Origin of the sequence: Sphingomonas faeni, assembly GCF_040407565.1 — a bacterium.
In the GTDB taxonomy this organism is placed as follows: Bacteria; Pseudomonadota; Alphaproteobacteria; order Sphingomonadales; family Sphingomonadaceae; genus Sphingomonas; species Sphingomonas faeni_F.
The window spans coordinates 1-228,465 of sequence record NZ_JAPZPR010000002.1 but is presented as its reverse complement, the minus strand read 5'-3'; the positions used below and the strand labels follow the sequence as shown (position 1 = coordinate 228,465).

Here is a 228,465-nt window from a genome sequence, read left to right as displayed (position 1 = left end):
CTCGAACTTCACCTTGTCTGCAACGCCGGCCTCCTCGGCCCGTCGCCGCGCGACCTTCAGCTGTTCCTCGCTCAGCGTCACGCCGAGCACTTCGGCACCGGTCTTGGCGTGCAGGTACAGCGCCATGCCACCCCAGCCGCAGCCGATGTCGAGCACGCGCATGCCCGGCTGGATCGCCAGCTTGGCGGCGATGTGCGCCTTCTTGTCGGACTGCGCCTGCTCCAGGCTGTTGCCCGGATCGGTAAAGTACGCGCACGAATATTGCCGGTCCGCGTCGAGGAACAGGTCGTACAGCCGGTCCGACAAATCATAGTGATGCGCCACGTTCTTCTTCGACCGCCGCGCCATGTTCACGCGGTCGACACGGTGGACGACCTTGTCGAGCAACTTGATCGGCAGCGACGGATTGAGCCCACCACCACGCTCCCACGGGCTGTTGCCCTTGAGCAGATTGACCAGATCGCGAATGTCGCCGCGCTCGATCACCAGGCGCCCGTCCATGAACGCCTCCGCCGCGCCGAGCGCCGGGTGGCGGACGATCGCCCCCGCGACGCCGGGCTGGGTCAGCCGGATCGTGACGGGATTATACGCGGCATCGGGCTTGCCGAAATGCTTGGTCGTGCCGTCCGCATGGATGAGCGTGAGTTCGCCGGTTTTAACCTGCCGCGCCAGGAAACGATCGAATAAGGCCATGTCGCGTTAGCTAATGACTGGTACGGAAGTGCGCCAGTCCGGTTCGATCAGATTCCGGCATACCAGTCGTAATCAACGTTATCTTCCCAATAGCCGCCCTTGCCCTTGCCGATTCCGTCGAGGCTGGCGACCGCGTCGATCGCTGTGACGTACTTCGCGTGCTTGTAGCCCAATTGCCGCTCGACGCGCAGCCGCACCGGCGCGCCGTGCGCGACATCAAGGACCTGATCGTTGAGCGCCCAGGCGAGGATGGTCTGCGGGTGGAATGCGTCGACCAGATCGACCGACTCGTAATAGTTCGCGCCGCGGTACAGGTCGGCGCAGGTGAACACGATGTAGCGCGCGGTGCTTTTCAGGCCGGCGGCGTCGAGCAGCGTGCCAAGCTTCGGTCCCTGCCATTTGCCGATCGCGCTCCAGCCCTCGACGCAGTCGTGCCGCGTGATCTGCGCGCGCGCGGGCATCTGGCGGAGTTGCGGGAGAGAGACCGACAACGGCCGATCGACCAGCCCGCCGACCTTCAGCCGGTAATCCGCGAAATTGTTGGCGACCATCGCGGTATAGTCCGCCGTCCCCGGGTTGCTCGTGCCGTTCGACCGGAAGATCGGCGACATCTGCGCGGGGCTGAACTCGGGCGCGAGTGCGTTGCGGTTGGTCAGCGCGCGTTGCAGCCCGCGGTTCATGTCCTCGCCCATGAACAGGATCTTCCGCGCTTCCGGGTTCGCGGCGATCTTGTCGCAACCGGTCAGCAGCGCGCCTGCACCGATGGTCGCGCCTACGACCAGCGAGCGGCGGGTAATCAGCGAACTCATGCGACGTCCTCCGACGTGTGGGCGGGTACCTTCCAGCGCCCGGTAATCATCGACCGCACCTCGTTCCACGTCCCCGCGAGGATCACCAGCGCCAGATGCGCGATGATGAACAGCACCAGCCCGGTGGCGGCGATAAAGTGGATCGAGCGCGCCGACTGCCGCCCGCCGAACACCTCGAGCAGCCACGGCCACGCCGCGTCCATCCCCGGCGACATCGTCAGTCCGGTCAGGATCATCACCGGGATCAGCACGAAGATCGTCGCCACGTAGGACAGCTTCTGGAGGATATTGTACGCGCCCGGCCGCTTCGGATCGTGGAAGCGAAACGCCAGATGCTCCTTCACGTCGTGCGCGACCTCGCGCGGCGACAGTTCGGCGGCGCGGACGCGGAGATCGCGCTGGAAATGCTTGTTGACCAGGCTGACGATCATGAACCCGAGCAGCGCGAACGCGAGCACCAGCGCGAACAACAGGTGCCAGCGGCGCGAGATCGCCAGATTGTAGCTCGCCGGGATCGTCAGCAGATTGAGCAGCGACACCAGCCAGCTTGGCCACTGGTCGAGCGTCGTCCAGGCGGTATCGAAATTCGCGCCGTACCGGCCCCAGTACAGCCGCGGATGCGCCTTGAGGATGCCGATCCCGCTGCCGATCATGATGAACATCGTCACCACCGTTACCCAGTGCCATATGCGCGTCGCGAGCCGATGGCGCTTGATGATCGGGGTGCTGATAGTCGGGGCAGTGGGATCGTTCATGCTCGACCTTCGCTATAGGCAGTCGGACCGTGACATAGCAGGAATAAGTGTATGACCGAATGGCATTCTTACGAGCCCGCGGACGGCCATCGCCTGCCGCATGATCCGCTCAACGCGATCGTCGCGCCGCGGCCGATCGGCTGGGTCAGCACGATGTCCGCGGACGGCGTCGCCAACCTCGCGCCCTATTCGTTCTTCAACCTGTTCAACTATAATCCGCCGATCATCGGCTTCTCGTCGATGGGCTGGAAGGACAGCGTCGCCAATATCGAGGCGACCGGCGAGTTCGTCTGGAACCTGGTCTCGCGCGACCTGGGCGAGGCGATGAACACTACCGCCGCGAACGTCGCCGCCGACGTCGACGAATTCGCGCTGGCCAAGCTGGAGATGGCCGCCTCGACGAAGGTAAAGCCGGCCCGGGTCGCGGCATCGCGTGCGCAGTTCGAGTGCAAGCTCACCCAGCTGATCCGCCTCGAAACCAAGGAAGGCTGCGAACTCGATCAGTGGCTGGTGCTCGGCGAAGCGGTCGCCATCCACATCGACGCCGGCATGCTGGAGGACGGCGTATACCAGACGGCGCGCGCGCAACCGATCCTGCGTGGCGGCGGTCCTGCGGATTACTTCGAGATCACCGAGGATGCGCTCTTCAAGATGCGCCGGCCGGGCTGAGCGAAGCAAGCGTGTTCACCCGCGAAGGCGGGTGCCCAGACTGGGTCCCCGCCTTCGCGGGGAAACATCGTGGTTCAGGCGTACGCCCGGTAAAAGAACACCACCGTCGTCGTAGCCGTCACCAGCAGCGTCCACCCGCGGATCACGCCGTCGGGCAGCTTCCGCCCGAACCGCGCGCCGAAATACCCGCCGACGACGCCGCCCGCCATCATCGGCAAGCACAACGTCCATGCCACCATCCCCGTCGCCGCGAACACGATCGTCGCGGCGGCGTTCGCGGTCGCCAGCATCAGCGTGCGCGGCGCGGCGAGCTTGGCGGGTGAGGCGCCGGCCAACAATCCCCATGCCGCCGTCAGCATCATCCCGACGCCGCCTCCGAAATAGCCGCCATAGATCCCCAGCAACGTCTGCGCGGCGATCAGCGAGCGCGACCCGATCGCGACGCGTGCGTGGAGCCAGGTCGACGCAGGCTTGCCGAACGCGATCGCGAGCGTCGCCATCAGCAGCAGCCACGGTACGATGACGTCGAACGCGGTCGCCGGGGTGAAGAACAACAGCAGGCTGCCGACCAGCCCGCCGACGAACGTGATCCCCGCCAGCGTCCGGATACCGACGCCGCCGACCGGCCCGAGATCGCTGCGATACGCCCACGCACTCGCCATCGCCGCGGGCTGCACCGCGACGTTGCTGGTCGCATTGGCGATCGGCGAGGGCAGGCCGAGCGCGATCAGCGACGGCATCGTCGCGAAGCTGCCGCCGCCCGCCAGCGCGTTCATCGCGCCGCCCAGCATCCCCGCCCCCGCCGCCAATCCGAGCGAAGCCAGATCAGACAAAGGCGGCATCAGCCTCGGCAGCGGCCTCGCGATCGATCTGCGCGCGGCTCTTCTTCTCCGACGCGGTCTTCAGTTGCCCGCACGCCGCATCGATGTCGCGCCCGCGCGGCGTCCGCACCGGCGCCGAGATCCCCGCGCCGAACACGATGCTCGAGAACGACTTGATCCGCTCGGGCGTCGAGCACTCGTATTGCGCACCCGGCCACGGATTGAACGGAATGAGGTTCACCTTCGCCGGCAGCTCGTACTTCCGCAGCAACCGCACCAGTTCGCGCGCATCGTCGTCGGAGTCGTTCTTGTCCTTCAGCATCACGTACTCGAACGTGATGCGCCGCGCGTTGTTCGTGCCCGGATAGTCCGCACACGCCTGCAACAGCTCCTCGATGCCGTACTTCCGGTTGAGCGGCACGATCTCGTCGCGAACTTCCTTGGTCACCGCGTGCAACGATACGGCGAGGTTCACGCCGATCTCGGCCCCCGCACGCGCCATCATCGGCACCACGCCAGACGTCGACAAAGTGATCCGACGGCGGCTGAGCGCGAGGCCCGCGCCGTCCATCACCAGCTTCAGCGCATCGCGGACGTTCTCGAAATTATACAGCGGCTCGCCCATCCCCATCATTACGATGTTGGTGAGCATCCGCCCCTCGGGCTGGCTCGGCCATTCGCCCAACGAATCGCGCGCGAGCATCACCTGGCCGACGATCTCGGCCGGCGTGAGGTTACGCACCAGCCGCATCGTGCCGGTATGGCAGAAGGTGCAGTTGAGCGTGCAGCCGACCTGGCTCGACACGCACAGCGTGCCGCGATCCGCGTCCGGGATGAACACCATCTCGTAGTCCTGCGCATCGTCCGACCGCAGCAGCCACTTCCGCGTCCCATCTGTCGACACTTGAGCCTCGACCACGTTCGGCCGGCTGATCACGAAGCGCTGCTCCAGCCACGGGTGCATCGTCTTCGAGATATCGGTCATCGCCGAGAACTCGGTCGCGCCGCGATTATAGATCCAGTGCCACAGCTGTTTCGCGCGCAGCTTGGCCTGCTTCTCCTCGAGCTGCGACGTCTCCAGCGCCATCCGCAGGTCGGCAAGCGACAGCCCGAGCAGGTCGATCCGCCCATCGCTGCGCGGCACGAAGCTGCGGGGAACGGGCACGGGATCGATGTGCCCGGGGATGGGCATGAGGTTCGCGGCGGTCTGCATGCGCGAGCCCGTAGCGGAATTTTCGTGATTTTTCTACTGGCTGCTGGACGCATGCCAGAATTGCTTCGCAGTCACTCGCAGTTACTCGAGAAAGAGCTACCACCCCGGCGAAGGCCGGGGCCCAGTTGGGAGGCCAAGGTAATGAAGCGTCGTCAGCCGTTACGACCACCTTTCCAACTGGGCCCCGGCCTTCGCCGGGGTGGTGCCGGTGGGCGGGGCTCGCCCGAAGTTTCACCCCCCGCTACACGCCAACACAGCCGCATCGACCGCCGTCGCCGCGCCCGGTAGCGCGTACACATCCGCAAACGGCCGCCCCCCCACACCGACCGCCTCGACGCTCATGCTCCGCCCCGACCGCAGCGCGGCGACGATCGCGCGGTCGCTCGGCGCGTCGCTCGCCCAAGCGTCCAGCCCGTTCGCCACCAGCGTAAATCGCCGCTCGCCGACCGTAAGCGTCACCCCCGCCGACCGATCCCTCTCGCGACTGAGCCGCACATATAAGGACGCGCGCAAACCCCGTTTCGGCCACGTCGCGACGCTGGCAAACCCCGAAGCACGCCCCCCCGCCATCACCGGCCGCGCAATCGCGTAACACCGCGCCGGGCTCGCATCGCGAAACGCTCCCCATCCCTGGTAGATGCCGATCGTGTCACGCGCCGCCGCCGGAGCAGCGATCGCCAACGCCAGCAGGACCGCGAATTTCACGTCGGAGCGAACCCCGTACCCAGATGCGGCACCGTCGCGCGGCCATTCTCGACCAGCGTGACCGACCCTTGTGGCAACCCCTTCGCAACCGGCGCGCCCAGCAGCGGATCGACCGCCGCACCTGTCATCACGCCCAGCATAACCCGACTCGAAATCCCGTGCATGATCACCAGCCGGTCGCCCGGATCCTCCGCGGTATCCGCCTGCCACCCGCCGACTCGTGCCGCGATCTCCGCATAGGTCTCGCCATCTGGCGAAGGTTTCAACGCCCCCCCCGGCAGCATCACCGGGCCGACCTCGTCGACCACGTCCGCGTAATAGCGCCCGCCCCACGATCCCATGTCGATCTCGACCAACCGCGGATCGGTCCGCGCATCATGCCAGTCCAGCTCCAGATGCTCGCAGATCACCGCCAGCGTCTGCAAAGCCCGCCCGGTCGGTGATGCCCACAAAGTCATGGCCGGCTTCACCCCCAGCAACGCCCGCAACGCCCGCCCAAGCTCGTCCGCCTGCGCGAACCCCGCCCGCGTCAACGGCGTATGCGCCGCATCCCCCTGCAACCGATGCGCCGCGTTGAACACGGTTTCGCCGTGCCGCGCGACGAAATCGCGACCTTTCCGCAGGGCCGGAATGTCGGTTGATCGGGCGTCGGCTTCACCCTGCCGTTGGCTTGGAATCATGGCCCGCGTTTCAACCCCCTGTGGCGCAAAAGCAACGGATTTCCGCGTTTATCTGGGGTTCATGCAACGCCTGCGCGGTTGGTCCATTGGAGCGGTCCGCCCCGCGTAATGGGGCGCCGGTTCAGTAAAGGAGTAACCCAATGCGTACGCTCATCGCCGTCTCGCTGCTCGCCACCACCGCAGTGGCCGCACCAGCCCTCGCGCAGACCAACCCGATCTTCACCGGCCCCCGCGTCGAGGCCACGCTCGGCTACGACCACACCGGCGCCGGCAGCAGCGTGTCCAACAACAACGGGCGCGACGACCAGAAGATCGACGGCCTGCTGTACGGCGGCGGCATCGGCTACGATATCGCGACCTCGGACAACATCGTGCTCGGCGCCGAAGCCGAACTGACGGGCTCGACCGCGAAGAGCGACCGCAACGATTACACCAGCGACTTCGGCTATGGCCGCGTCAAGCAGGGCCGCGACATCTATGTCGGCGCGCGCGCGGGCTATGTCGTCGCACCGGCGACGATGCTGTACGTCAAGGGCGGCTACACCAACTCGAAGCTCAAGGTGCTCGCGGGCGATACCAGCCAGACCACCGACACCAACTTCAAGCTCGGCGGCTGGCGCGTTGGTGCTGGCGCCGAGCACGCGATGGGCCCGAACAGCTATGCCAAGCTCGAATACCGCTATTCGAACTACGAGCGCGGCAACATCGACTATGCGACCGGCGGCACCAGCAGCCGCTTCGACGTCGATACCGACCGCCATCAGGTCGTGGCGAGCTACGGCTTCCGCTTCTGATCGCTTTAACGCGACGTTTACCGTGATCAAAGAAGGGTCGGGGCGCTTGCTCCGACCCTTTGTTGTTGGGTAAGCCATTTGCGGATTGCCCCCAGCCCCGAGTCCGGCTGTGGCGGCGGGGGGAATTACGATGAAGGCGACGATCGAACGCGCAACGCTCCTCAAGGGGCTGAGCCATGTCCAGTCCGTGGTGGAGCGGCGCAACACCATCCCCATCCTGTCGAACGTGCTGATCGAGGCGACCGCCGAGGGCACGCTCAAGCTGATGGCGACCGATCTTGATCTCCAGATCAACGAATCGATCGCAGCAGCCGTCGACCAGCCCGGCGCGACCACCGTGTCCGCGCACACGCTGTTCGACATCGCGCGCAAGCTCCCTGAGGGTAGCCAAGTCCAGCTCGCCGCATCGGAAGGCCGGATGAGCATCGTCGCGGGCCGTGCGCGTTTCTCGCTCGGCACGCTGCCGCGCGACGATTTCCCGGTGATCGCCGAGGGCGAGCTGCCGACCCAGTTCGAGCTGCCCGCCGAGACGCTCAAGCAGATCATCGACAAGACGCGCTTCGCGATCTCGACCGAAGAGACCCGCTATTACCTCAACGGCATCTTCCTGCACGTGGCGGACGGCGACAGCTCGAACCCGGTGCTGAAGGCCGCCGCGACCGACGGACACCGCCTCGCGCGCGTGACGCTGCCGCGTCCCGAGGGTGCCGAATCGATGCCCGACGTGATCGTGCCGCGCAAATGCATTGGTGAGCTCCGGAAACTGCTCGACGAGGTCGACGGTTCGGTCGGCGTCTCGCTGTCGCCAACCAAGATCCGCTTCGACCTCGGCCAGGCGATCCTGACCTCGAAGCTGATCGACGGTACCTTCCCCGATTACAGCCGCGTGATCCCGACCGGCAACGACAAGATCCTCAAGATCGACCCGAAGAGCTTCATGGAAGGCGTCGATCGCGTCTCCACGATCGCGACGGAAAAGACGCGCGCCGTGAAGATGGCGCTCGACCGCGACAAGATCACGCTGTCGGTCACCTCGCCCGAAAACGGCACCGCCGCGGAGGAAGTCCCCGGCGATTACGTCGCGCTCCCGTTCGAGATCGGCTTCAACAGCCGCTATCTGATGGACATCCTGGCACAGATCGACGGCGACATGGTCGAGGTCCACCTCGCCGACGCCGCCGCCCCAACGCTGATCCGCGAGAACGACAAGTCGCCCGCGCTGTACGTGCTGATGCCGATGCGCGTGTGATTCGGTCTGCCTGTCGCGCCGTGGTATAGCGGCGCGACAGGCAGGAGCCGGATCATGGACTCGATCAACATCGCGGATCTGAAAGACGAACTGGGCACGCTTATCGACCGGCTCGAAGCGGGCGAGGCCGTGCAGATCACACGCAATGGCCAACCCTTCGCCCGCGTGACGCCCGAAGCACCGCCGTTGCCACGCCGCAAGCCCATCGACGTCGACGCGTTAGAGGCGCTGGCGAAGTCTCTACCTTACGATCCGACATCTGCACGTGACCTGGTCCGGCAGATGCGTGACGACTCGCGGTATTGACCCTCTACTGCGACACGGCGGTGATGGTGTCGGCCTTCACAGCCGAGGCGCAAAGCGAGGATGTACGCGCGTGGCTATCGCGACGGGCTGATACTCTGGCGGTCAGCCATTGGGTCGTCACCGAGTTCTCCGGTGCGCTTGCGATGAAACGGCGGTTGGTCGTCATCGACACCGTTGGTTGGAACGGTGTGATGAAGGCGTGGCAACGGTTTTGCGCCGGGGAACTTCACGTGGAGTCAGTCACCGAAACCGATTTTGCGTTGGCGGCAACGTTGCTCGATCGCGGTGATCTGAAGCTGCGCTCCGGAGACGCGCTGCACCTTGCGATCGTCGTCGCGCGCGGTTGGTCCTTAGCGACACTTGATCACGACCTTGCGCAAGCGGCGACGCAGATGCGCGTCGACGTAGATACCGTCCTCGATTGACTCCTCGCCCGCTGCTCAATACTAACAGCAATGTCAGTAAGGAGTCGACTCGATGGCGAAGCTTCCTCCGTTCCCCGGTACGACCGGTCGTCGCGATTGGCGTACGGCGTTCGATGCGATCAAGAAATTGCTCGCGAACGGCGACGACACGACGCAGGTGTTCCGGATCATGCGCGCGCTGAACGTCGGTAATGCGCCGATGAACTACGCGCGGTTGATCGCCACCGAACAGGGCGGGCGGATCGCCTATGACCGGGTCGAACTGGCGCAGCGTTTCTCCGACCCCGCGTTCGTCGCGAGCTTCGCGCCCGGCACGGTCGGGGCGGCGTATCGCAATTTTCTCGAGACGACGGGCTATTCCGCGGACGGTCTGGTCGAGGTCTCGCGGCTCGTGCCGTCAGAGGACGATCTGGCGCATCCCTATGCGTGGTTCGGCCGGCGGGTGCGCGACACGCACGACATCTGGCATGTGCTGACCGGCTACAAGGCGGACGAGAGCATGGGCGAAGCGGCGCTCGTCGCGTTCAGCTACGCGCAGGTCGGCGGGCTCGGCTGGGCGCTGATCGGTTCTGCCGCGGCGCTGAAGAGCATGCGCGTCACCGGCAGCAAGCTGTTCGCCAAGGCGGTCTGGGAAGGCTATCGCAACGGACGCAAAGCGAAATGGGTATCGGGCGAGGATTATCTCGAACTGCTCCACGAGCCACTGGAGGCCGCGCGCGAACGGCTCAGCATCGTCACGCCGGTCGCGTATTTGCGTGCGCAGCGCGAGCTCGGGCCGGCGCTAGCGTCGTATCTCAGCACGCAGAAGGCGGCGACCGCGACGGCCGCACCCGCGATGGCGCCGGAGCGGATCGCCGCCTGACGCGAGGCTTGGTAGTGGACAGGGCGTGTCGCTGGCACAGATTGGTCAGATCGGTCCCTTACTCCGTTTGTGCTGAGCGAAGTCGAAGCACCGGTGCTTGAACCGCGCCTTCGACTTCGCCCGCGGCGAACGGAAAAGGGCGATGCAATCGGTTTAGAAACTGCTCTAAGGCCGGGGCAATGCTCTCGCGCCTCGTCCTCACCGATTTCCGCAACCACGCCGACCTGACGCTGACGCCGGGACCAGGGTTCGTCGTGCTGACCGGCGAGAACGGCGCGGGCAAGACGAATATCCTGGAGGCGGTGTCGCTGCTCGCCCCTGGCCGCGGGCTGCGGAGGGCCGCATTAGGTGAGATGGCGCGACAAGGCGGCGCAGGCGGCTTCGGCGTAGCAGCCACATTGTTTCCCGAGCGCTCGCAGAAGAACGCAGCAGAATTTCCCTCCCGCTTGCGGGAGGGGTTAGGGGAGGGGACGACGTACGTACTGGCGTCTGCCTTCGAGGAAAGCGCGCCCCTCCCCCGACCCAGTTTCGGGTCAGCTGTGCCCCCGGCACAGCTTGAACAGCACGGGGTGCTGCTCCCCCGAAACTCGCAAGCGGAAGGGGAGTTAGAAGCGGAACAGGACGCACCCGCAGTCGGCGAAGTCGACGTCGCCACCGGCACGCTCGCCTCCGCCCCCGAACGCCGCATCGTTCGCATCCAGGGCGCCACCACCACCGCCAACGCACTCGCCGAGTGGCTCACGATCCTGTGGCTCACTCCCGCAATGGACCGCCTCTTCGTCGCCCCCGCGGGCGAGCGCCGCGGCTTCCTCGATCGCCTCACGCTGGCGCTCGCCCCGAGCCACGCGCACCACGCCGCCCGCTACGACGCCGCGATGCGCGCGCGAAACCGCCTGCTTGCCGACGAAGGCCGCCCCGATGGCGACTGGCTTTCCGCACTCGAAGCGCAGATGGCCGAGCACGGCGCCGCCGTAGATGCGGCTCGGCGTGAGACGGTGACGTTGCTCGGAACACGGCTTGCGGAACAAGGCGACAGCCCATTCCCCCGCGCTGGCCTGACGCTCGAAGGCTGGGCCGGCGACACCACGCGCCTGCAAGCCGACCTCGCCCAAGGACGCGCGCGCGATGCCGCTGCCGGACGCACGCTCACCGGCCCCCACCGCGTCGACCTGATCGTCATCCATCTCGACAAGGCGCGCGCCGCGTCGCTCGCTTCGACCGGCGAACAGAAGGCGCTCCTGCTCGGCATCGTCCTCGCGCACGCCGACCTCGTTGCCGAGCGGACCGGCCAGCCCCCCGTCCTGCTCCTCGACGAGGTCGCCGCACATCTCGATCCAGCCCGCCGCGCGGCGCTGTTCGCCCGCCTCTCAGGTCGCGGCCAGGTGTGGATGACCGGCACCGAAGACGCGTTGTTCGATGCGATCGGCGGTCAGGCAACGCGCATCGCGGTCGGGCGTTAGGCTGAACGCGCGCTGTCGAGCAGGCTCACCGCGCGTTCAAGCGGGCGCGGGCAAAGCTCCGTCCATCGAAGACACGGAGAGATCATAATGACCCGGAATTTCACGCGCGCAGCCCTTGGCGTATTGATGGTCGCAGCAACCACCGCCCCCGTTTTCGCGCAAGTCCGAGACGGCGGACGGCCCGAGGGGCGTTACGACATGAGCCGCGCCCCCTGGTTGCGCCCCGGCTACCGCCTCGAAGGCGCCGGCGTGCCGGTGCTCTACCCCGAACTGCGCAATACGCGGCGCGGCATCGCATTCGTGATGCCGAACTTCGACGCGAACGGCGATGGCCGGATCAGCCCGCGCGAGGCCGACGACGCCAACCGCGAATTCGCGCGGATCGCAGGCCCCCGTCGCGACCGGTTCGACTGGGATGCGTATGGCCGTGACCCGGGCGGCTATCGCGGTGACCGCGGCGGCGGCACCACGGTGGTCGAGACCACCACGACGTGGGATCGTGGCGCGATGCGCAATTACGGCTTCCGCCAGACCCCGCGCGGCGCGACGCTGACGCTGCAGGAGGACGTGCTGTTCCGCACCGACAGCGACGTGCTGCGTCCCGGCGCGATCGAGAAGCTGCGGCCGCTCGCCCGCTATCTGCGCGGCAACCCCGGCGTCCGCGTGGCGATCGACGGCTTCACCGACTCGCGCGGGACGGACGCGCACAACCAGGACCTGTCCGAACGTCGCGCAGCGAGCGTCCGCCAGGCGTTCGACGACATGGACGTCGTCCGCGCACGATTCGGCGTCGTCGGCCACGGCGAGCGCGACCCGGTTGCGACCAACGCGACGCCGGCCGGGATGCGCCTCAATCGCCGCGTCGAAGTAACGCTGCTAGGTCAGCGCGCCGACCGCTTCTGAAAAGGGCCTCCCTCGCCCCTCCGGGGAGAGGGAAGGGGCCCGCGGCACTTGCCGTGGGAAGGGAGAGGGGAGTGAGGCTCGCGACGCTGGTCCCAACTCCCCCTCACCCTCCCGTCGCCTACGGCTCCTCCTTCCCTCTCCCCAAGGGGAGAGGGACGTAAGGGCTGCGCGCTTTCAGCCGCCCACCACCCCGGCGAAGGCCGGGGCCCAGTTGGGCGACGTCGCTAACAGAGAGCGGCACGTCGTTATTGAAACCTTTCCACCTGGGCCCCGGCCTGCGCCGGGGAGGTGGCTTCACCGGAGAGGCCGCGAGCGCGCTGTCCTACACAGCCCACCCCTGTCACCATCCCCGCATGGCGATCCCAACCCCTTCGAAACCAGCCCGCCCAACCCTCGAAGTGCACACGCGCCGCAAAACGCTCCCAGCGTCTGCACTTCGTGCACTTCCGGCTCGACACGCCCCAGCCCCTACAGGCCATTTCGCTTCCGTTTCGGCCCTCGAATGCCTATATACTCGGCATGGCATCCAACCCCGAAACCAACAATCCCAACCTCCCGAACATGGGCGACTATGGCGCGGACTCGATCAAGGTCCTGAAGGGCCTCGACGCGGTGCGGAAGCGCCCCGGCATGTATATCGGCGACACCGACGACGGCTCGGGCCTCCACCACATGGTGTTCGAGGTCAGCGACAACGCGATCGACGAAGCGCTCGCCGGGCATTGCGACCGGATCGACATCGTCCTCAACGCCGACGGCTCGGTCAGCGTCACCGACAACGGCCGCGGCATCCCGACCGGCATCCACACCGAGGAAGGCGTGTCCGCAGCCGAGGTCATCATGACCCAGCTCCACGCCGGCGGTAAGTTCGAGAACACCAACGACGAGAACGCGTACAAGGTCTCGGGCGGCCTGCACGGCGTCGGCGTCTCGGTCGTCAACGCGCTCAGCGAATGGCTCGACCTGACGATCTGGCGCAACGGCGAAGAGCATTACATGCGCTTCGCGTTCGGCGACGCCGTCGCGCCGCTCAAGGTCGTCGGCCCCGCCACCGAAGGCCAGAAGGGGACGCGCGTCACGTTCTTCCCGTCGCCTGCCACCTTCAAGATCACCGATTTCGACTTCGACAAGCTCGAACACCGGTATCGCGAGCTCGCGTTCCTCAACTCGGGCGTTCGCTTGTTCCTCTCCGACGCGCGGCACGAGGAGATGAAGACCGTCGAGCTCTATTACGAGGGCGGGATCGCCGCGTTCGTGAAGTATCTCGATCGCGCCAAGGTGCCGTTGATGCCCGAGCCGGTCGCGATCAGCGGCACGCGCGACGACGTCACGATGGACGTCGCGCTGCAGTGGAATGATTCTTATTACGAGAACGTCCTCGCCTTCACGAACAATATTCCGCAGCGCGACGGCGGCACGCACATGGCCGCGTTCCGCGCCGCGCTGACCCGCACGCTCAACAACTATGCCGAGAAATCGGGCATGTTGAAGAAGGAAAAGGTCCAGCTTACCGGCGAGGACATGCGCGAAGGCCTGACCGCGATCGTCTCGGTCAAGCTGCCGGACCCGAAGTTCAGCAGCCAGACCAAGGACAAGCTCGTCTCGTCCGAAGTCCGCCAGCCACTCGAAAGCCTGATGGCCGACAAGATGGCCGAATGGCTGGAAGAAAACCCCGCGCACGGCAAGGCGATCGTCGCCAAGATCATCGACGCCGCCGCCGCCCGCGAAGCCGCCAAGCGCGCGCGCGAACTGACGCGCCGCAAGGGCGTGATGGACATCGCCTCGCTGCCCGGCAAGCTCGCCGACTGCCAGGAACGCGATCCCGCCAAGTCCGAGCTGTTCCTGGTCGAGGGTGACTCGGCAGGCGGGTCGGCAAAGCAGGGCCGCGATCGCCATTTCCAGGCGATCCTCCCGTTGCGCGGCAAGATCCTCAACACCGAGCGTGCGCGCGAGGACCGGATGCTGTCGAGCCGCGAGATCGGCACGCTCATCACCGCGATGGGCACCGGCATCCGCGACGACTTCAACGCGGACAAGCTGCGCTACCACAAGATCGTCATCATGACCGACGCAGACGTCGACGGCGCGCACATCCGCACGCTGCTGCTGACGCTGTTCTATCGGCACATGCCCAAGATCATCGAGGGCGGCTATCTCTACATCGCCCAGCCGCCGCTGTATAAGGCGACCAAGGGCCGGTCCGAGGTGTACCTCAAGGACGACGCGGCGCTCGACGAATATCTGGTCGATGCGGGCGTCAATACGATGGTGCTCGACGGTCCCGGCGGCGGTCGTTCGGGGCGCGACCTGAAGGATCTGGTCGATCACGCGCGCCGGATGCGGACGCTCATGCGCTACGTCCCCAAGCGCTATGATGCCGGGATGATCGAGGCGCTGGCGCTCGGCGGCGTGTTCGATCCCGAGGCTTCGGTCGAGGACCGGACCTCGCGTCTGGAGATCGTCACGCGTCGTCTCGAACTCGACGACGGCGATGCGCGCTGGACCGCGGTGCTGACCGAAGACGGCGGCATCCACTTCCAGCGTGCATGGCGCGGGGTCACCGACCACCACATCATCGAAGCGAGCTTCCTGGTGTCGGCCGAAGCGCGCAAACTTCACGCGCTATCGGGCGAGCACGCAGAGAGCTATGCGCGCACGTCGAATCTCGTGCCCGCCAGCAAGGCGTCGCAGGCCGAGGAGCCCGAGGCCGAAGAGGGTACAGAGCCCGAGGCCGGCGTGATCGGCTCGGTCACGGCGGTCGCCGCACGCGGTTCGACGCAGGTTTCGCGCCCGAGCCATCTGCTCGACGCGATCCTGACCGCGGGGCGCAAAGGTCTCGCGATCCAGCGCTACAAGGGGCTCGGCGAGATGAACGCGGAGCAGCTCTGGGAAACCACGCTCGACCCCTCAGTCCGTTCGATGCTCCGCGTCACCGCGGTCAACGCCGAGAGTGCGAACGAGATCTTCACCCAGCTGATGGGCGAAGTCGTCGAACCCCGCCGCGAGTTCATTCAGGACAACGCGCTGAACGTCGCCAACCTCGACGTCTGAGCCGGCCAGAGAAGGACCGAGTTTGGATGCGTATCCGTTTGCGTGATCGCGGACGGTGGCCGTATCCTCGGTGCTGCGGTCTGCTGCCATAGAGCAATGCGCGCACCGGGGGAGGTCGCGTGTTCGCCTATATCGTCTCCGGCCTGCGCGTATCGAGCGATCTCGCGCTACCGGGGCTGATCGACTGGGTTGGCCGGGCGGACGCATGCGACCCTGATTGTCCGTCGCGGGAGGCTGACGCCGACGTCGTGATCCGCCTCGGTGTGGTTCCGCTCGCGCTCGATAATGCGACCGCGAGCGGACCCAATTGGCAGATCGCCGAGGGACGATTCCTGATCGCGATGCCCGGCATCATCCGCCTGTTGCTGACCGGCGGCGACACGATCGTCTATGCGCTCGATGGCGAGACGGCGATCGAGGACGCCGCGGTTTTCGTCAGCGGAACCGGGTTCGGCATTCTGCTACACCAGCGCGGACGCCTCGTGCTTCACGCCAGCGCGGTGCGGGCGGGCGACAACGCCGTGCTGTTCTGCGGCGCATCGGGGGCGGGCAAATCGACGCTGGCGGCTGCTTTGGTGGCGGCGGGGCATGATCTCCTCGCGGACGATTTCTGCGGAATATCGATCGCGGCCGGGGGCGTGCCGTTCGTGTATCCCGACGGGCGCCAGCTGAAACTCTGGGAAAATGCGATCGCGCGCCTGTCGCTCGACGATCGGCGGCGCGCGCCGGTGCGCGCGCGCCTGCGCAAATATTATGTCGAGCCGCACGCGGCGATCGCGGAGGCGCTGCCGATCGCTGCGGTCTACATGCTGCGCGAGGCAAGACCGCCGCACGTGCCCGGCATCGCTCCCGCGAACCTGGTCGATGGCGCGCTGATGATCCAGCGCAACGCGTATCGGCCGGCGATGATCGCGCGGATGGGGCAGGCGGCACTGTATTTCCAGGGCGCGACCGCGATCGCCCGCCACGCAGGCGTGTTCACGCTCACTCGGGAGATGGACTTTGCCGGACTGGCGGCGGTGGTCGAGGGGCTGGAAAGGCATTGGCGACATCTGGCGACTCGATCGGATCCGGCAGCCGCAGACCCGTCTCCTGGAGACCTGAGGCCGGTCGCGGCCGAGCTTGCCTTGTGAGGCGGACGATCTGGCTCGCCTCCTATCCGAAATCGGGGAATACCTGGTTCCGGATGCTGCTGGCCAATCTCGGACGCGACGTGCCGGTCGATATCAACGACCTGCCCGGGCGCGGCGGGATCGCCAGTGCGCGGCGCTGGTTCGACGAGGTGATGCTGTTTCCCTCCGGGCTGCTCACCCATGACGAATGCGATCGGCTCCGCCCGCGCGTCTACGAGGCGATCGCCGACCATGCGGCGGACGAGGTGGGTGCGATGGCGGCCGGCGGTGGCGATCCGGATCGCGGGCCCGACGCCGATGCCGAGGTTCTTGATGACGTTCGCTTCGTGAAGACGCACGATGCCTGGACCCGCACCTCGGGTGGCGAACCGGTGCTCGGCGGACGGCGCGCAGCCGATGCGGCGATCCTGATCGTGCGTGATCCGCGCGACGTGGTTGCGTCGCTGGCGCGGCACAATCGGCAGAGTATCGACGATGCGGTCGGCTTCATGGGGCGGCGCACCGCGGCGTTCTGCGATCGCGAAGACCGCCAGCCGAACCAGCTTCGCCAGCAACTCTCGGACTGGAGCGCCTTTCATCGGGGCTGGATCGAGCAGACGGACCTCCCCGTGCATCAGGTGCGCTACGAGGATCTGAAGGAGGATGTATGCGGCGTATTCGCCCGAGCGCTAGCTTTCACAGGTAACACGGGCTCGACCGTGCAGATTGCGCAGGCCGCGCGGTTCGCCGATTTTGCGGCGCTGCAGACGCAGGAGCGCGAGCGCGGGTTTCGCGAGGCGCCGCGCTCGCGACCCGGGGCGACCGCGCATGCGTTTTTCCGGCAGGGTATTGCAGGCGGATGGCGCAGCGAACTGAGCGACGATCAGCGGACCGCCATCGAAACCATGCACGGCGCGATGATGATCCGGCTCGGCTATGCACCGGTCGCATCCGCGTGAGCGTGGCGCGTCTCGTGCGCCGCGCGCGGACGTTTGCGACGATCGGTGCGGACCGACAAGGGCTGGTGCTCGAGGCGGTCGTGCGCCTGGCCGTGGCGCGCCTCGTGCTGATCGCGATCCCGTTTCCGCGGCTGGCGGCGAGATGGGGTATGCTCTTGCCACCCGGCGATCCCCGTGCCGCGAGCGCGCCGGCCGACGATCACGCCCGACGGATCGCCCGCCGCGTGCAGTGGGCGATCGAGACGGTGGCGCCGCTGATGCCGTTCCGGGCGGCGTGCGTGCAGCAGGCGGTCGCGGCGCGGGGAATGCTGGCGCGTCGCGGGATCGTCGGCATCGTGCATTTTGGCATCGGCATCGGGACAGGCTCGGTGATGTCGCGAGACGGTATCGGCCAGCGGGTCGCCAGCAACGGGCGTATGACCGGCCGCAGGAGCACGAGTGCGGACGACGCCGTTTCGGGGCGCGCGCAGCTTTCCGCCGGACATGCCTGGGTCGATGCCGGCGGCGTGAAGGTCACCGGCTTCCCGCTCGATGCCGCGCTCGTCGAGCTAGGCTGTTTCGTCCGATGCCCGTAGCAGGTCGAGCAGCCAGGCGTCGGCAATGCAGTCGATGACGAGATGCACCCGATCGCACGGGCCGCGGTTGGCGACGGCGTGTGGATCGGCGAGCCGCAGATACCAGGCACTGCCGGCGGCCATCGTGACCCGAATGTCGTTCAGCATGAACTCGACCTGCGGATTCGTGGTGATCGGAACATGGATGCGAGCGGCACCGGTCTCGGCCGCGAGATCGTGATCGCGGTGCGGCTTGATCTGCGATCCCGGCGTCAGGCGCATGAGACGCACCGTCTGGAGCGGACAGGCGAAGCGCTCCAGCACGGCGCGGATATGCGGCGCGTGTGCGAGCAGAGGGCCGTCCGCGAACGCCGTGGCGGTGGGATCGGCATAGATCATCCGCACCGGATGCGTCGCGCCCGCGACGCCGCGCAGCGGGATCACGCTCCAGCTCCCGTCGTAATTCTGCGGCACGAAATGATCGATCCACGCTGTCGCGTTGCCGCCGGTCTGGATCGCCGCAGCGGCAACGACCCGGTCGAGGTCGTCCGCAAGCGCGACCGGATCGAACACGAACGGCAGGCGAATACGATCGGCCAGTGCGGCGCTATGGACCTGGGTCGCGAGCATCGACGTCACCTTCCGGGATATCTCGCGCCGCACGAAGCGCGTGGTGCATCCTATCGACCGACGCGCCGCATACAAGCTCGGGGGCGACACCGCAGACACGCCCGGGTCGCCGCGCGATGAGCGACAGCCTCGACATCATCCGATCGCAGATCTTCGCCGACGCCGATATGCAGCATCGTCTCGCCGCAATCGAGGATCGCCCGGCATTCGTCGCGGCGGTGCTCGACGTGGCACGGTCGTCCGGCATCGCGCTGGATGCCGAAATGGTGGACCGCGCGCTCGTCCCCGATCCGCTGGGACTGCGGCGTTTCGACCCTGTCACGGCGACGACGATCTCAAACGATTGGCCGTGCATCGGGTGGCTGCCGAGCGCGATCGTACAGTCGTCCGGCACGCCGTTGGTCGAATGGCTCCATTTCGGTGGCGCCCGGTTCGATGCGCCGTTCTTCGAGGACGCCGTCCGCCGGGCGCGACGGCGGCCGCTCAACCGCCTGCTGCAGTGGCACACGCCGCTCGCCCGGCTCGCGGATACCGCGCCCGCGCTTACCCCACCGGACGGGCTGGTCTTCCACATGTCGCGGTGCGGATCGACGCTGGTCGCGCAGACGATCGCCGCAATTGCAGGGACGCGAGTGATTTCCGAGGCGGCGCCGATCGACGGGGTGGTGCAGTTTGCACGGTCGCATCCGGATCTCGCAGACAGCGCTCGCGCGGATTTGCTGCGTGCGATGGTCGGGGCGCTGGGGCGTGGAGGCAATCCGGAGGGCGCGTACGTCGTCAAGCTCGACAGCTGGCACACGCTCGCGCTGCCGCTGTTCAACGCAGCGTTCCCCGACGTACCGTGGATATTCCTGTACCGGGATCCCGTCGAAGTCATGGTCTCGCAGATGCGCGCGCGGGGGCTGCAGACGGTGCCGGGCGCGATCGGCGATCCATACGGCATCGCACCCGGCCTTTCGGTAGAGGCGCATGTCGGACGCGTGCTGGCGCGGATCGCGGATGCCGTGCTCGACCATGATCGATCGAACCGGCTGCTGATTCCCTATGACGATCTGCCCGACGCCATCGCCGCGCGGATCGTGCCGCATTTCGGCATAACCCTCACCGCGGACGATCGCGTCGCGATGGCGGCGGTTGCGACGCGCGATGCCAAACGGCCGGGCACGCCGTTCCTCGCCGACGGCGCCGGCAAGCGTGCCGAAGCGAGCCAGGCGGTCGTCGCGGCCGTCATCACTCATCTCGCCAGCACGCATCGGCGTCTTGCCGCGGCGGCGCGCGCGCAGTTCGGAGAGCATCCATGATCATACGCAAGCAGGGCGACTGGCTTGCCGCCAGGGTGGGCGACGAGATCCTGATGATGAGCGCCGAACAGGGGCTGTACCTCGGCCTCAACGCGGTCGGTGCGCGGATCTGGGATCTGATCGAGACACCGAGCACCGCCGATACGGTGTGCGCGCGGTTGCTGACCGAGTTTGCCGTCGAACCCGACCTGTGCAGGGTCGAGGTCGATGCTTTCCTCGTGCAACTCGCCCGGCATCGCGCGATCGTGCTGGAGCCGCCGACGCGTGGTTGAGGGACGGCCACCGGCGGGGTCGGTACCACCCGTGGCGCCGCGATGAGCGCGATTTTCGGCATCGTTCGTTGCGACGGCGCCGAGGTCTGCGCGCGGACGATCGACCGGATGGCAAACGGCCTGCGGCATCGCGGCCCCGATGGGTGCCGCAGCGTTGTCGAGGGGCGGGCGGGGCTCGGGCACTGCCTGATGCGGGTGACCAGCGAGGACAGCCTTGAGCGCCAGCCGACCACCGATCACGATTCGCTGATCCTCGTGGCGGACCTTCGGCTCGACAATCGCGAAGCGCTGGCCGACGCGCTGGACATCGCCGGGGACGTGCTTGCCGCAATGCCCGACAGTGCGGTCCTGCTCGCAGCCTATCGTTACTGGGGCGCGGGCTGCGTCGATCGGCTGCTCGGCGATTTCGCGTTTGCCCTGTGGGACGCGGCCGCCGGCACCCTGTTGCTGGCGCGCGATCCGATGGGACAGCGCGGGCTCTATTATCATGCAGGCGCCGGCTTCTTCGTGTTCGCGAGCGAAGTGAAGGCGTTGTGGGCGGTCGAGGGCGTCCCGCGGCGGCTGTCCGACGTCGCGATCGGCGCACGTCTGCTGTTCCCGATCGATCCGCGACCGGACGCGACGCTGTTCGAGACGATCGCCTCGCTGCCCGGCGGCACGATGCTGCGGCTCGATGCGGCGGGCGGCATGACGACCGAGCGCTATTGGACGCCGCACGCGGCGCCCGAGCATATCGATCGCGACGAGGCCTATTATGTCGCCACCTATGCCGCGCTGGTGGAGGAGGCGGTGGCGTGTCGGGTACGGCGATTGGCGCGCGCGCCGGGGCTGTTGTTCAGCGGTGGCTTCGACAGCGGCAGTATCGCGGTGCTGGCAGGGCCGATCGTCGCTGCGGCCGGGCGAAGGATCGTCGCGGTCGCCTCGGTGCTGGCGGTGGGGGAGCGGCGCCGGGTTCGCGATGCGCGCGCGGCGGTCGAGGCGTTCGCCGATCGGCCGGAGCTCGATATCCGCAGCTTCGTGCGGTCCGTCGAGACGCCGTTCGCGGATCTGGAGCGGGGCTTTGCCGAAACCAACGATCCCGGCGGCGGGTCGCTGGTGCGGCGTGGGCTGTACCGGGTCGCGGCAGACGCCGGCGTGCGGCTGGTGATGGACGGTCACGGCGGCGACTACACCGTCAATGTCCGCGCCCCGGCAATGCTCGGCCGAATCCTCCGGCGCGGCCAGCTCACGCGGTTCGCCCGCGAATTCGCGGCGCGGCGCCGGGCAACGGGGCGTTCCAGTGTCGCGATCCTGCATGACGACGTGATCGGCGCGCTCCTGCCTTTGCAGCTGATCGCGGCGGTGTATGCGATGCGCCGGCGGTTCGTGCCGCTCTGGCGTACGCGGGTGATCGCCGAAGATTTCGCACGGAGGTTGTTCGCAAGCGGTGCGATCGATCCTGCGCGATTGCGACAATCGACACCGGTGCACAATCGCTGGGGGACGCGGTGGCTGCATCTGTTGCGCCGGGTGTCGGACAGCCCCGCCACCGCGCAGACGCTGGCGGGGTTACACGGCCTGGAGCTGACTCGGCCGTTTCACGATCGCCGGGTGGTCGAATTCGCGTTGGCGATTCCGGAGTCGTTGCAATTCAGGAACGGCGTCGAACGCTATCTGGCGCGAACCGCGTTCGCCGATCGCCTGCCCGCATCGTTGCTGGCGCGTGGGCCCGGCAACGATGCGGAGGAGCCCGACCTGTTCCGATCGGCGGCGGAGGAAGCGCCGGCCGCGCTGGCCGCAGCGCAGGCGCTGGACCGCGACGGGGCCCTGTCGCGCTACGTCGATTTCGCGAAACTGGCAGCGATGATAACCGATCTCGACGAAACGCGCCTGGCGGATCATCGGCGCGTGATCGTGGCCACCCTGGGAATCACGACGGCCCGGTTCGTTGCCTGGTTCGACCGAACCAACGACTAAGCGCCGAGGGGAGGCGGACTTGCGCCGCTACCCTGTCGGCGGCTGGGCCTGGCCGCCCTGTCCTCGGGCTGCCCGATCGTCGGTCGCCGGTGCTCGCCGGGCACAGGTCGTCGCCGACCAATCGCCGGGCTTACGTCGCATAGAGTGGCACGACTGAATTCGAGGCGTGCCACACCGGTCGGATCAGGATCCGTATTGATAGTTCGAGATTGGCGACGTGCCGTCGGAGCCGACCCCCACCTGAGCGCCCGCGTTGCGGAGTTCAGAGACGATCACTTGCGGTGTCGACCAGGTCTTCAGTCCAACCGGTTCGGCGGTATCTGACGGCGTATCGATGGTGGCTTTGGTTGACGGTGCGGTCACGAGCTATCCCCTCCGGTCGTTGATGCCGGTATGGTTCAGGCCTGCCACGTTTTATTTTGCGATACAATAGAGACGATCGTTGACGCATGAGTTGTCGACGGTATCGCCCGTGCTTTCCTGTATCTCTTTTGTAGGTAGGCGGCAGGGCTGACTATTTATCTTGCAGTGCCGGTATTACATCCAAGATAGATCAATCTTTCAATTGATCGAGCATTGCCGGAACCGGGTATGCGCGTAGAACCAGGTCTATCGAATTTCTTCCGTCGCGTTGGCGAGTCGAAACATCATGGGGGAGAGGCTGCATGTCCGAACCGTTTGTCGGCGAGATAAAGGCGTTCGGGTTTCCGTTCGCACCGCGAAATTATGCGCTGTGCAACGGTCAGATGATGCCCGTCTCGCAGAACCAGGCCCTGTTCTCACTGCTCGGCACGCAATTTGGCGGCAACGGACAGAACGTGTTTGCCTTGCCGAACCTGCAAGGCCGTGCACCGACCGGCGCTACGGGTACCCTGCCTCAGGGAGCGGTCCTCGGACAGGAATCGGTGACGCTCAATGTCAACGAGATTCCGTCGCATACGCATGCGCTGAACGGGACGTCGACGGTCGCCGACCGCCGGCCCGCCCGCGGCAACACCTTTGCCAACGATACGTCGCCGGTCACGCAATTCTACGCACCTGCCGGCAATCCGGTGGCGCTGGCGGCGCAGAGCCTGTCACCGACCGGGGGTAACCAGGCCCATGCGAACATGCAGCCGTTCCTGGTCGTGAACTACTGCATCGCGCTGACCGGGGTATTCCCGTCGCGCAACTGATGTCGGCGCGGTGCCGGCCGGCGACACGCTGGCGGGCACCGATGCGACCCAATGCCGCGACCGGTCTGCTTCTGGCCCGTCCGAACGACAGGGGAATTTATGAGCGATGCTTTCTTGGGCGAAATTCGGATGTTCGGCGGCAGCTATGCGCCGGTGAACTGGGCGCTGTGCAACGGGGGGACGTTGCAGATCTCCGATAACGATGCACTCTTCTCGCTGCTGGGAACGACCTATGGCGGCGACGGCGTCTCGACCTTCATGCTGCCCGACCTGCGCGGACGGTTGCCGATCCATCAAGGCGGCGGCCCTGGATTGACGCCGCGTGTGATCGGGACGGTGGGCGGTACCGAAACGGTCACGCTGACGATCCCAACGATCCCGGGGCATATCCACAGCGTGGTGGCTTCGACCAGCCCGGGTACGCTCGACGGGCCCACGCCGACCGCACTACCGGCGACGCCGACGGGCGGCGTTTCGCCTTTTCTCTACGTCGTGCCGGGGTCGAGCACGGTGGTGCCGGGGCCGATGGCGCCCAGCAGCATCGGCGCGATCGGCAGCAACATGCCGCATTCCAACCTGATGCCATCGCAATGCGTGACGTTCATCATCGCGGTCGGCGGTCTCTTTCCCAGTCGTAACTAGCAACGCCGCAATCGGCAGAGTTACAACCACCCTTCGGAGTACCGATCATGGGCGACCCTTTTCTCGGCGAGATCAAGACCGTCGGCTTCAATTTTGCGCCGCGTGGCTTTGCGGTCTGCAACGGGCAGATCATGCAGATCCAGCAGAACACCGCGCTGTTCGCCATCCTTGGCACCTCTTACGGCGGCAACGGCTCTACCACGTACGCGCTGCCGGACCTGCAGGCGACGACTCCGATGCACTGGGGCGCAGGGCCTGGACTGACGCCGCGGACCGTCGGCGAACGCGCTGGCGCAGTACAAACTTCGCTGGGGCTGGCCGAATTGCCCTCTCATGCGCACGTGCTCAACGCCGCCGCGCTCAATCCGCCCAACACTGCCCAGAATGTCCCGGCGCCGACTGCGCAGGCGATGATCGGGCCGTCGAACCCGAACATGGCGTTCAGCGACACGTCCACGCCGTCCGTCTCCCTGTCGCCCAGCGCGATCGGCATGACCGGTGGATCACAGCCGCATGAGAACCGACAACCGCTCCTGGCGCTGACGTTCGTCATCGCGTTGCAGGGGATCTTCCCGTCACGCAATTAGCACCCGCGATGCCATGGCGATCATCGCTGGTGGCGGATGTTCGCGTGGCAGGAAGGCGCATGCGAGCGCTGCGCCGAGCGGGCCGTCGACCGCTCACTTGCTCGGGCGGTGTTCGAAGCCTTCTGCCCGTGGGGCCAACGCTTTCCGCGTCGACCGTCGTGCATCACGAGTGGCTTGCGTTGGACCATGCCGGCCCGGACGATGCCGGCTCGGAACATGCGGGCCCAGATGATGCCGGCTCTGACGATGCCCGCTTGGGCCATACCCGACAGGATCATGCCAACCGCCGTCAGGGTCGCGGCCGATCGCGCGTTCGTCGCCGGCAGTCTCGAAGCGCATTTATTCCCCTCGCCAGTCCGCACGTCGCACCCGGGAGCAGGGGGGGGCGCGTGGAATGTGCAGCCCGGTGATCCCGATGCAAACGTTGATGCTCCCGCGTCTCGCGCGTCGGCAGCGTCGCGTATTCCGTCAAGCCGCGTCGTGACGAACGCGCCCCCGCCGGCTCTGGCCTGTCCCCGCTCGCTGTCGCGGCAAGGCTATGCGTTGCGGGACGAGCGCGATGACGACACGGCGTTCCTGCAGATCCTGTATGCCTCGACCCGTGCGGACGAAATCGTAGCGATCGACGCCTGGACGGCATCGCAGGCCGGCGCGTTCCTGAACCAGCAATATGCAGCGCAACGGCATCATTATCAGACGCAGATCGGGCCGTGCCGGTTCCTGGTGATCGACCGCCACGGCGAGCCGGTCGGCAGGCTGTATCATGCGACGCGGCAGACCCAGTTGCGGGTCGTCGATATCGCGCTGATGCCGGCGGAGCAGGGCATGGGCGTCGGCACCAGCCTGATCGAGGCGGTGATCGAGATGGCGAACGCCGCTGAGAAATGCGTCGGCATCTTCGTCGACAAGGGTAGTCGGGCGCTTGATCTGTACCGGCGCCTCGGTTTCGAACCGATCGGCGAAACCGCAATGCATATCGAGATGGAGCGCGCCGTCGGTCCGCCCGTCAGCCGAACGCAGCCTCGTAGCTGACGCCGCGCATGCTCTTCGCGATGGGGACGAGAAAGATCGCCTGCTCGCCCAGGACCGGGTGGCGCAGGTCATATGTGCGTTGCGGAAGAACGTCGCCGGCGGTGGCGTGGAATATCAGCGAGAATGGCGTGGGAAACCGATCGGCGGTGGTCGCCCCCGTGGTGGTGCCCGTAGCGGTGGCCGTGGCCGCGGCCGGTGCCGCGCGCGCTTCCTCGAGTACCAACTCGATACTGGCGCCGCCATCGTCGATCAGCGTAAACTGCGAGCCGACATGACCGGCAAAATCATCGTAGAGCATGATGCGTGGTTCCGCCCCGCGGTGTCGTCGCTTGCGAGGACCCGATGATGACCGCGCAGGGCGATGCGATCAACGCCAACCGCGCGACGTCGATCGATTCCGATCAGATTGCGGCGGGTGAAGCACCTTCTATGATGCTCGCGGCACGGCCGAGCGGATCGGCGGAGTTTCGGCTGGCGGTTGCCTGCGCCCGGCATCCGGCGTCCAGCGTGCGCGTCGTCGCCGCGGCGCACGAGTCGATCGACTGGGCCTTGTTCGTCCGCGTCGCGAGGCGGCACGGTATCGCCAGCCTCGCGGTCGATGCGTTGCTGCAAGCCGACGTGGCGGTTCCCGAGGCGCTCGAACGGATGGCGCGCCGCCGGGGTCGTGCCGCATTGCGCCAGGCGGGCGAAGCGTTGCGGTTGCAGGATCTGCTTGCCGCGGCAGGCGTCGCCGCATTGTTCCTGAAAGGCCCGTCGCTGGCCCAGCGCGCGTTCGGGACGATCGGCTCGCGCGATGCGGTCGATATCGATGTCGCGGTCGCACCGCATGCGGTCGCGGCGGCGTGGTCGGTATTGTCTACGGCCGGCTATATCGCGGAAAGCCCGCGGCGGCGGCTGTCGGGCGCCGCGCTGCGAACCTTCCTGGCCGTCGCCAAGGACAGTTTTCACCGCCACGCGACCAGCGGCGCGATCGTCGAACTGCATTGGCGACTGTCGGACGATCTGGTCGATCCGGCGATACCGGATCCGACGACATGGCGCGGGGTCGAGGTGGCGCCGGGGCGCGCCTTGGCGACGCTCGGCGACGATACGCTGTTCACCTATCTGTGTGTGCACGGCGCGGCGCATGGCTGGGCGCGGCTCAAATGGCTGGCGGACATCGGTGCGTTGCTGATCGACAGCGACGATGGCGGCGTGCGCTACTGGCGTGCGGCGCAAACCGCCGGTGCTGACAGGGCGGTGGCCTCGGCATTGATGCTCGCCGATCGACTGCTTGCAATCGATCCGCCTCGGGGTTTCGTGGCACCGCACTCATGGCGCTTGCGGGCGTTGCTCGCGCTTTCGTCGCGAACGATGATGGCAGGCGGCGGGGCGCGCGAGCTCGCGTCGACGCCGTATCGCGGCTGGGTCGAGTTCGCCGCGAAGCTGCTGATCGCGCCCACGCTGCGTAGTCTTGTGCCAACGCTGCGGCGGTTGGCGATATCGAGCGAAGACGTCGGCACGCTCGCTTTGCCCGCCGGTTGCATCTGGCTCTACCCGCTGCTGCGCGTGCCGATGCTGGTGGTCCGCCGCCAGCGTCGTGCGCGATTGCGGCTCAGCGCGATCCGAACCCGGTCAGCAGCGTCTTGATCGTCCGCACCACGATCAGCATGTCGATCCAGAAGGTGAAACGGCTGATATAGAAGAAATCGTAGCTGAGCTTCTTCAGCACGTCGCCGATGCCGGTCACGTGCCCCTGGTTGACCTGCGCCCACCCCGAAACGCCCGGTCGCACGACATGCCGGTAGCGATAGAACGGGATTTCGGATTCGTACCAGAGCGAGAGTATCTCGGCTTCGGGGCGCGGGCCGATCCAGCTCATCTCGCCGCGCACCACGTTCAGCCATTGCGGCAATTCGTCGAGCCGAGTGCGGCGCAGCGTCCTGCCGATCCGCGTGACGCGCAGATCGCCATCGAGCGTCATCGCGGCGTGGCGCACCTCGTGCAGTTCCGGCGTGCGCCACTCCGGCGAGGCGCCGATCATCGTCCGGAACTTCCACACCGCGAACGGGCGCCCGCGATAGCCGATCCGGCGCTGGCGAAAGAAGATCGGGCCGTGCGAATCCAGTTTCACCGCCACCGCGACAGCGACCACGACGGGCACGACGAACGGACAGATCACCACCGCGATGACAAGATCCGCGAGGTATTTCACCGACAGGTAGATCGGGTTCGGGACAAGCGATCCGAACGCGTTCTCGGACAACCGTTCCATCTGCACCTGTCCGGTCAGCGACTGGCGAAGCTGTTTGTAATGGACCACCGACACGCTCGCGAGCGCGCATTCGGCGAGGAATCGCTGCCATTCGGGCGGCAGGTCGGTTTCGAAATCTGCCGCCAGGATCGTGCAGTGTCGTGGCAACGCCGGCGTCTCGAGCGGCGTCCAGGCGATGCCGTCGATCGCGTAGAGCGTATCGGTGGCGCCGAACGGGACGACCGCGATATCGAGCAGCCGGCGACGCTGGATCATGAAATAGACGACGTAATACCAGATGACCGCCAGCACGAAGCCGGCGGCGAGCAGCGGCCGGCTATATTGCAGCCGCAGCAAGAACAGCAGGACGAAGGTCGCGGCGAACGTCGAGGAGAACACCGGCAGCACGTAGTAGCTCGCCCGGATGCCGGGGAACGCGATGAGGTTGCGGAACAACCAGAAGCCGATCGCGATCCCGCCGACGCTGGCGAGGCCGGATACCGCGAACAGCGACAGCCGCACCAGTCGAGGCTCGATGAGCGCGGCGATGCACAGCGGCAGGATTGTCGCGATCAGGATCGCACCCCCGAACTGGACGCTGGCGCGCGACCAGAACCGCGCACGCATCGATTGGCGATCCTGCGCCGTCACCTGCGATCCCCTCCAGCGCCGCGATGTTCGTGGCGTCAGTCTGGATCATGCGGGGGGGCGTGCAAACCGTCAGACGGGTCCGTTATCGATCAAAACGTCCAGCGCCGCGCATGCGCGAATGCCGAGGATTGCAGCACGATATTACGGAGATCGCCGAACACGCCGCCGGGGTGCACCAGGGCCGCGATCGTCGAAGGGTCGAGCGCGCGATATTCCGCATGCGCGACCGCCAGCAGGACGATGCCGTAAGGACGCGACGGAAGGTCGGCCAGCAGGGTCAGGCCATATTCGTGGAGCGCTTCGCCCGCGTCGGCGCGGGGATCGTGGACCTCGACGCGGTGACCACGGCGCACCAGGCCGGCGATCACCTCGGCGACCTTGCTGTTGCGCAGATCGGGTACGTCCTCCTTGAAAGTGAGGCCCAGCACCAGCGCGTCGACCGGTGCCGAAACGCCGTCGCACAGCCGATCCGCGACCCAGTCGGCCATCGCGTCGTTGGTGTCGCGGCCGGCGAGCACGATCGCGGGATCGTGGCCGAGCGCCTCCGCGCAATGGCTGAGATAATAGGGATCGACGCCGATGCAGTGACCGCCGACGAGGCCCGGCTGGAAGCGCAGGAAATTCCACTTCGTGCCCGCCGCGGCGAGCACGTCCCACACCGATATGCCGAGCTTTGCCGAGATCTGCGCGACTTCGTTGACGAAGGCGATGTTGACGTCGCGCTGTGCGTTCTCGATCACCTTGGCGGCCTCGGCGACGCGGATCGACGCGGCGGCGAACGTGCCGCCGGTCGTCAGCCGGCCATAGACCTCGCACAGCGTCTGCGTGACCGCCGGGTTTTCACCGGCGACCACCTTGGTGATGCGATCGACGGTGTGTTCACGGTCGCCCGGATTGATGCGCTCGGGCGAGTAGCCGAGGAAGAAATCCTCGCCGCGGGTCAGGCCGGACACGCTTTCGATGATCGGCCCGCAAATGTCTTCGGTCACGCCGGGATACACGGTGCTCTCATAGACGATGATCGGCTTGCGCGTGCGGTCCAGCATGCCTGCGACCATCGTGCTGGCGTCGCGGACCAGCCGCAGGTCGGGCTGGTTGGCCGCGTCGACCGGGGTTGGCACCGTGACGATATACAGATCGGCGCGGTCGCACGCGGCGGGATCGTCGGTCAGCACGATGCTCGATGCGGCGAGCGTCTCGGCAGAAATCTCGCCGGTGCGGTCATGGCCGGCGCGCAGTTCGACGATCCGGCGGGCGCCGATATCGAGCCCTGTCGTCGGATAGAAGGCAGCGAGGCGCACCGCCAGCGGCAGGCCGACATAGCCCAGTCCGACGACGACGATGCGCAACGATTGTGGTTCGGTCATTGGATATGCTTGTCCTGCAAGGCCTTGGCGATCGCCGCCCTATACGCCGTGATGATTAAGGATTCGGCGAACCGGCGTGCGACATCGGCGCGGGCGGCGGCGCCCATCGCGACGCGTGCCGCCGTCGTCATGTCGAGCATCGTCGTCATCTTGGCGGCCAGATCACCCGCATCGCGGACCCGGCACAGCAGCCCGGTCACGCCGTCGACGATCACGTCGCGACAGCCGGGCACATCGGTGGCGATCGCCGGGCGCGCCATCGCCGCCGCCTCAAGCAGCACGCGCGACGTGCCTTCGCGGTACGACGGCAGGACGATGCAGTCCGCGCGCGCGATCGCGGGGCGGACGTCGTCGGCGGACCCGAGGTAGCGGATCGCGCCGTCGTCGATCCAGCGCTGTAGTGTTGCCGACGCGATCGCGGTGTGGTTGTCCCGGTCGATCGGGCCCAGTATCTCGAAGATCACGCCCGGATGCTGTGACGCGAGGCTGCGCGCGGCGTCGACGAATTCGTGGACGCCCTTGTCCCGGATCAACCGCGCTATCAACAGGAAGCGGAACACATCATCGGTTTTCGGTGGATACGCACTCGGATCGAAGGCCGTGACATCGATCCCCGATCCCGGCAGCACTGCGCAGCGTGCGGGACGGACCAGCCCGAAACCCACGAACAGCGCGCAATCGTCCTCGTTCTGGAAAAACACGAGCGCGGCACGACCGAGCCCGATCCGGTATAGACCTTTGACGAGGATCGTCAGCCAGTTCGATCGGATGAAGGCGGTGCCGAGCCCGGAAATGTTGGCGATCGCCGGGATGCCGAACAGCGCGGCGGCAAACGCGCCGTACACGTTGGGCTTGATCGTCCAACTCAGCACGATGTCGGGTCGCTCGGCCTGGATGATCAAAGCGAACCGCGCGACGAGGATCAGGTCGCCGATCACGGAAACGCCGCCGCGCGCGATCGGCAGGACGATCGTTCGTGCGCCCAGCGCCCGCACCGCCGGCACCGCGTCGTCGTCGGGTATCGCGGCGATCACCGCATGGCCGTCCGCGATCAGCGCACGCACCAGGCCGCTGCGGAAATTGACGATGTTCCAGCCTGCGTTCGCCGAGATCAGCACGCGAGACACAGGCCGTCCTCGAAGAAATAGAAGCGGTAGGGCAGCCAGTAATCGACGTTGACCGCATAGTTCAGCCAGATGAAGAAGGCTGCGGCATACAGCAGCAGGATGGCGACCGTCAGCAGCCGTTCGCCGTTCGCATCCCTGGCGAACGCGGCGGGCATGCGCGCATAGACGAAGCATTGCACCGGGATCAGATAAAGGCCCAGCCGGTCGACGACCGTGGACGAGCGGAACGCGAACAGCAGCGCGAAGGCGGCGATCGCGGCCAGGCTGAGCGCGGTCCACACGCTGCGTTCGGCCCCCTCGACCGCGAACCGATCGCGAAAACCCAGGAAGATCGCAGCCGGCAACGCGGTCATGAACAGCCGCACCGCCGCCCCCGAGGAGGTCATCGCCGAATCGATGTAGTTGGCGACATAGCCGCCATGCGCCGAGACGATCGCATAGCCCAGCATCGCCAGTCCGAGAACCGCGAGACCGACGCGTACGGCAACGTTGCGATTGACCGCCATCACCCCCAGCGGCAGCAGGATGAACGCGGTTGAATGAAACAGCGCGCCGACCACGACCCAGGCCGAATAGCGCAGCACGTGCCCGCGTCGCAGCGTCATCAGCCCCATCAGCAGGAACGAGATCGCCATCCCCTGACGGATATAGCCCATGCCCATGACGACGACGAGATACGGCACCGCCACCGCCATGCAGAGCCAGGGTCGCGGCTGATCGCGACAAAACCGGGTCAGCGCGATGCCCATGACGAGGCCACTCGCCGCGGTGACGAGCAGCAGCCCGATATGCGAGCGCGCGGCAAAGGACAGCAGCAGCGCGAACCCCGGATCGCCGAGCGGCGACAGGTCGACCGGGTTCCACGTGGCCTGTTCGACCATCCGGTCGTAATTCGACCAGTCGCCACCGGTCTGCCAGCGGAAGCCGATCAGCGCGATCGTGGCGATCAGCGCGAACCCCCAGGCGAAACCGAACCGGCGCGCCCGATCCCGCTCGATCAGCGCCATGCTCGACGGGAAACCGAACATCAGCCAGTAGATCAGCATGACGCGGCCCAGGCGCGGTACATCAGCACGCTCCATAGCGATGCGGTCCAGTCGTGCGTGCCGGCCTGGTGTTCCACCCAGCGCGCGCGGATCGGCACCATGTCGAGCAGCGCGTCGTCGGGGGCCATCAGCGTCTCCGCCCAGTCGCGCAGCGGACCCCGTAGCCACAGGCCCAGCGGAATCGCGAACCCTGCCTTGGGACGCTCGACCAGCGCGGGCGGAACGTAGCGATATAGGATTTGCCGCAACGGCCATTTGCCCTGGCCACCGCGCTTCTTGAATGCCAGCGGCGTGCGCCAGGCCTGCTCGACGACGCGGTGATCGAGGAACGGCATGCGCGTTTCGAGCCCGACCGCCATTCCCGCGCGATCGACCTTGGTGAGGATGTCGTCGGGCAGATAGGATGTCGCATCCCACTGCATCATCTGTTCTTCGGGCGCAGTCCTCGCCGGGGCCGGCGCGGTTCGGGCAAGATCGTGGTAGCCGCGTACCGGAATCGCGTCCCCCCATTGCTCGCTCGACGCGCGGTAGATGTCGCGTGTCGCAAGCGGCGTGTGGAGCATCCGCGCGAGCTTGTGCATCTTGTCGCCGAGCATCGGGGTTGACGGGATGCCGGGCAGCGCGGTGAGCCGGTCCCAGCGATGCGGGGCGACGGCGGAGATCGCACTTCCGACTCGGCGACGCAGTGGTGGCGGCAGGCTCGCCGCCATGGTCCATAGCCGGCGCGACACGAGGTAGCGATTATAGCCGCAGAACAGTTCGTCGGCGCCGTCGCCCGACAGCGCCACGGTCACCGACCCGCGCGTCAGCCGGCTCAGCAGGACGGTCGGCAATTGCGATGAATCCGCGAACGGTTCGTCATAGATGACCGGCAGGTCGGGGATCACCGATCGGACCGTCTCGGCATCGACATAGAGTTCGGCATGGTCGGTGCCGAGATGCCGCGCGACGGCGCGGGCGAACGGTGCCTCGTCGAAGCCGCTTTCGGCGAACCCGATCGTGAACGTCTTGACCGGGGCGGTCGCGACGTCGCGCATCAGGGCGACGATCGTCGAGGAATCGATTCCGCCCGACAGGAACGCACCGAGCGCGGTATCCGCGACCATCTGCTGCGACACCGCCTCGCGCAGCACGTCGTGCGTGCGATCGACCGCCTCGCCCGCGGTCATCGCCGGATCGACACCGTCCGCGATCGTCTGCTCGAGCGACCAGAAGCGTGTGCACACCACGCCGGCAGCATCGTCGGCATTGGCCGCGTCAACGTCCGGTGGATCCGAGCGCAGCGTCGACAGGCCAATCTCGTCGATCGTCACGATCGTCCCCGGCTCGACCTTGAACACGCCCGTGAAGATCGACCAGGGCGCCGGCACGCAATTGTGCCGCAGATACAGCGCCAGTACGTCGCGGTCGACGACGCCCGCGAAGCCAGGTGCAGCGCGCAGTGCCTTCAGTTCGGACCCGAACAGGACAGCGCCGTTCGACCAGCCATAATATAGCGGCTTCTCGCCGATCCGGTCGCGCGCGAGCGACAGCGTCCGTGTTTCGCGGTCCCACAATGCCAGCGCGAACATCCCGACGGCACGCCGCAGCGTATCGGCCAGGCCCCAGCGCGCGATGGCGTGGACGAGAGTCTCGGTATCCGAATGGCCACGCCACGCGGTCGTGCTCTCCGCGTCGAGTTCCGCCCGCAAGGCACGGTGATTGTAGATCTCCCCATTGTAGGTGAGGATGTGCCGGCCGGTGGGTGTCGGCATCGGCTGATGCCCGGCGGCGGACAGATCGATGATCGACAGCCTGCGATGCGACAGCGCGATGCCGGCGTCCGGATCGGCCCATACGCCGGCATCGTCGGGACCGCGATGCGCCAGCGCATCCGCCATGCCGCGCGCGACGTTGGTCAACGCGACATCGGTCAGCGCGGCATCGGGTCGGCGCGGTCGCTGCGTCCAGATGCCGGCGATCCCGCACATCGGGTGTTCTCCCCCTTCGCCCCGGCGGATCGCCGGGCGACGGACACCCCCTTGGCCGGCATCGACGGGGAGAAGGCGGTATAAGCGGTACGAAGTCCAGCAATCCGACGGCACGACATGGTTCGTTTCCGATCCAGTTCCGGTGTCGGCGACGCGCTGCGAAGGACCATGATGCAGCCATGCCAAACGCCGTGCCCCTGCTCGTTTCCCGTCGGATGAAGGCGGGCATTCGCGATGCCATCCCGGCCGCATGGCGCGTGCCTGCGAAATACTGGCACGCCCGCGTCACGGGTACGCTGGAGCCCGAGATGCGCTTGCTCGGTCACCTCATCGAACGCGGAGAAAGGGCGATCGACATCGGCGGAAATTTCGGCGCCTATGCCTTTGCACTCGCGCGGCTCGGAACACGTGTGGAGGTGTTCGAGCCAAATGGCATCTGCTTGCGCTCGCTCGATGCGTGGGCGGCAGGACAGCCGGCGGTGACGATCCATCCGTTCGCGCTGTCGGCCACGCCGGGTCTTGCCGCGCTCGTCATTCCAGTCGAGGCGGACGGTACGGAACATGATGCGGCGGGCTCGATCGAGCCGGGCCAAGCCGACAGCGCGCGCAGCGAAACGGTTGCCGTTCGCACGCTCGACAGTTTCGGGTTCGACGACGCCGCCCTGATCAAGATCGACGTCGAGGGGCATGAAGCCGCGACGATCGAGGGTGCGCTGGCGACGATCGCCGCGTCGAGCCCGGCCTTGCTCGTCGAGATCGAGCAGCGCCACCGCGCGGCGCCGATCCAGGCGACGTTCGATCGGATTACAGGGTTCGGCTATCGCGGGTATTTCCTGCGTGACGGCCGCCTCGTCGATCTGGCCGACTTCGATCGTGCCGTACATCAGTCACGCGGGGCGCTCGGGGGATCCGCTTACGTCAACAATTTCCTGTTTCTTGCCGACGCGCGATTGCAGGCCGGCGCGTATCGCGCACTGACTCTCGCCCGGTCGCACGCGTGACTGGCCGCTTGCGGATCGCGGTGATGACGCCACGCTACGCCATATCGGGCGTACCGCTGGCGCAGTGGCGGTTTGCAGCGGCGCTTGCAGCCGATGGCCATGCGGTCGACCTGATCGTCGGTCGCTGCGATCCGGACCTGACGATCCCCGCCGCACCTGGTGTCGCCGTGCACGTCTTGGCAGTCCCGAAGGTTCGCGATCTCACGGTACCGATCTGGCGCTATCTTCGCCGTGAAAAGCCCGATGTCGTGTTCGCGGCGGAGGACCACCTTACCGTGATCGTGTTGCTCGCCGCGATCCTGTCGCGGTCGCGCGCCAAGATCAGCGGTTCGTCGCGCGTCACGCCGTTCGATACCTATTCGAACGTACCGTTCACCAAGCGCTGGGTGCTCAAATGGGCAATGCGGGTGGTCGCACCGCGCGCCGATGCCTTGACCTGCGTCTCGCAGGACATGGTCGCGCAATATCGCCAGGTCTTCGCGAAGGCCCGCCACGTGTGCGTCTACAACATCGTCGACCAGCCCGCCGCCCGCGCGAAGCGTGACGCGCCGTTGGACGATCCGTGGTTCGTGGGGAACGATGTGCCGGTGATCGTCGCGGCCGGGACGCTGGCGCCGTGGAAAGGGTTCGACGACCTGATCCGCGCGATCGCCATCTTGCGCCGGACACACGCGGTGCGGCTGGTGATTCTCGGCGAAGGCGATGCGCGCGGTGCACTCGAGGCGCTCATACTGGCGGAGGGCGTTGCGGACTGCGTTCGCTTGCCGGGTCGCGTCGACAATCCGCTCAAATATTTCGCGCATGCCGACGTTTTCGCGCTGTCGTCCCATGTCGAGGGCCTGCCGAACGTGCTCGTCGAGGCGATGCTGTGCGGCTGCACGCCGGTCGCCACCGACTGCCCGACCGGTCCGCGCGAGGTGTTGCAGGATGGACGCTACGGCTATCTGGTGTCGGTCCGCGACCCGGCTGCACTGGCGGAGGGACTATCCCGCGGCCTGGACCAGCCGATCCCGCCTGCCACCTTGGCCGAGGGGGTGCGGCCGTTCGAAGAGCGGGCCGTGCTCGACCGTCATTTCGCCCTGCTCGGCCTCGGGCTCGGCCTCGGGCTCGGGCTCGGGCTCGGCCTAGACCGCGAGCCCGGGCCGGCGCCGCTCGCACCCGCTGGCTGACCGGTGCGGATCGGGCTCAACGCGACCTGTTTCGACGATCGGCCGTCGGGCGCGAACCAGCGGTTTCGCCTGCTGTACGGGGCGGTGATCCGTCGTAATCCGCAGCACCAGTTCCTGATCTACGAACCCGCCGACCACCGTATCGCCGGCTGGTTTGCGGATTGCAGCAATGTCATCGCGCGGGTCACGCCGGTCCGCGGTGCGGGACGACTGACGCGCCTGGCGACCGGTCTTCGATATTGGCGTACCGCGTTTCGTGCCGATGCGGTGGATGTGTTCGAGACCTTCTGCCTGCCGCTGGTGGCGGCGCCTTGCCCGACGATCCTGACCGTCCACGACCTGCGATCGCTACAGGTGGAAAGTCGGGTCGCGCGTGCGATCGCGCGAATGGTCCTGAGGCATGCCTTCGCCCGAGCCGACCACATCGTCTCGGTGTCGGCCGTGGTGCGAGACGAAATAGCCGCGTTCCGTCCGGGAACGCAGGTGTCGGTCGTCCATAACGGCGTTGCGCGATCGGCCGCGGCGTCGTGCGAAGCGCTGCCCGCCGGGCTGCCCGATCGGTTCGCGCTGGCGGTGGGACATCTCGAAGCGCGCAAGAATCTGCCGCTCCTGATCGACGCGATCGGCCGATTGCGCGATTCCGGCGCGATACGGCCGCTGGTGCTGGCCGGACGCGACGGCGGCGTGCGCGACCAGTTGCGCGGGCACATCGCCGCGCGCGATCTCGGCACGGTCGTCCATATCGTCGAGGACGCGGACGACGCTACGATCCGTGCGCTATATGCCGCGTGCGCCCTGGTCGTCGTGCCGTCCTCCTACGAGGGTTTCGGCATCGCGCTGATCGAGGCGATGGCGGCGGGGAGGCCGCTGGTGACGAGCGACATCGCCGTCTTTCGCGAAGTCACGCAAGATCAGGGCTGCTATTTCGCGGTCGACGATCCCGCCGCAGCGGCCGCGGCGATCGATCGGGTATGGACGGACGATACCGAACGGGCGCGACTGATTGGCTATGGCGACATGCGTGTCGGCGACTTCGCCTTCGACGCGCTCGCCGACCGGATCGCGGCGCTTTACACGCCCAGCGCCACCGCCAGCCGCGCCCGGGCGGCCGCGACGGAATGGAATCGCTCGTAAAGCGCGCGCATCGCCGGATCGAACGCGGGTAGGTCGCGCGCCAGCGCAGCCTCGATGGCGAGGACGAACGCATCCGCGTCGGGCGCAAGCCAGCCTGCCGCGACGATCGCCGGATCATAGCCGGAAAAGGCCTCGGGCGTGCCGATCACGCGCTTGCCGTACATCAGCGCCTCGGCGACCTTGGTCTTCATCCCCGATCCGTCGAAGATCGGCGCCACGACGACGCGCGCGTCGCGGTACCAGGGGCCGACATCGTCGACTGCCCCAACGATGTTGACATGGGCATTGCCGGCGAACGCTGTGGCCAGATCGTCCAGACCGCGACCGACGACGCGCGTCGGGATCGCCAGCCGCGGTGCGACATGGCGCGCGAACCAGCGTATTCCGTCGCGGTTGGCATAGAATCCGCCGCCGACGAACAAGGCGTAGGGGGGAGGCGTGGCGCCCGACTGGATTTCGTCCTGCGCTCGTCGGGGACGGTCGCTGAGCGCGATGGGCAGGACCGCGTCGGCCTTGCGACCGTAAAGCCGTGCCATCGCCGCACTGTCGCGTTCGCTGAGACAGAGCAGCGTGTCGCTGTGGCGCACCGCGGCGCGTTCCGCGACGGTGTTGGCGATCACTACCGCAAGCGCTCTCGGCCCCGGCCGTGCGCGCATCGCCCCGAGGAAGAACCGCGCCTCGACATTGTGCAGGATCGTGACGACCGACACCTGCGGGAAGCGCCGCTTGATCGCGCGGGCCGCCGCCCCCCGGTTCGAACCGTCGAGGATCACGCGCGTCACGCCGCGCGCGTCGATCTCGACGAGCAGCGCGTCGATCGCCTGGCGGTCGAGCCCGTCGATATGCCCCTTGAGAATGCCACCGATCGCCGAGCGTTTGCCGGTCGGCGCGAACACCGACAGGCGGGTGCCGTACAGGTCGGCGAGGATCGCGTGGTTGGTCGCCGACAGCATCGCCCGGCCGCCGTGCGGTGGATCGCCGTATGGCGCCATGACGAGCAGCACGGCGCCCTGCGTCGCATCCCCCCCGTCCGCTGGACCCGCCGCGCTCTGCATCCCGCTGCTATCGCCGATCGCAACGCCGTCGGCAAACGCCGTCTCGGGCAGGGCGCGCGTATCATCGCGTGGCCCGTCGATGGTAGCCACCGCGCCCGGTGTGCGCCATGATCGACGGCATGTCCTCTGCGACTCCCGATATCTCGGTCGTCATCCCGTTGTTCGAGGCGGAGGCGTTCATCGTCGCGACCCTGGACTCGGTTCTCGCGCAAACATTGCCGGCCCGCGAAGTGATCGTGGTCGACGACGGATCGACCGATCGCGGCCCCGCGCTGGTCGAGGCGATCGCCGATCCCCGCGTGCGCCTGATCCGGCAGGCCAATGCCGGTCCAGGTGCGGCGCGCAACACCGGGGCGGGTGCGCCGCGCAACACCGGGATATCCGCCGCCCGCGGCGCGTGGGTGGCGCTGATCGATGCGGACGATCTGTGGCGCTCCGACCATCTCGCCAACCTGGCCGCAGTGATCGCGGCCCATCCGGCGGCGGATGCGGTGGCGGCGGCGTCGGTCACGTTCGAGGCGGGCGCATTCGGGGCGGGCATGTTAGGCTCGGGCCTGCCGCCTCCCGACGACGAGCGCGCGGCCACGACGCGCGAGATCGACCTCTTCCGCGATCATCGCAGCGATCTCTTCAACGCCTCGAGCATCGCGTTTCGCCGCGCAGCCTTCACCGCGACGACGGGCTTCGGCACGTTCGGCGCAGGCGAGGACACGGAGTTCTGGATCCGTTTCGCGCTCGATCACCGCATCGCGATCAGCACGCGGCCGACCGCGCTATACAGGCGAAGCAACGGGGGGATCATGGACCGCGAACAGGCACGGATGGCGCGCGGCGATCCGATGCTGGTCTCGCCGGTGTTCGCGACGCTCGATGCGGCGCTGCTTGCCCCTGCTCATGCCGCGCGACACGCCGCGATCCGCGCCTATGCCGACCGTACGCGGATCGCCTATGCGCGCAGTCGGGTGTATCACGGGCAGGGCATCGCGGCGCGCGCACTGTTGGCGAACGTCACGCATTGGAACGCGGCGCGCGGAGTGCTGACGGCGCTATCGCTGCTGCCGAAGCCCGTCCTCCAGTATCTGTCCCGCAACTATTCGCGGGCAAAGCGCATGCTCCGCTAAAAGCTGTCCGCGTGGACTGGCGAATCGTCGCGCATGTCGGATGCGCGCGCGGGCAATCGTTCAGGGTGCCTTGCGAACCGGGGGCAGGGCCGCGCAAATGTCCGCGCCGCCCGCCGGCACCGTGAAGAACGGTCCCGACCGGTTCTCGCGCGATGCGATCCACGCGACGAACCGCGGATTGTCGGTCGAACGATACTCGAAATGCGGGCGCTGTGCGGCAGGCAGGTCGCTGACGAGGCGGGCGGAGACGATCGGGCTGCGCTCGCCTGCGGTCTTGTAGAAGCCGAGATCGCCGGTTCCGCGCGGCAAGGACGACAGCCATTCGATCCCGTCGATCACCCGCCCGACGACCGCGATGTTGCGGTCGAGCGCGCGCGGTGCATGGCCGATCGCCGTGTAGAGTTCCGCGCCGCTGCCGGTGCTCGGGGCCAGATCGCGCGCGACGCCGACCATGCCATAGCAATGCGGCAGCCACTCGGTCGCGCCAGTGCCCGCCAGCGGCCACCCGTCGCGGCTGTACCCCGCCCATTCGGCATAGGGATCGCGTCGCGCAAGCCGCGCCACCGTCGTCGGCCCGGCATGCGAATATTCCGCGGGGGGATTTGCCACGACGCCCGCGACCAGCGGCTTCTTCTCCGTAGCGTCGCCCCATTGTGCGACGTAATTGTCCTGCAACCGGTAGACGCTCGTCCCGACATCCCACCAGTGCGCGGCTGCCAGCCTGCGGATGTTCGCCACATGGACGGGGGCGTATCGCGCGGCCAGTCGCACCGTGACGTCGTGGCCGTTGGCCAGCGTGAAGACGATCAGTTCGCCGTCCGGCACCGCCACCCAGTCGGACGGCAGCGGATCGGACGGGGACATCGCAGGGGCCGTTGCACGGGCCGTCGCAGGCGCTGGCGCCGGGGCGGCGGTCGGAACGGCGGACCGAGCGGCTGGCCGAACGGGCAGGACCGCCGCCTGCGCAAGGATCGTGGCAAGGAGGATATTCAGCATCCCGACAGTCTGCCCCACCCCGCGACCGCACGCAATCGCTTGCGCCGCGCGGCAACCCGCACTAGCAGACGCCGTTCCAGAGCAATGCGGAGCGGTGGCCGAGTGGTCGAAGGCGCTCGCCTGGAAAGTGAGTATACGTCAAAAGCGTATCGAGGGTTCGAATCCCTCCCGCTCCGCCATAAACCACTGTTATGAAACGATATTTTCCCTCATTGGGGAGGCTGCCCTGTCCGCTGCCCTGTTACGCGACAGCGGACATTCGAATCATCGATCGTCTGTTTCACGGCGCCACTGTTCGCCCAGATGAACTTCATCTGGGCCTTCCCGTCCACGCCGCTGTCGAGACCCTTCAACACGAAATCGCCGGCGGCGATAGCGTTCACAATCGTGATATTCGGCGCTGTACCGCTGCCGCCATCCACTCCACCGTTCGCACGGTGACGCGGATCGCTGCGGGGTGGCCTGCTCACGGTTGCGCTCTGCGTTCGCGGCAGCTTCGCTGGCAGCGGCCTGCTTTTCCAGCGTGGCGAACGTGGCACCGTTGTCGGTTGCAGGGCCTTGGTCCGTGCCGGTTACGCGTGGGATGTTGCGCAGGACGCTGGCGTTACGCTTTGCGGCCCGCAGTCTGGTTGTCCAACGACCGCGCGTAGTCGTTCGCCTCGCCGCTCGCGAACTTGTTATCGACACCTGCTAGGCAATTCTGGTTCTCCAGTTCGGCCATACCCGATGCGGCGCGGGTGTACCCGAACTCCTGCTAAGCAATGGTGCGCTGCAGTTTACCGGCTTCGACTCGAGTCGGCCCCTCTCGATCGTGACTTCGGAGAGTTGCGCCAGCAAAACGTCCGTATCGCCGCGATTAATTCGCGCATCTACTATTGCAACCCGCAGTTGATCTGCCGTTCCGCGCTGCTGGGCTTCCAGCGCCGCGAACTGCCGCTTGTTGTGGGCGATCGCGCGGTTCTGCCGCTCCAGGGCTGCGGCGCCTTTAGGGCGTAAGTGTCATATACGATGTCGATCACCGAATAGTCAGAACACGCCATAAAATATCAACCTGCAGTTGAAATACACGCAACAGTTGACGAGCAATACAAAGCAGCAAAACTTTGGAGCTTGATCTGAAATTCGATTCGAAGTTACAGAGTGTTTACCAAGATTGAGTGTCTTGGAGCGGGCCGAAAGGTTTCGTGTAGTGGACATGCTCGCGATTTCCGGTAAATGGGAGTCGGTCGGGCGATGGTAAGGGCTTCTAGCCAATCGTGTCCGCTACACGATTTTCCGCTTATCGTCGTCCGGCTACCATTCGGAAAATGGAAACCGGGTATAAAATCTAGCGGAGCGTTACCCATGACCAACGAAATCGACGAAAATGTCTTTTCTCGTGATGAAGTACTTAGCTGTGCTCGCCTTCCCGAAACCGGCGATTACGCTACCGACTGCGCCGCCGGACGGACGGCGGCTGACGTACTTATCGTGAGGATGGCGCAAACCGATTATACCCCGGCTCTCAAGGACATCGTCCACGAGATGATAAAGATCGGGAGGTGGGGTGCCGTACACATCGGTTTTTTTCAGCGTTTGGCCGATCGGTCAGTGCAAGCGCTGACATGATACTCGACGAACGATCAGTCGTTCACGCGGAGTTCTGGAGCCTAAAGCGAGTTGTTGAGGTCACTGGCGTTTCTAAGACCGAGGTCTATCGTCAGATGAACCTTGGCCTGTTCCCAAAATCAAACGGCTACCGTGACACGCCGAAGAAGCGCTTCTGGCTGTCGAACGATATTAAGCGCTGGCAGCAGGAACAGTTCGCAAAACGGCGTACCGAGATTGACGCAGAAATTGACAATGACTTTGACGACCTTCTCAACTCATAATTGTATTGGGCCTCCATAATTTCGAGTCTGACTCAATAGCGGCTATGTACGAGTCGTCCTGTACTAAGTGTGGGCTGGCGTTAAACGCACTGGCCCACACGCTTTCGGGACTTTGGACAAACTAGTCAGGACAACGAACATGGCCAACGCCAAACCCAACCTCACCGGGGACCAAACCCGCGAAATCGATCGCAAGCGCCTGCCCGACGGCAAAACCAACTTTTCAGCTAGCGGCGCGTTGCCCGATCCCGTGATCCAGGAAGCCGGCATCGTACCCCTGAAGGCGCTTGTCTCGATCACGTACGGCGCGGGAAAAACTGCGGCGCCAGGTTCGCTCTTTACCCCGACGTCGGCGGCAGAGCGGCAGGAACTGTTGCAGGGTGACTGGAAAAAGAGCGAATATCCCGCGGCTCAAGAGGCTTCGACGGCAGAACTCGCACTGTTCTCGCAAGACGAGGCCGAGTTCGCCTGACCAGTTGACCGCCTGCGGCGTCACTCCACTGCAGGCGGTCATATCTTCACCGGAGTAGGCCGTCGAACCGCTTCACGCCGACCCTTCGCCCATAAAAACTAAAACTCTTTAAACCCGGCGGCGCAGTCGTTGCACCGGGGGAGGTACGACTGTGTCTAATCTCATCGCTTCCCATTTCGACGCTGCCGGCCGGATGAGTTTCGGTGCGGGCGAAGTCCTGCGTGTCGCGTTCATCATGAAGGACAAGCTCGGTTACCCGGTAAGTTTCGCCGGCCGCCAGATCATCCTGCGGTTCGTCAAGGCAAACGCGGTTGTCGCAAACGGTGAGATCGCCGGGCAAATGGCGAATCAAGGCGAGCAGGTGATCTTCGCTGTACCGGGTGCGTTCACCGAGTCGCTGCGCAACCAGGCCGGCGTTCTTTATGAGATTGCGGAAGTGGTGCAGGGTGGCCGGACGCCGCTGCTGTTCAACACGGTGACAGTCTCGAACGATGCTCCGTACGTTGGCGGCGACGTCAGTGCGCCGTATTCGGATGTCGTGACGTCGACCATGGGCGGCGCGACGGTGATTGCTACGGCCATGGGTTCTCCGGGACTTTCGCCGGCGGATCTCGCAGGGATGACGCCGAAGGAGTATCAGGCGTATAATCGGCAACCTGCGGTTGATGCGGCGAGCTTGGCCGCTCTGGAGGTCGAGAAGTCCGTTGCTCAGCGTGCGGCTATTCAGGGCGACCTGGATAGCAAGCTGAGCGCCGGTCCTGTGCTTCTCACGGGCACGCGGTTCCCTATTCCTTTAGAATTTGAGCTGACTGCCCGCACCCACGTCCTACGATTCAGGGCTGCGAACGCTGCGGCGCGCATTTCCGGCACCACTGACGACACTGACGCATTTCTTGCGGCCATCGCCTCCGGGCGTCCGATCATGGTTCCGGCGAAAGACGGTCCGTACCGGGTAAACGGCGCGATGATCGATCCGGGTGGTGTCGACATGCTCGGCATCGGTAAGCCTCGCGTCATCTGCACGAAGTCCACCGCCTATCTCACCTTCACCGGCGAGCGCAGCAAGTGGTCCGGGTTCCAGTTCGAGCCCGTGCAGGCGTCGACCCAGTTTCAGATCATCATGACGACGACCGCGCAGTACAACGAGCTCGACGACATCGAGATCGTGCTGGGCAACTCCGGTATCCGCATCGAAGGCCAGTACAACCGCCTCAACAATATCCGCATGCGCGAGATGCGCGGCACCTGCATGCGCCTCCAGGGTCCGCAGGCGTACCGGAACATCCTGCGTAACATCGACATGCGCAACGGTGCTCTGGCCGGCATTCTCGCGGATGACGGCGCCGCCTACAACACGATCGACGGCGCTTACAAATACGTCCTGCCGCAATATTTCAACGCGTTCCTGCTGGCGCAGCGGGAGGCGGTGAACGGCAAGCTCGGCGGCGACGTCTTCGCCAGCACGATCGAATGCCACCACAATACGATCCGTAACGTCCGGTGCGACAATGCGCGAGACGGGTGCTTCACCTTCTCAGGCGATGACAACGTGCTGGACGGGGCGCTTTTCAACGATGGGTTCGCGAGCGGCCTCAATGTCTCCGGGTCGCGCAACAAGATCTCCAATGTCCAGTCGATCCGGTGCAAAACCGGGTTCTGGATCTTCCCGCAGGCCGGTGGCCTCGGGAAGGACAACACCTACGTCAACTGTTTCGCGCAGGACTGTACGCAATACGGGTTCCGCCACGAAAACCGGCCGTACCGGGTCTGGTCGGCAAATCTGAGTCAGGTGCCGGCAACCCATTTCTGCTGCTTTGGGTCGAACGTCTACCAGTGCTCGCCGGCAGCGGCAGACTTCGGCGACCAGCCGCCTGTTCACACGTCAGGCACGGTTTCTGACGGCCTGGTCGACTGGAAATGGGTCGCCGGCACCCTCGATAATCTCGACGCCGATCGGACGACAGCGGTTGCATGTACGTCGCGTGGCAGTGCGATCGCCGACTGGTATGCCGAGGGAACTGGCAAGCTGACCCGTATCGGCTGCCCTGGCTTCGCGGCTATCAGCGTCGTTCCGACGTACACGTACGACAGCATCGAGCCGACCCAAGTCGTTGATGCGCCGATCCTCATCAACGGCGAGTTCCACTACTGGCCGAACGGCCCGACCGTCGCGATCGGATCGGCCGCAGTGTTCGGGCCGGGCGGGTGGAAGGGCGCGCGCGGTGCGGGGACGGGGTCGCTGCAACAGATCGCAGGCGAGCAATCGCCCTACGCGATCCGGATGCAGCGCACGCCAGGCGACACCTCAGCGACATCGCTCTACCTCTACCAGGTCATTACTGGCGATGCCGCGCGCAAGCTGCGGGGGCAGAAGCTGTCCGCTACGCTCCGGGCGCGCGCCGGTGCGACCTTCTCGCCGAGTTCCGCGTATCTGAACTACGGTATCTACGCCTCCACCTCGACGGCCGCTCCACCCAACTCCGGGGTGCCGTCGGGTTCCACGACGTTGATCAGCGGCGCGTTCGCCTTGAGGCCGGGCTTCAACGAACGCGGAATTCCAGCGAGCGACGTCGTCGTACCAGCAGACGCTGAGATGATCATTCTCCGCTTCAACTTCACCGCGGCCGGGACGGCGGGAGATTCCGATTACGTTGACGTCGAGCTGCCAGCGATGTCGGCCGGCAAGGCGTCTGCAGTGTTCACGCCACAGGCCATTAACGTCACCAAACTGCGACTGAACCTCTATTACATCGGCACGCCGCCCGCGCCGGTCATCGGTCGGACCGGCAACTGGATGTATCCACTGACGATGAAATCCGGGGCGGCGGGGACCGTGGCCACGTCGGCGGGCACGCGGTACTTCTATCCCGTGCAGGCGCCCAACCTGTCGCTGACGTCACTCGGCATCGAGCTTTTGACGGCAGGTGCGGCCGGCTCGAAGGCTCGTCTGGCGCTCTATACGCATGACGATGTGACGGGTGGGCCCGGCGTCCTGCTGGCCGACGGCGGCGAGGCAGACTGTTCCACGGCTGGCGTCAAAAGCTTGGCCATCGGGCCGGTCGCGGCGTCCGGTTCATGGGTCTGGCTAATGGTCCAGACCAACGTGGCTGTGACGTTCCGTACCAGCGACACGGGTCTCGCCGTCATCGGCGGCAATACGTTCGCGGCCTTCATCAAGGGGCTGTCGGAAGCAAGTGGCACCTATGCCGCACCGCCTGCCTCTGCGCCCGCAACGCTGGTGAACAGCGGCGTGGGTCCAATCTGCGGCGTGATGGGAACACGGACATGACCAAACTTACCGACCAGATGATTGAAGCCGGCATCGCAGCCTATCACGATGTTGGCACGAATTACTCGATCGCACCGGAAGTCGCCGCGGCTGTCTATGCAGCGGTCGCAGCGGTAGACGTCGCGTCGGTCACTCACTCGATGGAGCTTTCTGGTATAGAGGCCTACAAGCTCGATCATCGACGCGAGATCGGACCGCCACTCGTGACTGCAATCTACGACGCCATGGAATATCGCAGGATTGCCGACCTCGATATCGGGTGATCGGCTCTGGATAATCGTGGCGCCGCCAATCCACCGAGCGGCGGCGCCATATGTGACCACAACAGGCCTTCTACACATTCCGTAGCCTCGACGGCAGTCCCCATGAGCGGCAGTGACTCGGTGATTTACGACTGCACAATGGCTGGAGCCCGGCGCCCGACGCCCGACGCCCACCAAAACTACTCCTTTCCGTCTTGTTTCCGGTCACGCCGTCGGCGGGGAGAGATAGTGTCCAATAAAACAGTCGCGGCAACGATCGTGACGAATATTGCCACGAGTATGAAGGTTTGGGAGGAGCCCCAATCAAGGCGGATAAAGTTCATAAATGCTAGCTCGCCTCAGCCGCTTGTCTCGTCGCCTACGCTTAGGTCCTGATCTTTCAAAAACGAACACCAATCCCGCCTAGTACGTTCTGCCGCGAGGTGTGGCTGTAGTAATTTGCGTATTTGTACTCCGCGCTTACGTAGAAGTTGTGCACCAACGAATACTCGATACCGCCGCCGACCTGATAGCCATCTGTACGGTATCGATCGTTAAATGCAGTCCCGCCTGCTGGATCCCCGGTGAACGTCTTACGCTGGCTGTCGTTGGCGTAACCGGCCTTGCCGAAGATCAGTAAGGCCGGTGTTGGCAGATACCCGGCCCGCACCGCGATCCCAATTTCTCGTCGTGTCCGAGTGCATACCTGACCTCCCCGGACGCCGCCAGCGCAGCTTTTACCATTGGTATCAAGGTAACTGACTTCGGGTCCGACGACGATCTTTTCGCCAATGATCCCATCCCAACCTGCGGCGCCGCCGTAGGCGAAGCGATCATCATGGTTCCCGTTAGCCTGAAGCCGATCGACACCAGCTTTTGCTTCGACGCGAAACCCGCGGAATGTTGTTTCCTGGGCGAAGGCCGATGATCCGCATAGGAACAGAGCAACCGATCCCAGAACCCACCTGTACTTGACCACCGATCCATCCCCTTAATTATTTCATCAAACCGAATCGGCTCGCTGTTAACGAAGATTTAACGAAAATGGGTTGGTTGCCAAGAGATTATGCATCGCTGAATTAAGGCGGGGTAGTGAGCCGTTCGTTGCGCTTCGGTAGGGCCTTCTCAAGTTTAAGTATGACAACCCGGTCGGGACATACGGCGCTCCACTTTTGTTCTCAGTTGGCGCGGTCGGACGCCGCCGCCGTGATCGCATCGATGGCAACTGAAACTCGACGCCACTCTTCGACAGCTATATCGTCGTCGAGCACATCGCCTAATTGGTCGAATATGTATTCGACAGTCATCGCGCCGTGCTCGGCGAGGATCGTGTTTGCCTTCACCCAAACTTCGCGTTCGGACATTACTCGTCGAAGTTTCATACAATCTCATTAGCGACCAGATCGGCTGGGGCTAAGAGTGAAATTTGCCCCATGCCTTCACGTTCAGATTAGCTTAGCGCCGGCCGTGCCGCACTTCGCGAACTTGCCTCTTGCGCTTTTGCCCCGGGGCATCTTGGCCGATGCCTTCGGACACTTTATGAAGCGATTCTTAGCGTCTTTGCCCGGAGCAGCCATCAAGGTTGACCGACGAGCAAGGGCAGCGAGGCGGCAGCAAACAGCAGTTTACGCAGCTAGCATTCTCCTGTCCGAGGACCGGGCCTGGGAAAGCTGCGTTGCGTTGGCTTCGGCGTTAACAGTTCGCTTGTTTAACGAGCGCTTACGTCAATGACGACTTTCGTTTCGGCGCGTCCTGCCCCTCGGTGCTCGGCGTGCCTTTGTTTAGGGTATCGCTCGGGCGGCGTGCATCACCTTCATTCTGATGCTCAGTCGATAGGTTCGGCCGTTCGGTCGTGGTTGTCGGCTTGATCGGTTCAGACATTCTCGCTCTCCTCGGGAAGGCAACCGACTTGGCAGCTTGTCGTTCCACGCGCGGAACCGGTTCACCTCATATTGCCCTCGACCTGCACATTGCCATTTGGATTGCGTCGGACCAACTATTTCGCTGCGGTCAGGCACCTTAACGTTCGGTCACCCGTTGCAATCACCCACCCCGGGAGACAAGTGTTGACGAAAGATCGTATTGTCGCTGTCGGGCTGTTAACCCAACGCGATCTGGAAGTGCTGGGCACCGGGTTTCATCGCCTATTTTCGGTCAATGCAGACGATGACGATGACGAGGACGATGGATTTGCCGATCTGATTGCTCAACTCGATAAAATCGACGCTATTAGCCCGGATCCCGACGCCCCGAACTCGGTGAAGCGGCACCTGCGTAAACCGATATGATGCGAGACTTCTCGTAACAGTTGCGGTCCCGCAGCAGGACCGGGTAACGGCGGGCATGCTCGATGATTTTGCAGCCGGTGTCGCTCGGGACGGCGATGATGACGGTATACGTCGTATCTTAGACGAAGTTGCTGCTTCGACCGGGATGGGGTTTGTTGCCCTTGCTCGTGTTACCGATACCCGCTGGATAGCCTGCCAAGTGGTTGATCAGATCGACTTTGGGATGTCACCGGGCGAGGAGCTCAGGGTTTCGACCACCATCTGCAACGACATACGCGAGCACGGTAATGTGGTAGTGATCGATGACGTGGCAGGGAATCCGAAGTGGCTGAGCCATCCCGCCCCGTCTCTGTACGGGTTTAAAAGCTATGTCTCGCTTCCGATCGTCCTCGCTGATGGGTCGTTCTATGGCACCCTCTGCGCCATCGACCCGCTTCCGCGGAAACTCGCTCGACCTGACGTTGTCTCAGCACTGAAGAACTTCGCCGACCGACTCGGGGCAATTCTGTCGAAGGGCTAATCCTGCGAGTGCGATGTACCGGCTGGGATCGTCGTTGATATTCAGGGAGCGTCGGAGCAATCCGATGGAGAGTAGGAGATGGTCATGAAGCGGCAGGTGTCGGTTCAGGGGCGGCGCGTAGAAGTGTACGTCGAGGAAATTGAAACGGGGCGGTGGAAGGCGACGGGCGAGTATGCTGGAAAGATTTGGAGTGTAACCAGCACGTCGGCGAACCGGGCGGCATCGAACTGGGGCGTTGCCGTGAGTAAGAAAGATTTTACCTGACTTTTGAAAGCGAGCGCCTGTTCCGGTGATTGAGGAACGCCCTTCATATGGAGCCGTGATGAACCACCCCCGAGAATGGTTTCAGCCCAAAGTCGTGGGCATCGGCTGGACGCCGCGAACCTAGGAGGGCTGGGCTATCATTGTGTCCGTGATCGCGGTCGGCGCGCTTGTCGGTCGGGTGAACCTCTAATGTGTAATCGTGCGCGGTTCGACGGCGAGCCCGAGACCATCACCGAACGGTTCGGTGCGGAATGGCTTGCCGACAAGCCGAGGGACAATCGGTTCGACCCGAAGGAGCTTCGTCCGTTCGGTCGGGCGTACGTCGTGCGGAACGAAGGCGACCGCCGCGGGCTCGACGTGATGGAATGGGACGTCCTGGCTGGGCAGGCGAAACAGGCCGGCCGCAAAGTTGCGCAGACGAACGTGCGCACGCTGCATCTCCCACAATGGCGCTCGCTGGTCACCGATCCGGCTAACCGTTGCCTGATTCCGCTGACGGAGTTCTGCGAGTGGGCTCGCGAGCCGACCGATCTTGGCGATGGCAAAAAGCCGATCAAGGGGGAGATGTGGTTCGGGGTGACCGACCAGCCCGTGTTCGCGATCGCCGGTTTCTGGCGACAGGTCGGGGATCAGCGCTACTTCGCGATGGTCACTTGCGACGCGAACGAGCTGGTGGCGCCCATCCACCCGAAGGCGATGATCACGATTTTGCGTCCTGACGATCACGAGAGATGGTTGACCGGCAGCTATGACGATGTGCTCGCGTTGCAGCGTCCGTATCCGGCGGATCAGATGACCGTGCGGGGGCCGGTGTTCCCGACACGCAACCTCAGCAGCCCTGCCTAGGGCTTGATTGATCCGTTATGCTACAGAAGTAGCTGACTTATCGGGAGCGGAACGATGAACGGGGATGACGAGGCAACCGCGCTGGCACGTAGTATCTTCGAGTTGCGCAGGATGCGGGCGGACCACCTGCCCGAAGGAGTGCTATCCGAAATAGCCTGGAACATCCTTTTGGCGCTGTTTGTGGCAGACGCTGACGGACGTCGGATGACCGGGCACGACGTGCTCGCGGTTGCTGAGGCTCCGGTCTCCACGGGGCGGCGTTGGATCATGGCGCTGCACAGCGAAAGGCTGGTCATCGGGGACGGACAAGGCCACCTCGAGGACGTGATAGGCCTAACCCCGGAGGGGATCTCGGCGGTAGAGGCTTGCATGATCGATGCGCAGAAGTTCCTTCAGACGCGGCTCTCGCGATCCGCTGCTGCTTGATCTTCGATAACCGAGATAGCTTGGGCAAGATATGCAGCCGCGATTGAATACGAGTGCGCGTCCAGCTCATTCAAAACGGCCCGCATTTTCTCAAGTATGTTCTCAGTCACGGATGATGTTCCTGTGGCCATGTTCGCTTCCTGTAATGAGGGAAGCGCCCCAGGGCTTCCTTCGTCGCGGGGCCGTACGGTGGGCGACGATATAAATGGGATGCTAACATTCGGCAGGTCGATGTAAAATGACGAAATGTTCATGAATGGACGGAGCGGCGTAGGGTCTACGTAAGACGCCAACTAATTCGTCGCCCGGACGATCGGCACCTGCGCAATGTCGGTCGTCCATGCCGGAGATCGCATTTCCGACCGCATCTTCCATTCCCGCTTGAACCCCTGCGATGCCGTCACCGCAGTCCACGTCCCGAACCTTCCGTTGATCGCATCGAGCGCGCCCATAAGGCGGTCGCGCTTGGCCGTATCCTCTTCGAACAGCGTGCGCGGTCGCTCGTCCTCGGGAAGCAGATCGTCGAGCATGATGCCCGCCTTCGTATAGGCGTAGCCGTCGCGCCACGCCTTCTCAGCACCACGCCTGGCTGCCGCAATCAGTTCGAGGCTGTCGTTCGTCATCGGGTGCAACGTCACCATCCGCGACCCGCCGTACTGCGGTTGATCAGGCTTGTGCTTATTCGTGTGGAAGAACGCCGTCAGGCGGGCCGCCACCAAACCGTGCGATCGCAGCTTCTCGCCAGCCCGCAGCGCGTATTGCGACAGCGCGCCCATCATCCGTTCGAAGTCGCAGATCGGCGTCCCGAAGGACCGGGTGACGGCCATACCTTTCCGCCGCGGCTCGACCGACTCAACGGCATTGGACGGTACCCCACGTAGCTCGGCCACCAGCCGCTCGAGAACGACTGTCCCGACGGCACGCGCCTGCTTCATAGGCATGTCTCGCAGCGCGCCAGCGGTGTCGATGCCGAGATCAGTGAGCTTGCGCGCAGTCGCACTGCCGACGCCCCACACATCGCCGATGGCGAAGGCGTGCATCACATCGCGCCGCACGTCGTCGTCACGGAGATCCGCCACGCCGGCGAACTTCGGATCTTTCTTGGCCGCGGCGTTCGCCAGCTTCGCCAGCGTCTTGGTTTCCGCGATGCCAACGCAGGTGGGGATCGTCGTCCATAGCTGGACCTGGGCACGCATCGCGTTCGCGTGCGCCACAAGATCGCGTCCCTCGAAGCCGGCGAGATCGAGGAATGTCTCGTCAATCGAGTAAATCTCGAAGTCGCGGGCGAACGATTCGCACGCGGCGATCACCCGGCGCTGCATGTCACCGTACAGCGCATAGTTCGACGACCGAACCTGGATGCCGTGCTGCTTTACCTTGTCGCGCAGGTGGTGGATCGGATCGCCCATCTTGATCCCGAGCGCCTTCGCTTCGGCTGATCGGGCTATTGCGCACCCGTCGTTGTTCGACAGCACGATGACAGGTACGCCGATCAGGCTGGCGTCGAAGGCGCGCTCGCAGGATACGTAGTAGTTGTTGCAGTCGATGAGGGCGATCGGCGCGCTCATGCCATCTTGCGCGCGACGCCGACGACCGTGCCCCAGATCTCGACATGCTCGTCGACCAGAATGTCCGCGAACCCTTCGGCCTCGGGGACAAGCCAGTGGCGGCCGTCGACGAAGCGCAAACGCTTCAGGGTCCGCTCGCCGTGCACAAGTGCGACGACGATGGCACCAGTCCTCGGCGCCTTGGCCCGGTTCACGACGAGTAGATCGCCGTCGATGATTCCGGCACCCGCCATGGACCGCCCCTCTACGCGCATGACATAGCTGGCGGCTGGATGCTCGATGAGCCACGCGCTCAAGTCGATCGGCTCCTGCATGTCGTCCTGCGCAGGCGAGGGGAACCCTGCCGGCGTGTGGACCAGGAAGAAAGGCACCTCACACGGCACCAGTTCGAACGGGACGTCGTGAAGCCGCAGCGCTTCGTCATGACGGTGCAGCGGGACAACGACCGGGCGGACCGGGTTGGCTGAGGGCATGACCTAAAGGACCGCGGCGAAGAGGAGTTGGTCGTGCTGAGCAGCCAGAACAGACCGAGCATCCTGAGCAGCACCAACGGCTTGCCGGTACTCTACGGTCCCGAACCGTTCGGCCTCGTCGAAGCTGAATTTCACCGCATCAACCGGTGGGTAGACGTTGTCGTATATCACGCGGGCAGCCGCTCTCAGCCGCAGATCATGCTGCATTTCGTTGCTCCGTCAGTATCGAGTCGCCGGTCGTGGCCTGCCCCTAGCTAGGCGCGATCCCCGTTGATTCGCAAGAACATTGCAAGAACATCAATCTGATGCGATTGGCAGGCCACTGATTCGAGGGACGCGAGAATGACCGAACATGACGAGCCGAAGCCAGCGTTTGGCCAGTGGCTCATGGCGCAGAAAGACCGAAGTGATCTCGTTGGCCAGTTAGCCGCCGGCGCAGTCGCGGATCGGCGCTTTCCCCGCAACGGAGATCCGGAGGCCGTGCGCAAACACCTCAGCGCCATGCAGGCTGAGGGCGACATGTTCGCTGCGGTCGACGACGCCGAGTCCGACTGGTTGTGGGCTTAATGCAGGACGCGTGGCGGCAGGCCTTCGAGCTGATGGCTGATCATGGCCAGATAGGCGCATGCAAGATCGTGGCGTCTGGCATGGAAAAGACGCCACCTGGGCAGCCGGAGCAGTACCGGCAGTGGGAGGTTTTAGCCGACTGCCTGAACGCTGTAGCAGACGCCAGCCGGACGAAGCACTGATGAGAGGGGTTCGATGATTGACCTCGCGCCAGCGACGACGTTCTCATGCACGGTGACCCGCGTACACGACGGCGACGGACCTTTATGGTGCTCGAACGGCGTCAAGGTTCGGATTGCCGGCGTTCAGGCGCCGGACTTCGAAAGCGCGTCACCGTGCCGAGCCGAAGACCCGCGACGGCTGAACTATCGCTGTGACAACGTCGCCGCGAAGCGCAGCCAGCAGATTGTCGAACGCCTGGTGCTGTGGAAGACGTTGCGATGTGAGTCGACCGGTAAGAGCTACAGCCGCGTTGTGGCTCGGTGCATGCTGCCGGATGGTCGATCGCTGTCGTGCGCCGCGATTGCCGTCGGCGCGGCCGTGCGATGGGATCGGTATTGGCGGCAGTATCGAATGGGGGAATGCCGGTAGTCTGCGGGTTGACGTAGATCGGGTACAAAGTTTCGTGGATTTAGCGGCAACCGCGCTACACGTACGGTAGCGCGGTTGCTCAAACGAGAAGCCAGTCTACTGGTAGCCGCCATTCTCTTCGCGCTCTTTGGCGGCGTCCTCCTGAACTTTTTCCATCTCCTCTGCCTGCTCAGACTCGGTCGTATCTTCGGTTTTGGGATCGTCAATCATGGTTGTCTCCTCGCTTGTTGAACGCATGGCGCAGCTTTCGGGCGCAGTCGTACGTTGGACGGACTAGTTCTAAAGCGACAACAGGAGACAACGATGCGGTTCGTTCAGATTGAGACGCTGCCTGCTGGCAAGGCGTTAGTGGACATCGACAAGCTCACTCATGCCGTGCCGGAGGGGGAGGGCTCTCGCTTGTTTATGGGAGCACAGCATATCGACGTGCCGCATTCGCTATCCGAGCTTGAGAACGTCCTGGCGGGTCGCGATCGGACCGATGATGGCGAGAGCAGCCGGGCGGGGTTCGGTGTTAGGTAGGGGTGTGGGCGCGGCCTCTCATCTCAGCCTCCGTTGCGTTATCGATCGCCATCGCTTGCGCCAGTAGTGATTGAAGCTCCGCTCATTCTCGCGATCGGCGACAGCCTTATTGCAGGCTACGGTCTGGCATCTTCCGAAAGTTTTCCCGCGCAACTGCAGGCATTGCTGCAGCATCAATATCCTGGCGCATCCGTAGTGAATGCGGGGGTATCGGGTAACACTACCGCTGACGTCCTTCGACGCCTTCCACGGCTACTGTCGAGTCTCAATCGTCGCCCCGCGCTCGCGATCGTTCAAGTAGGGCCTAACGACGTCCTCCGGCAGGCCTCGGCGGCTCGCACCCGAGCGCAACTCGAGCAGATTCTGCTAAACTTTTATGATTGCGGAATACCCGTGTTGCTGACGACCGTTGTGCCGCCGGCGTTCATACGCGACCGCGCTGCAGCTTACCTTGGCATTCATTCAGCGGTGGCTGCCGAACACGGTGCAACCCTCTGGCCGTTTTTCCCGCCGCGTGTGCTGGGGCACGCTGACATGGTGCTCGCAGATCGGGTGCATCCGAATGCAAAGGCGATCGGCGCGGTGGTCACTGCGATGCTGCCTGTGATCAGGCGCTTGCTGTAGTGCCGTGCGCTTGTGCGTAACCGCAGGCGATCCAGCGTGAATGGGTATTGAAGGTGAGTGGCGTGACGACAGATCCGAAATGGCTAAAGGCGGCTAGGGCGAAGTTGGGCACCAAGGAGGCTGCCGGATCAAAAAACAGCGCGACCATTCTCGGCTGGGCAAAGCGGCTCGGCACGAAGGTTCTGGGCGTGATTTACAATGCCGACAGCGTACCATGGTGCGGCGTATTTGTTGCCTATTGCCTGCAGGAAGATGGCGTCGAGCCAGTTGCGCTCGCCGTGCGAGCGACGTCTTGGTCGACATGGGGACAGGCACTTCGCGCCGAACGGCTGGCGCCGGGTGCGGTGCTGGTGTTCGAGCGTCCGGGAGGTGGTCATGTCGGCTTCTACGTTGGTGAGGATGCTGCCGCGTACCATGTCGTTGGTGGCAACCAAGGCGATGCAGTCACAATAGCGCGAGTTGCGAAGGCGCGGTGCATTGCACGACGGTGGCCATCTGGTCGCCCTGTCATCGGCAAGCCAGTTCAGTTGTCCGCACGCAAGCCGATCTCGACGAACGAAGCCTGATCCTGTTGGTCTATTCGCGGTTACCGGAGTGGTAACCCTCAATATCCGGAACGATCACCTGTCGGCACTGCTTTTACGGGCATCTGCAACCTGAACCAGCGACAGGAATCATCATGAGTACGAACTTGGTATCCGCCGTTTTCGATAATCACGCCGAAGCTGAGCGCGCCGTATCGGAGCTTCGCGCTGCCGGCGTCAATGACAGTGCAATCTCAGTCGTCGCCCAGCACGACGGCAAGAACACAACAATGGACGGCAACGGCGACACCCAGGAGTTCGTCGGCAAGGTCGCGGCTGGCGCTGGTATCGGGACGCTGCTCGGTATCGCGGCCCTCGCAATCCCCGGCGTCGGTCCTCTCGTCGCAGCTGGAGCTATCGCATCCGCTGCTATCCCAGCTGCGGCAGTCACTGGCGCGGCGATCGGCGGTGCTGTTGGTGGTCTAGAAAAGGTAATGACCGATCACGGTGTCAGTCGCGTCGATGCCAGCTACTATGAGGGCCGGATCAACGAAGGCGGCGTGTTCGTCTCGGTCGACACGAGCGCAGCCGGCATTAGCGCAGAAGACGCCGCCGATGTGCTGTATCGGTCGGGCGGACATACCTCGACGCGCAGTAAGGTGACGATGGCGTAACCGGCGCCTCCCATAAGTTTGCATTTAGAAGGGGCGTTCCGGTGACGGGACGCCCTACTGCGTTCCGAACGCTGGCGTTCTGGTTAAGGGCGGACGCGAAGCTTAGCCGTACCGAGGCGCTCTTCACTTGCCGACAGCAACGTCAGCGGCAAAGGGGATGGCCACGTATCTGTCCATTCGTCGGCCACTGCACCGATCCTGAATAGATAAAATGACCCCCGCCGAAACCTACCGCGCGAACGCAGCCGCCCAGCGCGAAGCTGCTGCGAAAACCACCCTCGCGAACCGCCGCGAGATGCACGAGCGTTCCGCTTCTACTTGGGAGGCTATGGCCGAGGCGATCGAAGATACGGCGGCGCGGGCGGTCGTCAACGCTGCTGCGAAGGCAGAGCGCTGACGCCGAGATTGCCTTGGTCCAGATAGGCTCGTCCGAGCTCCTACGCCGCGAACCGGCCGTCACCCAACTTGCGCAGTCTACCCATGCCAGCCAAAGCTTCTAAAACCGGGCTTATCCCTTTCGCATTTTTGCCGCGGAATGCACGGGCAACATCGTTCGCCGCGATAGGACGCCCAGCGCGTTCCACGACTTGAGCAACAGCCGCCACCTGTTCAGGCAGAGCCGAGGGCCAAGGTATAATGTCAGCAGACTTTTGCACTTCCGGCATAGTAAGCCTTGGCTGTTCGGCTGGGGCACGGTAACCGGGAGCCTGAAGATCAGACCGCAGCCAATGGATTTTGCCGCGCGCCTCCTCCTGCGCTCGCTGCTTATTTAGCGCGACCAAAAGTTCACGAACTTTACTATCGGAAAGATCAGCAGACCAGCCATAAGCGTCCGACACCATTGCATCGATCCTACGGTGATAATCGCGCATCATCGGAATGCAGCCTCGCATGGCTACATCACGGTCATGTTCATTTAGTGAGCCGCCTAACTGCTCAACGCTCTCGAGAACCGCTAAGACATTGTACATCTTAGTTAGCGTCAAATCGTCATGCTTTGACATGACTTCTTTCCGCAATGTATCAAGTGCCTCGGCAGCCTCGGCTATGCCGCTATGGTTCTGATCGCTGAGATCGACGGGAAAAGGAAACTGCCCGAAGCAATCCGAATGATTATAATTGGAATCGTTTCCGACCCCGAGCCGCGCACCAGTTAGCTCTGCCCACAACCGGTGAGGCCGGCTAGACAAGACACCCAAGTGCGCTGCGCTCGACAATGCTATTGCGACAACTTTCGCATCCGGAATTGTAGCGATTGGCTCGAACGCAAACAAACGGTGCTTCGCAGTTCTGCAGGTTACTATGTACCGATCAAGGCCGTCCAAAGCGGCGCGCATATCGCCGCGCGGTTCGGCGTATATCCACCATCGATCTCGGTAAGTCGCACGGTTATTTTGATCCCGGTCCGGTTTCACGAGTTCCTTCAGGGTGTTGTATATCACTGGATGCTCAATGCGCAGCTTTTTCTCGGGATAGCCGTAAGCATCAATGACGTAGCGCTCCTCGCGTCTGCGAACCAAGTCGCGTCCAATTATGTATGGCTTAACTAGCTTCGAACTTTGCAATTCTTGAGCTAAGATTGACAGCCTTTTTTCAGGAGTAAGGCGAAACCCGTCACCAACTAAAGTAACCCCCTGGTGGGAAAGCTTCCGATTAGATGCAAGCTTTCGAATAGTCACCCCGTGACCCAACAGGGTCAAGTTGGAACCAATGAATCCCTTATCGTATTGAATATCATCTTCGCTCACTAGGTGTCCTTCAGCGAAGTTGCTGCGAACCGTTCCTAGTTTACCAACACCGCTTCCTCGTTCAACGACGGTCATACCCACGCGAACCGCCGCGTCGGCTTCGGTGTCGCGCCACGGGTGATCTGGAATAGCGTAAGAAAGATGCATAGGGACCAACCCTTGCAATTCCTGCGTGATCAACTTCCGATTAAAGGGCTGGGTTATGCTGTTGGTTGAAATAAAGCCGAATTTTCGGACAGTACTTATACGGACATAGCCTGCGGCACGGTGCCACCAGTAGGGGCGTGAACGTCCGCAACTGGGTCACCGCAGATGCGCCCTTGGAAGGCGGCTTGTCCGGTTGGTCTCCCGGCTTCGTGCGACTGCGAGCATTTCATCCGCAGTTTCAGTGCCTAGGCTATCAATCCATTATTTTAGGAACCAGTGGTAGAACCCATGCGCTCCGAGCGCTGCCACTGAGGGAACAGCGATGGATGAGTTTGCACGCATGATGAGTATGGAGGGTGTGCGTCCTCTCGACCACGTGAAAGAAAAATCCCGTCGTGTGGTCAAACAGCCGTCGTCCGTCCCCAGCCAGCCCTTGGTACCACCGCCGGAATTGGCGCTAGGTGGCTACGCATGGGTTACAGGAACCCGTGCGCGCACCGCGCTGGAGACGGCCCTGGAGCGCCTTGCCAACGAGATCCGCAATGGCCGGCGTGGCTGGGCAACCGGCATTCTTCAGGATGGCAGGACAGTCACGCTGCCTGCTTCGTCCGGAGCGGCATCACTGCTTGGCACCGCAGACCGCCAGTCGCTGCGCCTTATGATTGTCGGCGGCGACGGCTGGACCTTCGTAATGCATCCCCTGATGGGGGTCGCTACGCTCGATGACGATCCTGCTCAATCCGAGTGAACGAGCGTCTGGAGATGGAATGCGGATGGAACGGCCCGAACGGACAGAATTGGGTCGAAGTTTATAGGAAGTTTGCCAAGCGGTTTAGCACCAATTTTGTTGGGAGTTGACGCGGAGATCGAGGCTTGGCTCGCCGAACGAGTTCCCGCCGGCGGAGGTCGATGATCCGCAGCTCTGGGGGTAGTGTAATGGGTGTCGACGAAAGTTCGCTTCAAGATTAATGCGTTTTACCAGTAAAACGGGGCTTCCAATGAACGGACTCCCGCTCCGCCCACTACTCATTGATTACAAGAAATCCTCGGCAAAATTGGGACTTGCGCGCCCAGCGACGTCCTGAGTTGGGTTTTGCTGTGGGCGGATGTCGACGGACAGCGTCTGATCTACGCGCTGGGCACGCCGTCAACAATATTGCGAAAAATGCAGCCGGTCTTGGGCCACCCAAACCGAACATCGCTCTCAATTCGCAAGAAAGCCGCTGGGCAAATCGGAGGCGGACACGATCGACGATCGTTGCAGAACCAACGCTTGATAAGGTCGTGTATCAGCCCCCAACGTTCCCAGGCGCGCATACTGATGGAGGCGAGGCTTGGCACGCCTACCCGGTACCGGTGCCGATTTGGGAAACTGCCCCTCACCAAAAGCGATATCGATAGTAAATAGTGCATACTGATTTATGTCAGTGAAGGTAGCGATGCGGCAATGAGCACTATCCGTAACGTCTTGTATAGTCCGTGGTTTTATAAATACCGTATAATTTCGTTCGTCTTTTCATCGCGGCCGGATAAAATAAGCGTCTAGCGCTAATGGTTATGGTAGTGCCATCTATATAGCCATCTCAACGATGAGCACGATAAAGATCGGCGGGGGGTAGCTTTTGAATCGGAATCTTCTTAGCGAGCTGAATTCCATAGTTGAATTCGCAAAGTCGCGGACCCGCATCGAGCTCGACCAGAATTTGACGTCAACCGCGTGTGATCAACAAACGCTTGTTCACTGCGCATCCGGGGTAACCGAATCTGCTGCGGGAAACTGGCACGTATCAGGCGGCAGGAATTACATATTTTCCGAGGACGGCTGTGTGTTCGGGGGCGTCATCCGCTTTTCCGGTAGCGGAAACGCGATATTTCTCGGCAGGAATGTCTCGATGAAAAACGCGACAATACATTTGCTCGGCTCCGGATGTATCGCCGTCCTGGATAACGACGTTCAGATGATGCCGACGAGTTTGATACGCGTGATTGGCGACGGGGGGCTGGTCGAGGTCGGTCGAGGTACCGTACTCGCGGAGCGATGCATAATCGCCAACTCCGACGGACATGGTATCTATGACCAAGAAACAGGCCGGCGCAGAAACATCGAAAGAGATGTCATCATAGGTCGCGACGTATATGTCGGAGCAGGTTCAAGAATCAATAAGGGGTCATCTATTGGTGATGGTTCGATAATTGAAGAAGGCTCAGTGGTCAACGGACAGCTGAGCAGTTTCACATTATATAGTGGGGTTCCCGCTCAAGCTATAGAGCATGACATAGTTTGGTCGCTCGACCTGGTTGATAATATCTATGGATCTTCGCCAGCAGGTATTGAGAAAGCGGTTATTTGACAAATCCAGCGTTACAATCATGCCTTGCACACGCAATCCATTTCGAACGGCTCTTGGAAATATCCGGGTCTCGCATGTTCGAACCGCTTTCCGCGTATCGTATTCATGCGCATAATGCGTTTACGCTGCTAACTAGTGACGTAAATGATGAGCTTGTCACTACAATATTTGACCAATCCAGAATGGAAGGGGCCGATAACTCAATTTTTGTCGGGTATCGGGCAAGGGTAAGGAAATTTGGCGGAATTACCATATCGGGAGATAATAACACAATCTTTATAGGTCAAAATGCGAACCTTGCCCAAGTACTGATCAATATAAATGGCAGCAACAACATAATCTACATTGGCGGTATGACAACGATCGGTTCTGGCGAATTTCAAATCCGGGATAATGGCGGGACGATAATCGTTGGGGACCATTGCATGTTTGCAGCACGCATAGCGATCGGTTCATCTGGACCATGTACCACGTACGATCGGCTTTCGGGCGACCGAAAAAGCGCGCAGTCCAGAACAACCGTTGGCGACCATGTTTGGCTAGGGCGTGATGTCAGGATCCGCCCAGGTGCTGCAGTTGGAAGTGACAGCATCGTCGGCCAGATGTCGATCGTGTCCGGGATATTCAATTCGAACTCCATCTTGAACGGTCAGCCGGCGAGCCTGATACGGGGAGGCGTAAACTGGGATAGGAGAATGTCGGACACCCTCGAGCAAGCCTATGCAACGAACCACTACAAGCAGCTCCATTTAAAGATAGTCGCTCAGTATGACGATCACATAGCTTCATTGCTCGAAATACATTGATTACATCGTGGTAAATTCCCTAGATTCAACGTTTATCACAGCGCCATCGCAACGGTATTAGCAACCCTCTCTCGCTCCCTTGGTCATTTGAAAGATTTGGCACAAGGCGAGATGCCAACTAGGTTGAGGCATGCTGGCAATAATTTTACGAGATCCCGATGTTTAGAACATGCAGTTGGCGTCGCATCCCATTGCGTTGAAACGCTCCACCAACCACGCCCATCGTGCGTTGGGATCGCTGCATTCCCGTACCGTTCGCGTTGCTACCAATCCGTCAGCAATCTCATATTTCCGGTTGCGCCCGATAGAGGTCTAGCATCGCGAATGGACACGATGCGTTGTACGAAAATCGCGCACCGATTTTATCTGGACCGAAGTAGCGAAGCTATCACGCGTTTGACCGGCGCCAATCTGGCGACGACCTTTGCAGGCTGGCCGCCGTGGAACGAAGCCGCCACCATCGATCCTTTCGGTCACAACGCTCTCGAACATAGTCTTGTAAGGTCGGACCTGTAGACCGCGATGATCGGCCGCCCCGATCGAGCCGACGTCGCTCCTGAGTGGACATTGTCGGCAAGGACCGAAACCTATCGTCGGTAACGCGGTCGCCCTGGGCTTCCGACAATCCGGCGGTTGCAGTATCAGGCGAATTGGCCGCTCCCACGTCGTCCTAATCGGGAGTTTGACGGCGGGTCGCGCGCGATTGTTCGTTGTAGGCTTGGCGGAATTCCTTGGCGAACATGTCGAGGAAGGCCTCGTCCGAGCCTTGTGCGACCCCTCCGAACTCGCGCTCATAGGCTTGCCACAAGGCCGCATCGCGCGCGGCGGGCAAAATCCGTTCGATCACGCCGCCGGCGTTCGCCCGTGCGCGGATCGCGGTCGGCGAAAACCGTTCCAGCGTGGTCCGCAGCGCGCCCTGCATCGCGCGCAACGTCGCCACCTGATGCGCCTGCAGGTCCAGGAATGCGTCCTCGATCGCTTGCTCGGCGGGCATGAATCCGGGCTGCTGCGGACCGAGCAGCATCGCCATCGCCTCGTCCGGCGTCCGGGCGAACTTCAGCGGGTTATGACCCTCGGGACTGAACGCCGTTGCATCCGCGCCAAGCTGCGCCTTGGCGCGTGCGCGCGCCTCGACCATCACCACGAGGCCTGCGACGAGACGGCGAAACAGACTGCCCGCGCGCGCAACGCCGTGATCGCCACCGGCAAGCTCCGGCGCGATGCCGGCCGCGCGGGCAAAGCCGTCTACTGCTCCGGGCGGAGTAGCAGGCGGCGGCGGCGGTGCAGACGGCGGCGCAGACGGGGTACGCGGGGGGACGGGCGGGGGGGGCACGGGTTCGGCTGGCGATGCCGGGGCCCATTGCGGGAGCGCGGCGCTGCCAGGCGGCGGCGACAGGCCGAGCGGATCGCGCGGTGCCTCCACCGGCTGGCCGAACCCGCCGCGCGCCCAGTCGACGACATTCCCCTCGGCGATTCGACCCCACAGGTCGTCGGGCGACACCGGTGCGGCGTGCGCGGGTGCGGCGCTCGACCAGGCGGACGCGGGTGGAGGCGTCGGGATCGCCTCGTCCCACACCGACGCGACCTGCGGCAGTGCCGCCGCCGTATCGGGCTGCCAGCCACTGCTGCGTACGGCGGGTGCGGCGGATGGTGGGGATGGCCGCGATTCCCAGCCGGCGGCGACCTGGTGGCCCTCGCGCCGCGCAAGCGTCGGGCCGACCTGCGGCTGCCATCCCGCCGACGCCCCGGTCGACGCTCTGGTACCTGGCGCTTGCGGCGGTGGCGCGCCCCAGCCGTCCGAAACGGTTGGCGTTCCTGCGCCTTGTGCCTCGCCGGTCGAGGCCGGGTCGGTATCCCAGCCGCGCCATGCCGGGGGCGCCGCCGCCAGGGGATCGGCGCGCGCATCGCTGCCGCTCAGACGGGCGGCGATGACGTAGCTGCCGACCTGGAAGCGATCGCCATCGACCACGCGGTGCGGCGACGCGAGCCGCTCGCCGGTCGCTGCCAGGATCGTGCCGTTGGTGCTGCAATCGGTGATCAGATAGTGGTCGGCCTCGAACCGCACCTCGAAATGACGCGACGAGATGTAGCGGGTCGGATCGGGCAGCGCCCAGTCGCAGGTGCTCGCACGCCCGACGATCGCACCGCGGCGATTGAGCACGAGTTCGGCGGGTGATCCATTGTCGAGGTGTCGCGCGCCTTCGATGGCAAGGGTCAGCGTCATCGGTCCAGCGCCGCCAGTCCACGCTCGGCGATCCGCTCACCGAGCACCAGCGCGGTTTCCAGCGCAGCGACGGGATCGGCCGAACGGTGCGTCGCGTCGCTGATCGCACCCACCGCATAGCGGGCCGCGACATGGTCCGGCGGCATCACCGGCGACGCCGCCGGAGGTGCGATCGACCCGCCCGAATAGAATATAGCCGAGGCCAGCAATCGTTCGGCGACCGGGCGGGAGATCGCCTCCGCCGCATCGCCCGCGGCGCGACGATGCGCGTCGCCCGGTTGCTCCAACCAGCGCACCGCGACGTCCAGAGCGTGGCGTATGCGGGGCGGCGGCGGCGGATCGCCGGCGTTGTCCGCAACGATCCGCGCGGCCCAGGCGATCGCCTCCAGCCGCGGCAGCGCATGGCCGAGATACGCCAGGGCCGCCGACCGCCGGTTGCCCGCGCGCAACGCGTCGTAATGGTCGCGGATTGCGGTCCCGGCGGATGGGCGATCATCGACATCGACGCCCATCAACGCGGCGACCTGACGCGCCTCGGTCAGACGTACCGCCGTCCATGCCTCGCCCATCGTCAGCCTTCGCCTGCGGCCGGGCCGAGCGTCATGCTGGAACCGAAGGTGCCGGCGCCCAGGCCATTGGGGTTGATCTGCGTCGTGCCACCGTTGAGCAGCAGGCTGCCCGCGCCGTTGATCCGGGTCTGGCCACCCGAATTGACGATCGCTTCGGTGCCCGCCTGGATGGCGACATGCGGCGACTGGATGGTGATGCCATTCGGGCCGATCACGACGATCGAATTGCCGACCCTGAGATTGATTGACGTCTTCGATTCGATCGACAGGGGGCCGTTGACCAGCAGATCGTCCTTGCCGACGACATGGCTCGATCGATTGCGCCCGATCGTCTTGGCGTCGTCGCGTCCGACGTTGGTCGAGCGATCCAACCCGATCCGGCGTTGCTGGTTGTGGCCGACGTGGCGGCTTTCGTCGAAGCGCACGCGGCTGTTCATGTCGCGCTCGGCGTGGATGAACAGCTCCTCCTGCCCGCCCTGGTCCTCGAACCGGATCTCGTTCGAGGTTCGGTTGCCGCCGCTGTCGAGCGCTTCGGTTTCGGGGTAGCTGCCCGAATTGCCATAGGTCAGCGTCCGCCATACCGCGCGGGTCTTGTTCGCGGGCAGGGCGTAGGTCGGCATGTGCGCCTTGTTGAAGACCCGTCCGACGATCAGCGGCCGATCGGGATCGCCGTCGAGGAAATCGACCAGCACCTCGTGCCCGACGCGCGGCAGGATGACATTGCCCAGGCCGCCGGTCTGCGACACGCGAATCCAGCACGTCGAACGCTCGCCGGGCGTGTCCGCGCGATCCCAATGGAACCGGACCTTCACCCGGCCATATTCGTCGGTGTAGATCGTCTCGCCGGGCGGTCCGGTGACGATCGCCGATTCCAGCCCCTGTACGCGCGGTCGCGGCGTGGCGGGGCGGGGGCGGAACACCGTCTCGGCGGGGATCGCCTCGAATTTGACGTTGAACGAATCCTCGTCGTCCTGCTTGCCCGACCGATAGCTTTCCGACGCGATCGAATGCTCCGCGCCGGTGATCAGGTAGGACGCGTTCATCCGTGCCGCGGGATGGTCCGCGACATCGACGCGGTAACCGGTCGTCAGGCCGGCGGACTGCGACGTGCCGGTGAACGTCCGGCGATCGGCGCGCTGGGCGTCGAGCAGTGCCTGGCCGCGTTCGCGTCCGGTCCGTTCCTGGTCGCCGCGACCGGTCTTCTCCCGCGTGTAGCGGCCGGGATAGACGAAGATCTCGCGGTCGTCGCGCGGATGAGAGCCTTCGCCCGCCGCTTCCGCCGAAAGCGGCTGATCGGGCGATTCGAAATCGAAATCGCGGACCGTGACGCGCGCCTCGGCGGTCGAGGCGACGCGCTCGACCCAGGTCTGCAGGTAATCGCCCTGCGAGCCGAACCGTGATTTCGAATCCGCGGTGAAGACCGACACGCTGTTCGCATTGTATTTCAGTTGCGTGGGCCGACCGGGCTGGTGCGAGGCAGGTCCCTCGCACAACACCATCACGTGGCGATCGGCTTCATGCCGGAAGAAATAATAGATGCCCTCTTCCTCGAGCAATCGCGAGACGAAGGCGAAGTCGCTTTCCCGATATTGCACCGTGTAGGCGCGCGGCACGCGCTGCTGGATCAGCCGCGTGTAATCGACGTCCGGTATCCCGGCATCGTCGATGACCTGCTTGACGATCTGGACGACGGTCTTGTCCTGATAGATCGCCATCTGGCGGTTCTGGTCGAGATAGAAGGTCCATGGGCGGATCGAGAGCCGGTAATGGTGCCCCGCCTGCGTCTCCTTGATATATTCGCCCGCGGTGACCAGCCCGTGGAAGTGGCGCAGCAATTCGCCATCCTCCAGCACGCTCAGCGACGCGGGTTTGCCGAGGTGCGGTTGCAGGTCGATCTCGAGCGGCGAAATGATGTCGGCCTGCAGCGCGAACGGCATGCCGATCCGTTCGGTGCTTCGAATTCGTTCGAGGACGACCTGTTCGTCGCCAACGTCGATCGCCATCTGCGTCAGGCGCTGCGTCGTGTCTGTCACCAAGCACTCCAGCCGGTCGCGCTACTGCCGCGCGAAGATTCGCAACCTACCGGCGTCGATGCAATCCTACAATGGGCCGTTCGTACGCGGTGTTATTTTGGAATTCCGGCACAGCAATCGTCGGTTCGGATCGGTCTTGTGACACGCCTAAGACATTCCAAATTCAGGTTAACTCCGAGGTAAGTATCTAGTTAAGGCTGTATTGTTGTCATAAGGGTTGTTTCGGGCGCAGCCTCGACATAATAGAGAGCAGCACCGAGTGCATGCACGGGAGTAGGACATGTCGATGCGGATGCTGACTCTTCCAGTGGCGATCCTGGGGTTCGCCACCACCGGCTATGCGCAGCAGGCGACCCCTGCCGCGAAGCCCAGTGTCGAAGGCTATCTTTGCACGTTTGCCGGGAAATGCGGCACGAGCGACGATCAGCCGGTTTCGACGCGAAACGCCCCCAATACCAAGGGCTTTCGACTAGCGAGGCCGGCGACGACGACGGGCTCGAGCGCTGCATCGAATCAGCCGCAGCCCCGCGCGATGGTCCGTCAGTCGACCCCGACGCAGCGTCATTACGGTCAGTCCCAGCGACGACCGGCCTATGTCGCAACGACGTCGGTCGCGGCGGCGGCGACTGCCGGGACAGGTCGTCCGCGCGCGGACCTGATGATCGGTTTTGAGCGTAATTCCGCCCAGTTGACCGCCGAAGGGACACGCGCGGCGCAGATCTTCGCACGGTCGCTGATGATGCCGGAACTGTCCGGCAAGCGGTTCCTCATCGAGGGGCACACCGATCTGCGTGGCGGCCCGGGCATCAACGTGCCGCTGTCGGCGGCGCGGGCCAAGGCCGTCGCCGATTATCTCGTCATCCTGGGTGTCGACGGCAAGCGGCTGGAAGTTCGCGGTTACGGCGCCAGTGCGCCCCTGTCGGGCCACGCCAAGAGCGATCCGATCAATCGTCGCGTCGAAGCCGAGCTTATATCCTGAGGCGGATGCCGGGATAATACTATGGATGTCACCGCCCTCCTGACACCGGTCTCACCGGAAGCCCCCGCTGGCCCGGATCTGTCGTACGACCCTGGTCGTCAGGCGATCGAGCAGGCGTTCGAGGGTGCGCCGGACGATGTCGAATGGGATCGCACGATCGCGATGATCGAGGCGCAGGCACACCAGACGCGGGACGTGTGGCTCGCGGTGTATCTGGCGCGTGCAGGTGCTCGATCGGGCGATCTCGCCATCGTCGAGGCGGCGATGCAGTTGCTTGCGGGCCTGTTCGAGGATTTCTGGGAGATGGCGCACCCGACGCTGGAAGAATACGGCGTCGAGGGCCGGAAGGGCGCGTGCGAATCGCTGGTCCGCATCGGCGAGTTCCTGGCACCCTTGCGCCGCATTCCCCTTGTCGAGCATCCGCGCCTCGGCAGCTACACCGGCGTCGATTTCGAGCGCTATCTTAACGAGGGGGCCGCTGCCGAAGGCTATGGCCAGTTTCGCGCCGCTCTCGCCGACACCCCGGTGGAACAGGTCGCGGACGTCACCGATCGCTTTCGCCGGATCGAGGCGGCGCTGCAGCGAGCGGACGCCGTGCTGTCGGAGCAGGCCGAGCATGCCGGCCAGACCGGCACCAATTTTCGCCCGACCTATGAAGCCATCGAAGGCATCGTTCATGCGCTGACGCCGTTCGTCAGGCAGGGCGCCGAGCCGGATTCTCCGGGATCGGATCCGGAACCTGGCGGCATGCCTCGCGCATCGACGACGGCGCCTGGACGAATTCAATCGCGCGAAGACGTCGCTCGGGCGCTCGATTCCGTCATCGACTATTATGGCCGGGTCGAGCCATCCAGTCCGATCCCGGTCGCGCTCGGGCGGATCAAGGGTTGGATAACAATGGATTTTGTCTCGATCCTCGCGGACATCGCGCCCGGGAGCGTTGCCGAGGCAACGGCGGTCTTGCGCGCTCGCGTCGACGAAAGCGGGTCGAGCCAAGGCTCATCGAGTGATTTTATGTAAAGCCGCGCGTGGAGCAATTGTTACGCTTGCGCATTTAATACGCGGGCTCGCAGAAGCTGGAAAACAGGGACTAAGCACATGGCGATCAAGAGCGGTCAGCGGTTCATTCGCGAAAATCGGAAGCCCCGCGTTCACATCGAATATGAAGTCGAAACCTATGGCGCACGCCAGAAGGTCGAGCTTCCGTTCGTGATGGGCGTCATCTCGGACCTGTCCGGCAAGAGCCTGAAGGACAAGAAGGCCGCCGAAGCGCGCGAGTTCATCGATATCGACATGGACAATTTCGACCAGCGGATGGAAGCGGTCGCACCGCGCGTCGCGTTTGCGGTCGACAACACGCTGGCTGGCGAAGGCAAGATCGCGGTCGACATGACCTTTAACTCGATGAACGACTTCTCGCCGGGCGAGATCGCGCGCAAGATCGAGCCGCTCGCAAAGTTGCTCGAGGCGCGGACGCAACTCGAAGATCTGTTGTCCTACATGGATGGCAAGCACGGCGCGCAGGACCTGCTCGACAAGGTGTTGCAGGATCCGGCCTTGCTCCAGGCACTCTCCGCGGCGCGCAAGCCTGCGGTCGACGAGCCGACGAGCGAGCAGCGCGACTGAGACCGTCGGTGGCCCGGCGCGGGCCTCATCCCCTATAACGGATTGGAGCAGTTCCATGGCGCAAGACGCGCTCAAGCAAACCGACGACAATGCTACCGCCACCGAGACGGCCGAGCTCAACGATTTCCAGGCGTTGCTCCAGAAGGAGTTCCGGCCCGCCAACGACGAGCGCAAGACGCGGATCGAACAGGCGGTGCAGACGCTCGCGCAACAGGCGCTTGGCGATGCCAAGATCATCGGCGGCGACGTCTTCGCGACGGTCGACGCGATGCGCGCGGCGATCGACCGGAAGCTGACCGAGCAGATCAACCAGATCATTCATCAGCCGGAATTCCAGCAGCTCGAAGCAGCGTGGCGCGGCCTGAACTATCTCGTCATGAACACGTCGACCGGTAAAGACATGAAGATCCGCGTGATGAACATGTCGAAGGAGGAATGTCGCAGGATGTTCCGCCAGTACCGTGATGCGGCATGGGACCAGAGCCCGTTGTTCAAGAAGGTGTACGAGTCCGAGTTCGGCCAGCTTGGCGGCCAGCCTTACGGTGCGTTCGTCTGCGATTTCTACTTCGATCACAGCGCGCCCGATCTCGAAGTCATGCGCGGCCTGTCGCGTATCGGCGCGGCGAGCCACGCGCCGTTCATCGCCGCGGCTGGGCCAACCCTGCTCGGCATGGACAGCTGGACGGAATTGTCCAATCCGCGCGATCTCGGCAAGCTGTTCGACGCGACCGACTATGCGGCATGGCGCTCGTTCCGGCAGTCCGAGGATAGCCGGTACCTGGCGCTGGCGCTGCCGCGGTTCCTCGGACGGCCGCTCTATGGCGCGAAGACCGAGCCGGTCGACGAGTTCGATTTCGAGGAGGATACCGGCGGCGAGCATGACCGGCATCTGTGGCTCAATGCGGCCTATGCGATGGGCACGCGGATCACCGAGGCGTTCAATACCTATGGCTGGACGACGCGGATCCGCGGTGTCGAATCGGGTGGTACCGTCCAGGAACTGCCGACCGCCACCTTCCCGACCGACGAAGGTGGCATCGATCTCAAGTGCCCGACCGAAATCGCGATCAGCGATCGTCGCGAAGCGGAGCTGTCGACGGCCGGTCTGATGGCGCTGGTTCACCGCAAGAACACCGATCAGGCGACCTTCATCGGTGCGCAGACGGTGCATCGCCCGGCGAGCTACGACAAGAAGGAGGCCACCGCGAACGCCAATCTGTCGGCGCGGCTGCCCTACATCTTCGCGAGCTGCCGCTTTGCACATTACCTCAAATGCATGGTCCGCGACTGGGTGGGTGGCTCGCGAGAGTCGGAACAGCTCGAGCGCGATCTCAACAATTGGGTCCTCCAATATGTCGACGGTTCGCCGACGACATCGAACGAGGAAACCAAGGCCCGCCTGCCGTTGAAGCAGGCCAAGATCGAGGTGATCCCGGATGAGGAGAACCCAGGATACTACAAGGGCAAGTTCATGTTCGTGCCGCACTACCAGCTGGAAGGCATGGACGTGGCGCTGAGCATGGTTTCACGTCTACCGAAGACGTCCGGTTGATTTGACGTCGATCTTTCAATCATCGTTGACAGGAGAACCTCATGGCAGTCGATCTGTTTCTTAAAATCGAGAGCATTCAAGGCGAATCGAGCAAGAAGAACCACCAGGGCGAGATCGACATCATCTCGTTCGACTTCGGTGCGGTTCAGCACGGCTCGTTCCACACCGGCGGCGCCGGCGGTGGTTCGGGCAAGGCCGAGATTTCCGACATCCGCATCCAGAAGGAAGTCGACAAGTCCTCGCCGCTGCTCTTCAAGGCCTGCGCTTCGGGCAAGCACATCAAGGAAGCCATCATCTATTCGCAGAAGGCGGGCGATGGTTCCGGCCCGTTGACCTATTACAAGATCAAGCTGGAAGACATCATCGTCTCCGATATCCATAACAACGGTGCATCGGGCGGTGATGCGATCATGGAGTCGGTGACGTTCAACTGCGCGAAGGTGACCTTCGACTATCAGGCGCAGAATTCGAACGGCAGCAAGGATGGCGGTATCGTCACCGCCTATTACGACATCCGCCAGAACGAAGCGGGTTAAACCACGTCGATCGTCCGTAGGAGCACGACATGCAACAGGCGGACGATCTACTCCGTTCGGGCGATCTCGACGGCGCGCGGCGCGCGCTCGTCGAGGTCGTTCGCCGGACCCCGGGCGACGTACCGACCCGGCTTTTCCTATTCCAGTTGCTTGCGCTGGCCGGCGAATGGGCCAAGGCCAAGGTACAGCTGACGACGCTCGCGCAGCTGTCGCCGGAAGCGCAGATGCTGGCGGTGGTTTACGGCCAGGCGATCGACGCGGAGCAGCAGCGCGAGGCCGTATTCGCTGGAAGCACGCGTGCCGAAATCCACGGCGGATCGGATTGGGCAGCGCCGATAGCAGAGGCGATCGAGGCCGCCGCAACCGGCCGCGACGACGACGCGGAAGCGTTGCGGCAGTCGGCGTTCGATGCAGCACCCGACATGCCCGGCGCGATCGACGGCAAACCCTTCGACTGGATCGCCGACGCGGATCCCCGGTTTGGACCGACGATCGAGGCAATTATCAACGGACGCTACGGGCTGTTGCCGTTCGATGCGATCGGCGAACTCACGAGCGAGGGACCGCGCGACCTGCGCGATCTGGTCTGGTATCCCGTCGAGATCACGCTGAAGGCAGGACCGCGCATCGCTGCGCTGTTGCCGGCGCGTTATCCCGGTATCTCTGCGGACCCAGCCGAGGCGATGGCGCGCACAACGTCCTGGCATGACGACGGTAATGGTGCCGGACAGCGGCTGTTGGCGACATCGGATGGCGAGGATCACGGATTGCTCAGCGTCCGCGCCTTGCGGTTCGGCTAGGGCTGACCGATGGCCGTCACGCAGCGCCTCACACCCACCATCTATGACAAGCTCGTCGCGGATCTCGAGATTTCGGGCATGCGCGACATGAGTGAAGAGGCGCCGGAGATCAGTCGCGAGAAATTCCGCTATTACTCGGTGCCTCGCCTCGAACGGTTCAACGAGACCGCGTTGCGCGCGACCATCCGCCGCGATCTGGCGTGGCTGTTCAACACCACGAACCTCGAATCGCTGGTCGACCTCGAACCCTATCCGCAGGTACGCGATTCGGTTCTGAACTACGGTCTGACCGATCTCGCCGGGCAAACACTGAACCGTCGCGCGGTATTGGCGCGCGCGCGGGAGATCCGACGCGCGGTGCGGCTGTTCGAGCCGCGGTTGTCGCGTGAGGGACTGACTGTCGATCCGATCGAGGATGACGATGATCCTCATGCGCTGACGTTCCTGATCCAGGGCGACATCACCGCCGCGGCGCAGACCATGCCCGTCAAGTTCCGTACCGAGATCGAGGCCGAGACCGCCACCGTCAACGTGCGCGAATAGGGCGGTCATGAGTTCCGGGATCGATCCGCGCCTGCTGCGCTTCTACAATGACGAACTCGCCTATCTGCGCGAGGATGCGCGGGCGTTCGGCGAGGAGCATGAGGCGGTGGCGGGGCGGCTCGGCCTCAAGACCCCGACCGATCCCGATCCCTATGTCGAGCGCCTGCTGGAAGGCGTCGCCTATCTCGGCGCGCGCGTACAGCTGAAGATCGCGGATCAATATCCCGAATTCACCCAGCATCTGCTCCACGCGGTCCAGCCGCATTACCTCGCGCCGACCCCGTCGATGTGCGTCGTCGGGTTCGAGCCGAAGGACGGCGATCCGATCCTGATCAAGGGGCACAAAGTCCCGCGCTCCACCCCGCTGATCGCCGTTGCGACCGAGCAGGAAAGCGTGCCGGTCGAATTCCGTACCGGGCACGACGTCACGCTGTGGCCGATCAAAATCACGCAGGTCGAATATCTTGCCAGTCGTGCCGCTGTGGCGCCGTTCGCGAGCGCCGCCAACGTCCGCGCCGAAGCCGGGCTGCGCATCCGGTTCGAGGCGACCGGCGGCGCTGCGCTACCCCAGATATTGCCGGAATCGCTGCCGATCTATCTCGCCGGGTCTGAGGCGTTGCCCGCCGAACTCTACCGTCAGATGATCGGCGAGACGCTAGCCGTGATCGCGCGGTCGGCGGATGCGGCGGCGGGAGCGGAAGGCTGGAAGAAGCTCCCTCTGCCCAAGCAGGTCGGGTTCGACGACGATCAGGCGTTGCTGCCGGCGGAGCTGCGGTCGTTTCGCGGGTATCGCCTGCTCAGCGAATATTTCGCCTGCCCGGAGCGCTTCCTGTTCGTCGACCTGCCTGACCTGGCGCGGGCGTTTCGCGACAGTCCGCAGGCGTGCGACGTCGTTCTCCTGTTTAATCGCTCGGCGTCGGTGCTGCACAATGCGCTGGAGCCGGCGAACCTGCGGCTGTTCGCGACGCCGGCGATCAATCTCTTCGAGAAGCAGCTCGGGCGGGTGCGCGTGTCGCAGTTCGAGCACGAGCATCATGTCATTCCCGATCGTGCCCGCCCGCTCGATTTCGAGGTGTTCCGTCTGCTCGACGTCCAGGCCTATTCGGCGAACAACACCGACGCACGGACGGTCGCGCCGCTCTATGCCTATGGCGCGCTGTTGTACGACTGGAGCAAGGCGCTCTTCTACACCACGCAGCTTCGATCGCGGCGGTTATCGACCCGCGAGCGGCGGTTGCGGCGGCGCGGGGAATACACCGGGACCGAGACGTGGATCAGCCTCACCGCCCCCGGCGATGCGACGCGGCTCGACGAGATCGACGAACTCGCGGTCAAGGCGCTTGTGACCAACCGCGAACTGCCCGAACTGCTGCAGTTCCGCGGCGAGCAGCACTTCACCGTGTCGGGCGTTCCGGCGCGCGCGGTCAGCGTGCTCCGGGCGCCTACCAAGCCGCAGCCGCCAATGGGAATGGGCGACGCGGCGTGGCGGGTGATCGGTCACCTGACCACCAACTACATGACGCTGGCGCCGGAGGATCACGACGATCCGCAGGTGCTGCGCGATCATCTGGCGCTGTATGGTCGGCAGGATGACGCGGCTTCGCGCCGCCAGGTCGACGGGGTGTCGGCGATCCGCTCGACCCGCGTCGCACGGCGCGTGCCGGGGATGGACCGGATGGCAATCGCGCGGGGCCACCGTATCCACGTCACGCTCGACGATGCCGCGTTCGACAAGGGGCGGATGTTCCTGTTTTCGGCGGTTCTCGAACGGTTCCTGGCCGAATTCGCGAGCATCAACGCGTTCACCGAAACGCATTTTTCCAGCGCTAACGAAGGGGAGTTTCAGCGATGGCCGCTGCGGATCGGCCGCCGTCACACCATCTGAACTTTCTCGCAGGCGCGGCAGCGTCGCGGAAGCGGTTCGGATTGTTCCCGATCGTGCGGGGCGCGGAGGCACGCGCGCCCGGCCTGCCGCGTGTCGGGCTCGCACGCCGGCCGGATCAGAATATCGCCGACCTGGTCCAAGTGCCGACGCTCGCCTTTCCAGATTCAACACTGGAAGAGGTGGAGGTGCGCAACGGCCGTGCGCGGATCGGCGGGTTCTGGTTCGGACTGACCGGGCCGATGGGGCCGCTGCCGTCGCACATGACCGAGTTCGCTGTGTTCGAGCGCCGTTATGCGAAGAAACGCCCGTTCGGCCGCTGGCTCGATCTGCTGTCGGGACGGATGCTCCAGTTCTTCTTCCGTGCCTGGGCGGACTCGCAACCGGTGGCGCAGGCCGACCGGCTCGACGACGACCGCTTTGCCGATCATGTCGCGAAGCTTACCGGTGCCACCGAAGGCGTGTCGGCGACGAGCAGCTTTCCCGGACAGGCGCGCGTCCACTACGCCGCGCTGTTCGCGTCGCGTCGCAGCGCTGGCGGCATCGAGGATGCGATGACCCATTTGCTCGGGCAGTCGGTGAAAATTCTCGAATACCAGTCGCGCTGGCGTTCGATCGAGGCCGAGGACCAGACCCGGCTCGGGCGATCATTTTCCGGGCTCGGCAACGAAGTGATGCTCGGCGGCCGTGCGAAGGTCGCGTCGGATGCGTTCCGTGTCGTCATTCGCGCGCGATCCCGCGCCGACTACGAAGCCCTGTTGCCCTCCGGGCCGCGGTTTCGCATTTTGTCCGAGGCGCTGGATGCGTTCGCACCCAGTCACCTCGAATGGGACGTCGCGCTCGAGGTGGCGGGCAAGCATGCCCGGCCCGCGCGGCTCGATGGCTCGACCCGGCTCGGCTGGACCGGCTGGATCGGCCAGGCCGGCGACGATGCTGTGCGCAGGGATGCGCACCTCAGACGATCAACCAGCGCCCGTCCGACGACGGACGCGATGATGAGAAAGGTTTGATATGGCGATAGTGGCTCCAGTTGGTCCGCAGCGACCTAACCGTGCCGCCGACGTGCGGACCGTTCAGATGTTGCTGAACCGGTCGGGATACTCGGGCGCGACGCCGTTGCGGGTCGATGGCGTCTTCGGTCCCCGCACCGCCGATGCGATCGCTCGCTACCAGACTCAGTCGCTGCGCCTCAGCAGGCCGGACGGGGTCGTCGATCCGAACGGGCCGACGCTGAACCGTCTGGGCCGCGATCACCGTGGCAACACGACCCCGGCCCGCCCGGTGCCGCGCCAGCCCACGCGCGCGCCAGCGCCAGCCGCGGCGCCGTCCCGGACTGCTCCAGCGGCAGCGCCCACAGGGACCGGGCCGGGTGGGCTCAGCGAGGCGACCTATGTCGACATGGCCGCCCGGCTCCAGTGCGAGACCGCGGCGATCAAGGCCGTGGTCGAAACCGAGGTCGCGATCCGCGGCGCGTTCGATGGGGATGGCCGCCCGACAATTCTGTACGAGCGCCACAAGTTCAGCAAGCACACCGGCGGCCGGTACGATGCCACGCATCCGGATCTCTCCAACCCCGTCGGTGGCGGATACGGGAGGTTCTCCGAGCAATATCCCAAGCTGGAGCGCGCAATGAAGCTCAACAGCAGCGCGGCACTGAAGTCGGCGAGCTGGGGCGCGTTCCAGATCCTGGGCGAGAACCACGTCCAGGCAGGCCACGCGACGGTCGAGGCCTTCGTGGCGGCGATGAAGAGCGGCATCCTTGCGCAGGCGGAAGCGTTCGTCGCGTTCGTTCTTGCAAACCGCACCTTGCTGTCGGCGCTGCGGGCGCGGAACTGGTCGACGTTCGCCAGGATCTACAACGGTCCCGCCTACAAAAAATTCGCGTACGACGACAAGATGCGCAGCAACTACCTGAAATACGCTTGAGGAAAATGAGATGACATTCGATCCCAAATGGCTGTTGCTCGGCGCGGCATCGCTGGTGCTGGCCTGCTCTCCCGAGGCTGGCACGGCGTCCGGCAATTCGACCGCCGCCGTCGCCACGCCTGCGGCTGAGCCCAGCGAGACGGTCGCGCCCGAGCCAATGACGCCGCCTGCTGCCCCCGCATCGGCCGGAAAGGTCGCCGTGTCCGGTAGCGCCGACGCGGAAGCCATCGCGCAGACCAAGACGGCGGCAGCGGGTGAGCAGATGACGAAGGTCCAGATCACGTCGGCGCAGTCGTTCGGACTGTCGGTGGACGGACAGCGGGTCGCCTCGATCGTCACCGGCGAGGCAAGTCTCGCGAACGGCACCCCCGGATGCTTCGCCGCGATCGTGCAGGACAGGAAGGTCTCGCTGGTCCCGACGATCGGCCAGGGCGAGTATGAAGCCGAATCGTGCGACAAGCCGACAGCGGTCGGTGTCCTGTCGTCGTCCGGCGACGTGGTTCGCATCGGCGCGGTGTTCGGTGCGTTTTCGCCCAATGCCACGGTCAGCGAGCCTATCGTCTTGAATTGGTCGCGCTCCAACGGCGCGCTTTCGATCGATGCAGCTGGCTCCAGCAAGGCCTCGCAGTCCGGCGCGCAGACGATCGCCGCGATGCGAAGCGCGGTGCAGTGACGCACCCTCGGGGTCGGTGATCAGGCGAACGTCAGAGCTATTGGGTGATGGAAAGATGCGCGCAGACTGCCAACGACGCTCCCATGCCGGCTAGGGCGTTCGCCTTGCGCGGATCCGTGATGTCGATACTCGCTTGCGCAATAGCGGCATGCGGTGCGGAGCCGAGCGTAGCCACTAGCAACGCTGTCGGGACGACCAAAGCTTCGGTATCGGCACCTGCGGTTCCGCCTGCCCAACACGCTTTGAAGCTTGCCGGGCAGGCGGATGGTACCGCGGTCGCAGCGACCCTTGCCGAGGCACGACGTCAGAACATGACGGACGTCGAAATATCCAAGACCCAGTCGTTCCGCGTGGTCGATGGTGCGCGGCAGGTGGCAACCGTCCTGACCGGCCACGGCGACATGCCGGATGCCATCGCCGCGGGCTGCTTCATCGCCATCCAACAGGGCGGTGACGTCGAACTGATCCCGACGCTGGGTTATGGCAATTACGAAGCCGAAACATGCGGCGGGCCGTTGGCTGTCGGCATCGTAACGAGCGCGCCGGTCCGTTTCGGGATCGTGTTCCGCGGCTATTCGCGAGAGGCCAAAACCAGCGTGCCGTTGGTGGTGGAATGGAACCGCAGGGATAACACGCTGCTGATCGACGACGTTCTGTCGACCAAGGCCTGGGATGGGGGTGCGACCAGTATCGCAGCCATGCGACGCCTGATCGGTCGACCATAGATTCATGATTATGCCAGCACACCGTGCAGAAACAGGGGCCCCATGACCGAAATCAGCCGTGCATCATTGTTCGGGCGGCTCGACGCCGCCGCGTTGACGTCGATCGAGTCCGCGACCGGGTTCGCCCGGATGCGCGGCAATCCCTATGTCGAGCTGGTTCACTGGATCCATTTGCTCTTGCAGGATCCGCAGGGCGACGTCGCGGCGATCCGGCAAAGCTTCGGGCTCGACGAGGCGCGGCTGGCGCGCGACGTGGTCGGTACGCTCGACCTGTTGCCGCGCGGTGCCTCGGCGATCTCCGACTTCGCGCCACAGGTCGAGGAGGCGATCGAGAAGGGGTGGCTGTACGCCTCGCTCCAGTTCGGTGCGGCCAAGGTGCGGACCGGCCACCTGCTGTACGGGATGCTGCGGACGCCGACGTTGCGCAACGCGCTGTTCGCGACCAGTGGCGAATGGCGCAAGATCCAGCTCGAACGACTCGGCACCGAGTTTGCCGCGATCGTCGGTGGCTCCAGCGACGCCGGGGTCGATCCGGTCGAGCCGCTACAGGCCGCCGGAACCGTGCCGCCCTCGTCCGGCGAGGCGCTGGAGCGGTATTCGGTCGATCTTACCGCGCGGGCACGGTCTGGTGAGATCGACTCGATCGTCGGGCGCGACGCTGAAATCCGGCAGCTGGTCGACGTGCTGCTGCGCCGTCGCCAGAACAACCCGATCCTGGTCGGGGAGGCGGGGGTCGGCAAGACCGCGGTGGTCGAGGGGTTCGCCAAGCGGATCGTCGATGGCGACGTGCCGCCGGCGTTGCGCAATGTCGTCGTCCGCGCGCTCGACGTCACGCTGATGCAGGCGGGCGCGGGCGTGAAGGGCGAGTTCGAGAAGCGCTTGCGCCAGGTGATCGACGAAGTCGAGGGTGCGGCGACACCGGTGATCCTGTTCATCGACGAAGCGCATACGCTGATCGGCGCGGGCGGGCAGGCCGGGACGGGCGATGCCGCAAACCTGTTGAAGCCGGCGCTCGCACGGGGGCGGTTGCGCACGATCGCGGCGACGACCTACGCCGAATATCGCCAGTATTTCGAGAAGGACCCGGCGCTCACCCGCCGGTTCCAGACGGTCGACGTCGCCGAGCCGGAAGCACCGGTCGCGATCGCGATGCTGCGGTCGGTGGTGCCGGCGATGGAAGCGCATCACGATGTCGTCATCCTCGACGATGCGGTCGCGGCGGCGGTGACGCTGTCGCAGCGCTATGTCCCGGCGCGGCAGCTGCCCGACAAGGCCGTCAGCCTGATCGACACCGCCGCCGCGCGCGTCGCGGTATCGCAGAACGCGACGCCCGCGCCGGTCGAGGACCAGCGGCGGCGCCTCGAACTGCTCGAGGTCGAGCGTGGCATCGTCACGCGGGAAACCGAAGGACGTTATCGTCACGATGATGCCCTGCCGGCGCTGGACGAGGCGATCGCAGCCGCTCGCGCTGCGGTCGAGGCGGTCGAGGCGCGATGGGCGCGGGAGAAGGACGCACTCGATGCCGTGCGCGCGGCACGCGACGGTGGCGACGGTGCGGCGCTGGACGCGGCCCTCGCGACGGCGCGCGAACACGCGGGCGATGCACCGATGGTGTTCGGCGTGGTCGACGCGGATGCGGTCGCCGCGGTGGTCGGCGACTGGACGGGTATCCCGGTGGGGCGGATGGTGAAGGACGAGATCGCCAGCGTGCTCGCGATCGGCGATGCGCTGAAGGCGCGGGTGATCGGGCAGGATCACGCGATGGCGGCGATCGCCAAGCGTATCCAGACGAGCCGCGCGAAGCTCGACAATCCCGGCAAGCCGGTCGGCGTGTTCATGCTCTGCGGTCCGTCGGGTGTCGGCAAGACCGAGACCGCGCACGCGCTGGCCGAGCTGATATATTCGGGCGACGATTCGATGATCGTCATCAACATGAGCGAGTTCCAGGAGGCGCATACCGTCTCGACGCTGAAGGGCGCGCCGGCAGGGTATGTCGGCTATGGCCAGGGCGGTGTCCTGACCGAGGCGGTGCGGCGGCGACCGTACAGCGTCGTGCTGCTGGACGAAGTCGAGAAGGCGCATCCCGACGTCCACGAGATGTTCTTCCAGGTGTTCGACAAGGGGTTCATGAACGACGCCGAAGGGCGCCACATCGATTTCCGGAACACCGTGATCCTGCTGACGTCCAACGTCGGCACCGACCTGATCACGTCGCTCAGCGAGGACGAGGAAATGGCGCCCGAGCCCGAGGGGCTGGCCAGTGCCATCCGTCCCGAGTTGCTCAAGGTGTTCCCGCCCGCCTTGCTCGGCCGGCTGCAGGTGCTGCCCTATTATCCGCTGAGCAAGACGGTGCTCGCCGGGATCGTTCGGCTGCAGCTTGCACGGATCGAGCGGCGGATCGCAGACAACCATGGTATCGCGGTGACGATCGCGCCAGCGGTCGTCGATCACATCGTCGAGCGGTGCACCGAGATCGCGTCCGGCGGGCGTATGATCGACGCGATCCTCACCAACACGATGCTGCCGGCGATGTCAGTGGAACTGCTCGAACGGCGCATGCGGGGCGACGAGGTCGCCGCCATCGCGATCGACGTCGATGCCGGCGAGTTCCGCTATAGCTTCATCACCACCGACGCCGAAGCCGCGCTGGCCGACCCCGTGGAAGAGCGCCCGGCGATCGCCGAAAATATGCCTCAAGACCTGAGTTGAAGGGCTATGTGGTTGATACGGTGTTACAGTTATACTTCCGATTGCATGAATTAGGCGAGGCGGTTACGAGTTTTCACCTTATTGAGGGAGCATTACAATGCGCCTGACGGAAATCGATCGTGGATGCCGGGGCCAACAGGTCCAGACCTTGCAGCATCTGTTGAACACGACCGGAAAGACCAAGCCTTCGCTTGATCTGGACGGAGTCTTCGGCATGCGGACCGAACAGGCGGTCCGGGACTATCAGACCCGCAACAGCCTGGATGTCGACGGCGTCGTCGGTCGCAACACCTGGACCGCGCTCGGTGCAGGCCGGACGATCGCGCCGTCCGCGACCCCGGTGCCCCCCCCCGTTCAATCCGCCGTGCAACCGACGCGCGCCGTGCCGATCCCGTCGATACGTCGCCTGAATGCCGGCGCTGCCAAGCCTGTCCAGCCCGCCCCGAAACCCGCCGCCCAGAAACCCGCCGCCCAGAAGGCCGCCGCGCTGCGAGCGCCGCCGCCGCCGCGGCGGATTGCGCCGTTGGAACAGCCTGCGGGTACGGATATCGGTGCGCCGTGGATGCGGATCGCGATCGCCGAAAAGGGGGTTTCGGAGATCAAGGGCGGCCAGCATAATCGCCGTATCATCGAATATCACGCAGCCACCGGGCTGGCCGCCAAGGAGGACGAGGTGGCATGGTGTGCCTCGTTCGTGAACTGGTGCCTGCGCGAGGCGGGGCTGCGCGGCAACAACAGCGCGCGGGCCAAGGACTTCGGGACATGGGGGCGCGGCCTCGAAACGCCCCGCTACGGCTGTATCGTGCATCTGCACCGCGAACCGAAAGGCGCCGACGGCCGCACCGGATCGTCGTCGGGAAACCACGTGGCGTTCTTCATCAGCCAGACCGCGACCCACATCACGCTGCTCGGCGGAAACCAGGGCAATCGCGTCCGCGAGTCCAGCTTTCCGCTCAGCCAATACAAGGTCAAGGCGATGCGCTGGCCGAACGATCGATGAGAGACAGTCTTATGGTAGTTGCGTTCATGCTGGTGTTGGCGGGTTGCGGTGCGGAGTCGGCCCCGGCCGAGAATGTCGCGGGAAATATGACGACGACTGTCGAGGAGAGCGGGGCGACCGGTCAACCGGCTGCTTCCGCCGCAACGCTGCAGGATTTCTGGCCGCGGTTCCGCCGCGCCGCGCTTGCCGGCGACGCCGCCGCGCTCCGGTCGATGAGCGCGCCGGTCGTCCTCCAGCGGAGTAGTCTCGACGACTCCCCCGCCCTCAAGCTCGCGGCCGCGCGCGTGCCGGCGGCGGTGGCGAAGATTCTGACGCTGCCCGACGGGGTCGATGCCGCCGGGCGCAGCCACCGCGAGATCCTGGCGGCGACGCCGGTAGCGAAGCGCGATGCGCCGCAGCCGGCAAACACCTACCGCTTCGGCGATCTGGTGTTCGCGCGTGGCAAGGCCGGCTGGAAGCTCACCGAACTCTATCTCGACGACTGACAGACGACGGGTTCCGCGCGCGCGGACACACGATGGGCACCGCGCGGGCGGCCAGCCGGACGACCGGCCGCAGGGAAAGCGGCCACCACGGGGGATGAGATTTGCGACGAGTAACGAGCGTAAGGCTGGGAGCATTGGCGGGGTTGGTCGCGGGGTTCGGAACGCTACCCGCGCACGCGCAGGTGGCACTGCCGTCACGTCAGGAAGTGACGCCGCCAACACCGCAGCCGCGGTCCGATTCGACGGCCCGGGTCGATTCGCGGGGAGCGTTGGCCGAGACCAACTGTCCGTTCGAGACGTCCGCGCTGCGCCTGACGCTCGACCGGGTCGAATTCACCCGGCCCGACGGTTCGCCGCTGCAGCCGCAGATCGCGAATGCCCTTGCCGGCTTGCGGACGCCGACCGGCGAGCAGTCGATCACCGCGGTTTGCACCGTCCGCGACGCCGCCAACGAAGCGCTGCGGCGGGGCGGCTGGGTGGCGTCGGTGCAGATTCCCGCGCAGGAAATCACCGGCGGCGTATTGCGTCTGCAGGTCGTCACGGCACGGATCGTCGACGTCCGCGTACGTGGCGATGCAGGCCGGTACGAACCCTTCCTGCGCCGGCGGATTGCGGCGATCCAGGCCCTCGACCCGCTGAACGAGCGCGAGGCCGAGCGGATATTGCTACTGGCGGGCGACGTCCCGGGGCTCGATGTCGCATTGTCGCTGCAGCCATCGGGTGGCGAGGCCGGGACCGTGATCGGCGATCTGACCGTCAGTTCGCGACGTTTCTCGCTGTTCGCCAATGCGCAGAACTACAATTCGACGCTGCTCGGGCGCGAGACGGTCTATGCCCGTGGTGAGATCTACGGCCTGACCGGGTTGGGTGACATCACCTACCTCGGCGCCTCGTCGACCACCGATTTCAAGGAGCAGGTGATCGTCCAGGGCGGACACATCCTGCAGCTCGACGATGGCGGCACGACGTTTGGCGGTCGTGCGACCTATGCGTGGTCGCGCCCCGATCTTGGTGTGCTCGATCTACGGACCAACACGCTGATCGCAGGGCTGGACCTGACCCGGCCATTATTCCGATCGGTGCGTGCCAACGCACGGGCGCGGCTTGGGTTCGATTTCGTCGACCAGATCTCGCGCGTCGGGGGCGGGAACGATGCGGTGACGCTGACCCGCGACAAGCTGCGTGTGCTGTTCGCGGGGATCGATGCCGATCACCAGTTCGTCGACGGTAACGGGCGGCCCTGGCTGTCGGTGTCGTCCTCGCTCGAAGTGCGCAAAGGGCTGGGCCTGTTCGATGCGAGCCAGACCGGGTTCGTGAGCGGCGAACTCACATCGCGACTGGAAGGCAACGCCCGCGCTTTGGTTGTGCGCGGCGTCATCGATACGACGCTGTCGCTTGGGCCGATCTTCAGCATCGCGGCGATCGGCCAGATGCAATGGGCGAACGATCCGCTGCTAAACTACGAAGAGTTCGCGCTCGGCAGCCTGACGATCGGCCGTGGCTACGATCCCGGTTCGAACAGCGGCGATCGCGCCGTGGGCGGCCATGTCGAGGCGCGCGCGGACGTGCCGCTGACCGGACGGCTCGGAACACAATTATACGGGTTTTACGACCATCTCTATCTGACCAATCTCGATCGGGCGCGGATCGAGGGCGCGCGCAACTTCGACAGCGTGGGCGGCGGCGTCCGGCTGTCCTTCCCCAACCGGCTGGTGCTGGATGTCGGCTATGCCAAGCCGCTCGATCGTGCATTGCGGCTCGACAAGGAACGGCCGCCGGCGCGCGTGCTTGTTTCGCTGACCGTGCAATTCCGTGATCGTGCTCGATAGGATGTTTTCGATGACCCATGTCGCGTCGCCCGTCCGTCGCCGCCGCCTGCTTCTGGCCTTGACCAGCGCACTCGGCGGTATCGCCGCCGCGCCCTCGCTCGCCCAGACCACGCCGGTCATCCCGACCCGAGCCAGCGCATCCGATATCAAGACGGGTGTCGGCATCGATCCCCTGATCACCAGCCCGAACGGCAATCTCAACGTCCGATTGCGCGCCGACAATACGGTGATCAACTGGGACGGGTTCAACATTCCCGAGGGCCGGACCGCGAATTTCGACAATGGAACGGTGCTGAACAATGTCGCGGTGCTCAACCGCGACGTTTCCGGCAAGGCGTCGCAGCTGCTCGGCAATCTTACCAGTGCTGAGGGCGTGGCGGTATGGGTGTACAATCCCAAGGGCATCATGGTCGGTGCCAAAGCGACCTTTACGATCGGCTCGCTCGTGTTGTCGGCGCTCGACGTCAACAGCAACGATTTTCTGGGCGGCGGTACCAGATATCGCATGAGCACGGGCAATGACGGGGCCGGCAGCATCGCGGGGATCACCGTCCTGAACGGCGCGACGATTACGACGGAAGGCGGCAATCGCGGCCTCGTGATGGTCGCGCCCAATATCGACGCCGACGGCGAATTCAAGGCGGCGGGCCAGGACGTCGCGTTCGTGACGGCGAGCGACGTCACGTTGAATTACGGGACGAACAGCCCGTTGTCGGTGACGCTGAACCGCGGCACCGCGGTGCCGGGGCGCAGCCAGTATGTCCGCGGTACCGTCGACGGGCGGGACGTGATGTTCGCGCTGGCATCGCGGGGTACGATCACCGACGCGCTCCTGAGTATCGACGCAGGCGTCACCACAGCCTCGAACGGCAGGCGCGGCATCGTACTGTCGGCTGGCAAGCCCGGCACGGCCGTTGACGGGGTCGACGTCGCAGGGACCGCGGACACTACTGGCGGCGTTGCCGGGATGTTGGTGAGGGGCGTACTCTCGACGGCGTCGGACAATGGCGGCGACATCATCGCTCGCGCCAACGGCACCGGGGCCTTCGCCCGCTCCCTGATCAGCGGGCGCGACGTCGTCCTCGCGTCGGCTGGCGACTTGACGGTCGCAGGCGACGTCACCGCAGGGCGTGACTATCTGCTCACGGGGCAGGGGATCGCATTGGGTGGCAACACGTCTGCGAACCAGCGCGCCGGTCGTGACGTCCGCCTGGTTTCCACCGATGGCGGCATCTCAGGTGCTGCAGGCCTCACGTTGCGGTCCGGTGGCACTGCCAGCGTGACGCTGTCGACCGTGGGCACGGTATCGGGCGATATCGTGTTCGACGCGACGAGCAGCTTGGTTGGCGGCAGCGATCGGCAGGGCTATGTCGATCTTCGCCAGCGCGATGCGGCGAACCGAATTTCGCTGGGCAACGTCACCGCGCGGAACGTGCGGCAATCCATCGGGACGGGTGCACTCCGCGATGGATTGAGCTCTACAGGTGCGCTGACCCTGGGTAACGTCGACGTACGCGACGCATTGGCCCTGACCGCTTCGGGCATCACGGCGGGGACGCTGGCGTCCGATCGCAATATCATACTCGCCGCCAACGGCGCGTTCACCGCCGACGCCATCACCGCGCGCGGGGGATCGGTCGCGCTGAGCGGAAGCGGTACGACGCGTGTCGATGGCACGATACGTGCCAGCGGAAACGATGCCGATGTCGGGGTCCTGCGCGACGGCGACATCACGCTCGACGGCCTTGCCGCCACGCGTTTCGTCAAGGTCGACGCCGGCAGCGGTTCGGCAACGGTCGCAGGCTCGGTCGGCGCCGGTCGCGATTACGAGGTTCTGGGCAGTGCGGTGTCGCTCGGCGGTGCGGGCACGGTATCCCAGCTCGCCAACGGGGCGGTTTCGATCAGCGCGGGCGCGGGCGGCATTACCGGGCTCGATGGTTTGACGCTGCGATCCGATGCCAACGGTTCGGGCGCGGAATCGCTGACGCTTGCGGTGACCGCACCGTCCGCGACCGGTATCGCGTTTGCGCCCGGCTCCAGCCTGTATGGCGGAACGGCGCGCCAGGCCGAAATTCGGGTTCAACTGAACGACGCGGCAAGTCCGATCGCGCTTGGCCGGGTCGAGGCCCGCACCTTGACCGGACTGACCACGACCGGCGCACTGCGTCTTGGCGACGTGTCCGTCGTCCGCGACATCGTCGCCAGCGGTGCGTCGATTCAGACCGGTGCGCTGATCGCCAGTTCGGGTGCGGTCGCGCTCACCGCGACGGCCGGCGCGATTACCACCGGATCGGTCGACGTCGGCCAGAGCATCACAATGACCGGCAGCGACACGATCGCCACCGGTCGTATGGGCGCGCGCGATGCCATCACCATCGACGGCGTTGGCGCGCTGACGTTCGGCAGCGACATTCGCGTCGATGGTCCGCTGACGCTGCGCGGCGGATCGATCGGTTTCGCGGGGGGTATCGTTCGCAGCGGCGGCGCGATCGATCTGCGCGCATCCAGTGGCGGCATCGTCGGCACCGGCGCGGTCGCGTTGACCTCGACCAGCACGCAGGCCAGCGACTTCGTCCGGTTGCAGGCGACGGGTGTCGACGGGATAGCGTTGGCGCCCGGCAGCTCGATCACCGCCGGCACCGATCGCGCGTTGCGCGTCGGCATCTTCAACGCCGCCGCGGACGCACCGCTCGCTCTTGGCAACGTGACCGCCCGGTCGCTGACCGCGCTCGGCGCAGCCGATGGCGACGCCACGTTGCCCGGCGGGGCGATCGTCTCGAACGCCACGCTGACGTTCGGCGCGCTCGACCTGGTCGATAGCTTCGCCGCGGAGAGCACGGGCGGCAATCTCGGCGTCGCCGGGCTGTCGGTGACGGGCGTCGGCCAGGGGATCAGCCTGCGCGCGGCCAACGGCACGTTGACCGTGCAGAACGACCTGTCGGCGAGCGGCGACGTGACGCTGGCGAGCGGCGGCGCGTTGCGGCTTGGCACCGTCGAAAGCCGCGACGGTCAGGCGACGGCGACCAGCGGCGGAACCGTGACGCTGGCGACGCTTGCAGGGCGCTCTGTCGCCAGCGCCAGCGGAACGGCGGTAACGATCGATTCGGTCCGCGGCGGCGTCGTCGCGCTGACGGCCAGCAGCGGTGACGTGCAGGTCGGACGGATCGACGGGGCGGCGGTGACCGCGGGCGCCACCGGGGGTGGTGTCACGATCCGCAATGCGTTGGCGGCCAGCGGCGCCGTCGTTCTCACCGCAACGGGCGACGTACGGGTCGGCGGACCGATCACCAGCACCGGCATGACGGTCGGTGCGCAGGGCGACACGGCGCTGCTCGGCGGCCTCGCTGCACGCGGCGATGTCGCCCTCACCGGTCGCTCCGTGACGCTGGGCGGGGCGCATGGCGCGACCGGCAGCTACACCGTGACCAGTACCGCAGGTGGCATCACCGGTAACGCCGGCACCACGCTCGTCGCCGACAGCGACGGTCAGGGCGGCGAGGCGCTGAGCCTGTCCGCGACCGGCGGCGGCATAGCCTTCGATCCTGCCACCACGTTGCGCGGCGGTTCGGGGACCTCGGCGGTCGCGCTCGTCACCGATGGCGGTGCGATCGCGGTCGGCGACGTCGCGGCGACGATCTTCACCGCGACCGGCGCGAACAGCATCCGCACGGGCAATCTGACCCTGGCCGACTCGTTGACGTTGAATGCGGCGGGTGACGTGGTCACCGGCGGGATCGACGCGGGCGGTGCGGTTGCGCTGACCGGCGCGACGGTGGCGTTCGGGACCGTCGATGCCGCGTCGCTCAACGCGACCGCTGGCACCGGGACACTGACCGGCGGGACACTGACCGGCGGGAATGTGTCCGTCCGTGGTGGTGCGTCGCTGCAAGCCGCGGGCGCGGTAACCATCGGCACGGTGGATGCGGGCAATGATGTCTCGCTCCACGGCGGGACCTTGCAGTTCGGGCGGGTCGGAGCGGCCAGTCTGGCCGCAACGTCGGCCGGCGCCCTGAGTGGACGCGACATCGTCACGTCGGGTGCGGCGACGTTGACCGCCGGCGGGGCGATCGCGGTCGGCACGATCGATGTCGGCTCCCTCTCGGCGATCGCAGCCGACGGCAGGTTTGTCGCCGGCGACGTGTCGACCGGCGGGGCGGCGACGATCGAAGCGACCAAGGGGGCGATCAATCTCGGTACGGTAACCACCGGCGGGAATTTGGCGATCACTGCGGGAGGGCAGATGTTCGCGACGAGGGTCGCATCGAGTGGCACCGCGACGCTCACGACGACGGGGCTCGACTCCAGCATTCTACTCGCCAACGGTCTTTCGGCGGAGAACTCCGTGGTCGTCGCGGCGACGGGAGACATTCGCGCGTCGACGATTGCAAGCCGCAGCGGCGATCTGACGATCGCCGCGCCCAATGGCGAGCTTGTCGGCTTCGACGATCAAAGCGGCGTCGCGCTGAGCGCGGGGCCGGGGCGCGCCTTCTCCTTGACGATCGGTGACGTGGCACGGCTCGGCGACGTGGTCGGCGGCAAGCTGACCATCGTCGCGACATCGATCAGTGCAGGCCGGGTCGACACCGGCACAGAGGCGCTCGAACTGCGCGCAACGGCCGGCGATCTGACGCTAAGGGGGCCGGCGACCGGCGGGACCGTTTCGCTCGGAGCCAGCGCGCGCACCCGCCTGACGACGGTGAACGCGGGCGGCGCATTGACGCTGACCGGCGACAGTATCGAGTTCACCAGCATTGTCGGAAGTTCGATCGATGCGACGTCCGCGGGCGCGATTACGGGCAACTCGGCGACGGCGGCAAGCACGCTCGGAATCCGTGGCGCTTCGATCGCGCTCGATCAGGTCAAGGCCGGTTCCACGCTTGCGCTGACCGCGACCAATGGTGACCTGACCTTGACGGGCCCGGTCACCGGCGGTGCCGTGACGCTCGGTGCGAGCGGGCGGGCGAATTTGGCCGGGGCAAATGCAACGGGCGCATTGACGCTGACCGGCGGGAGCATTGGCTTCAACGATATCGCGGGTGGCTCGATCGATGTGGCGTCGGCGGGGGCCGTCACGGGCGGATCGGCAAAGGCTGAGGGTGCGCTTGGCGTACGTGGCGGCACGGTGACCCTTGGTCGGGCCGACGCAGGGACGACGCTGACGATGGCGGCGACTGGTGGCGACCTGCTCGTGACCGGCCCGGTTGTCGGTCGCGACGTTACGCTCGGCGCGAGCGGGCTTACGAGCCTTGCCAATGCCACGGCAACCGGGGCGCTGGCGCTCACCGGCGGAAGCATCGGCTTCGCCGATATCGCGGGGGCCTCAATCGATGTGGCGTCTGCAGGGGCGGTCACGGGCGGATCGGCAAACGCCGTGGGTGCGCTTGGAGTACGTGGCGGCACGGTAACGCTTGGCAGAGCCGGCGCAGGGACGACGCTGACAATGGCGGCGACGGGCGGCGACCTGCTGCTGACGGGCCCGATTGTCGGTCGCGATGTTACGCTTGGCGCGAGCGGGCGTACGAGCCTTACCAATGCCACGGCAACCGGGGCGCTGACCCTCACCGGCGGGAGCATCGGTTTCGCCGATGTCACGGGTGCTTCGATCGACGCAAGTTCGAGCGGGGCGATCATCGGCAACGCCGCGACGGCGAGCGGTGCGCTCGGGTTGCGCGGCGCCACGCTTGCATTGCGACAGGCTGTCACGGGCGGGACCGCGGCGCTGGCTGCGACCGGCGGCGATCTGCAGCTTACCGGGCTTACCTCCGGTGGCGATGCGACCTTGAGCGCAACGGGCATTGCGACCATTTCGGGCGTGGTGGCGGCCGGCGGTGCGTACCGCGTCACCGGCGGCAGCGTGCTGCTCGGCGGGACCGATATCGTGCAAAAGGCGGCTGGCGAGGTTCGCATCACCGCGACCTCCGGCGACATGACGGGCGCGCAGGGCCTGACGCTGACGAGTGACTCGGATGGCACTGGCGCCGAGCGCCTGTTGCTAGATGCGGCAGGCGGGATCGGCTTTGCTGGTACTCGCATCCAGGCCGGAGCGAACAATGGTGCAGTGCTCGGCCTGCGCGCCGGCGGCGGTCGCACGATGCAGTTCGGGATCGTCGGCGCCGCAAGGATCGGCAGCTTCGACGGGACGACGGTCGCGGGATCGCTTTCGCACGATGCAGGAGTCAGCGCCGACGACGTCGCCGTGACCGATCTATCGGCGGCACTGTCGCGAGGCGATCTCACGTTTGACAAGGTCGCGGCATCGGGCAACCTCGCGCTGCGAACCGATACGGGCAAGATTGCGCTGGGCGACGTTCGCGGCGCGGACATCACGCTCGCGAGCGGCGGCGCGCTGACGACGGCGGCGGTGACCAGCACCGGCGCTACGTCGCTGAAGGGAGAGAGCATTGAGGTCGCCGGCAAGCTGGCGGTGGCGCGGCAATTGCTGGCAGACGCCCGCGCGGCACTGACGTTGCGCGATGCGAGCGCCGGCGGGGCGGCGACGTTGAAGGCTGGCGGTGCGCTCGTCGCGGGCACGGTCGAAGGTGCGAGCATCGACGCGAGCGGTGCCGGGGTGACGCTGGCCAGCGTCAAGGCGGGCGACGCCCTGACGCTGACGAGCAGGAACGATCTGTCGCTGGGCGGCGGTACCGTCGGCGGCGCGGCCGTGCTCGATGTGGTCGGTCTGGCGACCATCGGCGGGTTGGCCGGGGGGACGGCCTCGACGATCACCGCGGGCGACGTCGCGCTGAACGGTCCCGTCCGGGCCCAGACAGTGGCGTTCGTAAATCGCGCGCCGACGACCGCCACGATGCGGATCGGCGACGGCCTCGCTGCCGACGGTTTCCGTCTGTCCGACGCGGAGGTGCGGCAAGTCACCGCGGACACGATGCGTTTCGACGCCGGCACAGGCGGGATGGAGGTCGGAACGCTGACCCTCGGTACGGGCAGCGGGCGAGCGGTTGAGATGCTCGGCACCGGCGATATTCGCGTGGTTGGTACGGTCTCGACACAGGGCAGCGATCGGTCGGTGCGGATCGGCGGCAACCTTAGCGGCGGCAATGCGAACGCCATCCATGTGATCGCGACCCGCGATGGCGGCGGGCGATTGCTGTTCGACGGGTCGGACGTCCAGTTGCGCGGCACGCGGATCGCGGTCGGCCTTGCGCCCGGTTTCATCGATACGCTGCAACCGGGGGCGGAAGGGCTGGCCCAGGCCCAGTCGCTGATCGGCAACGGTAATTCGGCCTTGTATAATCCGCAGCTCGGCGGCGGCTTTTACGATCCGGGTGCGACGACGACGTTGTCGGCGCGATCGCTGACCGTGAGCTTTGGCGATTATGCGCTGTTTCAGAACACCGCCATCCCCGGGCAGTTCTCCGGCTTGAAGCTGGGCGGAACCCCCGCTGCACCGGTATCGCCGGCACTCCGCATCAGCACCTTCGGCGCACCCGCGCAGGCCAGCGTCGCGCTGTTCGGGACGATCAACGGGATCGACGGCGCCAGTGCGGCGCTGCTGGGCAATCCGGTGATCAATATCGATCCGGTGCTGCTGCCGAACAGCCGCATCAACGGCTGTCTCGCCGGATCCGGTGCAGGCTGCATCAACACGATCGTGATCCAGCCGACGTTGCAGGTGTTCGACTGGAACAGCGAAGAGGTATTCGGCATCGCGCGCGACGTCTCCGTGCCGTTCGCGCCGGTGATCGGCAGCAACAACGAGGAGCTGCTGACCGACCTCCCGGCCCTGGCGCCGCAATCTCCGACCGACCAAGAGGGCGAACGCTGATGCCGCGCGTGATACAAAGCAACCGTAACGCCCTGCTGATCGTCGCGCTCTGCGGTTCGGCGCTGGCCGGCTGTGCGACCGTCACGCCGCAAGCGCGGCTCGAAACGGTGGGACTGGGCCGCAACACGGCTGGCGAGGCGTGCGTCGCGACGCGCAACTGGTCGGATCCTGCCGCGCCAGATCGTTTTGCCCGCGCCTACACCATCGCCTGCTCGGGTGTCGCCGCCAGCCGCCCGCTTGGCACCGTGCGCGTGGTCAAGGCGACCACTGACGCGCGGGCAATGATCGAGGCGCAGTTCGACTGCGGCCCCGACCGCGCGGTCCGCGTCGCTGCGGTGCAAGGCACGGCGCGTCGCTGCCTCGACAAGGTCACGGGGCTCGAATCCATCCGACTCGATGCCGCGCGCGGTGACCTGCACTACGTCGCGGCCGGCACCCCGGCGTTGCTGCCCTTGCTCGAGGAAGCGCTCGGAATCGTCTCCGGCGCGCTGCCGCCGAACGCGGACGCAACGCGCACACCGACGGCGACGATCGATCTTGCCGATCTTGCGCCCCGCCCCTCGGCAACCGGCGCCGATCTGGCCGCCGCCGATGCCGCAGGGACGGTTGCCGCCCCGCTGGATGTCGCGACTGCGCTGGCGCAAGGGATCAGCCTGAACCACAAGGGGCTCTACGTCGAGGCGTCGCGGATCCTGAACGACGCGCTGAGCCGCCTGCCACCTGCCGCCTCCGCCACGGTTGGTGCAGAATTGCTGCTCGAGGCGGGACTGGCGGATTCGAACATCCGTTTCCCCGATGCCGCCGCCGCCCATTTTGCCGCGGCCGACGCCCTGTTTGCAAGCCAGCCGGCGTCGCGAACTGCCTTCCTGTCGCGCAAGCGGGATACCTATGGTGCGCTCGACGCGATCAACCGCCACGCTTTCCCCGAGGCGCTGGCAACGCTCGACCGGGTGGCGAACCCGCCTGCCGCGGCGGACCAGCCGCTGCGCGATCCGTCGACGTTGCGCCTGCTGAACCAGCCCCGTCAGAACGGCACGGCGACGGCGCTCGCGGTGCCGAATGCCGCCATATTGTCGCAGCTCGTGCTCGATATCGAAACGCAATATGCGCGCAGCGTTTCATTGCTCGCGCTGGGCGATCGCGCGCAGGCCGAGGCCGCCATCGACCGCGCCGCCTCGATCTACCGGCCGCTTGCCAACGAACGCCTCGACCAGACCCAATTGCTCTGGCTCGGCGCGCGCATCGCTCGCCAGCGTGGCCGGTTGCAGGCCCAGCGCGGCGACTATGCGGATGCTTACGACAATTTCACCGACGCCGTCGACATGCTCCGCCGCAGCGCCATCGCCAATGCCGGGACCGGCAACGAACCCGCGATCGCCGAGGCGCAGCTCGACCGTGCCGCAGTGTATGCGCGGACCAATGCGTCCCGTGGCGCGGTACGTACGAGCTTTGGCGAGGCCATCGACGCGCTGATCGACTCGCGCGGCACCTCGCTCGGCAGCGCGCTGGGCATGCAGGACTATCTCGACCTGCTGGTCGCCGAGTCCGCCAAGCCGCTGCCGGATACATACGACCGATTCTTCCGTGCGGTGCAGGCGAACGGTGAGCCAGCCGTTGCGCGCCAGCTCAGCCAGCTGAGAAGTGCGGTCACGGCGGATGGCACGATCGCCACGGCGTTGCGCGAACGCGCCGATCTCGAACGGGAAATTACCCGGCTGCGCTACGCGATCGCGGGCGGGACGACCGGCGAAGCCGCACCGCCCGATCTTTCGCGCGCTCGTGCCGCCGCCGAACAACGGCTGTTGACGGTCGATGCGCAACTGGCTGCCGATCCACGATACCGTACGCTCGACGACGCTCCCGCGACGCTGACCGCGCTGCGCGCCGCGCTGCGCCCAGGCGAGGCCTTCGTGAAGCTGACGCGGCTCGACCGTCGCATCTACGGGCTGGTCGTGACCACCGACCGGACGTTCGTGTACCACGTTGCGAACAGCGAAGCCGCGACCCGGGCGGTCGAGACGCTGGGACAGCAGTTGCGCGCGTCGATCGACGGCGATCTTAACATCGGCAAGCTGGTCCCGTTCGACGAAGCCCGCGCCTACACGCTGTTCCGGCTGATCGCGGGTCCCGCTGCAGCGACATTGCAAGCGTCGCGATCGATCGTCGTGGATCCGGCCGGCCCGCTTGAAACGCTGCCGATCGGGGTTCTGGTCACTCGGTACGATGCGAAGGCCGTGCGTGCGGACCCGTTCGATTTTTCGCAGACCGCCTTTCTCGCCCGTACCGCGTCGATCTCCAACGCCCTATCGCCGCGCTCGTTTCTGGTCGCGCGCAATACGCCTGCATCGAAGGCTCCGCGGCCGTTCATCGGGTTCGGTCAGCATAGTGCTCCCGCGAACGCGGTCGCGGCGGCAGCACAGCGTTCGATTGCGGTCGGCTATGGCTGCAGCGTCGATTATGGCCGGCTGGCGAGCCTTTCGCGCTCCCTCAAGCCGATCAGCGCGCGCGAACTCGGCATCGCGGCGGGCGCCTTGCAGGTGCGCGATGCCCAGATGCTGACCGGCGCGGCGTTCAGCGATACCAGCGTCGAGGCGCGCGGCGATCTCGATCAATATGAGGTCGTCCACTTTGCGACCCACGGCCTGACCGAGGGCATGTGGGGCTGCTCGAAGTCGCCGCCGGCGTTGGTGACCTCGTTCGGTGGCGCCACGTCCGACGGGCTGCTGAGCTTCTCGGAGATCGCGCAACTGAAGCTCGATGCGAACCTCGTCGTGTTGTCTGCGTGCGATACGGCCGCCGGCGTGCGCGACGAAGGGCTTGCGCGCAGTGCGGGTCAGGAAGAGGCGGGGGCAACGCTCGAGGGGCTGGTCCGCGCGTTCCTGACCGCCAATGCCCGTGCGGTGCTCGCGACCTATTGGCAGGTGTCGGCCGAAAAGGAGAGCGACGAGTTCATTCGGGCGTTCTACGCGCGGGCACGCACCGGAACGATGGGCGACGCGATGCAGGATGCGCAGCGCGCGCTGATCGCGCAGCCAGCCTATTCGCATCCGTTCTACTGGGCGCCGTATTTCCTGGTCGGCGACAGCAGCAAGACTGCGCTGAGCCCGCCGCCGCAAGGCGCGCGCGTCGCAGCACGGTGAACGCGGTACGCCCGCTCGGCGCCGCGCTGATCGGTATAGTTCTGGTGGCGTTATGGCTGGTCCTGGCGCCCCCGATCGTTTCCGGGTGGACGGACGGGGAATCGCCTGTGCGCGGCGAGAGCATGTTCACGCTGGCGATCTTCGGTCCGATGCTGCTGGTGGGTATCGTCGGTCGCCGTATCGGCGCGGTGCCGGGCAAGCTCTTCGGCGATGACGCCGGTCGGGCGACGGTTTGGGGTATCGCACTGGGCGTCGGAGCACTGCTGCTCGCGGTCGGCTACACGTGGCTGGCAGGCACGCTGGTCCCGGGAGCGAGCGGCCTGACCAGCGTGTCGCTCATGCTCGGAATTCTCGTTATCGCGGTCCAGGTGGCTGCGGAGGAGTTGCTGTTCCGGGGCTGGCTGCAGCCGCAGATCGCCGCGGTGATCGGTACGCCCGGTGCGGTCATGCTCGTAGCTGCAGTATTTGCCGCGCTTCATGGACTCGGCGGCGCGACGGGGGGGCTCGCGGTGCTGAACCTGATGCTTGGGGGGATGATGTTCGGCCTTATCGCAGCCCGTAGCGGCGGCATCGCCGGCGCCATCGCGGCGCATTGGGGCTGGAATGCCGGGGAGCAATTGCTGTTCGGCCTCGATCCCAATCCCGGCATGGGCCCGTTCGGCGCGGTCCTCGATCTGGATCTCGTGGGGGCCGTCCGATGGGGCGGGTCGGACCAGGGTCTCAATGCAAGCTTCGCAATGACGGCGGCCCTGGCAGTGATCGTGGTTCCGTTGGCGCTTCGACGAGGATCGACCAAAACGGCCTGACGCTAGCGCGGGGACGCGACGCGTGCTGCGTCGACATGGTCGCGCAGGCTGCGGAACTGCTTCAACGCGACCCCGCTCAGCGTGCGGCTGCCCCCCACCTCGATCGACATCGGATCGACCGGCTGGCCATCGACGTGTACTTCATAGTGAAGATGCGGGCCCGTCGAACGGCCGGTGGTACCGACCTCGCCGATCTGTTGACCCTGCGCGACCCTGACCCCCGGCATCAGCCCCGCGGCGATGCGGTTCATGTGGAGGTACAGCGTGTCCCAGCCATTGGCATGGTGCAGGCGGACGAAATTGCCGTTCGGCCCCTTCGGCCCGGCAAACGTCACCACCGCATCGCCGGCCGCGTAGATCGGTGTGCCGGTCGGCGCAGCGAAATCGGTACCCTTGTGCATCTTGACGAAGCCCAGGATCGGATGACCTCGCATACCGAAGCCCGAACTGATCCGCGCCGCTTCCACCGGTGTACGCATGAGCGATTTGCGGCTGCTTCGCCCGCTGCTGTCGAACCACTCCGCATCGGCGCTGCCCGATGCGCGATACCGGTACAGCGCGCGCGATTTGCCGGCGGTCGCCAGCGAGGCATAGACCAGCACCGGGGCGCCGACCGGATCTCCATCCGCCGAGACGCGCTGCTCGAATCCCGCTTCGAACACGTCCCCCTGCGCAACTTCTCGCTGCATGTCGAAATCATAGCGGAACGCGTTTACGAAGGGGCCGATCAGCACGTCGCTGACCCCTGCTGCGACGGCCGAACTGTAGAAGCTTTGCCCGTCCAGTTCGCCGCGGACGAAATGGGTCTGCCGACGCAAATTGGCAGTGATCCGCGTCGCGACGAAGCTGCCGTCGGCGTTCGCCGAGAGCTTGACGCCCGATCCATCGATGCGGGTTGCGATGAGGTCGACGAGGCGGACCGTGCCGCGCCCATGATCGAGCGCAAACGCAAGCCTGATGTCGCCGGCAGCGGGGCCCAGGATGCCGCCGACTGCCCGAACGACGGCCTTGGCGTCAGACGGGGGCAGGCCTGATGCGGTCAGTGTCGGCATCAGGTCGGCTGCCGTCGGCACAATCAGGGTCCGGCTTTCCGATCGTTGATCGACGCCCGTTGCGGGCGCTGCTGCCACGGGCGACGGTGTGGGGGCGGGACGCGACGAGAAGGCCGCGATGGCGCCGACTGCAGCGATTGCCAGGCTGATCGCCGGTGCGATCCAGCGAGCTATCGGTCTCGCTGCTGCGATCGGCGCATGCGGGGTTGCAGTCGGTGGGGCGGGGGGTGCCGCCTGTGTCGATGGGATCCAGGACCGAGGGTCGAAAGACGGTTCCTGATCGGAGGGACTCGTACCGGAGGGACTGGGCATGGCTTTCCGAAGGTAGCATGACTTTTCGAAGTTATATTGTCTCGCCGTGTGCGACAAAGCTATTGCCCAGTTCACCTGTCGGAGCAATAACCGCGCCGGGGGCCGTATCACGTGGCTGTTTAAACCCTGCTGGGGAATGCGATTGGCTGGGAAAAATCGGGTTGCCTGGCACGAAGGCATGTTCCTCAGGCCACAGCATTTTCAGGCGCAGGATCGCTTCATCGATGCGCAACTCGGCGCGCGGGTCGATTCGATTCGTCCGTGGGCATGGGGGATAACGGCGCTCACCATCGACGAGGATCTGGCCGCACTCGGCAAGTTTGCGGTCAGTCGTGCGATCGGGGTGCTGCCCGATGGTACGCCGTTTTCCATTCCCGACGACCTGCCGCCGCCCGAGCCGCTGGATGTGCCGGGCGACGCGCGCGATGCGATCGTCCATCTCACCTTGCCGGCCAGCCAGACCGGGGCGGTGCAGTTCCGCGACGGCGATGCTCCCGGTCTCGATGCGCGCTTCCTGGTCGACGAAGCGGAGGTCGCGGACGCCTATTCGGACGATCGCACCAGCGAACCGATCGGGCTGGGCCGTCCCAATCTGCGCTTCGGGATCACCCGCGACCAGATCTATGGTCGGGTGACGCTTGGTCTGGCGCGCATCCGCGAGGTGCAGAACAAACGCGTCATGTTCGACGATCGGTACATCGCGCCGACGCTGGATGCCGCAGCGGCGCCCCGGTTGCGCGGTGGGTTGTCGGACATCGTCGGTCGCGCCGCGCAGCGTGCCGAGGAGCTGGCCTTGCGGGCGGTCGAGGCGACCGATGGCGGATCCGACACGTTTGCCAGCTTCCTCCTGCTGCAGGCGCTGAACCGCTGGTTGCCGGTGCTCGAGCATTTGCAATTCCTGCCGGTGGTTCACCCGGAGCGGGTGTTCGAGGCGCTGATCTCGATGGCGGGCGAGATCGCGACGCTGATCCGGCCGGAACGCAGGGCGCCGCCGTTGCCGCGCTACGACCACGAGAATCCGCAGATCTGCTTCGAACCTGTTTTCGATCTGCTGCAATCGATGCTGTCGGCGGTGTTCGAGCGGTCGGCGCTGCAACTGCCGCTCGATCAGGCCGGTCCGGGAGCCTATGTCTCGCGGATCACCGACCACGGGCTGTACGAGACCGGGTATTTCTACCTCGCAGTGTCCTCAGCATCGCCGGTCGAGGAGATCCGCGGGCTGTTCCCGTCCGTCGCCAAGATCGGCACAGTGCAGAAGATGCGGCAGATCGTCGACTCCGCGCTTCCCGGCGTCCCGTTGCGCCACACGCCGACCCCCCCGCCGCAGCTCCGCGTGCTGCCAGGCTTCGTCTATTTCGAACTCGATCGCGGCGTGCCCGACTGGCGTGAGTTCCAGCAGGCCACTGCGCTGGGCCTGCACGTCGCCGGCGACTGGCCGCAGTTGAAGCTGGAATTGTGGTGCGTCAAACGGGGTGGACGATGAGCGAGGACGGCGACAAGACCGTTTTTCGACCCTCGCCGCTCCAGGGATTGAAGCGCGGCGAGACCGCCGTACCGCCGGGTTCCAGCGGTGCCGGGGACGCGACCCTCTGGTCCGCCCCCCCCAGCAGCGCCGCCTACGCCGCGCCCCCGTCCTTGTCGCGAACCGGCAGCGCGCCGGTCGCGCCCGCGCCGAGACCGTCTCGGCTCGGCGAGGACGACGTCCCGCTTCCCGCGACGCCGCAGGCGATCCGCAACGTCATGCTGGCGGAAGCCGAGCCGGTGCTGGCGTTGCTGGCTGCCGTGCGCGCCGGTCGGGTCCGACCGGCGATGCCCGAGCTGCACCGCCAATGCGCGGCGGCGATCGCGCGGTTCGAGCGCGCGATCCAGCCGCATTACACCGAGGAAAAACGCCAGCGCGCCAAATATGCCGTCTGCGCCACCGCCGACGACATCGCGCAGAACCTGCCGGGCGTTGGCGGCGACGGCGCGGAATGGGCGCGGCGGTCGATGGTCGTCACGTTCTTCCAGGAAAACATCGGCGGCGACCGCTTCTGGCAGCTGGTCGACGACATGCTGCGCGTGCCGCAGGACAATCTCGATCTGATCGAACTGTTCCATGCCTGCCTCGCGGCCGGGTTCGAGGGGCGCTTCCGGGTGATGCCCGACGGCCGACGCCGGCTGCACGAGATCATGACGCGGTTGCAGGGAGCGCTGCCGCATGTCCGATCGCTGTCGCAGGTCGAGCTGGTACCCAGTTGGCGCGGCGAGACCGCACCGGTCGGCCGGATCGGGTGGAGTGTGCTGGCACTCGCGGCCGCGGCGGCGCTCGCGCTGCTGCTACTCGTCTACATCGTGCTGCGGCTCATGCTGGCCTCAAGCGGTGAAACGCCGTCGTCTAGGCTGGCCGCACTGACGCCCGACACCCGGCTGACCTTGTCGCGCCCGGCCAACGCGATGCCGGCGACGTCGAGCGCGCAGGCGAGCAAGCTCCGGCGGTTCCTTGAACCCGAGATCCGCGAGCATCTCGTCACGGTCGAAGAGGACGCACAGACCGTCCGCGTCCGCACGACCGTCGGCCAGCTCTTCGAATCCGGCTCCGACGCGCTCGAACCGGGCCGCGAGACGCTGTTCCACCGGATCGGCCGGGCGATCGAAGGCGAGCAGGGTACTGTCGTGATCGAGGGACATGCCGACAACGCACCGGTCGCGACCGTGCGCTTCCCCGACAACATGGCCCTCAGCGAGGCCCGCGCGGAAACCGTCGGCGCGCTGGTCCGCCAAGACCTGTCCGATCCGGCACGGGTATCGACGAAGGGACTTGGAGACACCGTGCCGATCGCCTCGAATGCCGATGCCGCAGGAAAATCGAAGAACCGACGCGTCGAAATCGTCGTGCCGCGGCGGTACTGATGCGGCGGTTCTTCCGAAACTGGTATGCGGTGACGATCACTGCGGCGGTGTTGCTCGCCTTGCTGCTCGCGTTCGGCCTGCCGTTGTTCGTCGCGTTCTTCCGCCCGGTGACGGTGCGGATCGGGGCGGTGGTCGCGGTGGCGCTGGCCTGGGGGCTGTGGTGGTTCCTGCGGCGCCGGGCCGCACGTCGCGCCGCCGACGCCATCGCCGCCGAACTCGCCGGACCCAACGCGGCCGACGAGGAAGGCAAGGCGCTCGGCCGGCGGATGAGCGATGCGCTCGCCAAGCTGCGCGGTGCCGCCGGTGGCCGACGAGACTATCTGTACAGTCGGCCCTGGTATGTGATCATCGGTCCGCCGGGTGCCGGCAAGACGACCGCGCTGCTGAATTCGGGGCTGCGCTTTCCGCTGGTCGAACAGGCGGTCGGCGGCATCGGCGGCACGCGCAATCTCGATTTCTGGTTCGCCGACGAAGCCGTGCTGGTCGATACGGCAGGGCGCTATACCACGCAGGACAGCGATACCGTGGTCGACGCGGCCGGCTGGGGCGCGTTTCTCAGGCTGTTGAAGCGTCACCGCCCGCGGCAGCCGATCAACGGCGTGTTCGTCGCGATCGGCGTCGACACCCTGGTGGCGAGCGACTGTGCCGAGATCGACGCGCATGCCCGTGCGGTACGGCGGCGGCTGGTCGAGCTGCGACGCTCGCTGGAAACCGCGGTGCCGGTCTATCTGCTGGTCACCAAGGCGGATCTGCTTGCCGGCTTCACCGAATATTTCGACGATCTCGATGTCGAGGGGCGGCGTGCGGTGCTCGGCGCAACCTTGCCCTATGCGGAGGGCCGCCCTTCCGCCGAGATGCTGGCGCATGCCTTTGACGAGGCGACGCAGTCGGTCGCCGATCGGCAGGCACGACGGTTGTTCGAAGAGGTCGATCAGCGCCGTCGCGGGATGATGATCGGCTTCCCCGCGCAGTTGCGATCGCTGCGCGCGCGGATGATGCGCTTTGCCGACGGCGCGTTCGTCGCGGGCGACGAAGCGGCCGGCGTGCTGCGCGGCTTCTACCTGACCAGTGGCGTCCAGGAAGGCGCACCGCTCGATCGCATCCTGGCATCGATGGCCGAGGTGTACGAGCAGCCGGTCGACCCCGCGATCGGTGCGCGCGGCCGTGCGTATTTCCTCAACCGACTGCTGACCGAGGTGATGTTTCCGGAGGCCGGTCTCGTCACCACGGACACCAGGGCGAAAACCCGCAGGCGCGGCCAGCTCGCCGCGGCATTGGCCGGCATCGCGATCGCGACCGCGCTGGTACTCGCGGCCTGGGGCGTCAGCTTCGTGCGCAATCGCGCATTCCAGTCCGCGCTCGCCGGCCAGACCGCGCACGCCGAACAACAGTTCCGCGATGCCGGTGTCGACCTGACCCAGGTGCGCGAGGACGATGCCGATCTGCGCGCGGCGATCCCCGCGCTCGATACCCTGCGCAACCTGCCGCGCGGCTATGCCGAGCGGCGTCGCGGCGGTCCGGCGCTGACGATGACGTTCGGCCTGTACCAGCGCAGCCTCAGCCAGCAGGCCGAGGAAACGTATCGCGATGCGCTGCGTCGGGTGATGCTGCCGCGCGTGCTGCTTCGGCTCGAGGCTGTGATGAAGGCGAACGGGCGCGATCCGATGCGGCTGTACGAGCCGCTGAAGGTCTATCTTATGCTCGGTCAGCAGGGGCCGATGGATGCCAAGGCGGTGCGCGCGTGGGTGACTGCGGATTGGGCTAGCGATCTGTATCCAGGCGCGGACAGCCAAGCCGAGCGGACCGCCCTTGCGCGCCATCTCGACGCGCTGATCGAAGACAAGGACATGGCATCGGTCTGGCCGAACCGTCGTCCTCCGCTCGATGGCCAGCTTGTCGCGAGCGCGCGTGCGGCCGTGCAGACTCTCAGTCTCGCCGATCGCGCCTATGCCGTGATGCGGCAAAAGGCGGCCTCCGCGGGCCCGGCATGGGAGGTCGCTAACGTCCTTTCGCAGGGCGATGCGCTGGCGTTCGCGGCCCCCGATGCATTGATCGGGACGCGCATCCCGTATTTCTTTACGCGATCGGGGTACGAGAAGACCTACCTGCCGGGCCTCGCGACGGTTCAGCAGGATCTCAAGCGCGATTTGTGGGTGCTGGGCGGTGCCGAGGAAGCCGGCGTCGGCGAGGAGCTCAGCAACGTGCGTCCCGGCGTCGCGGGGCTTTATGCCAAGGATTACATCGCCGCGTGGGAGGGTGTCGTCGCCGCAATGAAGCCCGCCGCCTATTTCAGCGATCCCGCGGCGTTCGGCGCGCTGACCAAGAGTCCGTCGCCCTTGAAGCGCGTGCTGCTCGAACTGCGCAAGAACACGATCTTCACCGGCGGTGCGCAGGCCGGTCTGGCGCGCGCGGGCCGCTATGGCATGAACCGCTCGCGGCTCGGCCGGGTCGCGAACGAAATCGGTCGCGATCGCTCGCGCGGGATCGACGCCGGGGACGAGATCAGCAGCTATTTTCAGCCGCTGCACGACTATGTCGGCGATGGCCGCGGATCGGCGCCGATCGATGACTTCGTCGCTGGGATCAAGGCGGCGGGGCAGGCTGTGATCGCGGCACGCTCGGTCGGCGGCGGCGGGGGGGCGGATACCACGCAGGCACAGATGGCGGCGGCGCTCGCGTCGGTGCGCGCGGCGGCGGCGGGCGCCCCGCCGCAATTGCAGGGCTTCGTCAACGCCGCGGCGGGCGGCGGCACGCGCGCCCAGATCGGTGCGGCGAGCGGCGCGGTCGGCGATGCCTATGCCCAGACGGTGCTGCCCGCCTGCCGGGAGGTTGCCCAGGAGCACTACCCTTTTTTCGCCACGGCAGTCGATGCCCCGATGGTTGAGGCCCTCCGCGTATTCGCAATGGGCGGGGTCCTGGACGGGTTCGTCCAGCAACGGCTGATGCCGATGATCGACACCTCCGGCGCGGTCTGGCGGTGGAAGGACAACGACCCGGTTGCCGCGGCGCTCAATCCGTCGACGCCCGAGATGCTGGCACGCGCCGTCCAGATCCGCGAACTGCTGGCGGCGGGGCTGCCGATCAAGGTGTCGGTGGCAAGTTTCGGCAGCGACGTGGGGATCGTCGAGGTTGCCAGCGGCGGGACGCGCTATCGCTTCACGCCGCAGAACAACCAGCCCAAGCCGCTGATCTGGTCCGCCACCGGCAGCCTGCCTGAGGCATCGGTCGTTCTGTATCGCACCGCGCCGACCAAGGCAGTGGCGGACGCCGATGCGCCGCCCGGAGTCGAACTGGCACGGGCCGAAGCGGAGGGGCCGTGGGCGCTGTTCCGGTTGATGGACCGCGCCGACAAGCAGAACGCCGGGCCCAAGGCGATCCGTGCGGGCTTCGGCGACGGCGCGCAACGCACGACGTTGAGCGTGCAGCTGCCCGGCACGACCAATCCGTTCAGCCGCGCCGGCCTGTGGTCGTTCCGGTGCCCGGCCAGCCTGTGACCGACGAACCCGTCACCGACAACCCTGTGCCCGCGCGGCTGTTCGGCAAGCTGCCCGCGCACGGCGATTTCGTCGCGCGCGGTGTCACGCCGTCGGAGCAGGCGTCGCTCGATACCTGGCTGACGACGTCGCTGGCTGCGGCGCAGGCTCGCTTCGGCGTTGGAGGCGGCGGCGACTTCGTCGATCGCTTCGACGCGGCCTTGCCGTGGCAGGGGTCGGGGCCAGGTACGATCGGCGTGATCGCCGCATCGCAGGATGCCAGCGGGCGGCGCTATCCGCTCGTCCTGCTGTGTGCTGCGGCGGATGATATCGATGGCCTGATCTACGCGGCGATCGTGGACCGCTGGGACGCCGACCGGCTCGCCGCGGCGGCCGGGAACGGCGCGGACCCCGCCGCGTCGATCGAGCGTTGGGTATCGCACGACGGTGCTGCATCGCTCGACGGAGCAACGCCGATCGACATCGTCACCGCCATGCTGGAGCGCGTCGGCGTATGAGCATCACCCTTCGCACCGTCAGCGTCGCCACGACGCACCCCGGGCTGGTCCGTCGCGTCAACGAGGACCGTTACGCCGAACGAACGGCCGATGGGCTGTGGGTGGTGGCCGACGGCATGGGCGGACATGCGTTCGGGGACTGGGCGGCGCACGCCGTGGTTCAGGCGATCGAGAGCGTCGCGGTGCCGTCGTCGTTCGATGCCGCCGTGCAGGCGGTCGCCGACGGCGTCCACAGTGCCAACCGCCGAATATGGGCAGAGTCGCAGCGACGTGGGCAGCAGATGGGCTCGACCGTCGTGGTGCTGCTGGTCTGCGGCGATCGCTTCGCGGTGCTGTGGGTCGGTGACAGTCGCGGCTATCTGTTGCGCGATCGCATGCTGGTCCCGCTGACCCGCGATCATAGCCAAGTGCAGGAGATGGTCGACCGCGGCCTGATCGCACCCGAAGACGCGGCGGATCATCCGCGGGGGCATGTGCTGGCGCGGGCGGTCGGGGTCGGCGCACGGATCGCGGTCGACGTCGTCACCGACACCGCCGAACCCGGCGACCGGTTCCTGTTGTGCAGCGATGGCCTGTCCGGGCAGGTGACCGATCCCGAACTAACCGTGATGCTGGCGCTGCCGCTGCCATCCGACGCGATCGAGGCGTTGGTCGCACGCGCGCTGGAGCGCGGCGCGCCGGACAATGTCACTGCGGTGCTGGTCGGCGTGCAGGAGACGACGCGGCTCGACCTCGTCCCAGTTCCAGCCCCAGGCCCCGCCGGCGACGGTCGACCATGACGGCGGGCGACGACGACCGCACGGTGTTCGATCCCGACCGTACCGTCTTCGATCCTGCGGGAGCGAGCGCGGGAGAGGGCGCACGGGTCGCGTCGCCGCCGCCGGGTGGGACCGCGATCAAGGTGGGCGACGTCCTCAACCACATGTTCGCGGTGACCGGGTTCCTCGCGCGCGGCGGAATGGGGGAGGTGTTCGTCGGCGCCAACGTCATCACCGACGAGCGTGTCGCGATCAAGGTGATGTTGCCTGCGCTCGCCGCCGACCCCAACGTCATCACGTTGTTCCGCCGCGAGGCGCAGACGCTGACGCGCCTGCACCACGAGGCGGTGGTGCAATACCGGGTGCTGGCGCAGGAGCCCGAGCTGGGCGTCCTCTACATCGTCACCGAATATATCGACGGCACCAGCCTGTCGGACGTGCTGGCGGCGTTGCAGCCGTCGCCGGAAGATCTCGGCGGATTGTTGCGCCGGCTCGCGTCGGGCCTCGCAGCCGCGCATGCGCTCGGCGCGATCCACCGCGACGTTTCGCCCGACAACGTGCTGCTGCCCAATGGCCTTCTCGCGCGCGCCAAGCTGATCGACTTCGGCATCGCCAAGGACCTCGATCCCGGCACGGCGACGGTCATCGGCGACGGTTTCGCCGGCAAGCTCGGCTATGTCTCGCCCGAACAGCTGGGCGATTTCGGGCGGGTGCTGGGGCCTTGGACCGATGTCTACAGCCTGGGACTGGTGATCCTCGCGGTCGCCCGCGGCAGCGACCTGGGGCTTGGCGGTTCGCTCGTCGATGCGGTCGACAAGCGCCGGGCGGGAGTCGACCTCGCCGCAGTGCCGGCACCACTGCGCGCGGTCGTCGCGCGGATGGTGCGGCCCGATCCGGTCGATCGCTTCCAGTCGATGGCCGCGGTGCTCGCCGCGCTCGATGCCGCCGAAGTGCCTGATCCGTCCGCAGCCCGGCGCCTGCCGCGCTGGTGGCCGCTGGCTGCCGCCGCGGCGATGATCCTGCTCGTCCTGGGTGGTTGGTTTGCCCTCCGCCCCACGCCAACGGTGCAGCGAACTACGCCCGTCGCGACCGCTTCTGACCCTGTGGCGCGGGCGCGCGACGCGATAAACGCGGCGCTGCCGTCGGTCAGCTGCACATGGTTGCGGATCGTGTCGGTAAGCCCGGGTTCGGGCGGTGTGCGCGTCGCGCTGACCGGGGTCGCCGGCGATCCGGCGCAGGCGCAGACCGAGATCTTCCGGACGCTCCAGACCCAAGGTCTGAGCGCGAGCGTGATCGACTTCGCCGAGGTGTCGCCGATCACCCAGTCGGGCTGCGCCGCGCTCGATGCCTTTCGTCAGATCCGCACGACCGGCCGCAATCGCCTGTCGGTTCCGCAACGGCGATTCGAGATGCGCACCCAGGACGCCAAGTCGGCTTATGCGGGCAAGCTTGCCGCCAACGCGATCGTCGGCATCGCGATCGGCGACCCGTCGCTCGATTTCGCACTGGTCGGGCTCGAACCCTCGGGTGCGATCGATATGCTGATCCCGAGCCGCGCCGCGTTTCGCGCGCAGGTCCAGGCTTCGCGCGAGGGGCTGCCGATCACCGACCTGGGGGGCGATCGCTACCGTCTGCAGATCGATCTGGACCATCAGGGTTGGTCGGGACTGTTGCTCGTGACCGGCAAGGGGCCGTTCGACGCGACCCTGATCGCACCCCCGCTGGGTCGCCGCGATGCGGCCTGGCGCACGACGTTGGTCGAGCGCGCGGCCGAACGGGGATGGCAGGCGGACATGATCTGGTTCCGCTCGGTCGACGACGCACGGGACTGAGCCGCTCCAGCAAAACGGCGACGGCCCCCCTGCGGCGCCGTTATTTGGTCAGGTCGGTCAGCAGTGAGCGGTAATAGGTGATCGCCAGCGGAATGTTGTCGATCGGCGTGCGCTCGTTGAGGCCGTGGCTGAAGTCGTCCGACTGCTTGAGGAAGGTCGGGCTGACGCCGTAGCTCGGCACGCCGACCGAGCGGTACCACATCGAATCGCTCGCGCCCGCCGACATGCTCGGGAAGATCGGCACGCCGGGGCGGATCTTGGCCATCGCCGTCTTGACCGCATTCATCAGGTCGGCGCGCAACGGCGAGGCGTCGGTCGGATTCGATCCTTCGGTGACGTCGCTGAATTTCACGCCGGGATCAGCGGCGATCTTGGCGAGTTCGGCCATCACGGTCGCGGGTTTCACGCCGGGGAAGATACGGCAGTTGATGTTCGCGGTCGCGCGCTGCGGCAAGGCGTTGAGCGCATGCCCGCCGTTGATCATCGTAGAGACGCAGGTGGTACCGATCTGGCCGACATAGCCGGGGTTGGCTGCGAGCGTCTCGATCGCCTTCTCGTCCTTGGGATTGGCGGCGAAGGCGCGCATCGCTGCGCCGATCTCGGGCGTCTGGCGCGGCGCGACGCCCTCGAAATAGCCTTTGGTGATCGGCGACAGCTGCGGCGTGAACCGGTAGTCGCCGATCCTGACCAGTGCGGCGGCAAGCTGGTTGATTGCGTTCACCTTGCGCGGCGCTGACGAGTGGCCGCCGGCGCTGGTCGTTTCGAGCTGGAAATCGGCATAGGTCTTTTCGGCCGCGCCGACCGTGAAATATTCGGCCTTGCCGTTTTCGCCGTACAGCCCGCCGCCGCCGTCGATGTTGAGCGCCATCTCGGCGGTCTTGAGCCGGTCGGCGATCAGCGACGACGTCTTCATGACGGTTTCCTCGTCGCCCGACAGCGCGAGGACGATGCCGCGCTTGGGTTTGTACCCCGCCTTCTTCATGTCGAGCAGCGTCGCGATCGCGAGCGCGGCGTCGAGCTTCATATCGGTCGCGCCGCGGCCGTAGAGATAGCCGTTCTCGACCACTGCGGTGAACGGATCGCGCTGCCAGTCGGCGGGCTTGGCCTCGACCACGTCGATATGCCCGGAGAGGACGATCGGCTTCAGTGCCGCATCGGTCCCCCTCCAGGTCGCGATCAGATAGGCGGTGTCGTCGACCGGCGTGATGGTCACGTCGCTTGCCGCAAAGCCGCCGCCGACCAGCACGGACTGCAGATAGGCGGCGAGCTGCGGCGTCTGGTTGCCGGGGCCGCGCACGCTGCGAAACGCGATCATCTTCTTCGCGATCTCCAAGCCGTTCGTGGCCGCGGTCGGGGTCTGCGCAGAGGCGGGCAGGGCGGTCATTGCGGCGGTGCAGGCCAGGAGAAGCTTGAGCTTGGACGTCATCATCATCTTTCCTCGGAGAATTTTATCCGCCCCCGCCAGGGGGAGGTGGCTGGCACTTGCCAGTCGGAGGGGGAGGACACGGAGCACAGGGTATCGCATGCCGGCCCCTCCGTCGCCTTCGGCGCCACCTCCCCCTGGCGGGGGAGGATGGCGACGAGCCCATCGCTAGAATTTCGCCCCCGCGCGAAGGCCGATGGTCCGCGGTGTGCTGCTGACGATGTAGGTATGCTGCGAGCAGCTGCCGCATTGCTGGTAGCGCGAAAGCTGCGCGCGTTCGTCCCACAGGTTCTGGACGAACACCTCGAACGTGAAGTTCGACAGCTCGGCGCCGACCGAAGCATTGGCCGTCGTGTAGGCCTTGAGCCGGCCGAGACTTGCCGCCTGAATGTCCCGGATGTCCGCCGATGCCGAACTCTGGTGTGCGAGCAGGCCCTGGATATACGCCTTCGCGGTGCCGACCGGCATGCTATAGCGCGCGGTACCGCTCGCCTTGAAGCGCGGGGTGATCGGCAGGCGCGTGCCCTTCGCGGCGAGAACGTCGAGCGGATCGCCGCTGCAGACCTGCGTCGTACACAGATCGTTGCGCGTCTTGGCATCGGTGTAGGACGCCGCTGCGGTCAGCGAGAGACCGCCGGTCGAGATGTTGGCATCCGCCTCCGCGCCGCGGATCCGCGCATTCGGCCCGTTCTGGATGATGGTGAAGCTGTTCGGCCCCAGGAACGAGAACTGGAACTTGTCCCATTGCTGCTGATAGATCGCGGCATTGAACCGCAGCCTGCCGAACAGCGTGGTCTTCAGGCCCAGTTCGTAATTGGTCAGAAAGTCCGCGTCATACGGCGCGACGTCGCCACGTCGGTTGATCCCGCCCGGCCGATAGCCGCGCGAGAAGGTGGCATAGCCCATGACCGCGTCGGTCGGCTTGAAGGTCAGGTTGAAACGGTAGGTCGCGCCTTGGCCCTGCGTCTTCTTCGGGATCAGTCCGGTGGTCGTGTAGGTCGCAAGGTTGGTGCACGGCGAGCCCGATACCGCGGCCGGCAGCAACGTCGAGGTGTCGCCGCCTCCCAGATAGGCTTCGCGCAACGTCTGGCCGTTTGCGAGGTAGCAGCCGGCCACACCGGTCAGGCTGCTGCCCGCGGCGTTGAACGGCGTCGCGGTATAGGGACGTCCATCGTCGGGATCGGCCGCGGGATTTCGGCCGAAGCCATAGAAGCCGATCAGTGAGTTGTCATAGATATACGCGCGGCCGCCGGCGGTCGCGGTGAGGTTCGGCAGGATGTCGTAGCTCGCCTCGCCGAACATCGCATAGTCGGTATCGACGCGCTTCTGCTTGGTAAGCCACAGCGTGCCCGGCGAACCGTTGACCGATACCGCGGTGCCGAGATTGGCGACCTGATAATCCTGGAAGATGGCGTTGGTCTGGCGCTGGTAGAAGGCGCCGGCGACGATTCGGAAGCGATCCGTCGACGGGGACGCGACGCGGAGTTCCTGGCTGGTCTTCTTGAAATGATCGGTGCCGATGATCTTCTGGCGCGGATCGATGGTCCGTCCGGCATTGTCGCGATAGGCGAAATACTCGCCCGCGAGACCGCCTGCATACGCATACATCGAGTCATAGGCCTCGGCGTAGTCGGTATAGTCGCTCGACGTGTAGGTCTTCCGGTCGAGATACGCGCCCGCATAGGTGACGTCCCAGTTGCCGACCTTGCCCTCGATCGTCAGCGCGCCTTGGATGAACCGGTCGCGGCGGAATTCGGGGAAGAAATGCTGGACCTGGAGGTCGCCGACCTTGGCGTCGTAGCCATAGGTGCCGTGGTTGCGCTGTTCCTGGTACAGGACGGTCGGCGTGACGGTCCAGTTGCTGTCGAGATCGACCTTCAGTGCCGCGCGACCGCCATAGGTCTCGGTGTCGTTGTAGTTCTTCTTCACGAACGCCGCATTGTCGACGACCACGCCGCCGTTCGCCGACGTGCACGAGGTCGCGGTTGGCTCGGGCAGATAGCTGCGGCAGCCGGCGACGTTGTCGATGAAGCCCGCGTCGCGCTGATAGAAGCCGACCACGCGCAGCGCCGCGAACCCCGATAGCGGCATGTTCAGCATGCCCTCGACCTTGCTGCCGATCCCGCCCGACTTGACGCTGTTCACCTCGCCGTCGATGCGGCCGTAGAAGCCGCTCAGATCGGGCTTGTTGGTGATGATCCGGATCGTGCCCGCTTCGGACGAGGCGCCGTACAGCGTGCCTTGTGGCCCGGCGAGGCTCTCGATCCGGGCGATGTCGTAGATGTGGACGTCGAGCGTTCCGCCGATCGTCGTCACCGGCTGCTCGTCGAGATACGTGCCGACCGAGGGCAGCGGGCCCGAATGGTTGCCGTCGCCACCCGACGCCACGCCGCGCATGTAGACGACGGTCGAGCCCGGCTGCGTCGTCTGGAACGACACCGACGGCAGCAGCTGCGTGTACTGGTTGAAGTTCGAGATGTTGAGATCGTCGAGCCGCTTGGTGCCGATCGCCTGGATGCTGATCGGCACGCTCTGGATGCTCTGGTCCCGCTTCTGCGCGGTGACGACGATGTCGCCTTCATACTCGCCGGTGGTCTGCGTGGCGGGGGCGGCGGGATCGGTCTGGGCGTAGGCGGGACAGACTATCGCCGAAGAGGCCAGAAGCGAGCCGATCAACAACCGACGATCGAATATGTGCATGCGCGTGCCCCCAAGCGATTATGCACGGAGACTGTGGTGCAGTGCAGCGAACGTCAAACGAAGCTCGCTTAATTTGCATCTTTATTACGCAGGCGTGACGTTTTTACCACGGATCATGCGCGTACCAGTTCCCCGAGTGCGTTTTTCAAAGGATCGAGCCAGGTTTCGTACGGCCGCCACGCATCGACGCCGTCGCGGTTGATCGGGCGGCGCACCTGTTCCGAACTCGCGGTGCGCACCGCGCGGTCGGTCTGGTGGAAGGCGAGGCAAGCGGGCTCGTACTGAAGCCCGCAAGCGGCGAGCAGCGCGCGGACCTCGACCTCGGTATTGTCGATCAGTGCCTCGTGATCGACCCGGTGGACGCGGCCCGGCGCGACCAGGTCGACGTGCTGCATCAGGCGGACGTAATCGCGGTAATAGCGGCCAAGATCGTCGAGCGAATAGCTGAACGTCTGCCCCCGCGCATAATGCTGTTTGAAGTTCGAGAAGCAGCAATCGAGCGGATCGCGCCGCGCATCGATGATCCGCGCGTTGGGCAGTGCGAGCAGGATCAGCGGCACATGCGCCCAGTTGTTCGGGAGCTTGTCGATGAAGAACGGGCGTTCGGTACGCCGTTGGATCGCGGCACGGCGCAGATACTCCTCGCCGGTCTCACGCAATGCGTCCGTCGACAGCGCGTCGATCCCGCCCGGATAGTCGGCGATGCCCCGCGCGATCGCGGGCATGTCGGGGAGTTCGGTGGTGCCCTCGACCAAGCTGTGGCTGGCGAGGATCTGTTCGATCAGCGTCGAGCCGGCGCGCGGCATGCCGAGCACGAAGATCGGGTCGGCCGCAGCGCATCCCTGGCCCTGACGCGCTGCGATCAGGGCCGGGGTGAAGGTCGCGATGCTACGATCGACGAACGCGCTGGTCTCGTCGGCATCATAGCTGATGCGCGTGCGGCGCAGCGCGTTGCCGGCGTCGTAATGCGCGAACGACCGGACGGCGTCGCGGCGATCCTCGAACGCCTTGCCGAGCGCGAAGTCGAGGTGGAAGCGGTCTTCGTCGTCGAGGTTCTCGTGTGCGAGCGCAGCTTCCATCGCGGCGATGTCATCGTCGTCGAACCGCACCGTCTTGAGGTTGGCGAGGCTCCACCACGCATCGCCGAGCGTCGGCTGGAGCGCGAGCGTGCGGCGATACGCGGCGATGCCGTCGTCGCGCCGGCCGACCGTCTTGAGCATATGGCCGTAGCTCAGCCAAACACGCGGCTGGTCCGGCGCATCGTGCAGCACTTTCTCGTACAGCATGATCGCATCCTCGAACCCGCCGAGCCGGCCGAGCGCGGCAGCCTTCAGATTGGCGTGGCCGGGATTGTCGGGCTCGTCCGCGATCACCGCGTCGAGCAGCGTCAACGCCTCGGGCGCGCGGTTCTGGCGATAGAGCACCAGTGCGAGATTGGCGCGGGCGGCGGTGAAACCGGGCGCCAGTTCGACGGCACGACGGAGCAGCGTCTCGGCATCCTTGTACCGCCCGATCCGCCCGGCGAGTTCCGCCAGCATGCGGATCGCGCGCGCGTCGAATGGGTCCTTCTTCAGATACGCCTTGAGCAATGGCTCGGCGACGTGGAGCTGGTTGTCGTGCAGTGCGAGCGCGGCCTGCATGAGGTCGCTCGGCCAGCGCGGGGTCGGGGTGGAAGCCATCGTGCCGTTAGTCCGAGGAGACGGGGCTGGCGTCAAGTGGACTGGCCCCGCTCTCGTAAATGGCGTTTGTGCCGGGTGTAGCGCGACGGTTGCCGCGGAATACAGCACCCTCCGGATCGGATGGGAGAGGGGAACGGCGATCCGGAGGGCGTCTGCGGTGTCCTAGAAATTGACGGCAGCGCTGAAGCGGAACGACCTGCCCAGGATCGGCCGGGCCAGGATCGGGCCCGTTCCCTGCGAACCAATGATCCGCGGGTTCCCCTCGGTCAGGCCGATCTCGTTGGTCAGGTTGTTGCCGGTGACCTGCAGCCGAACATGATCGAACACGTCCACCGAGACGCCGGCGTCCAGCTGATAGAAATGCGGGAGCAGCTGGTTGTTCTCCGGATCGGAAAACCGGTCGCCCGTATATTGCAGCGTCGCGAACAGCGCGGGACGTAGGCTGCCGATCGGGAGCTCATAGGCCGGGGTGACGCGCCAGCCCCATTTCGGCTGACGCTGGACGCGGTTGCCGGTGTTGTCGATCAGCCCGTTGTTCGAGAAAAAGTCCTGGTAGGTGGCGTCGAGATAGGTGCCCGATGCATTCAGGCTGAAGCCGCGGAACGGTTTGAGAGTCCCCTCGAGTTCGACACCGGTCGCCTTGGCGCCGCCGGTCTGGGTGGACGGCACGTTGTTGATGATCTGCGTCGTCGCCAAGCCGTCGAAGGTGTTGTGGAAGCCGGTGGCGTACAGGTTGAGCCACGGCAACGAGACCTTGATCCCGCCTTCGTAGGTGTCGACCTTCGCGACGATGGTCAGCCCCTCGCGCAGATTGTCGAAGGCCGGGAAGCTGTTGCCCCGGCTGTACCGCGCGAACACGCCGACGGTGCGCGTGAAGTCGTAATTCGCGCCGGCGGTCCACGACCATTTGGAATCGCCATAGTCGAGTTGCTTGGCATCGCCGATGACCGCGACGGCATTGTCGTACAGCGTCGCGGCGTTGCCATCGAGATTGACCGCCGCGGCGGCCGGCGTCCGGATCAGGCCGGTCACCTCGTGCCGCTGCCAGCGCACGCCACCGTCGAGGCGCAGTTCGGGCGTGATCTGCAGTTCGTCGACGCCGTACAGCGCATAGTCGTTGCCGTCATACGCCGCGTTGACGAGGAAGGTCGGGCCGTTGGTGAAGCCGCGCAACGTCGCGGCGCGTCCGCCGTTGAGCGTCATGTTGACGACGCGGGCATTGGGCGTCGCGGTCAGCAGGATCTGGTTGCCGAGTGCCCAGTTGTCGCGCGTCGTGTAGTTCGCGTAATAGAAGCCGCCGGTCAGCTTGTTCGATCCGGCGGTCCATTCGAGCGCGCTGTCGCTGACGAACGAACTGATTTTCTTGCGGACTTCCCATATACCGGCGCGCATCAACGGCGTTGCGGCGCCGGTGGCGATCGCGCCGCCGCCATTGGCATAGGTCAGGCTGGTGATCGTCGAATTCGCCCCGCCCAGCGCGACCGCCAGCGCGGACGCCGCGGTCGGCGCGTCGGCGGGAACGAGGCCGACCGTATCCGCATTGCCGCCGAGGTAGCTCAACCGCTCGCGTACGCGCAGGCCATTGGCGATCTCGTAGTCGAAGGTGAAGCCGGTGTTGATCACCTTGGCACCGCGACCCTGCGCCAGATCGAGTGTCCGCCCGACCACGTTGGTGGTGACGCGCGTCTCGGGACCGGCGAGCGTACCGGTGCCGGCGTCGAACCCGGCATATTCGCTGATCTTGCTGCCGTTCTGCACGATCGGGATCGGCAGCAGCCACTGGCCGTGATCGTTCAGATAGCGCACATACGCCTCGACCGAGCCGCGATTGTCGTCGAAGTCGTGGTGGATGTTGGCGGTGACCTGCCCGCCCTTTTCGGCGCGGTAGCGCGGATCGCGGATCCCGTTGCCCTGCGCGTAATAGCCGCCGACCATGAAGCTGGTGTTGCCGCCGAGCGGACCCGAGACCCAGGCGTCGCCGCGCGCTTCGTCATAGTCGGTGTAGGATAATTTGGCGAAACCCTTGAACGTGTCGCCGCCAATGCGTGGCACGACGTTGACCGTCAGGCCGGGCTGGCCGTTCGAGAACAGCGACCCCGTGCCGCCGCGAACCGCTTCGACCCGCTGCACCGTTTCGTCGAGGCGGATCAGCTGCGAGTTTTCGAGGAACGACAGCGTCGAGGGCGGGAAGATCGGCACGCCGCCGAGCTGGAACGTTACGAACTGCGCATCGCCGCCCGACGGGTAGCCGCGCACGAAGATGTTCGCGCCGTTCTGGCCGCCCGAGCTTTCCGCCATCACGCCGGGCACCGTGCGCAGCAGGTCGGCGGTGCTGTTCGGTGCAGCGCGCTCGATCGCGTCGTTGCTGAGCGTGGTGACCGCGAACGCCGCGTCCTGCCGACGCGTGCCGCCGCCGGAGGTGCCGACGACGATGATGTCCTCGCCCGCCTGCGCGTCGGGATCGACGATTCCCGCATCGGGCGCGGCGCGTTGCGCGGCGCTGGTGGCCGGAGTGGGAGCGTCGACCGGTGCGGTCTGGGCCTGCGCCTGGCCGGTAATGAGCAGGGCCAACGGCGCTACGCCCGTCCGGAGATAATGGCTGTTCAAGAGTTTCTTCACGCGATCGTCCTCCCTGCAAGTTCCGATGTGCCCCGGAAATCTGTCATGTCGGCACCTTAGGTCCGTTTCGGCCGATCACCAACGCCAACTGACATATGGCCCACCCAATTCGGATGGACGTGCGTCGACATCAACGAATGTCCGTAGCGGCAGGCGACAGGACAGACGGGGACGTCCCGGAGTGGGTCATCTAACCGGTGGTTGCCAAAGCTCGATCTTGGTCCCGTCCGGGTCGAGAACGGCGGCGAACTTGCCGGTCTCGTCCTGCTGCCGCTTCAGGATCGTCACACCTTTGCCTTCCAACTGCTTCACAAAGGAATCAAGGTCGTCGACCGCAAAATTGATCATGAACTCCCGGTGCGACGGCAGGATTTCATCGCTGTTTCGCGGCATCGCGTTCCAGAGCGCCATCGGCGGATGGCCCGCTGCATCGTAGCGCAAGATGGCACCTCCCCATGATTCGAGGTGGATGCCGAGTACATCCCGGTACCAGGCGGCCAACGCCTTCGGGTCCTTGCTGGTCACGAACACGCCGCCGAGCCCGGTGATCTTGGCGGGCGGATCGGCGCGCACCTCCGCGGCAGGCAAAGCGAGTGCAACGGTGACCGCTGAAAAAAAGCCCGTCTTCATCACGGTCGCCCCCTTGGTTTGTTCGCGAACCGACCACCGGCTTCGCCGACCGCCTATTGGCTGCGCCGTTCGTCGACGCCCGTCAACATCCAGCAGCGACCCTTCCGCCCCGATCGCCGTGACCCGCAACGTCGTGCTAACTCCAAGCGTCGCGGCCGCCAGCCCCGACATGCGCGCGACGTCCGCGGCACCGGGTAGCGGCCGGCAAGCCGCACATGCATCGCGTCGACCGAAATCCACGCCGTTTAGCTTCCTACGGTACGAGGAAGCATCGCTCGATCCACGCGATCGGCTCGTCAGCGCAGGCCGGCGTGCCCAGGTCAGCGTGCGAGACAGTCCTGACTATACGCCGGTCATTCACTGCTGCAATGAACCTGCCTCAATGATCTCTCAGTCCGGCGGTGCGTTGTGTGGGTGCATCATACTGCGATCGGAGTTATCCATGAAGATCACGCGCAATGCATCGACGCCGTCGATGACGGGCCAGGTTCCCGCCAATTTTTCGGGCACCGTCCGCATAGACAACATGGCACAGCCAAATCCGCCGGGCCGTGCGTCCACTGCGGTCGTGACGTTCGCGCCCGGCGCGCGTACGGTGTGGCATACGCACCCGGCTGGCCAGACGATCGTCATCACCGCGGGCAAGGGCTGGGTTCAGCGTGAGGGCGAGCCACGCGAGGACGTCGACCCCGGTGATACGGTGTATTTCGATGCCGGCGAACGGCATTGGCATGGCGCTACGGCAACGACCGGGATGAGCCATATCGCGATCACGGAAACCGTCGACGGCAAGAATGTCGATTGGCTCGAACCGGTGACGGATGACCAATATGCGAGCTGAGTGGCTGCGGTCGCTGACGATCGCGGTGACGCTGCTGGCCGGGGCATCGGTTGGACAGGCCCAGACCGTCGTGCGACGCGATTCCGTCGAGGCCAAACCTGGCCCGGCCACGACCTTTACGGGTCGCGTCACCGTGCGAATGCTGACGAGCCCCACGCCCCCCGGACAGGCTGGAACCGCGCTGGTCGGCTTTTCGCCCGGCGCGCGGAGCAATTGGCATACGCATCCGGCGGGCCAGACGCTTTACGTCACGCAAGGGTGCGGTTGGACTCAGAAAGACGGTGGGCCCGTAGCCCGGATCTGTCAGGGCGACACCGTTTACGTGAAACCGGGGGTGCGCCACTGGCACGGGGCGACGACCATGACGGGCATGAGCCATCTCGCGATCAGCGAGACGCTTGCGGGTCAGAATGTGACCTGGCTCGAGCCTGTCACCGACGCGCAATTCAGGGGGCCGCAACGCTGAGCGGGCACGACGATCGGCAAATCGTCCAGGCGATGTTGCCCAACAGGGCGGATCTCGCCGACTTCGCCTATGTCCTCGCGATCGCCCGGCACCGCAATTTCCGCCTTGCCGGGCTGGAGATGGGGGTGAGCGCGTCCGCCCTAAGCCACTCGTTAAAGGCACTTGAGGGACGTCTCGGCGTACGCTTGTTCAACCGTACGAACCGATCGGTCACGTTGACCACCGCCGGCGAAGAGCTGCTCGGGGCGATCGACGCGCCGTTCGCGGCGATCGGGCAGGCGGTCGAGAACCTTGCCCGGTTCCGCGACAAGCCGGCGGGGCATATCCGTCTCAACGTCGTGGCGGACGCGGCCACGTTGCTGCTCGGGCCGGTGATGCCAGTGTTTCTCGATCGCTATCCCGATATCGTCGTCGACATCGTCGCCAGCAACCGTCTGGTCGATGTCGTCGGCGAGGGGTTCGATGCCGGGATCCGCTATGGCGGCACGGTACCCGAGGACATGATCGTACAGCGACTGTCGCCGGACCTGCGCTGGGTCGTCGCCGCGTCCCCCGGCTATCTCGAGCGGTTCGGCGTGCCGACGCGGCCGGAGGACCTGCGCGATCATCGCTGCCTCGGCGTGCGGCTTGGGGACGACCGTATCTATCAGTGGGAATTCGAAGGCCCCGAAGGAGAGTTCGCGATCGCGCTGCCCAGCCGCGTCACGGTGAACGAAACGCCGACGATGCAGGCGATGGCGATTAACGGCGCGGGCATGATGTACGGGACCGAACCAGCCTTCGCCCCCCACATCGCACAGGGCAGCCTTCGGCTTGTGCTGGAGGACTGGTCGACGACCGGCCCCGGATTTCATCTCTATTATTCCAGCCGGCGGCAGGTACCGGTCCCGCTTCGGTTGCTTCTCGATCTCATCCGGGAGTTACGGCCCCTCGGTTGATGACCCGACGATCGATGAATCAGGGTCATCGGGGCATGTACGGAAAGCCGGGTAATCTGCGGTACCCGGCGGCATTATCTGACGATCGACAGCGCGTCGTGCCTCGACCCGCGCTGGTCTTCAATAGTTGTGAACAGGAAAAGAACACATGGCAGACGAACCGACCAACGCCCGCGACACCTTCGGCGATATCGCACCCAAGCTCGCGCAAATTACCGACAAGGTTCTGTTCGGCGACGTCTGGGCGGACGACACGCTGTCGCCGCGCGACCGCAGCCTCGTCACGATCGTGAACCTGGCGGCACTGTATCGTCACAACGAACTCGGCTTCCATCTCAAGAAGGGGATCGAGAACGGCCTGACGCAGGACGAGATCATTGCCGCGATCACGCACACCGCCTTCTATGCGGGCTGGCCGACCGCGATGACCGCGATCCAGGTGGCGCGCGACGTCTTCAAGGGCGACTGAGCCATGCCGCGTGTCCTGGTAAGCGTGGTGGCGGGGCACCCCCTCGCCGCCCGGCAGGCGCTCGCGGCACGGATCGTCGCTGTCGCGATTGGAACGCTCGACAGCGAGGTGGACGAGGTAAGTGGCTGAATGTCGATCCGTCTCAGAGCCCCAGCGGTCGCATCTCGCGGATGAGCTCGATCAGCAGCCTCAGGCCGGTCGGCACCTGGCGACGGCTCGAATAATAGACGTGATAGCCGGGGCCCATCGTTGCCCAGTCCTCGAGCACCAGCCGCAGTTCGCCCCGCGCGAGATGGGGAGCGAAGGACGCTTCCATCCCGTACATCAGGCCGGTTCCCGCAAGCGCCATGGCGAGCATGGCCCGCCCGCCGTTGACGAGGATTTTGCTCGGCACGGGGACGGAGAACTCGCCCTCGGGACCTTCGAACTCCCACCGATAGATGTGGGCATTGCCCAGGCGGACCCCGAGACAATGATGATGTTCCAGATCGGACGGGTGCTGTGGAACGCCGAATTTCTCGAGATAGGCGGGGGACGCGACCACCACCCAGCGAAGCTCGCCCGACAGGCGCTGCGCCACCATATCCTCGGGTACCGTTCCGCCGTACCGGATCCCGGCATCGAAGCCGTCGTCGATCACGTCGGTCATCTGGTCCAGCGCGGCGATGTCGACCTCGATATCGGGATATCGCTCGATGAAGACCGGCATGATCGGCGCCAGCAGCAATGGTGCGGCTTCCGCGGCCACGTTGAGTCGAACCCGTCCGGTTGGCGCGTCACGATAGCGGTTGAGGCCCTCGACCGCCTGATCGATCGTGCCGAAGGGCTCGGCCACCTTGTCGCGCAGTTCCTCGCCGGCTGCGGTCAACGTGACGCTGCGGTTGGTGCGGTGCAACAGGCGGACACCGAGCCGAGCCTCGAGCCCCTTCAACGCATGACTGAGCGCCGACGCACTGACCCCCAGTTCAAGCCCGGCAAGCCTGAAGCTTCGATGCCGGGAGATTGCGAGGAAATAGGTGAGGTCGGCAAGATCGGATCGACTGGTCGGCATAGGGTATCCTGCGCTGTGAGGCTGCGATCAGGGTCTGGACGTTGTCATCGTCGCCGACCTGCTGAAACGCTACCCGCGAGGGGCTCGGCGCCGTCAGTATCGGCGGTCTGCAGTATCTGCACGCCGGGAGTCAGGAGGAAGCTTTCGTGATCGGGCCTCAATTTTGTTCGGGAGCAGCGTCGTGCCGTCGGATGGTGACCTGGACATCGCCCGGGCTGGCTAGATCGGCGGAGAGCTCGTCGATCCGACCGAGGAGCACGAGGCCCGGCGAGCGCGGGCCATCCTTGTGATACAGCGCGATGTTCCCCCACGGCGCATAATACCCGATCTCTCCCGCGCGAGGCGTGACCGCGGCCGGTGCACCGTCGCGAGTCAGTGGCCGGGGCAGTGTGGCGATCTTTTCCGTCGCGGCATAATCGGTCAACGTCAGGTCGAGCGGGAGTTGCGCGAGGAAGTCGCGTGCCGATGGGCTGTCCGCGATCTGCGCGGTCCACTGGCGGGTCCCGGCATCGATGTCGATCTTCGTCATTGCCGATACCCCGCGGGCGCTGCCTTTACTGGCTTCCACGGTGTTGGTCGCCGTCGTGGCGGGTTGGCCGTACGCATCCAACAAGGCTGACTCGCTACCGGGCGTCACGCGAGTTCGGGCAGGCCGGCGAGGTGCTTCTCGAGCGTCAGCGGATACTCGCGCACCCGTACGCCGGTCGCGTTGTAGACCGCGTTGGCGATAGCCGGCGCGACGCCAGTAAGGCCCAGTTCGCCGACGCCCTTTGCCTTCAGCGGCGACATGGTCGCGTCGACCTCGTTGACGAAATGCGCTTCGAGATGCGGCACATCCGCGTGAACCGGCACTTCGTACCCGGCGAGATCGTGATTGACGAAGAACCCGAAGCGGGTGTCGACCGCCATCTCCTCCATCAGCGCGGCGCCGATACCCATCGTCATGCCGCCAATTACCTGGCTGCGCGCGGTGGTCGGGTTGAGGATTCGCCCGGCCGCGCAAACCGCGAGTATGCGGCGGACACGCACCGCACCGGTATAGGCGTCCACGGCGACCTCGGCGAAATGCGCGCCGACGGTCTGCTGCGCATACTGCTTGCTCAGGTCGCCATATTCCATCGCGTCCTCGGCGACGATCTCGCCATCCTTGGCCGCGTCGGCGAGCGCGACCGAACGGCCCGCCGAACTGACGCGGCCGTCTGCGAACATCACGTCGGTCGTGTTGAAGCCCATCCGCTGCGCCACCAGGTCGCGCAGCTTGGCGCAGGCTGCATATACGCCCGCCGTGGTCGACGCCGCGCCAGCCTGACCGCCCGAGCCGGGGGTTTCTGGGAAGGTCGAGTCCCCCAGCTTTGCGGTCACGTGATCGAGGGGCACGCCCATCATCTCGGCGGCGGTCTGCGCGACGATCGTGTAGCTGCCCTGGCCGATATCGGTCATGTCGGTCTCGACCGTCACGCGACCGTCCTTGCCGAGCCGCACGCGCGCGCCCGCCTTCATGATCGGTGCGCCGCGGATCGCGCTGGCCATACCCATGCCGATCAGCCATTTCCCTTCGCGCCGGCTACCGGGTTTCGCGACCCGCGCATTCCAGTCGAACCGCTCGGCGCCCTCCTGCAGGCACTGCACGAACGGCCGGGTCGAGAAACGCCGCTCGGGCTTTTCGGGATCGACCTGCGTATCGTTGGCGATCCGCAGCGCGACCGGATCCATGCCGAGCTTCTCGGCCAGTTCGTCCATCGCGACCTCAAGCGCCATCATACCCGGTGCCTCGCCCGGCGCGCGCATGGCGTTGCCCTCGGCGAGATCGAGGGGGGCGAGATAGCGCCGCAGCAGGCGGTTCTCGCCGGCGTACATCAGCCGGGTGGGCAGGGTGGTGGGCTCGGTACGGCCACCTGCCAGATTGCCCGACCAGCTGTCATGACCGATCGCGAGGAGCTTGCCATTCTTCGCCGCGCCCAGCCGGACCCGCTGGATCGTCTTCGGCCTGTGGATGGTGTTGTTGAACATCAACGTGCGTTGCAGCACCAGCTTGACCGGCCGCCCGGATACGCGCGCGGCGAGCGCAGCCAGCGCGAGATCGCTCTGCGTCGTGCCCTTGCCGCCGAAGCCGCCACCGATGAAGGCGGAGTGCAGGCGGATATTCTCCTTCGGCGTGCCAATGATCAGGCCTAGATCGCGACAGCCCCAATTCATCGCCTGGATCGACGTCCAGCAGGTCAGCCTGTCGCCATCCCACCGCGCGATCGTTGCATGCGGCTCCATCATCGCATGCGCCTGATCGGGGACGGTGTAGGTCTCGTCGACCTTGACCGGGGCACCGGCGAACGCGGTCGCGAAGGCGCCGACCGACAGTTCGCTCGGGCCGCCGAACGCTTCCTTCGGCGCGATCGGGCTCGATGGCTTCTGTGCGGCGAGATCAAAGCGACCATTGCCGCGTGCATAGGTGACGCGGATCAGGGCCGCCGCGGCGCGCGCCTGTTCGAACGTATCGGCGACGACGACCGCGACCGCTTGGTGATAATGATCGACCATTGGCCCGGCGAGGACACGCTGGACGTAGAACTCGCCCTTGCCGATCGGGCCCGAATTTTCATGCGTGACGATCGCGGTGACGCCGGGTGCGGCGCGCGCGGCTGTCGTGTCGATACGCTCGATCCGTCCCTTGCCGATCGCCGCGCCCAGGATGTAGCCATAGGCCACACCCGGTGCGACGTCGTGATGTTCGGCCGCATAGCGCGCGGTGCCCGTGGTTTTCAGCGGACCTTCGACGCGAGGATGGGCGCGCCCCACGACCTTCAACTGGTCGATCGGCGTCGTGCCTGCGGGCGTGTCGAACTTCATGCAGGAGTCTCCAGATCGGCCAGGAACCGGTCGTGCGTCATCGGGATCGAGAACATCGGGAAGGTCTTCGTGACCGCAGCTTCCTGCTCCTCGGGGCTGAGCGTCGCGGTGCAATCGGTCAACGTGACCACGCGGAAGCCGCGCTCATAGGCCGAGCGCATCGTCGACTCGACGCAGCAATTGGTGAGGAAGCCGGCGATCGCCAGATCGGTGATGCCGCGCTGGCGCAGGATGAAATCGATATTGGTGCTGGCGAAACAGTCGAGGCCGCGTTTGCCCTCGATCACGATGTCGCCGTCGACCGGCGACATCGCATCGGCGATAGCCGCGCCCCAGGTGCCTTTACGGAACGCGTTCGCCTGCTTGATGCCGGCCAAGATGCCGTACGGGTCGGACGGCATCTCGGGATAGCCGTCCGCAAAGCTGATCGGTGCGTGCATCACGGTCACGCCGCGCGCACGCGACTGCTCCACAACGGCCCGGCTATGCGCCAGCATGTCGGTGTCGGCCATCACTGCCTTCACCGCATCATGCTGCGCACCGCCTTCACTCACGAAGTCGTTCTGGTACTCGATCAGCAACAGGGCGGTCTTCTCGGGTATCATCGTCTTGTCTCCCATTCGCCGTAAATACAGCCGCCCCGTGCGGCGTGGCTCACGCCACCGCCGGCAACCGGTCGAGATGCTTGTCGAGGGTCAGTGGATAGTCGCGAAGGCGGACGCCGGTCGCGTTGTACACGGCGTTGGCGATCGCCGCGCCGACGCCGCACAGGCCGAGTTCGCCGATACCCTTGGCCTTCATCGGATTGGCCTTGTCGTCCGCCTCGTCGAGGAAGATCACGTCCTGGTGCGGGATGTCGGCATGGACCGGCACCTCGTAGCTCGCGAGGTCGTGGTTGACGAAGAAGCCGAACCGTTTGTCGACCGCCAGTTCCTCCATCAGCGCGCTGCCGACGCCCATCGTCATCGCCCCGATCACCTGGCTGCGTGCCGATGTCGGATTGATGATCCGCCCGGCCGCGCAGACCGCCAGCATCCGGCGCAGGCGGGTTGCACCGGTATAGGTGTCGACGCCGACCTCGACGAAATGCGCGCCGAAGGTCGAGATCTGCCAGCTCTTGTCGAGAGTGCCGTATTCGATCTTGTCCTCGGCAACGAGTTCGCCGGCCGACGCCGCCAGGCGAAGATCGGCGGAGCGATTGCCGCTCACGACCTTGCCGCCGTCGAACACCGCATCGGCCGAATTATAGCCGAGCCGCTGCGCGACGGCTTCGCGCAGCTTGACGCAAGCCGCATAGACCCCTGCCGTCGAGTTGGCGGCGCCGAACTGGCCACCGGACCCGGCCGACACCGGGAACGCGGAGCTGCCAAGCTTCACGACGACCGTATCGAGCGGCACGCCCATCATCTCCGCCGCGGTCTGCGCGATGATCGTGTAGCTGCCGGTGCCGATGTCCGTCATGTCGGTCTCGACCGTGACGATGCCGTCCTTGCCGAGCCGGACGCGCGCGCCCGACGTCATGTTCATGTGATTGCGGAATGCGGACGCCACGCCCATCCCGACCAGCCAGCGACCGTCGCGGACCTGGCCGGGCTGCGCGTTGCGGCGCGACCAGCCGAACTGCTGCGCACCTTCGGTCAGGCAGCGCACCAGCTGGCGCTGCGAGAAGCGCCGCTTGGGGTCCTTCGGATCGACCTGCGTGTCGTTCTTCACGCGGAAGGCGATCGGATCCATGCGGAGCTTTTCCGCCATCTCGTCCATCGCGACCTCGAGCGCCATCAGGCCCGGGGCTTCGCCCGGCGCGCGCATCGCGTTGCCCTCGGGCAGATCGAGCACGGCGAGCCGCATCGACGTCAGGCGGTTCGCGCCGGCGTACAACAGGTTCGTCTGCAGGACGGCGGCTTCCGGGCTGCCGTTCGGCTGGTCGCCCGAGCCGCTCTCGTGCGCGATCGCGGTGATCGTGCCGTCCTTGGCCGCACCGATGCGGATGCGCTGGCGCGTGGCCGGACGATGCGTCGTGTTGTTCGCCATGAACGGACGGCTCATCGCGAGCTTGACCGGGCGGCCCGCCGCTTGCGCGCCTAGCGCTGCCAGTACCGCATCGCTACGCAGGAACAGCTTCCCGCCGAAGCCGCCACCGACATAGGGCGACAGGAAGGTGACCTTCTCCTTCGGCATGTTCAGCGTGGTGGCGAGATCGGTACGACCCCAGTCGATCATCTGGTTCGACGTCCACACGGTCAGCGCATCGCCGTTCCAGGCGGCGATCGACGCGAACGGCTCCATCATCGCATGGCTGTGATCCGGCGTGGTGTATTCGGCGTCGAGCTTGACCGGCGCGGATGCGAAGGCCGTCTCGAACTTGCCGACCCGGTCTTCGCCCTTGCCGGGCTTTTCCGCATCGGTCAGCGGTGCCGTCTTCAATGCGGCGTCGAGATCGAACCGGCCCTTGCCCCGCGCGTAATCGACACGGACCAGACCGGCGGCCGCACGCGCCTGCTCGAACGTCTCGGCGACGACGACGGCGACCGCCTGATGGTAATGATCGACGTCGGGTCCGGCCAGCAGCTTGACGGTGTTGAACTTGCCCTTGCCGAGCTTGCCCACGTCGGCCGCCGTCACGATCGCGATGACGCCGGGTGCGGCTTTGGCGGCGGTCGTGTCGACCGCGTTGATACGTCCCTTGGCGACGGCTGCGGCGACGACATAGCCGTACGCGGCGTTCTCGATCTCATCGCGGTGCTCATAGGCGTAGGGTGCCAGCCCGGTAGTCTTGAGCGGGCCGTCGATGCGGGTTTGCGCGCGCCCGACGACCTTCATGCGGTCGATCGGGTTGGTCGCGGCGGGTGTTTCGAACTTCATGGGCTTATGCCTTCGCTTCGGCGAGGACCGATGCCAGCGCGCGGGTGGCAAGCGGCAGCTTGAACGCGTTGTCCTTGGTCGGCGTCGCGCCTTGGAACGCGCGCGCCGTCACCGCGGCGGCACCGCGTGGCAGCAGCGCGTCCGCCGCCTCGACCCGCCAGGGGCGGGGGGCCACGCCGCCGAACGCAACGCGTCCGGTACCATCGGGCTGGATCACCGCGGCGATCGACACCAGCGCATAGGCGTAGGACGCGCGATCGCGCACCTTCTCGTAGAAATGCTTGCCCCCGAGCGGCTTCGGCAACGTCACCGCGGTGATCAGCTCGCCCTGCTTCAGTACGGTATCCTGCTGGGGCGTATCACCCCACAACCGGTGGAACTCGGCGATCGGGATCGAACGGCGCTGACCGGTCGCGTCGACGGTCTCGACTACCGCGTCGAGCACGCGCATCGCCACCGCCATGTCGCCCGGGAACGTCGCGATGCAGCTATCGCTGACACCGATCACACCCAGCTGGCGCGAATACCCGCCGATCGCGGCGCACCCGGAGCCGGGCTTGCGCTTGTTGCATGCCATGTTGGTGTCGTAGAAATACGGGCACCGCGTGCGCTGGAGCAGATTGCCCGCAGTCGACGCCTTGTTGCGCAACTGGCCAGAGGCACCCGCGACGATCGCGCGGGTCAGCACGCCGTAATCGCGGCGGACGCGCTCGTCGGCGGCGAGATTGGTGTTGGTCACCAGCGCGCCGATGCGCAGGCCACCGTCCCGCGTCGCCTCGATCTTGTCGAAACCGAGATCCTGCAGGTCGACCAGATGCGTCGGCGTCTCGACCTCTATCTTCATCAGGTCGAGCAGGTTGGTCCCGCCCGCGATGAACTTGGCGGCCGGGTTTGCCGCGACGGCACGCGCTGCGCCGCTCGCATCCTTGGCGCGCTCATAGGTGAAAGCTCTCATGTTTTTGCTCCCGCGACTTCGGCCATGGCCTCGGCGATGTTGGAATAGGCACCGCAGCGGCAGATGTTGCCACTCATACGCTCGCGCATCTCGACGTTCGTCGCGGTCGGCTTGGTCATCAGGTTGCTTTGCGCATGGCTGGGAACCCCGCGCTTGATCTCGTCGAGGACCGCGACCGCCGAGCAGATCTGCCCCGGCGTGCAATAGCCGCACTGATAGCCGTCATGCTTGATGAAGGCCGCCTGCATCGGATGCAGCTTGTCGGGCGTGCCGAGGCCCTCGATCGTCGTGATCTCGTCGCCCTCGTGCATCACGGCGAGGCTCAAGCAGGAATTGATCCGGACGCCGTCGACCATCACGGTGCACGCGCCACACTGACCGTGATCGCAACCCTTCTTGGTGCCGGTCAGATGGAGATGCTCGCGCAACGCGTCGAGCAGGGTCGTCCGCGGATCGAGGGTGAGTTCGCGCTTCTCGCCATTGACCTTGAAGCGCACCGGCATGGTTGGCGTGGCGTCGGCCTTGGGCGGTGTCGTGGCGACGGCGCCAGCTGGCGATGCGACGATCACGGCAGTCGCCGCGCTGCCCGCGAGCAGCCCGCGCCGCGAAAACTCGACTTCAGATACGCTGGGCATGGGCATGGGCTTGGTCTTCCTTCCTGTCGAACCGCGCGTCCGCGGTAAGGGTCTGATCTGCATCGAAGATTGTCGAGGACTGTAACGCACCGCCACGGCCTTCGGAGCGTGCATATTGTTCAATGGAACCATGAGGATGGCTCATGGTCGCTGCTTCGTATGCCTGGACCACCTGTGCCATGATCGAGAGCGCCAGCGTTTGTGGATCGCGGGTCGCCTTGATCAGACCGACCGGTCCGACGACCCGCGCGATGTCACCCGGGATCGCGCCCGCATCAAGCAGGCGCCGCTGGCGCTCGAGGTGCGTGCGCACGCTGCCCATTGCGCCGACGAAGAACGGGTTTTGTTCGAGGACCTGAAGCAGCAGCGGGGCCTCCCAGTCGTGATCGTGAAACAGCGTCACGACCGCTGTCCAGGGATCGACCACCAACCCGTCGACGCGGCCGACCAACCGGAGAAGCGTGGCGGACAAGCCCTTCTCCCGTGCGTCCTCCACCAGCGAATTCTGCGGGCTCAAGAGCATGACCTCGGCGCCATAGGCACGGGCGATGTCGAGCATCGCGGCGGGTTCCGCGCCATGCCCCATCACGACCAACCGCAGGACCGGATCGTGCCGCACGATGAACGCGGTATCGCGCCATTGCGTGCGATCGTGTTCATCCGAACGGGCGGCAGTCAGATCGCCATCAAGGGTGAGCCGAAGCGTAAGCGGCTCGCGCCGTTCCAGAACGGCGATGGCGCAATCGATCTGCCGGCGATCCGGTGCCGGCGTGAACAGCAGGTCGATGCCCCCGCCGCAGGGCAACCGAATGTCTATATAACGCGAGCCGTCACCGTAGCGCACGTGTCGCGCCCGCCCGTCGGCAAGCACCTCTTGCACCTCGGCGATCACCGCGGCTTCCACGCACCCGCCCGAAAACGATCCGAGCGACCGTCCGCTTTCAGCGACCGCCATGTGCTCGCCCGGCGCGCGCGCGGCGCTGCCGGTGACGTCTGTCAGCGTCACCAGCGCCGCCCGCTCCCCGCGATTGGCACAGTCGCGCAGGAAGCGCAGGATCGCCAGCGCCTGCTTCATGCAGTCGCGGCCTCCGCGTGCCCGGCCACGCCGCGATGTGCGCGACCGATCGCCAGCGCAGCGACGGCGGCTACTGCCAAGAGGCCGGCGCTGGCGAGGAACTCTGCGCGCGGTCCGGCCGCATCGAAGACGATGCCGCCCATCGTCGCGCCGAGCGTAATCGCAAGCTGTACGATCGCGACCATCAGCCCGCCGCCTGCCTCGGCCTCGTCGGGCACGGTACGCGCCAGCCAGGTCCACCATGCCACCGGAGCGGACGTGCCGGCAAAACCCCAGACCGCGAGCAGGATCCCGACCGCGACGACCGACGTCCCGACGACCGTCAGCGCCACCGCCGTGGCCGCCATCAACGCGGGCAACACGGCGAGTGTGAGGAACAGCCCCCCGTTCAGCACCCGGCCGATCAGGACCGTGCCGACGAACCCCGCCACGCCAAGAATGAGCAGCATGATCGACAGCATCGCCGGCGAGACGTGCGTCACCTGCTCGAGGAACGGGCGGAGATAGGTGAACAGCGAGAACTGCCCGACGAACAGCATGGCGACGGTCAGCAGGCCGAACACCACGGGCGGACGGCGGAGCAGTGCAAACATGCCGCGGGCGCTCTGCCGTTCGGCCACGGGAAGGCTCGGCAGCGTCACGGCCTGCCAGATCACGGCGGCGACCGCGACGGGGACCACGCAGAAGAATGCGCCACGCCACCCGATCAGGCTGCCGACAAAGCTGCCGAGCGGCGCCGCGAGCACGGTGGCCAGCGCATTGCCGCCACTGATGACCGCAAGCGCCTTCGGGACCGACTGGCTCGGCACCAGTCGCATCGCGACCGCGGCGGACATCGACCAGAACCCGCCGATCGCAACACCCAGCAAGGCGCGCCCGGCCATGAACACCAGATAGGTCGGCGCGAAGGCGACGATGGCACCGGACAGCACCAACATGCTGGTCAGGACGAGCAGGACGATCCGCCGGTCCATCCTGCCCAGAACCGCGGACAGCGACAGGCTGGTGATGACCGCGAACAGCCCGGATACCGCAATCGCCTGTCCCGCCTTGCCCTCGCTGAGGTTCAGCGTCTGCGCGATCGGGCTGAGCAGGCTGACCGGCATGAACTCGGACGCGATGAGCACGAAGCTGCAAAGCGCCATTGCGTAGACCGCGCCCCAGCGGGCGGGCTGATCGTCGATGCGCGCGGCATCGGTTTCGGCAACCGCGGCGATGGGACTTGCCATGATGGCTCTCCTGAGTGTGTCAAATGCGCCCGGGCCCGTCGGTGAGGAGGGATCACGACGGATCCGGGCGCTCGCGCCTTGCCGGTTCGGGGACGAACGGTTGGCTGCGACGAATCGTAATTTAGGGGAAGACGAACCGACCGACAATTCGGCCAGACGTTGATGCCTTGGTGAGCGTTGCTCATGCACGCGCCCGCAAAACCCTATGCCGTCAGGCTGGCGTGATCCGATACCGAAGCCAGACGATCCCGCCGTTCATGACTTCGTGACTGATCAAAGCCAGGGTATCGATCGGCAACCGCTCCGAAGTCGGCACGCCAGAGCCATCGAAAACGGCCGGAGCACCCGATGCGCCGTCGATCGCGGGAATGATCATCAGGCTGATCTCGTCGATGAGGCCGCCGCGAAGGAAACCGCCGTTGAGATGGCCGCCGCCTTCGAGGAGCAGGCGGTGGATCCCGAGTTCAGCAGCGAGGGTTGCGACAACCTCGTGCGGGTCGAGGTCGGTCTCGCCGGCGAAGACGTAGCCGACGCCGTCCTCGCGCAACCCCGCGAGATGCGCGTCGGCTACGGCGTTGGTCAGGACGACGACGATCGGATCGCCGCCGACGTCGCTTCGTCCCCAGGCGATCTTGCCCTGCGCATCCAGAACGATGCCATACGCCCCGGCATTGGTCTCGGGCAGCCACGCCGTCCGAGGAAACTTCGCTTCGGGGCGATCGGGATAGGCCTCTCGCTTGGCGAATTCCTGGCCGGTGACGCGCCCGACGAGCCACGAACCACCACCAAGCCGGCCATGCAGTTCGTCGTACAATGCATGCGAATGCGCGCCGCTCGGCGTCCAGCGTTCGGGCAGAATCCTGCCGTCGATGCTGCTGGCCATGTGACAAATGATATGCGGCTTCATGTGCGAGGATCCCGGAACTGACTTCAAATCTATCCGCAAGGAACGACCGCAGCGGCGTGCCGGCCCCATGAAGGTGCTGCATCGGATCGGTGAGGGGATTTCATGGAAGCGGCATCGATCGACTTCGTTCTGGACCGGGTCCGCAGCGAACAAGCTGCTCAGCGCAAAGGAAATCAAGATGGCCGACCAGACCCAGAGCTACGCAGGCAAGATCGCCTTCATTACCGGCGCCGCCAACGGTATCGGCCGCACCACTGCGATCGCCTTCGCCCAGGCCGGTGCCCATGTCGCCATCGTCGATCTGAACGGTGACGGCGTTGCCGAGGTCGTCGCGGCGATCGAGGCCACGGGGGGCAGCGCCGTCGGCATCACCTGCGACGTCTCGAAGAGCGAGGACGTCCGCGCCGCGCTCTACAAGACCGTCGAGGCCTTTGGCGGCATCGACATCGCCTTCAACAATGCGGGTATCGAGCAGCAGCAGATCCCGCTGGCGGACCTCAGCGAGGAGGATTTCGACCGCATGACAGCGATCGATCTGCGCGGCGTGTTCCTGTGCATGAAGTACCAGATCCCGCTGATGCAGAAGCGCGGCGGCGGCGCGATCGTCAACACCTCATCGGGCGCCGGCGTCGTCGGGATCGCTGGCCAGGCCGGGTACGTCGCGGTCAAGCACGGCGTGATCGGGCTCAGCAAGTCGGCCGCGCTCGAATATATCGGCGACAACATCCGCGTGAACGTCATCTGCCCAGGCATCATCGAAACGCCGATGATCATGGACCGGGTGTCGGGCGGCACCGAGGAAGGCCAGAAGAAAATGACCGCGCAGGAGCCGATCGGCCGCATGGGCAAGCCCGAGGAAATCGCCGCCGCCGTCCTCTACATGTGCTCGGACGCCGCCGCGTTCATGGTCGGCCACGCGCTCGTCGTCGATGGCGGGCAGACCGTCGGTCTCGGCGGCTGACCGTTAACGGCGACCAGGTGTGGTCGCCATTTTCGCTCGGGCGGATACGGAATTTGCGAGTGAGCGGATCTCATCCCGTTGGAAGACAGCCGGCCGATTGTCCCCGCCACACGTTTCCAAAAAGGCAGGTGTCAGAACGCCAGGTGTCACGACGATCAAGATCCTTCTTCCGAATGAGGCAGGGACGTCGATACCGTCGGCCTCTCCAAATTTGGGATCATCAGAGTTGGGTCTGATTTACCGGGGGCCGGTAGAGGGTCAGGCGCCGGCACCGTTCGCGCGGATTTATAATCACCCGCTCATTCGCGAGCGCTAGCCGAATGCGAACTGGATAATGACGCGTAACGCGACCGGATCATGCTGCGACACTGGCCGAAAGTTACCCTGCGCGACGTCCCATGAAGTCTAGGATCAGGTCGGCGATCTCGTCGGTTTTCTCGTCCATCGCGAAATGGCCGGCGTCGAGCAGATGGATTTCGGCGTTTGGCAGGTCGCGTCGATAGGCCTTTGCGCCGGCGGCGATGAAGGATGGATCGTTCGCGCCCCAGACGACCAGCGTCGGCGGTTTGTGAGTGCGCAGCCAGGCTTGCCACAAGGGGTAGGCGACAGTGTTGGTACGATAGTCGTACAGCGAGGCAGCCTGGATTTCGCGTTGCCCCGGCATTGAAAGATGCGCGAATTCGTCGGTCCAGCCGTCCGGGTCGTAGCGCTCCGGATGAGACGTACCGGCGGTATGGCGCTGCTTGGTGGCTTCGAGCGACAGGAACGCGTCGATCACCTCGGGATGCGCTTTCGGGTCTGCCCAATATTGGGCGATCTTCGACCATTTGGGTCCAAGGCCCTCGGTATAGGCATTGCCGTTCTGAATGATCAGCGACTGCAACCGCTCCGGATGCGCGAGCATGATCCTGTATCCCACGGGGGCGCCGTAATCGTGGAGATACAGCGTGTAGCGGTCGATCTTCAGCTGCTCCAGAAGCGCGTTGGTAGTCTGGGCAAGATGATCGAACGTGTAGCTATAGGCGGTCGGTGACGGCGTATCGCTTTGCCCGAAACTCGGAAAGTCGGGGGCGATGATGTGATAGCGGGTCGCCAGCAGCGGGATGAGCGTGTCGAACTCGCGCGACGAGGACGGGAAGCCGTGCAGCAGCACGATCGTCGGCGCACCGGCGGGGCCCGCTTCGCGGTAGAAGACGCCGGTGCCATCGACCTGGACCTTGTGGAAGGTCGTCGTTGACGTCGTGGAAAGCACCGGCGCGGCGGCGCTTGCCATCGACGGCGCGGTGAGCGCGATGGTCGCGGCGAGCAGGAACCGCCATAATCGCTTGGTCTTCATATCAAAGCCCCAATTCGGTCAGGCCGGCGTGATCGTCCGGACGACGGCCCAGCGGCCAATGAAACTTGCGGTCGGCGTCGGCGATGGGGTGTTCGTTGATGCTGGCGATACGGCGTTCCATCAGGCCGTCGGCATCGAACTGCCAGTTCTCGTTGCCGTACGCGCGGAACCAGTGACCGCTGTCGTCGCGATATTCATAGGCGAAGCGGACGGCGATGCGGTTGGCGGCGTGCGTCCAGACTTCCTTGATCAAGCGGTAGTCCAGCTCGCGTGCCCATTTGCGCGTGAGGAACGCCTCGATCTGGTCACGCCCGGTGACGAACTCCGCCCGGTTCCGCCACTGGCTGTCGGGGGTGTAGGCGAGGGCCACGCGGGCCGCGTCCCGGCTGTTCCAGGCGTCCTCGGCCAGCCGCGCCTTGTCGGCGGCGGTCGCATCGGTGAAGGGGGGCAGCGGCGGACGGCTCATGATGGGGTTCCTGATCGTAGTTTGAGGGCGGCAAGTTCGGCTTCGAGTTCGGCGATGCGCACGTCCCGTTTCGCCATGCCTGCCGCGACGGCGGCCGCATCGATCTTTTGCGGTATATGCTGGGGACAATTGACGTCCCATGCCTCGACCTCGAACAGGATGACCTGCTCGGGCCGCGCGCGATAGCCGTCGGGCATCAGCGCCGCCGCCAAGGCGGGATCATCCGCGACGACGCGCGCCCGACCCCAGATCTTGACGCGGCGGCGGTTGGCATAGTCCATCAGGAACAGGAACGCCCGGTCGTTGTCGGCGAGGTTGCCGGTCGAGACATATTGTCGGTTACCGGCATAGTCCGCAAAGCCGATGGTCTTCGTATCGATCACGCGGATGAAGCCCTTCGGGCCGCCGCGGTGCTGGGCATAGGGCTGCCCCGCGGCGTTGGAGGTGGCGAGATACGCGGTATCGATTTCGGTGAGGAATTCGGCGAGATTCTCGTCGATCACGGTGTTGAACCCGCCCCGCGCTTCCTGCTTGGCATAGGCTTCGCGCGAACCGCGCGCGGTCTGGAACGCCTTTACAGAGGGCGTGAAGGCGATGTCGCTCGATGGTTTGGTCATGTTCGCCTCCACGCGCTCTTGGGGTTACTTCTTGGCTTTCACGCGGGCGTCGTAAAAGCTGATGATGTGGTCGGCGATGTAGGGAAGATTGTCCTCCGTCGCGAAATGCCCGGCGTTGAGCCGGTGGATCTCGGCCTTGGGCAGATCCTTCAGATAGGATTCACCGCCTTCGGGGGTGAAGAACACATCGTGCTGGCCCCAGAAGATCAACGTCTTCGGTTGCTGGTTGCGCAGGAACGCCTGCCACGCCGGATAGAGCTGGACGTTGTTCCGGTAGTCGTAGAACAGGTCGAGCTGGATCCGCAGGTTCGTCGGCCCTGCGACGGATGCCGCATCGCTCTCGTAGCTTTCCGGCGCGATCAGTTCGGGATGGCCCGCGCCGCCGAGATAGACGGTGTTCTTGATCGCATCGAGCGTATTGAACGCGGCGAGCGCCGCTTCGTTCGCCGGTGTACGGTCGACCCAAAGCGCCTTGCGGAAGCCATCCCAAGCGGGGGTGAAGCCATTCTCATAGGCGTTGCTGTTCTGGACGATCAGCCAGTCGAGCGCCTTCGGGTTGCGACCGACGATACGGTAGCCGACGGGGCCGCCGTAATCCTGCATGAACAGGCCATAATGATCGAAGCCCTTGGCGGCGAGGAACTTCTCGACCGTCACCGAGATCGCATCGAACGAATAGTGATAGGTCGCGGGGTCCGGATGGTCGCTGTTGCCAAATCCCTGATAGTCGGGCGCGATGACGTGGAACCGGCTGGCGAGCTTGGGGATCAGGTCGCGATACTGATGCGACGAGGAGGGCCAGCCGTGGAGCAGCACGAGCTTCGGGCTGCGCGGATCGCCCGCTTCGCGGTACGCGATGTTGAGGCCGTCGACCTTGATGCTGCCGTAGCGGACCTGCGTGGCGGCGACGGGGGTCGTGACGACGGTTGCCGTCTGCGCATAGGCGGACGCCGCGCCGAACAGCGAGGACGCTGCGACCATGGCGCCAAAGGCGGCGGATAAAAGACGTGATTTGCGAGTCATGGGAGTAGCCTTTCGAAGAGGGGAAGCAGACGCGAACAACAGGCGGTCGGCGGCCGGGCAGCGATCTTGCGCGCCCGGCGCCAGGTTCATGCGGCCTTGCGGACCTCGACGACGGGGAAGTCGATATCGGTGGCGAACGCCACGTTGAGGTAATTCGTCCAGGTGTTCAGGGCGACGTGCTGGACGATCTCGATCAGTTGGGCGTCGGTGTAGCCGGCGAGCCGTACCGCTGCGAGGTCCGCCTCGGAGACGCGGCCACGCTCCTGCGTGAGCTTGGCGGCGAAGTGGACGGCGGCATCGGCAACGGGATCGTTCGATGCCCCGCTGCGGTTGGCGGTCATCTCGGCGTCGTCGAGCTTTGCGACATGCTTGCCGAGATAGGTGTGCGCGGACAGGCAATAGCTGCAACCGTTCACTTCGGCGACCGCCAGCGCGATCCGTTCGCGCGTCGCTGCGGGCAACGCTCCCCTGCCGAGCGCACCCGACATGCCGAGATAGCCTTCGAGCGCCTGCGGACTGGTGGAGATCAGGCGAAACATGTTCGGCACCACACCGAGCTGGGCCTTGACCGCGTCGAGCAGCGGCTGCGATTGGGTAGGGGCATCGGCGATCGTGGCGGGCGTTGCGATACGGGACATGGCGGTATTCCTGTTCAGCGGTGGCGAGCTTGATCGCCCGCTGAACATCAAATAGGCGCTTCCATTTTTATGGAGCACCCGGCATTATCAGAAATCATCCTATCATTTATTGGAATGTCCGATGGACCGCATCGATGCGATGACGACCCTGATCGCGGCGGTCGACGGCGGCAGCTTGTCGGCCGCCTCGCGCAATCTCGGGATGCCGCTCGCTACGGTCAGCCGGAAAGTCTCCGAACTCGAAGCGCATCTGCGGACCAAGCTCGTCATCCGGACCAGCCGCAAGTTGTTGCTGACGGAGCCCGGTCGTGCCTATGTCGCTGCCAGCAGGCGCATTCTCGAGGAGATCGACGAAACGGAGCGTGCGGCATCGGGCGAATATGGCGCGCCGCAGGGCCATCTGACGATCACCGCGCCGATCATGTTCGGGCGTCTCCACGTCGAGCCGGTCGTGCTCGCCTTTCTGCAGGCGTATCCCGATATCCAGGCGCGACTGATCCTCGCCGATCATGTCGTCAACCTGGTCGACGATCATATCGAGGTCGCGATCCGGATCGGTCGATTGCCGGACAGTGCGATGGTCGCCACGCGGCTCGGCACGATCCGCCGGGTCGCCTGCGCCAGCCCCGACTATCTGGCAAAGCGCGGCACGCCCGAAACGCTTGAGATGCTCGCCGATCACGACTGCGTGATGTTCGAAGGGCTGTACTCGAGCACGGTCTGGAACTTCGGATGTGGCGAGCGGGCGGCCGCGGTGCCGATCAAGCCGCGCTTCGCCGTCAATACCGCCGATGCGGCGATCGCGGCGGCAGTCGCCGGAACGGGTATCACGCGCGTGCTGTCCTACCAGGTCGCCGATGCCCTCGCCGCGGGTGAGCTGCGCTTGGTACTGGAGCCGTTCGAGCCGGAGCCGCTGCCGGTCCATCTCGTCTATCCCGCGCAGTCGCTGCTCCCGCTGAAGTTGCGCGCCTTCCTCGATTTCAGCGCACCGCGCCTCAAGGCCTTGCTCCCAGACTGATCCGCGTGCGCGATGGTGTCATGGACGCTGGAAGATGAAGACGAACTGATCGGTGTGGCCCCGTATGGTTGGATCCAGCGCATAGGCGGTATGCGGATCGTCGGCGTTACGCAGCAGGTCGCTTTGGCCGACGAAACGAAAGCCCGCCGCCGCCATGTCGGATTTGACGACATCGGGATCGATCCGGTGCGTCGTGTCGGTTGCCGCGATCTTCGATCCCGCCGGGGCGATATGATCGATGACGACGAACCGTCCTCCGGGTTTCAGCGCCTTGAAGACCGCCTTGTTGAACGCGGGGACATCCGCCGGCCCCATGAAGGGGTCGTAGAGATCGTGATAATTCTGCCGGATCCAGATGACATCCGCCTTCGTCGGCAGACGGATGGCGTTCACGGGGTTTATCACCGTGATGACATTGGCGTGGCCGGATAGCGGCCGGAATCCGGCCGGCGGCGTTACGATCTTGTCGTCCTTGTCGCCCTCGATCAGGTGGACGGCATAGACCTTGCCGGACGGGCCGACGACGTCCGAGAACAGACGATCCCAATATTCTCCGGGCCAGATATCGGCGACGGTATCGCCAGGGCGAAGACCGAGCAAGGCGAGCAGCGCGGCAGGATGGCGTGCCGCATCCTTTGCCCGGTCGGTGTCCGGCCTGCTCGGATCGGCGACGGCCGCGGAAATCCCCGCGGCGCTATTCTGCTTGGCCCGAGATGCGACCGGGGTGGCGTGAAGCGGGGCAGTAAGCCAGCCGGTCAAGACAAGGCTCACGGTAACGCCAAGGCCAAGCAAATCTCGGCGGGAACGACGTAATGATGCTGGATTCATGATTGCTTGTTCCGACCGGGAGGAGCTCTCGGTTACAGCTCAGCGATGGCGTGTAACATTTACGGATCCTCCGCCGTACAATGAGTGGGGGCGTCATTCCGGAGTTCTGATCGATGCTGCGTACCACCTCTCTCATGGCCGCGCTGTTGGCGGGTGCCGCCCTGATCGCCGCGATCGCGCCCAGCCTGGCCGAGGCTCCTGCCACAAAGGTCCCGGCCTCGGTCGCGCGGGAAGCGCCGTCGGGGAACCGCGAAACGGCGATTTTCGCCGGCGGCTGCTTCTGGGGTGTCGAAGGGGTGTTCAGCCATATGAAGGGCGTCATCAGCACGACATCGGGATACGCCGGCGGCGATCGCTCGGCGGCGCGGTACGAAGCCGTTGCAACGGGCGCTACCGGGCACGCGGAGTCGGTCGAGGTGGTCTTCGATCCGCGGCAGGTAAACTACGCGGACCTGTTGCGCGTCTACTTCTCGGTCGTCGCGGATCCTACCCAGGTCAACCGGCAGGGGCCCGATGAGGGGACGCAGTACCGGACCGCCTTGTTCCCGCTCTCCGCGGCTCAGATCACGGTAGCACGTGCCTATATCGCTCAGCTCGACGCAGCGCGTGCCTATCCCAGGCCGATCGCCACGCGGCTCGAAGCGCGGCACGAATTCTTCGCCGCCGAACCCTATCACCAGAAGTTCATGGCGCGGAATCCCGACTATCCGTACATCGTCATCAACGATCGGCCGAAGGTCGAGGCGTTCCGGCGGCTGTTCCCGCAAAGCTGGAAATCCTGAGCAGACGGAACCTGATCGCTATCGCCGATGACAATTTTCACGGCCTCGTCTCGCAGCTTCAGAAGCTTGGTGCTGCCGCGTCAGTCTGACAATTTCAGCGGCGGCGAATAATATTTTGCCCCCGATGTAACCGAATGACTTCGCTTGCCGAACCCTGATCTTGATGAAGGGGCGGTACGCTATGAAGAGGTTGCTGATACTGTCCGCGATGCTGTGCGCAGCTGGCTTGCCGGCTGCATCGCAGACCATGCAGGCGCCTACGATGGGCGACATGACGGCGATCGACGTCGGAATCGAGCCCATGATGCGCGTCGCGAGTTCCCGTTATGCCCAGTTGGCCTTGGCAAACGAGATCCACACCATCGAAGCCGCACGACGCGCGGTGGCAAATGCCCGTTCGACCGCGACCCGCAGCGTATCCGTGACGATGCTGCGCGAGCACGAGGCGTCGATGCGCGGTCTTGCGGCGATCCCGACCGCCGCGGGGCAACTCCGCTCGGCGAGCGCGTCCGCGAGCCAGTACGACGCTGTGGTACGAAACGCCCCGGCAGACGGCTTCGCCGAGCGGCAACTCGATCTGCGGCGATACGCCTGGGCGCTCCATTCAGGCTACGCCGCGGACGGCGCGGACCCGGCATTGCGACGCTTTGCCCGCTCGGCGGTGCTGCAGGCCGAACGCGATCTCCGACTCCTGTCGATGCGACCCAAGCAGTATTGATGAAAGCGAGCGATATGAACGATAACGCAGAGACGCTGCCGGTGCAGACCCGCGAGGCCCCTATCCCGAGGAGGCGCGGTCGCTCGATCGGTGAACTGGTCTATCGACACCGCCTGCCGACGCGGCTTTGGCACTGGACCAACGCCGTTGCGATCGTCGTGATGTTGATGAGCGGGATGATGATCTCCAACGCGCATCCGCATCTCTATTGGGGGGAGTTCGGCGCAAACCTCGACCATGCCTGGTATCATCCGCCACATTTCCCGGGCTGGGCCACGATACCCTCGACCTATAACCTTGCTCTGGCACGCCATTGGCACCTGTTCTTCGCCTGGATCTTCGCGTTCGGGCTGCTGGCGTTCATGCTTGTCAGCCTCGTCAATCGCCACATCCAGCGCGACCTGACGCTGACCCGTGCCGAACTTGCCCCCGGCCATCTGTGGCAGGACGTCAAGGATCACGCCCGGTTGAAATTCCCGACCGGCGAGAAAGCGCTCAGGTTCAACGTGCTCCAGAAGATCACGTATATCGGCGTCGTCTTCGTGGTGCTCCCTCTGCTGATCGTTACGGGGCTCAGCCTGTCGCCCGGGTTCGACGCCGTGTTGCACTGGTCGCTCGACCTGATGGGGGGACGGTCCTCCGCGCGGTCGATCCACTTCATCTGCGCCGGATTGATCGCGGCGTTCATCGTCCTGCACCTCGTGCTCGTCCTGCTGGCCGGTCCCTACAACGAGATACGCTCGATGATCACGGGGCGCTTTCGCGTGCCGCCCGATCGCGACGAGACGCCGCAACACAATGCGACTTTGGTGTCGAATCTGGTGCCGAATCTGGTGGAGGACCTGACATGAGCGGAGTGATCACGCGGCGTGGACTCGTGTCCGGTCTGGTCGCCAGTGCGGGCGGTCTGCTTTCGGGTTGCGACAAGCTTGGGCAGAATCCCCGGTTTCGCGAACTCCTGAAGACAGGAGAACATGGGAATTACGCCATCCAGCGTCTGCTGCAGGACTCCACGGCGCTTGCGGAGGAGTTCGCGCCGAGCCAGCGCTCGCCGATATTCCGCGCAAACGGCACGCGAATGCCTGGCGGTGCCGACTATGCCCGCCACCTCGCGACGGGGTTCGCGGACTGGCAACTCGTCGTGGACGGGGCGGTCGCTCGACCGCAGTCGTTCTCGCTCGGCGAGGTGAAGGCCATGCCTGCGCGCCAGCAGATCACGCGCCACGACTGCGTGGAAGGATGGAGTGCGATCGCCAAGTGGACCGGCGTTCCGCTGAAGCTGTTGCTCGAACGCGCGGGCGTGAGCCGACAGGCGCGTTTCGTTGTGCTGCACTGCGCCGATCCCCAGTCGAACGGCTCGATGTATTACGAATCGATCGACCTGCTGGATGCCTACCATCCCCAGACCATGATCGCCTGGGCGGTGAACGACGCGTTGCTGCCGGTACCCAACGGTGCGCCGCTTCGCCTGAGGGTCGAGCGTCAGCTCGGCTACAAGCATGCGAAATACGTCCAGCGGATCGAAGCGGTTACCAGCCTCACCGGCATCTATGGCGGGGGAGGCGGCTATTGGGAGGATGCCGCGGGATACGAGTGGTACGCGGGGCTGTAGCAGGCAAATGCGCCGCCGCTCGTAGCAGCCCTGATGTACCGGGGTGGCGGCAAGAGTGTTTCAGGCGTGTCCCTCGCTCGACTGTAACGGTGCGGCATAGCCCGGCGAACAGGAGAAGACGGCGCTGCGGTGATGCGCGCCCCGGAGAGCGTGTCATGATCCACCGGTTTAAAAAAATCCTCGCTGCGGCCGACCCCGCCACGCCCGACCTCGCCACGCCCGATCTCGCCACGAAGATCGGTCGATAACATGTCGCTTGCCCTGAACCCCCTGTTCGCCTTCGCCGCCGGCGCGCTGACGATCCTGTCGCCCTGCGTCCTGCCGCTCGTGCCGATCGTTCTGGGTAGTGCCATGCAGCGGAGCCGCTGGGGTCCGCTCGCCCTCTCGGCTGGGCTGGTGGTTTCGTTCACTGCGGTCGGCTTGGCGCTGGCTTCGCTGGGTACGCTTGCCGGCTTCGACGGCGATGCCGTCCGGGTCTTTGGTGCGATCCTGTTGCTGGCGGTAGGATTGCTGCTGATCGTTCCGGGTGCGCAGGACGCGCTCAGTCGACTTGCCACGCCCCTCGCCAACTGGGCGAGCCATCGCCAGGACGGGCTCGCCCGGTTCGGGCTGGCGGGCCAGGCCGGGATCGGCGTGCTGCTCGGCCTCGTCTGGAGCCCGTGCGTCGGGCCGACGCTGGGGGCGGCCACCGTCCTTGCGGGGCAGGGCGGCGGACTGCTGGACGCGGCGATCGTCATGGCGGCCTTCGGGCTCGGCATCGCAGTCACGTTGCTGGCGATCGGTTTTGCGACGCGCGGGTTCCTGTCGCGCTGGCGAGGCCGGATGATGACCGCGGGCAGTCGCGGCAAGCTGATCTTCGGCGGCCTGATGATCGCGGTTGCGCTCATGATCCTGACCGGCATCGATCATAAGGTCGAAGGCGTACTGATATCCATCTCGCCGGATTGGCTCGTCAGTGCATCGACGAGCGTCTGACGCGATGCGCAGAATCTCCAGCGCCATCGCCCCGCTTGCTGTCCTCCTTGCCAGCGTGCTCGGTGGCAGGGTCTCGGCACAGTCCTCCCCCGTCGCTGTATCGCTGACCGCGTCGGACGGCGTCGTCGTCCACGGCCTCCATTACCGCGCGCCGCACGCTAGAGCGATCATCCTGTTGTTTCATCAGGCGGGGTCGAGCAAAGCGGAATATGCCACGATCGCGCCTCGACTGGTGGCGCGCGGGTTCGATGCGCTCGCGATCGACCAGCGGTCGGGTGGCGACCTGTTCGGGCCGAACCTGACGATGGCAGGGGCGCGCGGCCGGCCTGGCTATCTCGATGCGAAGAAAGATCTGGATGCCGCCTTTGCCTGGGGAAAGCGGCGTCACGCGCCGATCATCCTGTGGGGCAGCAGCTATTCCGCCGCGCTGGTGTTCCTGGTCGCAGCGCAGCATCCGGGCGACGTACGCGCGGTCCTCGCCTTTTCACCCGGCGAGTATCTCGACGGCAAGGACATCGTACGTATCGCCGCATCGCGTGTCCGCGCGCCGATCTTCGTCACGTCGGCGCAGACCGTCGCCGAAGTGAAGGCGGCGGCGCGCATCGTGGCTGCGGCGCCGGCAAGGCAAAAGATGCAGTATGTCCCCGTCGCTGGCGGCGTACACGGCGCATCGACGTTGATCGTCGCACGCAATCCCGGCGGGGCCGCCGCCAACTGGGCTGCCGTCTCCCGCTTTCTCGATCGTACAGTGCCAGCGTCATCTCACGTTGCCGCTCGTGTGCCGGGCGACGACGGCGCGCATGGCCGATCCGTAACCTTTTCGACTGCGCCAACGAAATCCTTATCGAAGCGCGCTGGGCAGATCGGCCACGCCGCCGCCCAGGAGCATTGAATGTCCCGCATGCCGTTGATGATCGCCATCGCCGCCCTGTTTCCGCTCACCGCGGTCGCGGCGCGGACTCCTCCCGCACCGACCGCTCAGCATAATGTCGCGGTCAATGCGGATGCCGACGAGCTCGCGCTGCACGGCTATGACGCCGTCGCGTATTTCGCCGATGGTGTCCCGACCAGGGGCGATGCGCGCTTTGCCGCGACATATGACGGCGCGCGATACCAGTTCTCGACCGATGCGCATCGGCAGGCGTTCACGGCCGATCCTGCCCGGTATGCGCCGCAGTTCGGCGGGTTTTGCGCGCTCGGTACCGCGTATGGCGAAAAGGTCGATACCGATCCGGAGACGGGCAAGGTGGTTGATGGCAAGCTGTACCTGAACAACAGCAAGAAGGTCGCCGAGCGGTGGGAAACCGATCGGTCGGACTATATCGCCAAGGCCGATTTCGCGTGGTTGACGATCAAGGACAAGGCGCCCTGATCGTGCGGTCGACCCGAACGCTGCTGGTCCGTTGCCTGTTGCCGGCGCTCGTGCTGCTTTCGGGCGTAACGGCGCAGGCGCAGGAGAATGCTTCACCGTTCATCACGCGCTTCCACGGTAAAGTGCCGCCGCCGATCCAGGCGACGGAGCGGTCGGGCAAGCCATTCGACGCCGGCAGCCTTCGCGGCAAAGTGGTGATCGTCAATCTCTGGGCGACATGGTGCGCGCCGTGTCGGGCGGAACTGCCCAGTCTCGATCGACTTGCCGCCGCCAACGGCCGCGATCTCGTCGTGCTGGCGGTTTCGAACGACCGCGGTGGCTGGCCGACGATCGATCGGTTCTGGCGCGACCAATATCCGCATCTGCATCCGGTGCTGGCGACGGACGCCCAGCTGCCGCAAAAACTGGGCGCACTCGGATTGCCCTATACGCTCATCCTAGACCGTCAGGGTCGGGAGATCGCGCGTGTTCCCCGTGCCACCGACTGGACCTCGGCCAAGACACGGGCCCTGATCGCGCGTGCCGTTGCGCAATAGATCGGGTCATTAGCAGACCCGTTCGGCTCAGGCATTTCGTTCTCTCTCGTCGAATGCGCCTGTGGCCGCCAGACGTGTCAGGCTTTGTGCGAGATCGTAGGTGGACGACGAACGCACGGCGCTCTCCCAAGCGATGGCGAGTGTTTCGCCATAGGCGACAGCGCGCATGAAGGCGTCATCGCCTCGCACAAGCTCGACGGCCAGGACGTGCTTCTGGCCGGCGCGGACGACCAGCATGGTGCGATTCTGTTCGGAGAAATCGATGCGTGCCAGTGCGGCAGAGATATCCGCTTGCTGGTGCGCCTCCCATAGCGCGATCACGGGGAACCGTGTCGTCAGGACCATCGCGCACGATCGAATCGACAGGTGCGTCTCCAGTAACGTGTCTCCCTCGATCGTGGCCAGCAAGCCGAGATCGAGGCAGGGGCCGTCGATTGCAGCCATGACCGCCATGCGTGCCCATTCGAGACGCGCCAGATCGGGAAGATAGGCGAGCTCGCGCACCGGCGGATATGCGGAAACGAAATCCGGGAACGCGGCGCCATAACCGGACAGCCAACCCTGCCGTGGTGGATAGGCCGCGACGAAAGCGCCGGCCATCGCGGCAAAGCAGGTTTCGCCAACGAGGGCCGATGTCACGGGGAAACAGTCGGCAATTGCCTGGCTGAGTGAAATGCGGACATTGCGGGCGTGGATCCGATACCCTGCCGAGCCGGCATAGTTGCCGAGGCCCGGTTCCAACAAATCCTGCGCGTAGTTTCGCTGAAATTCCGCCAGCGTCGTCACGGGTACGCTACTGTCACGACCCGCCGCGCGCGCCGCGCTTCCTCGAACAGGGTTTTGAGCGGGGGAATCGCGCTGTCCCACTCGACGATCGTCGGTTTGGGACCAAACCGGACGACGCTTCGCGCGAACAGATCCCATACCGTATCGGCGACGGCGGCACCGTGGGTATCGATGAGCAATCCGCTTCCGGCGGCATCGGGTTCGTGACCGGCAAGATGATATTGGCCGATCGCATCGACCGGCACGTCGTCGAACCATGCGGCGATATCGGTGCCGATATTGGTCGCGCTGATATGCAGGTTGTTGACGTCGAGGAGAATGCGACAGCCGGTACGGGCGCATAGCCGGGCGAGAAAATCGCCCTCGCGCAACGTCGTCCCGTCAAGCGTCATGTAACCCGACGGGTTCTCGACCATGATCGTTCGGCCAAGTCGCGCCTGCGCGTGATCGACATTGCGCGAGACGCTATCGAGTACCTCTTCGTTGAGAGGTAGCGGTAGAAGGTCGTTGTAGTAACGCCGTCCGTCCGGCACCAGGCAAGGTGTTCGGATACGAGGCATGCAGTGATATCCTCCACCAGCGCGGCGAGACGGTCGAGATGATCCGCATCGATGCCGTCCGCCGACCCGAGCGAGAGCCCGACGCCGTGCACGCTGACCGGATGGCGGTCCGCGAGCGCACACAGCACGGCGTAGCGCGGCGCGTGGGGTTCGAAATAATTCTCCGCATGCACCTCGACGAAATCGACGGGTACGGTCGCTGCGTCGTGAAAGTGTTGCAGATGCGGCGCGCGAAGCCCGATCCCGATCCATCGATCGCGCGTGCCGCATTTCATCATGATTTGGCCGGGCCGGTCGATCCGCCCGGAATCTTCTTGCAGGTCCCGGCCGGAAGATAGACCCATGAATCGGCTTGTCGGTCGATCTTTGCGGTGCCGCCACAGGCATTGGCCGGGCCGAAACAATCATTCTGACCCGCCTTGGCGATACCGTAGCATTTCTCGAATTTGTAGCTGGGCTTGGGGACGTTGACCTGCGCCTGAGCTGCGGCGGCGGCAAGCGTGACGGCTGCGGCCAGTCCGGCGGCGGTGACGATCGTGGTGGTGCGGCTCATGGCAAAGCTCCTGGGGCGTGGGTGACGGATCAGTAGAAGGAAAAGCGCGCGCCGATCAGGAACACCTGTCCGCGTTGGCGCGTGGCGAACGCGTCGGTCTTGCTGCGCAGGCCATAGGCATAGATGCTGGCGAACAGCTTGGCGTCGGTATGGATGTCGTCGCCGAACAGGTCGTGGTTCTGGTCGACCAGATAGGACAGTCCGAGCTCACCGATGTCTACGGTATCCTGCGTCGGCAAAGCAGCGTGGCTATCTGCCGTCGCGTGCTGGTAATAGCCGCCGAACACCCACGGACCGCTCACGTAATCGGCGCTTGCGACGATGCCGTACGGCGTGTCGCGCGCACCGGTCCGTCGCGCGGCGTCGTCGACCGTCGCGCTCAGGCCGACCGTCCAGCTGTCGTGCCAAGTCGCCGTCACGCCCCCGCTGAACGAATCCGAGCGGCGGTCGCGCGCGGTATCCGTACCCTGCGCATGCGAGTAGGTCGCACCGACGGACAGATCGATTCCCTCGGTCCGGTGGTTCCACACGATCGCCGCCTGAACGACATCGGTATAGCGTCCCGGATCGGCGGGCTGGCTCTGCGTACCGGCCGCAATCCGTTCACGCCCGGCGATGCCGTATCCGGTCGGGCGGTTGGTCTCCGGCGTGTAGGACACCGCGGCATAGAAGCCGCTGCGCGAGCGCGGGGTGAGGTAGATCGCCTTGAACGATCGATCGCTGTAAAAGCGCGCCGCGTAGCCGAGATAACTCAGCGCATCGATCCGCGCGCCGAGTGCCGCGGGGAGAAAACCGGTCGGCAGTCGTCCGTCGGGATCCAGCCGTGCACCTGATTCCGGACCGAAGCCGGGCGAGGTAAAGGCGATCTCCGATGGCGTGAAACCGACCAGGCTTTGCGGAAAGCCGGCGCGTTCCCCGATCTCGATCCGTCCGAAATCGCCGATCGCGAAAACACTCGCCTCCGGCACGCTCAGGCGCCAGCTCGACCGCGGCTCGCTGGCAGCGCCGCCGATACCGAGCGCCGAGCGTGCCGCCAAGACAATGCCCGACTCGGTGCGATATTGCGGGGTCAGCTCGATCTCGGCCTCGGACAGTGCGCCCGCGTCGGTGTGCGGGTCATCGGCTGAAAGAGTGCCGACGATATTGCCATAGCCGCTGATCTTGAGAGCATATGTACCCGGCGCGGCACTGGATTGACCTACCGCCGGCTGAGCCGCCACCATCAACGCGAAAACCGCAACGTGGGTGGCGGGGCGTGTGGCTAGGACGAAGAGCGCAAAACGGCTCAAGGACAACTCCCGACGAAATGGACATTCTCTACTTCGCCGGGGCACCGAAAGAGTTACACGGCGCGCGACGTTTCGGGCGGGAGAACTTGGTCGCTCGGGGGGGCCGATCGCGCGTCAGCGCGTTGCGGAGATCTCAAGCGTTCAGAGCGCCGATCGCGCGCCGGTAAAGCCCGACCGGGCCATAGGCGCTGACGATCGACATTATCATCCAGGCCGGCAGGCCAATGGTGTGCTGGGACCCGAATTCGGCGAGGGAATGCGCAATCCGCATGCTCGGGCGCGACTTGAATATACCGTCATGGTGGAGAGCCGTGGCTGTCATGGTACGCCTTTCGATTGCGGGTGAAGCGCCTTGTCGATCCGTGGGGCGGAAATACCTGCCCCGTAAACTCTTCCGCGTGCCGACAGGTTTTGGTTACCGATCAACGCGTTAAATGCAGGGGCAGGGGGCGAACCATGGCGCGCATCGTTCGCCCCCCGACATCACCAGCGTAGCGCGACCGGGCCCAACAATCCGCCAACGACGGTGGTGACGGCGATGCCGCAGGAATACCAAAGCAGAACGAAGGCGGCCGTCGACTCCGTGCAGGCGAGCGCATAGATCGCCGCCGCCATCGCACCCGCCAGAAGCCCTGCGACCGCGCCGGTACGGCGCAAGTCGATCGGTGCCTGACGACGCAGGGCGATCAATAATCCGACGAGGATCGGCAGGGACAGGAGCGCGATGCGCAACGGGCATTCCTGCCAGCTGCCGCCCAGGATGATGTCACTCCAGGCCGCGGTTGGCGCCATCAGCACTTGCAGGATGGCCAGCGCGCCCAACATCAGCGTCGGCACCGCGACGGCGCTGGTCAGCGCCCCGGACTCCACGCCCGGCTGGGCCAGGCGGTTCACGACCAGGAACGCCGGGATCCCCAGCGCGGAGACAAAGGCCAACTTCATCAGCAGCGGGGCCAGCCCATCCATTTGCGCCAGGCCCGACTGCAAGCCGAACGCGAACAGCGTTGCGACGAGCGTGACCACCGCTCCGGCGAGTATCCCTTGAGCAAGATCGTTACGACGCTTGTTTCGCGGGACGACCCGCGTGTCGGCGGCAAGTTGGCTGATAAGATCTGCGGTGTTCATCGGCTTCTTCGCATCTGCGAGTCCCGGGGCGGTGCTCTGTTACAGGATAGTTCGGTGAAAACCGTGTCCAAGTTACAGCAACTCGGCGGCGTCATCGAGCTGGACGGCCGTGGCAAGCCGGCTCAACCCACGGTGAATGTTCACTTTGACGAGCGATACGCTCTGCCCCGTCGCTGCTGCAGCCTCCTCGATGCTGAAGCCTTGCAGCTTGACCAGCTTGATGACGAGCGCCTGTGCAGGCTTCAGCCGGGAAAGCAGATCGTCGAGGACGATCGAACTCGTCACGGCGCTCTCGTGACCCTCGGTGCCGGCGATGGTTTCGTCCAGTTCCTCGGTCGCGGTGCGTCCCATTGCGCGCAGCCGGTCGATCCACTTGTAGCGCGCGATCGCGGCCAGCCAGGGGCGGAAGGGGCGGTCGATCGCATAGGTGTGCCGTTTCGTATGGACCGCGATCAACGCCTCCTGTGCGGCGTCTTCGACCATCGCAGGCGGCAGGCGACGTCCGTAATACCGGTTCAGCCAGATGCCGACCTCGGACAGCAACCGGTGATAGGCTCCGCCGTTGCCTGCGAGCCCTGCCGCCATCAGCAGGCCCCACTCGTCGACCCTGGCAGCGCCGTCGGCCGTAGTGCCCGATAGCGCGGTGAATGCCGTCGTCATGATGCGTCTCCATCATCGCGCGATCCTGTCCGCTGCGATAATGATGATGTCCGTCCGAACGCTGGCCGACACCACGTACCAAGCATGCATGAGTTCCATGCTCACTGTGCAAGGTTCCGGGATAACCGATTTGCTACAATGCCTTATCGCTATGTTGTGCTTGTCCAACTCTGGTAACCGATCGACGGTTGGCGGCGAATTGAGTGGTATGGGCAATGCAGCCCGGCACAAGGATCGCCATCATGAGCCTCTACACCGCACAAGCTTTCCGCCCATCGCAGGCGCTCTACCCTCTTCTGGGTACATCTTCCGCGTTCGTGGTGCTGATGATCGTCGGGTTCTTGATGGGTGGTTTCGCCATCATGACGACAATGTAGGAATATGACGGCGAACATTTGTTCCGGTTCGTCCACTGGATACCGCTAAACTGCTCTGCTACATTGCCACGCTATGGAAATGCATCAGGTCCGTTACTTTCTATCGATGGCACGCACCCTGAACTTCACGCGTGCCGCCGATGAGTGCAACGTCACGCAGCCGTCGCTGACCCGCGCCATCCAGAAGCTCGAGGAAGAGCTTGGCGGCGCGCTGTTCCGACGTGAGCGGGCACGCACGCATCTGACCGATCTCGGCCGCTTGATGCTGCCCCACCTCGACCGGACGTTCGAGGCGGCGGAGGCTGCCAAGCACCTCGCGCGTGGCGTCGGCAAGGCGCAGGTAACGCCCTTGGCGCTCGGCGTGGCGTCATCGATCGATTCCGACGTGCTGGAGTCGGTGCTTGCCGAGCTCGGGGCGGGATTGCCGGGATTTGCCCTGTCGGTGATGAGCGCGTCGTCCGCGGAAATCATCGAGGCCGCGTTGAACGGATCGCTCGACCTCATCATCGTCGAAATGCCGGATGATCGCCCGGATCGGCTGGAAGCGTGGACGTTGTTCGAGCAGGCCTATCACCTCGTGCTGCGCGCCGAGCACAAGCTTGCGTCAGGCGACACGGCACGGCTGGCCGATGCACGGGACGAGGCGTTCATCGACTGGGGCGGGGATGCGATCGAACGTTTGTCGGCGGCGGCAGCCTCGGTCGGCTTCGAACCCGTGATCCCGCATCGTGCGGCCGAACCAGCGCAAGTCCGACGGTTGATCCTTGCCGGGCTTGGCTGTGCCTTGATGCCGCGCCCCCGAGACTGCGACGGTGCCTCGCGGTTGCGTGCCCTGCGGCTGGAGGATGTCGACGTCGTGCGCAGCGTCGTCTTGTCGGCGATCAGCGGGCGGCAGCGTTCGATCGCGGCGGATGCCTTTGTCCGGGCATCGCGTGCTCGCGACTGGAGTCTGGCGTCAGCCGCCTGACGCGACGAGCGCAGCCAACACGTCGCCCGGATCCGCGCGATTGCGGAAATCCGGATCGACGAAGGCGAAAATGACCGTGCCGTCGCTTGCAATGAGGAACGTCGCGGGGATCGGCAGCAGGCCTGCGCTCGATCCGTAGGCCTGATCGAGATCGATGCCGTAGGCGCGGTAATCGCGCAAAATCGTATCGTCGAGGTGAAAGGCGAGACCCACCTCCAGTGAGACGCCGTGATCCACGTCGCAGAACATCGTCATGGGATCGACGAATATCGCCGCCAGCACTTGCGCCCGGCCGCCGATTTCAGCGGTAATGGATGCGAACGCCCCGCCCATGGCAGCCAGCTCAGGCAGCGCGGTGGACCAGGCCTCGAGCTCATGCCGACAATAGTCGCACCAGCCGCCGCGATTGAAGCTGAGCACCAAAGGCCCCGACGCCAACAGCGAATAGAGCGAACGGTAACGCCCGTTTGCGTCGGGGAGCGCAAAATCGGGAAAGCGATCGCCAACCTGCGGGGCGCTTGCGCCGACCCCGTTCCGGCGAAGGCGGTCGACGAGAACATCATATCGTATTTGCCAGGCCGGCACCGCGATGCGTCGGCGCTGTAGCGCGTCGGCGAGCTTTGATGTTGCTTCCATGCGCACGTGATGGTCGTCACCGGTCGGCAGGGGAAGGGGGCGGGCCGCATGAAGTTCATGCGTGCGACGCATGTCATCATCGGGTTCGCGATCCGTGCACCGATATTCGGGTGACGAGAAGAAGCATGAACACCGTCAGGGTCATCGTCGCATAGGCAAGGATGCCGGATACGGAGCCCGACGGGATCGCGGCCAGCAGCAACGAGTCGTTGCCGCCGGGCACGCGCACAGCACCGATCGCCATGAGCATGCCACCGACCACCGAGCGGAACACGCCCCGAGGTGTCGGGCGCCGCGCAGCGAACCGACCGGCCATCATTGCGGCGCAAATCGAACCGGTTACCGTCATCAGCGCGAGCCAGCTGCCGCCCGCATTATCGATCATCAGCATTTGCATCGACATCGGCGCACCACCGAAGCCGCGCTGCACGGCGTCGGCATAACCCCAGCCGGGTCGCGCCGCGTAGAGCATGGCACCGCAAAGCCCGAGTATCAGCATCGCGATGCACAAGGGATAGCGGCGCTCGTCGATATGCGTCCGATCGCGGATCAACCGCCAACCCGTGGCCAGAAGGAGCAGCGCAAAGACTGCAAGCAACAGAGAACCGGTTGCGCTCGCGTGGTCCAGCATCGACGGGCTCGTCCGCACCTCGACCGGTGTAATTCTCGTCAACGCGTAACCGATCGCCAAGCCAACCGGCAGGCCGAGGAAGCGCATTTCGCCGTTGCCCAGCCGCCCGAGCGAGCCAAGCAGGCACGCATCGTTGACCACCGCACCGATGCCGAGCAGGACTGCACCGAGGATCAGTGATCCACCAATCGACACGCTGCCGGTGAGATGTACCTGTCCGCCCGGCAACCAGGACGCGGGCAGCAGCACGAGCCCTGCGGTGGCCGCCGCGAATGCGATGCCGATCGTCAGCCGCGAATCGCGACGCTCGACCAGATCGTGCGTCGCGCCGACCGAGCAGATGCCGCCCTGGTTGATCGACCAGCCGACGAGCAGCGCGCCGAAACACGCAGTGAGAAAGGCGAGCGAGAGTGCCAAGCGATCAGTCGCGCCTGGGACGTCGCGATTCGCGGACCGCGCGCAGATGCGTTATCGGCGCGGGCGTCGTCGCCAGGGCGGCGGCCATCGCGCGATACCCTGCGTCGACGGCGCGGGGATAGGATTTCCAGTCGCGAATCTCGATCATGTCGAGTTCGGGCATCACGTACAGGTCCGCCGCCGCCCGCGCCGTCGCAATCTCGCTATGCGTCGAGATCGTCGCCGACCGCATAAGGATCGACACCAGGGGCGGTCCGCGCCGCCACCTACCGGAGGCAAACCAGCCGATCCACGATCGCGGCGGCATGACTTCTGCGGGCGACAGGCCGATCGCGCGCGAGACGTCGCAGCCGATCACCGTGCCGGCGTGGCTCTCGCGCAGCATCTCGGTCGGCAGGTTCCGCAGCAATCCGCCGTCGACCAGCACGCAGCCGTCGCGCACCACCGGTGGAAGGATGCCGGGCAGCGAGATCGATGCCCTCAGCGCATCGACTATCGGTCCGCGCGTGAAGGTATCGCAGCGCCCGGTGGTCAGGTTGGCAGCGCCGCACAGGAACGGGATTGCCAGATCCTCGACGACCGCCGCGCCGAAGTGCCGGTGCAGCCGCGTCTCGACCTTGTGCCCCCGCGTCATCGCGATGATCGGAAGGGCGATGTCGTCGAGCGGGTTCGTCGTCACGAACGCATCGCGCATCCGTGTGTCGAGTTCGTCGTCGTCCCACCCGCTCGCGACGCCTGCTGCTATGATCGCGCCCATCGACGTGCCGGCGACCGCATCGATCGGCACGCCCGCCTCGCGCAAGGCGCGGACAGCACCGACGTGCGCGAAGGCACGTGCACCGCCACCGGACAGGGCCAGTCCGACCGCTGTGCCAGTCAGCGTGCGGGCCAGACGATCGATGCCTTCGCCGCCCGCCGTGATGTGATGAACCTGGGCCGGCACGGTCGCGGCGATCCACGCGCCGCTTGGCCGGATCGACGTTCCCGCCGTACGCTCCAGCACGAGTTCGACCAGCCCGTTGGCCTGGAGAGGTTCGGTAGAACACAAGGCGCAATCGGGTGGGGGCTGAGACTGCGCTCGACCGAGCAGCAGCACGCGATCGACATGGCAGCGACAGGCCGCCGCCCAGTCCGCTTCATGCGCTAGCGCTGACACGAAGACGATGTCGAAGCCGGTCTCGGCCGCCGCGATGCCGCTCACGTCCAGGTCCAGCGCAGCGCCGTCGAGCGCGACCGCGCGATAGCCGAGATCGACGCACCGCTTTGCCAGCGCGTGCGCCAACCGATGCGGGTCGCAATCCTCCGCCATCTCGACGATCAACACCGATCGCGGCAGGGTCGTCGGCACGGCCGTGCCGCTGGCCCGCCGGGCGATCAGTGTCGCCAGTTCGCGCATCACCTCGGGGTCGACCTGCGCCGCGGCGAACACGGCATCGGCTCCGATCGCGTCGACCACGCAGTCCCGCAACGCGACGACCCCTCGCGTACGGGATGTACCGGCGAGCAACGCCATCTCCCCCAGCGTATCGCCGCGGCGGACGAAGGCGACGAGCCGCGGATCGTCGCTGCGGACCGTGTCGAACACACCCAACAGTCCTTCGCGAACGAGGTAGAGATGCGTCGCCACATCACCCGCGCCGAACAAGATCGCACCCGACGAGAGGGCAATTCGCGTCACCCCGATGTCGCGGCGGTCGAACATGCTGGCCAGCGCCGCCGTCATCAGGCGATCGCGATGATCAGGCCACTCGACAGCCACTCGCAAAGCATCTCGCCAACATCGTCCGGACCAAGATCGTGCATGTTGCCGACCAGTGCGCAAGCGTTGGCGAAGCTGATACCCGACGTCAGCGCGATCAGCGTTTCCGCCTCGACCCGCGTCGTACTGCGAAAATACGGTGACAGGCCGTCACGCCACACCAGCAGGCCACCGGGAATGTCGGTGTCGCAGTCCGGCGGCGTCGCATCCCCCACAAGCGCGTTCCAGAGCGCGACGACGTTGGTCCGCGTCGCGCGTACGGCGACATGGGCAGCGAAGCGGATCGTCGCGCGGTCCCAATCCACGTCCGCGAGGGCCGCCGGGTCGACCCCGGGCAGGTCGCCCGCCGCAAACGCCTGGCGCAGCGCGAGATCGAGCCATGCCAGTTCGCCAACCTCCGGATCGTCGGGATACGCGAGCGCCAAGGCGGCGGGGAATTGGCGACCATAGTCTGCGAGCGTCCAGCTGCTCGGTGGATATGTATCGATATAGGTGTCGGCGGCAGCATCGAAGGCGTCGTCGCCGAGCCAAGCCGCGGTCTTCTCATAGGTGTCGCGCAGGCAATCCACCAATGTCGCATGATAGGCATGGCGATACACGCGCAGGCCGCGGAGCGCACGATCTGGCATGCGTTGCTCGATCGCATCGGTGCCGTGCAGGATGTGCGCGCGAAATTCGCGTTGGAGTGCGATCAGGCTCATGCCGCTTCGCGCAATTCTGGACTGGCGATCCTGCGCGCCATGTCCAGCTCATCCAGCAACACCTCGAGCGCCGGGATGTCATCGTCGCGCTCGATCATGGTCGCGACATCTCCCAGCCGTTCGATCGCGGCGCGGTACAGATTCCACACGCCGCCGGGCACGGGGTGGTCGTGCGTGTCGATCAACAGGCCGTCGCGCCCCTCGCTATGCCCGGCGAGATGAACTTGCCGCACGCGGTCGGCGGGGATCGCGTCGAGATAGCGGATGGGATCGAAGCCGTGATTGGCCGCGCTGACGAACACGTTGTTGACGTCGAGCAGCAGGTAGCAGCCGGTGCGGCGCGACATCTCGGCGATGAAATCCCATTCGCCGTAGTCGGCATCGGCGAACTCGACATAGCTCGACGGATTTTCGAGCAGGATCGCGCGACCCAGCGCGTCCTGCGCCGTGCCGATATTGGCGCAGACCAGATCGAGCGCTTCGTCGGTATAAGGAATGGGCAGCAGGTCGTGGCTGTTGAAGCCCTCGATCCCGATCCAGCTGAGATGATCGGAGATCCACATCGGCTCGATCCGGTCGGCGAGCGCACGAAGGCGCTTGAGATAGTCGGCATCGAGCCCGTCGGCCGAGCCGATCGACATCGAGACGCCGTGCAGGGCAACGGGATACTGCGCACGGACGCGGGTCAGCACGTCGAGCGGGCGACCGCCATCGACCATGAAATTCTCGGAGATGACCTCGACGAAATCGACGTCGACACTGCCATCCAGAAACGCCGGATAGTGCGGCTGGCGCATGCCGAGGCCGAACGCGCGGCGGGTCGGAATATGGGGGTAAAGCTGGGTCATCGCAGCGGCGGATCCCGTTTGGAGGGGCGGGGCGGGCGGGAGCGGTCTCCCCGGACACATTGCGTGCCCGGGGAGTCGATGCATTACTTGGTTTCGGTCAGCGAGCCGCCCTGCGCCTTGCAGGCCTTCGTGCTCAACGCCTTGAAGCCCTGGCCCTTGCAATCATTCTGGCCCTTGCACTCATGCGCGCCCGACTTGCAGTCCGACGTACCCTTGCAGCTGTTGACGCCGTAGCAATGCACGACGCCACCGCCCTTGTGTGCAGCAGCGGCCTGCGAAACGGGGGCGACGATCGCAACGCCCGAAACGGCGATCATGGCGGCGGCGGTAGCGAAGCTGAAACCGGTCGAAGTGGTCATGGGAAGTCTCCAGAAGAATTAGGGTAGTGCCGAAGCGGCACTCGTCCTTCCGACGCACCGGAACGATTGGTTACACTTACATCTGCCGGGCCATCGATTGGCCGACCTGCACCGGACACGAGGTGGCATCGCTGCTGTCCGTCGGGTTGCATCATGAGGGTGTCCGACAAGCGGAGCGCTTGGGCGAGAAGGCCAGACGGTCCATTACAGAGGGGTGCTGCTGGACGTCTCAGGCTTGCCGGACATGCGTAGTTCCGCCGGACGGACGGACAAGGTTACACCCGGTCCGCAGGCGACCGTCAAAACCCGAAAAAGCCTCGCCCAGTTGCGGAACGAAGATGACGCGCGGATGGGGCTCGCCGACCGTAGTGTTCAACGATGGTGTTAAAGAAGGCCGACCGCGATCGATCGGGCGGTCGATCCGATCCCCCGAGTTCGGACCTTTGTTCTCCGGTGAAGCGATTGCCCGGATTTGACGACGGCGCCTGTAACCTTCGCGATCCCTGAGGCGAAAACACCGTCATGACCGGCCTGATCGCCTCTCAGGTCATCGTGCGATGCCCCCCTGACGGGATGCCCCCTGACGGAACGGTCACATCGCTGGCGAGGCAAATCCTTACCGGAGACAGACTCATGAACACCCGTATCTCGGCCGCCCTGGCCGCCGCCCTCATCACCACGCTCAGCGCTGGCGTTGCCACTGCCCAGGCCGCGAAGCCGATGGAAAAATGCTTCGGCGTGAGCCTCGCCGGCAAGAACGACTGCAAGGCCGGCGCCGGCACCAGCTGCGCGGGGACGTCGAAGGTCAGCTACCAGAAGAACGCCTGGAAGCTGGTTCCGGCCGGCACCTGCACCAAGATCAAGACGCCGAAGGGCCCCGGTTCGCTGACCGAAAGCTGATCTTTCCCCGCTTGCAAGGACTTCGACCATGACCATCACCGCCGGCATCGGTTTCAAGACGATGCATCTCGAGCAGGCTCTTGCCACCGATACCGACGGGCTATGGTTCGAGGTCCATGCCGAAAACTACATGGTGGATGGCGGTCCGCGGCTTGCGGCATTGGTCGCGCTCGCGGACCGTCACCCCATTTCGCTCCACGGCGTTGGGCTGTCGCTCGCGTCGGTCGAGCGCCCGTCACCCGAGCATCTGATGCGACTGCGTCGGCTGATCGACCTGATCCGCCCGATCGCGGTGTCGGATCATCTCGCCTGGCAACGCTGGAATGGCGCGCACCACAGCGATTTCTTGCCGTTTCCGCGTACGTTGGACGCGCTGTCCCACGCCGCCGACAATGTGGATATCGTCCAGGCGGCGCTGGGTCGTGCGATCATGGTCGAAAACCCGTCGCTCTATATCGACCTGCCCGGTCACGAGATGAGCGAGATCGATTTCCTGACAGAACTGTCGCGTCGCACCGGCTGCGGGCTGTTGCTCGACGTCAACAACGTTTTCGTCAGCGCGAGTAACCTGGGGTTCAGCCCGGAGGCCGCGATCGATGCCTATCCCGGCGATCTCGTCGGCGAAATCCACCTTGCGGGACACAGCCTGGATGCCGATCCGGACAGCGCTTTGTTGATCGACTCGCACGGTTGTGCGGTCGCCGACCCGGTCTGGGCGCTGTACGACCGACTGATCGCGCGGATCGGTGCATGCCCGACCTTGATCGAGCGCGACGACGATATCCCCGATTTCGCGACGCTGATCGCCGAACGGAATCGGGCGCATCACATGCTGGCCGGGCGCGAGATGGCTAATGTCTGACGCGGGCTTCTTCCAGCACGCGTTCGGGGCGATGCTGTTCGGCGCGCCGACGACCGTCGCCGATCCGGCGCTGGCGCGCGCGCTGGCGGTACACCGCAATACCTCGGCCAAGGCCGCACAGGATGCGCTGGCCGACAATTTTCCCGTGGTTCGCGCGCTCGTCGGCGAGGAGGCATTCGCTGCTGCCGTCGCACGCTTCGTCGATGCCGCCCCGCCGACCGATCCGCGTCTGTGCTTGTACGGAGCGGGGTTTGCCGCTTTCCTGTCCGGTTATGCGCCCTTCGTCGAGGCGTCCTATCTGTCCGACGCCGCGGCGGTCGAACGGCTCACGATCGAGGCCCTGTTCGCTGCCGACGCGGTCGCACTCGATGGCGGCGCGTTCGCTGCCGGCCTCGACCTGGACCTACCGCTGACTCTGCATCCAGCCGTGGGATATGCGAGTTTCGCTTCGCCCGCGGGCAGCATCTGGCTCGCCCATGCGGAGGGCGATGCGGATGCCGCGCTGGAGGCGATCGACTGGGCCAGCGAAGTCGTGCTGGTGACGCGCCCGGATGCTGCGCTGATCGTCACCGTCCTGCCATCGGGCGCGGCGTCGTTCCTCGATGCCTGTCGCGCGGGATGCTCGCTCGGCGAGGCCGCGATCGCGTGCGGCGACGATCTGCCCGCCGTCTTCGCGACCATGATTTCCGCCGGCACCTTCGCCTGATCTTTTCGAGGACCCAGCCCATGAAGCTCTATACCCAAGCCGCCGCTCTGCTCGAACGCATCCCCTCCGACCTGCTTCTCCTGGTCGCGCGGTTCGGGGCCGCGGCGATCTTCTTCCTGTCGGGGCGTACCAAGGTCGACGGGATCCTGCACATTACGGACTCGACCTATTCGCTGTTCGAGACGGAATACCGCTTGCCGCTGTTGCCGCCGCATCTGTCGGCGCATCTGTCGACCTATGGCGAGCACTTCTTTCCGATCCTGCTCGCGCTCGGGCTGTTCACCCGTTTCGGTGCGCTGGGATTGTTGGGGATGACCGCGGTGATCGAGATCTTCGTCTATCCCGACGCCTGGCCGACGCATCTCAGCTGGGCCGCGATCCTGTTGCCGCTGATCGCACGGGGCGGTGGCCGATGGTCGCTCGACGCGCTGTTTGAGATCGAGCCGCGTCGTATCGTCGACCGGGTTTTCGCGCGGCGTGCAAGCGCCGCGTAATTTGCAAAAATTTTGTAACGCGCCGGTCCCCACCGACGAATATCTTTTTGAACCAAGAGGATAATAGTCGATGCGTATTTCCGATGTCATCGCCCGCAAGGGCAATACGGTCGACATGATCGATCACGGCCAGCCGGTGCGCGATGTCGCGCGTCTGATGAACCGCAGACAGATCGGCGCGATCGTCGTCGTCAATGCGGAGACCCGTCGCCCGATGGGCATGGTATCGCAAAGCGAGATCGTCGCGGCGGTCGATGAACTCGGCCACTCGGCGCTCGGCCATTGTGCGACCGGGATCATGCGTCGCCCCGCGCCCCATTGCACGCCCGACATGCTGATTCAGGATGCGATGGCCAAGATGACCCGCGAACGCGCGCGGCATCTGACGGTGCTCGACACGGATGGCGCGATGCTCGGCCTGGTGTCGCTTGGCGATCTCGTCGCCGCGCGGCTCGGGTCGGTCGAGCTGGAGGCGAACGTGCTGCGCGACATGGCGCGCACGCAATTGATGGTCACCGCCTGAACCTACGCGCTGCATGCCCTGACTGGCTCGGAATCATCATGTCGAAATTACGCCGCGATACCGATGGAGGCGACCCACACGTCGTCGTGGTCGGTGCAGGTTTTGGCGGCCTTACCGCCGCGCGGGACCTTGCCGCACGCGGCGCGTCCGTGACGCTGGTCGATCGCCAGAACCATCATCTGTTCCAGCCGTTGCTCTACCAGGTCGCGACCGCCGGCCTGTCGCCAGCGGACATCGCCGCGCCGATCCGCACCGTGTTGAAAGACTACAACACCCTGTGCGTGCTGATGGACGAAGTGACGGATGTCGATCACGAACGCCACAGCATCAGCCTCGCGAGCGGCGCCACGCTGAACTATGACGCGCTCGTGCTGGCGACGGGCGCGCGCCACAGCTATTTCGGCAACGACCAGTGGGAAGCCCATGCGCCGGGCATCAAGACGATCGACGACGCATTGCAAGTGCGCGGCCGAATCCTTTCCGCCCTGGAAACCGCGGAAACCGCACGGCAGGAGAACGTCGAAAGCCGTGATGAATACCTCACCTTCGTCGTCATCGGCGGTGGCCCGACCGGGGTCGAGATGGCCGGCGCCGTCGCCGAACTGACGCGGCACGCTGCCGACATGGACTTTCGCTACATCACCCGGCGCTGCATCCGGATCGTCCTGATCGAAGGCGGACCGCGCCTGCTGGCGGCGTTTCCCGCCGAGCTCGGCCTGTCGGCGGTCGCTGCGTTGCGGTCGCTCGATGTCGAAGTCATGCTCGCGGCGCGGGTGACCGGGATCGATGGCGAAGGCGTTATGATGGGCGACGTCAGGTTGCGCGCGGCGACCGTCATCTGGGCGGCGGGCGTGCAGGCATCACCGGCCGCGACATGGCTGGGGATCGCTGCCGATCGCAGCGGGCGCGTTCCCGTCGGGCCCGACCTCGGCGTGCCGGGAATGGCAGGCGTGTTCGTGATCGGCGACACCGCCGCGGTCATCGACGTGCGCGGGACGACGGTGCCCGGCGTGGCGCCCGCTGCCAAGCAACAGGGCCGCTATGTCGCGCGACTGATCGCTGCCCAGGCCTCGGGGCTCCCCGCGCCACCGGCATTTCGTTATCGCAACTACGGTAATCTGGCGACCATCGGGCGCAAGCGTGCGGTTGCCGATTTCGGTTGGGCGCGCTTCAGCGGGATCGCCGCCTGGGTGCTATGGTCGACCGCGCACATCTATTTCCTCGTCGGTTTCCGCAACCGGCTGGTAGTCGGCGCCAACTGGCTCTGGCATTATCTGACCTTCGATCGCGGCGCGCGGCTCATCACCGGCGCGGCGGCGCGCATCGCCGTGCGGACTGTCCGGATACCGTCGGTTTCGGACGTGGGGGCGGCCACCCCTCCCGTGATCGCCCTGACGGCTGCGTGATAACCACATCCCTGTAACCGAACGGGGTCGATGACCGAAGATCCGGCATGGCAAGCGTCCTTCGAATGCCTCCGCCGGCGTTTGCGAGAGCAGCCAGGCGAGCATTTGGCGCAGTACCCGGGCCACCGCCGTCCAACAGTTCAGGAGAGTATCGATGCGTTACCGGACCCTCGCATATGTCGCGTTCGCCATGTCGGGCGTGATGGCGACGATGCCTGCCGTCGCCCAGCCCGAGCGTCCCTTTTCGCTGTCGACGCTCAAGGCGGTGCAGGCGAGGGGGCAAGTGGTGCTGGTCGATGTCTACGCGCCGTGGTGCCCCGTCTGTCGCGCGCAGGCGCCGACGATAGCGGCGCTCACGACGGATCCCGCGTTCAAAAAGCTACAGGTCCTCAAGCTCGACTACGATCATCAGGATGCCGAGAAGAAGGTTTTGGCCGTCTCGAAGCAGAGCACGCTGATCGCCTATCGCGGCGGCAGGGAGGTCGGACGGTTGCTCGGCGTCACCGACCCCGGCCAGATACGCAAGTTCGCCGCAACGGCGTTGCAATAGGCCATGATCAATGTTGATCGTCGTGGACTGCTGCTTGCCGGGGCCGGCGGCCTGATCGGCGCAAGCGCGATCGCGGCGTCGTCGGCAACCGCCGATTATCGGAGCCCGGATGCGCTGTACGCTGCGTTCCGGCAACAGCCCGCAACCACGATAGCGATCGACGGTGGCAAGATCACGGTCGTGTTCGCCGATGGTGCGCCGGGGCTCGATCGATCCCGCGTACTCACGTGGATCAAACGCTGCGCACGGGCCGTGGCGACCTATTTCGGGAGATGGCCCGTCGCGAACTATGGCCTGCTCGTCCTTGCCGAGCCGGGCCGGCATGTCGGCCATGCCACGACCTTCGGCTATGCCGGGTCGGTCACCCGGATCGGCGTCGGTACGGGCGCCGGCGATGCCGCGTTCGCGGACGATTGGGTGCTGGTCCACGAGATGTTTCACGCGGCCGTGCCGAATCTGCCGCGGCGCGCGTTGTGGTTGCAGGAAGGGAATGCGACCTGGCTAGAGCCCGTTGCCCGTGCGGCGGCGGGGCAATTGCCGGTCGCGGAAGTCTGGCGGCAGGCGGTCGTCGGGATGCCGACAGGAGAGCCTCGCCCGGACGACGACGGCATGGACGGAACCACCGAGCATGATCGCCTCTATTGGGGCGGCGCGACGTTCTGGCTCCGCGCGGAAATTGCGATCCTCGAACAGAGCGACGGCCGCCATACGCTGTGCGACGCGATGCGCGCGATCAACCGGGCCAGCGGCGGGAACAGCGTCGAATGGACGCCGGAGCGGTTGATGGCGACCGGCGACAGCGCGACCGGGACCACCGCGCTCGCGAGCCTGTATGCGGTTTTCGCAGCGCGCCCCACGCAGACCGATCTGCCTGCCCTGTTCGCCCGGCTGGGCGTGCGGATTGGAGCCGAAGGCGCCGTCATGTTCGACGACAGCGCGCCGCTGGCGGCGATCCGCAGAAGGATTACTGTAACCACGGCTGCGCCTGAAGCGGACGTCCTTTCGAGGCCGTCAGTCGGCGGCAAGGAGCGATGATCATGTTCGACCCGTTTGCAAAGGCACCGCTGGCACTGCTGATGGCGAGTGCCGCTTTGATCGCAGGATGCGGCCAGTCCCCGATCACGCAAGCCGCCGTGGCGGCTCCGCGACCCTCGCACATGGTCGCAGGCGCTTCGCCCGTGCACCCGGTCGTCGTCGAACTGTTCCAGAGCCAAGGCTGCTCGTCCTGCCCGCCGGCAAATGCGAACGTCAATGCGATTGCGGATCGCGCAGACCTGCTCGTGCTGTCGTTCGCGGTAACCTATTGGGACCGGCTTGGCTGGAAGGACACGTTCGACTCCCCCAAGTTCACGGCGCGCCAGTGGGACTATGCGCATCACGCTGCTCGAACGCAGGTCTATACACCGCAGGTCGTCGTGAACGGCGGACAGGCGATCGTCGGCAGCAACCCGAACCAACTCGACGCGACGATCGCCGCAGCGGGTCCCGCGCGCGGCGGTCCCACCTTGGCGGCAGCCGGAACTACGCTGGATGTCGCCGCCCAGTCCGACGGCAAGCCATCCACCGTCTGGCTGGTACGATACGATCCCCGCTCACGCGAAGTCGCGATCCAGGCGGGAGAGAATGGTGGTCGAACGCTGCCACATCGCCACATCGTCCGCGAACTGGTCGCGCTGGGGTCATGGAAGGGCGCGCACGAGACGTTCCAGTTGCCACCGGCGCGCGAGCCGGGCCTGTCGTCCGCGGTGCTCGTACAGCAAGGCCTGGGTGGCCCGATCACCGCCGCCAGAAAGCTCTGAGCCGAACCTGTCGGCGTAAACGAAGGCATCCGTTTCTTGGCGAAGCGTCGAGGCGAAGCCGACCGCCTCCTCGGGATGATCGACGTAATATTCGAATACGCTCGAACCCAGGGTTGCGGACGCCTGGTTTTTGCCGGTTCGCAACGCGGTCGTGAAGCCCCCAAGGCGACCAGAAACCCGGTCCCGGCAATGAAAGTGCCAGTCCGCGCAAGCTGGGCGCGTCGCTGCTCAGCGTTGCCAACAACGTCGTTCCCCCGAACGTGCCCGCCTGATGGCTCAACAGATTAATCGCCGTACATGCATGCAGGAACCGATGACACGCGTCCGAATTTAGGCCCTCTTCAAGCGCCAAGGTTTCTGGAACGACCGGCCCTCGTGCAGCGTGATCCGCAAGTGAAAAGACGGCGGCCGCGTGTACGATCTGGCAGATCCTGTATTCCATGATTAAGTTCACCATGAATCTTTGATTCATTACGCATTTGCAAACCAGTATGCAAATAACTGTATCGAGAAAATACGACGTCAGGCCGGACTATGTTCGCTAGAAGTATTCGCCATACTTCAAGTTTACCTGGCGGCTGTCGAGCATTCTGAAACGTACAGTGTTACCAATTATTCCGTATCGCCAGGAACTGTTGGTGAGCGCGTTTTTAGGGGTGCCATCGACTGTCGTTATGACGTCGCCAACGGAAAGGCCGATCAGCGCTGCCGGCGATCCCCGGGCAACGTGCACCACCGTCAGTCCAGCTTTATCGGGGCGCACAGTAAGGCCGACGTGATCGACCGGAAAAGGACGGGCCTGATCGACTGGCGGCGCGAACAGGACGCGCGCATGAGGAAAATCCACGATCAGATGGAATCGGCTCAACACGCCTATCCCGAGATTGCCATCCAGCGCTTGGCTGAGATCACCGTGGACAGCATTTGCGTTTTCCAGTTCGACAGGTACGCCGCGAAACTGCGCACCTCCTACCGTCAGGCGGTCAAGTCTTGCGATTTGCTGCTCCTGCATTCCGCCTGCGCCCCCGGAATGCTCCTGCATTCCGCCAGCGCCCCCGGAATAGATCGTCGAGGTCCGACGACCTCGCAGGGAGCCTGCTTGGCCCCAGAAACGTGGAGACAGATAGAGGGTGCCTGCGTTGCGCGCGTGCAGGACCAGCAACGGTCGGCGCAGCCCCGCGATCTTCGCCGACAGGTCGTGTGACCGGGCATCCTCGACGAATGTCCTGCCCACGGTGAAGGGGCGGTTGGCCAGCATGACCTCGGCCGCGCCGGTCTCCTCGATATCGAGGAGGCATTGGCTGCCGAACTGGTGCAGGACATGCGCGACATCGGCCGGGGCACCGATCGTCGCGACGGCGCGCACCGTCGCCATATCACCCGCCGCGGCAAGCGCCGCCGCGCCGCCGAGGCTATGCCCGACCAGCAGCGTCGGCGGCATGTCGGCTTGCGCCATCGCCCCGCCGGCCGCGACCAGATCGCGCACATCGGCGGCAAAGCTGGTATCCGCGAACCGGCCATCGCTCGTCCCGATGCCAGCGAAGTCGAACCGCAGCGTGGAGATACCTTGCTTGGCCAGCGCCAATGTTGGCGCGCATTTCATCTGGGTTGCGTAAGCGTAGTCGGGGGAGGATATAGATCTTTGATATTTCTTTCTCTTTCGGGCTTTGGCTCGTTTCCACCCTGATATGTTTAGTATCGCCCGCGACGGATCGTATAATCCTAGGTATTATCTCCGCAAGTTCCTCGGATGATGGGCGCCTCTGAATGCCCAATCGAACCGTTTCGATCGCGGATTATAACTTTTTAACACTACTAAGAATGGAGTTGTGACTGGTTCGTATTATACGAGCCATAACCGGATCTTTAGTTAACAGAGCTACGCTAACCTTGAACGATTTTAGCACTTGGTCGTATAAAAGTTAGCCGTTCTCAGATGATTGAGCGGTTCCACTTACAAATAGCGGGACGAAAGCTTCTTCAACGCTAGGACTTCGAGACTGTAGCAGCGCACTGTTTAGCATCGTCGAATCAAGCCCGCTTGATTCGAATGCACGAAGGAACTTATCTGCCGTTACAGTGAATTCACCCTTCCAGCTGCCTTTGACAATCTCAAAGTCGTCAATGACCTTTTTTGCGAGCGGATCTTCTGCAACACCATCGATCGCATCACTAATCGATTGAAGGCGACTTATCTTCTGAAATGCTAACGTTCCTGCCTTTTTGACAGCCGGTATCGCTAGTTTGAGTAGCGAGATTGCCGTAACCATGGCTCGCTCCTTAGTCGCTACCGCTACGCTGAATGCGCGCTTTAGAAAGGCATACCGTGCAACGTGCCTCGGGCGTTGTCGATAGCAATACCCACGTTCTGGTTGAACCGCCCCGGGTCTGCCGGAGACCTTGGGTTGTGAGTCACGCCGCCATATCGATGTTGTCTGCGGCAGCATAATATTGGTGTTCGGCTTCGGCAGGCGGGATGTTGCCGATGGGCTCGAGTAGCCGACGATGATTGAACCAGTCGACCCATTCCAGCGTGGCATATTTGACAGCTTCGAAGCTGCGCCATGGACCACACCGGTGGATCACCTCGGCTTTGTACAGGCCGTTGATCGTCTCGGCCAAAGCGTTGTCATAGCTGTCGCCGACGCTGCCGACCGACGGCTCGATCCCGGCCTCGGCAAGTCGCTCGGTGTACTTGATAGACACGTATTGTGACCCGCGGTCGCTGTGATGAATCAGGCCGCCACGGTGGACCGGCCTGCGGTCATGAAGCGCCTGCTCGAGCGCATCCAGGACGAAGCTGGCATGTGCTGTCCTGCTGGCACGCCATCCGACGATCCGGCGGGCATAGGTGTCGATGACAAAGGCGACGTATACGAACCCCGCCCAAGTCGCGACGTAAGTAAAGTCCGACACCCACAGCATGTTCGGCGCTGGGGCGTAGAACTGCCGGTTGACGTGATCGCGCGGGCACGGCGCCGCTTTATCGCTGATGGTCGTGCGCACCGGCTTGCCGCGGATTACCCCTGCCAAGCCCATCTCGCGCATCAGCCGTTCCACGGTACAACGGGCAATCACGAAGCCCTCCCGCATCATCTGCCGCCAGACCTTGCGCACGCCGTAGACCGCGAAGTTCTCGGCGAACACACGGGCTATCTCGCGTTTGAGGGCCGCATCCTGCCGCGCCCGCGCCGACAGGCGCGCAGGATCCTGTCGCTGCGCGACGTGCTCGTGATAGGTGGATGGGGCGATCGGCAGAACGCGGCAGATCGGCTCGACCCCATAGGCATCGCGGTGATCGTCAATGAAAGCGATCATCGCCGGAACGGGCGGTCGAGCTCAGCCTGCGCGAAATATGCCGACGCCTTACGCAGAATCGCGTTGGCCTGCCGCAGCTCGCGGACCTCGCGTTCCAACGCCTTTACCCTGTCAGCGACCTCGGCCGGGACACCGGCACGCTTGCCGCTGTCGACCTCGGCCTTCTTGACCCATTCATGCAGCGTCTGCGGAACGCAGCCGATCTTCTCGGCAATCGATACCACAGTCGCCCATCTGGACGGATGATCCCGCTCGTGATCGAAAACCATCCGCACCGCTCGCTCGCGGACCTCGGGCGCAAACTTGTTCGACGTCTTGCTCTTCATGGCTCCACCTTCTCAGGAGTTGGAGCCTCCGACAAACCCGGGGCGGTTCACTTGCGCTCGGTTAATGGTGCCGATGATTACATCGCCAAACAGTGCGATGTAACGGGCTACACCACGGCGAGCTTCGTTGACTGCCGACTCGCCGGGCCGACGCTGGTCGATCCAGTATTGTAGCCCCTCTGACAAGCGCATCGCCAGAAGGCCCTGATAGCGCATTTCGACGGGGGCAGGTTGTGGTCTCGAAGTAAGGACCGGAGCCGCCCCCCGGCCAAGCGGTGCCAGCGCATCGGCAACATTTTCGGGCCAGCTTTCAAATCGGTATTCTGCCAGTCGACGGAGGAAGGCTTCGGCTACGACTTCGTAGGTCGCGTCCGGTGCGAGGGGCAGCCGAGGCTCAAGCGAGCGCATGTAGCTCACCACGCACCAGATAGGGTGGAACACTCGCCGATCTAAAAGGATGGCGGCAAGTTCCTGGTAAACCAAGCCATCAGCGATGCCGCGACCCTCAACCAGATTGGCTCGCAGGCGGTACATCGCGCGCTCGCGCTCGTTGTCGAAAGAAGGGATGGCCTCATCGGAGGTCACGGGCTCGCGGACAAGGAAGTCACCCCACCATTGTGCGCCCATGTCCCTCCCCGTCCCGACCCATGAGTCGAGAACGAAGCTCCCCAGCAACTGTAGCGGTAGCTGAACTGCGCGGTCCATCGTCCCTCGGGCCTGAGCCAGCAAACTGAACGCGCGGTCGAGAAGCACGATAGCGTCGGCCTTTGCCCGGTCGACGATCCCCTCCCGCGCCTGTCTGATCTCTGCCGTGCACCGGATAATCAGCTCGGCGCGCTTTTCACGCGCCACGAACGGGTCAGTGGTGCGGAGCGACTCCGTCCACGCCGTTTTGCCGATGACCTCCCGGACATCCTCCGGAACGATCATTCGAAATTGTTCGAAACGCGATTTGCCGCGCTTGACGGAATGCGACATGCGACGCCCCATTTGTAGCACCCTTCTGTAGCACTGGGCGCCTAACGAAGCGTTGATTTTATTGATGTTCCGCCAATCTCCGCCACTTAGCGACGAGATGGTGACCCCTACGGGAGGGTTCTCCGACTAGAGAAACCTGCGGAAATCCGTGCTTTCTCTTCGTGGAGATTAGCCGTTCTGTGCCAGTTTCCTGTCCCAGCGCGGTCGATCGATAAGCGTGATGTAGGGTGACGGCTTGCAAATTGGAACACTGATACGCGTGGCCGGTGTGATGAATTTGCTGAGCGCAGTTTGCCATTTTGCTGGTACCCGTCAGCTGGCTCAAGCAATCCGCCAGCGCGAGCCGCGGCGAGGCGTGACTGTGCTGGGTCTCCGATCGGTGTTGTTGCACGCTAGTCCCGGCCGATCTTTAGCATCGGCTTATCGGCACGCCGTCTGCGGATGATCTTGACCGCTAGATCCGCGGTCGAGTGATGAATGCGCTCGGCATCGATGAACAAGTTTTCAGATGGTGGGGCCGTCTCACGAAATCAGTATCGTAGCGTCCAATCGAATCGAAGCGCCAAACTTCTGGGACGCGAGCCATAGTCTCCAATCGCCATGAGGGTAGATTATGAGGGCAGTCAGGGTAGAGGGGGCGGCGCTGCTGACGAGGCAAACACTAATCACCGCAAGCAGGGCGTCTACCGTCTTCAAGAGACGGCGAACCAGCGCCTCATGGGGGGTAGTTGTCCGCGCGAGCGTTTCAATTTTTTGCCGGAATATCGGTATATGAATGAGCGGATCACCCTCTGGCTATGGCCCATCACGGCGTTCTCCGGCGTGTCATGATTCACAAACTGTCTGATAGCGGTCGGCATGGTGATTATGGTTAGCAGAAACTGCTCAGAACGCGTCACGGGGTCACAAACCGCTCTGGTACGTTAGGCATTGATAGGTATTTCGAGACTTGCAAGGAGACTGACCGAACAGCTGGGACAAGCGCGTTTGGGCGCTGTTTCATTATTCTTCGGAGCTTGGGTCAGGCCTCATTAAAATATCACTCGCCTTCCGGAGCACGCATTTCGGCGCGTGGAGGACCCCGAAGCCGTCAGGCGAAGGCACGTCAGAGCGGCGTCCGAAAACGCCGTTACCCGCCATCCGCGGGCGCTGGTCCAGAGGCCAGCCGTCGGCGCAGCCGAAAAGCATGTAAAAGTCGGGCTTCCCCCCACTTTTACGGTATTGCGCCCAACTTTCTGTTAGGTTCGAAGAAGCGTCTTCGGATTTCATTTGTTAGGAGAAAAATGGGAGCGTGTTAGGGTCAATACGCTTCCTTGTTAGGCTCGGAATTGAATTGCCCCTAGATTTCTGGAAGCCTTCAATCCTGATTTTGAGGGCAGGAGGCGACGATGGGGAGGCCCAATTTCAGCGATGAGTTCAAGGGTGACGCGGTGGTGCAGATCACGGAGCGGGGTTACCCGGTAGCGGAGGTTTCGCAGCGCCCCGGCGTCAGCCCGCACTCGCTGTATGCGTGGAAGAAGCAGTTTGCGAAGGTGGCGTCGGGCGATGCCAATAAGGACGCCAAGATCCGCCAGCTGAAGCGCGAGTTGACTCGGGTGACCGAGGACCGAGACATCTTAAAAGGAGCCACCGCGTATTTTCGCCAGGCATGCCAAGTAAGATTCGCCTTTGTCGCGGAGCATCAGAACCAGTTTGGCGTCCGCGCAATGTGCCGCTGCCTGGCGATCCAGCCCAGCGGTTTCTATGCCTGGCGCAAAGCGCCGCTGAGCCGCTGAGCGCAAGAAGATGCTCGGCAGATTGCATTGATCCGGCAGGCCTGGAGCGACAGCGGCAAGGTTTATGGGTATCGTAAGTTGCACGACGATCTGCTCGATCAGGGCGAGGCCTGTTGTCCCCATCGCGTTGCCCGCCTGACCAACCTGGCAGGCATTAAGGCGCAGATCGGCTACAAGCGGCGTCCAGGCAGGTCAGGAGGAAGGCCTTCGGCCGTTGCTGCCAACACTTTGGATCGCCAGTTCGACGTGCCGCAGGGCTAACAGAGCCTGGGTGACGGACATCACTTATATCCGCACGATGGAAGGCTTCGCCTATCTGGCGGTCGTGCTCGACCTCTACTCCCGTCGCGTGGTGGGATGGTCGTTGCAAAGTAGTCAGACAACCGAATGTAGTTTTGCAGGCCCTGCACATGGCGGTCTGGCGGCGTAAGCCGAAGCACCGCGTGCTGATCCATTCGGATCAGGGTTCGCAGTTCACCAGTATAGACTGGTCTGCCTTCATCCGGGCCCACAATCTGGAACACTCCATGAGTTGGCGGGGAAACTGCCACGCTAACGCCGTCCCTAAGAGCTTCTTCAATCTTTTTAAGCGTGAGCGCATCCGGTGACGCACCTATAAAACGCGCGAAGAAGCCCGGCGGGACGTGTTCGATTACATCGAGATATTTTACAACCCGATCCGCAAGCATGTCAGGAACGGGGTGCTGTCGCCCGTCGAGTTCGAACGGCAGCAGGCTTTGACGGCTCAAGGCGTCTAGAAAACTAGGGGCTATTCACCTGGTAACCACGAGTAATAGGTCAATCGATATCAAAGGCCGAGATGCCCTCGGTGGCCATAGCTCGTATCCATAGGTCTGCATTGGGGTCCTGTCCGAACACTGTGGCACCCAGCGGACCCCATAGCTCTCGCGCTCGCCACTGTTCGGGCGGCTGTAAGCTGTAAAAACAAGCGGCGATTTCAAAAAAACTATAGTGTTCTAGTGGCGTATCAGGTGGCGGTGGTCCGCTATGAAGGACGAAATTGGTGATACTTTTAAACAGTGCAGATGCGACGTGATCAGCGCGTTCCACACCTACAATTTGTGGCCAGCGGATCATCGACCTTGCCCATGGGAGGACGCGGGACAATCTATGCTTTGACGGCACATTCCGAGCCAAGGATGGCATGAGAAACGCCGCTAGTTTGAGTTGCCTTTCAAGGGTTTGCGGATCAGCCGATTTCCAATCGAAATTCAGATAAGCTGTCGCCTCCGTTATATCGTCATCAATATGACTATACTCGATCCGATCGGCCATTTTACTTAGTAAATTATTGATCATAATGTCCGAAGAATTTGCCAGCGGGCCGCCCGCTCTCTCGAATGAGGCGATGCTTTCTTTGACAATGTCTAGCTTGGCCTGCTCACGGTCCGCAAAAAACGCTTCGATATTAGTAGCGGTAGGAAGAGTGGTGTTGATCTCGTCGTTCGTTCGCTCTGCGACGGACCTAGAGGCAAAATCCTTCACGACACCGGCTACTGCTTGCCCGATCGCCGCCAGGAAAGATTCGTCGTTGGCCAGTGCATCGATCCTGCGCTGATCGGATTTGGGCAGGCGATCCACCGCCATCATCACCGGCCATGCAGGGCCTAGGGCGAGCTTGGAAGCGGTCGCCTTCTTTAGCTCTCTGATTAGAAGAGTGACAATCAGAATGCTCAACTCGCTCCGCTTGGCGAGACTGGGTGTCGACGACGCGGTAGAAGTATTCGCTGTGTTGCGAGAGTCCGCGAGCATCCGCTGCAGGAAGACTCCAGGGCTACCTTTTGTCTTCCCGGCCCCAGCATACGTCACGGGTTTGAACGCCGCAAAGCCGCCCGCTGCAGCTTCAATCCAGGCTTCGGCTACCGGCTCTGACCCAACGAGGGCGGAGGCAAGCGCGGATATGAGCTGAGCTCGTCCGAATGATGGATCACCTTCCAATTTAGCTTTGGTGCCAGCGCTCAATCTTCCTTCATCGGTGACCAGTCCCTTTGCGATGCGTAGCGACATGTCTTCAGCGCTGATTACTAATCTGCCGTTACTGTCGCGCAATTCCAGCAATCGCGTCAGAAGGGAAAGGTGCTCAGGCGTAAGCAATTGATCCAAACTCACGCCGCCTCTCCCGTGTCTCGACGGGCGCGCAAGATTTCGGCGATTGCCTGCAGTTGATCATCCGTCGCCGTTGCCCAATGATGGCGAGAGATTCGATGTTCGGAGTAGAGCCTATTTATGGCTTGAACTGTTTCGGGATAGACGTTGTTTTTTTCGAAATATTCGCGATCCTCCTTAATTTGTCTCTTAAGTTCTTCGGTGCGAGCTAGCTCGGCCGTGGCCATATTGAGCTTGAGAGCGGTCTCGATTACTTGTGGCATGTCGGCGACGAGAAGCTTGCGGTATTCAAGAATTTGCTTGTTCAACGTGGTCGCGCGCTCGTCGGGGTAGGTCGTGCGTAGATTAGCATTCTGGAGGCGGCGACGTGCGTTGTCCCAGGTGAGACCACGCCTTAGACCTGCTCGCTCCTCAAGGAGTTGCGCAACTACATTGCCGAACCCCTCGTGGTCATCTTTGAAATTGGTGGCAATCGCGGCCACCAACTTATCTGAAAGGTTTAACGAATCAGACAGCCACGACTGAGGGCCTGCCACAGACGGTTCTGTCGGCAGATTGTTAGTCTCATCGCGAGTGCGTGAGACGAACTCGTCGCATGACGACGAGGGCATCTCGGACCGGTGGGAGGCGCACTCTGCCGCACCAACGGGATCTTTAGTATACGTCATCGATTTCTCGCAGTCGCCGCTGACCGATCCCCGCCTTTACGTTTCGACGCGAAGGCGGAGATCAGCCAGCGCTAGTTCCCAAATGCGTCGATTCGACAATGTGAAAGCACACACCGTGCCACTAATGTGTTTTCCCGGTAGGTTTACGTCAAGAGGTAATTGATCGCGGGTTACCCGACTGCTCCCAGGGTAATTCTGGTGGAAAGCGGAATGACCGCTTGCAGGTAACCTGGCGCGGTAAGCTGCCGTTCGTTCAGGTGAGGGGCAGGGCCATGATAACGGCTATGTTGTTAGATAGCGGAACGGCTCCTCCTGAAAGTCACATTTATCTAAGCGATTGTTCGTTAGGGTGAATCTGGTTTGTGGTCGTCGCGCAGTAGTAGTCTTCAGCTAGGCCGCACGGCCGTAGATCCGCCGCCCCGCGCTTGTCCTGCCGTCCCGTAGCGGCGTTGAAGGTGCGCTAACGCGCCAGCTGGTGCTCCCCCCAACCGTCGAGCGGCCACAAGGCGCAGACTGGGAGCAGCGATGTGGCGACAGCCCACCTCACACCCGATATGAGGCGTGGAAATGCTGGACTGGCGGACGGTGCGTGAAAAAGCTGTTGATAACCGATGTCGACAATACGCTGCTCGATTGGCAGCATCTGTGGTTCGAGACGTTCTCGTCGATGGCGAACCGTGTCTTCGAAATTTCGGATGTCAGTCCCGAGCGCTTCTACGCCGAATGTAGCGTGGTTCACCAGCGGCATGGGACGAGCGAGTATGCATTTGTCTTGTCGGAGCTTCCGAGCTTGCAAGAAGCCTATGGAGACAAGTTGCTCGAGCGGATGCGGCCAGCGATCGACGAATATCGGGCCGCGCGGCGGCGGCACCTCCAGCTCTACCCCACCGTGCTCGACACGCTTCAACGGCTCAAATCGGCCGGCACGATCATCGCGGCGTTCACCGAGTCCAAGGCGTTTTACACTAATTATCGCTTTCGTAAGCTCGGCCTCGATGGATTGATCGACGTCTTATACTCGCCGGCGGATCATGATGTGCCGTTTGATACGGCGGCGATCCGCAAATATGAGGCCGCTAGTTATGACCTAAAGGAAACAGTTCATCGTTTCACGCCTAATGGCGAGGTGAAGCCGAACCCTCATATCCTCGCGGCCATCATCGCCGAACTCGGGTTTGAAAAGAGCGACGTGGCATATGTTGGCGACAACAAGCTGAAGGACGTTCATATGGCGCAGCAAGCTGGCGTGCTCGACATCCACGCGGCTTATGGGGCTGCGCAGCATCGCGCCGAGCAATACGATCTACTGAAGAAAGTAACCCACTGGACACCTGAGATGGTGGCGCAAGAGAGCGCGGCACTGCAGCCGGGGGCGATCACGCCCACGCGTGTGCTGACGGACACCTTCGCCGAGATTGTTCCGATTGTACTGGAGGCGACATGAGCGAGCTGCCCGCCCAAGTCGAGATCTGGAAGAAAATAGTCGACGTGCAGCAGCACTTCAACGATCTCGAGCTCCGCATCCGCAACTTCGCATTGATCGTCACCGGCGCCTTCATCGGTCTGGGCGGATACGCAATTAAGGATGGTGGGTTCGCGCGGGTGTTGGGATTCCACATTTCGGTGGCCGGGCTCGTGGTTTCTTGCTCACTGCTGCCGCTGCTTGCCTTTTATCTTATGGATCGGCTTTGGTATCATCGGTTGCTCGACGGTGCGGTGAAGGCGGCGACCCCGGTCGAGGCACGGCTGCGCGAACTCGGGCTTACCGTCGATCTTGGTGAGGAGATCAGCCGCGCAAGCCCGTTCGCGGTGTGCGGGCGCAAGGTGCGCTCCAAGCACAAGATGGATTGGTTCTACGGGATTATCGCAGCAGGAATCATCCTGTTGTCGGCGATCCTTGCCTTCGGCGTAAAAGCGTCCCCATCGTCCCTGTTGACCGAAAAACTGGCATCGGGTCAGCTGCCACACACGCGCGTCGTTGCCGCGGCTCCAGCGTCAGCCCAGCGGTCGAGGGAGCGTGCGCCGGCAGCGAGTGCCCTAGGGGGTGCGATAGTCGTACCTGCCTCCCCGAGGAGCACGGGTGAGCGTTTCGTCCCACGCGCGCAGGCACAGCGCGGCCACCAACCTCAGCCGAGCGCGTCCAGCCCGGCTAGCTGACCGGGACTATAGCCATCCCGACGCGGCCGCGTGGCCGAGCTGAACGATTAATTCGTGTGCTCTATCAAACGTGCCGGCCCTTCCTAATCAGCCGAGCCATTGATTTACGATATTTGGGGTCGCCAGTCCGGTGACGGGAGCCGGCTATTATCCCAAGTCTGACGCGCCCTTGTAAGACTTTATGCAATTGGAGGCTTTGGCATCGGCACCCGCTCGAGCAGCCTCGCCGGAATAGACGCCGATCCGCACATCCGGTCGAGCTGATCGCCGACCTCGGGCCGGTTGAGCGCTTCCGCAAGTGCCGCCGGCGGCGCGGCATTCGGACGCGAAGGCAGTAGCAGGATGACGTGGTTCTCGGCCACGACGCCACCATGCTCTTTGACGAACCCGACGGGGATCTCTGCAGCTGCGATCCGCCGACGTTGACCCCGTGCGGATGTCCGCTGCACTGCAACGCAGCCGGCGCGGGCGACATAGGGAGCGTCTGGCAGCGCTTCGACCCAGCTCTTGGCGCGGAAGTGCTTGCCGCGCTCGAAGTCAAAGGTCCCGTCCTGGCCGATCGCCTTGGCCCAGATCAGCGGCATCCGCCCGGGCGCAGGCCCTTCGTGCAGCCGGTCAGCCTGGCGGTTGGCGACTAGGTAGCCGATCCGAGCGGAATATCCCCACTCCTCCAGCGTCGACGGCAGATCGTGGTTATCACCGGGCAGCAGCCACGGGCCATCGCCGGTCGGCAACCGCACCACGCCCTCGGAAATCGGGGAGCCGTCGCCTCCGACCTTGATGCACGCCGCGTCTGCCGAGGGCACCTCTGTCAGTTCGACATCACGTCGGCGCAAGATCAGGATGCAGGTGTCCTGCACCACGTCCATAAACACGGTCGACCTCCCCTCGATCATGTCGACCGCGAGCACGTCGGCGAGCTGCCTGACGCGAACCCGGAAGCGCGCGAACTCCGGTCCGCCGATGAAGGAGGCGGGAATGATGTAGGCAAGAATGCCGCCGGCAGGCAGCGCGGCCAGCCCGCGGCGTACGAAGATCGAGTAGAGGTTGAGCCGACCGGCGCTGATGTCGCGAAACCGCTCCGCCTCCGCCTTGCCGGCGTGCGAAGCCAGCCGGAGGAAGGGCGGGTTGCCGATCTCATGATCGGCACCGTCGTGATCCTGCACCTTGAGCGAGTCGCCTTCGCGAATCACGTCCAGCGTGTCCACGACCGCCGCGTCGATTCCGTGTTCGCGGACGAGGCAGCGTCGTATCAGGGCGTTGGCCAGCCGCGCGAGCCCCGGTTCAATCTCCCGGCCGATGAGGCGCTCGCGTAGTCGTTCGACGATGACGAAGTCTGCGATCCCATCCGCACGCCAGAGCGCCACCATCTCGCGTGCAATCGGGACGATGAACGCGGCGCCGCCGGCGGCGGGATCCCGGACGCGGGCGTTAGCGAGGTCGACACCGAAGCTTCGGGCCCGCCCGATCAGATGGCGAACAAGGCCAGGAGGGGTGAAGTAGGCTCCAAGAGCCTTGCGCCGCCGCTTCCCCATCAGCGCGGCATAGACGCTCGCAACGGCGTGGTCGAACCAGGCGGGGCTGAGCTCCGCAAGAAGTGCAGCCACTTCGGCAGGCGCGCAATCCGCTAGGATCGCGTCCACGCTTGACGAGGCGTGCAACCCGGGGCGTCGCCTGTAGAAGCTGACGATGCGCGCGACGCGATCCTCGGCGGCGAAGGCCTCCATGTCGGAATGCGCGAGCATCAACGCGGCAAAACGGGTCTGGAGATGCCCTCGACCGCGCGCACGACGGCCGCGACCGCCCGCGCCTGACGTCCCGTAAGCACCACGCCCAGTTCCATCGAATGCCGGGCGTAGCGCGTCATGTTGGCGCTCCCGACATAAGCCTGGTCGGCATCGGCGATGACGACCTTGGCATGGAACGTCTCGTACCCGTCCTCCGCCGGCAATAGGTAATTGAGCACGCGGACGCGCATCGTCCGCAGCTTGGGCAGCAGCTCGTTGACCACCACTCGGGTCGGACCCGCCAGTCGCGTGATCAGCGTCTTTCTCGGCGCGCGGCAATCCTCGAACAATCGCATGGCAAACAGTGCGCCATCATGATTCACAAACGGACTCATCACGGTGAAGGACGCCACGGCGGCCCGCGCCAGCGCGCCGAGCATCTCCTCGGTCCTCTCCAGGCTGGCGTGAATCGGGCCTTGCAGAGGCAACGCGCCCGCGATCGCGCTGGGCGCGGCCGGGAGCGTCACGACTGCGGAAGCGACCGCGTCCATGCGGGCCGCGCTGGCGGATCGCATTGCCTCGGCGCCCGCTAGGAAGGCGGCCAAGCCTGCGGGGAACGGCTCGGGCGTTCGACGCCATCCGGCCGCATCCTCATAAAGCCAACCCCGATCCACGAAGTCGCTTGCCGCACGTGCGACGGCGGCGGGGCTGACACCGCCGATCGTGGCTCCTCGGGCGAGCGTCGTCATGCCCGAACCCAGCCGCACAGCCAAGGCTGTGGCGGCGCCGCAGTCGTGCCCCAGTCGCTCCACGAGCGATCTCGCCATCGCCGCCCCAATGCCGTGTTGCCGCGTCACGGCCGGTTCGCGATTTGCAGATAGCCGACTAGGTCGGCGGCCGGCGCGTCGAAGCGCGGACGCCCGCGCCCCACGAGGGCCGAGCGCGAAAGCAGCTCGTTCCTGGTCAGGCATGCGTTCTCGGGGATCAGCACGCAGTCCGGGCACGCGCCTCCGCGTCGATTGCAGACGCTCTCCGAGCCGCACCTGAGGCTCAAGGGGTTGAGCATCCGCTCGAGCACCTGGTTGCCGACGTCGGGATCCCCTTGGTCGCGCCACATGGAGGACAGGTTGCCGAGATCCATCGTCGTGCCCCGGCGATAGACTAGGATCGCGAGATCGGGAACGAACAGGTGCTCACCGAAGGAACCAAGGTCCAGGCCGGACATCGCGGAGCAGGTGTCGATCAGATGATGCGCCATCGTATGCAGCAGCGTGTAAACGAACGGGTAGGCACGGCGGGTTAGCGCACCCTCCCGGCGATACTCGTCCAGGAAGCGTGAGAAGCGCGTGTCGGGATCGCGCTCCAGCGCCTCGAAATCCTCGATCAGCTGGCCGCCGATGCGCACTCCAGCGTCGGCGGGCGGTAGCAGGATGCCGTTCTCGCCGAGCCAGGACCGCACCACGGCCTCGTCCAGGCGCAGGTAGAAGCCTTCATTGGACTGGAGCGTGCACAGGAGCGGATGCTTCGCCGCGTCGGCGACCTCCACCCGCTCGAACAGCCGTAGACGGACGGGCATCTCGGCCGCGCCAGCCTTGTCTCGCTGCACCGTCGGTGCCGAGGAGGTCCTGGTGTAGGCGAAGCTGTATTCGCATATCCGCACGTCGCGGATGAGACGCATCTCCTCGATGCCGAGCAAGCTCAGACGCGTGGACGACGCGGACCGCTGGCGTTGCAGGTCCGCCTCGTTGAGGCCATCGGGCCGCAGGAACGGGTCCAGGATGGTGACGTCGACGGAGACCTCCTTGCCGTCCGCCATCTGCCCGCCCCGCAGCTTCTCCTCCTCGAAGGTCATGTGCTCCACCGCCATCCGGAGCGGGTCGTGCTTGCGGACGTAGTCGGCGCGCCCTCGGCACGCGGCGACGATGCCGGGCACGGCTTGACCGTGGGCCGCGAACACGGTTCGTGCCCATTCCGCCTCGTTCTCGGCGATGGTCCGTCGCTGCGCATCTAGCATCCGCTCGGGCACATTCTGACCTTCGAGCATCCGTAGGATCGCGATCAGATCGGTCTGGTTCCGCCACTCGTCGCCGCGGCCGGCCGCGACGAGCACTCGCTCCTTTTCGGCGTCCAAGAGTTCGGAGGGCGGATAGCCGAAGCGCGCCGAGACCAGCCGCTCGAGCGCTGGGATCTGAGTGTTAGCCAACAGACCGAGGTGTTGGTCGTCGTGGAAGACCAACAGCCGATCACCGTGGACGTAGTAGGCCGCCGACGCGCGGTAGGAGATTGGCTCCATGTTGATCTCGGCGGGCAGCGCCGTGCCGCCATCGAGGAGAGGGCCGAGCGCGCGGAGCGTCGGCTTGTCTCGCTGCAGCAACTGGCGCGGGAAGCGGCATCGCACGCATTCGAAATGCCACCCCGCGAGCGGCCCGGGCGGCCTGCGCAGATAGAAGCGATCCTCGTCGCAATTCGTGCAACGATCCAGTTCGACGATGTCGTTGCGCTGGCTCGACCAACGGCGATACGCGGGCGTCACCGGCTCGACCTCGCCCGACCAGTGGGTAAGCACCACGTCGAGCTGCTCCCAGTCGTCGGCGCAGCCCGACGCGCCGGTCGGGCACCGTTCGCGAAACCTCTCGGCGTCGCGCTCAAGCGTGCCGACACCCCGGCTGACGCGGTGCAGGCCGCAGCGACCGCAGGCGAACGCGAGGGGGAACGGCACGTATCCGGCGGTTTCGGGGATCTGGAAGGCGAACTCCCCAAGCCTGACCCGCACGGCATCATCGGCGAGGACGCGGCGATCGACCGAAAGCTCGGGCGGCACCGGATGCTGGAGTCCAGTCCCCCGCTGCGCTCGATCGGCCCAGGCCGAGAAATACTCCTGCACCTGCTCGCCGATCGTCCGAATAGTAACTTGGGGGAGGTCGATGGGACGATTGTTGCTCCAGGGCAGCGCCATGCATGCGCCGCGGCCGCCTTCGAACGTGAACAGACTGTGGGGGGCGTAAGCGGTCGCGATCTGGTTGCGCGAACGGTGCATCGCGGGCGGCTTCGGCTTTCTCATCTTAAACTTCCCGGTCGAGTTCGCTGGAGGCGGCGCGGCGGCCGCCCCGATTTCGCAGGAACGCCATTGCGAGGTCGAGCGCCTCGCCATCCACCGGCCGGTTCTGGATGTCGAACCGCGACGCCCGGATCGTCCCGGCGGCGTCAACGTCGCGGAGGCTCATCATCGGCCGCTGTAACCCGCTCAACGGATTGCTCCAGAAGTCGGCCAGCCGACCCGTGAAGTTGTCCGATCCGGCGACCACTTCGATCCTGCGCAGCTTCTCCCGGACCAGATCAGCGTAGTAGTCCGGATTGGCGGGCCGGCCCTCCGCACCGTGGATGCCGATCGCCTCCAGCACGAACGCCGCGCAGTCTTCGAACGAGGCTGGATTCGAGAGAATGCGCGCGAGCTGCTCCACGGTCGCGGGGAACGGGACACCGGCCTTGCTTCCTTCGGAGGCTTCGACGATTCGGCGCTGGAACTGGACCCCCGCCAGCCAGGTCTGGACGAGCGAAGGCACGGTGCGGGCGATAGCGCGATCCGCCCAGCGCTCGATGGCGGGCGATGCGATCATGCGCTCAAGCAGCCGGTGGAAGGACTCGTGCACCTCGACGACGAACCGGTCCCGGCGCGTCTGCGGGGTGGGCACGAGGAGCGAGAAGCCGACATGCGTGCGGCCAACGCGCGAGGACGCCTGGATGTATTCGGCGATGTCGGCCGGCATGCCGGCGAACGCCATCGCGTTGAACGCCTCAACGTCGACGCCGTGGGAAATGGCGCTGGTGGCGACGATCACACGCAGCGAATGCGCGATATCGTCAGAGAGCGGATCGAACGGCGTCTCGGCGGCGCGGATAACCCGCTGTATGCCGGCGATGTCGACACCGCCGGAAATCAGCTCAGTCATGAAGGCAGACAATCGATACGGCTCTCCCATCGCGACGTGCGCCTCGAAGGCCTCGGGTCCCAACGCGGAGAGTATCTGGTCGCCGCCCTTCTTGTTGGTGACGTAGGTCAGCTCGATGCGATGGAGATCGACCAGCGCGGCGAGACTGTTGTGCCGCGCCCCTTCCCGGACCGCAGCGACCGCAGCTCTTCTCCCCGCCGAGAAAGGCGCGTCGGATACGCACTCCTCGATCTCGATCGCCGCCCGATCGCGGCGGGCCTGATCAGCTGACGCCAGATCCCTCTCCCACCGGGTGATGGTCGCGGCGTGAGCCGCGAGCACCGCGATCGTGGTGACCGTGTGGAGGCGGCCGTTGGTCATGATACTCGCGTGCAACCGGCCCCAGGGCGCCGCGCCCTCGCGAGCCCGTGGCGAAGCGCTCGCATCGCCGAGCACGGCCGCTCGGTCGGCGGCGGGGCCGGCGGGGTCGAAGCTTGCCATGTCGCTGTAGAACGTCGAGTGAAGGGCGGGACCCGGGTGCGGAAACTGCCGGACCCCGAGCTGGTAGAGGGCGCGGGCGTGCTTGGCGGCGTCAGACACCGTCGCGGTCGCGCCCACGACGTGCGGCAGCCGCGGACGGTCGGGCGCGCCGGGGACGCGCGCCGCGCGGCTCCCAAGCAGCGGCGCGAGCCGTCGCAGCCACGCGAACAGGCCGGTCTCGAAGATGCCGCCGAAGGTCCCCAGGCTCTCCTCGAGCAGGTGCATTTCGTCCTGAACGATGAGGCACGGGAAGGGGTCGTGGAACAGCTCAATGCCGTCGTCGAAAGCGGGCGCGACGCGCTCGAGGCCGTCGCTTCCCACCGCCGCCAGGTCCTGCCCGCTCGGCTGGTCCAGCATGCCGTCCGCGCCGCCCTCGACGGCGCGCGCGAGGCCCAGCATGCCGGCTATGTCGTCGATCGTACGGGTACTTTGGCCGATCAGTGCGAGCTTGTCGATCGTCCCGAGTAGGACCGAAGGCGCGCGCCGGTAAATGTCAGAGTCCGCCAGGAGGAAGGGCAGGGGCACGGGCCTGCCTGCGCCGCGGTGCTCCTCGTTCCAATCGCACCGGCGATTTAGGCAGACGATGCCGAGTCGGTTGCGCTCCTCCGGGAAGAGCCGCAGCGCGGTCTCGGTCTCCGATCGGCAGAATGGGCAGGTTGGCAGCTTGTTCCAAGCGGCGCGCGCGGCCGCGTAGCCGCGCTCCCCTCCCGCTGTGCTGTCGAGAAGCGCCTGCTCGTCCCCGGCGCGCTGGTCGTTCCAGGCGGGGATCGGCAGAAGGTCGTCATGCAGCCGGCCCGGTCGGGTTTCGGTTCGGTTAGGCGTGTTGCCGCCTCCCACCCAGAAGCCGATCTCGAACGGAGCGCCTCGGACCCGCTCGGCGCGCCGGACCATCTCCGCGTGCGCCAGCAATCTGGCAAGACGCTGCGCCTGCTGGACGGTCAGCAGCCGCAGCGGATAGTGCATCATCGCAGTGACCCCGCGGCGCTTGCCCCTTAGACGGTCCAGAAATAGGCCGAACACTACCGTGCCGAAGAACGCCTCGGTCTTGCCGCCGCCAGTCGACATGTAGAGGAGGCTGGCTGCGTCCTCGTCAAAGTCAGCCCGGAAGTTCGCTTCGAATGATGGCACGCGCCCCGCCAGGGTTGGCACGTGCGCCAGTATGAAGGCCAGCTGGAACAGCCTCCAGCCCGGGGCTTCGCCGTCCCGCGGCGGGTTCGCGCGGTGAAAAGCTAAGTTGAGGAGGAGCCATGCGCGGTAGGGGATTGCGACCTCCGAAGCCGGGTCCTGCCACCAGGCTTTGCGCGAGCGCGACAGTAGCTCGACGCCGAGCTCGACGCGCCTCGCTTCGTATTCCCAGGCGCCAAGATCGGCCTGGAACTGCTCGCGCTGACGCTGCTCGTCGTGAACGTCGCCCTCGTCAGGGTGCAGGGCTAGGTCGGTCGTTAAGGCGCTATCGGCACGCCAGGCGTCCATGGCCGCAACGAGCTCGGATAGCGGGGCCACTTCCTCGTTCGGATCGGATAGACGAGCGTAGGCGGTAGGCACCGCGGCGACCGAACGCGCCCTCATGCGCGGCAGCACGTAGCGCGGCATCCAGGTGGTCCGCAGTCGGCGGATTCCGTCTTCGACGCCGAGATCGTCCACGCCTCCGTTCACGCCGATCGCCGGCATCGTCATGAACCCGGCGAGATGGTAGCTGCGCCGGACGCGCTCGAGGCGCATGGGGGCGAGCGCCGCCTCCGGCAGCTCGAGCCGAAGTGAGACGTTGAACAGGCCGCACTCCATGTCAGCGTCGCTCTCACGCAGGTTCTCTAAGGCCGCTCGGACCGACCGACACCCCGGTGCCGTAGGATCGGGCAACACCTGGACGAGGAGCTGCATGCTGATCTGCGGCACGACATCAGCCGGCACCGGCGCGTCAACGCGCGCCCGCGCGAGGAAACGCTCCCATTCTTCGCGGGACCAGAAGTCCTCCGACTCCGGCCGTCGTCGCCGCCAAGCCCAATCCCGCCCCTCCTCGGTGGCGAGGAAAGCAAGGCAAGCATCTTGGATGGCGGCCTGCAGCCGCTGATTGTAGTCGGCGAGCGGCGTCGACCACTCGTCCGCCCCGGCGAGCAGAGGCAGCTCTAGCACCGGCGCGGGCACGTCCACGCGACGCCATTTGAGTGGAACGGAGTATTGCCGCGCGATCGTGTTGGGTATGCGGAGCCTGGGCAATCCCTCGCTCGCGGGCCGGTCGGACCCCTCGGGCAGATCGGTCTCCGTCCCCCGAGGGACGATGGCTCCGTCCGGAACGACCACGCCCATCTCGCGATAGACCTGCTCCACGATAGCGGTGTGCATCTCGCGCCGCGCACGCGCGCTCACGCCGGCTGCCTGCTGATCAAGGCGACGCGCGATCTCGACCCTGGCCTGCTGCGAGGCGGCAATGGACAGCTCGGCGCGGGGGATTAGCCTCCCCCCCCGGGCGAATAAGTCCTCCGCACTTGGCAGTGTCCTCACGTAGACGGCCAACGACGGGATAATCCGCAGGACGCCCCCGGCGGCCCGCAGGCGCAGGTCCAACCCATGGCTCGCTAGGCGGATATCGCTCGACTCATCGTCTCCGTCCTCGTCGACGCGAGGCAGGATGAAGCCGCTCCCGAGCACGCGCGACGGCTTGTCGCCGAGGATCATCCTGCCAATCTCGCCGTCACCGGACATCGTCCTGCGGGTGCGTTCGAGGATGGCGTCGCACACCGCCTCCTTCAGGAGCTGGCGCTCGTCCGCGTCCATCCCGATCAGCGCAGCCGGCTCAGTCACGTTCCACCCCCCTGTCGCGCTCGACGCGCTCCACGTCGTCCACGGCGTCCAGCAGCGACAGCCACAGGCCGCGAAGTTCCCCGTCGGTCCGTCCCGCGGTGAAGCTTTCCGGATCCAGCACGAACTGGACCACGCGCTGGTTGAAGTGGAACCCTTCCTGGACGCGATAGGATCGCGTGGGCACGATTGCAAACCGCCAGAAGGTCTCGGCCAAGGTTTCGGGCACTCCGTTCACCTGCATGAAGAGCTTGAATCGGGACCAGTCCCGAGCTGCGCGCGGCTGGCGGGCGCCATCCTCGGCCGGCGCCGCCCGATCCGCGTTCAGCCAGCGCTGGATGTTGCTAAGCTCGCTGTTCGGGAGGGAAGGGTCGAGCTCGTGCATGCGGCAGAGCACCTCGCGAGCCTTGCCGACGTCCGTGCCGCCCGGCAGGTTCACTCGGATCTGCTCGATACGGTCGTGGTACGTTTTCAGCTGGTCGAGGCTGGTCCGGGACGTCGCGAGCGCCTGGCGGATGCGTTCGCGAGCGTCCTCGTTCAGGACCAAAATCTGTTCCCCAACCTCAACTTCGCGAGCGGCGACCTTCTCGAAGGGGCGGGCCTCTCCTGCTGTGAACACGAGTACGTCGCTCGACGGGCGGTAGGCGATGCGATGGCTGCCGGTCGAGATCACCACCCGTTCGCCGACATAGGCGCCACCTTCGCGCGTCAGGTCGATGTCCCGCGGTTCAGCGATGGGGAGGATCCTGAATTCGCTCTCTCCGGCGTCCAGCCGCTCGTCGAGGCCACCGCGTTTAAGCGCCTGCTGCATGGCGGCGGCACGCGCCGCGATCGGAGCGAACCCGGGCAAACGCGCGAGCGGCCCTAGCTCGCCAGCTAGCAACGCGGACCCCGAGGCGTCGCCGAGCAGCACGACCTCGGCGGGCGTCGAAGGGCTGGTGAGGAGGGCACGGACAGCGGTGGCCCGGGGTCCGGTGACAATGACGCGATCGAGGCCGCCCTTGGCGAGCGCCGCGCCGAGATCCGCATGGTCGACGATGCCGCAGCGCCAGGAGACGCCGCGGTCGGATGCCATCAGCACCTCGGCGATCCGCCGTTCCGGCACCGCGACTAGCGTGGTCGCAGCGTTCCAGCCGTCGCGCGCCAGCAAGTCGGCGAGCTTGGAGGAGACGGGCGTCTCAGCCAACCACTTCTCCGTTCTCGCTTCGATCGACGCGATCGCATCCTTGGCTAGCTTGCCGTCAGGGGAGGTCGCCGCTATCTCGGCGAGCTGCCCGAGCGCCATTTTGGGCCTGAGCATGGCCCTGATAGCGTTGTCGACTTCGTCGTCGGCGTCGAAGAGGGTGTCGGCGGTTACACGCGCTTCCTCAAGACCCAACGGCAGGCTGGCGACGCGGCGAAGGAAGGCGAGGGCGCGTGACACGCCGCGCGCACCTATGCCATCGCCGCCTTCGCGCAGCCGTCGGCCGAGCGTCACGAGCTTTTTACGGACTGAGACGAGCTCCGCGTCCTTGATGTCGGCAGTAAATGAGACGTCGGGCAAGCGCTCAGGCAAGGTCGACGCGGCGGCGAGGAACCCCGGTTCCGAAAGGTAGACGCCCACCTCCATGGGCGCCTGGCGCCGGGGCCTGAGGCGCACTGCATGCGAGCGAAGCGAGCGCGTCGCTCCCCTCAGGGCGAAAGGATCCTCGCAGACGGCGACGATAGGCGGCCGACGCCCAGGGACGGCATCAAGCGCCTGCAGCAGCAGCACCAGGCCCTGCTCCCATTGATCGCCCAGCTCAGCGCGGGACTGGCCGGTTAGATCGATGACGACAGCGTCCAGCCCGCGGGCGGCAAAGCGGTCGTTCGCCAGCAGGCGACCAAGCCGGGCAGTACTCCGCTCGGCGGGAAGGCCGAAAAGCGCGAACGGGCTCGTGTCCGGGGAGCCGACCTCGGCACGCTGCCTCGGCATACCTGCTCCGGCCTCACCAAGGAATGTATGGTTCCGGACGCGCTTCAGCACCTGCTCCGCGTCGGCGGCGTATCGGCCCGCGTCGGGCGCGAACACCGCGGTGGTCTCGAAAAGGCTAGGGCTGCGGACCACGATCTCGAGCCTCTGGCGACCCCTGGCCACGCGTGCCGGAGCATTCTTAAGGACGAGGTCCTTCAATCTTAACTCGACCATTCCCAGCGACCGATGACCGAGGCCGTCCTTCGACCAGAACGCGCCGCTCTCGACCTCGTTCAGCGCCAACCTGGCCGCCTCCGCGACGTCCTCCGGATGAACCAGCGCCGAACGCGCCGCGCGCGTCAGGCCGCCGCGCCATGGCCAGACGCCGATCGTGGCGGAAGCCAGGCGACCTCCGGCGCGGGCCTCGCGCATGGCAAGTGCGGCCAGCGTGAAGCCGTTGCCCGGCCGCTCGGGCCACCCAAGTAGCACGCGGTCACGACCGTCGCCGATCGCGTCAATGACCGTGTCGACGGCGACACCCCCAGCGGAGAGCGGTGCCCAACCGGCCGGATTCGCCGTCGTCGAGTAGCGCGTCACGGTGGCCGTGCCGATGCCCGGTCGCGAGACGAGCTCGAGCGGCCGGTTGGCGTTAGTCCGCGTTTCTAGAAGCGAACGAATGCGCTCACCCTTCGCACGGCCCGCATTCCCGATCAGGCTGCTCCGGTCACGCTCGCCCCAATCCTTCCCCCCACGTCTCGACAATCAGCAAACCCCCTGTGGTATGTTGCCGCATTTAGCAGAGAGCGCGACACGTATTTCTTTTAACTTACATGATTAAGTTCAGTCTCTGACGCAAATATCAATCCTCCCGATTGGCGGTGCTCGCGATGCCAGCGCTGCACGATCGGCAATGGAAAGACGAACCGCGTGCGAGACGGAGCAATTCGCTGTCGTTGCATCGCCCTTCGGCAATCAATTGTCGCCTCCTACGGTCTAATCAGCCGCAGATATCAAGATGAACAAGCGTCCGGCTTCGGCAAGCGCTTAGCGGCCCGCGAATGACCGGATGTGGGTCGCCCTCGGCAGTTCGGCCGCGGCAGCTGACGACCAGACCCGGTCGCTCAGATCGGCAGAGTTGAACGTCTGGTCCTGTTGGAAGCTGCTGATTGGGTCCATTGAAACGGACAGTCGTTAGGAGGGCTAGTCGAACCTCGGAAGTTTGCAGCGCCTCTGACAGATATAGCTGCCCGCGAGCCACGAATGGTTGAACGCATTCTCGCGCTGGCATAATTGGGACATATGCGCTTCTTTCATTTCACCTACGCCGCCGCCATTGATACGATAAGGAAAGAGGGTATTCGGCCGAGTACCATACAGGTGCCAAAGATTGGCCCGTCGCTCGCGCCTGTTGTTTCCCTCACAAATAATCCGGACCCCAGTCCGCTACTCTATAAGTCGCTTTGGGACGGCTCCGAATATTTCGGCGACGTATTGAAGGAATACCGGAAAAGCGATCCTGACGGCCCCATACCGCACGGTCCGAACACCGTCGCAAAGCGCATTGTTTTAGAAATTCCAGAAGAAGACCTGAATATTTATCCGATGATTTTTCCAGACATCGCGCCTCTTGGATTCCCCGACCAAGATAGCATTAACGAATTTATGACCCTCGGTGGGGGCGAGCAGGCAAACTGGTGCGTGTACTATGGTATTCTGCCACCAGAATACATCGTTGACGTCGAAGACGTCGACCGCGCGTCTCTGTCAATCTAGAAAGACAAGTATGGGGTTATAGCCAGACCCTATCAAGCCTTGACTATATTATCTTCACTTAGATCGATTTCGTACATGGTGTCTGGCGTACCTGCGCGCAATCGAGTTGGAACTCGATTGAATATGATAAACATGCTCATCGTTGGGGACGCTGTCTCACCTTCGCCCGGCCCCCGAAGGAACCATTCAGGCCGTTCACGATCCGGTCCCTCTACAAATCTCACTGTACCAATCCGTGGAATCCTTCCGGCAGGTCGCACGAGCGCACCAAACATGTAATCTTTCTCATTTAAGAGAATTGCAGCTAGGCAGGGGTTCCAGAGACCAGATCTCGGCCTAATCTCGACAATCAATGGATAATAACCCTGATTCCAATGTAGCTTGATAGCAATGGGAGAAATAATTTTTGAAGCTATGCTCGGTTGAACGCCTTCGACACCTGAGCGCACGCGTTCAAGCCAATCTTGTGCTTCAATATTCACATAAAGGCGCGTCGAAATCGCGGCTGGCAAAAGCGCTTTATCCACCGGCTCAACAAATATGCCAATCAGTGGAAAGGAGCTTCCTCGTGACGTGAGCGCCCGTTGAAGAGCGTAATTCAGCTCCTCTCGGCAGGGTTCACTTTCCAGGCTGTGTTTTGAAACGACCAAAGCCCAAGCATCTGAATTAACGGGATTGGTAATTCCTTGGTCAATCTGATCCCACAAACGCTGCCCCGTGAGCAGTTGGCGGCGATCATAGCGCACATCCAATCCGGCACCTTCAAGCTCTTGAAGAAGGTAGTCAACATCGAGATCTTCATTATCTTTCCAGGCGTACGTGACCCACAATTTTTTCAAAACTAATCCTTCATGCCGGAGGCGTCGAACGGCTTCATCTGATCGAGTGCGTCTTTGTGCGCTATGCGATATAGTCGGCAAAGGGCTCAGAACTCCACGCGGTCCACCTTCATCCGGTCCGTGTACCCGACGAGATACATGGAGCCGTAGAAGTTGAGCAGGTCCGGCCGGTCCGAGTATTCGACGCGCTTCCCAACTTGCCCGGCCATCTGCTCTATCGCCTCGATGCTGGCCTCGATCTCGCCTGGCGGGCGACTAAGGCGGTTCCCCAGCGTCGCCGCAAGTCGTTCGATCCGCTCGACCGGCCGGGGGTGCGTGTCGCTTGCCGAGAACCGGCCCAGCATCCCGGCGGCTGCGCTCGTCTCCAGGAATTGCAGGAACAGCAGCACGTCGAACGCGCCACGCGCGACCGCCTCCCGTGCAGCATGGTCTGGGCCGGCCGCCAGCACTGCGCGGCTGTCGGCGGCGTACTCGCACTCATGCGAGTAGGTCTTGATGTCGCCACTGGCATCGCCAGCATCGAGATGGCCTTCCAGCAGGTGCGCGAACTCATGCCCGAACGTGAACTCCATCTGGGTCGCAGTCCGCAACTGGATTTCCCGCTCGACGCGCGGGGGAAGCACCGCGCGAGGATCCAAATCGAAATCGAAGGACTCGCTGCCGCGCATTATGCGCAGCGCGATCAGGGCGGCATCGACACAGTCGCCCGGCCCGACCCCGGAATAAGGCCCGTACATCGCGATATTCATGAAATAGTAGAAGCTGCGCAGGTTTTCCGCGACCATGACCACGTCGCCAAGGAGGGTTTTGCGGGCGACAGCATTGGCCTCGTTGATCGGTGCCAGGCCATATGGGATGGCCTTGACGATGCGCTGCTGGGCCCGGCCAAGCCGGGCGATGTAGCGCTTCGCCTCGCTATTCTGCGAGTTGTAGTAGTCGGTCAGGGTCCACCGCCTCCCGCGCGCCTCGAACCTCGCGCGTCGGTCGCGAAAGGTGCGGATCGCGCGCGTCGAGGCCGCGATCGCCTCGAGGCGGACGCGAAGAAGATAGTCGTGCGGGGTGCGAAGGTCGCGCATCCTGATGACCTCGTGCTTCGCCCCATAAGCTAGGTCGAGGTTCTCCTTTTCCGTGAGGTCCGGGTCCATCCGGATCACCCCGGTATAGTGGTAGTGAGTCCCGTCCCCGTTATCAACGATCACGCCCTGCGCCGCACGCCTTGAGCCAGGAACCAGGTCGAGGAACCGGCGCACCTCCTCCTTGGTCATGGAGCGGTTCCCAGCCAAGGGCGGTCGATCCTCCAACGCGTCTTCCTCGATTGATGTGCAGCGCCCGGTTCCCGTGCGGGCCGGGACAAAGGCGGAAGCCGCTGCTCTATATGGTCCCGGGACAAAGATAGGATGGCGAATCGCAAAATGAAAATGACCGGCGAGGCGAGCATGAAGATCACCGGGAGGGCCGAGGCCTTGCTCGCGCTCACGCTCCTCTTTCCCGACGGCGCCTATCCGGGCGTCGCCGTCCGCACGGCGATCGTCGGCGAGAAGTTGGGACTGCTGGACCGCGTCGTGGACGAAAGCGACACGGCCACGTTCGTCTCCGTGGCGACTTGCCTGAGCTTGGCGGACGCGACCGATGCGCGATCCGCCGGCTGGATTGCTCGCGAGATACTTGCGCCGCGGAACAGCTACGCGTCGATCAAGGGCGACCTGCGTCGAAGCATGACGCGGGATTATCTTTCGGATGGCACCTTAAGTATCGAAAGCCTCTCGGCTGCGCTGAGCTATAGCGAACCGAGCGACTTCTACCGCGCCTTTAGGAAGTGGCACGGGACGACACCTCGTAGTTCCCCGGGAGCGCGGCCGACGCCGCAGTAGCGCGCGGATGTCGAGACCTAGCCAGGAAGGCCTGCGATTGTCCCAGGTCTCACGGCGTCGCCTCGCTGGCGTCAACTTCGAAGAAGAGCCCTGACGCGACACCTTCGCCTTCGGTGCCAACGTTTTCCACGTGCTGATCCCAGGCGATGCCGCGGTAGTAGGGCAAGGCAGGCGTCGGATTGGCTGATGCCGTGTCGAGGACGAACACGAACAAGCGCTCATCTGGATGGCTTTCGAGCAGTTCTGTGAAATGTCCGCGGGCAAGTGCGATACGGTCTGCCGAGGACATCCTTCCCATGGCGATACACGCAAAGGCGGATGGACGAAGTTGATGCGGAGCCTGCATCAGGAGGCCCTCCCGAGGGTATTGTCCCGGTAGTCGCCGAACCTTGCGGCGTAGCTTCCGGACATCCTCCTCGAAACGCTTCTGCGAAAGCAAGGGGATGTTCAGAAGGTCGTAGACCATGTCTGTCCAGCCAGGCACCCTTCGCTCCTCGCGCTCCCGGATCAGCTTATCCCACCATGCAGTCGTCCGCTTTGGCAGCTTTACCGTCGCATCATAGTGAGAGGAACCCTTTTGGTAGAAGCGCAGAAAATCGGACAAGCCATAGAGCGCTACCGGGCTGCGATCTTCGACATCATTCCAGAGACGCACGAACCCGGTGCGGAGGTAATGGGCGATGAGGTCCAATTCGTCTGCGATGAACTCGAAGTCCCGTTCGAGTTCATTGCGGCGAAGGAGAAAGTGGAGGCAATGCCCCTCGCTGCCCAAGAGGTCCCTCACTTGCCAAAGGTCTCCGATCGTAAGGATCGGCATCGGCATGCCGCCAGCGCGCTCGATCCGCGCCCGCAGATGCCCCTCTAGGCCAAAGCTGGCCATCGTCACGCGTTCGAGAGAGACCCCAAAACGCACGACATGGCGGACGTCATCGAGACGCAGCCTAACCGTTCGCCCGTCGGCACGTAGCTCGATGGCCTCGCGTTTCTGGTCGCGGAGCGCTTGCTCGAGCCTCCAACTTTGCACAGCGGCTTCGACCGCGATGTCGTCAAAATCGCGCAACCACTTGTTGCTTCCACGCCTGCCGGTCATTGAGAGGGCATCGCCCTTAGCCTCGAAGATCAAGACTAGCCCATCTATCAGGGCTATAGCGTCGGTCTCGAATTCCTTGCCGACGGCGTCATCCCATTTAACGGATCGCAGTACCTCCGCGTGCGGCAGCATTTGCTTAAGGGCTTCGACGAGCATGTCTTCCAGCGCGGTCCCGCGCGCCTTGCCAACCAATTCTCCTGGCCGTTCGGAGATGTCGCTTGCGAGTTCCGCCATGATATCGAACTGCGACGAGAGCAGCGTTCCCGGGGAGAAGCAGAACCATCGCCCCTGATGCTTTACGAACGGTCGCCTCCAAATCGGATTGTCGAGGTGCAGGTGCGCGGGGTCAGCGTCGCGCAACTCGCCCTCAGCCATCGACAGCCTGTCCAGAAGCTTCGCCAAAGTGGCGACGCCGACATCGGGGATCGCCGGCGAGAGAATAGTCGGATCGATTTCGTATGGTTTCGTCCAAGCAGGGTCGAATCTCTCGATGTTGCCAGCCAGCCATTCCGGGATGACAGCCTTCAGGTTGCTTGAATTCAGCGCAGCCTGAACAGCCACGGCGAATGCCATGCTGATCATCGACGCTTGCCCGAGCGTCAGTCCGAGTGAGGGAAGCTCGACCCGTTCCAGATTTCTGGCCACCCGACGGAATATCTGCGCGGCGTGGTGCGCATAGAAGGTGTGTCGGACCAGCAACGTCTGCATGCGACGGCGGGAAAGTACCTGCCCCTTTTCATCCGTCGGCGGCTTCGCAGTTTGGTCGAGAAAAAGATGAAGGTCGGCTGTCACTGCCCCCATAAAATTCTCCGCCGCTGCGGAGGTAAGTGCTTCGCCTGGAAACGCGGACCGTAGAAGCTGTGCTTGTGCCAGTTCGACTGCCGCGATGCCTATCCGCTGAGGTGGCTCTTGTAGCGTGGTCATATGCTCAATCGCGGCCAGCAACGTGAGCAGTTCCAGAGAATCTAGTCGATCCCCCTCCTCAGCGAGTGTCTCGACTGCCGCTTTGTAAAGGCGATTTGTCTCGTTCTGATCGAAACTGGGAGAATGATCCGCTCCGTAGGCCTCGCTTGAGGGAATTCCACGTATCGTGGTCATTTGATCGAGGGTGAGTGGTTTCTGAATTCGCTTGACCATGTTGGTGTACTATCGCTGCTTCGAGGCCGACGCCAATTTGTAGCCGCAAATCTCGCCGGCCTTTAACCCACCTGCAAGACTCGTCCGGTTTTACGTCCGGATGCGACCAGACGCATCTCTCAGCTTGCACGATCATCGGGGATCATAATGACCGGTTTCTCCATCGACCTCGCCGCCGATCGCATCATCGACCCGCGCACGCGCGACTATTTCGCCGAAGTGTCGCGGTCCTACTCGAACGAATGCTACCGAAGCAGCCTGGTGATGCTGTGGACGGTGGTCGTGTGCGACCTCGTCTACAAGCTGCAGACGCTGCGCGACCTTTACGGCGATGCCTCGGCCGGCACGCTGCTCACGGACGTCGAGTCCAAGCGGGTCGTTAATCCGACTAGCTCGGATTGGGAGGTGTTCCTGTTAGAGGAGGTCTTGAAGCGTACCAAGATGCTCGAGGTCTCCGAGCATGCCCAGCTCAAGCATCTCCAGCAGCTCCGCCATCTGTCGGCCCATCCCGTGCTCTCGGGCACCGATCTCCTATTCCGGCCGACCAAGGAGGATGCGCGCGCGCAGATCCGCATGGCGCTCGAAGCGCTGTTGATGAAGCCCGCGCTATTCTCCAAAAAGATCGTAGATACGCTCGTCACCGACATCGCCACCAACAAGGCGGTATTGATCTCGCGCGACAAGCTCAAAGCTTATCTTGAGGCGCGCTATCTCCCCAACATGCCGCTCGCAACCGAGCGCGAGCTGTTCCGCGCGCTGTGGAAATTCACGTTCAAGCTCAACAATCCCGACACCCAAGCCAACCGGCAGATCAACCTCGACACCCTGTCCATCCTCTATGGGCGCAACGCGGCCGCAATGCGCGCGATGATCGACGCGGAGCGAACCGCCTTCAGCAACGTCGGCCCGGCCGCCGAACCGCTCGATGCGCTCGTTGCCTTCATCATCGAGCATTCCGAGTTGTACGGCTCGCTCGATCCGTCCGGGCAGATCCTCGTCGACGGCCGCCTGGAGGCCGATGTCAATCTGCGTGTACGCGGTCGGTTCAAGGCGGCAGACATGGCAGCCCATTTGACGTCGCTACTCGCCGAAGAGGCAAAGGACCTCGCCAAGATGAGCAAAGAAGTCTGGCTCGAATTGCTGGCCGACGCGGAAAACGAAGGCCAAACCGACGGAGCCGTCCGCATTGGCGTGAAGATCTATGGCGCGAGCGGAAGCTACGACGCCGCGGACAGTCGGTTCAGCAAATTCATAGAGCCCTCGCTCGCCAAACTGAACGCAGCGACGCTCACCGAACTGCTCGATCTGATTGAGGGCAACCAGGAGACATACGGCCGCGGGCGTGCAGGCTATGATCACCCCAAGATCGAGACCGTAGCCGGGCTGCTTGGCGTCAACACCACGGGCTACACATCATATACCAAGTCTCTCTGACCTGACTTCCGGCGGATCTCGAGCGGCGGCAATCGGCTAGCGTTGATCGTTCAATGAGCCAAGGTGGCCGAACGCGCCAATGTCGGCTTTTGTCGGAAGCCGACATTTGAAAACCGACGGGAATGACGGGATTGTCACAATTCTCGCCATTCCACGCGGTGCCGTCGGCGCAGATGTGCCTACATGAACAAACGGCCGGAGTCGGGAATACGGAATTGGCCGGTGAATGGCCGAAAGTGGGTCACGGAGGCGCGGCAGCTGGCGACCAACTCAAGCCGTTCGTAAAGCGAGTTACGAACGGCGGCTCCGGACGGAACCCGTCATTCGACGAGGCCAACAGGATGATCGGCGCTCGCCCATATTTGCGATAGAGCGCGACTGGTAACTGGTCTTGAACGCCGCCATTCCTGAGGTCACTTGGCACCAGCATCAGGCCGACTGGCGATGGGTCATTGCCGACGGGCAGCTATCGGGCACCTCTGTGCGGATAGCTGACGTACGTGGCCTTTCCTGCACATTGTTTTCCGAACCGGTTGATGAACATTGGCCCGCGGCAAGGGCCGGCTCGGGCCGGTCGTATGCCAATGGTTCGGAAAACGGCCGTTTTCTGCACACCGCTGTCATCAGCCGATTCTCAAAAGGGATCGTAAATTGAGAAGGTTGGCCTCGGAAATCTCGAACTAGCCAAGTCTGACATATCCTCTATGCTGGATATATGGAAAACGATTCGGCCATTGGTGCACTTAGCGCTCTCGCACAAGGGACACGCCTCGACGTGTTTCGCCTACTGGTCCGGCACGAACCAGATGGAATGGCAGCGGGCGAAATCGCCCGTCAGCTCGACGTCCCGCAAAACACTATGTCAGCGCACCTTGGCATTCTCGCGCGTGCCGGCATCGTCCGTTTCGAACGACATAGCCGCTCGATCGTCTACCGCGCCGATCTGGACGGGCTGCGCGCACTGACCCTGTTCCTCGTCAAAGACTGCTGCGCCGGCTCACCCGAACTATGTGCGCCACTCCTAGCCGAACTCACCCCATGCTGCTGAAAGGACGTCCCGTGGCCGTCGATATCGTGATCTATCACAACCCCGAATGCGGCACGTCGCGCAACACGCTGGCGATGATCCGCAATGCCGGCATCGAGCCGCATGTGGTCGAATATCTGAAGACACCGCCTGCGCGCGCGCTGCTGGTCGAGCTGATCGATCGCGCCGGGATCACGCCCCGCGATCTGCTGCGTGAGAAGGGGACTCCTTATGCGGAGTTGGGCCTGGGCGACACGTCGCTGTCCGACGAAGCGCTGGTGGACGCGATGATGGCGCATCCGGTCCTGATCAACCGGCCGCTCGTCGTCTCGCCGCTTGGCGTGAAACTGTGTCGTCCGTCCGAAGCGGTCCTCGATCTACTGCCGGAGTCGCAACAGGGTGCGTTTGCCAAGGAGGACGGCGAACAGGTCGTGGACGCCTCGGGCCAGCGCGTCGCCTGATGTTGCTCGCGCTCGCTATCTTCGTCGCCACGATCGCGCTCGTCATCTGGCAACCGAAGGGCCTTGGCATCGGGTGGAGCGCGATGGGCGGCGCGGCGATCGCGCTGCTCGTCGGGGTCGTCTCGCTCTCCGACGTGCCGGTGGTGTGGGGCATCGTCTGGAACGCGACCGCGACGTTCGTCGCGATCATCATCGTCAGCCTGTTGCTCGATGAAGCCGGGTTCTTCGAATGGGCGGCGCTCCACGTCGCGCGCTGGGGCGGGGGGCATGGTCGCCGACTGTTCGTGCTGATCGTGCTGCTCGGCGCGGCGGTATCGGCGTTGTTCGCCAATGATGGCGCGGCCCTGATCCTGACGCCGATCGTCATCGCGATGCTGCGTGCCCTGGGATACAAGGACAAGGCGACGCTGGCGTTCGTCATGGCAGCGGGGTTCATCGCTGATACCGCCAGTCTGCCGCTGATCGTCTCCAACCTCGTCAACATTGTGTCGGCCGACTTCTTCCGGATCGGCTTTGCCGATTATGCCTCGGTGATGGTGCCGGTCGATCTGGCGTCGATCGCCGCGACGCTGATAGCGCTGCTGCTATTCTTCCGCCGTGACATACCGGCGAATTACGATGTGGCGCAACTCCGCACGCCCGGTGATGCGATCCGCGACCGTGCCACGTTCAAGGCGGGCTGGGTCGTTCTTGCTCTACTGCTTGCCGGCTTCTTTCTGCTCGAACCCATCGGCGTACCGGTCAGCGCCGTTGCCGCTGTGGGCGCGGTCCTCCTGCTTATCATCGCCTCGCGCGGCCACGTCATCCAGACGCGCAAGGTGCTGGCCGGTGCCCCGTGGCAGGTCGTGATCTTTTCGCTCGGCATGTACCTGGTCGTCTACGGCCTGCGGAATGCTGGCCTGACCGATCACCTTGCCAGCCTGCTCGATCGCACTGCGCAAGGCGGCGTGTGGGGCGCGGCGTTCGGGACCGGGATCATCGCCGCGCTGCTGTCGTCGGTGATGAACAACATGCCGACCGTACTTGTGGGGGCGCTGTCGATCGACGCGACGCACGCCACAGGCGCGATCAAGGAAGCGATGATCTACGCCAATGTGATCGGGTGCGACCTCGGCCCCAAGATCACGCCGATTGGCTCGCTTGCGACGCTGCTCTGGCTGCACGTCCTTGGGCAGAAGGGCATCCGGATCGGCTGGGGCTATTACTTCAAGGTTGGCGTGACGCTAACGATCCCGGTGCTGCTGGTGACGCTCGCGGCACTCGCGATCAGGATCAGTATGGTATGACGGCACTCGTCTACCTTGCCGCGTCGCTTGCGGAAATCGCAGGGTGCTTTGCCTTTTGGGCATGGTTGCGGCTGGACAAATCGCCTCTGTGGCTGGCTCCGGGCGTGGTCTCACTTATGCTGTTCGCCTGGCTACTGACACGCGTGGATAGCGACGCAGCGGGGAGGGCCTATGCTGCCTATGGCGGCGTCTACATCTGCGCATCGCTGATCTGGCTGTGGGCTGTCGAAGGGGTAAGGCCCGATCGTTGGGACGCTGGTGGAGCGGCGCTCTGCCTGATCGGCACCTGTATTATTCTGCTTGGCCCAAGGACCGCCTGATGCCGCTTCGCACCCTCTCTGGCCCCGATCATCTACCTGCCCTTGATCGGCGCTATGCGCTCGATCGTCCTGCCCTTGGGCTTGGCGCTGGTGATCCACCTCCGCGCATTCTGTTGCTCTATGGCTCCCTGCGGGAGCGGTCCTTCTCGCGGCTTTGCGTCGAAGAAGCTGCTCGCCTGCTGCAATTCTTCGGCTGCGAAACGCGGATCTTCGATCCTTCCATCATGCCGCTACCCGATCAGGTGACGGGGGACGATCACCCGGCTGTCCACGAGTTGCGCGAACTGTCGATGTGGTCGGAAGGGCATGTGTGGTGCAGCCCTGAACGACACGGCCAGATTACCGGCATAATGAAGCTGCAAGTCGATCACCTGCCGCTGTCGATGGGCGGAATGCGCCCAACGCAGGGCCGCACGCTCGCCGTCATGCAGGTGTCAGCCGGATCGCAGTCGTTCAACAGCGTGAACACCCTGCGCGTCCTCGGCCGGTGGATGCGAATGGTGACGATCCCCAACCAATCCAGCGTAGCAAAGGCGTTTGCGGAGTTTGACGACGCCGGCCGCATGAAGCCGTCCAGCTATTACGATCGGATCGTGGATGTAATGGAGGAATTGGTGCGCTTCACGGTCCTGCTACGCCCGCACACCACGCAGCTCGTCGATCGCTATTCCGAGCGGAAGGAGGCAGGCGTGCCGATCGATAGCGCCACGGACCTTTCGAGCATCGCAACCTCGCCAACGTACCGGAAAGGCGAGTAAAGTCCTCTTAGTGTGGCGAACCGCTCCTGCGACATTGTGCATCACTGAGTGTGCTTCTAGATGCATCCAATGAAACGCCGGGCTCGCCCATTCTCCAAGATATTGCATTCCATGGCGTTTTTCGTCCTGGCAGTGATGTTGCTGGTCCGGCTTGGCCCGCTCTGCGAGACGGTGGCGATGGCCGCGCCTCCGGCTGCGTCTGCGATGATGGACTGCGCCAGCAAATCAGCAGGCGCTCCCATCAAAAAGGCGCCTGCGTCGGCCTGCGCCATACCGTGCGTTGCAGTTGCCGGCGAAACCGTCGAGCATATCGAGCTGGTTCCGTCCTCCCGTCTATCGCCTTGGCCGGCTCCACAGACCGGCCTTTTGGGCATGGCATACGCTCCGGCAACACCCCCTCCGCAAACCGTGTGACGTCGAACACCATCACACGTAAATTTCGGAGAATATCATGACCAAGTTCAAGCTCATCAGCGCTGCCTTCGCCCTCACCCTGTCGACTGGCGCATTCGCCGCTGTCGCCAATTGCTGCGCCGACATGGCGTGCTGCAAGGACGGTGCGGACTGCTGCAAGGATGGCGCAAAAGCCAAGGCTGCTGACTGCTGCGATCATGCCAACGGCGGTATGAAGCACGGCTAAAAGCTGGATAGGGGCGGGCAACCGCCCCTATTTCTTAGTCTACGTTATCCGCCGCGGCACCCCGTCCCCGCCACGGTCGCTGCGTTGAGCGAAGAGTTATCGCAAAGCTCAGGTTCGCCCCGATTACATCCATCGTTCGTCCATCTCGCGTGCGATCACCGCCAGAGCCTGCCTGGCCTTGATACGCCGATAAAGCTCGGCGTCGTCATCATCGGCCCAAGGCGTTCGTTATCACCGACAAACCCTGCCTCGCGCATAAACCCAAGGTGCCGATCTTGACCCCTTGCTGGCCATGTCACAGCAAGCAGATCTCCTGTCGTCGAAAGCCAATCTGCTAATGCCACGCTCGTCGCTACCATCTCTGGTTGGAACCCTGACCTTCGGCATCGCCATCATCATGTCTACGGCGCCAGCGAGTGCTCAGACTGACGAGGATTATATCAACGCCGATCGACCAGGAATTGCGGACGGCAGCACGACCGTGGGCCTTGGCCATTTCCAGATCGAGACAGCTATCCAAACCGAGTTCCGCCATGATGGCGAGGAACATGATCGCACAATGTTTTTCCCGACGTTGCTCCGGTACGGCTTCGCTGACAAAGTAGAGGTCCGCGTGGAGGGAAACACGTATTCCTGGATGCGGCAGAAAGATCCTTCTAGCACATCGCATAGCGACGGTTTCGCTCCGACATCAATTGGTCTCAAATACAATTTTGCCGAGGCACCTGAGGGATCGAAGCAGGTTTCGATTGGCGCTATCGCACGCGTCTTTCCGCCGTCCGGATCAGGTGAGTTCCGCAATACTCGAACAACTGGCGATTTCAGGCTAGCCGCTGACTGGGGGTTTGCCGACAAGTGGTCGTTAAACCCCAATATCGGTATCGGCGTGTTTCAGGACGACACGAACCGTACTTATACGGCGGGGCTCTTTGCTGCCACGCTTAACTTCAACCCAAGCAAGACGATTAACTTCTTCGCAGATACAGGCATCCAGGCGCCCGAAGAAAAAGGCGGAAAGGCCTCAGTCATTGTTGATGGGGGCATGGCTTACATAATCGGGCACGATATCCAGCTTGATGTCAGTGTCGGCACCGGTATCGCTGGCTCCACGCCACCGCATCCATTTGTAACTGCCGGGTTTTCGAAGCGCTTCTAGGATCGTGTGCAAAGCCGTTCGTTTTAAAGATAGATGCCGAAGGCCTTGCTCCTCCAGTGGCTATAGCTTGTATGCGATATTCGCGCCTTTCGATCGCGAAGGGTCGGAGATAGCTTTGTGCCGCGACCCCCGTTGCAAATCACCCCCGTGTCTCGACGTTCGATGATGGCTCACCTGGTAGGATTCGGAGCGGCTGCGGCTGTCAGTAAAGGCGCCTTAGCAGCGGTAACTCCGAAGCCTGTTGGGAAGTGGGATTTTGGCCCGCTCGTGCTCGATTGGAAACCTTTGGAGGTTGCAACCGGCGACACGCTGCTGGTGGACGCCCAAGTAGGAGGCTCGCCCGTCAAAGCTGTGCTGGATAGTGGGAGCGGCGCATCCATCATTGATCTGTCGCTAGCTCAAGCCCTTGGCATAGAGAACGGTGAACGACGCACAATAAGCGGCTTGGGTGGGAAAGCGCCTGTTCGCCTGATCCATGATGTCGATGTGCAGCTAGGAGATCGGACACGCCGTTTGCCGTTTGCCGTGGTTGCCGACCTGAGCACGTTGTCTGCCGCCTTCGGAAGGCGGATAAATATGCTGCTCGGTGCCGACATGTTCGTCGAAAACTGCATAGCTCTCGACTTCGGCAGGCGGCAATTTGCGTTTGCGCCTACGGGCAGTTTCCTCGGGGGCGGGGAGTGGACAGCCATCGCATTGGGCCGCGGCGCAAAACAAGAGCTGTACGTTTCTGCATCGATCGCGGGATCAAGGCCGGTGCCGGTCATGATTGATCTCGGCAGCTCAGCGGCGCTCATGTTGTCATCGAGCTATGTCGATACGTTAGGTTTGACCAAAGAACGAGCGACGTCAACCGCCGCGCTGGGAGGGGTGGAAGGCATTGCTACCGTCGATGTTTTCACGACTCCGACGCTGAGCCTCGGCGGGCTCTCGGCTCAGGACATCCCCACCTTGGGAAACCGAAACTGGCTTCCAACCAGCACAGTAGGGAATATCGGACTGCCACTGATCGGCCAATTCGATGCAATATTTGATGTGACCGCCGGGTTCGTCTGGCTCCGTCCGCCTGCCGCCCGGCGTCCTCTTGCCATGTTGAAGGACCGGAGCGGGCTCGGGCTAGCTACATCCGCAACGGCACTCACAGTAGTTCATGTGGCAGCGAACAGCCCGGCGAAAAAGGGCGGCTGGGCGATTGGGGAGCGCATCGTCAGGGTCAACGGCCACGGGATCAATGCTGACTATACTCACGGGGATCTCTGGCGCTGGCGTTTCGGCCCGACCGGCACGCTCATCACGCTCGAAACGACTGTGGGAGAGCATCGCACACTGCGGCTCGCCGATTACTACTGAGCGCCTGGAGCGTGCGTCTCGGCAATGGCCTGAATGATTCGACAATTCGCGATCTGATCGTTGGTGCAGCTCTGGCTGAGAACCGCCAACTCGTCTCGCAACAAAGCGAGCTGTGCCAGTCGATTTTCCACGTCCTCAAGGTGTCGGCTCGCAATAGCAGAGGCAGCGCTGCAATCGTGGGAAGGGTTCTCCGTCAAGCCGATCAGCGATCGTATCTCTTCTATCGAGAAGCCGAGCCGTCGCCCGTTGCGGACGAACCTGAGCCGCTGCACGTCACCGACTCCATAAGTACGACGCCCGGATTCAGTGCGCGGCGGGACGGATAGAAGCCCGATCGTCTCATAAAACCGAATCGTCGTTACCTTCGTTCCGGTTTGTTGCGCGAGTTTGCCGATCATCAAGGGTGCGGTCGTCATAATTCACTCAACTAATGCGACAAGATCGCAGATTCTGCTTGATCCTATAGTTACTGTAGCATGTAGTAAAAGGGGATGACCTCTTCCGAACATGGCTGCGACTGCGCAGGCGAACCGGCCCGCGCCCAGACCGATCCCGCCTATCGTCACGCGCTGCTGATCGTCGTAGTGCTCAATCTAGGCTTCGGGATGGCCGAACTGTATGGCGGGTTCATGGCCGACAGCCAGGCGCTCAAAGCCGACTCGCTCGACTTTCTTGGCGACGGTTCAATCAGCTTCATCGGCCTACTGGCACTTGCCTGGTCGACGCGAGCGCGGGCGCGTGTTGCGCTGTCACAAGGACTGTTTCTAGGTACGCTGGGAGTAGGGGTGATTGCTTTCGCAATCTGGCGTGCCCTCAACGCGACCGCACCGGACGCCGAACTGATGGGGGCGATCGGCATTGTCGCGCTCGCGATCAACATCGTTTCGGCACTGGTGCTCGCCCGCTTCCGCGAGGGTGACGCTAATGTTCGCGCGATCTGGCTGTTCAGTCGCAACGACGCGCTCGCCAACGTGGCGGTGATCATCGCGGCAGGGCTTGTGGCATGGACCGGGAGTCCTTGGCCGGATCTCGCCGTGGCTGGCGTGATCGCTCTGCTGTTCCTCCACTCGGCTTATGAGATCATCACTGGCGCAAGGCGCGAGTTGAGAGAACGATAATGCGCCTGCTCACTACGGTACGGACGATCCTTTCGCTCCGCCTTCTCGCCACGCTTGCTGCGTTGCTGATCCCCCCCGCGGCAATGGCGGAACCCGGCGACGTGCAAACCGCATGGCGGCTACTCGACTATATGGCCGTCGATTATGGAGGGGCCGTTGCCGATGGCCGGATCAAGAGCGCGTCGGAATACGCCGAAATGAACGAGTTCGCCGCGTCGGTCTCTACGCGGCTTCATAGCCTGCCGACGAAGCCGGAACGGCAGGCCCTCATCCAGGGTTCCGCCAACCTCCAAGCAGTAATCGCCAGGAAGGGGTCTGCCGAACAGGTGGCAATACTGGCGCACAGGCTCGCGGCCGATCTTCTGCAGGCTTATCCAGTGCCGCTCGCGCCCGACAAGGCCCCGGACCTCGCTTCGGGGCACGCCTTGTTCCAGCAAACCTGCGCAGCCTGCCACGGCATGACGGGCGACGGGCATGGCCCCGATGCCGCCAAGCTCGCGACGCCCCCGATCGCGTTCACCGACGCCGTGCGCGCGCGCCAGCGGAGCGTTTTCGCCCTCTATCAGGTAGTGACGCAAGGAATTGACGGAACCGCGATGCAGAGCTTCGCGGATCGTCCGAACGATCAACGATGGGCTGCGGCCTTCCTCGCTGGAAGCTTCGCCTTCACCGACGAGCAGGCGCGTGAAGGCGAGCGGTTGTGGAAGTCCGACACGGCACTGCGGCAGCGTATACCGGACCTGAAAGCGTTGGTCGCGCTCACCCCGGCAACGCTCGCCTCTTCGATCGGAAAAGCCAAGGCTGATGCGGTCATGGCCTATCTGCGCCGTCATCCCGATCAGGTAGTGCGACAAGCGCCGGGCTCGCTTGCGGTCGCACGTTCCAAGCTCGCCGCAAGCGTCGCTGCGGCGCGGCGCGGCGACGCGCGCGGGGCGAGGGAGCTGGCCCTGTCTGCTTATCTCGACGGTTTCGAGCCGATCGAACCAACACTAACGGCGCGCGACGCTACCCTGATGGGCCGGATCGAAGGCACTATGGGCGAGTTTCGAGCCGCGATCGACCGCGGCGCCTCGCCTGACGATCTCGCGGAAAAGGTATCGGTGCTCGACGGACTCTTTGATGATGCGGAAGCGGCGCTGGCGCCTGATGCCGCTACGGAGGCGTCCACGTTCCTGGGCGCATTCATGATCCTGCTGCGTGAAGGCCTTGAAGCGCTGCTTATCGTGGTCGCCATGATCGCGTTCCTTCGCAAGGCGGAGCGCGGGGAAGCGCTGCGCTATGTTCATGGCGGTTGGATCAGCGCGCTTGTCGCGGGCGGGATCACGTGGGCTGTCGCCACCTATGCAATCGGAATCAGCGGCGCGAGCCGTGAACTGACCGAAGGGTTCGGGTCGCTGTTCGCGGCGATCGTGCTGCTTTCGGTAGGAGTTTGGATGCACGGCAAGGCACAAGCCGATCAGTGGCAACGCTATATCCGGGAGAAGATGTCGCGGGCGCTCACAGGCAGGTCGGGCTGGTTCCTATTTGGGCTCGCGTTTGTCGTGGTCTATCGCGAGGTCTTCGAGACGATCCTGTTCTATGCCGCCCTTTGGTCGCAGGGAAATGGCCCCGTGCTGCTAGCGGGCGCTACAACGGCTGTTCTCCTGCTTACGGTGATCGCCTGGGCCATGCTACGCTACAGCCGTACCCTGCCAATCACGCAGTTCTTCCGCTACAGCTCGTGGCTCATGGCCATCCTAACCGTTGTGCTCGCAGGCAAGGGGGTGTCCGCTCTCCAAGAGGCGGGCATCATCGACATAGCGCCGCTTCGCGATGTTCCGCGACTTTCGATGCTAGGCCTGTTCCCCACATGGCAATCCGTGCTGGCACAGCTCCTGATGGCGGTAGCTATAGCGATCGGGTTTGCCTGGAACCGGCGCGGCGAGCCGGGTTCAGACTAAGGTTCAGCTCGGCAAAATAGGGGTCACTGCACGAAAGTGCGCTTTGCGTACGCCAGGCCCGAACGAACAGCGAACGACACGGATCGGTGGTTAGGCGACAGGCAGATTTCGGGATGGTTGAAAGCTGTCTTTGAGCGGTGTCATAACCGTTCTAGGCTGTTGAAAAAGTTGCTTCGGCTCGGAAGAGGCGTCGGTCAGGGCAATATTCTTCTCGTATCATGCCTATCTTTGCAACTTCTTGTTAAAATTGGTCACCTCAACGCAGTCATATTACGCGCGAGGTCGTCGCACTGCCTGCTTGCCGAGTTTTTCAACAGTCTCGGTCGGTTGTGACGCCTGTCAGCGCCCCGGTTAGCGTTTCTGGCACAGCAGCGCGGCATGGCGAACCGACCGTTGAGCGTCTGGAGCAGTCCCGCTTCTCCATGTACAGCGGGTCATTTCGGGAAAACTCAATCGGGAACAGGTTTCGGGAAAAGCGTATCGACCCGCGCATCGGGCAGACCAATCCTGTCGTGACGGTCCTTCTGGAAGTTCCATTATGGGAACGCCGATCAGGCTCTGGTTCGCTCAGTTTCGCGCGTGATCGTCCAATGCTCCAATTGTTTGTAAATTATCACCTTGTTGCCGAGCAGATCGCCATGCCGGCGACAGAAAATGTTGAGCTGGTCACGTTCGCCGACCAGCTCGACGCAGATAGTCAGATGCGGATCGGCAATCTCCGATTCATTTTCCCGGATTGGGCCGCGATTGCTGAAGCCGTAATGCATGTTCTGCGCGACGGCGTTGATGATGCCGTCCGCCTTCGCGGTGCGGATCAGCTCGCGATAAAAAGGTTTCGCACCCCAGAAGCGACGTGGGCCGACCTTGTCAGACGGCTTCAAATAGATGCGCAGCATTCCAACCTCGCGGTGCTGGACGGTGAAACGATCAGGCATAATGGGCCTTTCGATAGGAAGCAGGATCAGACGCGCGAGCGACGGCGGGAAGCACGGTGCGTGCGGGCATCACGCAGGGTCGCATCGGGTGTGAGGCGCGCAGCAGGCACCTTGGGGACTGCGACGCGCTGCGACAGATAAATGCCGTTATGACCCGAGCAAAGGTAGGCGACGAAGCATGCGACCGCGATCGGCACAGCATAGGCCGCCCCGAACAATTCGATCCCCATGAACGTGCAGGCAAGCGGCGTGTTGGCCGCACCCGCGAACAGCGCAACGAAGCCGATCGCCGCGAATAACCCTGTCGACACCCCGAACATAGGCGCGAGTGCATTGCCGAGCGCCGCGCCGATGAAGAACAGCGGTGTCACCTCCCCGCCCTTGAAGCCGGTACTAAGGGTGACGACGGTGAAGAGCAGCTTCAGCGCCCAGCTCCACGGGTCCGTATTGGAGCCGAAGAAGCTGGCGATGGTCAGGCCATCCGGCGTCGCCGCTAGCGTGCCCAGACCGAGATAGTCCCGCGTGCCGAACAGCCAGACCAGTGCGATCACGGCCACGCCACCGATGACGGGTCGTAGTGGGCCATAAGGCACCATGCGCTTCAGCCATCCGCCCAGCGCATGATTGGCCTCTGCAAAAGCTAGTCCGACTAACCCGAATACGACGCCCGCGACGCCAACCTTGATGACGATTAGAGCGTCGACCGGCACTGTCGCATCGACATGGTAGATGCCGTGGTGAATGCCCCAGGCAAGACAGGTCCAGTCGCCGACCAGTGCCGCGACCAGGCACGGCACCAGCGCGCGATACTCGACCCGGCCAATCGCCAGCACCTCCAGCGCGAAGACCGCTCCCGCGATCGGCGTCCCGAACACTGCGCCGAACCCTGCCGCGATCCCGGTCATCAGCAGGATGCGCGTTGCTTGCGTATCCAGCTTGAGGGCGCGCCCGAACCCGCCGGAAAGACTGCCGCCCAATTGCACGGCGGTGCCTTCGCGCCCCGCCGATCCACCAAACAGATGTGTCACGACCGTGCCGAAGAAAATGAGCGGGGCCATGCGCAGCGGCACGCCGCCCCCCGGTTCGTGGATCTGCTCGACGATAAGATTGTTGCCACCTTCGACCGAGCGCCCTGTCAGATGGTAGAGCAGTCCGACCACGAACCCGCCGATCGGCAGCAGGTAGAGCAGCCAGGGAAAGGCGAAGCGAATCCGGGTTACGGCATCGAGGCTCCACAGGAAGGCTGCGCAGAGCGTTCCCACCGTTGCGGCCATCGGGACCAGGATCAAAGCCCACCGCAGCACCGACATGGCATGGGTGCGGCGATCGCGAATGAACGCTGCCATGTTGAACTGGTCGTAGAGATTGCGAAATGTCGCGCGCACGATTCCTCCTTGCTGCCTTACGGCGCCTGGTAGGAATCATCGGCCCTTGCGAGGGCGGTTCGGCCGAATGGCCCGGCGGAAATCCATCGCCGTGCCCGAGCATATGCTGTCCGACGGCGACCTGGTCAACCAACGGCAGGGTCACGATGAGACGATTGTTTTGCTGAGGATCAATAATTGGCTCACCCATGGAATAAACCCCGACGGGCGTCGTCTACCCTTTCGAGACTGATCCGCAGGAGGCTTATGCGTAGACGAAATTGGATGCTGGGTCTGACTGCTTCGGCCATGCTCACCGGCGCAGTCGCGGCCGCCCCCGCCGATGGCTACGCCAGCATGGTATCTGCCGCGATGGACCGGATGATGGCGGGCATGATGGTCAAGCCGTCCGGCGACGTCGACCGCGATTTCGTCGCGATGATGCTTCCGCATCACCAGGGCGCCATTGATATGGCGGTGGCAGAGCTGCGCTACGGCCATAACGAGCAGCTCAAGCGCATCGCGCAGGAGATCATCATCGATCAGCAGCAGGAGATCGCCGCCATGAAGTTGGCGATCGGTCAGCCGCTACCCCCTTCGACGCCAGCCCCGACGCAGGGCGGCGACCACCACAGCCATATGGAGCACTGACATGATCCGGACCTTCCTGCTCTCGGCCGCCTTGCTGATGAGCGCCGCACCGGGCATTGCCATGGCTCAGCAGGCGCCGTGGAACGCCAAGGACGTGCCTGTCAGCCACCGCGACCGCGTCTATGCATCCGAACAATTCTCCAACACGGTGTCGGTAACGGACCCGGCCGACAACAGGTTGCTCGGCGTCATCAAGCTCGGCGATCCGCAGCCGATGAATTTTTCCCCGCTCTACAAGGGGCAGGTGCTGGTTCACGGCCTCGGCTTCTCGCCGGACGGGAAAACACTGGCGGTCGTGTCGATCGGATCCAACGCCGTGTCGTGGATCGACACCGCCACCAACACCGTCAAGCACACGACCTATGTCGGGCGCAGTCCGCATGAGGCGTTCTTCACGCCGGACGGCAAGGAGGTGTGGGTCACGGTACGCGGCGAGGATTACATCGCCGTGCTCGACCCCACGACGTACAAGGAGACCGGTCGCATCAAGACGCCCGGTGGTCCGGGCATGACGATCTTCTCTCCCGATGGCCGATACGGCTATGTCTGTTCCTCATTCAATCCGGTGCTGGCCGTGTTCGATGTCTCGACCCACGCGCAGGTCGGACAGGTGGCGCAGCCGAGTCCGTTCTGTCCCAACATCGCCGCGACGCCGGACGGCAAGCAGGTTTGGTTCACGCTGAAGGACATCGGCAAGACGGTCGCATTCGATGCCAAGCCGCCTTTCGCGATCCTCAAGGTGCTGGATACCGGACCGATCACCAATCACGTCAACTTCGCCCGCACGGTCAAGGGACAGTTCGCCTATGTCACGGTGGGCGGGGAAAACGCGGTGAAGGTGTTCCGCACGTCCGACTTCGCGCTTGTCGCCACCATCCCGGTCGGCAAGATGCCGCACGGCGTCTGGCCATCGGGCGACGGCCGGCGCATCTATGTCGGGCTGGAGAATGCCGATGAACTTGCCGCGATCGACACCGCCGGCAACAAGGTCGTTGCCACCGTGCCGGTCGGACAGGCACCGCAGGCGATCGCCTATGTGCCGAACGCTGTTCCGACAGGCCCCGGCACCGACAATCTCCAACCGCTCGGTACGGCAGGCAAGGCGGTGCATCTGAACATGGGGCCGGTTGGCGGCAATGGTGCGGCAAGCAGCATTACCCTCTTCGACCAGGGCATCATTCAGGTCGTGCAGAGTGCCGTTACCGGTTTGCAGCCCAAGAAGCCTTACATGCTCGTGCTCACCGCCAACGCGGACGGCAGCGGTGCGGTAGAGCCGCTTGCGAACTTCATGAGCAATCCGGCAGGTGCGGCGATCGTCAACGCATCGGGTCCGATCCGGCAGATCGTTCAGGGCAGTGCAGCGGCCCCCCGGCGCTTTCTGGCGGTCGCCGAGGTAGTGAATGGCGCACCGGGCCGCATCGTGCAGGTGCAGCGCGACTGAGATGGACCCGCTTGCCGCCGCGATCGAGCCCCTGGTCCCCGGTCTGCGCCGTTATGCCCGGTCGTGGTTGCGCGATCAGGCGATGGCGGATGACCTGGTGCAGGATTGCCTTGAGCGCGCGGTCGGGCGCTGGCGGCAACGACGCGGGACGGAGGTTCGCCCCTGGGTCTATGCAATCCTGCATAATCTGTTGGTCGATCATAAGCGGCAGCATGTCCGGCGAGGTACGGCGGTTCCGCTCCACCTCGTGGACGACGTTGCGCTCGGTCGCCCGGCCGATCAGGACGCAGGCCTGCACCACCGAGACCTGTTGCGCGCACTTGATGCGTTGCCCGAGGAGCAGCGGACGGTGCTGCTCCTCATTTCCGTCGAAGGTCTGTCATATGGGGAAGTCGCTGCCGTCGTCGGTGTGCCGCTGGGAACGGTGATGTCGCGCATATCGCGGGGGCGCGACCGTCTGGCGACGCTCCTCCGGGAGGGTGAACGGCCACGATTAAGGAGTATTCGATGACCAGCCCGATCGGAGAGGACGATCTGGCCGCGTGGATCGATGGCAGGCTGTCGCCCGAGCGGCAGCGTCTGGTCGACGCTTACCTTGAAGGCCAGCCGGACGTGCATGCCCGTTTGCGGGAGCAGGCGGAGCAGGCGCGAGCCCTTGCATCGCTTTTCGCTCCAATCGCGGATGAACCTATCCCGGCGACGATGCGCGTCGCAGCCATCAGGGGACGGCAACGCCAACCGCGTTGGCAACTCGCCATCGCCGCGTCGCTTCTGCTGGCGGTCGGGTTTGGCGGGGGCTGGTCGAGTGCGCGTTGGAGCGGCGAACCCCGCGCGGGCATCGCGGCGCTGGCCAACGAGGCGAGTGACAATTTCCGTGTCTATGCCGCCGACCGGATACGACCGGCGGAAATCGGCCCCGACCAGCGCGCCATGCTGATCCGGTGGACCTCCGCCCGATTGGGTGAGCGCGTGACCATCCCGGACCTCAGCACAGCCGGTTACCGCTATGGCGGGGGGCGATTGGTCGCGACGCCCCACGGCCCTGCGGTTCTTCTCCTCTACGATGGACCGCAAGCGTCAAAGCTCGCGGTGCTGACGAGGCCTATGCAAATCGACAAGAGCGCAAGCATGACCAGCACGTCCAGCGGGACCATGGGCCGGGTCACATGGGCTGTCGACGGGATCGGCTATAGTGTAGTGGGCGAGCGACCCGCTGCCGAGCTGCATCCGATCGCCGATGAGGTCCGGCGCCAGGCCGATGCGGGGCTTGTCTCCTGATAGCGCCTGGCCGCTTCTTAGCGCCGACAGGCACTGGGCGGACCAGCGGGATCACGGCTTGCGCTCGGCATCCTTCCGGTCGGCCTCTGCCGGAGTCAGCCTGGCCCGCTCGCGAATGCGACGTTCGAGCGGAGCGCCCGCGAACAGTACGAGCATCGCAAGGCTCAACCCGCCGATGATGAGCGGCCACACCGCCAACCCTGCTGCCGCGCCGATCGTGGCCGTGACCCAGATGCACGCGGCGGTCGCCAATCCATGCACTTCCTGACCCTGGCCGACCCGCAGCACCGCGCCGGCACCGATGAAGCCGACGCCGGACAGAATGCCCTGCATCGCCCGTCCTGCGGCATCGGCGTTTACGTTCGGCAAGCCACTGTGCACGATCGCCTGCACGGCGATGCAGCTCGCCAGACCGACCAGACCCAGCGTTCGCAATCCCATGATCTGCCGGTTCTCGCGCGAGCGTTCCCAGCCGAGCACCATCCCAGCCGCGGTCGCCACCACCAGCCGCCCGATCGCATCGATCCAGAAGCCGAGGTCCGATGCCGCTGATGCTTCGATCATTCGACCAGCACGTGCACATGATGCCAGGCGGTGCACAGATAGCCGGCGAAGTTCCACACCGTATCCGGCCGCTCGGGCTGACCCTGTCCAGTCTCGTCGAAGGCGCGCACGACAAGGTGCTGGCGCCCCTTGGCGAGCGTGGCGTCGAGGGTCCAGCGCCGCCAACCCCAGTGCGCCTCCGGATCATCGGTGAACGTCGCCTGTTGCCAGTCGCGACCACCGTTTACCGACACTTCGACCCGAGAGACGCGGCGATCATAGGCGATGGCATAGCCCTCGATCCGCACCTCCCCGGCCGGCAGGCTTTCGCCAGAGCCGGGCACGCAGATCGCGGCGTTGAGCGGCATGGCATTGATGGTCAGACCCTGGCTCCAGTCGACGGTGTCGCTCGTCACATCGGCAGGAAAGAGCTTGTAGTCGTGCGCCTGGATCGGTGCGTCGGATGGCGTCTCGCGCACCTCGATCCGTGTCAGCCATTTGGCGCTCCGCACCCCGGCATAGCCCGGCACCACCATGCGGAGCGGTGCGCCGTGTTCGGGCGTCAGCGGCTCGCCGTTCATCGCCCAGGCAATAAGGACGTCGGGTTGCCGCGCCTTGTCCATGGCGATCGAGACCCCGAACAATGCTTCCTCGCCTTCGACGTCCACCTCGTCCGCGCCGGTGAACGCCACGAACAGGTCGGACGCATTCGGCGCACCGACGGCATCCAGTACGTCGGACAGTCGTACGCCGGTCCATTCCGCATTGCCGATCGCGCCCACGTCCCAGGGGTCGCCGGACGTTTTAGCGACCTGCTGGAGATCCGTGCGCCGGTTGCCGGCGCACTGGAGAACTGCCGTCACCGTCCGCGTGGCCAACGCGCTTTTCAGTTCCTCCACCGAGAAGGAGCGGCTCGCCATGCCCGTCCCGCTCACTTCGATCCGGTGATCGGCAGGCAGATCGGGCACTGCACCATGGCTGCGCACGTAGAACAGCGCCTGCGGCGTCAGGAACCGCTCGATCAGCGCGCCGGGCGTCGGCTCGGCGTTGTAGGGATCGGATTTGCGCTCGATCATATCAGTCATGGACGAACCAACGCCGCAAGCGCGCGGATCGCTTCAAGCCTTCAAGACTATCGCAGACGAAGGATTACCAATCGTTCCGATATCCAGATTGGAACAAACAGATCAAACGGTTGGTCGTATCGATCAGTTTCCGCGATACAAGCTGCATGACCCTGGAGCAGCTCAGAATCTTCGTCGGTGTCGCCGAGCGCGAACACGTCACCAAGGCAGCAGAGGTGCTGAACGTCACGCAGTCCGCTGCCTCCGGCGCGGTCGCGGCCCTCGAAGCGCGCTACGGGGTTCCTCTGTTTCACCGCGTCGGGCGTGGCATCCAGCTGACCGAAGCGGGCCGCGGCTTTCTGGAGGAAGCGCGCGCGGTGCTGGGGCGGGCAGCGCATGCCGAGACGATGCTGGCGGACTATGCCGGGCTTGCCCGTGGTTCGTTGCGGATCGTCGCCAGCCAGACGATCGCAAGCTACTGGTTGCCCGCAAGGCTTGCCGCCTTCCACGAGCGCCACCCGCAGATCGCGGTCGAGCTGGCGATCGACAACACCGAAGGCGCGGCAGCGCAGGTCCTTAGCGGAGCGGCGGAACTCGGTTTCGTTGAAGGCGAAGTGGACGAACCAGCGCTGGCGCATTGGGAAGTCGGACGCGATCCGATGGTGCTGGTCGGACGCAGGGACGCCGAGCGTGTCGACGAGGACTGGCTTCGCGCTGCACGCTGGATCGTCCGCGAGCAGGGTTCGGGCACGCGCTCGACCTTCGAGGACGTGCTGCGAACGCGCGGGTTTGATCCGGCCCAGTTGACGGTAGCGATGACGCTGCCGTCCAACGAGGCGGTGCGTACCGCGGTCGAGGCCGGTGCCGGCGTCGCTGTGTTGTCGCGATTGGTCGTCGCACGCGCGCTCAAGGCCGGCGATCTGGTCGAGCTGGCGCTTGAGTTACCCGATCGCGCCTTCCACGCGCTGCGCCACAAGGAACGCTATCGCACCCGCGCGGCCGACGCGCTGACGGACCTCATCAAGGAGCAGGTCGCATGACTGCCGACGCACCTTCGGCCCTGACCGGCCTCAAGCCGCTAAGCAGGCTCGATCACCCGCGCGAGATGATCCGCCAGTTCACACCCAACTGGTTTGCCGCGACCATGGGCACCGGCATCCTCGCTCTCGCGCTGCCGCAGGTGCCCGGCATCGGCCCCGCGCTCAAACCGATTGGCGAGGTGTTGTGGTTCTTCAACATCGCGCTCTTCATCCTGTTCGCCGGTCTCTATGGCGCGCGCTGGGCGATGTTCGGGCATGAGGCACGGCGCATCTTCGGCCACAACACCGTGTCGATGTTCATCGGGACCATCCCGATGGGCCTGGCGACGATCATCAACGGATGTCTCGCCTTCGGGATCGCGCGATTCGGTAACGGCATCGTGCCGGTCGCACACGTCCTGTGGTGGATCGACGTCGCCATGTCGCTCGCCTGCGGCGTGTTGATCCCCTACCTGATGTTTACCCGCCACGAGCACAGCCTGGACGGCATGACCGCGGTATGGCTGCTGCCGGTCGTCGCAGCGGAAGTGGCGGGTGCCAGCGGCGGGCTACTCGCTCCGCATCTGACCGATCCCCACGCGCAGATCGTGACGCTCGCGACCTCGTATGTGCTGTGGGCCTATTCGGTGCCGGTCGCGTTTGGCATCCTCGCTATTCTGATCCTGCGCATGGCGCTCCACAAGCTCCCGCACGAGAGCATGGCGGCATCCTCCTGGCTCGCGCTGGGGCCGATCGGCACCGGGGCGCTGGGTATGCTGGTGCTTGGGGCGGATGCGCCGGCGATCCTCGCGGCGCACGGGCTGGTCGGTGTCGGTACCGTCGCGCAAGGGATCGGCGTCGTCGCCGGGCTCTGCCTGTGGGGTTTCGGCCTGTGGTGGCTGGCGCTCGCGACGCTCATCACCATCCGCTACTGGCGCGCCGGCGTCCCATTCAACCTTGGCTGGTGGGGCTATACCTTCCCGCTCGGCGTCTACACCGTCGCCACCTTCCGCCTCGGTACGACGCTGAACCTCGGCTTCTTCGGTATCGTCGGCACGGTGCTGACGATCGCGCTCGCGGCGATGTGGCTGCTGGTCGGTGCCAAGACGCTCGCCGGAGCATGGCGCGGCAACCTGTTCGTCTCGCCCTGCATCGCTACCCCGAACTGATCCACCCTGATGATCGGATCAGTCGGTCCGATCACTTGCAGAACGCCCCTTCGATCCGCCAGCGTGGCTGGCCACAGGAGAGCCTTGTCATGGACAATTTTGACGCCGCGCTGGCGAGTGAAACCAGCCGTCGCCGCTTTCTCAGGCGTACGGCGCTCGGCACCGCCGGCCTTGCCGCAGCACCTGCGCTGGCGCAGCAGCTCGTCGACCTGAAGCTGCCTGGCGGCAATGCCGAGCGGCCGATGACCAGCGCCTTTCCTGGCAAGGGCAGCATGATCCTCCAACGCATCCATCCTCCGCTGTTGGAGACGCCGATGGACGTGTTCGACAAGTCGGTGTTCACGCCCAACGACCAGTTCTTCGTCCGCTGGCACTGGGCCGACATCCCGACCTCGATCGACGTCGAGAGCTTTCGCCTCAAGGTCTTCGGCCACGTCAACAGACCGCTGTCGATCAGCCTTGCCCAACTGCTGCGCCTGCCGCGCGTCGAGATGGCAGCGGTCAATCAGTGCTCGGGCAACAGCCGTGGGTTGTTCCAGCCGCGTGTCGCCGGCGCGCAATGGGGCAACGGCGCGATGGGCAATGCCAAATGGCTCGGCGTGCGCCTGCGCGACGTGCTGGACCTCGCGGGGGTCAAGGCAGGCGCGGTACAGGTGCGCTTCGGCGCGCTCGATCAGCCGGTTGTGACGGGCGCCCCTGACTTCGAGAAGGCGCTCGACATCGACCATGCCCGCGACGGCGAAGTGATGATCGCCTTCGGCATGAACGGCGAGCAGCTGCCGCTCCTCAACGGCTTTCCCTGCCGGCTGATCGTCCCGGGCTGGTATTCGACCTACTGGGTCAAGATGCTGAACGCGATCGAGGTACTGCCCGGCCCTGACGACCAGTATTGGATGGCCAAGGCCTACAAGATACCGGCTACACCCGGCGCGAATGTCGCGCCCGGTGCCAAGGACTTCCCGACCGTGCCGATCAATCGCATGATCCCGCGCAGCTGGATGACCAGCCTGCCGGATGGCCAGGCGATCGCCTATGAAGCGTCCATCCCGGTTGGCGGGATCGCGATGGGCGGCGACTGCGGCGTCGCCAAGGTCGATGTCTCATCCGATGGTGGCCGCACTTGGTACAGGACGACGCTCGGAGCGGACGAGGGCAAGTATAGCTTCCGGCGCTGGGATGGTCGCGTGCCGCTTAGGCGCGGTCCCAACCCCATCATGGTGCGCTGCTGGAACGCCAACGGTGTCGCCCAGCCGATGAAGCCGATCTGGAACCCCGGCGGGTTCATGCGCGGCAACATCGAAACCACCACCATCATTGCGGCCTGAGGAGCGAGTAGCATGAAGACCCCGTCTCCCGGCATCATGGCCGCTGGCCTGATCGGCCTGACCGGTATCATCCTCATCTCGATAGGTGCGCCGAGCAGCCGCAAGGCGTCTGCCCCGATCTCCGAGACGTCCGAGCCGGCGCCCCCCGTCAGCGTGTCGGCCCGCGGCTTCTCGCTTACCTCGACCAGCGTCGACCTGCCGGTCGACGACGCGAGCTATCCCGATGGTCCGCACGCCGACGTCATCAACGCCAACTGCACCTCATGCCACTCGGCCAGTATGGCGCTGACCCAGCCTGCGCTATCGGCGGCTCAGTGGAAGGCGACCGTCACCAAGATGCGCGAGGTGTATAAGGCGCCGGTGGCCGAGAAGGACGTCGACGCAATCGTCGCCTATCTCACCGCCATGCCGCATCAGAAGGCGGCACCCGCAACCGGCAAGGCGCAGGACCCCGACCCCAAGGTGGCTCCCGATGTTTCAGGTGGAACCGGCTAACCGAGCCACTTCCATAATCCCAAAATACCATCTCAATCGGGAAAGTCGCTGGTGTCATAACCGGACGGTTGTGAAGCTGCCGCAGGCCCACGTATTCTTGCGCGGCGCGAAGTGTCAGAACCGTGGTTCGAAATGTCCGCTTTCGAGAACGGTCAATTTACTCGCTATCACCGACTTGGGCGTATCAGGTCATACAAAGGGCTAAGCTGCCAAGAGCGAGGGCGAGATGCGTAGCGGCCTGAGCTGATCCGGTGCCGGCCTATCGTCCCGCTCCCAGCTATAGTCGCCGGTGAGCGCGATATGCTCCCAGCCCAGCGGTGCGATATGGCGGGCAATATCGTCCGGCGCTCCCATGTCGGCCAGTGACCGTTCGAGATAGCGTGTGTTCCACAGGATGATCGCGGCGACCAGCAAGTTGAGGCCGGAGGCGCGGTAAGACTGATTTTCGAACTGGCGGTCGCGCAGCTCGCCGAGCTGGTTGAAGAACAATGCGCGGGCAAGCGCGTTGCGCGCCTCCCCCTTGTTCAGCCCCGCCTGGGTGCGCCTGCGCAGATCAATGTCCTGCAACCAGTCGAGCATGAAGATCGAGCGTTCGAGCCGTCCGAGCTCGCGCAGCGCTAATGCCAGACCGTTCTGGCGCGGATAGGCGGACAGCTTGCGCAGCATAGCCGACGCGGTGACGGTTCCGGTTCGGATCGAGGTGGCGAGCCGCAGCAGTTCGTCCCAATGCGCGGCTAAGTGGTCGTGCGCGATCGGATCGCCAACCATGCCGGCAAGCAACGGCCCCGCTTCCTGCCCGGGCAGGAGGTGCAGGCGGCGCTCCTTGATATCACGCAAGCGTGGCGCGAAGCGGTAGCCGAAGAACGGCATCAGCCCGAACACATGGTCGGACGCGCCGCCCGTATCGGTATAATGCTCTTCGATCGACAACCCGGTCTGGTGATACAGCAAACCGTCGAGGACATAGGGAGCCTCGCCCGCGGTCGCGGCGATCACGCGCGAGCCGAACGGGTCATACTGGTCCGAGATATGAGTGTAGAACGACACACCGGGTTCGTTGCCGTTGCGCGCGTTGATATCGCTGATCGCAGCGCCCCGCCCGCCGGCATGGAATTGCTGTCCGTCGCTCGACGAGCTGATGCCGCTGCCCCATAATCCGGCAAGCGGCATCGCGCGATGCGCCTCGATCAGTCGTCCGAGCGCCTCGCCATAGGCGGCTTCGCTGATGTGCCAGTCATGCAGATGCGCGAGTTGGCGCAGACTGGCACCACGGCAACTGTCCGCCATGCGGGTCAGGCCGAGATTGATGCCATCGGCAAGGATCGCGGTCAGCAACGCATTACGGTCGTCGGCCGGACGGCCTGATCGCCGGTGGGTAAAACAGTCGCCGAAGCCGGTCCACGTATCCACATCGAGCAGGATATCCGTGATTTTTACGCGGGGGAGACGGTCATAGGCGGTGCGGCGGGCGACCTCTGCGGCGGGCGGTGTGATCGCCTTCAAAGGGGAGATCATCAGCCCGTTTTCGTCGAGCCGGACCTGCGGCAGTTCGCCCTGCCGGGCCAGCACCGTTACCCGTTCGATCGCGCGGTTCAGGCGTTCACGGCGATCCTCGATATGAGATACGAACCCGGTCGCGATCGCGAGCGGAAGTGGCCCCTTCTCGCGCAACGCTGCGAAGGTAGCGGGCGGAATGAGATAGCTGTCGAAATCCCGAAACTGTCGGCTGCCTGCCACCCAGATATCGCCGGCCCGCAGCCGATCGCGAAGCTGAGACAGTGCGCAGAGTTCATAGGCCGCGCGATCAACGACACCGTTACGGATTACGAATGGACGCCAGCCCGCCGGCACGAAGCGCCGCGGCACCTTGTCAGGCAGGCGTCGTTTTCCAGTATGGTAGAGATCAGCGATGATGGCGAGCGCGTCGAGAATTCCCTGCACCGGCCCGGCACCGCGAAACTCGAACGCCCGCAGGAACTGCCCGGCGAACAACTTCACCGTGCGATGCCGCTCAATAAGTTCGGCCGTGCGGTCGATCGTCTCGGGGCGGACCAGGACTTCCGCCTGATCGACGGCGGAGCCGAACCGTTCCCAGTCGAACGGGCCGAGACGCGCGAGGGAGTCGATACCCTTGGCGTGTGCGTCGATGAGCACGCGGCAACTGTTGGTCAGGGTGCGCAGATGCCCCTGCATCTCGCGCACCGTCCTGATTGCCTTGTCGCGCGTTCGGTTTTCCGCCCGGCGTACCATGCTGCCGAGAAGCTTATCGAACATGGTGAGCGTCGCGTCGGTGAGGCTTTCCTCAAGGCGGATTGTTGCGGCCGCCAGTGTCGCACGGCGGCGTAGCGGGGTCAGTTCGCCGAGGTGCTGCGGCGTGATCCGTACCGCCTCGTCGGCAAGCCGGTCGAATGTCGCTGATGGGATCATGGCGGCGCGCGCAAGGTCGAGGCCGAGGTTGCGGACATGATCGAGCCGTTCCAGCAGCCGCAGGATGTTGCGCGGTGCCGGTGATTGCGGCGCATTGCGCAGCCAGGCCAGCCATGTCGTTCCCTGATCCGACCGCCGGGTCAGCAAGGCATCGAGCATCGTGAGCTTGTCAGGCTCAATGCCGCTGGTCAGGATTTCATGGGTGAGTTGTTCGGCCTGCTGGCGCGCGTGCCTGACGATTGCCTCGATGACAGCCGGGGGCGGCAGTAGTACCCGTCGCCGACGCAACTCGTCGATCACGGTGCCGGCAAGCAAGAGAGGCTGCGCGACGGTCTGCGCGACCGGCATCGCGAACGCCACGATCTCGCGAAAGTGGTTACGGTCGAAAGCGGTATAGCCGAACCGCTGCATGAGATCGGCGAGATGCCCGCGGCGGGTTTCATCGCGACGGGCGTAATCGTCGAACGCCTTTGCCGGCGCGTCGACCTGATCGCCGACAAAGGCGAGGATGGCACTCGGCGGTTTCTCACCGGCTTCCAGCACGCGGCCCGGCCAACGCATGTAAAGCAGCAGCAGCGCGAACCCGAGGCGGCTTGGCGCTCCACGTCGTTCGCTGACAAGATCGAGATCCTCACGGCTGAGGGTAAAGTGACGGGCGATCTCCCGTTCGTCGGTTGGAGGATCGTAATGTGAGCCGAGCGCTTCGCGTGTCAGCAACTGCCGTCTTGCCATGCGTCACGACCTTTCCCGCACTGTCCGTCAGACGGTCCTCTGGCGGCCAGCATGAATATGTCCGTCAACTCTGGACCCGCGATGGCGATTCGGACAAGAATGCAAATCGATGGGAAAACGGACAGATCGGAACCGACCGTGGCGCTGATCGGCTATGCGCGGGTATCGACCGGCGACCAGAAGCTGGCGCTACAGCACGACGCGCTCAACGCGGCCGGATGCGAGCGCATCTTCGACGACCATGCGTCCGGCGCTAAAACTGATAGGCCGGGGCTTGCCGAGGCCCTGGCCTATCTACGTGGCGGTGACACGCTAGTTGTATGGAAGCTGGACCGCCTCGGTCGCTCAATGAGCCACCTGATCGAAAAGGTCGGCGAACTGGCCGCGCGTGGCGTTGGTTTCCGATCGCTCACCGAGCAGATCGACACCACCACGTCGGGCGGGATGCTCGTGTTCAACATCTTCGGCTCGCTCGCCCAGTTCGAGCGCGACCTGATCCGCGAGCGCACCAACGCCGGCTTGAAGGCTGCGCGGGAACGGGGGAGCCTTGGCGGTCGGCGTCCGGTCATCACGCCTGACAAATTGCGCAAGGCGCGCGATCATATCGCGGCAGGCCTGACGGTCCGGGAGGCGGCCACGCGGCTCAAAGTCGGTAAAACAGCGCTCTACAAGGCGCTCGAAGGCGCCGCTGCCAAACCGTAGCAAAGCATGAGGAAAGAGTGATGCACGAACGCGACCCCAACATCGTCACTTCGAGCCTATCCGGCGTCGTTACAGAGCAGGGCATCACCGTGAGTGTAAATATCATAAGGCTCGAGAATGAGCCGGGTTGGTCGCTCGAAGTGGAAAATGAGAATGGAACGTCCACGGTGTGGGATGACCTCTTCGCGACCGACGATGCGGCTCATGCCGCCTTCCGCCAGACCGTTAAAGAAGAAGGCATGCGCGTCTTCCTCGATCAGGCTGTCGTCATTCCCTTCAGACGTTAGGACCGTCCGCGTTCGCCGTTCGTTCGATCCTAGCGTACGTAAACTTCACTTTCGTGCAGTGACCCCAAAATAGAGGCGGGGGACCGACCCTACTTGCACCGGCGTCGTCATCGGTCGGCTTCGGCCGCCTCGGCACCCCGTCCCGCCACGGTCGCTGCGACGAGCGGAGAGTTACCCTCAGGGTCGAGGCTCTTCCCCGAACCGCATCCATCGTTCGTCCCATCTCGCGTGCGATCACCGCTAAAGTCTGCCTGGCCTCGATACACCGACGAAGCTCGTTGTCGTCATCATCGGTCCACGCCGTTCCACGTCGAGCGGTCAGCCCAATACCTCCTCGATCAGGAGCAATCCCAAAAACCCGATGAAGAACATGGCGCTGATAAGCGGGGTGTCGGGCTTCTCGTGTGCCTCGACCAACAGCTCTTCCGTCACGAGGTAGAGCAGCGCAATCAAGCCGAAACTGAGAAAACCGGCGATGACGACGGGCGGAAACGTCGCAACGGGAGTCGCTATCGCCGCACCGATTGGCAGCAACATGGCGATCCCCATCGTAATCGCGATGATACGTGCCTTGGACTTGATCGTCTCCCCCAACTCGGTCGTCACGGTCAGTCCGAGAAACAGCACCTCCAACGTCAACGCGATCGTCAGCAACACGCCCGCCTTCCCGCCAGCGACGAACGCCAGCCCGAGAACGAGCCCGTCGATCAGGATGTCGACTGCTACAGCGCCCAACATAGCGATCGGGCCAATGGCGCGACCCTCAAGGGCTTTGAGCGACAGCATCACTAGAATGCCAAGCGCGCCGCCTGTGAATGTCGCGATCGGCGACCCTTCGTGCATCACTTGGGGCAGGATTTCCGCTGCCGCTGCGGCGAACACGACGCCCGCCGCCAAATGCTGCATGGCGCTTACAAAGGCATCACTTGGCCGTCTCGATACCGCGAAAAGCGTGCCGATCAGTACGGCGATGACGGGAATGAGCGTGAAGGCAACGGCCTGCATAGCTTAAGCCCTCACGCCGTCATGAGCCACAGGCGGCAGTTTGATGTATCCGCCAGGTGGTGCCGGCAGCTCGCGCCGTCCGAAACGAGCGTAGAGGGTCGGGAGCACGAACAAGGTGAGCAGGGTTGCGGATATCAGGCCACCAATGACGACGGTCGCCAGCGGCTTTTGCACCTCGGCTCCAGCACCATGACCAAGCGCCATCGGCACGAAGCCAAGCGACGCAACGAGCGCCGTCATCGCAACCGGCCGGAGCCGTGCCAGAGCGCCTTGGTGAGCCGCTACCGCACGATCCATGCCTTGCCGCATCAGATCATGGATAGACGACACCATGACCAGCCCGTTGAGGACCGCGACACCTGATAGCGCGATGAAGCCGACTGCCGCTGAAATGGAAAACGGCATGCCTCTTAGCACCAGCGCAAGGATGCCTCCGACCAGCGCCAGCGGAACGCCGGTAAACACGATCAACGCGTCCCTGACGGAACCAAGCGCGCCGTAGAGCAGGAACATGATGACCACGAAGCATATCGGCACCACAATGCTGAGCCGATCGCGGGCAGATGCCAGGTTCTCGAACTGACCGCCCCATTCGAGATACGTGCCGGCCGGCAATTTCACCTGAGCGTCGATGGCTGACCGGGCATCAGCCACGACACCGGCCACGTCTCGATCGCGGACATTGGCCTGCACCACGACACGCCGCTTGCCGTTCTCGCGGCTGATCTGGTTGGGACCATCAACCACGGCGATATCCGCCACAGTCGATAGCGGTACGAAGCCGCCACTACCGGTCGGCACCGGGACCTGAGCAACCGCCGTCAGATCGGATCGTGAGCTTTCCGCCATCCGGATCACAACGGGGAAGCGACGATCGCCTTCGAAGATCACGCCCGCCTGTCGGCCGCCAATGGCTGCGGCAACCGTGTCCTGTACGTCACCAGCCGTTACCCCGACGCGGGACATGGCGGTGCGGTTCGGTCGGATATCGAGCATCGGCAAGCCCTCGGTTTGCTCAACCCGCACGTCTGCTGCACCCCGCGTCTTTCGCAGGATGCCGGCGATCCGATCGGCGGTTACATTCATCTCGCCGAAGTCATCGCCAAATACCTTCACCGCGATGTCGCCGCGCACACCTGCAATCAATTCGTTGAAACGCATCTGAATAGGTTGGGTGATCTCGTAGGCGTTGCCCGGCAGAGTAGAGAGGCGCTTCTCGAAGCTCTCTATAAGCTGCTCTCTCGTCAAACCTTGGTTCGGCCATTCCTTCTTAGGCTTCAGGATGACGAAGGTATCTGTAGCGTTCGCTGGCATTGGGTCCGATGCAATTTCGGACGTACCGGTGCGCGAGAAGGCGAAACGGACCTCAGGGGCCTTGGCGAGTGCCTTTTCCACCTGGAATTGCATTGCCTGGCTCTGATCGACCGATGTGCCGGGTATGCGGACTGCCTGCACGAGAATGTTGCCCTCATCGAGCTGCGGCAAGAACTCCTGCCCCAATGTCGTGAAAGCGGCCCCGGCGAGTGCCAGCGCGCCGATCGCGACGCCGATGGTAAGGGTGGGCCGGCGCATTGCTGCATCGAGTCCCGGCTCATAGCGCTGCCGGAGGAACGTGACGACGCGGCTTTCCTTTTCCTCGACCCGCTTGCTGAGCCAGATCGCAATCGCTGCCGGTATGAAGGTCAGCGACAGGATGAAGGCGAACACCAGAGCGATGATAACCGTCAGCGCCATCGGCTCGAACATCTTGCCTTCGACACCCGTGAAGGTGAGCAACGGCGCATAGACAAGGATGATGATAGCCTGCCCGTACACCGATGGCCGGATCATCTCGCGCGCCGATGCCGCTACGATTCCAAGACGTTGCTCCATCGTCAGCACGTCATTACGACCATGCTGCGCTTCGCTTAAACGCCGTAATGCGTTCTCCACGATAATGACCGCGCCATCCACGATCAGACCAAAGTCGAGCGCGCCGAGGCTCATCAGATTGGCCGAAACGCCCGCCTCCAACATGCCAATGCTGGTCAGCAGCATCGTGATCGGGATGACGCAGGCCGCGATCAGCGCCGCGCGGAAATTGCCAAGCAGCGCAAACAGAACGACGATCACCAGCACCGCACCTTCCGCAAGATTGCGGGCTACGGTAGCGATCGTGGAGTTCACCAGCTCGGTCCGGTTCATGACCGGCTTCACAACCACATCGACCGGCAACGAACGGCCGATCTGCGTCAGCCGTTCGGCAACGCCAGTCGATACCGTGCGGCTATTTTCCCCGATCCGCATAACCGCGGTCCCGACGACAACCTCATGACCGTTTTCCGACGCCGATCCCATGCGCAGCCCTTGTCCGGTGCGAACGGTAGCGATCTGGTTGAGCAGGATCGGAACGCTCTCACGGGTGGCAACGACGGTACGCGCCAGCTCGTCGGCGTTGCGGACACGCCCATCCGATCGAACCGCCAGCCCTTCGCCGTTGCGGTTGACCACGCCCGCGCCCGCGCTGGTATTGCTGCGCTGAAGGGCGGTGGTGAGATCCTGAAGCGTCAGCCGCATTGCCGCCATGCGCTGTATGTCCGGAACGACGAGATATTCCTTGGTGTAGCCACCAAGGGAGTCGACGCCAGCAAGCCCGGCCGTGCTTTTGAGCTGTGGTGTGACGATCCAATCCTGAACGGTGCGCAAGTAGGTCGCCTTGTCGGCGTCACTGACGAGGTGATCCCCCTCGGGGGTAATGTAGCTGGCATCGCGTTGCAGACCGGGTTCGCCGTTGCGGTGACGAACCTGATCCTGCTCGCGATATTCTACCGTCCACATGAAGATATCGCCAAGCCCTGTGGCGATCGGCCCCATCTCCGGGTTCACACCTTCGGGAAGGTCTTCCTCAGCGGTTCGCAGGCGTTCCGCGACCTGCGCCCGCGCAAAGTAGATATCGGACTTTTCAGTGAAAACAGCCGTGATCTGGGCAAAGCCATTGCGGCTTAGCGAGCGGGTATATTCAAGGCCGGGAATGCCAGCGAGTGCGGTTTCAATCGTGAACGCAACCTGCTTCTCGATCTGATCGGGGGAGAGGGCAGGAGCAACGACGTTGATCTGCACCTGATTGTTGGTGATGTCGGGTACGGCGTCGATCGGAAGCTGACGCAGCGCGCCAATCCCGAGCAATGCAGCCGCGATGGTGAGAAGCAGGACGAGCCAGCGCTTCTCGACGGAGAGGGTGACGATGCGACCGATCATGGCTCAGTCCTCATCCCCGCCCGCACCCTTGCCGAGTTCGGCCTTGAGCGTGAAGCTGTTTGTGGAAGCGATGCGCTCTGATCCCGTAAGGCCCGCCGTTACGGTGACCTGTCCGCCGTTGGTGCGACCAAGCGTCACCGGAATTGCCCGGAAACCTGTCGCAGTGCGGACGAACACAAACGACTTGTCCTCGATCATCTGCACTGCGGCCGATGGCACGGCGACGGTGCGGTCCCCGGTCGCAGGAACGAGGATCGATACGTTGACCGTCTCACCAACGCGCCATGTGCTGCCGGCGTTGTCGAGGGTGGCAATCACCGGCACCAATCGGGTCGTCTCGTCCAGAATGGGGGATACGAACGTGACGCGCCCCTCCTGACGCCGCCCCGGTGCCGTCACTTCGACACGCACGCCGGGTTTCACCCGGCCGGCATCGGTGGGGACGAGTGAGGTGGTGACAGTGACCTTCGACAGGTTCGCGACGCGGAACAGCTCTGCATCGGCCGCGACCGCCTGCCCGAGTGTAGCGGATCTCGCGATGACCTGGCCGGCGATGGGCGAGCGAACCGCGATGCGGTTGAGCGCACCGCCTCCGCTGCCCGTCGCCGACAACTGCTGCTGCGCGAGGCGAAGCGCAATGCTGGCCTCCGTCGCGGCCGTCCGCGCTGCGACTAGATCCTGTTCCGGCGAAACGCGTTCGGCGAACAGGCGCTGTTCGCGGCGAAGGTTCGATTGGGCGAGTGCGGAACGCGCGCGCGCGGCTTCTACCTCGGCTTTCAGTGATGCCGCTTCCCGGCTCTCGATGATAGCCAGCGGGTCGCCCCGGCTGACTGACTGCCCGAGATTGCGGGTGAGGGAAACAAGCCGACCGCCTACGGAGGTGGATACAACCTGCACCCCTTGAGGATCACCCTCGATCGTTGCCGATAGCTCGATCGCTCCGGCCACGCCGCCTACTGTGGGCCGTGTGACCTCTATCCCCGCATCCGCGATCTGCTGCGCGGACAGGGTGACGATATCCTTCGGACCCTCCTTCGCTTCGCCGGCCTCGGCACCTTCGGTCTTCTCGGCTCCGGCTTTCTCACCGGCCTCGCTGTTGCCACCCCCGCCGCACCCGGCAAGGAGGATAGCCAGGGTCACAGGCGCGAGCGCCCGTATGATGATCTTCGTCATTGATTGGTTTCCTCGGTCGAGGGCGCTGCGGCAACAAGCCGTTCGAGGCGTGCCTTGGCGTCGTGATAGGTGGCGAGCGCATCGATCGCGGCGGTTCGTGTTTCGGACAGGGTACGTTCGGCATCGAGCAAATCGAGCTGACCGAACTTGCCCTCCCGGTAGCCGATCCGGGCAATCCGAGCGGCTTCGCTTGCTGATGCCAATGCCGGCCCGCTCGCGTTGCGAGCGGTCGTTGCGGCATTCGCGACGTTCGCCTGTGCGCTTGCGATATCCTGCGCGGTATCCAGCTCGGCCACGCGACGTAGCGCCTGCGCCTGATCGGTCTGCGCCCGCGCCTGCGCCACTGCCGCCCTGCCGTTGTTGAACAGCGGGAACGGGATCGACAGCCCGAACACTGCTGCCACGTCGTTCGTAGCCTCAAGCCGGCGTGCGCTGGCGCTGAGTGTCACGTCGGGAATGCGCTGCGACCTGGCAAGCCGCACCTGTGCCTCTGCCGTTGTCACGTCCGCGCGTGTGGCCGCCAACGCCAGCGTCCCGGTGGTCTCGATCGGCCGCGCTGGACCAAGGCCCTCGACACGGCCGAACCACGCCAAGTCCAACGGTCCCGTGAGGGGTTGGCCGATCCGTCGGGCAAGATTGCTACGCGCGACCTCAGCAAGCCGCTCTGCGCGCTCCACAGCCGTCTCCGCGTTGATCCGCAATACATCGGCGCGCTGCTGTTCGAGCGGTGATGCCCGACCCGCCTGAACGCGGACGCCGGCTGCGCGCGATGCCTCGCGCGCGATGCCGGCCTGCTCGCGCGCGGTCACAAGCCGACGCTCCGCTGCTGTCGCCTCGATGTAGAGCTGCGTGACGGCAAGCCGTAGATCAGCCTCAGCCAACGCCGTGCCTATCCGCGCTCGATTACCAATCGCATCCGCGACGGCGATCCGTGCCGATCGTTTGCCACCCAGTTCGATCGGTAGTGCCAGGCCTGCCGTTGTCTCGGCGCTGCGAAGGCCGCGATATTGACCGCTACCGGCAATGTTCTCGGTCTCGGCGACGATCGACGGGTTAGGGCGGTAGCCGGCAACCGTGCGGCCTGCCTCTGCTGCCCGGACGCCTGCTGTGGCAGCCTCAAGGCTGGGGGCGGTCGCTCCGGCAAGTGAAAGCGCCTGATCAAGGGTGAGAGGGGGACTGGTCGATGTGGGATCGGCTGACTGCGCCTGCGCGATCGACGCGCACGACGCCACGGCCAATAAGGCCGCAATAAAACGGTGCATGGGTAATGGACTCCTGACGAACCTTGGGCGTCCGCACGGGCTTTCCCGGCGGGATTAGGCGTTGGTCAGGCTTGGGGAGGGCGTAGGGCTGGGTCCGACGCTACCGGGGCCTTGGGCGCATTGCGCCACACCGATGCCGTCATACGAACGCTGCTGGCTGGTCCGGTTGAATCGGACGCGATCGGCACGCCGACATGATGGCCGTGGCAACCGCCATGATGGTGAGGATACGCCTTGTCGGCGTCTGCCGGCACTTGGTCGGCATCGCCGTCGCAATGATCGAGGGAGCTGACCGCTGTGGTATCAACGCACGTCACGCCTTCGGTCGCGTGCGCAACTGATCCAAGCCCGAGCATAAGCACGAGCATGAAACTGAGGAACAGGGCGGAAAGGCGGTGCATCGGCCCGCGCCTTAGCAGCTTACCGACTGCCATGTAACGACCGCTGGTAAGTAGCGGGGGCGGGTGAGGGCTCGCTACGCATTTCGGCGCGTGCCTGCCGCATGATCTGAACACCGCCCGATATTCCCAACACAGCCATCAAGGCGGCGACGGCAAGATCAGGCCACGCGCTGTTGAGGCCGAACACCCCGCCTGCGGCCAGCACGACGGCGATGTTGCCGATCGCGTCGTTACGCGAGCAAATCCATACCGACCTCATGTTCGCATCACCGCTTCGGAAGCGGTACAGCATGACCGCGACGACAAGGTTCGCGATCAACGCTGCTATGCCGACCACGCCCATAATTTCGGCATGGGGCGTTGCGTCGTGGAGCGCCCCCCATCCCGCCGCGAACAGGACATAGACGCCTAGCAAAGCAAGCGTCGCCCCCTTCAACATCGCAGCGCGTGCGCGCCAGGCTATCGCCATTCCGGCAACGCCAAGACTGATTGCATAGTTCGCGGTATCGCCAAAAAAGTCGAGCGCGTCGGCTTGCAGCGCCTTCGATCCACCCGTGATGCCGGCAAGTATCTCGATAACGAACATGCCACCATTGATGGCGAGTGCGATCCATAGCGCCCGGCGCCATTTGGGGTCGTTGAAAGTACCCGCCTTGTCGGACGCGCAGCTTGTGCAGGCCATGTTCGCCACCTCGATAGAATCGATCTGACAGCCTATATGCACCCTCTAGTCGCTAGAGGGTCAAGCGCTATGTCTGAAAAACTGACGATCGGAAAACTGGCCGGTGCCACCGGCACGAAGGTCGAGACGATCCGCTATTATGAGCAGATTGGCTTGCTGCCCGCGCCTGAACGATCAGCGGGGAACTACCGGACCTATGAGGACGCGCATCTACGCCGCCTGTCCTTCATTCGGCGTGCGCGCGATCTTGGCTTCTCGATCGACCAGGTACGCGAGTTGATGGGGCTTGCCGATCGGCGCGATCAGTCCTGCATCGCGGTTGATGTTGTCGCTAACCAACACCGCGACGCGATTAGACGTAAGATTGCGGACCTGACTGCGCTTGCTGGTGAACTCGACGCGCTGATAGATTCCTGTAGCCGCAACACCGTCGCCGACTGCCGGATCATCGAAGCGCTTGCTCCTTCCGCGTAGCGCCTAGCGACTGACCAACTCTCAAAAGCGATGGTAAACTGAGAATCGCCTCAGGACTTCGCGGATAGAGCAGACAGATGGGTCTTCATCGTTGGAAAAGTTATGGGGCGGCGCACTGCTGTAGATTACGAAACCGCCCGCACCATACCTCCTCCGGGCGACGCGATATTCGCCCATGCATATGGCTAGGTGTTTAGTCCCGGCATCTGGTGGATCGGATCGATGATGAACCTATCGGGCTCTGACGTCCAGATTTTGGCGATGTATTCGTAAGGCGTGAGGCCACTTAGCGTCTTGAGCCGGCGGGCGAAATTGTAGGCTGCCATGAAGTCGGCGAGGTGCACCCGCAACTGCTCGTGGCTCTCGTAGTGAAAGCGTTTGACGGTCGCTTCCTTAATCGTGCGGTTCATCCGTTCGACCTGACCGTTGGTCCGAGGATGGTTCGGCTTGGTAAGCCGGTGCTCGATGTCATTGGCTTCGCAGATCATGTCGAAGCGCATCTGCCGCGACCAGGCGGTGTTCCGGTTACGCGGCTGCTCGGCGAACTGGATGCCGTTGTCGGTCAGGATCGTGTGGATACGGTAGGGCACAGCCTTCAGCAGGTGTTCCAAGAACTCCCACGCCGTTCGCCTGTCAGCCTTGTCGACGAGATGGGTGACCGCGAACTTACTCGTGCGGTCGATGCCGACGAACAGGTAGAGCTTGCCTTCGGCTGTCTGAACCTCGGCGATATCCATGTGAAAGAAGCCGATCGGGTAGCGCTTGAAGCGCTGTCGATTAGGCTTGTCGCCCTCGATATCTGGCAGACGGGATATGCCGTGCCGCTGCAGGCAGCGGTGCAGCGCTGAGCGTGTCAGATGCGGGATCGATGGCTGCAACGCATAGAGGCAATCGTCGAGCGGCAGGAGTGTGTGGCGCCGGAATGCGACGACCGCGGCCTCCTCGGCTTCGGTCAAGGTCGTGGAGTGAGGGGCCTTCGGCCCGGTCTTTAAATCCTCAACCGTCGCTCGCTTACGCCACTTCGCCACCGTCTTCGGGTTGATCCCGAGCTCCCGGCTCAGCGTCGAGAGCGAAGCTTGCGATCGCTGTATTGCTGCTCTGACGGCATGCGTGGTCGTGGCGCTCCCGTGACGTACCTGTCCCATGCTGCTGCCTTCCATTCTAACGAAAGGATCGCACCATCAAACCGTGGGATCAAACACCTAGACTACGCACGACTTTCGCCAGCATCAGTGGAATGACGCTGATGTTCGCCGTCACTCATCTGAGCGCCTTGCCAATCCATTGAGCAGAACTGATCGATACCCACCGTTTAAGCATTCAATCACCGTCAATATGTCTCATAAAGGATCCTAAGCGGGAACGGAACGATCGGCAAAAAGCCCAGTTGTAGGCTTTCGCTGATGCTTTAAGGTCAAAGGCATGGAAAAGGGCCGACTACTTTCCGCAGAAGATTTCGAAAGATGCTTCCTGGCGCCAATGCAGAACGTGACAGCCAACGCAGACCCCAGTGTCGATATTTGGCCTTACGTCGATGGACTCGATCTGGACGCCCTGAGCTTACCCGGCATCAATGACGTTCACTACGTCTATCGCGATGCCTTAGATCGTTTTGATCAAGTCCTAATCGGTACAGGTCGCTTCAACACGCTATTGGCGGTAGTCGTGGATCGGAAGCAGCGCTCAATAGCAGGTCACCACCTGCTCGATCTAAACGATAAGTTCGGGGTGCAGGGCGGTCAACTACGGACCCTCCGCTAACCTCGCAAACCCGGCCATTCCCAAAATTCGATCAAGAAATGGGAACGCGAGCAGCGTCTTGAAAACCGGGCGCATGCCGAAACGGGAAGCAATCAGTGCCGACCGCGAACGGCAATGGTAGGATCTTAGACGAATGGAATCTCGGCCCCTGCCGCGTCCGGCTCAGACCAATCCTGGATGAGCCTTGTCGCCCGCGCCAACGGGCCCGTAGTGCGTGTAGCCATCCAGACCGCGCCTACACGCCAGACCGCCTCGTCACCGGGCAGGAGGAATAATCTAAGTCGGCCCGGGAGTAGCGAGGCGGAACTCGCCGGTACTATTGCGCATCCCATTCCCGCCGCAACGAGTGCAAGTACTGTCTGGATGTCGTCGGCTTGTTGGATTACCCTGGGGTGAAAGGCGTGCGCGTGACACCATTCCCGGATCTGCCTGGCAAGACCCGGGCCCCTTTCGTCACGTAGCGCTACGAACTTGAGTTTCTCAAGCTCGCTTAGGCGACCTTCGTTCGTAAGCTCAAGGTCAGCTGGAGCGGCGATCGCCAACCGATCGGTCGCAAGCGGAACCGAGGCGAGGTCGCTTGAAACTGGGAATCTCACGAACCCCAGATCCAGTTCGTCGCGGCGTATCCGATCGATCATCTCGCGTGATGAGAAGTCGTTCATGGTCACACCGACGTCGGGAACGATAGAACGGAACCTGCTGATGATGCGGGGAGCGAGGGTGATCGTCGAGAGCCCGAAGCCGATCGCAAGCGTTCCGGCCTCCCCTGCGACTCTGCGGCGGGCTTCGAGTAAGAACGCGTCGGCGTCGCGCACCAAGCGCTGTGCAACCGGGAGGAGGTGACGCCCTAGCTGCGTCACGCAGATCGGTTGCCGATCGCGATCGAACAGGGTGCCGCCAAGTGTGTGTTCCAGCGCGCGAATCCGTTTGGTCAATCCCGGTTGTGTGATGTGGAGCTGCTCGGCTGCCTGGCTGAAATGGCAATGATCCGCGACGGCGATGAAAGCTCGGAGCCGTTCAATATCCATTCCTGCTAGTTATCACACAACGCCGTACCTTTCATTGGAGTTATATCGGTAGATCGCGATGGTGGCCCCGATAGGAGCATTTCCATGAGCAGAAGCCTTCGCGTCGCCACTGTCCAGTTTCAGCACAGGGCCGCAGATAAGCAATACAACCTCGGGCGGATCGAGCATTTTGCCCGAACGGCAGCCGCGGCAGGAGCACAGATCGCGTGCCTGCCTGAAATGTGCATCAGCGGGTACTGGCACGTACCGGGCTTGGATCGTGAGGACCTGTACGCGCTCGCCGAACCAGTTGATGGACCGAGCGTGTCACGCGTTGCGGAGCTGGCACACGATCTGGGAATTGCCATCGGCGTCGGTTGGCTCGAGCGTGACGCCGACGACGTGCTGTACAATGCTTATCGGCTCTGTATGCCGGATGGGTCGGGGCATACCCATCGCAAGCTTCACGCCTTCGAGCATCCGCTT

At 64.5% G+C, this 228,465-nt stretch carries 214 protein-coding genes, 1 tRNA gene, 2 pseudogenes, 1 riboswitch and 1 other annotated feature (1 of these 219 only partly in view); of the genes and pseudogenes, 127 read left to right on the top strand and 90 right to left on the bottom strand.

Annotation, left to right across the window (positions count from 1 at the left end):
• The 3 genes in view from O6Y00_RS05495 to O6Y00_RS05485 are tightly spaced (at most 47 nt apart) and all read right to left on the bottom strand, a layout consistent with a single transcriptional unit that may run on beyond the window.
• Positions 1-693, bottom strand: partial view of a cyclopropane-fatty-acyl-phospholipid synthase family protein gene (locus tag O6Y00_RS05495; RefSeq protein ID WP_353441596.1) — the 5' portion only. 534 nt of this gene lie to the left of the window's left edge; 693 of the gene's 1,227 nt are visible here — the first part of the coding sequence; it begins with the start codon at positions 691-693; the stop codon falls past the left edge of the window.
• Between the two features lie 47 nt (positions 694-740).
• Positions 741-1,502, bottom strand: coding sequence for a molybdopterin-dependent oxidoreductase (locus O6Y00_RS05490; protein WP_353441595.1), 762 nt, complete (start codon positions 1,500-1,502; stop codon positions 741-743).
• Positions 1,499-2,257, bottom strand: coding sequence for a cytochrome b/b6 domain-containing protein (locus O6Y00_RS05485; RefSeq protein ID WP_353441594.1), 759 nt, complete (start codon positions 2,255-2,257; stop codon positions 1,499-1,501). The genes O6Y00_RS05490 and O6Y00_RS05485 overlap by 4 nt, the downstream gene beginning before the upstream one ends.
• Positions 2,258-2,308: 51 nt before the next feature.
• On the opposite strand from O6Y00_RS05485, the gene O6Y00_RS05480 reads away from it, so the two are divergent.
• On the top strand, positions 2,309-2,926 hold the full coding sequence (locus tag O6Y00_RS05480) for a flavin reductase family protein (RefSeq protein WP_353441593.1): 618 nt from the start codon (positions 2,309-2,311) through the stop codon (positions 2,924-2,926).
• A gap of 74 nt (positions 2,927-3,000) precedes the next feature.
• Here the strand turns inward: O6Y00_RS05480 and O6Y00_RS05475 are convergent, their stop codons facing one another.
• The 4 genes from O6Y00_RS05475 to O6Y00_RS05460 all read right to left on the bottom strand — a co-directional run bounded on the left by O6Y00_RS05475 (position 3,001) and on the right by O6Y00_RS05460 (position 6,345).
• A complete protein-coding gene (locus tag O6Y00_RS05475; protein ID WP_347812393.1) occupies positions 3,001-3,759 on the bottom strand; it encodes a sulfite exporter TauE/SafE family protein in 759 nt (252 codons plus the stop codon).
• Positions 3,752-4,960 (bottom strand): 23S rRNA (adenine(2503)-C(2))-methyltransferase RlmN, encoded by a 1,209-nt coding sequence (rlmN, locus tag O6Y00_RS05470; protein WP_133029590.1) that lies wholly within the window; start codon positions 4,958-4,960, stop codon positions 3,752-3,754. The genes O6Y00_RS05475 and rlmN overlap by 8 nt, the downstream gene beginning before the upstream one ends.
• A 231-nt stretch (positions 4,961-5,191) precedes the next feature.
• Positions 5,192-5,665: an invasion associated locus B family protein gene (locus O6Y00_RS05465; RefSeq protein WP_353441592.1), complete on the bottom strand. Its 474-nt coding sequence runs from the start codon at positions 5,663-5,665 to the stop codon at positions 5,192-5,194.
• On the bottom strand, positions 5,662-6,345 hold the full coding sequence (locus O6Y00_RS05460; protein WP_353441591.1) for a histidine phosphatase family protein: 684 nt from the start codon (positions 6,343-6,345) through the stop codon (positions 5,662-5,664). The genes O6Y00_RS05465 and O6Y00_RS05460 overlap by 4 nt, the downstream gene beginning before the upstream one ends.
• Before the next feature lie 140 nt (positions 6,346-6,485).
• On the opposite strand from O6Y00_RS05460, the gene O6Y00_RS05455 reads away from it, so the two are divergent.
• From O6Y00_RS05455 to O6Y00_RS05405, 11 genes are all read left to right on the top strand, one after another.
• On the top strand, positions 6,486-7,139 hold the full coding sequence (locus O6Y00_RS05455) for an outer membrane protein (protein ID WP_353441590.1): 654 nt from the start codon (positions 6,486-6,488) through the stop codon (positions 7,137-7,139).
• A 130-nt stretch (positions 7,140-7,269) separates the two neighbouring features.
• Complete coding sequence (dnaN, locus tag O6Y00_RS05450) at positions 7,270-8,388, top strand: DNA polymerase III subunit beta (RefSeq protein ID WP_056017955.1); 1,119 nt, start codon at positions 7,270-7,272, stop codon at positions 8,386-8,388.
• A 54-nt stretch (positions 8,389-8,442) separates the two neighbouring features.
• Complete coding sequence (locus O6Y00_RS05445) at positions 8,443-8,694, top strand: type II toxin-antitoxin system Phd/YefM family antitoxin (RefSeq protein WP_056485045.1); 252 nt, start codon at positions 8,443-8,445, stop codon at positions 8,692-8,694.
• Positions 8,691-9,119, top strand: a complete 429-nt coding sequence (locus O6Y00_RS05440) for a type II toxin-antitoxin system VapC family toxin (RefSeq protein WP_353441589.1) — start codon at positions 8,691-8,693, stop codon at positions 9,117-9,119. Before O6Y00_RS05445 ends, O6Y00_RS05440 begins: the two co-directional genes overlap by 4 nt.
• Before the next feature lie 52 nt (positions 9,120-9,171).
• Positions 9,172-9,981: a Coq4 family protein gene (locus O6Y00_RS05435; protein WP_353441588.1), complete on the top strand. Its 810-nt coding sequence runs from the start codon at positions 9,172-9,174 to the stop codon at positions 9,979-9,981.
• A 179-nt stretch (positions 9,982-10,160) separates the two neighbouring features.
• On the top strand, positions 10,161-11,441 hold the full coding sequence (locus O6Y00_RS05430; RefSeq protein ID WP_353441587.1) for a DNA replication/repair protein RecF: 1,281 nt from the start codon (positions 10,161-10,163) through the stop codon (positions 11,439-11,441).
• 87 nt (positions 11,442-11,528) lie between these two features.
• Entirely contained in the window at positions 11,529-12,344 is an 816-nt protein-coding gene (locus tag O6Y00_RS05425; protein WP_353441586.1) for an OmpA family protein, read from the top strand.
• A gap of 519 nt (positions 12,345-12,863) precedes the next feature.
• Entirely contained in the window at positions 12,864-15,395 is a 2,532-nt protein-coding gene (gene gyrB / locus O6Y00_RS05420; protein WP_353441585.1) for a DNA topoisomerase (ATP-hydrolyzing) subunit B, read from the top strand.
• A gap of 119 nt (positions 15,396-15,514) precedes the next feature.
• Positions 15,515-16,528 (top strand): hypothetical protein, encoded by a 1,014-nt coding sequence (locus O6Y00_RS05415; protein WP_353441584.1) that lies wholly within the window; start codon positions 15,515-15,517, stop codon positions 16,526-16,528.
• Positions 16,525-17,466: a sulfotransferase domain-containing protein gene (locus O6Y00_RS05410; protein ID WP_353441583.1), complete on the top strand. Its 942-nt coding sequence runs from the start codon at positions 16,525-16,527 to the stop codon at positions 17,464-17,466. The genes O6Y00_RS05415 and O6Y00_RS05410 overlap by 4 nt, the downstream gene beginning before the upstream one ends.
• Positions 17,463-18,041 (top strand): lasso peptide biosynthesis B2 protein, encoded by a 579-nt coding sequence (locus O6Y00_RS05405; RefSeq protein ID WP_353441582.1) that lies wholly within the window; start codon positions 17,463-17,465, stop codon positions 18,039-18,041. The genes O6Y00_RS05410 and O6Y00_RS05405 overlap by 4 nt, the downstream gene beginning before the upstream one ends.
• Here O6Y00_RS05405 and O6Y00_RS05400 read toward each other — a convergent pair.
• Positions 18,015-18,650, bottom strand: coding sequence for an aspartyl/asparaginyl beta-hydroxylase domain-containing protein (locus O6Y00_RS05400; protein WP_353441581.1), 636 nt, complete (start codon positions 18,648-18,650; stop codon positions 18,015-18,017). The genes O6Y00_RS05405 and O6Y00_RS05400 overlap by 27 nt on opposite strands.
• 116 nt (positions 18,651-18,766) lie before the next feature.
• On the opposite strand from O6Y00_RS05400, the gene O6Y00_RS05395 reads away from it, so the two are divergent.
• From O6Y00_RS05395 to O6Y00_RS05385, 3 genes are read left to right on the top strand one after another with little or no spacing between them, the layout of a single operon-like run.
• On the top strand, positions 18,767-19,951 hold the full coding sequence (locus O6Y00_RS05395) for a hypothetical protein (RefSeq protein ID WP_353441580.1): 1,185 nt from the start codon (positions 18,767-18,769) through the stop codon (positions 19,949-19,951).
• Positions 19,948-20,223, top strand: a complete 276-nt coding sequence (locus tag O6Y00_RS05390; protein WP_353441579.1) for a PqqD family peptide modification chaperone — start codon at positions 19,948-19,950, stop codon at positions 20,221-20,223. The genes O6Y00_RS05395 and O6Y00_RS05390 overlap by 4 nt, the downstream gene beginning before the upstream one ends.
• A gap of 42 nt (positions 20,224-20,265) precedes the next feature.
• Positions 20,266-22,179 (top strand): asparagine synthetase B family protein, encoded by a 1,914-nt coding sequence (locus O6Y00_RS05385; RefSeq protein ID WP_353441578.1) that lies wholly within the window; start codon positions 20,266-20,268, stop codon positions 22,177-22,179.
• A gap of 183 nt (positions 22,180-22,362) precedes the next feature.
• On the opposite strand, the gene O6Y00_RS05380 is transcribed toward O6Y00_RS05385, so the two are convergent.
• Positions 22,363-22,542, bottom strand: coding sequence for a hypothetical protein (locus tag O6Y00_RS05380; protein WP_353441577.1), 180 nt, complete (start codon positions 22,540-22,542; stop codon positions 22,363-22,365).
• Between the two features lie 302 nt (positions 22,543-22,844).
• Here O6Y00_RS05380 and O6Y00_RS05375 point away from each other — a divergent pair, with 302 nt between their 5' ends.
• The 4 genes from O6Y00_RS05375 (at position 22,845) to O6Y00_RS05360 (ending at position 25,615) form a co-directional block, all read left to right on the top strand.
• The gene (locus O6Y00_RS05375; RefSeq protein WP_353441576.1) at positions 22,845-23,354 is read left to right on the top strand and encodes a phage tail protein; all 510 of its coding nucleotides are present in this window, start codon (positions 22,845-22,847) and stop codon (positions 23,352-23,354) included.
• A gap of 99 nt (positions 23,355-23,453) precedes the next feature.
• Positions 23,454-23,996: a phage tail protein gene (locus O6Y00_RS05370; protein WP_353441575.1), complete on the top strand. Its 543-nt coding sequence runs from the start codon at positions 23,454-23,456 to the stop codon at positions 23,994-23,996.
• 47 nt (positions 23,997-24,043) lie between these two features.
• The gene (locus O6Y00_RS05365) at positions 24,044-24,583 is read left to right on the top strand and encodes a phage tail protein (protein ID WP_353441574.1); all 540 of its coding nucleotides are present in this window, start codon (positions 24,044-24,046) and stop codon (positions 24,581-24,583) included.
• 480 nt (positions 24,584-25,063) lie between these two features.
• Positions 25,064-25,615 carry a GNAT family N-acetyltransferase gene (locus O6Y00_RS05360; protein ID WP_353441573.1) on the top strand — a complete coding sequence of 184 codons (552 nt, stop codon included), beginning with the start codon at positions 25,064-25,066 and terminating at the stop codon, positions 25,613-25,615.
• Here the strand turns inward: O6Y00_RS05360 and O6Y00_RS05355 are convergent.
• On the bottom strand, positions 25,590-25,913 hold the full coding sequence (locus tag O6Y00_RS05355) for a DUF6916 family protein (RefSeq protein ID WP_353441572.1): 324 nt from the start codon (positions 25,911-25,913) through the stop codon (positions 25,590-25,592). The two genes, O6Y00_RS05360 and O6Y00_RS05355, sit on opposite strands and share 26 nt — an antisense overlap.
• A gap of 47 nt (positions 25,914-25,960) precedes the next feature.
• Between O6Y00_RS05355 and O6Y00_RS05350 the strand changes: the two genes are divergently transcribed.
• A complete protein-coding gene (locus O6Y00_RS05350; RefSeq protein WP_353441571.1) occupies positions 25,961-27,244 on the top strand; it encodes a nucleotidyltransferase family protein in 1,284 nt (427 codons plus the stop codon).
• On the opposite strand, the gene O6Y00_RS05345 is transcribed toward O6Y00_RS05350, so the two are convergent.
• From O6Y00_RS05345 to asnB, 5 genes are all read right to left on the bottom strand, one after another.
• Positions 27,210-28,475, bottom strand: a complete 1,266-nt coding sequence (locus O6Y00_RS05345; RefSeq protein WP_353441570.1) for a sugar transferase — start codon at positions 28,473-28,475, stop codon at positions 27,210-27,212. The genes O6Y00_RS05350 and O6Y00_RS05345 overlap by 35 nt on opposite strands.
• Before the next feature lie 113 nt (positions 28,476-28,588).
• On the bottom strand, positions 28,589-29,866 hold the full coding sequence (locus O6Y00_RS05340; protein ID WP_353441569.1) for a nucleotide sugar dehydrogenase: 1,278 nt from the start codon (positions 29,864-29,866) through the stop codon (positions 28,589-28,591).
• The gene (locus O6Y00_RS05335; protein WP_353441568.1) at positions 29,863-30,993 is read right to left on the bottom strand and encodes a glycosyltransferase family 4 protein; all 1,131 of its coding nucleotides are present in this window, start codon (positions 30,991-30,993) and stop codon (positions 29,863-29,865) included. The genes O6Y00_RS05340 and O6Y00_RS05335 overlap by 4 nt, the downstream gene beginning before the upstream one ends.
• A complete protein-coding gene (locus O6Y00_RS05330) occupies positions 30,978-32,039 on the bottom strand; it encodes an EpsG family protein (protein WP_353441567.1) in 1,062 nt (353 codons plus the stop codon). Before O6Y00_RS05330 ends, O6Y00_RS05335 begins: the two co-directional genes overlap by 16 nt.
• A complete protein-coding gene (gene asnB, locus O6Y00_RS05325) occupies positions 32,033-34,009 on the bottom strand; it encodes an asparagine synthase (glutamine-hydrolyzing) (RefSeq protein WP_353441566.1) in 1,977 nt (658 codons plus the stop codon). The genes O6Y00_RS05330 and asnB overlap by 7 nt, the downstream gene beginning before the upstream one ends.
• 215 nt (positions 34,010-34,224) lie before the next feature.
• Between asnB and O6Y00_RS05320 the strand changes: the two genes are divergently transcribed.
• Genes O6Y00_RS05320 through O6Y00_RS05310 form a run of 3 tightly spaced genes read left to right on the top strand, consistent with a single transcriptional unit; the run spans position 34,225 to position 37,313 of the window.
• Entirely contained in the window at positions 34,225-35,010 is a 786-nt protein-coding gene (locus O6Y00_RS05320) for an FkbM family methyltransferase (RefSeq protein WP_353441565.1), read from the top strand.
• Entirely contained in the window at positions 35,007-36,179 is a 1,173-nt protein-coding gene (locus tag O6Y00_RS05315) for a glycosyltransferase (protein ID WP_353441564.1), read from the top strand. The genes O6Y00_RS05320 and O6Y00_RS05315 overlap by 4 nt, the downstream gene beginning before the upstream one ends.
• A gap of 3 nt (positions 36,180-36,182) precedes the next feature.
• Positions 36,183-37,313, top strand: coding sequence for a glycosyltransferase family 4 protein (locus O6Y00_RS05310; RefSeq protein WP_353441563.1), 1,131 nt, complete (start codon positions 36,183-36,185; stop codon positions 37,311-37,313).
• Here O6Y00_RS05310 and O6Y00_RS05305 read toward each other — a convergent pair.
• The gene (locus O6Y00_RS05305) at positions 37,250-38,458 is read right to left on the bottom strand and encodes a glycosyltransferase (RefSeq protein WP_353441562.1); all 1,209 of its coding nucleotides are present in this window, start codon (positions 38,456-38,458) and stop codon (positions 37,250-37,252) included. The genes O6Y00_RS05310 and O6Y00_RS05305 overlap by 64 nt on opposite strands.
• Before the next feature lie 29 nt (positions 38,459-38,487).
• Between O6Y00_RS05305 and O6Y00_RS05300 the strand changes: the two genes are divergently transcribed.
• A complete protein-coding gene (locus O6Y00_RS05300; RefSeq protein ID WP_353441561.1) occupies positions 38,488-39,489 on the top strand; it encodes a glycosyltransferase family 2 protein in 1,002 nt (333 codons plus the stop codon).
• Between the two features lie 60 nt (positions 39,490-39,549).
• Here O6Y00_RS05300 and O6Y00_RS05295 read toward each other — a convergent pair whose 3' ends face one another.
• Entirely contained in the window at positions 39,550-40,485 is a 936-nt protein-coding gene (locus tag O6Y00_RS05295) for a peptidylprolyl isomerase (RefSeq protein ID WP_353441560.1), read from the bottom strand.
• An 88-nt stretch (positions 40,486-40,573) separates the two neighbouring features.
• On the opposite strand from O6Y00_RS05295, the gene O6Y00_RS05290 reads away from it, so the two are divergent.
• The 7 genes from O6Y00_RS05290 to O6Y00_RS05260 all read left to right on the top strand — a co-directional run bounded on the left by O6Y00_RS05290 (position 40,574) and on the right by O6Y00_RS05260 (position 46,380).
• Positions 40,574-40,664: transfer RNA gene (locus O6Y00_RS05290), tRNA-Ser, on the top strand.
• 646 nt (positions 40,665-41,310) lie between these two features.
• Positions 41,311-41,481 (top strand): hypothetical protein, encoded by a 171-nt coding sequence (locus O6Y00_RS05285; protein ID WP_353441559.1) that lies wholly within the window; start codon positions 41,311-41,313, stop codon positions 41,479-41,481.
• A 348-nt stretch (positions 41,482-41,829) separates the two neighbouring features.
• A complete protein-coding gene (locus tag O6Y00_RS05280) occupies positions 41,830-42,093 on the top strand; it encodes a hypothetical protein (RefSeq protein ID WP_353441558.1) in 264 nt (87 codons plus the stop codon).
• Positions 42,090-42,356: a helix-turn-helix transcriptional regulator gene (locus O6Y00_RS05275; RefSeq protein ID WP_353441557.1), complete on the top strand. Its 267-nt coding sequence runs from the start codon at positions 42,090-42,092 to the stop codon at positions 42,354-42,356. Before O6Y00_RS05280 ends, O6Y00_RS05275 begins: the two co-directional genes overlap by 4 nt.
• A 139-nt stretch (positions 42,357-42,495) precedes the next feature.
• Complete coding sequence (locus tag O6Y00_RS05270; protein WP_353441556.1) at positions 42,496-42,828, top strand: hypothetical protein; 333 nt, start codon at positions 42,496-42,498, stop codon at positions 42,826-42,828.
• A gap of 151 nt (positions 42,829-42,979) precedes the next feature.
• The gene (locus O6Y00_RS05265) at positions 42,980-46,117 is read left to right on the top strand and encodes a hypothetical protein (RefSeq protein WP_353441555.1); all 3,138 of its coding nucleotides are present in this window, start codon (positions 42,980-42,982) and stop codon (positions 46,115-46,117) included.
• Positions 46,114-46,380 (top strand): hypothetical protein, encoded by a 267-nt coding sequence (locus tag O6Y00_RS05260; RefSeq protein ID WP_353441554.1) that lies wholly within the window; start codon positions 46,114-46,116, stop codon positions 46,378-46,380. Before O6Y00_RS05265 ends, O6Y00_RS05260 begins: the two co-directional genes overlap by 4 nt.
• 379 nt (positions 46,381-46,759) lie before the next feature.
• Here O6Y00_RS05260 and O6Y00_RS05255 read toward each other — a convergent pair whose 3' ends face one another.
• The 3 genes from O6Y00_RS05255 to O6Y00_RS05245 form a co-directional block, all read right to left on the bottom strand.
• Positions 46,760-47,338 carry an outer membrane protein gene (locus tag O6Y00_RS05255; protein ID WP_353441553.1) on the bottom strand — a complete coding sequence of 193 codons (579 nt, stop codon included), beginning with the start codon at positions 47,336-47,338 and terminating at the stop codon, positions 46,760-46,762.
• Positions 47,339-47,537: 199 nt separating this feature from the next.
• Positions 47,538-47,723, bottom strand: coding sequence for a hypothetical protein (locus O6Y00_RS05250; RefSeq protein ID WP_353441552.1), 186 nt, complete (start codon positions 47,721-47,723; stop codon positions 47,538-47,540).
• 355 nt (positions 47,724-48,078) lie between these two features.
• Positions 48,079-48,240: a hypothetical protein gene (locus O6Y00_RS05245; protein WP_353441551.1), complete on the bottom strand. Its 162-nt coding sequence runs from the start codon at positions 48,238-48,240 to the stop codon at positions 48,079-48,081.
• A gap of 185 nt (positions 48,241-48,425) precedes the next feature.
• Here O6Y00_RS05245 and O6Y00_RS05240 point away from each other — a divergent pair, with 185 nt between their 5' ends.
• The 5 genes from O6Y00_RS05240 (at position 48,426) to O6Y00_RS05220 (ending at position 50,703) form a co-directional block, all read left to right on the top strand.
• Positions 48,426-48,647 (top strand): hypothetical protein, encoded by a 222-nt coding sequence (locus O6Y00_RS05240; RefSeq protein WP_353441550.1) that lies wholly within the window; start codon positions 48,426-48,428, stop codon positions 48,645-48,647.
• 55 nt (positions 48,648-48,702) lie between these two features.
• Positions 48,703-49,167, top strand: coding sequence for a GAF domain-containing protein (locus O6Y00_RS05235; protein ID WP_353441549.1), 465 nt, complete (start codon positions 48,703-48,705; stop codon positions 49,165-49,167).
• An 84-nt stretch (positions 49,168-49,251) separates the two neighbouring features.
• Entirely contained in the window at positions 49,252-49,431 is a 180-nt protein-coding gene (locus O6Y00_RS05230; RefSeq protein WP_353441548.1) for a hypothetical protein, read from the top strand.
• A 189-nt stretch (positions 49,432-49,620) separates the two neighbouring features.
• A complete protein-coding gene (locus tag O6Y00_RS05225) occupies positions 49,621-50,277 on the top strand; it encodes an SOS response-associated peptidase (protein WP_353441547.1) in 657 nt (218 codons plus the stop codon).
• A gap of 54 nt (positions 50,278-50,331) precedes the next feature.
• The gene (locus O6Y00_RS05220) at positions 50,332-50,703 is read left to right on the top strand and encodes a hypothetical protein (RefSeq protein ID WP_353441546.1); all 372 of its coding nucleotides are present in this window, start codon (positions 50,332-50,334) and stop codon (positions 50,701-50,703) included.
• Positions 50,704-50,996: 293 nt separating this feature from the next.
• Here O6Y00_RS05220 and O6Y00_RS05215 read toward each other — a convergent pair whose 3' ends face one another.
• Genes O6Y00_RS05215 through O6Y00_RS05205 form a run of 3 tightly spaced genes read right to left on the bottom strand, consistent with a single transcriptional unit; the run spans position 50,997 to position 52,951 of the window.
• The gene (locus tag O6Y00_RS05215) at positions 50,997-52,271 is read right to left on the bottom strand and encodes a Y-family DNA polymerase (RefSeq protein ID WP_353441545.1); all 1,275 of its coding nucleotides are present in this window, start codon (positions 52,269-52,271) and stop codon (positions 50,997-50,999) included.
• Complete coding sequence (locus O6Y00_RS05210) at positions 52,268-52,744, bottom strand: LexA family protein (RefSeq protein WP_353441544.1); 477 nt, start codon at positions 52,742-52,744, stop codon at positions 52,268-52,270. The genes O6Y00_RS05215 and O6Y00_RS05210 overlap by 4 nt, the downstream gene beginning before the upstream one ends.
• 3 nt (positions 52,745-52,747) lie before the next feature.
• Positions 52,748-52,951 (bottom strand): hypothetical protein, encoded by a 204-nt coding sequence (locus tag O6Y00_RS05205; RefSeq protein WP_353441543.1) that lies wholly within the window; start codon positions 52,949-52,951, stop codon positions 52,748-52,750.
• A gap of 135 nt (positions 52,952-53,086) precedes the next feature.
• On the opposite strand from O6Y00_RS05205, the gene O6Y00_RS05200 reads away from it, so the two are divergent.
• The 7 genes from O6Y00_RS05200 (at position 53,087) to O6Y00_RS05170 (ending at position 56,643) form a co-directional block, all read left to right on the top strand.
• A complete protein-coding gene (locus O6Y00_RS05200; RefSeq protein WP_353441542.1) occupies positions 53,087-53,311 on the top strand; it encodes a YozE family protein in 225 nt (74 codons plus the stop codon).
• A 234-nt stretch (positions 53,312-53,545) separates the two neighbouring features.
• Positions 53,546-53,902, top strand: a complete 357-nt coding sequence (locus O6Y00_RS05195; protein ID WP_353441541.1) for a thermonuclease family protein — start codon at positions 53,546-53,548, stop codon at positions 53,900-53,902.
• Positions 53,903-54,205: 303 nt separating this feature from the next.
• Positions 54,206-54,424: a hypothetical protein gene (locus O6Y00_RS05190; RefSeq protein WP_353441540.1), complete on the top strand. Its 219-nt coding sequence runs from the start codon at positions 54,206-54,208 to the stop codon at positions 54,422-54,424.
• 66 nt (positions 54,425-54,490) lie between these two features.
• Positions 54,491-55,048: a GDSL-type esterase/lipase family protein gene (locus tag O6Y00_RS05185; protein ID WP_353441539.1), complete on the top strand. Its 558-nt coding sequence runs from the start codon at positions 54,491-54,493 to the stop codon at positions 55,046-55,048.
• 62 nt (positions 55,049-55,110) lie between these two features.
• The gene (locus O6Y00_RS05180; protein ID WP_353441538.1) at positions 55,111-55,614 is read left to right on the top strand and encodes a TIGR02594 family protein; all 504 of its coding nucleotides are present in this window, start codon (positions 55,111-55,113) and stop codon (positions 55,612-55,614) included.
• Between the two features lie 113 nt (positions 55,615-55,727).
• Positions 55,728-56,246, top strand: coding sequence for a general stress protein (locus tag O6Y00_RS05175; RefSeq protein WP_353441537.1), 519 nt, complete (start codon positions 55,728-55,730; stop codon positions 56,244-56,246).
• 211 nt (positions 56,247-56,457) lie between these two features.
• The gene (locus O6Y00_RS05170; RefSeq protein WP_353441536.1) at positions 56,458-56,643 is read left to right on the top strand and encodes a hypothetical protein; all 186 of its coding nucleotides are present in this window, start codon (positions 56,458-56,460) and stop codon (positions 56,641-56,643) included.
• Positions 56,644-56,683: 40 nt separating this feature from the next.
• On the opposite strand, the gene O6Y00_RS05165 is transcribed toward O6Y00_RS05170, so the two are convergent.
• A complete protein-coding gene (locus tag O6Y00_RS05165; protein WP_353441535.1) occupies positions 56,684-58,174 on the bottom strand; it encodes a hypothetical protein in 1,491 nt (496 codons plus the stop codon).
• Between the two features lie 289 nt (positions 58,175-58,463).
• Here O6Y00_RS05165 and O6Y00_RS05160 point away from each other — a divergent pair, with 289 nt between their 5' ends.
• The 3 genes from O6Y00_RS05160 (at position 58,464) to O6Y00_RS05150 (ending at position 61,298) form a co-directional block, all read left to right on the top strand.
• Positions 58,464-58,889: a hypothetical protein gene (locus O6Y00_RS05160; RefSeq protein ID WP_353441534.1), complete on the top strand. Its 426-nt coding sequence runs from the start codon at positions 58,464-58,466 to the stop codon at positions 58,887-58,889.
• A 1,144-nt stretch (positions 58,890-60,033) separates the two neighbouring features.
• Positions 60,034-60,492 carry an acyltransferase gene (locus tag O6Y00_RS05155; RefSeq protein ID WP_353441533.1) on the top strand — a complete coding sequence of 153 codons (459 nt, stop codon included), beginning with the start codon at positions 60,034-60,036 and terminating at the stop codon, positions 60,490-60,492.
• A 74-nt stretch (positions 60,493-60,566) separates the two neighbouring features.
• Positions 60,567-61,298 carry a hypothetical protein gene (locus tag O6Y00_RS05150; protein WP_353441532.1) on the top strand — a complete coding sequence of 244 codons (732 nt, stop codon included), beginning with the start codon at positions 60,567-60,569 and terminating at the stop codon, positions 61,296-61,298.
• 670 nt (positions 61,299-61,968) lie between these two features.
• Here the strand turns inward: O6Y00_RS05150 and tagH are convergent.
• From tagH to O6Y00_RS05135, 3 genes are read right to left on the bottom strand one after another with little or no spacing between them, the layout of a single operon-like run.
• Positions 61,969-63,522 carry a type VI secretion system-associated FHA domain protein TagH gene (tagH, locus tag O6Y00_RS05145; RefSeq protein WP_353441531.1) on the bottom strand — a complete coding sequence of 518 codons (1,554 nt, stop codon included), beginning with the start codon at positions 63,520-63,522 and terminating at the stop codon, positions 61,969-61,971.
• The gene (locus tag O6Y00_RS05140; RefSeq protein WP_353441530.1) at positions 63,519-64,091 is read right to left on the bottom strand and encodes a DUF6931 family protein; all 573 of its coding nucleotides are present in this window, start codon (positions 64,089-64,091) and stop codon (positions 63,519-63,521) included. The genes tagH and O6Y00_RS05140 overlap by 4 nt, the downstream gene beginning before the upstream one ends.
• 2 nt (positions 64,092-64,093) lie before the next feature.
• On the bottom strand, positions 64,094-66,124 hold the full coding sequence (locus O6Y00_RS05135; RefSeq protein WP_353441529.1) for a type VI secretion system Vgr family protein: 2,031 nt from the start codon (positions 66,122-66,124) through the stop codon (positions 64,094-64,096).
• A gap of 280 nt (positions 66,125-66,404) precedes the next feature.
• Here O6Y00_RS05135 and O6Y00_RS05130 point away from each other — a divergent pair, with 280 nt between their 5' ends.
• From O6Y00_RS05130 to O6Y00_RS05040, 19 genes are all read left to right on the top strand, one after another.
• Positions 66,405-67,103: an OmpA family protein gene (locus O6Y00_RS05130; RefSeq protein ID WP_353441528.1), complete on the top strand. Its 699-nt coding sequence runs from the start codon at positions 66,405-66,407 to the stop codon at positions 67,101-67,103.
• Between the two features lie 21 nt (positions 67,104-67,124).
• Positions 67,125-68,123 carry an ImpA family type VI secretion system protein gene (locus O6Y00_RS05125; RefSeq protein ID WP_353441527.1) on the top strand — a complete coding sequence of 333 codons (999 nt, stop codon included), beginning with the start codon at positions 67,125-67,127 and terminating at the stop codon, positions 68,121-68,123.
• Between the two features lie 78 nt (positions 68,124-68,201).
• On the top strand, positions 68,202-68,729 hold the full coding sequence (tssB, locus tag O6Y00_RS05120; RefSeq protein ID WP_353441526.1) for a type VI secretion system contractile sheath small subunit: 528 nt from the start codon (positions 68,202-68,204) through the stop codon (positions 68,727-68,729).
• Positions 68,730-68,784: 55 nt separating this feature from the next.
• Positions 68,785-70,281: a type VI secretion system contractile sheath large subunit gene (gene tssC / locus O6Y00_RS05115; protein WP_353441525.1), complete on the top strand. Its 1,497-nt coding sequence runs from the start codon at positions 68,785-68,787 to the stop codon at positions 70,279-70,281.
• A 41-nt stretch (positions 70,282-70,322) separates the two neighbouring features.
• Positions 70,323-70,817: an Hcp family type VI secretion system effector gene (locus tag O6Y00_RS05110; RefSeq protein ID WP_353441524.1), complete on the top strand. Its 495-nt coding sequence runs from the start codon at positions 70,323-70,325 to the stop codon at positions 70,815-70,817.
• A 29-nt stretch (positions 70,818-70,846) separates the two neighbouring features.
• Positions 70,847-71,617 (top strand): type VI secretion system accessory protein TagJ, encoded by a 771-nt coding sequence (locus O6Y00_RS05105; protein WP_353441523.1) that lies wholly within the window; start codon positions 70,847-70,849, stop codon positions 71,615-71,617.
• Between the two features lie 9 nt (positions 71,618-71,626).
• Positions 71,627-72,160, top strand: coding sequence for a type VI secretion system baseplate subunit TssE (tssE, locus tag O6Y00_RS05100; protein ID WP_353441522.1), 534 nt, complete (start codon positions 71,627-71,629; stop codon positions 72,158-72,160).
• A gap of 7 nt (positions 72,161-72,167) precedes the next feature.
• Complete coding sequence (tssF, locus tag O6Y00_RS05095; RefSeq protein WP_353441521.1) at positions 72,168-74,045, top strand: type VI secretion system baseplate subunit TssF; 1,878 nt, start codon at positions 72,168-72,170, stop codon at positions 74,043-74,045.
• On the top strand, positions 74,009-75,052 hold the full coding sequence (gene tssG, locus O6Y00_RS05090; protein WP_353441520.1) for a type VI secretion system baseplate subunit TssG: 1,044 nt from the start codon (positions 74,009-74,011) through the stop codon (positions 75,050-75,052). The genes tssF and tssG overlap by 37 nt, the downstream gene beginning before the upstream one ends.
• A gap of 52 nt (positions 75,053-75,104) precedes the next feature.
• Positions 75,105-75,968 (top strand): N-acetylmuramidase family protein, encoded by an 864-nt coding sequence (locus O6Y00_RS05085; protein WP_353441519.1) that lies wholly within the window; start codon positions 75,105-75,107, stop codon positions 75,966-75,968.
• A gap of 10 nt (positions 75,969-75,978) precedes the next feature.
• On the top strand, positions 75,979-76,641 hold the full coding sequence (locus tag O6Y00_RS05080) for a hypothetical protein (RefSeq protein ID WP_353441518.1): 663 nt from the start codon (positions 75,979-75,981) through the stop codon (positions 76,639-76,641).
• A 311-nt stretch (positions 76,642-76,952) separates the two neighbouring features.
• Positions 76,953-77,366 carry a hypothetical protein gene (locus tag O6Y00_RS05075; RefSeq protein ID WP_353441517.1) on the top strand — a complete coding sequence of 138 codons (414 nt, stop codon included), beginning with the start codon at positions 76,953-76,955 and terminating at the stop codon, positions 77,364-77,366.
• A gap of 42 nt (positions 77,367-77,408) precedes the next feature.
• Positions 77,409-80,075: a type VI secretion system ATPase TssH gene (gene tssH, locus O6Y00_RS05070; RefSeq protein WP_353441516.1), complete on the top strand. Its 2,667-nt coding sequence runs from the start codon at positions 77,409-77,411 to the stop codon at positions 80,073-80,075.
• Between the two features lie 97 nt (positions 80,076-80,172).
• Positions 80,173-81,075: a TIGR02594 family protein gene (locus O6Y00_RS05065; protein WP_353441515.1), complete on the top strand. Its 903-nt coding sequence runs from the start codon at positions 80,173-80,175 to the stop codon at positions 81,073-81,075.
• Between the two features lie 11 nt (positions 81,076-81,086).
• Positions 81,087-81,560, top strand: a complete 474-nt coding sequence (locus tag O6Y00_RS05060) for a hypothetical protein (RefSeq protein ID WP_353441514.1) — start codon at positions 81,087-81,089, stop codon at positions 81,558-81,560.
• Between the two features lie 269 nt (positions 81,561-81,829).
• Positions 81,830-83,389 (top strand): ShlB/FhaC/HecB family hemolysin secretion/activation protein, encoded by a 1,560-nt coding sequence (locus O6Y00_RS05055; RefSeq protein ID WP_353441513.1) that lies wholly within the window; start codon positions 81,830-81,832, stop codon positions 83,387-83,389.
• Positions 83,390-83,399: 10 nt separating this feature from the next.
• Positions 83,400-91,172, top strand: coding sequence for a filamentous hemagglutinin N-terminal domain-containing protein (locus O6Y00_RS05050; protein ID WP_353441512.1), 7,773 nt, complete (start codon positions 83,400-83,402; stop codon positions 91,170-91,172).
• The gene (locus tag O6Y00_RS05045; RefSeq protein WP_353441511.1) at positions 91,172-94,312 is read left to right on the top strand and encodes a CHAT domain-containing protein; all 3,141 of its coding nucleotides are present in this window, start codon (positions 91,172-91,174) and stop codon (positions 94,310-94,312) included. The genes O6Y00_RS05050 and O6Y00_RS05045 overlap by 1 nt, the downstream gene beginning before the upstream one ends.
• Entirely contained in the window at positions 94,309-95,118 is an 810-nt protein-coding gene (locus tag O6Y00_RS05040; protein ID WP_353441510.1) for a CPBP family intramembrane glutamic endopeptidase, read from the top strand. Before O6Y00_RS05045 ends, O6Y00_RS05040 begins: the two co-directional genes overlap by 4 nt.
• A gap of 2 nt (positions 95,119-95,120) precedes the next feature.
• On the opposite strand, the gene O6Y00_RS05035 is transcribed toward O6Y00_RS05040, so the two are convergent.
• Positions 95,121-96,170, bottom strand: coding sequence for a M23 family metallopeptidase (locus tag O6Y00_RS05035; RefSeq protein WP_353441509.1), 1,050 nt, complete (start codon positions 96,168-96,170; stop codon positions 95,121-95,123).
• Positions 96,171-96,660: 490 nt separating this feature from the next.
• Between O6Y00_RS05035 and tssK the strand changes: the two genes are divergently transcribed.
• Genes tssK through O6Y00_RS05005 form a run of 6 tightly spaced genes read left to right on the top strand, consistent with a single transcriptional unit; the run spans position 96,661 to position 105,955 of the window.
• Positions 96,661-97,965 (top strand): type VI secretion system baseplate subunit TssK, encoded by a 1,305-nt coding sequence (tssK, locus tag O6Y00_RS05030; RefSeq protein WP_353441508.1) that lies wholly within the window; start codon positions 96,661-96,663, stop codon positions 97,963-97,965.
• Positions 97,962-99,374, top strand: coding sequence for a type IVB secretion system protein IcmH/DotU (icmH, locus tag O6Y00_RS05025; protein WP_353441507.1), 1,413 nt, complete (start codon positions 97,962-97,964; stop codon positions 99,372-99,374). The genes tssK and icmH overlap by 4 nt, the downstream gene beginning before the upstream one ends.
• Positions 99,374-102,868, top strand: a complete 3,495-nt coding sequence (gene tssM, locus O6Y00_RS05020) for a type VI secretion system membrane subunit TssM (RefSeq protein ID WP_353441506.1) — start codon at positions 99,374-99,376, stop codon at positions 102,866-102,868. The genes icmH and tssM overlap by 1 nt, the downstream gene beginning before the upstream one ends.
• Positions 102,865-103,365 (top strand): type VI secretion system-associated protein TagF, encoded by a 501-nt coding sequence (gene tagF, locus O6Y00_RS05015; RefSeq protein ID WP_353441505.1) that lies wholly within the window; start codon positions 102,865-102,867, stop codon positions 103,363-103,365. The genes tssM and tagF overlap by 4 nt, the downstream gene beginning before the upstream one ends.
• Positions 103,362-104,144 carry a PP2C family protein-serine/threonine phosphatase gene (locus O6Y00_RS05010; protein WP_353441504.1) on the top strand — a complete coding sequence of 261 codons (783 nt, stop codon included), beginning with the start codon at positions 103,362-103,364 and terminating at the stop codon, positions 104,142-104,144. Before tagF ends, O6Y00_RS05010 begins: the two co-directional genes overlap by 4 nt.
• Complete coding sequence (locus O6Y00_RS05005; protein WP_353441503.1) at positions 104,141-105,955, top strand: serine/threonine-protein kinase; 1,815 nt, start codon at positions 104,141-104,143, stop codon at positions 105,953-105,955. The genes O6Y00_RS05010 and O6Y00_RS05005 overlap by 4 nt, the downstream gene beginning before the upstream one ends.
• 40 nt (positions 105,956-105,995) lie before the next feature.
• Here the strand turns inward: O6Y00_RS05005 and O6Y00_RS05000 are convergent, their stop codons facing one another.
• From O6Y00_RS05000 to O6Y00_RS04980, 5 genes are all read right to left on the bottom strand, one after another.
• Complete coding sequence (locus O6Y00_RS05000) at positions 105,996-107,381, bottom strand: M20/M25/M40 family metallo-hydrolase (RefSeq protein WP_353441502.1); 1,386 nt, start codon at positions 107,379-107,381, stop codon at positions 105,996-105,998.
• A 165-nt stretch (positions 107,382-107,546) separates the two neighbouring features.
• Positions 107,547-110,078, bottom strand: a complete 2,532-nt coding sequence (locus O6Y00_RS04995) for a TonB-dependent receptor (protein ID WP_353441501.1) — start codon at positions 110,076-110,078, stop codon at positions 107,547-107,549.
• A gap of 113 nt (positions 110,079-110,191) precedes the next feature.
• A complete protein-coding gene (locus O6Y00_RS04990) occupies positions 110,192-111,757 on the bottom strand; it encodes a tetratricopeptide repeat-containing sulfotransferase family protein (protein ID WP_353441500.1) in 1,566 nt (521 codons plus the stop codon).
• Between the two features lie 162 nt (positions 111,758-111,919).
• Entirely contained in the window at positions 111,920-114,376 is a 2,457-nt protein-coding gene (locus O6Y00_RS04985; protein ID WP_353441499.1) for a TonB-dependent receptor, read from the bottom strand.
• Positions 114,377-114,562: 186 nt separating this feature from the next.
• Entirely contained in the window at positions 114,563-115,177 is a 615-nt protein-coding gene (locus tag O6Y00_RS04980) for a VOC family protein (protein ID WP_353441498.1), read from the bottom strand.
• A 271-nt stretch (positions 115,178-115,448) separates the two neighbouring features.
• Between O6Y00_RS04980 and O6Y00_RS04975 the strand changes: the two genes are divergently transcribed.
• From O6Y00_RS04975 to O6Y00_RS04955, 5 genes are all read left to right on the top strand, one after another.
• Entirely contained in the window at positions 115,449-115,847 is a 399-nt protein-coding gene (locus O6Y00_RS04975) for a (R)-mandelonitrile lyase (RefSeq protein ID WP_353441497.1), read from the top strand.
• Entirely contained in the window at positions 115,828-116,313 is a 486-nt protein-coding gene (locus O6Y00_RS04970) for a (R)-mandelonitrile lyase (protein ID WP_353441496.1), read from the top strand. Before O6Y00_RS04975 ends, O6Y00_RS04970 begins: the two co-directional genes overlap by 20 nt.
• A 32-nt stretch (positions 116,314-116,345) precedes the next feature.
• Positions 116,346-117,251: a LysR family transcriptional regulator gene (locus tag O6Y00_RS04965; RefSeq protein WP_353441495.1), complete on the top strand. Its 906-nt coding sequence runs from the start codon at positions 116,346-116,348 to the stop codon at positions 117,249-117,251.
• A gap of 148 nt (positions 117,252-117,399) precedes the next feature.
• Positions 117,400-117,720, top strand: a complete 321-nt coding sequence (locus tag O6Y00_RS04960; RefSeq protein ID WP_353441494.1) for a carboxymuconolactone decarboxylase family protein — start codon at positions 117,400-117,402, stop codon at positions 117,718-117,720.
• A 3-nt stretch (positions 117,721-117,723) separates the two neighbouring features.
• The gene (locus O6Y00_RS04955; protein ID WP_353441493.1) at positions 117,724-117,849 is read left to right on the top strand and encodes a hypothetical protein; all 126 of its coding nucleotides are present in this window, start codon (positions 117,724-117,726) and stop codon (positions 117,847-117,849) included.
• A 13-nt stretch (positions 117,850-117,862) separates the two neighbouring features.
• Here O6Y00_RS04955 and O6Y00_RS04950 read toward each other — a convergent pair whose 3' ends face one another.
• The 10 genes from O6Y00_RS04950 to O6Y00_RS04905 form a co-directional block, all read right to left on the bottom strand.
• Positions 117,863-118,771 (bottom strand): LysR family transcriptional regulator, encoded by a 909-nt coding sequence (locus tag O6Y00_RS04950; protein WP_353441492.1) that lies wholly within the window; start codon positions 118,769-118,771, stop codon positions 117,863-117,865.
• A gap of 157 nt (positions 118,772-118,928) precedes the next feature.
• A complete protein-coding gene (locus O6Y00_RS04945) occupies positions 118,929-119,300 on the bottom strand; it encodes a cyclophilin-like fold protein (protein WP_353441491.1) in 372 nt (123 codons plus the stop codon).
• A gap of 104 nt (positions 119,301-119,404) precedes the next feature.
• Positions 119,405-121,615, bottom strand: a complete 2,211-nt coding sequence (paoC, locus tag O6Y00_RS04940) for an aldehyde oxidoreductase molybdenum-binding subunit PaoC (protein WP_353441490.1) — start codon at positions 121,613-121,615, stop codon at positions 119,405-119,407.
• Complete coding sequence (locus tag O6Y00_RS04935) at positions 121,612-122,220, bottom strand: cysteine hydrolase (protein WP_353441489.1); 609 nt, start codon at positions 122,218-122,220, stop codon at positions 121,612-121,614. Before O6Y00_RS04935 ends, paoC (O6Y00_RS04940) begins: the two co-directional genes overlap by 4 nt.
• Positions 122,221-122,269: 49 nt before the next feature.
• Positions 122,270-124,477 carry an aldehyde oxidoreductase molybdenum-binding subunit PaoC gene (gene paoC / locus O6Y00_RS04930; RefSeq protein WP_353441488.1) on the bottom strand — a complete coding sequence of 736 codons (2,208 nt, stop codon included), beginning with the start codon at positions 124,475-124,477 and terminating at the stop codon, positions 122,270-122,272.
• Positions 124,478-124,481: 4 nt separating this feature from the next.
• Positions 124,482-125,432, bottom strand: coding sequence for an FAD binding domain-containing protein (locus O6Y00_RS04925; RefSeq protein ID WP_353441487.1), 951 nt, complete (start codon positions 125,430-125,432; stop codon positions 124,482-124,484).
• Positions 125,429-126,067 (bottom strand): aldehyde dehydrogenase iron-sulfur subunit PaoA, encoded by a 639-nt coding sequence (gene paoA / locus O6Y00_RS04920; protein ID WP_353441839.1) that lies wholly within the window; start codon positions 126,065-126,067, stop codon positions 125,429-125,431. Before paoA ends, O6Y00_RS04925 begins: the two co-directional genes overlap by 4 nt.
• Positions 126,051-127,142 carry an XdhC family protein gene (locus O6Y00_RS04915; protein ID WP_353441486.1) on the bottom strand — a complete coding sequence of 364 codons (1,092 nt, stop codon included), beginning with the start codon at positions 127,140-127,142 and terminating at the stop codon, positions 126,051-126,053. Before O6Y00_RS04915 ends, paoA begins: the two co-directional genes overlap by 17 nt.
• Positions 127,139-128,371, bottom strand: a complete 1,233-nt coding sequence (locus tag O6Y00_RS04910; protein WP_353441485.1) for an MFS transporter — start codon at positions 128,369-128,371, stop codon at positions 127,139-127,141. The genes O6Y00_RS04915 and O6Y00_RS04910 overlap by 4 nt, the downstream gene beginning before the upstream one ends.
• A 211-nt stretch (positions 128,372-128,582) precedes the next feature.
• Positions 128,583-129,278 carry a dihydrofolate reductase family protein gene (locus O6Y00_RS04905; RefSeq protein WP_353441484.1) on the bottom strand — a complete coding sequence of 232 codons (696 nt, stop codon included), beginning with the start codon at positions 129,276-129,278 and terminating at the stop codon, positions 128,583-128,585.
• Between the two features lie 67 nt (positions 129,279-129,345).
• Here O6Y00_RS04905 and O6Y00_RS04900 point away from each other — a divergent pair, with 67 nt between their 5' ends.
• Positions 129,346-130,239 carry a glucose 1-dehydrogenase gene (locus O6Y00_RS04900; protein WP_353441483.1) on the top strand — a complete coding sequence of 298 codons (894 nt, stop codon included), beginning with the start codon at positions 129,346-129,348 and terminating at the stop codon, positions 130,237-130,239.
• Positions 130,240-130,618: 379 nt separating this feature from the next.
• Here O6Y00_RS04900 and O6Y00_RS04895 read toward each other — a convergent pair whose 3' ends face one another.
• From O6Y00_RS04895 to O6Y00_RS04875, 5 genes are all read right to left on the bottom strand, one after another.
• Positions 130,619-131,575 carry an alpha/beta fold hydrolase gene (locus tag O6Y00_RS04895; protein WP_353441482.1) on the bottom strand — a complete coding sequence of 319 codons (957 nt, stop codon included), beginning with the start codon at positions 131,573-131,575 and terminating at the stop codon, positions 130,619-130,621.
• 1 nt (position 131,576) lies between these two features.
• On the bottom strand, positions 131,577-132,041 hold the full coding sequence (locus O6Y00_RS04890) for a nuclear transport factor 2 family protein (RefSeq protein ID WP_353441481.1): 465 nt from the start codon (positions 132,039-132,041) through the stop codon (positions 131,577-131,579).
• Positions 132,038-132,658: a pyridoxamine 5'-phosphate oxidase family protein gene (locus O6Y00_RS04885; RefSeq protein ID WP_353441480.1), complete on the bottom strand. Its 621-nt coding sequence runs from the start codon at positions 132,656-132,658 to the stop codon at positions 132,038-132,040. The genes O6Y00_RS04890 and O6Y00_RS04885 overlap by 4 nt, the downstream gene beginning before the upstream one ends.
• Before the next feature lie 24 nt (positions 132,659-132,682).
• Positions 132,683-133,681, bottom strand: coding sequence for an alpha/beta fold hydrolase (locus tag O6Y00_RS04880; protein WP_353441479.1), 999 nt, complete (start codon positions 133,679-133,681; stop codon positions 132,683-132,685).
• 86 nt (positions 133,682-133,767) lie between these two features.
• Positions 133,768-134,319: a carboxymuconolactone decarboxylase family protein gene (locus O6Y00_RS04875; protein WP_353441478.1), complete on the bottom strand. Its 552-nt coding sequence runs from the start codon at positions 134,317-134,319 to the stop codon at positions 133,768-133,770.
• A gap of 121 nt (positions 134,320-134,440) precedes the next feature.
• On the opposite strand from O6Y00_RS04875, the gene O6Y00_RS04870 reads away from it, so the two are divergent.
• On the top strand, positions 134,441-135,337 hold the full coding sequence (locus tag O6Y00_RS04870; protein ID WP_353441477.1) for a LysR family transcriptional regulator: 897 nt from the start codon (positions 134,441-134,443) through the stop codon (positions 135,335-135,337).
• A gap of 18 nt (positions 135,338-135,355) precedes the next feature.
• On the opposite strand, the gene O6Y00_RS04865 is transcribed toward O6Y00_RS04870, so the two are convergent.
• Complete coding sequence (locus tag O6Y00_RS04865) at positions 135,356-136,108, bottom strand: methyltransferase (RefSeq protein ID WP_353441476.1); 753 nt, start codon at positions 136,106-136,108, stop codon at positions 135,356-135,358.
• Between the two features lie 170 nt (positions 136,109-136,278).
• Between O6Y00_RS04865 and msrA the strand changes: the two genes are divergently transcribed.
• The 8 genes from msrA to O6Y00_RS04825 all read left to right on the top strand — a co-directional run bounded on the left by msrA (position 136,279) and on the right by O6Y00_RS04825 (position 142,160).
• A complete protein-coding gene (msrA, locus tag O6Y00_RS04860; protein ID WP_353441475.1) occupies positions 136,279-136,947 on the top strand; it encodes a peptide-methionine (S)-S-oxide reductase MsrA in 669 nt (222 codons plus the stop codon).
• A 181-nt stretch (positions 136,948-137,128) separates the two neighbouring features.
• Positions 137,129-137,665, top strand: coding sequence for a hypothetical protein (locus O6Y00_RS04855; RefSeq protein ID WP_353441474.1), 537 nt, complete (start codon positions 137,129-137,131; stop codon positions 137,663-137,665).
• Positions 137,666-137,679: 14 nt separating this feature from the next.
• Positions 137,680-138,516: a cytochrome b/b6 domain-containing protein gene (locus O6Y00_RS04850; RefSeq protein WP_353441473.1), complete on the top strand. Its 837-nt coding sequence runs from the start codon at positions 137,680-137,682 to the stop codon at positions 138,514-138,516.
• Complete coding sequence (locus O6Y00_RS04845; protein ID WP_353441472.1) at positions 138,513-139,277, top strand: molybdopterin-dependent oxidoreductase; 765 nt, start codon at positions 138,513-138,515, stop codon at positions 139,275-139,277. Before O6Y00_RS04850 ends, O6Y00_RS04845 begins: the two co-directional genes overlap by 4 nt.
• Before the next feature lie 249 nt (positions 139,278-139,526).
• On the top strand, positions 139,527-140,252 hold the full coding sequence (locus tag O6Y00_RS04840; protein WP_353441471.1) for a cytochrome c biogenesis CcdA family protein: 726 nt from the start codon (positions 139,527-139,529) through the stop codon (positions 140,250-140,252).
• 4 nt (positions 140,253-140,256) lie between these two features.
• On the top strand, positions 140,257-141,144 hold the full coding sequence (locus O6Y00_RS04835; protein ID WP_353441470.1) for an alpha/beta hydrolase: 888 nt from the start codon (positions 140,257-140,259) through the stop codon (positions 141,142-141,144).
• Positions 141,145-141,624 (top strand): YHS domain-containing (seleno)protein, encoded by a 480-nt coding sequence (locus tag O6Y00_RS04830; protein WP_353441469.1) that lies wholly within the window; start codon positions 141,145-141,147, stop codon positions 141,622-141,624.
• 2 nt (positions 141,625-141,626) lie between these two features.
• Positions 141,627-142,160, top strand: a complete 534-nt coding sequence (locus O6Y00_RS04825; RefSeq protein ID WP_353441468.1) for a TlpA family protein disulfide reductase — start codon at positions 141,627-141,629, stop codon at positions 142,158-142,160.
• Positions 142,161-142,187: 27 nt separating this feature from the next.
• On the opposite strand, the gene O6Y00_RS04820 is transcribed toward O6Y00_RS04825, so the two are convergent.
• From O6Y00_RS04820 to O6Y00_RS04790, 7 genes and pseudogenes are all read right to left on the bottom strand, one after another.
• Positions 142,188-142,946 carry a DNA-binding domain-containing protein gene (locus O6Y00_RS04820; protein WP_353441467.1) on the bottom strand — a complete coding sequence of 253 codons (759 nt, stop codon included), beginning with the start codon at positions 142,944-142,946 and terminating at the stop codon, positions 142,188-142,190.
• Positions 142,943-143,781 (bottom strand): annotated as a pseudogene (gene bufB, locus O6Y00_RS04815) (MNIO family bufferin maturase). The gene O6Y00_RS04820 and the pseudogene bufB (O6Y00_RS04815) overlap by 4 nt, the downstream one beginning before the upstream one ends.
• Positions 143,781-144,059 (bottom strand): BufA1 family periplasmic bufferin-type metallophore, encoded by a 279-nt coding sequence (locus tag O6Y00_RS04810; RefSeq protein ID WP_353441466.1) that lies wholly within the window; start codon positions 144,057-144,059, stop codon positions 143,781-143,783. Before O6Y00_RS04810 ends, bufB (O6Y00_RS04815) begins: the two are co-directional and overlap by 1 nt.
• A 29-nt stretch (positions 144,060-144,088) precedes the next feature.
• On the bottom strand, positions 144,089-145,348 hold the full coding sequence (locus tag O6Y00_RS04805; protein WP_353441465.1) for a hypothetical protein: 1,260 nt from the start codon (positions 145,346-145,348) through the stop codon (positions 144,089-144,091).
• Positions 145,349-145,481: 133 nt separating this feature from the next.
• The gene (locus O6Y00_RS04800; protein ID WP_353441464.1) at positions 145,482-145,670 is read right to left on the bottom strand and encodes a hypothetical protein; all 189 of its coding nucleotides are present in this window, start codon (positions 145,668-145,670) and stop codon (positions 145,482-145,484) included.
• A gap of 161 nt (positions 145,671-145,831) precedes the next feature.
• On the bottom strand, positions 145,832-146,473 hold the full coding sequence (locus O6Y00_RS04795) for a DUF1109 domain-containing protein (protein ID WP_353441463.1): 642 nt from the start codon (positions 146,471-146,473) through the stop codon (positions 145,832-145,834).
• A gap of 72 nt (positions 146,474-146,545) precedes the next feature.
• Entirely contained in the window at positions 146,546-147,133 is a 588-nt protein-coding gene (locus tag O6Y00_RS04790; protein WP_353441462.1) for a sigma-70 family RNA polymerase sigma factor, read from the bottom strand.
• A gap of 242 nt (positions 147,134-147,375) precedes the next feature.
• Between O6Y00_RS04790 and O6Y00_RS04785 the strand changes: the two genes are divergently transcribed.
• Positions 147,376-147,510, top strand: a complete 135-nt coding sequence (locus tag O6Y00_RS04785; protein WP_353441461.1) for a hypothetical protein — start codon at positions 147,376-147,378, stop codon at positions 147,508-147,510.
• Between the two features lie 73 nt (positions 147,511-147,583).
• A complete protein-coding gene (locus O6Y00_RS04780; RefSeq protein ID WP_353441460.1) occupies positions 147,584-148,477 on the top strand; it encodes a LysR family transcriptional regulator in 894 nt (297 codons plus the stop codon).
• Here O6Y00_RS04780 and O6Y00_RS04775 read toward each other — a convergent pair.
• The 6 genes from O6Y00_RS04775 to bufA2 form a co-directional block, all read right to left on the bottom strand.
• The gene (locus tag O6Y00_RS04775) at positions 148,466-149,113 is read right to left on the bottom strand and encodes a peroxiredoxin-like family protein (RefSeq protein ID WP_353441459.1); all 648 of its coding nucleotides are present in this window, start codon (positions 149,111-149,113) and stop codon (positions 148,466-148,468) included. The two genes, O6Y00_RS04780 and O6Y00_RS04775, sit on opposite strands and share 12 nt — an antisense overlap.
• A gap of 76 nt (positions 149,114-149,189) precedes the next feature.
• Positions 149,190-150,161 carry a YeeE/YedE thiosulfate transporter family protein gene (locus O6Y00_RS04770; protein ID WP_353441458.1) on the bottom strand — a complete coding sequence of 324 codons (972 nt, stop codon included), beginning with the start codon at positions 150,159-150,161 and terminating at the stop codon, positions 149,190-149,192.
• 4 nt (positions 150,162-150,165) lie between these two features.
• Positions 150,166-151,884 (bottom strand): patatin-like phospholipase family protein, encoded by a 1,719-nt coding sequence (locus tag O6Y00_RS04765; protein ID WP_353441457.1) that lies wholly within the window; start codon positions 151,882-151,884, stop codon positions 150,166-150,168.
• The gene (locus tag O6Y00_RS04760; protein WP_353441456.1) at positions 151,884-152,621 is read right to left on the bottom strand and encodes a DNA-binding domain-containing protein; all 738 of its coding nucleotides are present in this window, start codon (positions 152,619-152,621) and stop codon (positions 151,884-151,886) included. Before O6Y00_RS04760 ends, O6Y00_RS04765 begins: the two co-directional genes overlap by 1 nt.
• Positions 152,618-153,469: an MNIO family bufferin maturase gene (bufB, locus tag O6Y00_RS04755; protein ID WP_353441455.1), complete on the bottom strand. Its 852-nt coding sequence runs from the start codon at positions 153,467-153,469 to the stop codon at positions 152,618-152,620. Before bufB (O6Y00_RS04755) ends, O6Y00_RS04760 begins: the two co-directional genes overlap by 4 nt.
• An 83-nt stretch (positions 153,470-153,552) precedes the next feature.
• A complete protein-coding gene (gene bufA2 / locus O6Y00_RS04750) occupies positions 153,553-153,828 on the bottom strand; it encodes a BufA2 family periplasmic bufferin-type metallophore (protein WP_353441454.1) in 276 nt (91 codons plus the stop codon).
• Positions 153,829-154,461: 633 nt separating this feature from the next.
• Here bufA2 and O6Y00_RS04745 point away from each other — a divergent pair.
• The 9 genes from O6Y00_RS04745 to O6Y00_RS04705 all read left to right on the top strand — a co-directional run bounded on the left by O6Y00_RS04745 (position 154,462) and on the right by O6Y00_RS04705 (position 161,068).
• Positions 154,462-154,728, top strand: a complete 267-nt coding sequence (locus O6Y00_RS04745) for a BufA1 family periplasmic bufferin-type metallophore (RefSeq protein ID WP_353441453.1) — start codon at positions 154,462-154,464, stop codon at positions 154,726-154,728.
• A gap of 28 nt (positions 154,729-154,756) precedes the next feature.
• On the top strand, positions 154,757-155,590 hold the full coding sequence (bufB, locus tag O6Y00_RS04740) for an MNIO family bufferin maturase (protein ID WP_353441452.1): 834 nt from the start codon (positions 154,757-154,759) through the stop codon (positions 155,588-155,590).
• A complete protein-coding gene (locus O6Y00_RS04735) occupies positions 155,583-156,296 on the top strand; it encodes an HvfC/BufC family peptide modification chaperone (protein WP_353441451.1) in 714 nt (237 codons plus the stop codon). The genes bufB (O6Y00_RS04740) and O6Y00_RS04735 overlap by 8 nt, the downstream gene beginning before the upstream one ends.
• A gap of 20 nt (positions 156,297-156,316) precedes the next feature.
• Positions 156,317-156,790 carry a DoxX family protein gene (locus O6Y00_RS04730; protein ID WP_353441450.1) on the top strand — a complete coding sequence of 158 codons (474 nt, stop codon included), beginning with the start codon at positions 156,317-156,319 and terminating at the stop codon, positions 156,788-156,790.
• Between the two features lie 70 nt (positions 156,791-156,860).
• Positions 156,861-157,313 carry a CBS domain-containing protein gene (locus O6Y00_RS04725; RefSeq protein ID WP_353441449.1) on the top strand — a complete coding sequence of 151 codons (453 nt, stop codon included), beginning with the start codon at positions 156,861-156,863 and terminating at the stop codon, positions 157,311-157,313.
• Between the two features lie 38 nt (positions 157,314-157,351).
• Positions 157,352-158,719: an NAD(P)/FAD-dependent oxidoreductase gene (locus tag O6Y00_RS04720; protein ID WP_353441448.1), complete on the top strand. Its 1,368-nt coding sequence runs from the start codon at positions 157,352-157,354 to the stop codon at positions 158,717-158,719.
• 154 nt (positions 158,720-158,873) lie between these two features.
• Positions 158,874-159,269 carry a thioredoxin family protein gene (locus tag O6Y00_RS04715; RefSeq protein WP_353441447.1) on the top strand — a complete coding sequence of 132 codons (396 nt, stop codon included), beginning with the start codon at positions 158,874-158,876 and terminating at the stop codon, positions 159,267-159,269.
• Positions 159,270-159,272: 3 nt separating this feature from the next.
• Entirely contained in the window at positions 159,273-160,304 is a 1,032-nt protein-coding gene (locus O6Y00_RS04710) for a hypothetical protein (RefSeq protein WP_353441446.1), read from the top strand.
• Between the two features lie 2 nt (positions 160,305-160,306).
• A complete protein-coding gene (locus O6Y00_RS04705; protein ID WP_353441445.1) occupies positions 160,307-161,068 on the top strand; it encodes a DUF1223 domain-containing protein in 762 nt (253 codons plus the stop codon).
• A gap of 541 nt (positions 161,069-161,609) precedes the next feature.
• Here O6Y00_RS04705 and O6Y00_RS04700 read toward each other — a convergent pair.
• The 4 genes from O6Y00_RS04700 to O6Y00_RS04685 form a co-directional block, all read right to left on the bottom strand.
• On the bottom strand, positions 161,610-162,653 hold the full coding sequence (locus tag O6Y00_RS04700) for an alpha/beta hydrolase family protein (protein WP_353441444.1): 1,044 nt from the start codon (positions 162,651-162,653) through the stop codon (positions 161,610-161,612).
• 337 nt (positions 162,654-162,990) lie between these two features.
• Positions 162,991-163,338: a hypothetical protein gene (locus O6Y00_RS04695; RefSeq protein WP_353441443.1), complete on the bottom strand. Its 348-nt coding sequence runs from the start codon at positions 163,336-163,338 to the stop codon at positions 162,991-162,993.
• 142 nt (positions 163,339-163,480) lie between these two features.
• Positions 163,481-164,712 (bottom strand): IS3 family transposase gene (locus O6Y00_RS04690; RefSeq protein WP_435368588.1). Its coding sequence is split into 2 segments (ribosomal slippage): positions 163,481-164,409 and positions 164,409-164,712, totalling 1,233 coding nucleotides; the frame shifts between segments, so codons are not numbered across the junction.
• Positions 164,312-164,428: a sequence feature (AL1L pseudoknot), on the bottom strand. Its footprint overlaps the gene before it by 117 nt.
• Before the next feature lie 12 nt (positions 164,713-164,724).
• Positions 164,725-165,690, bottom strand: a complete 966-nt coding sequence (locus O6Y00_RS04685) for a DUF6538 domain-containing protein (protein WP_353441442.1) — start codon at positions 165,688-165,690, stop codon at positions 164,725-164,727.
• Positions 165,691-167,078: 1,388 nt separating this feature from the next.
• On the opposite strand from O6Y00_RS04685, the pseudogene O6Y00_RS04680 reads away from it, so the two are divergent.
• A pseudogene (locus O6Y00_RS04680) lies at positions 167,079-168,223 on the top strand (IS3 family transposase).
• A gap of 40 nt (positions 168,224-168,263) precedes the next feature.
• Here the strand turns inward: O6Y00_RS04680 and O6Y00_RS04675 are convergent.
• A complete protein-coding gene (locus O6Y00_RS04675) occupies positions 168,264-169,595 on the bottom strand; it encodes a hypothetical protein (protein WP_353441441.1) in 1,332 nt (443 codons plus the stop codon).
• Positions 169,592-170,074 carry a hypothetical protein gene (locus O6Y00_RS04670; RefSeq protein WP_353441440.1) on the bottom strand — a complete coding sequence of 161 codons (483 nt, stop codon included), beginning with the start codon at positions 170,072-170,074 and terminating at the stop codon, positions 169,592-169,594. The genes O6Y00_RS04675 and O6Y00_RS04670 overlap by 4 nt, the downstream gene beginning before the upstream one ends.
• Before the next feature lie 775 nt (positions 170,075-170,849).
• Here O6Y00_RS04670 and O6Y00_RS04665 point away from each other — a divergent pair.
• Together O6Y00_RS04665 and O6Y00_RS04660 are read left to right on the top strand one after the other, a co-directional pair.
• The gene (locus tag O6Y00_RS04665) at positions 170,850-171,704 is read left to right on the top strand and encodes an HAD family hydrolase (RefSeq protein WP_353441439.1); all 855 of its coding nucleotides are present in this window, start codon (positions 170,850-170,852) and stop codon (positions 171,702-171,704) included.
• Positions 171,701-172,417 (top strand): hypothetical protein, encoded by a 717-nt coding sequence (locus O6Y00_RS04660; RefSeq protein WP_353441438.1) that lies wholly within the window; start codon positions 171,701-171,703, stop codon positions 172,415-172,417. The genes O6Y00_RS04665 and O6Y00_RS04660 overlap by 4 nt, the downstream gene beginning before the upstream one ends.
• Positions 172,418-172,596: 179 nt before the next feature.
• Here O6Y00_RS04660 and O6Y00_RS04655 read toward each other — a convergent pair whose 3' ends face one another.
• Genes O6Y00_RS04655 through O6Y00_RS04635 form a run of 5 tightly spaced genes read right to left on the bottom strand, consistent with a single transcriptional unit; the run spans position 172,597 to position 183,942 of the window.
• Entirely contained in the window at positions 172,597-174,162 is a 1,566-nt protein-coding gene (locus tag O6Y00_RS04655; protein ID WP_353441437.1) for an Eco57I restriction-modification methylase domain-containing protein, read from the bottom strand.
• Positions 174,162-174,971 carry a hypothetical protein gene (locus O6Y00_RS04650; protein ID WP_353441436.1) on the bottom strand — a complete coding sequence of 270 codons (810 nt, stop codon included), beginning with the start codon at positions 174,969-174,971 and terminating at the stop codon, positions 174,162-174,164. Before O6Y00_RS04650 ends, O6Y00_RS04655 begins: the two co-directional genes overlap by 1 nt.
• 26 nt (positions 174,972-174,997) lie before the next feature.
• Positions 174,998-177,205 (bottom strand): hypothetical protein, encoded by a 2,208-nt coding sequence (locus O6Y00_RS04645; RefSeq protein WP_353441435.1) that lies wholly within the window; start codon positions 177,203-177,205, stop codon positions 174,998-175,000.
• A 1-nt stretch (position 177,206) separates the two neighbouring features.
• On the bottom strand, positions 177,207-181,415 hold the full coding sequence (locus tag O6Y00_RS04640; RefSeq protein ID WP_353441434.1) for a DEAD/DEAH box helicase family protein: 4,209 nt from the start codon (positions 181,413-181,415) through the stop codon (positions 177,207-177,209).
• Positions 181,408-183,942 (bottom strand): hypothetical protein, encoded by a 2,535-nt coding sequence (locus O6Y00_RS04635; RefSeq protein WP_353441433.1) that lies wholly within the window; start codon positions 183,940-183,942, stop codon positions 181,408-181,410. Before O6Y00_RS04635 ends, O6Y00_RS04640 begins: the two co-directional genes overlap by 8 nt.
• A 702-nt stretch (positions 183,943-184,644) precedes the next feature.
• On the opposite strand from O6Y00_RS04635, the gene O6Y00_RS04630 reads away from it, so the two are divergent.
• Entirely contained in the window at positions 184,645-185,118 is a 474-nt protein-coding gene (locus O6Y00_RS04630; protein WP_353441432.1) for a hypothetical protein, read from the top strand.
• A 32-nt stretch (positions 185,119-185,150) separates the two neighbouring features.
• Here O6Y00_RS04630 and O6Y00_RS04625 read toward each other — a convergent pair whose 3' ends face one another.
• Positions 185,151-185,957, bottom strand: a complete 807-nt coding sequence (locus O6Y00_RS04625) for a toll/interleukin-1 receptor domain-containing protein (protein WP_353441431.1) — start codon at positions 185,955-185,957, stop codon at positions 185,151-185,153.
• Between the two features lie 86 nt (positions 185,958-186,043).
• On the bottom strand, positions 186,044-187,222 hold the full coding sequence (locus O6Y00_RS04620) for a hypothetical protein (RefSeq protein WP_353441430.1): 1,179 nt from the start codon (positions 187,220-187,222) through the stop codon (positions 186,044-186,046).
• 147 nt (positions 187,223-187,369) lie between these two features.
• On the opposite strand from O6Y00_RS04620, the gene O6Y00_RS04615 reads away from it, so the two are divergent.
• The gene (locus tag O6Y00_RS04615) at positions 187,370-187,828 is read left to right on the top strand and encodes a helix-turn-helix domain-containing protein (protein ID WP_353441429.1); all 459 of its coding nucleotides are present in this window, start codon (positions 187,370-187,372) and stop codon (positions 187,826-187,828) included.
• Between the two features lie 49 nt (positions 187,829-187,877).
• Here the strand turns inward: O6Y00_RS04615 and O6Y00_RS04610 are convergent, their stop codons facing one another.
• Positions 187,878-190,055: a hypothetical protein gene (locus O6Y00_RS04610; protein ID WP_353441428.1), complete on the bottom strand. Its 2,178-nt coding sequence runs from the start codon at positions 190,053-190,055 to the stop codon at positions 187,878-187,880.
• Between the two features lie 264 nt (positions 190,056-190,319).
• Between O6Y00_RS04610 and O6Y00_RS04605 the strand changes: the two genes are divergently transcribed.
• The 10 genes from O6Y00_RS04605 (at position 190,320) to O6Y00_RS04560 (ending at position 198,487) form a co-directional block, all read left to right on the top strand.
• Complete coding sequence (locus O6Y00_RS04605) at positions 190,320-191,489, top strand: hypothetical protein (RefSeq protein ID WP_353441427.1); 1,170 nt, start codon at positions 190,320-190,322, stop codon at positions 191,487-191,489.
• 391 nt (positions 191,490-191,880) lie between these two features.
• A complete protein-coding gene (locus tag O6Y00_RS04600) occupies positions 191,881-192,144 on the top strand; it encodes a hypothetical protein (protein WP_353441426.1) in 264 nt (87 codons plus the stop codon).
• Positions 192,145-192,204: 60 nt separating this feature from the next.
• Positions 192,205-192,537: an ArsR/SmtB family transcription factor gene (locus tag O6Y00_RS04595; RefSeq protein WP_353441425.1), complete on the top strand. Its 333-nt coding sequence runs from the start codon at positions 192,205-192,207 to the stop codon at positions 192,535-192,537.
• Between the two features lie 11 nt (positions 192,538-192,548).
• On the top strand, positions 192,549-192,977 hold the full coding sequence (gene arsC / locus O6Y00_RS04590; RefSeq protein WP_235529887.1) for an arsenate reductase (glutaredoxin): 429 nt from the start codon (positions 192,549-192,551) through the stop codon (positions 192,975-192,977).
• Entirely contained in the window at positions 192,977-194,263 is a 1,287-nt protein-coding gene (locus O6Y00_RS04585) for an arsenic transporter (RefSeq protein WP_353441424.1), read from the top strand. Before arsC ends, O6Y00_RS04585 begins: the two co-directional genes overlap by 1 nt.
• Positions 194,260-194,583, top strand: coding sequence for a YnfA family protein (locus tag O6Y00_RS04580; protein WP_031393241.1), 324 nt, complete (start codon positions 194,260-194,262; stop codon positions 194,581-194,583). Before O6Y00_RS04585 ends, O6Y00_RS04580 begins: the two co-directional genes overlap by 4 nt.
• A complete protein-coding gene (arsH, locus tag O6Y00_RS04575) occupies positions 194,583-195,341 on the top strand; it encodes an arsenical resistance protein ArsH (protein ID WP_353441837.1) in 759 nt (252 codons plus the stop codon). Before O6Y00_RS04580 ends, arsH begins: the two co-directional genes overlap by 1 nt.
• Positions 195,342-195,792: 451 nt before the next feature.
• The gene (locus O6Y00_RS04570; RefSeq protein WP_353441423.1) at positions 195,793-195,981 is read left to right on the top strand and encodes a hypothetical protein; all 189 of its coding nucleotides are present in this window, start codon (positions 195,793-195,795) and stop codon (positions 195,979-195,981) included.
• Between the two features lie 292 nt (positions 195,982-196,273).
• The gene (locus O6Y00_RS04565; RefSeq protein WP_353441422.1) at positions 196,274-197,137 is read left to right on the top strand and encodes a transporter; all 864 of its coding nucleotides are present in this window, start codon (positions 196,274-196,276) and stop codon (positions 197,135-197,137) included.
• Between the two features lie 162 nt (positions 197,138-197,299).
• Complete coding sequence (locus O6Y00_RS04560) at positions 197,300-198,487, top strand: aspartyl protease family protein (protein ID WP_353441421.1); 1,188 nt, start codon at positions 197,300-197,302, stop codon at positions 198,485-198,487.
• On the opposite strand, the gene O6Y00_RS04555 is transcribed toward O6Y00_RS04560, so the two are convergent.
• Positions 198,481-198,903, bottom strand: a complete 423-nt coding sequence (locus O6Y00_RS04555) for a MerR family transcriptional regulator (RefSeq protein WP_353441420.1) — start codon at positions 198,901-198,903, stop codon at positions 198,481-198,483. The genes O6Y00_RS04560 and O6Y00_RS04555 overlap by 7 nt on opposite strands.
• A gap of 75 nt (positions 198,904-198,978) precedes the next feature.
• Between O6Y00_RS04555 and O6Y00_RS04550 the strand changes: the two genes are divergently transcribed.
• Together O6Y00_RS04550 and O6Y00_RS04545 are read left to right on the top strand one after the other, a co-directional pair.
• Positions 198,979-199,605, top strand: coding sequence for a cation diffusion facilitator family transporter (locus tag O6Y00_RS04550; protein WP_353441419.1), 627 nt, complete (start codon positions 198,979-198,981; stop codon positions 199,603-199,605).
• Positions 199,605-201,545, top strand: coding sequence for an FTR1 family protein (locus O6Y00_RS04545; protein ID WP_353441418.1), 1,941 nt, complete (start codon positions 199,605-199,607; stop codon positions 201,543-201,545). The genes O6Y00_RS04550 and O6Y00_RS04545 overlap by 1 nt, the downstream gene beginning before the upstream one ends.
• Before the next feature lie 551 nt (positions 201,546-202,096).
• Here O6Y00_RS04545 and O6Y00_RS04540 read toward each other — a convergent pair.
• Both O6Y00_RS04540 and O6Y00_RS04535 read right to left on the bottom strand, forming a co-directional pair.
• Positions 202,097-202,480, bottom strand: coding sequence for a DUF190 domain-containing protein (locus tag O6Y00_RS04540; protein WP_353441417.1), 384 nt, complete (start codon positions 202,478-202,480; stop codon positions 202,097-202,099).
• A 26-nt stretch (positions 202,481-202,506) separates the two neighbouring features.
• Positions 202,507-203,865, bottom strand: coding sequence for a voltage-gated chloride channel family protein (locus O6Y00_RS04535; RefSeq protein ID WP_055982128.1), 1,359 nt, complete (start codon positions 203,863-203,865; stop codon positions 202,507-202,509).
• Between the two features lie 23 nt (positions 203,866-203,888).
• A riboswitch (Fluoride riboswitch) is annotated at positions 203,889-203,965 on the bottom strand.
• A gap of 164 nt (positions 203,966-204,129) precedes the next feature.
• Here O6Y00_RS04535 and O6Y00_RS04530 point away from each other — a divergent pair.
• Genes O6Y00_RS04530 through O6Y00_RS04515 form a run of 4 tightly spaced genes read left to right on the top strand, consistent with a single transcriptional unit; the run spans position 204,130 to position 207,214 of the window.
• Positions 204,130-204,495, top strand: a complete 366-nt coding sequence (locus O6Y00_RS04530) for a DUF305 domain-containing protein (protein WP_229668351.1) — start codon at positions 204,130-204,132, stop codon at positions 204,493-204,495.
• A gap of 1 nt (position 204,496) precedes the next feature.
• Positions 204,497-205,936, top strand: a complete 1,440-nt coding sequence (locus tag O6Y00_RS04525; protein ID WP_055982125.1) for a YncE family protein — start codon at positions 204,497-204,499, stop codon at positions 205,934-205,936.
• Position 205,937: 1 nt separating this feature from the next.
• Positions 205,938-206,447, top strand: a complete 510-nt coding sequence (locus tag O6Y00_RS04520; RefSeq protein ID WP_055982122.1) for an RNA polymerase sigma factor — start codon at positions 205,938-205,940, stop codon at positions 206,445-206,447.
• Positions 206,444-207,214: an anti-sigma factor family protein gene (locus tag O6Y00_RS04515; protein WP_037529333.1), complete on the top strand. Its 771-nt coding sequence runs from the start codon at positions 206,444-206,446 to the stop codon at positions 207,212-207,214. The genes O6Y00_RS04520 and O6Y00_RS04515 overlap by 4 nt, the downstream gene beginning before the upstream one ends.
• A gap of 51 nt (positions 207,215-207,265) precedes the next feature.
• On the opposite strand, the gene O6Y00_RS04510 is transcribed toward O6Y00_RS04515, so the two are convergent.
• Both O6Y00_RS04510 and O6Y00_RS04505 read right to left on the bottom strand, forming a co-directional pair.
• Positions 207,266-207,778, bottom strand: a complete 513-nt coding sequence (locus tag O6Y00_RS04510; protein ID WP_052149081.1) for an MgtC/SapB family protein — start codon at positions 207,776-207,778, stop codon at positions 207,266-207,268.
• Entirely contained in the window at positions 207,775-208,842 is a 1,068-nt protein-coding gene (locus tag O6Y00_RS04505; RefSeq protein WP_037529332.1) for a sulfite oxidase, read from the bottom strand. The genes O6Y00_RS04510 and O6Y00_RS04505 overlap by 4 nt, the downstream gene beginning before the upstream one ends.
• A 146-nt stretch (positions 208,843-208,988) precedes the next feature.
• Here O6Y00_RS04505 and O6Y00_RS04500 point away from each other — a divergent pair, with 146 nt between their 5' ends.
• The 4 genes from O6Y00_RS04500 (at position 208,989) to O6Y00_RS04485 (ending at position 212,829) form a co-directional block, all read left to right on the top strand.
• A complete protein-coding gene (locus O6Y00_RS04500) occupies positions 208,989-209,861 on the top strand; it encodes a LysR family transcriptional regulator (RefSeq protein WP_055982119.1) in 873 nt (290 codons plus the stop codon).
• Positions 209,858-211,009: a TDT family transporter gene (locus O6Y00_RS04495; RefSeq protein WP_055982116.1), complete on the top strand. Its 1,152-nt coding sequence runs from the start codon at positions 209,858-209,860 to the stop codon at positions 211,007-211,009. Before O6Y00_RS04500 ends, O6Y00_RS04495 begins: the two co-directional genes overlap by 4 nt.
• Positions 211,010-211,098: 89 nt before the next feature.
• Positions 211,099-212,334, top strand: coding sequence for a molybdopterin-dependent oxidoreductase (locus tag O6Y00_RS04490; RefSeq protein ID WP_055982114.1), 1,236 nt, complete (start codon positions 211,099-211,101; stop codon positions 212,332-212,334).
• Positions 212,335-212,346: 12 nt separating this feature from the next.
• Positions 212,347-212,829, top strand: coding sequence for a c-type cytochrome (locus O6Y00_RS04485; protein WP_037529331.1), 483 nt, complete (start codon positions 212,347-212,349; stop codon positions 212,827-212,829).
• Positions 212,830-213,030: 201 nt separating this feature from the next.
• Here O6Y00_RS04485 and O6Y00_RS04480 read toward each other — a convergent pair whose 3' ends face one another.
• On the bottom strand, positions 213,031-215,988 hold the full coding sequence (locus tag O6Y00_RS04480) for a Tn3 family transposase (protein ID WP_353441416.1): 2,958 nt from the start codon (positions 215,986-215,988) through the stop codon (positions 213,031-213,033).
• 138 nt (positions 215,989-216,126) lie between these two features.
• On the opposite strand from O6Y00_RS04480, the gene O6Y00_RS04475 reads away from it, so the two are divergent.
• Positions 216,127-216,690, top strand: coding sequence for a recombinase family protein (locus O6Y00_RS04475; protein ID WP_137898443.1), 564 nt, complete (start codon positions 216,127-216,129; stop codon positions 216,688-216,690).
• A gap of 20 nt (positions 216,691-216,710) precedes the next feature.
• Positions 216,711-216,977, top strand: coding sequence for a hypothetical protein (locus tag O6Y00_RS04470; protein WP_037529330.1), 267 nt, complete (start codon positions 216,711-216,713; stop codon positions 216,975-216,977).
• Positions 216,978-217,295: 318 nt separating this feature from the next.
• Here the strand turns inward: O6Y00_RS04470 and O6Y00_RS04465 are convergent, their stop codons facing one another.
• The 6 genes from O6Y00_RS04465 to O6Y00_RS04440 form a co-directional block, all read right to left on the bottom strand.
• Positions 217,296-217,982: a ZIP family metal transporter gene (locus O6Y00_RS04465; protein ID WP_353441415.1), complete on the bottom strand. Its 687-nt coding sequence runs from the start codon at positions 217,980-217,982 to the stop codon at positions 217,296-217,298.
• 3 nt (positions 217,983-217,985) lie between these two features.
• Positions 217,986-221,219: an efflux RND transporter permease subunit gene (locus O6Y00_RS04460; RefSeq protein WP_353441414.1), complete on the bottom strand. Its 3,234-nt coding sequence runs from the start codon at positions 221,217-221,219 to the stop codon at positions 217,986-217,988.
• Between the two features lie 3 nt (positions 221,220-221,222).
• Positions 221,223-222,392, bottom strand: a complete 1,170-nt coding sequence (locus tag O6Y00_RS04455; protein ID WP_055879912.1) for an efflux RND transporter periplasmic adaptor subunit — start codon at positions 222,390-222,392, stop codon at positions 221,223-221,225.
• On the bottom strand, positions 222,389-223,654 hold the full coding sequence (locus O6Y00_RS04450; RefSeq protein ID WP_060527466.1) for a TolC family protein: 1,266 nt from the start codon (positions 223,652-223,654) through the stop codon (positions 222,389-222,391). The genes O6Y00_RS04455 and O6Y00_RS04450 overlap by 4 nt, the downstream gene beginning before the upstream one ends.
• A gap of 65 nt (positions 223,655-223,719) precedes the next feature.
• Complete coding sequence (locus tag O6Y00_RS04445) at positions 223,720-224,055, bottom strand: hypothetical protein (protein WP_156359424.1); 336 nt, start codon at positions 224,053-224,055, stop codon at positions 223,720-223,722.
• 19 nt (positions 224,056-224,074) lie between these two features.
• Entirely contained in the window at positions 224,075-224,737 is a 663-nt protein-coding gene (locus O6Y00_RS04440) for a cation transporter (RefSeq protein WP_060527465.1), read from the bottom strand.
• Between the two features lie 69 nt (positions 224,738-224,806).
• Between O6Y00_RS04440 and O6Y00_RS04435 the strand changes: the two genes are divergently transcribed.
• Positions 224,807-225,211: a MerR family transcriptional regulator gene (locus O6Y00_RS04435; protein ID WP_060527464.1), complete on the top strand. Its 405-nt coding sequence runs from the start codon at positions 224,807-224,809 to the stop codon at positions 225,209-225,211.
• A gap of 185 nt (positions 225,212-225,396) precedes the next feature.
• Here the strand turns inward: O6Y00_RS04435 and O6Y00_RS04430 are convergent, their stop codons facing one another.
• The gene (locus O6Y00_RS04430; RefSeq protein ID WP_353441836.1) at positions 225,397-226,356 is read right to left on the bottom strand and encodes an IS481 family transposase; all 960 of its coding nucleotides are present in this window, start codon (positions 226,354-226,356) and stop codon (positions 225,397-225,399) included.
• Between the two features lie 277 nt (positions 226,357-226,633).
• On the opposite strand from O6Y00_RS04430, the gene O6Y00_RS04425 reads away from it, so the two are divergent.
• Positions 226,634-226,972: a hypothetical protein gene (locus O6Y00_RS04425; RefSeq protein ID WP_353441413.1), complete on the top strand. Its 339-nt coding sequence runs from the start codon at positions 226,634-226,636 to the stop codon at positions 226,970-226,972.
• A gap of 125 nt (positions 226,973-227,097) precedes the next feature.
• Here O6Y00_RS04425 and O6Y00_RS04420 read toward each other — a convergent pair whose 3' ends face one another.
• Positions 227,098-228,000 carry a LysR family transcriptional regulator gene (locus O6Y00_RS04420; protein WP_353441412.1) on the bottom strand — a complete coding sequence of 301 codons (903 nt, stop codon included), beginning with the start codon at positions 227,998-228,000 and terminating at the stop codon, positions 227,098-227,100.
• 84 nt (positions 228,001-228,084) lie between these two features.
• On the opposite strand from O6Y00_RS04420, the gene O6Y00_RS04415 reads away from it, so the two are divergent.
• Positions 228,085-228,465: nitrilase-related carbon-nitrogen hydrolase (locus O6Y00_RS04415; protein WP_353441411.1), on the top strand; the 381-nt coding region annotated here is incomplete at its 3' end.

What these genes read in the sequence shown, in the direction of transcription:
- O6Y00_RS04765 (WP_353441457.1), bottom strand. Translation starts at nt 151,884, where the DNA reads ATGACGGCGGCGCTGGCCAGCATGTTCGACCGCCGCGACATCGGGGTG.
- O6Y00_RS04645 (WP_353441435.1), bottom strand. Translation starts at nt 177,205, where the DNA reads ATGAGAAAGCCGAAGCCGCCCGCGATGCACCGTTCGCGCAACCAGATC.
- O6Y00_RS04790 (WP_353441462.1), bottom strand. Translation starts at nt 147,133, where the DNA reads ATGACGACGGCATTCACCGCGCTATCGGGCACTACGGCCGACGGCGCT.
- O6Y00_RS04580 (WP_031393241.1), top strand. Translation starts at nt 194,260, where the DNA reads ATGACGGCACTCGTCTACCTTGCCGCGTCGCTTGCGGAAATCGCAGGG.
- tssB (WP_353441526.1), top strand. Translation starts at nt 68,202, where the DNA reads ATGGCGATCAAGAGCGGTCAGCGGTTCATTCGCGAAAATCGGAAGCCC.
- O6Y00_RS04420 (WP_353441412.1), bottom strand. Translation starts at nt 228,000, where the DNA reads ATGGATATTGAACGGCTCCGAGCTTTCATCGCCGTCGCGGATCATTGC.
- O6Y00_RS04970 (WP_353441496.1), top strand. Translation starts at nt 115,828, where the DNA reads ATGACCAATATGCGAGCTGAGTGGCTGCGGTCGCTGACGATCGCGGTG.
- O6Y00_RS05385 (WP_353441578.1), top strand. Translation starts at nt 20,266, where the DNA reads ATGAGCGCGATTTTCGGCATCGTTCGTTGCGACGGCGCCGAGGTCTGC.
- O6Y00_RS05225 (WP_353441547.1), top strand. Translation starts at nt 49,621, where the DNA reads ATGTGTAATCGTGCGCGGTTCGACGGCGAGCCCGAGACCATCACCGAA.
- O6Y00_RS05235 (WP_353441549.1), top strand. Translation starts at nt 48,703, where the DNA reads ATGCTCGATGATTTTGCAGCCGGTGTCGCTCGGGACGGCGATGATGAC.
- O6Y00_RS05430 (WP_353441587.1), top strand. Translation starts at nt 10,161, where the DNA reads ATGCTCTCGCGCCTCGTCCTCACCGATTTCCGCAACCACGCCGACCTG.
- O6Y00_RS04870 (WP_353441477.1), top strand. Translation starts at nt 134,441, where the DNA reads ATGGACCGCATCGATGCGATGACGACCCTGATCGCGGCGGTCGACGGC.
- O6Y00_RS04720 (WP_353441448.1), top strand. Translation starts at nt 157,352, where the DNA reads ATGTCGAAATTACGCCGCGATACCGATGGAGGCGACCCACACGTCGTC.
- O6Y00_RS05045 (WP_353441511.1), top strand. Translation starts at nt 91,172, where the DNA reads ATGCCGCGCGTGATACAAAGCAACCGTAACGCCCTGCTGATCGTCGCG.
- O6Y00_RS05455 (WP_353441590.1), top strand. Translation starts at nt 6,486, where the DNA reads ATGCGTACGCTCATCGCCGTCTCGCTGCTCGCCACCACCGCAGTGGCC.
- O6Y00_RS04710 (WP_353441446.1), top strand. Translation starts at nt 159,273, where the DNA reads ATGATCAATGTTGATCGTCGTGGACTGCTGCTTGCCGGGGCCGGCGGC.
- O6Y00_RS04810 (WP_353441466.1), bottom strand. Translation starts at nt 144,059, where the DNA reads ATGAGCCGCACCACCACGATCGTCACCGCCGCCGGACTGGCCGCAGCC.
- O6Y00_RS04980 (WP_353441498.1), bottom strand. Translation starts at nt 115,177, where the DNA reads ATGTCGGGGCTGGCGGCCGCGACGCTTGGAGTTAGCACGACGTTGCGG.
- O6Y00_RS04785 (WP_353441461.1), top strand. Translation starts at nt 147,376, where the DNA reads ATGAGCCTCTACACCGCACAAGCTTTCCGCCCATCGCAGGCGCTCTAC.
- O6Y00_RS05210 (WP_353441544.1), bottom strand. Translation starts at nt 52,744, where the DNA reads ATGCCCTCAGCCAACCCGGTCCGCCCGGTCGTTGTCCCGCTGCACCGT.
- asnB (WP_353441566.1), bottom strand. Translation starts at nt 34,009, where the DNA reads ATGTGCGGGATCGCCGGCATCTGGACGCAGCGACCGCGCCGACCCGAT.
- O6Y00_RS04910 (WP_353441485.1), bottom strand. Translation starts at nt 128,371, where the DNA reads ATGGCAAGTCCCATCGCCGCGGTTGCCGAAACCGATGCCGCGCGCATC.
- bufA2 (WP_353441454.1), bottom strand. Translation starts at nt 153,828, where the DNA reads ATGACCACTTCGACCGGTTTCAGCTTCGCTACCGCCGCCGCCATGATC.
- O6Y00_RS05345 (WP_353441570.1), bottom strand. Translation starts at nt 28,475, where the DNA reads ATGCGTGCGCGGTTCTGGTCGCGCGCCAGCGTCCAGTTCGGGGGTGCG.
- O6Y00_RS04965 (WP_353441495.1), top strand. Translation starts at nt 116,346, where the DNA reads ATGTTGCCCAACAGGGCGGATCTCGCCGACTTCGCCTATGTCCTCGCG.
- O6Y00_RS04610 (WP_353441428.1), bottom strand. Translation starts at nt 190,055, where the DNA reads ATGGTCAAGCGAATTCAGAAACCACTCACCCTCGATCAAATGACCACG.
- O6Y00_RS04705 (WP_353441445.1), top strand. Translation starts at nt 160,307, where the DNA reads ATGTTCGACCCGTTTGCAAAGGCACCGCTGGCACTGCTGATGGCGAGT.
- O6Y00_RS04540 (WP_353441417.1), bottom strand. Translation starts at nt 202,480, where the DNA reads ATGCCTGATCGTTTCACCGTCCAGCACCGCGAGGTTGGAATGCTGCGC.
- O6Y00_RS04715 (WP_353441447.1), top strand. Translation starts at nt 158,874, where the DNA reads ATGCGTTACCGGACCCTCGCATATGTCGCGTTCGCCATGTCGGGCGTG.
- O6Y00_RS04605 (WP_353441427.1), top strand. Translation starts at nt 190,320, where the DNA reads ATGCTGTGGACGGTGGTCGTGTGCGACCTCGTCTACAAGCTGCAGACG.
- O6Y00_RS04515 (WP_037529333.1), top strand. Translation starts at nt 206,444, where the DNA reads ATGACCAGCCCGATCGGAGAGGACGATCTGGCCGCGTGGATCGATGGC.
- O6Y00_RS04945 (WP_353441491.1), bottom strand. Translation starts at nt 119,300, where the DNA reads ATGACGAAGATCGACATCGATGCCGGGACCCGCCAGTGGACCGCGCAG.
- O6Y00_RS04835 (WP_353441470.1), top strand. Translation starts at nt 140,257, where the DNA reads ATGCGCAGAATCTCCAGCGCCATCGCCCCGCTTGCTGTCCTCCTTGCC.
- O6Y00_RS04760 (WP_353441456.1), bottom strand. Translation starts at nt 152,621, where the DNA reads ATGAGCCTGATCGCACTCCAACGCGAATTTCGCGCGCACATCCTGCAC.
- O6Y00_RS04655 (WP_353441437.1), bottom strand. Translation starts at nt 174,162, where the DNA reads ATGCTCGCGCATTCCGACATGGAGGCCTTCGCCGCCGAGGATCGCGTC.
- O6Y00_RS04775 (WP_353441459.1), bottom strand. Translation starts at nt 149,113, where the DNA reads ATGGAAGCAACATCAAAGCTCGCCGACGCGCTACAGCGCCGACGCATC.
- O6Y00_RS05400 (WP_353441581.1), bottom strand. Translation starts at nt 18,650, where the DNA reads ATGCTCGCGACCCAGGTCCATAGCGCCGCACTGGCCGATCGTATTCGC.
- O6Y00_RS04685 (WP_353441442.1), bottom strand. Translation starts at nt 165,690, where the DNA reads ATGTCGCATTCCGTCAAGCGCGGCAAATCGCGTTTCGAACAATTTCGA.
- O6Y00_RS04450 (WP_060527466.1), bottom strand. Translation starts at nt 223,654, where the DNA reads ATGCACCGTTTTATTGCGGCCTTATTGGCCGTGGCGTCGTGCGCGTCG.
- O6Y00_RS05270 (WP_353441556.1), top strand. Translation starts at nt 42,496, where the DNA reads ATGGCCAACGCCAAACCCAACCTCACCGGGGACCAAACCCGCGAAATC.
- paoC (WP_353441490.1), bottom strand. Translation starts at nt 121,615, where the DNA reads ATGAAGTTCGACACGCCCGCAGGCACGACGCCGATCGACCAGTTGAAG.
- O6Y00_RS05485 (WP_353441594.1), bottom strand. Translation starts at nt 2,257, where the DNA reads ATGAACGATCCCACTGCCCCGACTATCAGCACCCCGATCATCAAGCGC.
- O6Y00_RS04905 (WP_353441484.1), bottom strand. Translation starts at nt 129,278, where the DNA reads ATGAAGCCGCATATCATTTGTCACATGGCCAGCAGCATCGACGGCAGG.
- O6Y00_RS04570 (WP_353441423.1), top strand. Translation starts at nt 195,793, where the DNA reads ATGACCAAGTTCAAGCTCATCAGCGCTGCCTTCGCCCTCACCCTGTCG.
- O6Y00_RS05460 (WP_353441591.1), bottom strand. Translation starts at nt 6,345, where the DNA reads ATGATTCCAAGCCAACGGCAGGGTGAAGCCGACGCCCGATCAACCGAC.
- O6Y00_RS05160 (WP_353441534.1), top strand. Translation starts at nt 58,464, where the DNA reads ATGGATGAGTTTGCACGCATGATGAGTATGGAGGGTGTGCGTCCTCTC.
- tssK (WP_353441508.1), top strand. Translation starts at nt 96,661, where the DNA reads ATGTTCCTCAGGCCACAGCATTTTCAGGCGCAGGATCGCTTCATCGAT.
- O6Y00_RS04465 (WP_353441415.1), bottom strand. Translation starts at nt 217,982, where the DNA reads ATGCAGGCCGTTGCCTTCACGCTCATTCCCGTCATCGCCGTACTGATC.
- O6Y00_RS04485 (WP_037529331.1), top strand. Translation starts at nt 212,347, where the DNA reads ATGAAGACCCCGTCTCCCGGCATCATGGCCGCTGGCCTGATCGGCCTG.
- bufB (WP_353441452.1), top strand. Translation starts at nt 154,757, where the DNA reads ATGACCATCACCGCCGGCATCGGTTTCAAGACGATGCATCTCGAGCAG.
- O6Y00_RS04955 (WP_353441493.1), top strand. Translation starts at nt 117,724, where the DNA reads ATGCCGCGTGTCCTGGTAAGCGTGGTGGCGGGGCACCCCCTCGCCGCC.
- O6Y00_RS04730 (WP_353441450.1), top strand. Translation starts at nt 156,317, where the DNA reads ATGAAGCTCTATACCCAAGCCGCCGCTCTGCTCGAACGCATCCCCTCC.
- O6Y00_RS04925 (WP_353441487.1), bottom strand. Translation starts at nt 125,432, where the DNA reads ATGAGAGCTTTCACCTATGAGCGCGCCAAGGATGCGAGCGGCGCAGCG.
- O6Y00_RS05435 (WP_353441588.1), top strand. Translation starts at nt 9,172, where the DNA reads ATGGCGAAGCTTCCTCCGTTCCCCGGTACGACCGGTCGTCGCGATTGG.
- O6Y00_RS04550 (WP_353441419.1), top strand. Translation starts at nt 198,979, where the DNA reads ATGACCTCTTCCGAACATGGCTGCGACTGCGCAGGCGAACCGGCCCGC.
- O6Y00_RS04795 (WP_353441463.1), bottom strand. Translation starts at nt 146,473, where the DNA reads ATGAACACCGCAGATCTTATCAGCCAACTTGCCGCCGACACGCGGGTC.
- O6Y00_RS04990 (WP_353441500.1), bottom strand. Translation starts at nt 111,757, where the DNA reads ATGGCTTCCACCCCGACCCCGCGCTGGCCGAGCGACCTCATGCAGGCC.
- O6Y00_RS04650 (WP_353441436.1), bottom strand. Translation starts at nt 174,971, where the DNA reads ATGGCGAGATCGCTCGTGGAGCGACTGGGGCACGACTGCGGCGCCGCC.
- O6Y00_RS04495 (WP_055982116.1), top strand. Translation starts at nt 209,858, where the DNA reads ATGACTGCCGACGCACCTTCGGCCCTGACCGGCCTCAAGCCGCTAAGC.
- O6Y00_RS04880 (WP_353441479.1), bottom strand. Translation starts at nt 133,681, where the DNA reads ATGACTCGCAAATCACGTCTTTTATCCGCCGCCTTTGGCGCCATGGTC.
- O6Y00_RS04660 (WP_353441438.1), top strand. Translation starts at nt 171,701, where the DNA reads ATGAGCGAGCTGCCCGCCCAAGTCGAGATCTGGAAGAAAATAGTCGAC.
- O6Y00_RS04830 (WP_353441469.1), top strand. Translation starts at nt 141,145, where the DNA reads ATGTCCCGCATGCCGTTGATGATCGCCATCGCCGCCCTGTTTCCGCTC.
- O6Y00_RS05375 (WP_353441576.1), top strand. Translation starts at nt 22,845, where the DNA reads ATGTCCGAACCGTTTGTCGGCGAGATAAAGGCGTTCGGGTTTCCGTTC.
- O6Y00_RS05260 (WP_353441554.1), top strand. Translation starts at nt 46,114, where the DNA reads ATGACCAAACTTACCGACCAGATGATTGAAGCCGGCATCGCAGCCTAT.
- O6Y00_RS05480 (WP_353441593.1), top strand. Translation starts at nt 2,309, where the DNA reads ATGACCGAATGGCATTCTTACGAGCCCGCGGACGGCCATCGCCTGCCG.
- msrA (WP_353441475.1), top strand. Translation starts at nt 136,279, where the DNA reads ATGCTGCGTACCACCTCTCTCATGGCCGCGCTGTTGGCGGGTGCCGCC.
- O6Y00_RS05490 (WP_353441595.1), bottom strand. Translation starts at nt 1,502, where the DNA reads ATGAGTTCGCTGATTACCCGCCGCTCGCTGGTCGTAGGCGCGACCATC.
- O6Y00_RS04445 (WP_156359424.1), bottom strand. Translation starts at nt 224,055, where the DNA reads ATGCACCGCCTTTCCGCCCTGTTCCTCAGTTTCATGCTCGTGCTTATG.
- O6Y00_RS04850 (WP_353441473.1), top strand. Translation starts at nt 137,680, where the DNA reads ATGAACGATAACGCAGAGACGCTGCCGGTGCAGACCCGCGAGGCCCCT.
- tssE (WP_353441522.1), top strand. Translation starts at nt 71,627, where the DNA reads ATGGCCGTCACGCAGCGCCTCACACCCACCATCTATGACAAGCTCGTC.
- O6Y00_RS04525 (WP_055982125.1), top strand. Translation starts at nt 204,497, where the DNA reads ATGATCCGGACCTTCCTGCTCTCGGCCGCCTTGCTGATGAGCGCCGCA.
- O6Y00_RS05200 (WP_353441542.1), top strand. Translation starts at nt 53,087, where the DNA reads ATGACCGAACATGACGAGCCGAAGCCAGCGTTTGGCCAGTGGCTCATG.
- O6Y00_RS04845 (WP_353441472.1), top strand. Translation starts at nt 138,513, where the DNA reads ATGAGCGGAGTGATCACGCGGCGTGGACTCGTGTCCGGTCTGGTCGCC.
- O6Y00_RS05000 (WP_353441502.1), bottom strand. Translation starts at nt 107,381, where the DNA reads ATGACGTCCAAGCTCAAGCTTCTCCTGGCCTGCACCGCCGCAATGACC.
- O6Y00_RS05005 (WP_353441503.1), top strand. Translation starts at nt 104,141, where the DNA reads ATGACGGCGGGCGACGACGACCGCACGGTGTTCGATCCCGACCGTACC.
- O6Y00_RS04510 (WP_052149081.1), bottom strand. Translation starts at nt 207,778, where the DNA reads ATGATCGAAGCATCAGCGGCATCGGACCTCGGCTTCTGGATCGATGCG.
- O6Y00_RS04960 (WP_353441494.1), top strand. Translation starts at nt 117,400, where the DNA reads ATGGCAGACGAACCGACCAACGCCCGCGACACCTTCGGCGATATCGCA.
- O6Y00_RS05110 (WP_353441524.1), top strand. Translation starts at nt 70,323, where the DNA reads ATGGCAGTCGATCTGTTTCTTAAAATCGAGAGCATTCAAGGCGAATCG.
- O6Y00_RS04425 (WP_353441413.1), top strand. Translation starts at nt 226,634, where the DNA reads ATGGAAAAGGGCCGACTACTTTCCGCAGAAGATTTCGAAAGATGCTTC.
- icmH (WP_353441507.1), top strand. Translation starts at nt 97,962, where the DNA reads ATGAGCGAGGACGGCGACAAGACCGTTTTTCGACCCTCGCCGCTCCAG.
- O6Y00_RS04915 (WP_353441486.1), bottom strand. Translation starts at nt 127,142, where the DNA reads ATGAAGCAGGCGCTGGCGATCCTGCGCTTCCTGCGCGACTGTGCCAAT.
- O6Y00_RS05190 (WP_353441540.1), top strand. Translation starts at nt 54,206, where the DNA reads ATGCGGTTCGTTCAGATTGAGACGCTGCCTGCTGGCAAGGCGTTAGTG.
- O6Y00_RS05140 (WP_353441530.1), bottom strand. Translation starts at nt 64,091, where the DNA reads ATGGGCGAGGCATGGACGGCGGTACGTCTGACCGAGGCGCGTCAGGTC.
- O6Y00_RS04725 (WP_353441449.1), top strand. Translation starts at nt 156,861, where the DNA reads ATGCGTATTTCCGATGTCATCGCCCGCAAGGGCAATACGGTCGACATG.
- O6Y00_RS04505 (WP_037529332.1), bottom strand. Translation starts at nt 208,842, where the DNA reads ATGACTGATATGATCGAGCGCAAATCCGATCCCTACAACGCCGAGCCG.
- O6Y00_RS05250 (WP_353441552.1), bottom strand. Translation starts at nt 47,723, where the DNA reads ATGTCCGAACGCGAAGTTTGGGTGAAGGCAAACACGATCCTCGCCGAG.
- O6Y00_RS04480 (WP_353441416.1), bottom strand. Translation starts at nt 215,988, where the DNA reads ATGGCAAGACGGCAGTTGCTGACACGCGAAGCGCTCGGCTCACATTAC.
- arsH (WP_353441837.1), top strand. Translation starts at nt 194,583, where the DNA reads ATGCCGCTTCGCACCCTCTCTGGCCCCGATCATCTACCTGCCCTTGAT.
- O6Y00_RS04595 (WP_353441425.1), top strand. Translation starts at nt 192,205, where the DNA reads ATGGAAAACGATTCGGCCATTGGTGCACTTAGCGCTCTCGCACAAGGG.
- O6Y00_RS05390 (WP_353441579.1), top strand. Translation starts at nt 19,948, where the DNA reads ATGATCATACGCAAGCAGGGCGACTGGCTTGCCGCCAGGGTGGGCGAC.
- O6Y00_RS04885 (WP_353441480.1), bottom strand. Translation starts at nt 132,658, where the DNA reads ATGACCAAACCATCGAGCGACATCGCCTTCACGCCCTCTGTAAAGGCG.
- O6Y00_RS05320 (WP_353441565.1), top strand. Translation starts at nt 34,225, where the DNA reads ATGAAGGCGGGCATTCGCGATGCCATCCCGGCCGCATGGCGCGTGCCT.
- O6Y00_RS05175 (WP_353441537.1), top strand. Translation starts at nt 55,728, where the DNA reads ATGAGTACGAACTTGGTATCCGCCGTTTTCGATAATCACGCCGAAGCT.
- O6Y00_RS05295 (WP_353441560.1), bottom strand. Translation starts at nt 40,485, where the DNA reads ATGCTGAATATCCTCCTTGCCACGATCCTTGCGCAGGCGGCGGTCCTG.
- O6Y00_RS04780 (WP_353441460.1), top strand. Translation starts at nt 147,584, where the DNA reads ATGGAAATGCATCAGGTCCGTTACTTTCTATCGATGGCACGCACCCTG.
- O6Y00_RS05010 (WP_353441504.1), top strand. Translation starts at nt 103,362, where the DNA reads ATGAGCATCACCCTTCGCACCGTCAGCGTCGCCACGACGCACCCCGGG.
- O6Y00_RS05230 (WP_353441548.1), top strand. Translation starts at nt 49,252, where the DNA reads ATGAAGCGGCAGGTGTCGGTTCAGGGGCGGCGCGTAGAAGTGTACGTC.
- paoC (WP_353441488.1), bottom strand. Translation starts at nt 124,477, where the DNA reads ATGAAGTTCGAAACACCCGCCGCGACCAACCCGATCGACCGCATGAAG.
- O6Y00_RS04895 (WP_353441482.1), bottom strand. Translation starts at nt 131,575, where the DNA reads ATGAAGACCAAGCGATTATGGCGGTTCCTGCTCGCCGCGACCATCGCG.
- O6Y00_RS05065 (WP_353441515.1), top strand. Translation starts at nt 80,173, where the DNA reads ATGCGCCTGACGGAAATCGATCGTGGATGCCGGGGCCAACAGGTCCAG.
- O6Y00_RS04630 (WP_353441432.1), top strand. Translation starts at nt 184,645, where the DNA reads ATGCGCTTCTTTCATTTCACCTACGCCGCCGCCATTGATACGATAAGG.
- O6Y00_RS05330 (WP_353441567.1), bottom strand. Translation starts at nt 32,039, where the DNA reads ATGCTGATCTACTGGCTGATGTTCGGTTTCCCGTCGAGCATGGCGCTG.
- O6Y00_RS05205 (WP_353441543.1), bottom strand. Translation starts at nt 52,951, where the DNA reads ATGCAGCATGATCTGCGGCTGAGAGCGGCTGCCCGCGTGATATACGAC.
- O6Y00_RS05130 (WP_353441528.1), top strand. Translation starts at nt 66,405, where the DNA reads ATGTCGATGCGGATGCTGACTCTTCCAGTGGCGATCCTGGGGTTCGCC.
- O6Y00_RS04565 (WP_353441422.1), top strand. Translation starts at nt 196,274, where the DNA reads ATGTCACAGCAAGCAGATCTCCTGTCGTCGAAAGCCAATCTGCTAATG.
- O6Y00_RS04995 (WP_353441501.1), bottom strand. Translation starts at nt 110,078, where the DNA reads ATGCACATATTCGATCGTCGGTTGTTGATCGGCTCGCTTCTGGCCTCT.
- O6Y00_RS04840 (WP_353441471.1), top strand. Translation starts at nt 139,527, where the DNA reads ATGTCGCTTGCCCTGAACCCCCTGTTCGCCTTCGCCGCCGGCGCGCTG.
- O6Y00_RS05105 (WP_353441523.1), top strand. Translation starts at nt 70,847, where the DNA reads ATGCAACAGGCGGACGATCTACTCCGTTCGGGCGATCTCGACGGCGCG.
- O6Y00_RS05125 (WP_353441527.1), top strand. Translation starts at nt 67,125, where the DNA reads ATGGATGTCACCGCCCTCCTGACACCGGTCTCACCGGAAGCCCCCGCT.
- tagH (WP_353441531.1), bottom strand. Translation starts at nt 63,522, where the DNA reads ATGACGCTGACCCTTGCCATCGAAGGCGCGCGACACCTCGACAATGGA.
- O6Y00_RS05245 (WP_353441551.1), bottom strand. Translation starts at nt 48,240, where the DNA reads ATGTCTGAACCGATCAAGCCGACAACCACGACCGAACGGCCGAACCTA.
- O6Y00_RS05445 (WP_056485045.1), top strand. Translation starts at nt 8,443, where the DNA reads ATGGACTCGATCAACATCGCGGATCTGAAAGACGAACTGGGCACGCTT.
- O6Y00_RS05365 (WP_353441574.1), top strand. Translation starts at nt 24,044, where the DNA reads ATGGGCGACCCTTTTCTCGGCGAGATCAAGACCGTCGGCTTCAATTTT.
- O6Y00_RS04490 (WP_055982114.1), top strand. Translation starts at nt 211,099, where the DNA reads ATGGACAATTTTGACGCCGCGCTGGCGAGTGAAACCAGCCGTCGCCGC.
- O6Y00_RS05355 (WP_353441572.1), bottom strand. Translation starts at nt 25,913, where the DNA reads ATGCTCTACGATGATTTTGCCGGTCATGTCGGCTCGCAGTTTACGCTG.
- O6Y00_RS05425 (WP_353441586.1), top strand. Translation starts at nt 11,529, where the DNA reads ATGACCCGGAATTTCACGCGCGCAGCCCTTGGCGTATTGATGGTCGCA.
- O6Y00_RS04975 (WP_353441497.1), top strand. Translation starts at nt 115,449, where the DNA reads ATGAAGATCACGCGCAATGCATCGACGCCGTCGATGACGGGCCAGGTT.
- O6Y00_RS04455 (WP_055879912.1), bottom strand. Translation starts at nt 222,392, where the DNA reads ATGACGAAGATCATCATACGGGCGCTCGCGCCTGTGACCCTGGCTATC.
- O6Y00_RS05150 (WP_353441532.1), top strand. Translation starts at nt 60,567, where the DNA reads ATGTTCGAACCGCTTTCCGCGTATCGTATTCATGCGCATAATGCGTTT.
- O6Y00_RS05350 (WP_353441571.1), top strand. Translation starts at nt 25,961, where the DNA reads ATGACCGCGCAGGGCGATGCGATCAACGCCAACCGCGCGACGTCGATC.
- O6Y00_RS04855 (WP_353441474.1), top strand. Translation starts at nt 137,129, where the DNA reads ATGAAGAGGTTGCTGATACTGTCCGCGATGCTGTGCGCAGCTGGCTTG.
- O6Y00_RS05340 (WP_353441569.1), bottom strand. Translation starts at nt 29,866, where the DNA reads ATGACCGAACCACAATCGTTGCGCATCGTCGTCGTCGGACTGGGCTAT.
- O6Y00_RS05215 (WP_353441545.1), bottom strand. Translation starts at nt 52,271, where the DNA reads ATGAGCGCGCCGATCGCCCTCATCGACTGCAACAACTACTACGTATCC.
- O6Y00_RS04950 (WP_353441492.1), bottom strand. Translation starts at nt 118,771, where the DNA reads ATGCCGACCAGTCGATCCGATCTTGCCGACCTCACCTATTTCCTCGCA.
- O6Y00_RS04555 (WP_353441420.1), bottom strand. Translation starts at nt 198,903, where the DNA reads ATGACGACCGCACCCTTGATGATCGGCAAACTCGCGCAACAAACCGGA.
- tssG (WP_353441520.1), top strand. Translation starts at nt 74,009, where the DNA reads ATGGCCGCTGCGGATCGGCCGCCGTCACACCATCTGAACTTTCTCGCA.
- O6Y00_RS04735 (WP_353441451.1), top strand. Translation starts at nt 155,583, where the DNA reads ATGTCTGACGCGGGCTTCTTCCAGCACGCGTTCGGGGCGATGCTGTTC.
- O6Y00_RS04800 (WP_353441464.1), bottom strand. Translation starts at nt 145,670, where the DNA reads ATGACAGCCACGGCTCTCCACCATGACGGTATATTCAAGTCGCGCCCG.
- O6Y00_RS04620 (WP_353441430.1), bottom strand. Translation starts at nt 187,222, where the DNA reads ATGACCAAGGAGGAGGTGCGCCGGTTCCTCGACCTGGTTCCTGGCTCA.
- bufB (WP_353441455.1), bottom strand. Translation starts at nt 153,469, where the DNA reads ATGACCCAGCTTTACCCCCATATTCCGACCCGCCGCGCGTTCGGCCTC.
- tssC (WP_353441525.1), top strand. Translation starts at nt 68,785, where the DNA reads ATGGCGCAAGACGCGCTCAAGCAAACCGACGACAATGCTACCGCCACC.
- O6Y00_RS04695 (WP_353441443.1), bottom strand. Translation starts at nt 163,338, where the DNA reads ATGGTTACGGCAATCTCGCTACTCAAACTAGCGATACCGGCTGTCAAA.
- dnaN (WP_056017955.1), top strand. Translation starts at nt 7,270, where the DNA reads ATGAAGGCGACGATCGAACGCGCAACGCTCCTCAAGGGGCTGAGCCAT.
- O6Y00_RS05395 (WP_353441580.1), top strand. Translation starts at nt 18,767, where the DNA reads ATGAGCGACAGCCTCGACATCATCCGATCGCAGATCTTCGCCGACGCC.
- tssH (WP_353441516.1), top strand. Translation starts at nt 77,409, where the DNA reads ATGACCGAAATCAGCCGTGCATCATTGTTCGGGCGGCTCGACGCCGCC.
- O6Y00_RS04745 (WP_353441453.1), top strand. Translation starts at nt 154,462, where the DNA reads ATGAACACCCGTATCTCGGCCGCCCTGGCCGCCGCCCTCATCACCACG.
- O6Y00_RS05050 (WP_353441512.1), top strand. Translation starts at nt 83,400, where the DNA reads ATGACCCATGTCGCGTCGCCCGTCCGTCGCCGCCGCCTGCTTCTGGCC.
- O6Y00_RS05370 (WP_353441575.1), top strand. Translation starts at nt 23,454, where the DNA reads ATGAGCGATGCTTTCTTGGGCGAAATTCGGATGTTCGGCGGCAGCTAT.
- tssM (WP_353441506.1), top strand. Translation starts at nt 99,374, where the DNA reads ATGCGGCGGTTCTTCCGAAACTGGTATGCGGTGACGATCACTGCGGCG.
- paoA (WP_353441839.1), bottom strand. Translation starts at nt 126,067, where the DNA reads ATGCCCAGCGTATCTGAAGTCGAGTTTTCGCGGCGCGGGCTGCTCGCG.
- O6Y00_RS04615 (WP_353441429.1), top strand. Translation starts at nt 187,370, where the DNA reads ATGAAAATGACCGGCGAGGCGAGCATGAAGATCACCGGGAGGGCCGAG.
- O6Y00_RS04545 (WP_353441418.1), top strand. Translation starts at nt 199,605, where the DNA reads ATGCGCCTGCTCACTACGGTACGGACGATCCTTTCGCTCCGCCTTCTC.
- O6Y00_RS04935 (WP_353441489.1), bottom strand. Translation starts at nt 122,220, where the DNA reads ATGATACCCGAGAAGACCGCCCTGTTGCTGATCGAGTACCAGAACGAC.
- O6Y00_RS04520 (WP_055982122.1), top strand. Translation starts at nt 205,938, where the DNA reads ATGGACCCGCTTGCCGCCGCGATCGAGCCCCTGGTCCCCGGTCTGCGC.
- O6Y00_RS04875 (WP_353441478.1), bottom strand. Translation starts at nt 134,319, where the DNA reads ATGTCCCGTATCGCAACGCCCGCCACGATCGCCGATGCCCCTACCCAA.
- O6Y00_RS04890 (WP_353441481.1), bottom strand. Translation starts at nt 132,041, where the DNA reads ATGAGCCGTCCGCCGCTGCCCCCCTTCACCGATGCGACCGCCGCCGAC.
- O6Y00_RS05035 (WP_353441509.1), bottom strand. Translation starts at nt 96,170, where the DNA reads ATGCCGACACTGACCGCATCAGGCCTGCCCCCGTCTGACGCCAAGGCC.
- O6Y00_RS05300 (WP_353441561.1), top strand. Translation starts at nt 38,488, where the DNA reads ATGTCCTCTGCGACTCCCGATATCTCGGTCGTCATCCCGTTGTTCGAG.
- O6Y00_RS05075 (WP_353441517.1), top strand. Translation starts at nt 76,953, where the DNA reads ATGACGGACGTCGAAATATCCAAGACCCAGTCGTTCCGCGTGGTCGAT.
- O6Y00_RS05220 (WP_353441546.1), top strand. Translation starts at nt 50,332, where the DNA reads ATGAACGGGGATGACGAGGCAACCGCGCTGGCACGTAGTATCTTCGAG.
- O6Y00_RS04460 (WP_353441414.1), bottom strand. Translation starts at nt 221,219, where the DNA reads ATGATCGGTCGCATCGTCACCCTCTCCGTCGAGAAGCGCTGGCTCGTC.
- O6Y00_RS04900 (WP_353441483.1), top strand. Translation starts at nt 129,346, where the DNA reads ATGAAGGTGCTGCATCGGATCGGTGAGGGGATTTCATGGAAGCGGCAT.
- gyrB (WP_353441585.1), top strand. Translation starts at nt 12,864, where the DNA reads ATGGCATCCAACCCCGAAACCAACAATCCCAACCTCCCGAACATGGGC.
- O6Y00_RS04500 (WP_055982119.1), top strand. Translation starts at nt 208,989, where the DNA reads ATGACCCTGGAGCAGCTCAGAATCTTCGTCGGTGTCGCCGAGCGCGAA.
- rlmN (WP_133029590.1), bottom strand. Translation starts at nt 4,960, where the DNA reads ATGCAGACCGCCGCGAACCTCATGCCCATCCCCGGGCACATCGATCCC.
- O6Y00_RS04585 (WP_353441424.1), top strand. Translation starts at nt 192,977, where the DNA reads ATGTTGCTCGCGCTCGCTATCTTCGTCGCCACGATCGCGCTCGTCATC.
- O6Y00_RS04435 (WP_060527464.1), top strand. Translation starts at nt 224,807, where the DNA reads ATGTCTGAAAAACTGACGATCGGAAAACTGGCCGGTGCCACCGGCACG.
- O6Y00_RS05155 (WP_353441533.1), top strand. Translation starts at nt 60,034, where the DNA reads ATGAAAAACGCGACAATACATTTGCTCGGCTCCGGATGTATCGCCGTC.
- O6Y00_RS05280 (WP_353441558.1), top strand. Translation starts at nt 41,830, where the DNA reads ATGACCAACGAAATCGACGAAAATGTCTTTTCTCGTGATGAAGTACTT.
- O6Y00_RS05275 (WP_353441557.1), top strand. Translation starts at nt 42,090, where the DNA reads ATGATACTCGACGAACGATCAGTCGTTCACGCGGAGTTCTGGAGCCTA.
- tssF (WP_353441521.1), top strand. Translation starts at nt 72,168, where the DNA reads ATGAGTTCCGGGATCGATCCGCGCCTGCTGCGCTTCTACAATGACGAA.
- O6Y00_RS04430 (WP_353441836.1), bottom strand. Translation starts at nt 226,356, where the DNA reads ATGGGACAGGTACGTCACGGGAGCGCCACGACCACGCATGCCGTCAGA.
- O6Y00_RS04560 (WP_353441421.1), top strand. Translation starts at nt 197,300, where the DNA reads ATGATGGCTCACCTGGTAGGATTCGGAGCGGCTGCGGCTGTCAGTAAA.
- O6Y00_RS04470 (WP_037529330.1), top strand. Translation starts at nt 216,711, where the DNA reads ATGCACGAACGCGACCCCAACATCGTCACTTCGAGCCTATCCGGCGTC.
- O6Y00_RS05080 (WP_353441518.1), top strand. Translation starts at nt 75,979, where the DNA reads ATGACATTCGATCCCAAATGGCTGTTGCTCGGCGCGGCATCGCTGGTG.
- O6Y00_RS04440 (WP_060527465.1), bottom strand. Translation starts at nt 224,737, where the DNA reads ATGGCCTGCACAAGCTGCGCGTCCGACAAGGCGGGTACTTTCAACGAC.
- O6Y00_RS05060 (WP_353441514.1), top strand. Translation starts at nt 81,087, where the DNA reads ATGGTAGTTGCGTTCATGCTGGTGTTGGCGGGTTGCGGTGCGGAGTCG.
- O6Y00_RS04530 (WP_229668351.1), top strand. Translation starts at nt 204,130, where the DNA reads ATGCTGGGTCTGACTGCTTCGGCCATGCTCACCGGCGCAGTCGCGGCC.
- O6Y00_RS05170 (WP_353441536.1), top strand. Translation starts at nt 56,458, where the DNA reads ATGACCCCCGCCGAAACCTACCGCGCGAACGCAGCCGCCCAGCGCGAA.